Source organism: Hymenobacter sp. HD11105, from assembly GCF_054051685.1.
This window is the reverse complement of record NZ_JBSWBR010000002.1, coordinates 922745-1093195: the sequence shown is the minus strand read 5'-3', so window position 1 is coordinate 1093195 and position 170451 is coordinate 922745. Positions and strand designations below refer to the sequence as shown.

General features: G+C 54.5%; 141 protein-coding genes, 1 tRNA gene and 1 pseudogene (1 of these 143 running past the window's edge). 90 read left to right on the top strand and 53 right to left on the bottom strand.

Translation table 11 applies throughout. The annotated features are described in order from the left end of the window. Positions 1–958: 958 nt before the first annotated feature. The 8 genes from ACW9KT_RS10760 to ACW9KT_RS10725 all read right to left on the bottom strand — a co-directional run bounded on the left by ACW9KT_RS10760 (position 959) and on the right by ACW9KT_RS10725 (position 9726). A complete protein-coding gene (locus ACW9KT_RS10760) occupies positions 959–1921 on the bottom strand; it encodes a pectinesterase family protein (protein WP_457080169.1) in 963 nt (320 codons plus the stop codon). Positions 1922–2263: 342 nt separating this feature from the next. Continuing rightward, positions 2264–4432, bottom strand: a complete 2169-nt coding sequence (locus ACW9KT_RS10755) for an ATP-binding protein (RefSeq protein ID WP_457080167.1) — start codon at positions 4430–4432, stop codon at positions 2264–2266. 266 nt (positions 4433–4698) lie between these two features. Then, a complete protein-coding gene (locus ACW9KT_RS10750) occupies positions 4699–5487 on the bottom strand; it encodes an SDR family oxidoreductase (protein ID WP_457080166.1) in 789 nt (262 codons plus the stop codon). A 9-nt stretch (positions 5488–5496) separates the two neighbouring features. Next, a complete protein-coding gene (locus ACW9KT_RS10745) occupies positions 5497–6327 on the bottom strand; it encodes an amidohydrolase family protein (protein WP_457080164.1) in 831 nt (276 codons plus the stop codon). Continuing rightward, positions 6314–7171: a fumarylacetoacetate hydrolase family protein gene (locus ACW9KT_RS10740; protein ID WP_457080162.1), complete on the bottom strand. Its 858-nt coding sequence runs from the start codon at positions 7169–7171 to the stop codon at positions 6314–6316. The genes ACW9KT_RS10745 and ACW9KT_RS10740 overlap by 14 nt, the downstream gene beginning before the upstream one ends. Positions 7172–7205: 34 nt before the next feature. Continuing rightward, positions 7206–7970, bottom strand: a complete 765-nt coding sequence (locus ACW9KT_RS10735; protein WP_457080160.1) for an SDR family NAD(P)-dependent oxidoreductase — start codon at positions 7968–7970, stop codon at positions 7206–7208. Between the two features lie 3 nt (positions 7971–7973). Then, positions 7974–9227 (bottom strand): L-fucose:H+ symporter permease, encoded by a 1254-nt coding sequence (fucP, locus tag ACW9KT_RS10730; protein ID WP_457080158.1) that lies wholly within the window; start codon positions 9225–9227, stop codon positions 7974–7976. A gap of 425 nt (positions 9228–9652) precedes the next feature. Then, positions 9653–9726 (bottom strand) — tRNA-Met (locus ACW9KT_RS10725). Positions 9727–9863: 137 nt separating this feature from the next. Between ACW9KT_RS10725 and ACW9KT_RS10720 the strand changes: the two genes are divergently transcribed. The 8 genes from ACW9KT_RS10720 (at position 9864) to bshB1 (ending at position 18972) form a co-directional block, all read left to right on the top strand. After that, positions 9864–10277 (top strand): START-like domain-containing protein, encoded by a 414-nt coding sequence (locus ACW9KT_RS10720; RefSeq protein WP_457080156.1) that lies wholly within the window; start codon positions 9864–9866, stop codon positions 10275–10277. A 116-nt stretch (positions 10278–10393) separates the two neighbouring features. Continuing rightward, positions 10394–11827: an LptF/LptG family permease gene (locus tag ACW9KT_RS10715; RefSeq protein WP_457080154.1), complete on the top strand. Its 1434-nt coding sequence runs from the start codon at positions 10394–10396 to the stop codon at positions 11825–11827. Between the two features lie 201 nt (positions 11828–12028). Next, positions 12029–12304, top strand: coding sequence for a 30S ribosomal protein S15 (rpsO, locus tag ACW9KT_RS10710; RefSeq protein ID WP_457080152.1), 276 nt, complete (start codon positions 12029–12031; stop codon positions 12302–12304). 197 nt (positions 12305–12501) lie between these two features. Further along, positions 12502–14667, top strand: coding sequence for a polyribonucleotide nucleotidyltransferase (gene pnp / locus ACW9KT_RS10705; protein ID WP_457080150.1), 2166 nt, complete (start codon positions 12502–12504; stop codon positions 14665–14667). A gap of 109 nt (positions 14668–14776) precedes the next feature. Continuing rightward, positions 14777–15640 (top strand): sigma-70 family RNA polymerase sigma factor, encoded by an 864-nt coding sequence (locus tag ACW9KT_RS10700; RefSeq protein ID WP_084447456.1) that lies wholly within the window; start codon positions 14777–14779, stop codon positions 15638–15640. Positions 15641–15833: 193 nt separating this feature from the next. After that, a complete protein-coding gene (gene trxB, locus ACW9KT_RS10695; RefSeq protein WP_457080148.1) occupies positions 15834–16781 on the top strand; it encodes a thioredoxin-disulfide reductase in 948 nt (315 codons plus the stop codon). Between the two features lie 237 nt (positions 16782–17018). After that, on the top strand, positions 17019–18134 hold the full coding sequence (locus ACW9KT_RS10690) for a peptidoglycan DD-metalloendopeptidase family protein (protein WP_457080146.1): 1116 nt from the start codon (positions 17019–17021) through the stop codon (positions 18132–18134). A 118-nt stretch (positions 18135–18252) separates the two neighbouring features. After that, complete coding sequence (bshB1, locus tag ACW9KT_RS10685; RefSeq protein ID WP_457080144.1) at positions 18253–18972, top strand: bacillithiol biosynthesis deacetylase BshB1; 720 nt, start codon at positions 18253–18255, stop codon at positions 18970–18972. 94 nt (positions 18973–19066) lie between these two features. Here the strand turns inward: bshB1 and accC are convergent, their stop codons facing one another. Then, positions 19067–20578, bottom strand: a complete 1512-nt coding sequence (gene accC / locus ACW9KT_RS10680) for an acetyl-CoA carboxylase biotin carboxylase subunit (RefSeq protein WP_457080142.1) — start codon at positions 20576–20578, stop codon at positions 19067–19069. 299 nt (positions 20579–20877) lie between these two features. Between accC and ACW9KT_RS10675 the strand changes: the two genes are divergently transcribed. Then, entirely contained in the window at positions 20878–22122 is a 1245-nt protein-coding gene (locus ACW9KT_RS10675) for an aminotransferase class I/II-fold pyridoxal phosphate-dependent enzyme (protein ID WP_457080140.1), read from the top strand. Between the two features lie 248 nt (positions 22123–22370). Further along, positions 22371–22544, top strand: a pseudogene (locus ACW9KT_RS10670) (histone H1); the annotation flags it as partial. A gap of 167 nt (positions 22545–22711) precedes the next feature. On the opposite strand, the gene tyrS reads toward ACW9KT_RS10670, so the two are convergent. Continuing rightward, a complete protein-coding gene (gene tyrS / locus ACW9KT_RS10665) occupies positions 22712–24025 on the bottom strand; it encodes a tyrosine--tRNA ligase (RefSeq protein WP_457080138.1) in 1314 nt (437 codons plus the stop codon). Between the two features lie 104 nt (positions 24026–24129). Between tyrS and holA the strand changes: the two genes are divergently transcribed. The 11 genes from holA (at position 24130) to ACW9KT_RS10610 (ending at position 37848) form a co-directional block, all read left to right on the top strand. Further along, positions 24130–25182 (top strand): DNA polymerase III subunit delta, encoded by a 1053-nt coding sequence (gene holA / locus ACW9KT_RS10660; protein ID WP_457080137.1) that lies wholly within the window; start codon positions 24130–24132, stop codon positions 25180–25182. A 146-nt stretch (positions 25183–25328) separates the two neighbouring features. Further along, positions 25329–25745, top strand: a complete 417-nt coding sequence (locus ACW9KT_RS10655; protein WP_457080135.1) for a response regulator — start codon at positions 25329–25331, stop codon at positions 25743–25745. A gap of 447 nt (positions 25746–26192) precedes the next feature. After that, positions 26193–29381 carry a tetratricopeptide repeat protein gene (locus ACW9KT_RS10650; protein ID WP_457080133.1) on the top strand — a complete coding sequence of 1063 codons (3189 nt, stop codon included), beginning with the start codon at positions 26193–26195 and terminating at the stop codon, positions 29379–29381. Positions 29382–29471: 90 nt separating this feature from the next. After that, complete coding sequence (locus ACW9KT_RS10645; RefSeq protein WP_457080131.1) at positions 29472–31169, top strand: hypothetical protein; 1698 nt, start codon at positions 29472–29474, stop codon at positions 31167–31169. 126 nt (positions 31170–31295) lie between these two features. Continuing rightward, positions 31296–32525, top strand: coding sequence for an HU domain-containing protein (locus ACW9KT_RS10640; RefSeq protein WP_457080129.1), 1230 nt, complete (start codon positions 31296–31298; stop codon positions 32523–32525). 1 nt (position 32526) lies between these two features. Continuing rightward, positions 32527–33228 carry a MotA/TolQ/ExbB proton channel family protein gene (locus tag ACW9KT_RS10635; RefSeq protein ID WP_457080127.1) on the top strand — a complete coding sequence of 234 codons (702 nt, stop codon included), beginning with the start codon at positions 32527–32529 and terminating at the stop codon, positions 33226–33228. Between the two features lie 79 nt (positions 33229–33307). Then, positions 33308–33718 (top strand): ExbD/TolR family protein, encoded by a 411-nt coding sequence (locus ACW9KT_RS10630; RefSeq protein WP_457080125.1) that lies wholly within the window; start codon positions 33308–33310, stop codon positions 33716–33718. A 56-nt stretch (positions 33719–33774) separates the two neighbouring features. Beyond that, positions 33775–34731 carry a hypothetical protein gene (locus ACW9KT_RS10625; protein WP_457080123.1) on the top strand — a complete coding sequence of 319 codons (957 nt, stop codon included), beginning with the start codon at positions 33775–33777 and terminating at the stop codon, positions 34729–34731. Positions 34732–34854: 123 nt separating this feature from the next. Next, positions 34855–36162 (top strand): bifunctional folylpolyglutamate synthase/dihydrofolate synthase, encoded by a 1308-nt coding sequence (locus tag ACW9KT_RS10620; RefSeq protein ID WP_457080121.1) that lies wholly within the window; start codon positions 34855–34857, stop codon positions 36160–36162. Positions 36163–36327: 165 nt separating this feature from the next. Next, a complete protein-coding gene (gene trmB / locus ACW9KT_RS10615) occupies positions 36328–36990 on the top strand; it encodes a tRNA (guanosine(46)-N7)-methyltransferase TrmB (RefSeq protein WP_457080119.1) in 663 nt (220 codons plus the stop codon). A 6-nt stretch (positions 36991–36996) separates the two neighbouring features. Then, positions 36997–37848, top strand: a complete 852-nt coding sequence (locus tag ACW9KT_RS10610) for a maleylpyruvate isomerase N-terminal domain-containing protein (RefSeq protein WP_457080117.1) — start codon at positions 36997–36999, stop codon at positions 37846–37848. A 15-nt stretch (positions 37849–37863) separates the two neighbouring features. Here ACW9KT_RS10610 and ACW9KT_RS10605 read toward each other — a convergent pair whose 3' ends face one another. Continuing rightward, complete coding sequence (locus tag ACW9KT_RS10605; protein ID WP_457080115.1) at positions 37864–38484, bottom strand: hypothetical protein; 621 nt, start codon at positions 38482–38484, stop codon at positions 37864–37866. A gap of 193 nt (positions 38485–38677) precedes the next feature. On the opposite strand from ACW9KT_RS10605, the gene mnmA reads away from it, so the two are divergent. The 8 genes from mnmA (at position 38678) to ACW9KT_RS10565 (ending at position 47674) form a co-directional block, all read left to right on the top strand. Next, positions 38678–39850, top strand: a complete 1173-nt coding sequence (gene mnmA / locus ACW9KT_RS10600) for a tRNA 2-thiouridine(34) synthase MnmA (RefSeq protein WP_457080113.1) — start codon at positions 38678–38680, stop codon at positions 39848–39850. A 13-nt stretch (positions 39851–39863) separates the two neighbouring features. Then, positions 39864–40628: a hypothetical protein gene (locus ACW9KT_RS10595; protein ID WP_457080111.1), complete on the top strand. Its 765-nt coding sequence runs from the start codon at positions 39864–39866 to the stop codon at positions 40626–40628. A gap of 243 nt (positions 40629–40871) precedes the next feature. Further along, a complete protein-coding gene (locus tag ACW9KT_RS10590) occupies positions 40872–42581 on the top strand; it encodes a S8 family serine peptidase (RefSeq protein ID WP_457080109.1) in 1710 nt (569 codons plus the stop codon). Between the two features lie 130 nt (positions 42582–42711). After that, entirely contained in the window at positions 42712–43035 is a 324-nt protein-coding gene (locus ACW9KT_RS10585) for a hypothetical protein (RefSeq protein ID WP_457080107.1), read from the top strand. Between the two features lie 319 nt (positions 43036–43354). Next, positions 43355–43804 carry a type II RES/Xre toxin-antitoxin system antitoxin gene (parS, locus tag ACW9KT_RS10580; protein WP_457080105.1) on the top strand — a complete coding sequence of 150 codons (450 nt, stop codon included), beginning with the start codon at positions 43355–43357 and terminating at the stop codon, positions 43802–43804. Between the two features lie 12 nt (positions 43805–43816). Beyond that, complete coding sequence (locus ACW9KT_RS10575; RefSeq protein WP_457080103.1) at positions 43817–44278, top strand: RES family NAD+ phosphorylase; 462 nt, start codon at positions 43817–43819, stop codon at positions 44276–44278. Between the two features lie 169 nt (positions 44279–44447). Continuing rightward, a complete protein-coding gene (rpe, locus tag ACW9KT_RS10570; RefSeq protein ID WP_457080101.1) occupies positions 44448–45167 on the top strand; it encodes a ribulose-phosphate 3-epimerase in 720 nt (239 codons plus the stop codon). A gap of 50 nt (positions 45168–45217) precedes the next feature. Continuing rightward, positions 45218–47674, top strand: coding sequence for a TonB-dependent receptor (locus ACW9KT_RS10565; RefSeq protein WP_457080099.1), 2457 nt, complete (start codon positions 45218–45220; stop codon positions 47672–47674). Between the two features lie 234 nt (positions 47675–47908). Here the strand turns inward: ACW9KT_RS10565 and ACW9KT_RS10560 are convergent, their stop codons facing one another. From ACW9KT_RS10560 to ACW9KT_RS10540, 5 genes are all read right to left on the bottom strand, one after another. Then, a complete protein-coding gene (locus tag ACW9KT_RS10560; RefSeq protein WP_457080097.1) occupies positions 47909–48892 on the bottom strand; it encodes a hypothetical protein in 984 nt (327 codons plus the stop codon). 133 nt (positions 48893–49025) lie between these two features. Continuing rightward, positions 49026–49622, bottom strand: coding sequence for a helix-turn-helix domain-containing protein (locus ACW9KT_RS10555; protein ID WP_457080095.1), 597 nt, complete (start codon positions 49620–49622; stop codon positions 49026–49028). A 116-nt stretch (positions 49623–49738) separates the two neighbouring features. Further along, positions 49739–50530 carry a sterol desaturase family protein gene (locus tag ACW9KT_RS10550; RefSeq protein WP_457080093.1) on the bottom strand — a complete coding sequence of 264 codons (792 nt, stop codon included), beginning with the start codon at positions 50528–50530 and terminating at the stop codon, positions 49739–49741. A 248-nt stretch (positions 50531–50778) separates the two neighbouring features. Beyond that, on the bottom strand, positions 50779–51324 hold the full coding sequence (locus ACW9KT_RS10545) for a Crp/Fnr family transcriptional regulator (protein ID WP_457080091.1): 546 nt from the start codon (positions 51322–51324) through the stop codon (positions 50779–50781). A gap of 123 nt (positions 51325–51447) precedes the next feature. Further along, entirely contained in the window at positions 51448–52359 is a 912-nt protein-coding gene (locus tag ACW9KT_RS10540; protein WP_457080089.1) for a DUF2911 domain-containing protein, read from the bottom strand. A gap of 515 nt (positions 52360–52874) precedes the next feature. On the opposite strand from ACW9KT_RS10540, the gene hisG reads away from it, so the two are divergent. From hisG to ACW9KT_RS10480, 12 genes are all read left to right on the top strand, one after another. Continuing rightward, positions 52875–53726, top strand: a complete 852-nt coding sequence (gene hisG / locus ACW9KT_RS10535) for an ATP phosphoribosyltransferase (RefSeq protein WP_457080087.1) — start codon at positions 52875–52877, stop codon at positions 53724–53726. 11 nt (positions 53727–53737) lie between these two features. Continuing rightward, entirely contained in the window at positions 53738–55033 is a 1296-nt protein-coding gene (gene hisD, locus ACW9KT_RS10530; RefSeq protein ID WP_457080085.1) for a histidinol dehydrogenase, read from the top strand. Between the two features lie 141 nt (positions 55034–55174). Then, complete coding sequence (gene hisC / locus ACW9KT_RS10525) at positions 55175–56230, top strand: histidinol-phosphate transaminase (protein WP_457080083.1); 1056 nt, start codon at positions 55175–55177, stop codon at positions 56228–56230. A gap of 8 nt (positions 56231–56238) precedes the next feature. Continuing rightward, the gene (locus ACW9KT_RS10520) at positions 56239–56691 is read left to right on the top strand and encodes an AAA family ATPase (protein ID WP_457080081.1); all 453 of its coding nucleotides are present in this window, start codon (positions 56239–56241) and stop codon (positions 56689–56691) included. A gap of 266 nt (positions 56692–56957) precedes the next feature. Beyond that, complete coding sequence (hisB, locus tag ACW9KT_RS10515) at positions 56958–58064, top strand: bifunctional histidinol-phosphatase/imidazoleglycerol-phosphate dehydratase HisB (protein WP_457080078.1); 1107 nt, start codon at positions 56958–56960, stop codon at positions 58062–58064. A gap of 161 nt (positions 58065–58225) precedes the next feature. Next, positions 58226–58813 carry an imidazole glycerol phosphate synthase subunit HisH gene (hisH, locus tag ACW9KT_RS10510; protein ID WP_457080076.1) on the top strand — a complete coding sequence of 196 codons (588 nt, stop codon included), beginning with the start codon at positions 58226–58228 and terminating at the stop codon, positions 58811–58813. Between the two features lie 87 nt (positions 58814–58900). Next, on the top strand, positions 58901–59617 hold the full coding sequence (gene hisA, locus ACW9KT_RS10505) for a 1-(5-phosphoribosyl)-5-[(5-phosphoribosylamino)methylideneamino]imidazole-4-carboxamide isomerase (protein ID WP_457080074.1): 717 nt from the start codon (positions 58901–58903) through the stop codon (positions 59615–59617). Between the two features lie 25 nt (positions 59618–59642). Next, complete coding sequence (gene hisF, locus ACW9KT_RS10500) at positions 59643–60401, top strand: imidazole glycerol phosphate synthase subunit HisF (RefSeq protein ID WP_457080072.1); 759 nt, start codon at positions 59643–59645, stop codon at positions 60399–60401. A 7-nt stretch (positions 60402–60408) separates the two neighbouring features. Then, on the top strand, positions 60409–61053 hold the full coding sequence (hisIE, locus tag ACW9KT_RS10495) for a bifunctional phosphoribosyl-AMP cyclohydrolase/phosphoribosyl-ATP diphosphatase HisIE (protein ID WP_457080070.1): 645 nt from the start codon (positions 60409–60411) through the stop codon (positions 61051–61053). Positions 61054–61231: 178 nt separating this feature from the next. Further along, on the top strand, positions 61232–61516 hold the full coding sequence (locus ACW9KT_RS10490) for a hypothetical protein (RefSeq protein ID WP_457080068.1): 285 nt from the start codon (positions 61232–61234) through the stop codon (positions 61514–61516). A gap of 120 nt (positions 61517–61636) precedes the next feature. Then, positions 61637–62416 carry a glycosyltransferase gene (locus ACW9KT_RS10485; RefSeq protein WP_457080066.1) on the top strand — a complete coding sequence of 260 codons (780 nt, stop codon included), beginning with the start codon at positions 61637–61639 and terminating at the stop codon, positions 62414–62416. Between the two features lie 9 nt (positions 62417–62425). Continuing rightward, a complete protein-coding gene (locus tag ACW9KT_RS10480; RefSeq protein ID WP_457080064.1) occupies positions 62426–63085 on the top strand; it encodes a lipid-A-disaccharide synthase N-terminal domain-containing protein in 660 nt (219 codons plus the stop codon). An 84-nt stretch (positions 63086–63169) separates the two neighbouring features. Here ACW9KT_RS10480 and ACW9KT_RS10475 read toward each other — a convergent pair whose 3' ends face one another. Then, positions 63170–63979 carry a phosphatase PAP2 family protein gene (locus ACW9KT_RS10475; RefSeq protein WP_457080062.1) on the bottom strand — a complete coding sequence of 270 codons (810 nt, stop codon included), beginning with the start codon at positions 63977–63979 and terminating at the stop codon, positions 63170–63172. A 283-nt stretch (positions 63980–64262) separates the two neighbouring features. On the opposite strand from ACW9KT_RS10475, the gene ACW9KT_RS10470 reads away from it, so the two are divergent. The 6 genes from ACW9KT_RS10470 (at position 64263) to ACW9KT_RS10445 (ending at position 71974) form a co-directional block, all read left to right on the top strand. Further along, positions 64263–64787 carry a hypothetical protein gene (locus tag ACW9KT_RS10470; protein ID WP_457080060.1) on the top strand — a complete coding sequence of 175 codons (525 nt, stop codon included), beginning with the start codon at positions 64263–64265 and terminating at the stop codon, positions 64785–64787. Between the two features lie 61 nt (positions 64788–64848). After that, positions 64849–65409, top strand: coding sequence for a hypothetical protein (locus ACW9KT_RS10465; protein ID WP_457080058.1), 561 nt, complete (start codon positions 64849–64851; stop codon positions 65407–65409). Positions 65410–65433: 24 nt separating this feature from the next. Next, on the top strand, positions 65434–66267 hold the full coding sequence (locus ACW9KT_RS10460) for a hypothetical protein (RefSeq protein WP_457080056.1): 834 nt from the start codon (positions 65434–65436) through the stop codon (positions 66265–66267). Positions 66268–66356: 89 nt separating this feature from the next. Beyond that, positions 66357–67397 (top strand): sensor histidine kinase, encoded by a 1041-nt coding sequence (locus ACW9KT_RS10455; RefSeq protein ID WP_457080054.1) that lies wholly within the window; start codon positions 66357–66359, stop codon positions 67395–67397. Positions 67398–67703: 306 nt separating this feature from the next. Beyond that, complete coding sequence (locus ACW9KT_RS10450; RefSeq protein WP_457080052.1) at positions 67704–68690, top strand: YitT family protein; 987 nt, start codon at positions 67704–67706, stop codon at positions 68688–68690. Between the two features lie 86 nt (positions 68691–68776). Beyond that, positions 68777–71974: a cyclic nucleotide-binding domain-containing protein gene (locus ACW9KT_RS10445; RefSeq protein ID WP_457080050.1), complete on the top strand. Its 3198-nt coding sequence runs from the start codon at positions 68777–68779 to the stop codon at positions 71972–71974. A 3-nt stretch (positions 71975–71977) separates the two neighbouring features. Here the strand turns inward: ACW9KT_RS10445 and ACW9KT_RS10440 are convergent, their stop codons facing one another. From ACW9KT_RS10440 to ACW9KT_RS10430, 3 genes are all read right to left on the bottom strand, one after another. Further along, entirely contained in the window at positions 71978–72901 is a 924-nt protein-coding gene (locus ACW9KT_RS10440; RefSeq protein ID WP_457080048.1) for a helix-turn-helix domain-containing protein, read from the bottom strand. A 149-nt stretch (positions 72902–73050) separates the two neighbouring features. Next, a complete protein-coding gene (locus ACW9KT_RS10435; RefSeq protein ID WP_457080046.1) occupies positions 73051–74046 on the bottom strand; it encodes an aldo/keto reductase in 996 nt (331 codons plus the stop codon). A gap of 166 nt (positions 74047–74212) precedes the next feature. Further along, positions 74213–75205 carry a GDP-mannose 4,6-dehydratase gene (locus tag ACW9KT_RS10430; RefSeq protein ID WP_457080044.1) on the bottom strand — a complete coding sequence of 331 codons (993 nt, stop codon included), beginning with the start codon at positions 75203–75205 and terminating at the stop codon, positions 74213–74215. Positions 75206–75346: 141 nt separating this feature from the next. On the opposite strand from ACW9KT_RS10430, the gene ACW9KT_RS10425 reads away from it, so the two are divergent. Then, positions 75347–76255 carry a glycerophosphodiester phosphodiesterase gene (locus ACW9KT_RS10425; RefSeq protein WP_457080042.1) on the top strand — a complete coding sequence of 303 codons (909 nt, stop codon included), beginning with the start codon at positions 75347–75349 and terminating at the stop codon, positions 76253–76255. Positions 76256–76657: 402 nt separating this feature from the next. Here the strand turns inward: ACW9KT_RS10425 and ACW9KT_RS10420 are convergent, their stop codons facing one another. The 6 genes from ACW9KT_RS10420 to ACW9KT_RS10395 form a co-directional block, all read right to left on the bottom strand. Continuing rightward, positions 76658–77692 (bottom strand): hypothetical protein, encoded by a 1035-nt coding sequence (locus tag ACW9KT_RS10420; RefSeq protein ID WP_457080040.1) that lies wholly within the window; start codon positions 77690–77692, stop codon positions 76658–76660. Positions 77693–78723: 1031 nt separating this feature from the next. After that, a complete protein-coding gene (locus ACW9KT_RS10415; protein WP_457080038.1) occupies positions 78724–79866 on the bottom strand; it encodes a tetratricopeptide repeat protein in 1143 nt (380 codons plus the stop codon). Between the two features lie 179 nt (positions 79867–80045). Further along, positions 80046–82604, bottom strand: a complete 2559-nt coding sequence (gene gyrA / locus ACW9KT_RS10410; RefSeq protein WP_457080036.1) for a DNA gyrase subunit A — start codon at positions 82602–82604, stop codon at positions 80046–80048. Between the two features lie 116 nt (positions 82605–82720). Further along, on the bottom strand, positions 82721–82966 hold the full coding sequence (locus ACW9KT_RS10405; protein WP_457080034.1) for a hypothetical protein: 246 nt from the start codon (positions 82964–82966) through the stop codon (positions 82721–82723). A gap of 73 nt (positions 82967–83039) precedes the next feature. Then, positions 83040–83720, bottom strand: a complete 681-nt coding sequence (locus tag ACW9KT_RS10400) for an HD domain-containing protein (RefSeq protein WP_457080032.1) — start codon at positions 83718–83720, stop codon at positions 83040–83042. Positions 83721–83850: 130 nt separating this feature from the next. Beyond that, positions 83851–84603 carry a glycosyltransferase family 2 protein gene (locus ACW9KT_RS10395; protein ID WP_457080030.1) on the bottom strand — a complete coding sequence of 251 codons (753 nt, stop codon included), beginning with the start codon at positions 84601–84603 and terminating at the stop codon, positions 83851–83853. Positions 84604–84727: 124 nt separating this feature from the next. On the opposite strand from ACW9KT_RS10395, the gene ACW9KT_RS10390 reads away from it, so the two are divergent. Then, complete coding sequence (locus ACW9KT_RS10390) at positions 84728–85027, top strand: hypothetical protein (protein WP_457080028.1); 300 nt, start codon at positions 84728–84730, stop codon at positions 85025–85027. 74 nt (positions 85028–85101) lie between these two features. Further along, entirely contained in the window at positions 85102–85977 is an 876-nt protein-coding gene (locus ACW9KT_RS10385; protein WP_457080026.1) for a DUF1571 domain-containing protein, read from the top strand. Positions 85978–86072: 95 nt separating this feature from the next. On the opposite strand, the gene ACW9KT_RS10380 is transcribed toward ACW9KT_RS10385, so the two are convergent. Further along, positions 86073–86951: an SDR family oxidoreductase gene (locus ACW9KT_RS10380; RefSeq protein WP_457080024.1), complete on the bottom strand. Its 879-nt coding sequence runs from the start codon at positions 86949–86951 to the stop codon at positions 86073–86075. A gap of 53 nt (positions 86952–87004) precedes the next feature. After that, complete coding sequence (locus ACW9KT_RS10375; RefSeq protein ID WP_457080022.1) at positions 87005–87397, bottom strand: hypothetical protein; 393 nt, start codon at positions 87395–87397, stop codon at positions 87005–87007. A 95-nt stretch (positions 87398–87492) separates the two neighbouring features. Between ACW9KT_RS10375 and ACW9KT_RS10370 the strand changes: the two genes are divergently transcribed. From ACW9KT_RS10370 to ACW9KT_RS10355, 4 genes are all read left to right on the top strand, one after another. Then, positions 87493–88356 carry an NAD-dependent epimerase/dehydratase family protein gene (locus tag ACW9KT_RS10370; protein ID WP_457080020.1) on the top strand — a complete coding sequence of 288 codons (864 nt, stop codon included), beginning with the start codon at positions 87493–87495 and terminating at the stop codon, positions 88354–88356. A 70-nt stretch (positions 88357–88426) separates the two neighbouring features. Then, complete coding sequence (locus ACW9KT_RS10365) at positions 88427–89683, top strand: NAD(P)/FAD-dependent oxidoreductase (RefSeq protein ID WP_457080018.1); 1257 nt, start codon at positions 88427–88429, stop codon at positions 89681–89683. A gap of 337 nt (positions 89684–90020) precedes the next feature. Beyond that, positions 90021–90800 carry an alpha/beta fold hydrolase gene (locus ACW9KT_RS10360; RefSeq protein WP_457080016.1) on the top strand — a complete coding sequence of 260 codons (780 nt, stop codon included), beginning with the start codon at positions 90021–90023 and terminating at the stop codon, positions 90798–90800. A 79-nt stretch (positions 90801–90879) separates the two neighbouring features. After that, positions 90880–91326, top strand: a complete 447-nt coding sequence (locus ACW9KT_RS10355) for a ferritin-like domain-containing protein (protein ID WP_457080014.1) — start codon at positions 90880–90882, stop codon at positions 91324–91326. 109 nt (positions 91327–91435) lie between these two features. On the opposite strand, the gene ACW9KT_RS10350 is transcribed toward ACW9KT_RS10355, so the two are convergent. Further along, a complete protein-coding gene (locus ACW9KT_RS10350) occupies positions 91436–93412 on the bottom strand; it encodes a DEAD/DEAH box helicase (RefSeq protein ID WP_457080012.1) in 1977 nt (658 codons plus the stop codon). Positions 93413–93928: 516 nt separating this feature from the next. Here ACW9KT_RS10350 and ACW9KT_RS10345 point away from each other — a divergent pair. Next, a complete protein-coding gene (locus ACW9KT_RS10345; RefSeq protein WP_457080010.1) occupies positions 93929–94348 on the top strand; it encodes an acyl-CoA thioesterase in 420 nt (139 codons plus the stop codon). A gap of 10 nt (positions 94349–94358) precedes the next feature. Here the strand turns inward: ACW9KT_RS10345 and ACW9KT_RS10340 are convergent, their stop codons facing one another. The 3 genes from ACW9KT_RS10340 to ACW9KT_RS10330 all read right to left on the bottom strand — a co-directional run bounded on the left by ACW9KT_RS10340 (position 94359) and on the right by ACW9KT_RS10330 (position 95518). Further along, a complete protein-coding gene (locus ACW9KT_RS10340; protein ID WP_457080008.1) occupies positions 94359–94622 on the bottom strand; it encodes a hypothetical protein in 264 nt (87 codons plus the stop codon). Next, a complete protein-coding gene (locus tag ACW9KT_RS10335; protein ID WP_457080006.1) occupies positions 94622–94819 on the bottom strand; it encodes a DUF433 domain-containing protein in 198 nt (65 codons plus the stop codon). Before ACW9KT_RS10335 ends, ACW9KT_RS10340 begins: the two co-directional genes overlap by 1 nt. Before the next feature lie 162 nt (positions 94820–94981). After that, positions 94982–95518 carry a hypothetical protein gene (locus ACW9KT_RS10330; RefSeq protein ID WP_457080004.1) on the bottom strand — a complete coding sequence of 179 codons (537 nt, stop codon included), beginning with the start codon at positions 95516–95518 and terminating at the stop codon, positions 94982–94984. 110 nt (positions 95519–95628) lie between these two features. Here ACW9KT_RS10330 and ACW9KT_RS10325 point away from each other — a divergent pair, with 110 nt between their 5' ends. Both ACW9KT_RS10325 and ACW9KT_RS10320 read left to right on the top strand, forming a co-directional pair. Continuing rightward, positions 95629–99612 (top strand): DUF559 domain-containing protein, encoded by a 3984-nt coding sequence (locus tag ACW9KT_RS10325; protein WP_457080002.1) that lies wholly within the window; start codon positions 95629–95631, stop codon positions 99610–99612. Between the two features lie 111 nt (positions 99613–99723). After that, positions 99724–100989: a TCR/Tet family MFS transporter gene (locus ACW9KT_RS10320; RefSeq protein WP_457080000.1), complete on the top strand. Its 1266-nt coding sequence runs from the start codon at positions 99724–99726 to the stop codon at positions 100987–100989. Positions 100990–101515: 526 nt separating this feature from the next. Here the strand turns inward: ACW9KT_RS10320 and ACW9KT_RS10315 are convergent. Together ACW9KT_RS10315 and ACW9KT_RS10310 are read right to left on the bottom strand one after the other, a co-directional pair. After that, a complete protein-coding gene (locus tag ACW9KT_RS10315; RefSeq protein ID WP_457079998.1) occupies positions 101516–101830 on the bottom strand; it encodes a hypothetical protein in 315 nt (104 codons plus the stop codon). Between the two features lie 80 nt (positions 101831–101910). Beyond that, positions 101911–102087 (bottom strand): hypothetical protein, encoded by a 177-nt coding sequence (locus ACW9KT_RS10310; RefSeq protein WP_457079996.1) that lies wholly within the window; start codon positions 102085–102087, stop codon positions 101911–101913. 525 nt (positions 102088–102612) lie between these two features. Between ACW9KT_RS10310 and ACW9KT_RS10305 the strand changes: the two genes are divergently transcribed. The 6 genes from ACW9KT_RS10305 (at position 102613) to ACW9KT_RS10280 (ending at position 117893) form a co-directional block, all read left to right on the top strand. Next, positions 102613–102990 carry a hypothetical protein gene (locus ACW9KT_RS10305; RefSeq protein ID WP_457079994.1) on the top strand — a complete coding sequence of 126 codons (378 nt, stop codon included), beginning with the start codon at positions 102613–102615 and terminating at the stop codon, positions 102988–102990. A gap of 20 nt (positions 102991–103010) precedes the next feature. Beyond that, a complete protein-coding gene (locus ACW9KT_RS10300) occupies positions 103011–104414 on the top strand; it encodes a Nal1-like putative serine protease (protein WP_457079992.1) in 1404 nt (467 codons plus the stop codon). 12 nt (positions 104415–104426) lie between these two features. Further along, positions 104427–107870, top strand: a complete 3444-nt coding sequence (locus tag ACW9KT_RS10295; protein ID WP_457079990.1) for a DUF6603 domain-containing protein — start codon at positions 104427–104429, stop codon at positions 107868–107870. A gap of 5 nt (positions 107871–107875) precedes the next feature. After that, positions 107876–111001: a hypothetical protein gene (locus ACW9KT_RS10290; protein WP_457079988.1), complete on the top strand. Its 3126-nt coding sequence runs from the start codon at positions 107876–107878 to the stop codon at positions 110999–111001. A gap of 87 nt (positions 111002–111088) precedes the next feature. Beyond that, complete coding sequence (locus tag ACW9KT_RS10285) at positions 111089–116026, top strand: hypothetical protein (protein ID WP_457079986.1); 4938 nt, start codon at positions 111089–111091, stop codon at positions 116024–116026. Then, entirely contained in the window at positions 116013–117893 is a 1881-nt protein-coding gene (locus ACW9KT_RS10280; RefSeq protein ID WP_457079984.1) for a hypothetical protein, read from the top strand. The genes ACW9KT_RS10285 and ACW9KT_RS10280 overlap by 14 nt, the downstream gene beginning before the upstream one ends. 193 nt (positions 117894–118086) lie before the next feature. Here the strand turns inward: ACW9KT_RS10280 and ACW9KT_RS10275 are convergent, their stop codons facing one another. Further along, positions 118087–118611, bottom strand: coding sequence for a vitamin K epoxide reductase family protein (locus ACW9KT_RS10275; RefSeq protein WP_457079982.1), 525 nt, complete (start codon positions 118609–118611; stop codon positions 118087–118089). A 250-nt stretch (positions 118612–118861) separates the two neighbouring features. Here ACW9KT_RS10275 and ACW9KT_RS10270 point away from each other — a divergent pair, with 250 nt between their 5' ends. The 3 genes from ACW9KT_RS10270 (at position 118862) to ACW9KT_RS10260 (ending at position 122040) form a co-directional block, all read left to right on the top strand. Further along, a complete protein-coding gene (locus ACW9KT_RS10270; protein WP_457079980.1) occupies positions 118862–119335 on the top strand; it encodes a (2Fe-2S)-binding protein in 474 nt (157 codons plus the stop codon). A gap of 122 nt (positions 119336–119457) precedes the next feature. Then, positions 119458–121707 (top strand): molybdopterin cofactor-binding domain-containing protein, encoded by a 2250-nt coding sequence (locus ACW9KT_RS10265; RefSeq protein WP_457079978.1) that lies wholly within the window; start codon positions 119458–119460, stop codon positions 121705–121707. Between the two features lie 6 nt (positions 121708–121713). Then, the gene (locus ACW9KT_RS10260; protein ID WP_457079976.1) at positions 121714–122040 is read left to right on the top strand and encodes a hypothetical protein; all 327 of its coding nucleotides are present in this window, start codon (positions 121714–121716) and stop codon (positions 122038–122040) included. Positions 122041–122189: 149 nt separating this feature from the next. On the opposite strand, the gene ACW9KT_RS10255 is transcribed toward ACW9KT_RS10260, so the two are convergent. The 5 genes from ACW9KT_RS10255 to ACW9KT_RS10235 form a co-directional block, all read right to left on the bottom strand. Next, positions 122190–123626 (bottom strand): amidohydrolase family protein, encoded by a 1437-nt coding sequence (locus ACW9KT_RS10255; protein WP_457079974.1) that lies wholly within the window; start codon positions 123624–123626, stop codon positions 122190–122192. Positions 123627–123988: 362 nt separating this feature from the next. Next, positions 123989–125161 carry a sensor histidine kinase gene (locus ACW9KT_RS10250; RefSeq protein ID WP_457079972.1) on the bottom strand — a complete coding sequence of 391 codons (1173 nt, stop codon included), beginning with the start codon at positions 125159–125161 and terminating at the stop codon, positions 123989–123991. Beyond that, entirely contained in the window at positions 125154–125966 is an 813-nt protein-coding gene (locus ACW9KT_RS10245; protein ID WP_457079970.1) for an alpha/beta fold hydrolase, read from the bottom strand. Before ACW9KT_RS10245 ends, ACW9KT_RS10250 begins: the two co-directional genes overlap by 8 nt. Positions 125967–126181: 215 nt before the next feature. After that, positions 126182–126799 (bottom strand): TlpA family protein disulfide reductase, encoded by a 618-nt coding sequence (locus ACW9KT_RS10240; protein ID WP_457079968.1) that lies wholly within the window; start codon positions 126797–126799, stop codon positions 126182–126184. A gap of 77 nt (positions 126800–126876) precedes the next feature. Next, positions 126877–127809: an alpha/beta hydrolase gene (locus tag ACW9KT_RS10235; protein WP_457079966.1), complete on the bottom strand. Its 933-nt coding sequence runs from the start codon at positions 127807–127809 to the stop codon at positions 126877–126879. 144 nt (positions 127810–127953) lie between these two features. On the opposite strand from ACW9KT_RS10235, the gene ACW9KT_RS10230 reads away from it, so the two are divergent. After that, complete coding sequence (locus tag ACW9KT_RS10230) at positions 127954–128388, top strand: hypothetical protein (protein WP_457079964.1); 435 nt, start codon at positions 127954–127956, stop codon at positions 128386–128388. Positions 128389–128523: 135 nt separating this feature from the next. Here ACW9KT_RS10230 and ACW9KT_RS10225 read toward each other — a convergent pair whose 3' ends face one another. From ACW9KT_RS10225 to ACW9KT_RS10205, 5 genes are all read right to left on the bottom strand, one after another. Continuing rightward, positions 128524–129249: a GAF domain-containing protein gene (locus ACW9KT_RS10225; RefSeq protein WP_457079962.1), complete on the bottom strand. Its 726-nt coding sequence runs from the start codon at positions 129247–129249 to the stop codon at positions 128524–128526. 223 nt (positions 129250–129472) lie between these two features. Further along, on the bottom strand, positions 129473–132766 hold the full coding sequence (locus ACW9KT_RS10220) for an efflux RND transporter permease subunit (RefSeq protein WP_457079960.1): 3294 nt from the start codon (positions 132764–132766) through the stop codon (positions 129473–129475). A gap of 219 nt (positions 132767–132985) precedes the next feature. Next, positions 132986–134125, bottom strand: a complete 1140-nt coding sequence (locus ACW9KT_RS10215; protein ID WP_457079958.1) for an efflux RND transporter periplasmic adaptor subunit — start codon at positions 134123–134125, stop codon at positions 132986–132988. A 68-nt stretch (positions 134126–134193) separates the two neighbouring features. Further along, entirely contained in the window at positions 134194–135579 is a 1386-nt protein-coding gene (locus ACW9KT_RS10210; protein WP_457079956.1) for a TolC family protein, read from the bottom strand. Between the two features lie 65 nt (positions 135580–135644). After that, positions 135645–136250: a TetR/AcrR family transcriptional regulator gene (locus ACW9KT_RS10205; RefSeq protein WP_457079954.1), complete on the bottom strand. Its 606-nt coding sequence runs from the start codon at positions 136248–136250 to the stop codon at positions 135645–135647. Between the two features lie 586 nt (positions 136251–136836). On the opposite strand from ACW9KT_RS10205, the gene ACW9KT_RS10200 reads away from it, so the two are divergent. Further along, a complete protein-coding gene (locus ACW9KT_RS10200; RefSeq protein WP_457079952.1) occupies positions 136837–138324 on the top strand; it encodes a M48 family metallopeptidase in 1488 nt (495 codons plus the stop codon). A gap of 64 nt (positions 138325–138388) precedes the next feature. Further along, on the top strand, positions 138389–139975 hold the full coding sequence (locus tag ACW9KT_RS10195) for a DUF6770 family protein (protein ID WP_457079950.1): 1587 nt from the start codon (positions 138389–138391) through the stop codon (positions 139973–139975). A gap of 104 nt (positions 139976–140079) precedes the next feature. Here ACW9KT_RS10195 and ACW9KT_RS10190 read toward each other — a convergent pair whose 3' ends face one another. Then, positions 140080–140592 carry a hypothetical protein gene (locus ACW9KT_RS10190; protein ID WP_457079948.1) on the bottom strand — a complete coding sequence of 171 codons (513 nt, stop codon included), beginning with the start codon at positions 140590–140592 and terminating at the stop codon, positions 140080–140082. A 124-nt stretch (positions 140593–140716) separates the two neighbouring features. Between ACW9KT_RS10190 and ACW9KT_RS10185 the strand changes: the two genes are divergently transcribed. The 9 genes from ACW9KT_RS10185 (at position 140717) to ACW9KT_RS10145 (ending at position 151218) form a co-directional block, all read left to right on the top strand. After that, entirely contained in the window at positions 140717–143737 is a 3021-nt protein-coding gene (locus ACW9KT_RS10185; RefSeq protein ID WP_457079946.1) for a PD-(D/E)XK nuclease family protein, read from the top strand. Positions 143738–143826: 89 nt separating this feature from the next. Continuing rightward, positions 143827–144261, top strand: a complete 435-nt coding sequence (locus ACW9KT_RS10180) for a nucleoside deaminase (RefSeq protein WP_457079944.1) — start codon at positions 143827–143829, stop codon at positions 144259–144261. Positions 144262–144396: 135 nt separating this feature from the next. Next, entirely contained in the window at positions 144397–144702 is a 306-nt protein-coding gene (locus tag ACW9KT_RS10175; RefSeq protein WP_457079942.1) for a hypothetical protein, read from the top strand. Between the two features lies 1 nt (position 144703). Continuing rightward, entirely contained in the window at positions 144704–145081 is a 378-nt protein-coding gene (locus ACW9KT_RS10170) for a magnesium citrate secondary transporter (protein WP_457079940.1), read from the top strand. Between the two features lie 251 nt (positions 145082–145332). Beyond that, positions 145333–146211: a DUF5694 domain-containing protein gene (locus ACW9KT_RS10165; protein WP_457079938.1), complete on the top strand. Its 879-nt coding sequence runs from the start codon at positions 145333–145335 to the stop codon at positions 146209–146211. A 222-nt stretch (positions 146212–146433) separates the two neighbouring features. After that, on the top strand, positions 146434–147258 hold the full coding sequence (locus tag ACW9KT_RS10160; RefSeq protein ID WP_457079936.1) for a mechanosensitive ion channel family protein: 825 nt from the start codon (positions 146434–146436) through the stop codon (positions 147256–147258). Positions 147259–147358: 100 nt separating this feature from the next. Then, the gene (locus ACW9KT_RS10155) at positions 147359–149137 is read left to right on the top strand and encodes a chloride channel protein (protein WP_457079934.1); all 1779 of its coding nucleotides are present in this window, start codon (positions 147359–147361) and stop codon (positions 149135–149137) included. A gap of 89 nt (positions 149138–149226) precedes the next feature. Then, complete coding sequence (locus tag ACW9KT_RS10150; RefSeq protein WP_457079933.1) at positions 149227–150543, top strand: DUF2254 domain-containing protein; 1317 nt, start codon at positions 149227–149229, stop codon at positions 150541–150543. A 138-nt stretch (positions 150544–150681) separates the two neighbouring features. Beyond that, positions 150682–151218, top strand: a complete 537-nt coding sequence (locus ACW9KT_RS10145; protein ID WP_457079931.1) for a DUF421 domain-containing protein — start codon at positions 150682–150684, stop codon at positions 151216–151218. A 33-nt stretch (positions 151219–151251) separates the two neighbouring features. Here the strand turns inward: ACW9KT_RS10145 and ACW9KT_RS10140 are convergent, their stop codons facing one another. Together ACW9KT_RS10140 and ACW9KT_RS10135 are read right to left on the bottom strand one after the other, a co-directional pair. Then, on the bottom strand, positions 151252–152193 hold the full coding sequence (locus ACW9KT_RS10140) for a mechanosensitive ion channel family protein (RefSeq protein WP_457079929.1): 942 nt from the start codon (positions 152191–152193) through the stop codon (positions 151252–151254). A 51-nt stretch (positions 152194–152244) separates the two neighbouring features. Continuing rightward, entirely contained in the window at positions 152245–153432 is a 1188-nt protein-coding gene (locus ACW9KT_RS10135; RefSeq protein WP_457079927.1) for a cation:proton antiporter domain-containing protein, read from the bottom strand. A 211-nt stretch (positions 153433–153643) separates the two neighbouring features. Here ACW9KT_RS10135 and ACW9KT_RS10130 point away from each other — a divergent pair, with 211 nt between their 5' ends. Beyond that, complete coding sequence (locus tag ACW9KT_RS10130) at positions 153644–154876, top strand: NAD(P)/FAD-dependent oxidoreductase (protein WP_457079925.1); 1233 nt, start codon at positions 153644–153646, stop codon at positions 154874–154876. Between the two features lie 17 nt (positions 154877–154893). On the opposite strand, the gene ACW9KT_RS10125 is transcribed toward ACW9KT_RS10130, so the two are convergent. Next, positions 154894–155142 (bottom strand): hypothetical protein, encoded by a 249-nt coding sequence (locus ACW9KT_RS10125; RefSeq protein ID WP_457079923.1) that lies wholly within the window; start codon positions 155140–155142, stop codon positions 154894–154896. Between the two features lie 219 nt (positions 155143–155361). On the opposite strand from ACW9KT_RS10125, the gene ACW9KT_RS10120 reads away from it, so the two are divergent. Next, positions 155362–156807, top strand: coding sequence for a diadenylate cyclase (locus ACW9KT_RS10120; RefSeq protein ID WP_457079921.1), 1446 nt, complete (start codon positions 155362–155364; stop codon positions 156805–156807). Positions 156808–157165: 358 nt separating this feature from the next. On the opposite strand, the gene ACW9KT_RS10115 is transcribed toward ACW9KT_RS10120, so the two are convergent. Beyond that, positions 157166–158155: an aldo/keto reductase gene (locus ACW9KT_RS10115; protein ID WP_457079919.1), complete on the bottom strand. Its 990-nt coding sequence runs from the start codon at positions 158153–158155 to the stop codon at positions 157166–157168. Positions 158156–158411: 256 nt separating this feature from the next. Between ACW9KT_RS10115 and ACW9KT_RS10110 the strand changes: the two genes are divergently transcribed. From ACW9KT_RS10110 to ACW9KT_RS10090, 5 genes are all read left to right on the top strand, one after another. Then, positions 158412–158909: a DUF4112 domain-containing protein gene (locus tag ACW9KT_RS10110; RefSeq protein ID WP_457079917.1), complete on the top strand. Its 498-nt coding sequence runs from the start codon at positions 158412–158414 to the stop codon at positions 158907–158909. An 80-nt stretch (positions 158910–158989) separates the two neighbouring features. Beyond that, positions 158990–159427, top strand: a complete 438-nt coding sequence (locus ACW9KT_RS10105) for a hypothetical protein (RefSeq protein WP_457079915.1) — start codon at positions 158990–158992, stop codon at positions 159425–159427. After that, positions 159424–160131, top strand: a complete 708-nt coding sequence (locus ACW9KT_RS10100) for an SCO family protein (protein ID WP_457079913.1) — start codon at positions 159424–159426, stop codon at positions 160129–160131. The genes ACW9KT_RS10105 and ACW9KT_RS10100 overlap by 4 nt, the downstream gene beginning before the upstream one ends. A gap of 8 nt (positions 160132–160139) precedes the next feature. Then, positions 160140–160556, top strand: coding sequence for a c-type cytochrome (locus ACW9KT_RS10095; protein ID WP_457079911.1), 417 nt, complete (start codon positions 160140–160142; stop codon positions 160554–160556). Between the two features lie 195 nt (positions 160557–160751). Then, the gene (locus ACW9KT_RS10090) at positions 160752–161684 is read left to right on the top strand and encodes an enhanced serine sensitivity protein SseB C-terminal domain-containing protein (RefSeq protein ID WP_457079909.1); all 933 of its coding nucleotides are present in this window, start codon (positions 160752–160754) and stop codon (positions 161682–161684) included. A 10-nt stretch (positions 161685–161694) separates the two neighbouring features. Here the strand turns inward: ACW9KT_RS10090 and ACW9KT_RS10085 are convergent, their stop codons facing one another. Beyond that, positions 161695–162174, bottom strand: coding sequence for a DUF2062 domain-containing protein (locus tag ACW9KT_RS10085; protein WP_457079907.1), 480 nt, complete (start codon positions 162172–162174; stop codon positions 161695–161697). Between the two features lie 135 nt (positions 162175–162309). Here ACW9KT_RS10085 and ACW9KT_RS10080 point away from each other — a divergent pair, with 135 nt between their 5' ends. After that, positions 162310–163269, top strand: a complete 960-nt coding sequence (locus ACW9KT_RS10080; RefSeq protein WP_457079905.1) for a YihY/virulence factor BrkB family protein — start codon at positions 162310–162312, stop codon at positions 163267–163269. 10 nt (positions 163270–163279) lie between these two features. Here ACW9KT_RS10080 and ACW9KT_RS10075 read toward each other — a convergent pair whose 3' ends face one another. Further along, positions 163280–164506, bottom strand: coding sequence for an MFS transporter (locus tag ACW9KT_RS10075; RefSeq protein ID WP_457079903.1), 1227 nt, complete (start codon positions 164504–164506; stop codon positions 163280–163282). A gap of 225 nt (positions 164507–164731) precedes the next feature. On the opposite strand from ACW9KT_RS10075, the gene ACW9KT_RS10070 reads away from it, so the two are divergent. From ACW9KT_RS10070 to ACW9KT_RS10055, 4 genes are all read left to right on the top strand, one after another. Next, positions 164732–166114 (top strand): DEAD/DEAH box helicase, encoded by a 1383-nt coding sequence (locus ACW9KT_RS10070; protein ID WP_457079901.1) that lies wholly within the window; start codon positions 164732–164734, stop codon positions 166112–166114. A gap of 81 nt (positions 166115–166195) precedes the next feature. After that, positions 166196–166528, top strand: a complete 333-nt coding sequence (locus ACW9KT_RS10065; protein ID WP_457079899.1) for a low molecular weight protein tyrosine phosphatase family protein — start codon at positions 166196–166198, stop codon at positions 166526–166528. A gap of 154 nt (positions 166529–166682) precedes the next feature. Then, the gene (locus ACW9KT_RS10060; protein ID WP_457079897.1) at positions 166683–167627 is read left to right on the top strand and encodes a zinc-dependent peptidase; all 945 of its coding nucleotides are present in this window, start codon (positions 166683–166685) and stop codon (positions 167625–167627) included. A 145-nt stretch (positions 167628–167772) separates the two neighbouring features. Beyond that, a complete protein-coding gene (locus tag ACW9KT_RS10055) occupies positions 167773–169635 on the top strand; it encodes a M2 family metallopeptidase (protein ID WP_457079895.1) in 1863 nt (620 codons plus the stop codon). 217 nt (positions 169636–169852) lie between these two features. On the opposite strand, the gene ACW9KT_RS10050 is transcribed toward ACW9KT_RS10055, so the two are convergent. Further along, positions 169853–170451, bottom strand: partial view of an MFS transporter gene (locus ACW9KT_RS10050; RefSeq protein ID WP_457079893.1) — the 3' portion only. The gene runs 574 nt beyond the window's last position; 599 of the gene's 1173 nt are visible here — the last part of the coding sequence; the start codon falls outside the window, past its right edge — the gene reads right to left on this strand; it ends in the stop codon at positions 169853–169855.

Here is a 170451-nt window from a genome sequence, read left to right as displayed (position 1 = left end):
TGATCCAATTCTTAATAAGCAAATGCTTATAACGCAGGCTGCCGATCGTAATCTCTTACTCTTGGCAACCTTACCAATTTTGTCTTTTCCAAACATTCAAAGAACGTGCGTCAGCTCCTGTTGAGCTAACCTAGTGGCTACTACCGCAGCCTTATTCTTAATACAAATCAGAGCGTCATTTCGTTCGGGGTTGCAAAGGTAAAAGAAGATTTTTTCTTTGCAAGTAAAAGTAGAAAAAATTTTGCTTTTACTTTCCTCTCTTAGTCTTTCGCGCCTCCTATTGAAGCGGGCTGCAAAGATACAAACGGAAAAAACCTTTTGTCAAGCTCTGCACTGAATTTATTTTCTGATATCTGTAAGCCTTCTTTGTTGAAGCTTTATAGATACTAGCCCCTCTTAACTTTCTTGCACTATTCTAAGTTCCAAGCCTAATTCTTATGTCAAGAAAATCTTGGTAACAGTAATAGCGCTGCCTCATCTAATATGCTCCTTCTGAGCAGAAAGTGTTGCTGATTGTTATTGGGGGTGCAAAGGTAGAGAATCATTCTGTCAATGCAATAACAAGTCTAAACATTTTCTGTGTTTCTGTGGCGTACTGTAGTTGATGCTGGGGTCTAACAGGATGAGATGTTAATAGGTTTCCATTGAGCAAGATAATTTCTGGTCTGAATTAATATCTGTTATAAGGCTACGTGTTGAACTCATTTAGACGGTGTTCATCATATAAAGACTGACATAATACATTTAGTAAACGTGTCTAAGCACTGCCGCTAGAAGATCTAGCTCAGCTTTAAGTAATCTATCTACACCTAGTAGTTATAAGTACAGTAGTTCGAACCAAGATGTGACTTGTGAATGAGGGTGTTAAAGTTTGCCCCCATGGTTATGTAATGGGGTTGCTATAGTGATTGCCATTCATACTTAAAGGTAAATAGAGTTCAATGATGAATGAGCACATTTACTTTTGGGGCGGTAGCCAAGGCATTGATCCAGAGAAAATTTGTGCAAGAGTATAGGTTTTAATTTCTTTCGCCCGGAGTTGCCGTGCCCAAGGCACTCGTGCGGTAGGAGCGGCACCCTGACCTATCGACTTGTATTCTGCATAAAAGGCTGTCTTTTCATTATCAGGGTTGCGCCAGTTGTCCCAACCGGCTGGAGTAATGTGGGCACCCATATCCGTATAGAGAAAAACGACCCGGGAATGAGGGCGCCATGGGCGCCCTAAATACACCTTTGTAGCCTCTGAAGCAGCTGTAAGACGGCAGTTCAGAAATACAAAGCCGTAGCGCTGACGTGGCGTAGTGGAAGCAGCTGTAATGTAAGAGTCGCGTTTGCTGTAAATTGTGCACCGATCAAATACGGCTGTACTTGCGCCAAAGATGAAGTCAGTAGTACCCTCTATATAGCAATCTTGGTAATACTGACGGCTATTTTCGATAGCTAGAAACAGTGTGTCTTGATTACCGAGCATACGACAGTTGCGAAATATGGCTCGGTCGCCTTCTACATGGAGAGCAACTGCTTGCCCAACTGGCCCAGCGGAGTTCTCAAAAGTGATATTCTCAGCCGTGAAATCATTTCCTTGAATACGGACCGTGTGGGATGAATAGGTAGTATGCCCAGCTGAGTCGCCAGAATAATCACCATTAGTAATAACTACTCCGTCGCGGCTTTCACCCAAAAGCGTGATGTTGGTCTTCTGGGATGGTACGATCAGCTTTTCGCGGTAAATGCCGTTTTTGATAAAAATGGTAGCGGGTACCTGCATAAAATCGCGCACGGCCATTACCGCTTCTTGAATGGTGCGATAATCACCAGTACCGTCGGGTGCCACGATTAAGCGAATGGACTGCGAGAAGGAAGGTGGAGCCACTTTCAGTGGGGAGGTTGTCGCGGCATCCTGAGCATACGAGCAGGGCATAGTCAGCAACAAAGCTACTGCTGGAAGAAAGGTTCTAAACAATATCATTAGTGCTGCAATATGGTTTCATGCAATAGACCTTAATAATAGGTATGCTCTGAGTTCTCTTTACCATGTGAACGAGCATACTATTATCATCAATAGAAATGATCTTCCTCAGTCACTGTCTCTCCAGGCAGTTATTACTGTTAGAAGTTATTCTAAAATTGACTCAAACTGTGGATTGAGGAGCAGAGACGTATAAGCACCTCAGAGTGGAAAAGAGTTTGGGTGTAGCAGCTAGATGCTCAAATAAAGCATTCAAACAGTGAGAGCATAGTATATAATAGGAGTGCGAGCTGATTAAATGGGCAGCGTGATGATAAATAAGCTGCCTTTTCCTTCACTACTTTCCACGCTGAGCGTGCCGCTGTGGCCCTTGGTGATGATATCGTAGCTCAAGGATAAGCCTAGGCCCGTGCCTTCGCCAGCAGGTTTGGTAGTAAAAAACGGCTGAAATACCTTGGCCTTGATCTGAGCAGGTATGCCGAAACCATTGTCTTGTACCTGAATTTCTATACGTTGATCTATTTGCCGGGTACAGATGCGCACTGTGGGAACATAGCAAGCTTCTCCCTTTTGCTGCCGCTGATGTACTGCGAAAAATGCGTTGGTTAGCAGGTTTAGCAACACTCGTCCTAAGTCTGCACTAGCGACGGTTACTAAGGGTAACTGGGGGGCAAAATCTGTGACTAAGGTGGTATTAAACGTTTTGTCCTTGGCCCGCAGGCCTTGGTAAGCCAAGCGTAGGTATTCCTCGCAGAGCGCATTGAGGTTGGTGGGCTGGCGCTCACCGCTGCTGGCGCGAGCGTGCTCGAGCATACTTCTTACAATGCTAGCAGCTCGCCGTCCATGCTGGGTGATTTTCGCTTGATTTTCACCTAGGTCGCGCAGTAGATTCGTTAGTTCTTCTTTGCGAGATAATGGAAGAGCCTCATCAGCCATTACATCTTGAGCTTCCTGACACAACTCGGTGCTCACGTCGGCGAAGTTGTTGACGAAGTTGAGCGGATTCTGAATCTCGTGTGCTATGCCAGCTGTCAACTCACCCAGGCTAGCCATCTTCTCGCGCTGAATTAGCTGAGCCTGAGTCGTGCGGAGTTCAGTGAGAGAGCGTTGCAGGGCGGCCGTACGCTGCTGCACTTGTTGCTCCAGCGTCTCGTTCTGTTGGGCTAATAGCGCTTGCTTGTCCTGCTCTTGGGCTAAAGTTTTAGCCGAAAGCTTCTCTACCTCATCCAACTTGAGTTGCAGTAGCTGACTGTCCAGAGCAAACTCTCGAGCTAGAAATAAAGAGATACCCAAGGCCGGCGGTAAATAGATTAAGGGGAAAAAGAGGTTCTCCATCAATGTAGAGAACTCCATTTTCGCAATAATCATGGTTACAAAAACCAAGGCAAAGAACAGGCCCACAGCAAAGCCAGTGGCGATAATCCAGGCGCCACGCTGCCGTTGACGCAACGCCAGCACCGTAAGGCGCAATTGCTCGGCTGTAGCCAGCACTACAAAGGCCAAATAGGTAAGAAAGCTGATGGAGCTAAATAGATAGAATAAATGAAGCAGCAACAAGACAAGCAGGCATACCCACAAACCGCGATAAATCAAGCCCAAGCGAAAGTTGAACAGAGCATACAGCGCCCGCACCGTCCAGACACTACCCAGAAAGAATAGCGCAAAAACGATGAAGTTCAGAATGAGAGATGAGATCAGCGGCAAACTCAGTTTACTGCCATAATAAACCCCCAAAGAACCCAAGGTCAGAGCCAATGCATAGCGCGCGAAGTAGTGATTAGCTAGCTGTGCAGGATTATAGTAGTAGAAGGAGAAGTGTAGAAGCATTAGTAAGCCAAAAATGCCCCCCACAACATAAAATATGGTTCGGTTGGCTTCTGATACCTCTGCCCAGGCCAATACCTGTGGTACGCTCCGTAGGCGTAGACGCAGTATGGGAGCTTCCTGAATCCCGAGTGACAGGGGAGGAGACCACGGAGCCAACCGAACAGCCACGACCTGTTCCGCTGATTCGGTTGCCACTGGAACTTCTACTGGGCTCGGGTTAGTAAGCCCGGGTCGGGATTGTCTGGGATTGAAGTGCAACTTACCATTGCGCTGCACAAGTCTGCCATTGACATATATTTCAATGGCCCCCATCTGCCCAGCTTGTAGCATTAATGCATGCTGGCGCAAACTGTCGCTTAGGCGCAAGCGCAAGCGCAACCAGCTGATGCCTGTTTGCAGACGCGGAGGCAAATCGCGCCTCGACCTTGTAGGGTCAAGAGTAGCCCAGCGGCTGTCATCAAAATGGGGTTGGGCCCATGCAGGGTCATCTCCGGTGTGGTAACGCCAACCTTCTGTTAATAATAAACCATCATTCGGCAGACGGCTTACTACAATAGGAGTATCGGCAGGCCGGGATGCGGCCCATACAGTGGGAGTGAGCAACCATAAAACTGTGAGCAACCAAAAGCAGCGCATAGAAACGATTGTCACCATCGCACGAAGAGCTACCTCTCGTGAGTGGGATTAATCTTCGTTGAAATATTGACCTATGCTGGCAATCTACTAATAAATACGGCTCTTACTATGGGAATTAATGTGCCTCTTAATAGTCATTTAGCGAACCTCTTCCGTGGCCAGCTATTGAAATAAATTTGCCCCCTAGATTGCTACACAGGTCTTAAAATGTTCTTATAAGATGGAGAGGGCGCTGAGCAAACTAAAGCGTTCAACAGAAATCGGAATCAGGCATTAGCCAAAGCGCGGTCGAGGTGCACATAGCCACCATCGACGTGCAAAATCTGACCGGTGGTGTGGCTGCTGCGGCGGGAAAGCAGAAAAGCAGTGGTGTTAGCAATTTCCTCAGCAGTGGTCATACGGTTTTCCAACGGAATCTTGCTCGTGATTTCGCGCAGCTTTTCCTCAGGGTTAGCAAGCGTTTGTAGCCAGGTTTCGTACTGTGGCGTCCAGCATTCAGCCACCACCACGGCATTGACGCGAATACCATATTTGAGCAATTCCACAGCCCATTCACGGGTCAGGGCATTACGGCCCCCGTTGGCCGCAGCATAGGCCGACGTATTTCCCTGCCCGGTTTCGGCCGTTTTAGAAGTAATGTTGACAATGGCGCCTTTTGTCTTTTTCAACTCAGGTAAAGCGTGGTGAGCCATCAGATAATAATGCACCACGTTGCGGTGGAGGCTGAGCATAAAGCGCTGATAGTCGCCGCTTTCCAGACTTACGCCATCGTTTACGCCTGCATTATTAACAAGGGCATCTATCCGGCCGAAGTGCGCTACCACGACCTCCACCGCTTTTTCGCATTCCGTTGGGTCGGTCAATTCGGCTGTCACTTGCCATGCTTTGCCCCCTGTTGCCTCAATATCCGCTACCGTTTGGCGGTTATCCTCTTCGTTACGCCCTACTATGACGGGAATAGCACCTTCGTCTGCCAGCACTTGAGCGATGCCCGCGCCAATACCTTTGGCGCCGCCCGTAACAAGGATAATATTATCAGCTAAAAACAAGTCCATTTGCTAGCGTTAGAGAGCGTAAAAAGAAACGGCATTATCGCCCCAAAACTGAGCCTGCTCTGTAGCTGAAAACGCGGCTAAGTAGTCTTCCAGCAGCCCAACAGTCCGAGCGTAACCACCGGCTAATTCGCAGACCGGCCAGTCGGAGCCGAAGAGTACCCGTTTGGGACCAAATGCGTCAAAGACTACATCGAGGTAAGGTCGAAAATCCGCCGGCTGCCACCGCTGCCAGTCAGCCTCAGTAAGCAGGCCGGAAACCTTGCACCAGACATTGTCACGCGCAGCCAAGGCTCTGATGTCGCGCTCCCAACCTGTAAGTTGCTGTTCGCGAATTTGTGGCTTGGCTAAATGATCAAGCACAAAAGCTTGGTTGGGGAAAGCGCCAGTAAGGTCGGTTGCGTAGGGCAGCTGATCTGAGAGTATAAGCAGGTCGTATGTGTAACCGTATTGGCTTAGGGCGCCAATGCCGCGTTGGAACTCCGGCCCCAGCATCAGGGCCCGGTCGGCCTCCCCTTGTAGCACGTGCCGAAAGCCCTTGAGTTTGGCAAACTGCTGGTAGTGCGCTAAGCGCTCCGCCACGTTTTCAGTCCGCAAATCCACCCAGCCGATAACGCCTTGGATAAAAGCATACTCCTCGGGTAAACGCAGTAGAAAATCCGTCTCGGCCTCCGACTGCGTGGCCTGTACGGCCACGCAGCCAGCAAAGCCGTGCTGGGCCAGGATGGGGGCCAAATCCGGGGGCAAAAAGTCGCGCTGAATAACGCCCATTTCGTCCGTAATCCAGGCGTCACGCACGGGGTCGAAGTGCCAGAAATGTTGGTGGGCGTCAATTCTGGCCATACGCTCTCAGCACTTGGCGCGAAGTGCCCAACCCGTCGATGCCCAGCTCCACCACATCCCCAGGCTGTAAGTACACGGGCGGAGTAAAACCTAAGCCCACACCGGCTGGGGTGCCCGTGGAGATGATATCCCCGGGCAGCAGGGTCATAAACTGACTGACGTAGCTGATCAGAAAAGGTATGTTGAAGATGAGGTTGGCAGTAGTTCCGTCCTGCATTATTTCTCCATTCACCGACAGCCACAGCCGCAGGTTATTTATATCTCCGATTTCATCTGGGGTAGCCAAAAAAGGGCCCACGGGGGCGAAGGTGTCGCATCCTTTGCCTTTGTCCCAGGTGCCGCTGCGCTCCAGCTGAAACTCCCGCTCCGACACGTCATTATGCAAGGCATACCCGGCGATGTAGTCAGCGGCGTCGGCCTCTTCCACGTAGGAGGCGCGCTTGCCAATCACTACCGCCAGTTCTACTTCCCAATCGGTTTTCGTGGAGTTCTTGGGAATGATAATATCGTCATTGGGGCCGCCATAGGAGGTAGTGGCTTTCATAAACAGCACGGGCTCGGGCGGGGGCGTGGCGCCGGTTTCGCGCGCATGGTCGAGATAATTCAACCCGATACACAGCAGCTTGGAGGGGCGGGCCACGGGAGGCCCGAGCCGCTCGGAATCCCCAATTGGTTGCAGCTGGGCTTCATTGGTTCGCACGAACTCAGCTAAGCGCCGGAGACCATCGGTGGCAAAAAAAGCTTCGTTGTAATCTTCTCCGAAGGACGAGACATCAACCTTCTGGTCGTGGAGAATGACGCCGGGTTTTTCTTGGCCGGGGGGACCGTAGCGGATGAGTTTCATAAGCAGCGCTGGGGGGCTTTTTACTGGTTGTTGGTTAGCTGTTTAACTTAATAAATCCGCCATCGATGGGGTAGTCACACCCGGTGATAAAGCCGGCTTCGTCTGAGCAGAGATATAGGGCGAGGGTAGCAACTTCGGCGGGCTGGCCCATGCGACCAATAGGCTGACTTTGGGAGAGTTTGGTAAATATCTCATCTTCCTGACCGGCGTAGTTTTGCTTGATAAACCCATCGACAAAGGGCGTATGCACCCGGGCCGGCGAGATACTATTGCAGCGAATATCGCTGGTAAGGTAATCGCGAGCTACGGAAAGCGTCATAGCAAAAATGGCCCCCTTGCTCATAGAATAAGCGAAACGGTCGGTGAGGCCTACGTGGGCGGCAATGGATGCCATGTTCACGATAGCGCCACCATTTTGCGCTTTCATCAGTGGCACCGCTGCGTACAGACAGTTATAGGCGCCTTTCACATTCACTTGATAAACCCGGTCAAAATCAGTTTCGGATGTGTTTTCCACGTTACCCACGTGCGCAATACCGGCGTTATTAACTAGAATATCGACGCGGCCGATGCGCTGAAAAAGACTAACTACCTGAGCTTGTTGACTTACATCGGCACCGTACGAGTGGGCAAGCCCGCCGTCGGCCTGTATTTGCTGGGCAGTTTGCTGACCGGCCTCCCCATCTCGGTCGAGAATATGTACTTCGGCACCCTGCCGGGCAAACCGCAGCGCAATAGCTTGACCAATACCGCTACCCCCTCCCGTAATTATAGCTTGTTTTCCCGTTAAATCGAACATAGGTTAGTGAACTGTAACTAGGCGTACATGCTTGATACGAGCATTTTTGAGAGCAAAGAAGAAGACAACTAGGAAGCACAATGCGGGGACTAAATAAGCTGTCTGTATTGTGCTCATATCTGATACTCGACCCATAAGCACGGGGAATACTGCACCTCCAACAATGGCCATGATGACCAAGGAGGAGCCTTCTTTAGTTTTGCCCCCCAGACCCCGAATGCTCAGTGAGAAAATAGTGGGAAACATAATCGACATAAAAAATTCGACCCCCATGAGTGCGTATACCGAAAGCATACCTGGTAAGATTACGGCCAGCAATACCAGTAAGAAGTTGAGCAAACTGTACAACGCCAGTAGACGCGGGGCCGGGATATAGCGCATCAAAAAGGTGCCGATAAAGCGCCCAATCATAAAGCTCAGCAATGCAGCCGACAGATAACGGGCCGCCGATTTCTCACCAATTTCTGCGGCCTGCTGCGCAAACCGAATAAAGAAGCTACTCACGCAAACTTGCGCCCCCACATAAAAGAACTGCGCTAACACGCCAAATAGCAGGTTTTTCTCGCGCAGCAAGGGCCGCTCGGCTTCGGTTCCGCGGTCTTCGTCCACAATGTCGGGCAGGCGGGTGAAGTAAAGCAGCAAGGCCACCAGCAGCACCACGCCGCCGATGAGCAGATAAGGCACCTGTACGGAGGCTGCCTCGGCGCTTAAATAACTATCGAGTTGCTCGCGCGGCATACTGGCTTCGTCCTGCGTCGAAAGGGTGTTACCAGATAAGATAAATATGCCGCCTAAAAAGGGGGCTAGCGTTGCGGCCAGGCCGTTAAACGACTGGGCAAAATTAAGACGCTGAGTTGCGCTTTCTGGGTCGCCGAGAACGGTGATATAAGGATTAGCCGCCGTCTCTAAAAATGTCAGACCGCAGGCAATGATGAAAAGCGCTGCCAGAAAAAAGGGATAGGAGCGGGCTGAGGCAGCCGGATAAAACAAAAATGCCCCCCCAGCGAATAGCAGCAACCCCAACAGGATACCGCCCTTATAGCCGAACCGCTTCATAAATTGCCCTGCAGGAATCGCCAGCAGGAAGTAAGCAATGTAGGAAGCCGAATCAATTAGGGCTGATTGAGCATCAGTTAGCTGGCACGCCTTCTTCAAATGTGGAATTAAGATTGGATTCAAATGAAGAGCAAAGCCCCACAGAAAAAATAGCGACGTGATTAAGCTGACAGCGAAGATATTTTTCCTGGTAGTGGTCATCGAGCGAGGTAAAACGGGAGTTCAAAACAGAGCCTACCTATGCCACTAACGGGCTCATAGCTAGTTGACACAGCGCTTGCCAAACGTGAATTTATCTCTTGTACAGGGAGATAATAGGAAGCTTTGAGGAGCTAATGTTCAAAGGAAAATTGAACTGCACAATCGATTGACTGTAAATACTTATTAGATATAGCTTGGTCGATAGTAAAGTCGCTTAGTCGAGCTAGTCAGTTAACCTTGTGGTAGGTTACTGATATTTTACTGAAGAAAACTTAATGGATTGTTCAGCTAATAGCCTCTATTTTGCACACGCTTCAAAATCGACTTTGATTTTATACGTGCTGTTTACAACTGGAAGCTGTCAACGCTAACAAATGTGTTGCAAAACGAAAAAGGCCTTCCTGAGGTAGGAAGGCCTTTTCTTGTAGCGGGGACGAGAGTTGAACTCGTGACCTCAGGGTTATGAATCCTGTGCTCTAACCAACTGAGCTACCCCGCCGGGTTTTTGGTGCCGCAAAGGTAGGCACAAGATTTGACCCGATGCAATCCTTACAGAAAAAAAACCCGTGTATATTGCCTTCGACCTATCATCTTTCGGAATAGGTTTGATTCCGGTCTCTTTTACTTATCTGCCTTATGCCGCTTTCTGCAACTCGCTCGAAACACCGTTTTACGGTAGAATATCCTATCAATGCTTCACCAAAAATCTTGTATCCGTACTTGGCCTCAGCATCGGGACTAACCCAATGGTTTTGTCAGGATGTAAGAATCGATGAGGACCACCGCTATAATTTTATCTGGGATAACCAGCCGCATTATGCTGAAATGAGTTCGCATCGTACTAACCGATCGGTGCGCTACGTTTTTCTGGATCAGAACAAGCGCCTGACCCCGGACGCAAATTATCTCGATTTCACCCTTGAAGAATCGCAGCTTACTCAGGAAGTATATTTGCGGGTGCTCGACTACTCAGAGGAGACGGACGAGGAAGAATTGCAGGAAATGTGGGATAGCCTGATCATAAAGCTACGGGAACAAGTCGGGGGATAGGACGGGTTATTCTTAAAAAATACAAAGGAGCGGAAGCTAAACGGGCGGTTGCTACGTTTACTTACTGCTCCTTTTTTAGTGGAAAAGCCCCCCAGCGGTGCTTCTCCAATCAAACGATGAAGAAACTCGATAAGCTAATTCTCAAGGCTTTTGCTGGCCCTTTCTTGCTCACCTTCGCCGTAGTTGAGTTTATTCTGCTCACGCAGTATATGCTCAAGTACATGGACGATATCATCGGCAAAGACCTGGGCTTCGCTGTTATAGGACAATTGCTGTTCTTCTTTAGTGTGCTGATGGTGCCTATTGCATTGCCTTTGGCTGTGCTGCTGTCTTCACTAATGACGTATGGCACTCTAGGTGAGCATCAGGAACTGACTGCCATTAAAACGTCTGGCATTTCGCTCACGCGGATTTTGATGCCCGTGATGTTGGTAAGTGCATTCCTAGCCGTGGGCGCTTTCTGGTTTAACAATACGATTGTACCCAAAGCCAATTTGAACGCTTATAGCTTGCTATGGGACGTGCGCCAGCAAAAACTATCGCTCGATATTAGGGAGGGCATTTTTTACAATGGCATTCCCGGCTACACAATCAAGGTAAACGAGAAGGCTGGTGAGAATGGCGACCTGCTGAAGGGAGTGATGATTTATGACCACACGGGCACCCAAGGCAACTCGACGGTTATTCTGGCCGACTCAGGGCGCATGTTTATGCGGTTTGGAGGTCAATATTTGGGACTTGAGCTATTCAATGGAGTAACCTATGTGGAGCAGCCTGATGCCCGCGACCGGGCCGGGGCCAGCTTCGTACGCCAAGCATTTTCGCGCAACCTGATTACCTTCTCCCTGGCATCATTCGACCTGAATCGGACCCAGCAGGAACTGTTCACGGAGAATAAGATGATGATGAACCTGCCCCGCTTGCATCAGTACACCGACTCACTTCACCGGCGGCTGGGTACTGAGCGTCAGCAGCAGGTACGCATGCTAAATCCTTACTATGTGCATATGCGCCTCGACACCACCGGGCGAGCCGCTAACATGAAAGTGGCCAGCTGGCAGGTGCCGCCAACAAAATTGCCCCCCCTTACCTTGGGCCAGGTGCAGCAGGCCACCAATCGGGCCCGTAACCTGCGCGGCTACTTAAGCAGCTCGGTGGAACGGCTATCTACCCTGGCACGTGAGACGGGCAACTACCGCATTGAAATCTACCGCAAATACACCCAGTCAGCCGCCGTACTGATCATGTTTTTGATAGGAGCACCACTTGGAGCTATTATTAAGAAAGGCGGCTTGGGAGTGCCTGTCCTCATTTCAATCCTGTTCTTTATAATCTACTATGTAGCCTCCATAATGGGGGAGAAGTATGGCCGCGAGGGTGTGCTACCGGTAGGGCTTGGTATGTGGATTGCCGATGCTTTGCTACTCCCCGTTGGGCTTTTCTTTTTATATCAGGCCCGCCGCGACTCGGGTGTCCTGGAGGTTGACTTCTGGCGCCGCCTGCCCGCTAAGATTCGCTGGCCGTTTCGCGGATATCGGCGGGCAGCCTAAGCTTTTATTTATGCGTTTTGGTTTTTTTAGAGTGTATAAGCAGGTTGCGCAAAAAGGCTGTCATAGGCTAACTACGACGAAAACAAACCGCTAAAAACGAACAACGAGCAATAAAAACCCTTACCTTTGCGGCCACCTCGAAATGCGGGGTGGCCTTTTTTTCTCATATTTTAATTCCAGACGGGTAATTCCTATCTGCCGATGAAACTCACTACCGAAGCAAAACAAGCTATTTTCGCTGAAAATAGCCTCTCTAAGTCCGCCACCGATACCGGTTCGGCCGAATCTCAAATCGCGCTGTTCACGCACCGCATCACGCACCTGACAGAGCACTTGAAGGTGAACAAGAAGGATTTCTCTACCCGTTTGGGCCTGCTCAAACTTGTAGGTAAGCGTCGTCGTCTGCTCGATTATCTGCAGCACCGCGAGATAAATCGCTACCGCGCAATCATTAAGGAGCTGGGTATCCGCAAGTAACCCCGCCCGCAGGAGCAGGGAGCCCTCTGAAGAGGGTTCCCTGCTCTTTTTTTGGCCTGTTTGGTCACTTTTTAGTTGGGATTGGCTGTTTAGCTTACAAATTGCCTCCCAGACGATTTTAGAGTAAAATAGTGCCGACTGCCGGCATTGTTTTTTTGGCTGCTCGCCCGCTGTCGCTTTTCCAAGCAATCTTTCTGATGCCTAATTACCACGCTATTACCAAAAGTATTACGCTGCCCGACGGTCGGCAGATAACCCTAGAAACTGGCAAGCTGGCCAAATTCGCCGATGGGGCGGTAGTGGTACGCCTCGGCGACGCTATGCTGCTGGCTACAGTAGTATCGCAGCCAAGCCAGCGCGAAGGCGTTGACTTCCTGCCGTTGTCTGTTGATTATCAGGAGAAATTTGGCTCGGCCGGTAAGATTCCCGGTTCGTTCCAACGCCGTGAAGGTCGCCTGTCGGATTACGAGATCCTCGTAAGCCGTCTTGTTGACCGCATCCTGCGTCCCATGTTCCCCAAGGATTATCACTACGAAGTACAAGTGATGATTTCGCTGATCTCGGCCGACAAAGATGTACAACCCGATGCGCTGGCCGCTTTGGCTGCCTCAGCTGCCTTGTCCGTTTCGGACATTCCGTTTGCTGGTCCTATCTCGGAGGTTCGGGTAGCGCGCATTGATGGCAAGCTGCAAATCAACCCTAAAACCGCTGACATTGCCCGCGCCGACATCGACCTTATCGTTGGTGCCACTGCAGATTCAGTGGCTATGGTGGAAGGTGAGATGAATGAAGTAAGCGAAGAAGAAATGGTGCAAGCCATTGCCTACGCTCACGAAGCCATTAAAGAGCAAGTGCGCGTGCAAATGGAGCTTGGCGCCGTGGTTGAAAAAGCCGCTGTTAAGCGCGATTATCCAAAGTACGAGGAAGATGCCGAACTGAAGCAACGCATTACGGATGCTGTGTATCAGAAAGCTTATACTATCGCTTATTCGGGCAATACCAGCAAGCAAGGCCGCAAGGAAGGCTTTGGTGCCATTAAAAAGGAATTGCTAGAAACACTGTTGCTCGAGCAGCCCGAGTTGAACATGAAAATGTTCGGCCGCTACCATGCCTCAGCTGAGAAGAAAGCTATCCGCGACATGATGATCAAAGAGCGCACGCGCTTGGATGGTCGTAAGCTCACGGAAATTCGCCCCATCTGGAGCGAAATTAATTACCTGCCCGGTGCTCATGGTTCGGCTCTGTTCACGCGCGGCGAAACGCAGTCATTGACTACGGTAACCCTAGGTACCAAGCTTGATGAGCAGATCATTGACTCGGCTATGCTTTCGGGCTACAGCAAGTTCATGCTACACTACAACTTCCCAGCTTTTTCAACTGGTGAAGTAAAGCCTAACCGCGGCCCTGGTCGTCGCGAAATCGGTCACGGTAACTTGGCTATGCGTTCTTTAAAGCGTGTATTGCCAGGTGAAGATGAGAATCCCTACACTATCCGTATCGTGTCGGATATCCTGGAGTCGAATGGCTCTTCATCAATGGCTACGGTGTGTGCTGGTTCACTAGCATTGATGGACGCGGGTGTTAAAGTTCGCGCCGCTGTATCGGGCATTGCTATGGGCCTTGTTCAAGACAAGGAAACCGGCGAATATGCTGTATTGTCCGATATTCTCGGTGACGAGGACCACTTGGGTGATATGGACTTCAAGGTGACCGGCACGGAGAAGGGTATTGTGGCTTGCCAGATGGATATCAAAATCCAAGGGTTGAGCAGCGAAATCCTAACTGCTGCTTTGCACCAGGCTCGCGAAGGTCGTCTGCACATTCTGGCCGAAATGGCGAAGACCATCAGCCAACCAGCGTCCGACATGAAGCCGCACACGCCCCGCTCGCACAAAATGCTGATCGAGAAAGAATTCATTGGTGCTATTATCGGACCTGGCGGCAAAGTCATTCAGCAGATCCAGAAAGACACCAACGCTACGGTAATTATCGAAGAGAAAGACGAGAAAGGTCACGTAAGCATCTATGCTTCCAACCAAGAGGACATGGAAGCTGCTATCAGCCGCATCCGCGCTATTGCAGCTCAGCCAGAGGTAGGCGAAACCTATAAAGGCAAAGTTCGCAGTATCCAACCTTACGGTGCTTTCGTAGAGATTATGCCTGGCAAAGATGGCCTACTCCACATTTCGGAAGTAGGGCATGAGCGCCTGAATAGTTTGGAAGGTGTACTAGAAGTTGGTCAAGAAATTGACGTAAAGCTGCTCGATATCGATAAGAAAACCGGTAAGTATCGTCTCTCCCGCAAAGTTTTATTGCCCCGCCCCGAACGTACGGCGGCCGACAACGGTGAAGCTCAAGCTTAATCCGTCGAACTTTCGCGGCTACCGTCATGTTGCCCTAAACTGACCGGTAGCCGTAAAAGGTATCAGTAATGTTCAAAAATTATTATAATACAACTCTTTCGCGCCCGCAATGAGACAGCTTAAAATCAGCAAGCAAATCACCAACCGCGAAAGCCAGTCGCTGGATAAATACCTCCAGGAGATTGGCAAAGTGGATTTGCTCACCCCCGACGAGGAGGTAACGCTGGCGCAGCGGATTAGGGAAGGCGACCAACAGGCACTGGAAAAGCTTACCAAAGCTAACCTGCGCTTCGTGGTATCAGTAGCCAAGCAGTACCAGAACCAAGGTTTGTCGCTCGGCGACTTGATCAACGAGGGTAACCTTGGTTTGATCAAGGCAGCTAAGCGTTTTGATGAAACCCGCGGCTTTAAGTTTATTTCTTATGCCGTTTGGTGGATTCGTCAGTCCATTCTACAAGCCTTGGCTGAGCAGTCGCGCATTGTGCGTCTGCCGCTGAACCGGGTTGGTTCCCTAAACAAGATTTCGAAATCCTTCTCTGAACTAGAGCAAAAATTTGAGCGCGAGCCTTCGCCCGAAGAAATTGCCGAAGTATTGGAACTGACTACCTCTGAGGTAGTTGATACGCTCAAGATTTCGGGCCGCCACGTGTCCGTTGATGCGCCGTTTGTGCAAGGTGAAGAAAACCGCCTGCTCGACGTGCTCGAAAACGAGGACGAGGAATCGCCTGATACGGGCCTTATGAACGACTCGCTGCGCAAGGAAGTGCAGCGCGCCCTCTCCACGCTAACCAAGCGTGAGGCGGACGTAATCACCCTTTATTTTGGCTTGAACGGAGAGCACTCCCTCACGCTTGAAGAAATAGGAGAAAAGTTCAGCCTTACTCGGGAGCGGGTCCGCCAGATCAAGGAGAAAGCAATTCGCCGCTTGCGTCATACTTCGCGCTCTAAAGCGTTGAAGCCTTACTTGGGATAAAATTTGCCCCCCAGATTCAAAAACCCCAGCCTATTCGTTGGGGTTTTTTGTTACACACAGCTTAAGATTTAAGTCTCCTAACCGGTAAAATGGACCTGGGGGGCATTTTATTCTGTTGTTACTTTGCCATGAGGACGCAAAGCTAAAGTCAGCGCCTCATCTACTTTACTTGCTTTTCTGCTTTTAACCAGCAATGGAAAATACCAACTCGGAACACATAAAGTGTTTGATTATTGGCTCGGGGCCAGCCGGCTATACAGCAGCTATTTATGCTGCCCGCGCAAACATGCAACCCGTAATGTATCAGGGTCTACAGCCCGGTGGTCAGCTCACCATTACGAATGATGTCGAGAACTTCCCTGGCTACCCTGATGGGGTAATGGGACCGGCCATGATGGAAGATTTGAAGAATCAAGCCGAGCGGTTTGGGACGGATATTCGGTATGGCCTGGCTACAGCAGTCGACTTTTCGGGACATCCACATCAAGTAACCATCGACGAGCACAAAACCATCACTGCGGATACTGTAATCATTGCCACCGGGGCTTCGGCTAAGTGGCTAGGGTTGGAGTCGGAGGCCCGGTTGAATGGTTCAGGTGTATCGGCTTGTGCTGTTTGTGACGGGTTCTTTTATCGCGGTAAAGAAGTAGCCATCGTAGGAGCAGGCGACACAGCGGCTGAGGAAGCTACTTACTTGGCTAATCTGTGCTCGAAAGTGTACATGATTGTGCGAAAAGGAGAGATGCGCGCTTCAAAAATCATGCAGAAGCGAGTAATTGATAACCCTAAGATAGAAGTGCTCTGGAACACCGTAACGGACGAGATCTTAGGCGAGCACGCTGTGGAAGCCGTACGTGTAAAAAACACCCTAACACTCGAAACCCGCGAAATTCCGGTAGATGGCTTTTTCGTGGCAATTGGACATGAGCCCAACTCCAAGATTTTCCAGCCTTATCTGCACCACGACGAGCAAGGCTATCTGAAAACTATCCCTGGCTCTTCCAAAACCAATGTTGACGGCGTTTTCGCCTGCGGCGACGTGCAGGACTATACGTACCGTCAGGCTGTAACAGCCGCTGGTACTGGCTGCATGGCTGCCCTAGATGCTGAACGGTATTTGGCTGCTTTAGGAGAGCACTAGAAGTTTAATCAAACAAGCAGACGCCCTCTGATAGTAAGCTCAACTAGCTAGCTTTAGCTAGTTGAGCTTATTTTTGTCGTAGCGTTAGCCCGTGCACAAACAATATCACTTTCTGTTTGGAGCATTAGTCTTGCCATTAACTGCACACTAGCAACTCGACCTTTCACGTTTGGTTGCTTACCTTGCCGTCTTAAAATTGCCCCCCAGGGGCAAAGAACGTCTCAACGTCTCTAGCTTTTGTTGAATTTTTTGAAATACGGGCTGCTGTCTCTGTTAATGATTGGGTTGCTATTAGTGTGGCCCAACTCTGCTCAGGCTCAGCGTCGAAAGGCCCCTGAGCCGAAGGCCAAAGCGGGCGCTGCGGGCCAACGGAAAGATTTCTTCCGCGCTAAGTCGCCCACAATCCGCTACGTGCGGCCTGACACCACCATCTTAATTAAAACCGAAGATCTGCCCGACGACAATTCGGAAGCGGCAAAATCTATCTTTTTCAATCCGGCCCGCAAGCTGTCCATTGTAAGCGAGGATACCAGCTCCCTTAATCAAGGCGAGCAGCACATCGTGGAGATGTCGGAGGAAGTACGCATTGATAGTTCCTGGGTGAAAGTAGCCGGCTACTATGCTATCTGGGATACGCGCAACATTAATCCCTACCGGGTAGATGGCCGCCGGATCAGAGACACGTTGACACTCAAACTGGTAGATCCACCCCGGAAGCGTTATGGTAAAATGCCTCTAGAGACGACTCCTACCACTTCCGATTTCGGTTTCAGGGGTAGTCGTTGGCACTATGGCGTTGACTTGGACCTAGAAACCGGCGACACAGTACGTGCTGCGTTTGATGGGGTAATTCGTATCTCTAAGTGGGATGGCAGCGGCTATGGCAACTACCTGCTTGTACGCCATTATAATGGCGTAGAGACCCTGTATGGTCACTTAAGCAAAGCTTTGGTAACGACTGGCACGTTTGTGAAAGCTGGAGAAGTGATTGGTTTAGGCGGAAGCACGGGGCGCAGTACAGGCTCACACCTACACTTTGAAGTACGCTACGAGGGTAACCCCATTGATCCTGATCGGATGTATGACTTCCCCGATTATAAGCTCCGGCAGGACAACTTTCAGATCACCTCGGCGCTGTTTAACTACTACAGCCGGGCGTTGCAGAGCCGTTCGTCTTCTAGTAGTAATAGCAGCAAACCTACGGCGGCCCGGCGCATCGTGAATCACAAAATTCGAAGTGGGGATACCCTGTCTGAAATCGCACAAAAATATGGGGTGTCCGTAAGTCAGATTAAACGGCTCAACGGTGGCACTGCTACGCTACGAATTGGCCGGACACTTCGTATAAAGTAAAGCGCTTCTTACTAATGCTTCAAATGGCTTACTCGGTACCTGCTTTGTTGTTCTGATAATTCAGCAGACAACAAAGCAGGTACCGAGTAAGCCATTTACGTTTCAACCACCCAACTGAATGAAATTAGATATACTAGCCATTGCCGCCCACCCCGACGATGCCGAAATGTCCTGCGCTGGCACGCTGCTAGCGGCGGTGGCAGCGGGCAAAAAAGTTGGCATCGTTGACCTGACGCGCGGAGAACTGGGCACGCGCGGCACACCCGAAATACGAGCGGCAGAAGCGGAAGCGGCCTCCAAAGTGCTGGGCCTGCACGTCCGCGAAAACCTGGGCTTAGCTGATGGCTTCTTCCAAAATGACCGCGAGCACCAGCTGCCTATCATTGCCGCCGTGCGCCGCTACCAGCCGGATATTGTGCTGCTCAATGCCATCCACGACCGCCACCCCGACCACGGTCGGGGCTCGCAGCTCGGTTCCGAATCTTGCTTTCTTTCGGGGCTGAAGATGATTGAAACACTAGACGAGCATGGCCAGCCTCAAGCTGCCTGGCGCCCTCGCCTAGTGTATCACTTCATCCAAGATCGGCAAATTGCCCCCGATTTTGTAGTTGACATCTCTGAGTTTTGGGAAAAGAAATGGGAAGCTATTCGGGCCTTCAAAAGCCAGTTTTTTGATGAAGCCAGCACCGAACCAGTTACTTATTTATCTACCCTCGCTTTCTCTAAGTTTATGGAGGCCCGCGCCCGGGAGTTCGGGCATTTGATAGGAGTCGAGTTTGGCGAAGGCTTTACCCGTGAGCGGACGCTGGGCGTGCAGCAGTTAACGGATTTGATTTAGTCAAACGACTTTCAGCTACTGATTCATCCTGTATTTAAAACAAAAAGCCTGACCAAGTTGGCCAGGCTTTTTGCGTATATGAAGGCATCATATTCTATCGAGTGCCCAACCGGTTACGCTTCCACGCTGAGCCAGTAGCTGATGCGGTTTCAGTGACAGTGGCCACTTTTGGTTTTTTCTCCGTGAGGAGTTTGGCTGCGAGCACGGCCGCTAGCTTATTGATTTCTGCTTCGTCGTCGGTGCTGGGGGCCAAATCAGCGGGCGTGAAATGGTCGCGGATGAAGTTTGTGTCAAAATTGCCCCCCACGAAAGCCGGGTGCTGAAGCACGTAGCGACCGAAGGGCAAGGTGGTCTGGATGCCGGTAATCTGATACTCGTCGATGGCACGCAACATGCGGGCAATGGCTTCAGCGCGGTCTTTACCAAAGGTGACGAGCTTGGCAATCATTGGGTCGTAATAAATCGGGATGTCCATACCTTGTTCGAAGCCATCATCAACGCGGACACCTGGACCTTGGGGGCGCACGTAGGTGGTGAGCGTACCGATATCGGGTAGGAAGTTATTAGCGGGGTCTTCGGCGTAAACGCGCAACTCCAGAGCGTGGCCGGTGATAGTAAGATCAGATTGCTGGAAGGGCAGGGGCTCACCCTGAGCCACCCGAATCTGTTCTTTTACAAGATCTAGTCCCGTGATTTGTTCTGTTACGGGGTGTTCTACCTGAAGGCGCGTATTCATCTCCAGAAAGTAGAAGTTGTAATTTTCATCGAGCAAAAACTCGACTGTACCAGCCCCCGTGTAGTCGCAGGCGCGCGCCACATCAACGGCGGCGCGGCCCATACGGTCGCGTAGCTCGGGTGTGAGTACGGATGATGGTGCTTCCTCAATTACCTTCTGATGGCGGCGCTGAATGCTGCATTCACGCTCAAACAGATGCACAATGTTGCCGTGCTCATCGCCCAGCACCTGAATCTCAATGTGGCGAGGCGAGCCGATATACTTCTCAATAAAGACAGCCCCGTCGCCGAAGGCGCTGGTAGCTTCCGACACAGCCAACTGCATTTGCTCCTCAAACTCTCCTTCGGCATTCACGATGCGCATGCCTTTGCCACCGCCACCTGCCGAGGCCTTAATCAGAATGGGGAAGCCAACTTGGCGGGCCACTGCTTTGGCCGCTTCCACGTCAGTAATGGCCTCCTCGGTGCCGGGCACCATCGGGATATTGAAGTTAGCCACGGCAGCTTTAGCGGCTAGCTTAGATCCCATGAGCTCCATAGCCTCGGGCGAGGGACCAACGAAAATGAGTCCAGCGTCTTTCACCATCCTGGCGAAGGTGGCATTCTCGCTCAAAAACCCGTAGCCGGGGTGAATAGCATCGACACCTAGCTGGCGGCACACCTCCAGAATCTTGTCGCCGCGCAGGTAGCTCTCGCTGGATTGAGGGCCGCCTAGGCATACCGCCTCATCGGCGTAGCGCACGTGCAGGGCATGGCGGTCAGCCTCGCTGTAGACTGCTACAGTTTGAAGGCCCATTTCGCGGGCTGAACGTAAAACGCGTAGGGCGATTTCGCCCCGATTGGCGACAAGCAATTTTTTTATTTGCTTCATGGAGGTGGGTTGGGAAATTTAGGCTGCGGTTAGGGCGTTGTAGGGCAGCTGAAGCCTATAAAGTCAATTTTTTGTGCTATACTGGTTACAAACAACGCGCGTCACTTAACTAACTTAGCCCAAAGAAACACCATTCTGCCTGCCCGAAGAAGCGCTGGGGGGCATTTTTAGCGCTTCTCAGCCAAGTAGAAAGCCAGACACAAGGCGGTTCCCTAGGTGATTTGCCATAACTTTGCACATGCACGGCGGTTGTGCCTAGCGTACCCACCGTTTTCATTTCACATTTAATTTATTCCTCCGTGGATCTTTTCGAGAAGATTGCTTCCAACCGCGGCCCATTGGGCAGCCACTCGCATTACGCGCATGGCTACTTCACTTTTCCCAAGCTAGAGGGCGAAATTAAGCCCCGCATGATTTTCCGCGGCAAGGAAGTGCTCACCTGGAGCCTCAATAATTACCTAGGCCTGGCCAATCACCCTGAGGTGCGCCGCGCCGATGCTGAGTCGGCCGCCGAGTGGGGCATGGGCACGCCCATGGGAGCTCGTATTATGAGTGGCAACACCAATCTGCACGAGCAGTTGGAAGCTGAATTGGCTGACTTCGTATCGAAGCCCGACGCACTACTGCTCAATTTTGGCTACCAGGGCATCGTATCTATTATTGATGCACTCGTAAATCGCCACGATGTGATTGTGTACGATGCTGAGTCGCATGCCTGCATCATCGATGGCGTACGCCTGCACCAGGGTAAGCGCTTTGTGTATCCGCACAACGATATGGAAAGCTTGGATAAGCAACTGCAACGCGCGACCCGAATGACTGCCGAAACCGGCGGCGGTATCCTAGTAATCACGGAGGGAGTTTTCGGGATGTCGGGCAATATGGGCAAGCTGCGTGAGGTGGTTGCTTTGAAGGAAAAATATCAGTTCCGACTGCTTGTTGATGACGCGCATGGCTTCGGCACAATGGGCGCTACAGGAGCTGGAGCAGGCGAAGAACAGGGTGCTCAGGACGGCATCGATCTTTATTTTTCAACGTTTGCGAAGAGCATGGCAAGCATCGGAGCCTTCGTAGCGGGCCCTGAGAGCGTAATTGAATATTTGCGATACAATATGCGTAGCCAAATATTCGCCAAATCGCTCCCTATGCCCCTTGTAGTAGGTGCACTGAAGCGTTTGGAGCTCCTCCGCACGCAACCAGAACTAAAAGACAACCTGTGGACCGTAGTACGGGCACTACAGAGCGGATTGCGCGATAAGGGTTTCAATATCGGTACTACAGAGTCGCCAGTAACGCCGGTTTTCCTGAGCGGTGAAATACCCGACGCAACTCAAATAACCTTCGATTTACGCGAGAATCACGGTATTTTCTGCTCAATAGTGGTTTATCCAGTGGTGCCTAAGGGGGTTATTATGCTTCGCCTTATCCCCACGGCAGTGCATACCCTCGAGGATGTCCGTTTGACCATTACGGCCTTCGAAGCAGTAGCTGCAAAGCTGGATAAAGGACTTTATTCAAAAAATACAGTATCGGTGCAAGCCTAGTAAGTTTAGCAATGCGCTGAATGAGAAACGCCGACAGCCTAATGGGCTGTCGGCGTTATTTTTTGTACTATTTCTTTGTTGATGGCTTGTTGTATGAAGCTGTAATGTGGTAAGTTAAGGGTAAAAATAGGCCTAGTGGGCGCTGGGGGGCGTTTTAGAAAAAAAATAGAAATATTGCTTGTATTTGAAATCCCTGTATATTAGAGCCAGTCAACACAATTCTTTCTTCCCCCATAAACCCTTTCCCAATGAACAATTTTAGCAAGCTCAAGGACCTAGTGATGTCGCTGGAAGGTGACTTCGATAAGTTTTACGACAAGCAAAACTCGGCCGCCGGTACTCGCGTGCGCAAGGGAATGCAAGAGTTGAAAAACATGGCCCAAGAGATCCGCACCGAAGTGCAGAACATGAAGAATAGCAGCGGCGAAGCCCCTGCTGCTCCAGCTGCTAAGAAGGCTGCTGCTCCAGCTGCTAAGAAGGCTGCACCTGCCAAGAAGAAGTAAGTTTCATTTGCCCCCTTAAAGGGCAAGAAACAAAAAAGGGACCTCACTACGGTGGAGTCCCTTTTTTATTGGGGTAGGTTTCGTGTCTACACTAAAGAAATTAAGAAGTAGTTCTTCTTGCCTTTCTGAGCTACTAGATACTTATCCTGAAGCAAAGGCAATTCTGCTACTGCCTGATCGGCAGCGGCTACCTTCTGCCGGTTGAGGCTCACGCCGCCACCCTGAATCATTTTCTTAACCTCACTCTTGGAGGGGAAAATCTGGTATTGGGTGGCTTCGCTAAGCAAATCAGCTACCAGCAGGCTGCTGGCTTCCGTGCGCGGCACCTCAATACGCGGGACGCCTGCAAATACGTCGAGCAGAGTAGCCTCGTCGAGGCGCTGCAAATCCTCCAGGTCGCCTTTGCCGAAAAGGATTTCGGAGGCGGCTACGGCGGCTTCGTAGGCCTCGGCGGAGTGGACGCGGGTGGTGACGTCTTTGGCCAAAGCTTTCTGTAGAATGCGCTGGTGGGGGGCGGGGGCGTGTTGGGCTTCTAAGTCCAGAATTTCGGCCTCGCTGAGTAAGGTGAACACACGAATTAAGCGGCTGGCGTCGGCATCGGCGGCATTGAGCCAGAACTGATAGAATTGGTAGGGCGAGGTCATCTCGGGCGAAAGCCACACATTGCCGCTTTCCGACTTACCGAACTTGGTGCCGTCGGCCTTCGTGACCAGCGGGCAGGTGAGGGCAAAGGCCTTACCGCCATCCAGGCGTCGGACAAGCTCGGTGCCAGTGGTGATGTTGCCCCACTGGTCGGAACCGCCCATTTGTAGGGTACAGTTTAGGGTTTGGAACAGGTGACGGAAGTCGTAACCCTGAAGAAGTTGGTAGGTGAACTCAGTGTAGGAGAGGCCATCGGCGCGTTGCTCGCCTTCGGCCTCCGGGGTGCCCAAGCGCCGCTTTACCGAGTCTTTAGCCATCATATAGTTCACTGTGATGTGCTTGCCTACATCGCGAAGGAACTGTAGGAAGCCAATCTCCTTAAACCAGTCGTAGTTATTGACCAACACAGCTCCGGTGGGGCTGTCGTTAAACTCCAGAAACTTCTCTAGCTGAGCCCGAATTCCGGCTTGATTAACGCGCAGGGTGTCCTCATCTAGGAGGTTGCGCTCCGATGATTTCATAGAAGGGTCGCCAATCATGCCAGTAGCTCCGCCCACAAGGGCTACGGGCCGGTGGCCAGCCCGCTGCAAGTGCACAAGCAACATAATAGTGGCCAGGTTGCCAATATGCAGGGAAGCCGCTGTCGGGTCGAAGCCAATATAGCCGCTGATGGGTTTGTGTTCGGCTAGGTGCTCCGCCGTACCGGGCATGGTATCGTGGAGCATTCCGCGCCAGCGGAGTTCGTCGAGAAGGTTCAAACGTGAAGTGATGAAAGGTGAAGTGCTGAAGTCGGGAAGACAAAGGTAGGAAGTGTGCCTTACCTTTGCTTTCACAAATCCACCTTTCACTACTTCACCTTTCCGTGCCCAACTTCAGCCCCGACGAGATTCTGAAGCAGTTCCAGCAGCGACAGTTTGCGCCCGTGTATTTCCTGCAAGGGGAGGAGCCGTATTATATAGATCTGATTGCTGACCTGATTGAGAAAAACGTGATGCCCGAGCATGAGCGCGGCTTCAATCAGGTAGTGCTGTACGGCAAGGATGTAGACGTGGCAACAATACTGGGGCAAGCGCGGCGGTTTCCGATGATGGCTGAGCGTTCGGTTGTTATCGTAAAGGAAGCGCAGGCTGTGGCCGATCTAGAGCGGGATAGTAGCTATCCATTCTTTGAAGCCTACTTGAAAAACCCGCTGGCTAGTACAGTGCTCGTATTCTGTTACAAGCACAAAACCCTAGATGGCCGTAAGGCCCTGGCCAAAGCCATGACCAAGCACGCGGCCATGCTCACCAGCAAAAAGCTCTACGACAACCAAGTGGCGCCGTGGTTAACAGGCTACGTGCGCAGCAAGCAGCAGCAAATTGCCCCCCAGGCCGTGGCTATGCTCAGCGAATATATCGGGCCCGACCTAGGACGGCTGACGAATGAGATAGATAAACTCTTGCTAAACGTCAAGCCCGGCCAGGCTATCGATGAGGACTTGGTGCAGCGCCTAGTAGGTATTAGTAAAGACTACAACATCTTTGAATTGCAGCGGGCCCTAGTGCAACGCGATGTGCTGAAGGCTAATCGCATTCTGCATTACTTCGAGGCGAATCCAAAAGCCAATCCTATTATTCCAAACCTTACGCTGCTGTTCGGATTTTTTACCAAGCTGCTCGTGCTGCATCAGATCGGTAACCCCTCCGACGCCGATTTTAAAAAGCTGGGAATGGTGAACAGCTTTCAGCAAAAGGATGCGCAATTGGCCATGCGCAACTACAGCTTTCAGCGGACCCGCGACATAATTCACTTGCTGCGCCGCGCCGATGCCCAAAGCAAAGGCATTGAGTCAGGCTCCGTGACAGAAGGAGAAATTCTGCGCGAACTGATTTTCCTTATTCTGCATCCTGTGCCACTAAGCGCAGTAGTTGGTTAGCGGAACCGCTTGCTAATCCTATAAAATCAATTGTGCGCTGATGCGTGTATACTATCCGGTTTCAGTTTAAGTCTTAGCTTTGCCCCCCAGATTTATATTTTTAAGGAAAAGCGTATTTTTTCCGAAACCCACAAGTTGAGAATTCCGTGGACAAACTGCCGTGCATCCTCTTAGTGGACGACGACCCCGTAAACAACTTTCTTAATCAGAGACTACTGGAGAATCTTGCTGTTGCGGATCAACTGCTGGTAGCGCTGAATGGGCAGGAGGCTTTTGCCCTTTTGGAAGAACATTGCCCAGATGCAGCCTGTCCTGCCCTGATTTTGCTGGATGTAAATATGCCGGTGATGAATGGGTTTGAATTCTTGCACGCTTATCAGCAACTGCCATTAGAACAGAAGGAAGCTATAGTTATTATCATGCTCACTACCTCCCTGCATCCGCAGGACGTGGAGCGGGGGCAGCAACTAAACGTAGCCGGATTTCTGAGCAAACCCTTAACGGTAGATAAGGTCAACGGACTACTAAGGCAGCATTTTGGGCGGCAACTGGCTGCGACCTAAATGTAGTTTGCGCTGGTAAGAGCGGTTTTATGTCAGCCTTCCCTGCTAGGCTTTTTTAATTATAAAAGAAAGAGTATAAGGGGGCTTTCTTTACTAGGCGCAGCAATGAAAGTGGACATTAGCAAATGAATAGCACCCTAAATGCCCTAGGGTTTAGAAAGGTGCGCTCGCTAGCTGTTGAGACCAATACCAGCATTTTGTGATATAAAATGCCCTCCAGCGAGCTAAAAGTGCCTTTTTATCAAGGAAGCGCAGTGTTCCAGCTAACCAAATTGAAAGGATACTTGTGGGTAACAGCTACCAGTTTGTAGCCAGGCTGCCTATACCAAAAAAGCCCCCCAGCACGTTGCCAGGGTATTCGAGAGAGTTTTGGAGCAACCTCCGTCACTTTTTCGCTACTTTTGGCCATTCCTGGGCCATTTGCGCCCTTTCTTGTAACGCCCCGCAATGAAGTTATTTCCCCGCTTGGCGCTAGCCGCCACGCTCAGCACTGCGGCTCCGCTAGCGGCCGTAGCTCAGCAAACCCAGGTTTTTGCCGCCGACGAGCGTCACTTCCAAGAAGGCCTCGAACTCTTCGACCGGGGTAAATATGGCGCGGCTCAACAGTCCTTTCAGCGCTACCTCGATGTAACCCAGCGCCGCACCGGCGAACTGCGCGACCGCACCATCGACGCGGAATACTACTACGCCGTATCAGGGCTATACCTGTTCCACCCTGATGCGGAAGACCGAATTCTGGCTTTCGCAGCCAATAATCCGGCGCACCCAAAGGCACCCGAAGCTTTTTTTCAGCTGGGTAAATTCTATTTCGACAAGAAGAACTACCCCAAAGCTACTGAGTACCTACAGCGCGTTGGCCCCGACAACCTGACGCTGGAGCAGCGAGAAGAATCGGAGTTTAAGCTGGCGTATGGCTACTTTGCTCAGAAGGAATTCGATAAGGCGCGGCTCTTATTTGATCGGACTAAGCAAGGAAGCTCTGAGTATCGCTATGCCAGCAGCTACTACGCTGGCTACCTGGCCTTCCGTGCCGGCGACTTTGCTGGCGCCCGCCGCGACCTGGGCGTAGCTGAGCAGAGCGATGGTTACCGCCTCGTGGTGCCAGCCGTAATGAGCCAGATTTATTACAAAGAAGGCGACTTCGATGGCCTGATTGCCTACGGTACTAAAGCCCTGGCCCAGACCCCGCCGCCTCAGGGCTCCGACGAGATTCAGCTGTTGGTGGGCGATGCATTTTACCAGAAAAGCGATTTTCCGAAGGCCGCCGAATACTTTAACCGCTATGGGGCTGGCCGCAAGAAGATGGACCCGACCGTGCAGTACAAAATCGGGTATGCCAACTATAAGATGGGCGACTTTAAGGGCGCTATCAACAGCTTGAAAGGCGTGGCGGCGCGCAAAGACTCACTAGGGCAGAATGCAGCTTATCATATGGGGCTGAGCTATTTGCAGCTTAAGCAGAACCAGCCCGCTTTAAACGCCTTTGACGCAGCCCGTAAGGCCACATTTGATGCTAATATCACCGAAAACGCGACGATTAAATACGCACAGGTCAACTATGAGCTGGGCAACGCCCCAGAAGTCATTGCGGCGCTGAAAGACTTTAACAAGAAATATCCGCGCTCCAAAAACGCGTCAGCCGCTGATGATATTCTGAGCGAGAGCTTCTTGAACTCGTCTGACTACGCTCAGGCTGTCAGCTACCTAGAAGGCCTGGACAATAGGAGCAGCCGCCTGAACGCTACGTATCAGCGCGTAACGTATCTGCAGGCCGCTACGCTCTACAACAACAGCAAGTTCAACGAGGCGCTGCCCTTATTGGAAAAGTCGCTTAAGTATCCGCAGGACGATGCCCTGCGCGCCGCGGCTCAGGTACTGCGCGGCGAGATTTATAGTATTGGTCAAAAGTACCCCGAAGCTATTCAGAGCTATACCGCCGCCGCGCGCACAGCCCGCTCAGGCAGCGCCGCCGAAACGGACTTCGATCAGAAAGCGCGTTACGGCCTTGGCTATGCTTATTATAACACCAAACAATATGACCGGGCTCGGCCCCAGTTTCAGGCTTATTTGAAGGATTCTGAAACGCGCCAACCCTCCAACGACCCCAACTATTACGACGTAACGCTACGCCTGGCCGATACTTATTATGTGGCCAAGGACTACAAGCAGGCCTTATCTGGCTACGACAAAGTCATAGCTTCCAATGCGCCGGATAAGGACTATGCGTATTACCAAAAAAGCGTAACCCTAGGGCTGCTGGGGCGCCAGGCCGAAGCAACGAATACGCTGAATACGCTGCTCAAAACTGCCCCCCAGTCGCGCTACGCTGATAATGCGGTGTTTCAGCAAGCCCAATTTGAGTTTGAGGCTGGCAACTTTCAGCCCGCCGTCGATGGGTTTTCACGTTTAATTCGGGCCCGGCCCAATAGCGCTTTAATTCCACAGGCCTTGCAAAAACGAGGCGTAGCGTATGCAAACCTCAACCAGCACGATAAAGCCGTAGCTGACTTTCGGCAGGTACTGGAGCGCTATCCGCGTACCAAGTCGGCTACCAGCGCGCTATCGGGATTGCAGGAGAGCTTGGCAGCGATGGGTCGGACGGAGGAATTCGACCAGGCCTTGGGTCAGTACAAGCAGCAAAACCCACAAAGCGGAGCTACCGAAAGCGTAGAGTTTGAAGCCGCTAAATCATTGTATGTGGCTGAGAAGTATGCCCAAGCCATTCCGCGGCTCGAAGCTTATTTGCAGCAATATCCTAACACTGCCCTGGCAGCCGATGGGCGTTATTTTTTGAGTGATTCGTACCTAAAAACCGGCAAGCAGACAGAGGGCTTGGCTGGCTTGAAGAGCGTAGTTACGGAAGGCAAAAGCGAGTTTGTGAACCGCGCCGTGGGCCGGGTAGCCGATATTGAATTTGCCAACAAAAACTACTCGGAGGCCATTAAGTACTACACTCGCCTGCGGGAAGTATCGCAGAACAAGCGCGACGTGGCGAATGCGGGCATCGGATTAATGTTAAGCTATTACGAGAGTGCCGACTACACGAACACCCGTCGCGTGGCCCAGGAGCTACGGGCCTTGGGTAGCGCCTCGCTCAATGCCACCAATGCTGCTTTACTGTACTTGGGTAAGTCTAGCTATAAAGCCGGCAACCTAGACCAAGCTATACCAGAGCTAACGACAGCTGCCAGCACGGCCACGGACGAGAACGGCGCCGAAGCACAGTACCTAATCGCTCAAATCCTGTTTGACCAGAAGAAGTACAACGAGGCGTTGGACGCAGCTTACAAAACGAATACGTCTAAGTATGCACAGTGGCAGGGTCGAGGCTTTCTGCTTATTGCCGACATCTACACTCTGCAGGGTGACACGTTCCAGGCGCGGGCCACACTGAATTCTATTATTGACAATAAGTTTCCGGTAGCTGAAATCGTGGAAGGGGCCAAGCAACGACTCGCTGCTTTACCCGCCGATGGGGCAACTCCCGCGCCCGCAGCTACGCCTCCTGTAGGAAGCAAGACGCCCGCTGCCAAACCATCTTCGCCGGCTGCCCAACGAGCAGCAGCGCGTCAGTCTTTGCGGGCTACACAAGCACAGCCCACTGACTCTAGCACGACCGTTCCGGCCGAGGAATAGGAACTCTGTTAGTAAAATAAAAAATTGATTACTAATTGGTTAATCAAGCTTTCCTAAACAATAGCTTGTATATAACCTAACTTCATTGTTATGACGCTTCGCTCGCCTTATTCCTTAGCTCTGGCCACATTACTAGCTGTGGCCGCACCCCGCATTTCGTGGGGGCAACAGCGGCCGGGGGGCAAAATTGAAGACGCCGAAATTGAAATTGTAAAGGAGCGCGTTAATGAATTGCCTGAAGCAACGCGCAACTTTGATAAGATTAAAGTGGAGGCCCCAACTAAGCAGGCGCAAGCGGTGCCCTATACTTATCCCGACTTCCGCTTGCCCGCCGACCGGCTCAACCCATCGGTGCGCGTGCTTACTATTAAGCAGGAGGAAATTGCCCCCCAGACCGGCAATTACCTGAAAGGCGCACTGGGTAACTACGGTACACTTTACGGTAAGGCTCACCTGCATAATACCCGCAGCGAGACTGCCTCTTACGGCCTCGATTTCAGCCATATTTCCTCTTCGCGTGGCCCCGTGGACCGCAAGAACTCTGGCCTCAGCCAAACCAGCCTAGGCTTAAATGGCGAAACCTATAGCGGCACGGCCGCGCTCGGTGCTAAACTAGACCTAGGTCGGGAGCGGTACAACTTCTACGGCTACAACCGCGAAACCCAGAATTTGCCCCCCGATGCCGACGATATCAAGCAGGTGTTTACACGGGCTGCCGCTCGGGTGTATGCTCGCAACCGCGCCGCCGACGCCACTTTTCAGTATGACTTTGGCGTAGGTTTTAATTTCTGGAAAGATCGTTTTGCGGCCAGTGAGAATAACTTCAATGCGGCGCTGCGCTCATCCTACGAACTGGGTGAGAAAGGCCGCATCGCCCTGAACGGCGACGTTTCCTTCATCTCGCATAAAGACGAACTTGGTACCGTGAGCCGGCCATTTGTACAAGTTACACCTGCTTTCGAAGCCGATCTGAACCGATTGGCCCTATCCATCGGGGCTACAGTAGGCTATACTGGTGATACCGTTGGTACAGCTTCACAGTTCAATGTATACCCAGCTATTCGCTTGGGCTACACCGTTACGGAAGATAAGTTTGTGGTATTCGGTGGCTTGGGCGGGGCTTTACAGCGCGTCACGATGTATGACTTGACCACAGAAAACCCTTGGTTAGCCGCCAATCAGCGCGTGGCTGACACGCACCGCGGCCCGACCGTGTACGGCGGCTTCACGGCCACTCCGGCCCGCGGTCTGTCGGTCAGTGCCAAAGTCACGGCGACCAACGATCAAAACTTGTACTTCTACGCCAACAGCCGCACTGATACTTCGCGCTTTGATCTGGTGTACGATCGTAAATCCACGCAACTGCTCAACGTGCACGGTGAAGTGCTCTACAATGCCGCGGAACAGTTTCGGTTGGGGCTGAAAGCAGATTATAACGGTTATAATACCAAGACTTTGGCCAAAGCTTTTCACCGCCCTGCGTTTCAATCAATGGTATTTGGTACGTATAACGCCAGTGATAAGCTGTTGCTAGGAGCAGAGTTATACACGTATAGCTCCAGTTATGGAGTAGGCTACGAGCGGTCAGCAGGTACTGGACTGATAACGCAAGTGGTGCGCCCCACCGACACTGTTGTCGATTTGAACCTGCGCGGGGATTATCGTTTCTCGGAAAATCTGTCAATCTTTGCTTTAGGCAACAATTTGCTGGGCCGCAAGTACGAGCGTTTCCTGAACTACCCGGTGAAGGGCATCAATGTACTGGCGGGCGTGACTTATGATTTTTAATTTTTTGCTGTGCTGATCTACTGCTAAGGAATAGAACATTCCCAAGCTTCACTCCTCAATAAGTGTCGTATCAGTAACGCTTTAGCACAACGAAAATCAACGCATCAGAAACACAACAGACCGACTTTGCCGATTTCCGACCATATCCTCAGCTTACTCCAGGATCACGATTGCGTGATTATTCCTGGCTTTGGCGGCCTCATTGCTGATTACGCCCCCGCCCGGATTCACCCCGTGCGCCACACCCTGACCCCTCCAACCAAGACAGTAGCCTTCAACGGTGCGCTGACCCGCAACGACGGGTTGCTGGTGGATGCCTTAAGCCACGCTTTAGGGGTGCCAGCGTCTGAAGCCCGCCAGATGGTGCGTAATGCCGTAGCTAATCTGCAAGCGGAACTAGACAGTGCCCAGCGCACCGAATTGCCTGGCATTGGCGTGTTTCGTCGGGCTTTGGGCCGAGGACTGGAGTTTGAATATACGGGTACCCAAAACTTACTGACGGCCAGCTACGGTTTGCCTGAATTGGTGTCGCGGCCTGTCCGTGCTACAGATGCGCTGCTGGCTCGTGAGCGGCAGCCTACAGCACCCCAGCTTACGGTTGCGGGCCGCTCACGGCGTGCGGCGCGGGTCTTCAACGTGGCCGCCTCTACTATTCTGGCTGGTTTGATGCTGTCGGCTGGCTATCTGTTTGCTTTGCGTCTGGGGCATTTGCCCGATAGTCTGGGTATACTGCCGGACTCGCTGGTAGTTCAGGAGCAAAAAATGCCCCCCAGCGCAATGAAGCCCAAGACTAGAGCTCGTCAGCAGGCTACGTTAGCTAATCATGGCTGGAGTGAAAACGACGAGTTTGTACCCGACGGTGCGCCCGATGCGGAGCCACCCGTATCGGCTGCTACACCAACAACCAACGATTGGGACACCGCTGCGGTAGCTACTGCTAGCGCGACAAAGCCTGTGGCGCCAGCACCTAAGCCAGCGGTTGTAGACGCAAAAGCTCCTAAAGCTGAGGTAGCGGTTACGCCAACCAAAACTGCGCCAGTAGCAAAAACAGTATCATCGGTACCGGCGTCAGCATCAGATGTTTCCAGCACTACAATTAAAAGCCGTACGGGGCGTTTCTACGTCGTGGCTGGCAGCTATGATACTCCGCGCAGCGTAGAGCAGGCGCGGGAAGCGTTGGCCCGCAAAAATCGTCCAGCACAGGTGCTGTGGCCCGTGCGTCCCACGCGTACTTCGGCTGGGAGCCGCTTTTACCGCCTTACTGTAGGCGAATTTGCTGATAAGGCCACGGCCGACCGCAGTTTATCTCAATTACGCAAACAATACGGCTCATCACTCTGGGTTCTTCAATACTAAAATGACATCGTTGCTCCTGCAGATTACCACCACCGCCCCGCTTGATACCGCCGCTGTAGCCGCTAACGCTGCCGCCAATGCCGTCTCCTCGGAGCTTTCCCTAATTGATCTTGTGTTGCAGGGGGGGTGGGTGATGATTCCGATCTTCATTCTCTCCTTTATCTCCGTTTTCATCATCATTGAGCGCTACATCACTATTCAAAAAGCCAACAGTAATCCGGAGTCCTTTATGGGGGGCATTCGGGGATTGATGGTAAAGGGTGACTTACAGGGGGCAAAAATGCTGTGCGCCCAGAATGCTTCGCCACTGGCGCGCATGGTGGAAAAAGGAATTCGCCGCATTGGCTTGCCCCTGAAGGATATCGAGACCAGCGTGGAGAATGTGGGCAAGATTGAAATTGCTCGCCTTGAGAAGAACATCAGCATCTTAGGCATTATCGCTGGTATCGCGCCCATGCTTGGGTTTGTTGGTACAATCATCGGGGTAATCAAGATTTTCTACGCCATTAGCACCACCGGCGACTTCGGTATTGCTCAAATTTCGGGCGGTTTGTATACTAAGATGGTGACCTCGGCTGCTGGTCTTATCGTCGGCATCATTGCCCACGTCGGCTACCACTGGCTCAGTATCATGGTCGAGCGCCTAGTATTCCGCATGGAAAACTCTGCCATCGAGTTCATGGACATCCTGCAGGACAACTAGAAATACAGTGAATTGGTGAAAGGGGAAGTTGTGAGAACACTTCATCATTTCACCTTTCACACCTTCTCAACTTCACAAAATGAATTTAAGCCGCCGCCGTAAGCTTTCCTCGCACGTCGAGACGGGATCAATGAACGACATCATGTTCTTCCTGATGTTGTTCTTCTTGATTGTAAGCACGATGGTGAACCCCAACGTGATTAAACTGCTCCTGCCCAATGCTCGCTCGGGCAAAGCGGTGATGAAAGAGACCATCAATATCTCCGTGGATGCCGCTGGGCAGTATTTTTTGGACCGTCAGCCCGTAACGCCTACCGACCTCGAGTCGGCGCTCAGCCAGCGTGTAGCCGGTCTCGACCAGCCGACCGTAGTGCTGCGCGTGGACGCTTCGCTGAACGTGCAGAAGTTGGTGGATATTCTCGAAATCGGGAACCGCCTGAAGGTGAAGATGGTCATGGCTACGCAAGCTCAGCAAACTGCCAGCAGGTAAAATTGCCCCCCAGCGCGCTTATCTGCTTCACTTGGCCTTTAAAATCAAGATAACCTATGGCAATCAACTACCGCGAACAGCACCGCCGTGAGGCGATAATCGGGACGGTGGTTATTCACGCCTTGTTATTAGCGCTGTTCGTTTTCACCGTTTTCAAAGGTCCCGACCCACCACTAACAGAAATGGGTGGGGGCGGTGTGGAGTTGAACTACGGCGTGGATGATGCCGGCTTCGGCGACATTCAAACGATGGCCCAGGCTAACAATTCACGCAATACCAACGATAGTCGCCCGCCGGCCCGCAACCCTGATCCGCAGCCGGCGCCTCAACCCACGCGCGCCGTGGCTGCCACTCCGCCACCGGCGGTTGAGGAGAAGGTCATAACCAGCGAAGCCGAGGAAAGCCCTGTTAAAATTCCGCCGGTAGAGCGCCCCGTGCAGCCTCGCAAGGAAGTGGTACGTGAAACGCCGCCCGTAACTAAGCCTGAACCGGCCAAGGAAGTAGTGCGCGAAGCACTGCCTGCGCCCAAGCCTCGCACCCTCTACACGCCTAATGGCAGTAATGACGGCGGCGGCAACGGTGTAGCCGGCACCAGCAACACGCCCACCGGTAACAACAACGGCGACCGGCCCGGCGCAACTGGCGACCAGGGCAATCCGAAAGGCAGCCTCGACGCCCGCGCCCTATACGGCACGCCCGGCAGCGGTGGTGGCGATGGAGGTGGCTCGGGCGGCGGCAGTGGCTCCGGCGATGGCTTCGGTAATGGAGGCTGGGCCTTTGCCAGCAAGCCTCAGCCTCCACTTGTGGATAATCAAGGCGGCTACCTGCGATTTAAGATCACAATTGACGGGGAAGGAGAGATTATTTCTGTCAACAAAGTAGGCGGCACCATGTCACCGGCTCAGGTAGAGGCTTGTTTAAAAACGATCCGCGAGCGGTTCTCTTTTAAGAAAACGCGGCCTGATCCGGGTGGGGGCGTGGGCTATATTACCTTCCGCTTCCGTTTGGAGTAGGTCCTGTTTATCATTGTTTGTTCAGCCGCCGGTCGGATTTATCCGGTCGGCGGCTTTCTTTTGTACCCAATTTAAAGCGGTAGTCTACGTCTGCTGCGGATACTTAGTTAACAACCTTTGCACATGACCTACACCGAGACGCTCGCTTACCTGTACGAGCAGCTACCTATGTTCCAACGGGTAGGGGCCGCTGGCTACAAGGAAGGGTTGGGCAACACAGAGGCGTTGGCAGCTGCTTTAGGGCATCCAGAACGCCGGTTTAGGAGCGTGCACGTAGCCGGCACCAACGGTAAAGGCAGCAGCTCCCACATGCTGGCGGCCGTATTGCAGGCGGCGGGCTATAAAGTAGGCTTGTACACTTCGCCCCACCTGCGTGAGTTCACTGAGCGCATCAAAATCAATGGGCAAGAATTGCCCCCCGATTACCTAATTGTCTTCGTGGAGCGCTGGCGGCCCTTGTTTGAGCAGATAAAGCCTTCGTTTTTTGAGATGTGCGTGGCGCTGGCTTTTCAGTACTTCGCGGAGGAGAAGGTTGACATTGCCATTATTGAGGTTGGCTTGGGCGGACGGCTGGATTCCACCAACATCATTACGCCGCTGGTGTCGTTGATTACCAATATCAGCTTCGATCATCAGGCTTTACTGGGCAATACCTTGCCACTAATTGCCGCCGAGAAAGCTGGGATTATCAAGCCCGGTGTGCCCGTGGTTATAAGTCAGACGCAACTGGAAGTGACCGCAGTTTTTGAGGAAACTGCCCGCAAGCATGATGCTCCTTTAACCTTTGCCGACCAGCAATATTACGTCTCCCAAATTGCCCCCCAGTCTGCAGACGAGGAAACGCAACGCTTCCAAGTGAAGCTACAGGAGTTTATAGCTTTTGATGAGCTGGAAGTAGGTCTGCTGGGTGAATATCAACGGTTTAATTTGCCCGGATTAATTGCCGTTATAGCCGAGTTGCAACGGCAAGGCTTTCAGATTTCCAATGAGGCCATACGCCGAGGCCTGCGCGACGTGCGCCAGCTTACGGGATTTCGGGGGCGGTGGAGCATCATTGGCCGCCGCCCACTGGTGGTATGCGACACGGGGCATAATGAAGCTGGTTTGCGCCTGGTTACTGCTCAACTAGCGCGGCTCACGTATCGGCAGCTTCATGTAGTGCTAGGCATGGTCAATGACAAGGACGTGACCAACATGCTCACCATTTTGCCCCCCACTGCCACGTATTACTTTTGTCAGGCGAAGATTCCCCGCGCTTTGCCCGCTGCTGAGCTGGCCGAAAAGGCGGCAGGCGTAGGGCTGCTGGGGGGCATTTATGAGTCTGTAGCCTCTGCTGTTCAAGCAGCCCGCGCCGCCGCCGAGCCTAACGATGTCGTGTTCATTGGTGGCAGCACCTTCGTAGTGGCTGAGGTAGATGAGCTGTATGAGTAGGAGAGAAATCAATTCGTGACTTCCTCATCTACATAAATAAATCGACCGTCATGCAGAGCAAAGCGAAGCATCTCGCGTGCTGACGGAGGTTACTAGTCCTGCTAAACACCGAGATGCTTCGCTTTGCTCTGCATGACGGTCAAAACTAACACATCAAACTAATCAATGAGTAGAGTGAAACTTGTACGCTTCGCCAGCAATGCGGAGCGGGCCGATATTGTGGAGCCGGGCAAAGCCAACTATGAGCAGCTGGGTGGGCGCTGGCACCAAGAGTTTTTTCAGAATGATAACCCAATAACTCTGGAAATGGGCTGCGGCAAGGGCGACTATACAGTAGGCCTGGCCGCCCGCTACCCTGAGCGCAACTTTTTAGGTCTCGATATAAAGGGCGACCGGATCTGGCGGGGCAGCACCCGCGCCGAGGAACTGGGCCTGACGAATGTAGGCTTCCTGCGCACTCGGGCCGAAACGCTGACCGCGCATTTTGCCCCCCAGGAGCTAGCCGAAATCTGGGTGACCTTTCCTGACCCGCGGCCCCGCGACCGGGACATTAAGCGTCGTCTTACGTCGCCACGCTTCCTGAATTTATATCAGGAAATACTCCGCCCAGGCGGCTTAATCCACCTCAAAACAGACGACACTCCGCTGTATGAGTACACATTGGAGGTATTGAAGGAGCGAGCTGGCGCCCAAATTTTGGCTCACACTGCCGATATTTATGCTACGCCCGAGCTGCTGCCGCACGCCGAGGATATTCAGACGCACTACGAGCGCCGCTTCCGTGGCGAGGGCATTGCCATCAAGTATATTCAGTTTACGCTAAGCTAACGTGGTATGCTGCCCGCTGCTCGCCCTGTGCCCATTGAAACGATACATCTGTTTCCTGTTCTGGATGAGAAGCTGTTGGTGTTTCTCAGGAGTTTGCAGCCCGACGACTGGCAGCGGCAAACGCTGGCGCCGCAGTGGAAGGTGATGGATGTGGCCTTGCATCTGCTGGCGGGCAACCTGCAAACCTTGTCTATGCTGCGCGACGGCTACTTTGGGGTGCAGCCTACCGATCCAAGCAGCTACGAAGGCATTGTGCAGTTTTTGAATGAGCTGAACGCCGACTGGATAAAAGCCACCCGGCGCCTGAGCCCGCGTATCGTGCTGGAAATGCTGGAAACAACGGGACGAGAGTACACAGCATATCTACAGACCCTGGATCCGTGGGAGCCAGCCACCTTTTCCGTGGGATGGGCCGGCGAGCAAACCTCGCTCAACTGGTTTCATATTGCCCGCGACTACACCGAGAAGTGGCACCACCAGCAACAGATACGGCAGGCGGTGGGGCGCGGAGAAGAGGAGCTATTAACCAAGGAATTGTATCAGCCCTTCCTGGCCACCTGCATCCGGGCATTGCCGCATCACTACCGCCAAGTAGCAGCGGAGCCTGGTCAGATGCTGCAACTCACGGTGACGGGCGAGGGCGGCGACACATGGTTTATGCACTATACTAGCGCCGGGCAGTGGCAGCTGAGCGAAAACAGCTCTGGCCCCATCGCGGCGGTAGTTATCGATGGAGCCGTGGCTTGGCGCTTGTTTACGAAAAGCTTGCCTCGCTCTCTGGCCGAGGAGCACACTCAGCTAACCGGCGACAAACGCTTAGGAGAGCACATCTATAGCCTGATCACCGTTATGGCCTAGCCGTCTGGTCGACGATTACTCTTCTTCCAACGCCTCAAAAACTGCCTCTAACTCCTCGAAATCACGCAAACCCGGCTTGATTTCGTTGCCGCCTTCCAGAATCAGGCCTGCCGGTTGAATGGCGCTGAGCAGACCGCCAACATTTGCGGCAGTGATGGCGCCGCTCAGCCACACGGGTAGCTGAGTGGCGGCTTCGGCCAAGGATTCCTGCCGGGCCTCGGGCAGGTCGTCTAAATCAAGTGCTGCTACTACACCCAGGCCAGCGGCGAAGATGGGCTGGTATTGGAGCAGCATCTCGTTGCGTAAGCTACTGGACGTGATGAGGAAGAGGGGCGCACGCAGCAAAGCAGGCACAGAAAGCGGTTCTTCGGGTCGCTGATGCAGCAGTACGCGCTGTAAGCCACATTCCTCTACTAAGCGGTTAATCTCCGAAACCGGTATTTCATCGCCAAACTCGCCGATCAGTTCCACGCCGGCTACCCAGCCAGCAAGTTCCTTTACGGTGGCGGCATCCACGGCGCCGGGTAGGGAAGGGTCGAGGGTGAAAATGAGGCCATCGGCGCCCATGCCGGCGCAATAGCGGGCGTCGGAGAGGTTATTGATGCCGCGCACCAGCACGGAGGTAAGAAAAGCCATAAGTTGGGAAAATAGAAAGCCAGCTTGAACACCGGCAACGAGTTGGCAAAGCGCGAAAGTAAGGATTCTGGGCTACTACCACGCTCGGCATGTACTTTGTACGCTACAAATGGATGGCGCTGAACCGTGGGCCGTCGCCGGGTGTTATCTTTGCCACCGCGGCCGGAGCCTTGACCTCACGGGCGCTACTTCTATGACTGAAAACACACCTTTAGCGTCGTCCCCTCGCGGGCGCGTTCTCGTCGCCATGAGCGGCGGCATCGACTCCTCTGTAGCAGCTGTGCTTTTGCACGAACAAGGCTACGAGGTAGTAGGTATGACCATGAAAACCTGGGATTATGCCTCGGCAGGCGGCTCCAAGAAAGAAACCGGCTGCTGCTCCCTCGATTCTATCAACGACGCCCGCCAGATTGCCGTGCAGCTCGGCTTTCCCCACTTTATCATTGATATCCGGGACGAGTTTGGCGATTTCGTTATCAACAACTTCACCGACGAGTACCTGGCTGGCCGCACGCCCAATCCGTGTGTGCTTTGCAATACCCATATCAAGTGGGATGCATTGCTGCGCCGCGCCGATCAACTGGGCTGCCAATTCATTGCTACCGGTCACTACGCCAACGTGCGCTACGAAGATGGCCGCTACGTGGTCAGCAAAGGCTTGGACGATAACAAAGACCAATCGTATGCCCTCTGGGGCGTGTCGCAGGAGAGTTTGGCGCGGACGCTGTTTCCATTGGGCGGCATGCGCAAAACCGAGATTTACGACGAGGCTCGCCGCCGTGGCTTCACCGAACTGGTAAACAAACCCGAGAGCTACGAAATCTGCTTTATCCCTGATAACGACTACCGCGGTTTCTTGAAGCGGCGGGTAGAAGGATTGGAGGAGCGCGTAGCTGGGGGGCAATTTGTGCTGCGCGACGGCACCGTAGTTGGCAAGCACGAAGGTTACCCGTTCTACACCATCGGCCAACGCAAGGGCCTGGGCATTGCCTTAGGTTTCCCGGCTTACGTCACCGAAATCCGTCCTGATACCAACCAAGTGGTACTTGGCAACTTTGAGGACTTAGCCAGCACCACGACGGTGGTAGGCAAGCTGAATATGGGCAAGTATGCTTCGCTGGAAGGCCGGGGCCTGGTACCATCAGTTACCAAAATTCGCTACAACCACGACGGGGCAGCGGCTTTTTTGGAGCAGGTGGGCGACAAAATTTACGCTTACTTTGAAGAGCCGGTTCACGCCGTCACGCCGGGTCAGGCCGCTGTTTTCTACGAAGGCAACGACGTGCTCGGTGGCGGCTGGATTGAGCGCCACGTAATGGCTGATGCTTCTACTCAGGCTGCGGCGCTTGCCGGCTCGGCCCTTTAAATTTGCTTTCTGCATGACCCACTTCTCTCGTTCGCGTGTTTCGAATTTGCTACTTGGTCGGCGCGCTTCGGCGGTTGGTTTGTTGGCAGTATTGGCCATAGCGGCCTGTACCCGCGAAACGGAGCCCGGCCCCGATATGGGTCTGGATTATTACCCAGTAGCAGTGGGAGATTTTCGGATTTATAATGTAGTCGATTCAATTTATCAGAATAACCGGGGGACGGCCACACGTTTTCAGTTTCGGGAGCGTGTGGTCGAAACCTTTACTGATGCAGCTGGTGAAGAGGCGTATCGGGTGGTGCGCTCCCGCCGCGCCTTGCCTACCAATGCCTGGAGCGACGATAGCGTCATGATTATTAAGACGACGCCCAATACCTTGCTGCTCACCCGCAGCAACCGCCGCACTGTGGAGCTGGTGTTTCCAGTGCGCGCTGGACGTAAGTGGAACGCCAACGCCTTCAACTCTGGCGACACCATTACGGCTGAAAAGCGCGGCTACAACCGCGTAGGCCAACCTTTTGAAGCACCGGCTACCGTCGCTCAGCCTCAGCGCTATGATCAAACCGCTACCACTGCCGACACCACCGCCTACGATCTGTTCAACGTGAACATCCAGCGCCAGGTGTACGCTCGCGGCGTGGGCCCTGTATACCGTTGGCGCCGCCGCTACGTGTACGGCTGCCCGCCCGGTTCGCCCGCCGACTGCTCGCTGGTGCCCGGCTACATTGTGGGGGGCAATGCTCGGGTTGAAACCTTAGTGGAATCGGGAAAGTTGTAAGCAGCTAGCTTAAACAGACTGCGCCCGACGTCGGTAGTCTTACTACTACCGGCGTCGGGCGTTTTTGTGAGTAGTGGGGGCTTTTTGCCAAGCCCAACCATGCAACGACTTCTCTCCGGCCGGTGTTATTTACCTGATTTTAGCTGCCCGCCCGGGTCCCGAGTTATTGAATGCCGTCTGGGGGGCAAATAGGCTTCGGGCCTGTTGAATTATTTCTGTTTTGTCACTCCTTACTCGCCTCGCATGCGAATTTCCCTGCTTGTTTTAATCTGGATAAGTCTTAGTTCCGGCCTTACTACTGCTCAGGCTCAATCGAGCCCTCCCAAACCTGCTCAAACGATGGTGGCTGTGGTGGGTAGGCATATGGTTTTTTTTCGGGATAAAGCGAACTCGCCCTACAGCTTGACCCAGCCCCAGAGCTACCTGTCGGCCCGGTCTATTGAGCGACGCACCCGCCAGAACATTGCTATTCAGCCCCGCGATTTGCCCGTTAATCCCAGCTACGTAGCCCAGGTGCGGGCCGTGCCGGGCGTGCAGGTATGGTACACCTCGCGTTGGTTTAATGCCGCCGTAGTCGTCTGCGACTCCGCGACGCTGGTGAAGCTCCGGGGACTGCCGGCGGTGCAGGGCACTCAAACGCTGATTCGGGCGCAGTCGGCGCCAACGCCGGTGGTGGCCGTTAATCCGCCCTTGGCCGTGCCGCCTACCGTCACTACTGCCCCCGGCCGCCCCACTTTCGGCCCCGGCTACGGGCAGGCTCAGATGCTGGGTGCCGTGGCTATGCACGATGCCGGCTTTCGGGGCGAGGGCATGCACATTGCCGTGTTCGACGGCGGTTTCACGGGCGTTGATCGGCTGCCGGCTTTTGCGCCATTGTTTCAGGAGCAGCGCCTGCTGAGTACCTATAATTTCGTTGACCGCAACCAATCGGTGTACAGTCGGGCCGAGCACGGCACGCAGTGTTTATCTACGATGGCTGCCAATCAGCCCGGTTTTTTTGTCGGTACGGCGCCTAAGGCGAGCTATCATTTGATGGTGACGGAGGATGTAAAGTCGGAGCATCCAGTGGAAGAAGCCAACTGGCTGCTAGCGGCCGAGTATGCCGACTCGGTGGGCGTGGATATTATCAGCTCCTCTTTGGGCTACAACGACTTCGACCAGCCCTCACCTGATTATACTTACGCTGACCTGAACGGCCGCACGGCCATTTCGTCGCGCGCGGCTACCGTGGCGGCTCGCGTGGGAATCCTAGTCGTCAACAGCGCCGGCAACGAGGGCAGCAGCTCCTGGCGCTACGTTAATACTCCCGCCGATGCCGATTCTATCCTGACCGTGGGGGCCGTCGACTCGCTGCTCTTGCAGCGGGCCGTATTCAGTTCCGTTGGTCCTACCGCTGATGGGCGCATCAAGCCCACGCTGGCCGCCCAGGGCCGGGCCTCGGCCGTGCTCACGGCAGCGGGCAGAGTGGTCAATGGTAACGGTACCTCCTATGCCTGCCCCACGCTGGCGGGCTTGGCGGCGGGCTTCTGGCAAGCTAATCCGCGCCTTACGGCCCAGCAGGTGATTGCCACCTTGCAGCGCTCCGGCTCCCAGGCCGAGCGCCCCGACAACGAACTGGGCTATGGCATTCCCGACTTTGGCCGGGCCCAGCAACTCGCCGCGGGCGCAGTGCTGCCCGTAGCCGCGCCCGTGGCTGCGCGGGGGCAGCTGGCCATTTATCCCAACCCCACCCGCGATGATGCCTTGTTCTTGCAATTGACTTCTGAGCTGCAAAACGTATCTCTACAAGTGCGCCTCATCGACTCGCGGGGGCGGGTAGTGGTAGAGCAAAAAGTACCCGCTACCTCGGCACCGCAGGTTGAATTACGGCCCGGCGTACTGGCTAGTGGCACTTATACCTGCGAGGTGCGGGCTGGGCGCGTGCGCCGCTCGGTACGGTTTACTAAGCAATAATAGATTTATAATAAACAAAGCTCCCCAGGCCACCGTTTTTCCGCTTTGGGGGGCTTTTTTGTGGACTTTTGTTTGCAGTAATACCGTTATTCTTATTCACTAATAGCCTTCACTTTTCAACGTTTTCGCTGTGCTTCAACTTATGATTACCAAGCGCATTGGGCGCCGGCAATTTCACTTCACCGTCCAGGGCGGAAACTTCCACGACGTTGTATCCGAGTATGACCGCCTGAGCTTTGCCGATGTGCCCGCCTGCGGCCTCTGCGGCTCCGACAACCTCGACCTAACCTCTCGTATAGCCCAGGATAAATTCAAGTACACTAGCGTTAAGTGCCTCGACTGCCGCGGCGATGTGACCTTCGGTAAAACTCAGAAAGATGACCAAACCGTATTCCTGCGCCGCCGCGAGAATGGCGAGCTGGATTGGCAGCCCTGGAAGAAAGGAGAGAAATAAGGTCGATATTTTAGAATATACAGGCTAAACGTAGCTCGAAGCATTTGCTTCGAGCTACGTTTTTTTATGCCTTACTCAATTTGACTGTCATGCGGAGCGCAGCGAAGTATCTCGTTCGCGATAGTAGTCGGATTAGTAACCTCACTAAACACGCGAGATGCTTCAACTCCCCCTCTGCATGACCGCCAGGAGGTTTTTTTAGGGTTTGTTAATTTAGGCTCCTACTCTATTTCAGTGTGTTATCGAACAAAAGGAATATTTTCCGAGTTTAAAGGAAAATATTCCTAACTTTGAAACAACACTTAAAACCACTTCGATTATGAACACGATAGTAACAACTCGCAAAGCCAACGGAGCCGCCGGGTCGGAGCTAGCTGCGCTCAAGGCGGTGGTGAAAGATTCCTTTTCATTGGTAATGGCAGCGCGGCAAGGCATTTCGGCCGCTACGGCCATAGCAGTGGCCAGTTTGCTGCACCTGCATCCCGAGCAACTTGCCGATATTCTCAATATCACGAGCAAGACCTTGCGCACTTACCGCCAGGAGCAGAAAAATCTGAATCCCGCCCACAGCGAGCAAACCCTGAAGCTGTTGGCCTTGCACCTGCGTGGGCAGCAAGTATTTGGTGATGGCGATGCCTTCGCGCGCTGGCTCGAAAAGCCTTCCTACGGCCTCGATGATCAGGTGCCGCTCACGTTGCTGGAGACTAGCGGCGGCATCGACTTAGTGCTGGAAGAGCTAGACCGCATTGCCTACGGCGACTTAGCTTAAGCGCACGGCAGGGTGGAAGTATACCGTATTTGTTTGGCGGAGTACGCCCAGGATTTATTTGCTTCGGGTAACCGGGGGCGTTGGAATTCCAAGGGTCATTTCGTGATTTACACGGCCAGCAGCCGGGCCTTGGCCTGCCTAGAAAACGTGGTGCATAGAGGCGGAGAGGGTTTGAATCAACGTTTCAAGGTACTCGTCATTGACGTTCCCGATAATCTGGCCGTGGAGACTATCAGCCTCGAAGAATTGCCCCCCAACTGGCATAAAACTCGTAGCTACGCCCTGTGCCAGCCCTTGGGCGACGCTTGGTACGAGCGGCGCACCGCACCTGTACTGCGAGTGCCATCTTCTATTATTGCCAGCGAGTACAATTACATTCTGCACGCTCGCCACCCCGATTTTGCCCGCATTCGTATTCGCCAGCGCGAAGAGTTTGCCTTCGATCCGCGCATTAAAGCAGAAAATCAGGAGTAGGCTTCAAGCTTATACTAACGTCTGTCATGCAGAGCGGAGCAAAGCATGACAGACGTTAAATGGCATTAGATTCACTGTTCAACTTCACTTTTGCAAAGCAAACCGGTGCAAGACAATTGATGAGTGCAAACTGCATCCAAGCTCGCGCCCAAACGCTTACCTTCGCGGTATGACTTCTCCCCGCCGCCTAGCCCCGTTGTTGGCTCCTTCGCTGCTCGCTGCCGATTTTGCTAATCTGCAATTTGAAATCGAACGTCTCACTGGCAGCGCCGCTGACTGGCTGCACTGCGACATCATGGACGGCCGTTTTGTGCCGAACATCTCCTTTGGCATACCCGTGCTACAGGCCATCGGCCGCCACGCGAAGCAGCCGCTCGATGTGCATTTGATGATCGAAGATCCTCAGAATTACCTCAGCGCCGTGCGCGACGCGGGTGCTACAAACATTACTGTGCACTACGAGGCGTGCCCGCATCTGCACCGCGTTATTCAGCAAATCAAAGCTTTGGGTTGCCGGGCGGGCGTGGCGCTGAATCCGCATACGCCGGTGTGGCTGCTGGAAGATATTGCTGCCGATCTGGACTTGGTATGCGTGATGTCGGTGAATCCGGGCTTTGGGGGGCAAGCATTTATTCCAAATACCCTGCGTAAAGTGGCTGCGCTGAAAGAGTTGCTCGTGGATAGCGGCTCGTCGGCTCTAATTGAGATTGACGGGGGTGTGAGCCACGACAACGCTGCTGCCCTGGTCGAAGCTGGTGCCGATGTACTGGTGGCTGGTAACTTCGTATTTGGCTCGCCCGACCCAGTGGCCACGCTCGCTGAACTGCGCGCCCAACTCAGCGAAAATGAGCTGCTAACCGACGAACATGAGGGAAGCGACGAAGCCTAATGCACTTGTACCATTGCCCAAAACTGCGGCCCGTTTACTTGCTGCTGACCTTGCTACTAATTCTGCTCGGGGCGGGAGCAAAGGCTCAGCAAACCGCCGCCCGCATCCTGATCAGCGGCACCGTTCGCGATGCGGCCGGGCAACCCCTGGAACTGGTCGATGTGGGCGTAGAAGGCCAGCCAGGTGGCACAACCACAGATGTTGGGGGGCAATTCTCGCTGCGCGTAACGCCGCCCGCGCCCAGTGCGCCGGCCCTGGTGCTCGTGGCCCGGCGCATAGGTTATAAGCCATTGCACACCCCGCTCGACTTAACCAAAAATGCCCCCCAGCAGCTTACGCTGGTCGCTGATGCCCGCGCTTTGGGCAACGTAACTGTGCGCGGCCGCAACGAGCGAACAGATACCCGCGAGCAAGTAAGCCTCACCCGCATCGACCCGCGGGCGGCCAAGGAATTGCCCTCCGCGTTCGGCGATTTCAACAAGATTCTGACCACGCTGCCCGGCGTGGTGGCCAATAATGAGCTGACCAGCACCTACTCAGTGCGGGGCGGTAACTATGAGGAAAATCTCGTGTACGTGAACGGCATTGAGGTTTACCGGCCGTTTCTGGTCACGGCCGCCCAGCAGGAAGGCTTGAGTTTTATTAACCCTGATTTGGTAAGCCAAGTGGCGTTTTCGACCGGGGGCTGGCAGCCTAAGTTTGGCGATAAGCTCTCGTCGGTGCTGGATGTGGAGTACAAAACGCCGGCTCGGTTTGGAGCCTCGGGTACGGCTAGCTTGGTGGGGGGCACGGCCCACGTGGAAGCTACTTCGCCCAACAAGCGGGTGAGCTACCTGGCCGGCATTCGCTATAAGAATGCCCAGTACGTGCTGCGCTCTTTGCGCCAAGCGCAAGGCGGCTACAACCCCACGTTCTACGACGGGCAACTTTACATTAATGCGGCGCTGGGGGGTAAATCGGAGCCTCAGCGTACGAGTCTGGGGCTGCTCACGTCCTTTGCCCACAACGACTACCGCTTCACGCCCGAAACCGGCCAGAGCACTTTCAGCACCGCCACCAACCAGTTTACCCGCCTCTTCATTGCCTACGACGGCCGCGAGCGGATGCAATACGATACCTATCAGGGCGGCCTGAATCTGCGCCACGCTTTTACGCCGAACCTTACGGGTGAGCTGCTGGCTGGGGGGCTAATTTCGCGGGAGTTTGAGTTTCGGGACGTGGAAGCCAGCTACCGCTTCGCCGACATCAACGTTGATCCAAATTCGCCCGACTTCAACCGGCCCGTCCGTATCCGCGACCTGGGCTCGCGATTCGACAATTCGCGCAATTATCTCAACGCCCGCCTGGCTACTTTAGAAGCGCGCGGCACTTGGACGCCCACTGCCCGTCATACGCTGCGCTGGGGGGCAAAAGCCGGCCGCGAGCACATCGAGGACACACTCAACGAATACGGCTTCGTCGACTCCGCCGGCTTCGTGCCCGACAGCCGCCTGACCCGCCTGCGCACCGATTTGGTCCTGCAAAGCGAGCGGTACCAGGGTTACGCTCAGCACACCATCACCTTCGATTCTTTGCGCACGCTCACCTACGGCGTGCGGGCCCATTATTGGAGCGTGAGTAAGCAATTGGTGGTGAGTCCGCGGGTGCAGTACTCGTTTATCACCCGCCGCAACCCGGATTTGTCGTTTAAAGTGGCGGCGGGTGTTTATTACCAGCCGCCGTTTTATCGGGAACTGCGCAACCAGTTGGGTCTGCTGAATCCAGAGTTGCGGGCTCAGCGCTCCCTGCATTTCATTGCTGGTCAGGATCTGAAGTTTGAGCAGTGGGGCCGTCCGTTCCGCTTCACCGGCGAAATGTACTTCAAGTACCTCACCGACGTGGTGCCCTACGACATCGACAACGTTCGTCTGCGCTACTTTGCCCGTAACAACGCCACCGCCTACGCCGCCGGCCTCGACGCCCGCGTGGCCGGGGAGTTCGTGCCCGGCACCGAGTCGTGGTTTAGCCTGGGCCTGCTCACTACCCGCGAAAACCTCGACGACGACTTCATCACCGTCCGCGACGCCGACGGCAACGAAATCGGCCGCCAGGAAAAAGGCTACATCCGCCGCCCCTCCGATCAACGCATAAACGTAGGCGTGTTCCTGCAAGACCACTTGCCCAACAACCCTTCGGTGAAAGGCTACGTGAATCTCGTCTTCGGCTCCGGCCTGCCGTTTAGTCCGCCCAACCTGCCCGAGGAGCGCGGCACCACTGAACTTACCCGCTCCTACAAGCGTGTGGACCTGGGCTTTTCCAAAGTGCTCACTCTGCGCAACTCCGAACAACCGGCCCGCCGGATGGGGCAGCTGGAGAGTCTGTGGCTGGGTCTGGAAATCCTGAACGTGCTGGGAGCAAATAACGTGGGTGGCTACAGCTACCTGCAAGACGTGAACGGCGACACCTATTCCGTTCCAAATTACCTGTCTCAGCGCGTTATGAATTTGCGGGTGATTGCTCGGTTTTGAGATACTGTAGAAGTTACAGGTATAGTCAACTAGAGCTAAAAACTAGGTTAGCTCCCCTCCTCAGATGAGGAGGGGTTGGGGGGTGGTTGATAATCGTTGCACAGCAACTAAAACTAGAGCTAATGTTTAGCCTTATACTTGTTCTAGCAGCATCAACCACCCCCAGCCCCTCCTCATCTGAGGAGGGGAGCTAACCTAGCTTTTAGCTTTCTAGCTTTAGTTTACTAAAACTTGTTAATGAGCCGTCACCAGCCCAAAGCGGCCACCTTTCACATCCAGAACGACGGTGTGGTGCACAAATGGCTCATTGCCCAGCATGCCACCCATACCGCTAACCCGCATCATCAGATTCTGTAGAAAGCTGGTGCCTTCTATATTAGTGACAGTGCCGAGGGCAACCTGTTGACGACCAAAGCCAAGCTGAGCAGCAGTTGGCACCGTGTGAGCTGTGAGAGGCTTTCCCCAGGAATTGACCTTTGACGTTTGAACGAGAGCTTTTGGTTGAGCTAATTCATCCCAAATAGCCCGACTGGTCAGTAAGGCAAAGGCGCTGGTGCCCGAGTCGTAAAGCAACTGCTGCGACTCGCCTTCCAGTTGAGGCGTCAGCAACACCCGGCGACTGTCGAAAGTAAGCGGTACGAACGCCATGCGCTGATTCAGACTGTCGGGCACGGCGGTTGAAAGGGTGATTTGCTGCTGGGGGTAGTCAATAATAAGCACCCGGCCGTCAAGCAAATCGGTGCCGATGGTACCTATGATCAAGTAGTCGCCGCTGGTTGTTGCTGGCAACTCACTGGTGCCGTAGGGGATTACCTTGATGGAGTGAGCTAGTATTTGCCCATTTCCTAGGCCAAACCGAAAGTTGTTTACGGTGTCGCGTTGTGCTGAAAAATCCAGCTGCATAGCAGAGTACTGCTTCTGCAGCGCTGCCAGCGGATGAGCATACAGTACGGAATAAGGCGCGCCGGTATCGAACTGCATGTAGCAGGGATGGGAGTAGCCTGGCACCCGGACTGGCACCAGAAGCCCGGCATGGGCTACGGTGCCGCTGCCCGTATTCGTCGCGTGCCACGCGAAGGGCAGCGTAGCGGGCAGCCCCGTTACCTCCAACTGATTTTTGGGCGCCTGAAACATCTTGCGAGCATAAAAATACCCGCCGATTCCACTCACGATAAGCAGGGCAATTACACTAAGGAGGATTTTGTAAGAGGTTTTCATAAGGCGCTACTAAGGGCTGTTAACTGAGGTGAAAGTAGCCCTGCTGCTGTCCTTGGTCGTGCGCCATTTTTACGTCATTTGGCCGCCACTGCGTGTATCGTGTTTGAAATCAGTATTTTATACTTAGTCAAGCTTAAAGCCGTACTGGATATAAATCCAGGTGGCCCCGGCGCAGCCGCAGACCGTTGTAGCAGATGGCGGCTACATTCAGGGCATACGTGAGGATGAGTAGACCAAGAAAGCTGAAGGGGAAAACTACTTTGTAGTACTTCGCTGCCGCCAGGTGCGCTACCAGCGCTATTAGGAAGAGAAAGAAGCTGCCTACTTGCCACAGAACCTGAAAGCCAATCACTCGGCGGCCCACCTCCGCTACGTCCTGCGTATCAGCTTTGCGAGCCCGCCACAGCAGCAACGGCACGATAATATTGAGCAGCGGCAACACCAGAAAGCTGAGCGCACTTAAGTTGAGCAGCTGCAAAAACTGTGGATCGGTGCGCATGGCAGCGGGTGAGGAGCCAGGCTGCTGCGGTGGCTCGGGCGCCGTTTGGAAATCATCCAGTGAAACATCCAAAGCAGTAGCCAGCGCCAGCAGCGTATGGCCCCGTGGAACTGTCTCACCCCGCTCCACCCGCTGAATCGTGCGCAGGCTCACGCCCGAGCGCTCCGCCAATACCTCCTGGGAAAGGCCTCGCTCTTTTCGAAGGGCAACGATATGACTGGATGAAAACATGCCGCTATGGAGATTGGAGGTCGAAGGAGCAGCAAGTATACTTGTTTTGGCTAAGTAGATATTGCTAGAATAGACCGGACAATAATTTGCCCGGTCTAGCTATTTGCCAACAATTGTTACTCCTGAGCATCCTTATGCACGTCCCGAAACCCGAGCATCGGCAGTAGCTGCTCTTCCTTCTCGGCGTCGAAGCCGCAGGTGGCGCGAAACTCGCAGGGGTTGCAGTAGGTGCCGAAGAGCATGTCCCACCACACGATGTCGCCGTAGTTGTGGGCATGTTTTTGGTACTCGTGGTGAATGCGGTGCATTTCGGGGCGCTGAAAAATGTAGCCGATCCACTGCGGAGTGCGCACGTTGGTATGGTAGAAAAACTCGCCTAGGGCTGTGCAGAGCGTATAAATGCCCCCCGCCACCGGCGATAAGCCCAGCAGCGTATATATAAGGAGTCCGCCGAGCAGGGAGTTGGCCGTCATTTCCAGCGGATGCTTATAAAAGGAAGTAATGACTTCGAGGCGCTGGGGGCTGTGGTGAATCTGGTGGAAATGTTGCCAGAGAAAATCAACGGTGTGGCGCCAGCGGTGCCACCAGTAAAAGATAAACGTGGCCACGAAATAAGCCACCATCCCGCCCACAACGGGGCTCACGTGCGCCGACAAGTGAAACACCGAGTAGGCCGAAAACCACTTTTCCCAACTCACACCGGCCAGCAACACCACCAGCAACTGCAGAAAATTCAGCGCCAGCACGCGCCGAGTCCAGGTCGGAACGGGGGGCAATTTCCAGCCCGGCACAATACGCTCCAGGATGAAGCAGCCTATGAATACCAGAAAAATAATGAGCAGCGTGGGCGGCGCGATCCATGTCCAGGTAGGAAATCCGAATTCGCACGCGAGCAATAGTAATTGCATGGCCTTTGGGGTTATGTGAATGAGTAACCCAAAGGTGGAGGCATTAGCGGAAGGCGAAATTGACGTAGATCAAGTTCGGTGGGGGAGATTTTACTTTATAATAGATGTAGTGCTTGCCGGTGCTAGTCTTACTTATGATGTCATCCTGAGCCTGCGAAGGACCTTATCACCTTGGCAAAATTAGCTTAGTAACGACTTGTTCAGGCGTGATAAGGTCCTTCGCACGCTAAGGGTGACAATTTCAATAATTACCGCCGGCCGCGCAGGCGGCTCAGCGTTTCGGGTGTCAGGCCCAAATGAGAGGCAATGTGCTTGAGTGGCACGCGCTGAAAAATGGCTGGGAAATCAGTCAGTAGCTGCTCGTAGCGGGCCGGAGCCGATTGTAGGCGCAGGTTGAGTGTGCGCCGTTCGCTGAGTACGTAGTAATTCTCCGTGATGATGCGGCCGATACAGTTAAACTCTGGAAACTGCTGATACAGGTGCTGTAGCTGCGCGTAGCTCAAGGACCAAAGCGTCGCGTCTTCGAGCAGTTCCACGTATTCGAGTGAGGGCGTTTGGGTGAAGAAGCTCACGATGGAAATGATAAAGTCGTTCTCCTTCATAAACCACGACGACACTTCCCGCCCATCCTTCAAATAAAATCCTCGCACCACGCCCCGCTCCACAAAGTACAAGCGGTGCGCCACCTGCCCCGGCTCTAGCAAGTGCGTCGCCCGAGGGAGTTGCTCCCGACGCATCAGTCGTTCAAGCTCCGCCCGTAGCTCCGCCGACAGAGGCTGCATGCTTTCCAGCAATGTTAAGAGGGGTGAGGGTGACACTGCGAGCATCGTTTTATAATTCAAAGGACTCAAAAAACGCGCTGGGGGGCGAAATTCCGGAATTTTGCCCCCAGCGCGTTCAGTTCGTCTTGCAGCAAATTAATACGCTTTAGCTTGCCAATCGGTGAGGGCGACGCGCATACCAGGTAGTTGGGCTTTAAACGTGTCGTCGTTTTTATCACCCATTTTTATGGCTTTGCGGGCGTACACGATGGCCGTGCCATAATCCTGCTTGGAAGCCAGCAAACGAGCCTTAATCCAATTATTCGTGTACACGTCTTTGAGGCGAATCGACTCATTAATATAGCGCAAGGCCAGTTCGCCCTGGATGTTGTTAACCACCATGTAGTCGGCGGCCTGCGCCAGTAGCTGCCAGTTGCCGGGGTTAGCGGCCAGGGTTTTTTGAATGCCGCGTACGGCCTGCTCGTGCACTTCCGTTTCGATAGTCATGCTGACCGTTCGCTTTTCCCAGGTCAGGTTGAGGCGGCCCGTAGTGGGTTTGATTTCCGAAAACCAATAGAGCAGATTTTCGTGGAAGGGTGCCGCTTCGGAGGAGGCTGGTACGCGCATTAGATCATCGCGCTCGTCGTAGCCCTCACTGCCCCAGTGCGTAGTGACACGGTTGAAAATGAGCAGCCAATCCTGGTTGTCTTGGGGCAGTACATAAAAAGAATACTGGCCAGCCGGCACGGCGCGGCCATTTACTTTTACCGGCTCCGAGAAGGTAATAAGCGTGTTTTCATTGGCTCCCGCCCGCCATACCTTATTCCAAGGCACCAAATTTCCCCAGATGGTGCGACCTTTTACGCCGGGCGTATGGTAATCCACCGTCACGTCGGTAAGGCCAATAGTTTGAAGCACTACTGCGTGCGGACTGGCCTGGGGTAAGGGTAACTCTGGCGCGTCACCCATTGGTTGTTGGGCCAGGGTGGGCGTACTTAGGCCTAGAAGTAAGCAACAGGCGCCACCAGTCAGTAGCAAAGAGAAAGAGCGAGCAAACAAAGGGAACATCTCAAAAAAGGTGCAAAGGGGTGGTAAAATAGGGCGGAAAAAGGAATGTATTGATCTTTCCGTAACAATAGTGCCAAACTACTGTCGGCTTCTTGCTAGTCGCCGGGCGTTCCTTGGCCGAAAGTTTTTAGCCTAAAAGTTTGGAGCCCTCGTATCTACGTGTACTTTTGCCTCGCAATCTGCCTTTATGCCCGTCGCCTCGCGCCTGTTTAGTATCCTGAGCCCTTCGGCTGCCCTGTCTTTAGGGGCCGTTGCTGGCGTAGGCGCGCCGCACCATCACCACCACGGGCATCATTCCTCTTTCTAGAGGAATCATACAAGCATATCGTCCCCGTGGGGTGAGCCGCAGTTGGCTCCCCGGCCGCCCCGCAAAGGCGGCCCCGCTCGTATTGGCCTTTGTTAGCCAATTTTCGACCGGACTTCAGCCATTTTTCCGTTTTTACGGTTCTGTCTAGAAAAGTACGAAGCAAGATTTTAAGCCGCTCGTACTACCCGTTTCTCTTTATTCCTTTCCCATGATTCGTCTGGCCATCCAGAAGTCGGGCCGCCTAAGTGAAGATTCCCTGAATCTGATCCGTGAGTGCGGTATTTCCTTCGTCAGCAGCACCTACAAGCTCAAGACCGAAGCCACCAATTTCCCCCTTGAAATCCTGTTTCTGCGCGACGACGACATCCCCGGCTACGTGCAGGATGGTGTAGCCGACCTGGGCATCGTGGGCCAGAATGTGCTGGTAGAAGCCGGCCACCCCGACCTAGAAGTAGAAGCCCTGGGCTTCAGCAAGTGCCGCCTCTCCTTGGCCGTGCCTCGGGGGGCAAATTATACCTCTGTAGCCGACTTGCAGGGCCTGAATATTGCCACTTCCTACCCCGAGATTTTGGGTCGCTACCTGGCCGGCGAAGGCGTGAAAGCGCAATTACACACCATCAGCGGTTCAGTGGAAATTGCGCCCAGCATCGGCCTGGCCGACGCCATCTGCGACATTGTTTCGTCGGGCTCCACGCTGCTCGGCAACGGCCTGCGGGAAGTAGAAACTGTGTTTCGCTCTGAAGCGGTGCTTATTGCCACCAATAATTTATCAGCCGAAAAGCAGGAGATTCTGGATCAGTTGCGCTTCCGCATGCAGGCCGTGCGCCGAGCCCGCCGCAATAAGTACATTATTCTAAATGCCCCCCAAAGTGCCCTGGAAGCGGTGCATGCCTTACTGCCTGGTATCAAGTCACCCACCGTTACGCCTTTGGCCGAGGAAGGCTGGGTATCGGTTCAATCGGTAGTGAACGAGGATGACTTCTGGCACATCACCGGCCAGCTCAAAGCCGTCGGCGCCGAAGGCATCTTGGTGCTGCCTATCGAGAAGATGATTTCTTAGTCAGTCAATATATGCAACTCATTCGCTATCCTGATATGGCCGAGTGGCCGGCTTTGCAGCAGCGGGCCGCCGCTGGTGAGGCCCGTGAGCTGGAAGAGCGCGTAGCCACCATCTTCACCGATGTGCGCCAGCGCGGCGACGAAGCCCTACGCGAATACACTGCCCGCTTCGACGGCGCCACGCTCACCAGTTTGCGCGTCAGCCCCGATGAATTAGCCGGTGCGGCTGCTCAGGTTCCTTTTGCCTTGCAAACTGCTATTCGGCAAGCCCACGCCAACTTAGAGAAATTTCACCTGCTTCAGCGCCCCGTGGAGGAGCGCATCGAAACTATGCCGGGCGTTGAGTGCTGGCGGCGGGCGGTGCCCGTGCAGCGGGTGGGGCTGTATATACCAGGCGGTTCGGCACCGTTGTTCAGCACTTTGCTGATGCTGGGTGTGCCTGCCCGGATAGCCGAGTGTCCCGACATTGTGCTCTGCACGCCACCCGCTCCGGACGGTTCCGTGAACCCAATTATTCTGTTCACGGCTCAGCTGCTGGGTATTACTACCATCGTAAAAGTCGGCGGCGCCCAGGCCATTGCCGCCTTATCTGGTGGCACCGAAAGCGTGCCGGGTGTTGACAAAATCTTCGGGCCCGGCAACCGCTACGTCACGGCCGCCAAGCAGCTGGCTACGCGCTACGGCGTGGCTATCGATATGCCCGCTGGTCCGTCGGAAGTGCTGGTTATTGCCGATTCCACCGCGAATCCGGCCTTCGTGGCCGCCGACTTACTCAGCCAGGCCGAGCACGGACCAGATTCACAAGTGCTACTGCTCACTACCTCCGACACGTTATTAGTAACGGTTGTGGAGGAAGTGGAGCGCCAACTCGCCACGTTGCCCCGGCGCGAAGTAGCTGCTCTGGCCTTGCAGGAAAGCCGGGCCATATTGCTGCGTACGCCGGAAGAGATGCTGTTTTTCTCCAATCATTACGCGCCGGAGCACTTGATTCTGGCCGTAGAAGATGCGGAGGTATATAGCGCAGGCGTCACCAGCGCCGGCTCGGTATTTTTGGGGCACCTCACGCCCGAGGCGGCCGGCGACTACGCATCCGGCACCAACCACACTTTGCCCACCAATGGCTACGCCCGCAACTACAGCGGCGTCTCGCTAGATTCTTTCCTAAAGAAAATCACCTTCCAGCGTCTGACGACTGAAGGCCTGCGCAACGTGGGCCCGGTAGTCGAGACCATGGCCGAAGCCGAAGGCCTGCACGCCCACGCCCGCGCTGTCACGTTGCGGCTGGAGAGCTTGGAAGCTTCACAATAAAAAAGAACGTCATGCAGAGGCGGAGCCGAAGCATCTCGCGGGATTAGTGGGATTACTATCCTCACTTCCGCGAGCGAGATGCTTCACCTCGTTCTGCATGACCGCCTTTCTACAATCATCCATTAGAGTAAATCAGTAATCATGGATTTAGAATCTCTGGTTCGCCCGAACGTAAGGGCAATGAAACCGTACTCTTCGGCCCGCGACGAGTTTCAGGGCGACGCTCAAATCATGCTCGACGCCAACGAGAATAGCTTGGGCAGCGCGGGCCCCGCGAATTTCAACCGCTACCCTGACCCTCAGCAGCGGGCCGTAAAAGTGGAGCTAGCCAAAATCAAAGGTGTGTCTGGGGGGCAAATTTTCCTCGGCAACGGCTCCGACGAAGCCATTGACCTACTCGTGCGCCTTACCTGCGTTCCCGGCCAGGACAGCATTCTGATTTTGCCCCCCACCTACGGCATGTACGAGGTGGCCGCCAATCTCAACGATGTAGCCATCCAGCGCCTCCCGCTCACCGCCGACTTCCAGCTCTCGCCCGAAACCGTCGCCGGCGTCATCGCCTCCGACGCCAAGCTGGTCTTCCTCTGCTCGCCCAACAACCCAACCGGCAACTTGCTCCACGCCGCTGCCATCGAAGAAATCCTGCGCGGCTTCCGCGGCTTAGTCATCGTGGATGAAGCCTACGCCGACTTTGCATCCGCCCCTAGTTGGGCCACGCGCTTAGCCGAGTTTCCGAACTTGGTGATTTTGCAAACCTTCTCTAAGGCTTGGGGCTTAGCGGGCCTGCGCTTAGGTATGGCCTTCGCCTCGCCGGAAATCATCGGCTACCTGAACAAAATCAAGCCCCCTTATAATGTGTCGGAAGCCACGCAGCAGCACGCGCTGGCGGCGCTGGCCGCCGGGGGGCATTTTGACAACCTGCGGAATGATTTGCTGGTCGGGCGTCAGTGGCTGGCTGAGCGCCTGCCGGCCCTGGAAATCGTAGAGCACGTATTTCCTTCTGATGCTAACTTCCTGCTGGTGCGCTTCCTGCCCGATGCCACGGCCGTGTATGATTTCCTACTCAACCGGGGCATTGTAGTGCGCAACCGCACGACCCAGCCCGGCTGCGCCGGTACCTTACGCCTTACCGTCGGCACGCCCGCCGAAAACGAGCAGCTGTTGGCAGCGCTACGGGAATTTGGCGCCACTAACTAAGCAAGGCTATGCAGCTTGTTTTGTTCTGCGGCATTCAGGCCACTGGAAAAAGCACGTTTTATCAACAGCGTTTTTTCCATTCGCACGTGCGCCTCAGCCTCGATCTGCTACGTACGCGTCACCGCGAGCAGCGGCTGTTGCAGGCGTGCCTGGAAACCCAGATGCAGTGCGTGATTGATAACACCAATCCCACCCGCGCCGAGCGAGCCACATACATAGAGTCTGCACGTGCGGCTCGCTTCGAAGTAGTCGGGTACTTTTTTGAATCGATAGCGTCACAAGCCGTAGTCCGCAACCAGCAGCGCCCATTGGAACGCCAGATACCCGAGCGGGGCATCCGCGGTACCCGCAACCGACTGGAATTTCCAACCCGCGCGGAAGGCTTCGACCAATTGTACTATGTGCGCACTTTAGGAAATCAGGAATTTGAGGTAAACGATTGGCAGGATGAAGCCACATGATGGGCGCGAAGTGGAGACGCAAAGTTTAGCGTCTCCTTGATGCTGAATTCGTTCGGATGCGGTAATAGACTTTAGCTATGCAACCTTCGGTTCAACTACAAGACGCAAAATCTTACCTCTCTAGCGCGTTCAGGTGCATTCAAACTCCTCACGGCTGTCTGCTTTAACACGCTAATAATTCGTCACTATAGAAAATATTTGCTGCCTTATTACAATCAACCTATCTGTCGCGCTGCAATCCCTAGCTCGGCGGTACCTTGCACTCCATGAAAAAAGTACTCTTTATTGACCGCGACGGCACCATCCTCATCGAGCCGCAGCCAAGTCAGCAGATTGATGCGCTGACGCCAGACAAGTTTCAGTTTCTGCCCGGCACCATCTCCAACCTGGCCCGTATTGTCCGCGAGCTCGACTACGAGTTGGTGCTAGTGAGCAACCAAGATGGCCTGGGCACGAGCAGCTTTCCAGAGGATACGTTCTGGCCGGCGCATAATCTTATGCTCGACATTTTGCGGGGAGAAGGAGTGGAGTTTGCCCGCGAGCACATCGACCGCAGCTTCGCCCACGAAAACTTGCCTACCCGCAAACCCGGCATCGGCATGCTCGCTCAATACTTAGGTGACAACAGCGGCTACGACCTCCCAAACTCTTTCGTCATTGGCGACCGGCTCACCGACGTAGAGCTAGCCCAGAACCTGGGCTGTCAATCCATCCTGATTCGCGAAGAAGCTGATGAGCGCGCCGCCTTCACCACCCAAAGCTGGGACGACATCTACCGCTTCCTCCGTTTGCCCGCCCGCACGGCCCTCGTGCAGCGCGACACGAATGAAACCAAAATTCGCGTCGAGCTAAACCTTGATGGGCAGGGCCGCCCCAGCATGCACACCGGACTGGGCTTCTTCGATCATATGCTAGACCAGCTCAGCAAGCACTCGGGCGTCGACATGAAAATTAAAGTACAAGGCGACCTGCATATCGACGAGCACCACACCATCGAAGACACGGCGCTAGCCCTCGGCGAAGCATTTGCCCAAGCTCTCGGCGACAAGCGCGGCCTGGCCCGTTACGGTTTTTTACTACCCATGGACGACGCGTTAGCACAAGCGGCTATAGACTTTTCGGGGCGTCCATGGCTAGTATGGGACGCTGAGTTTAAGCGGGAGAGAGTAGGGGATATGCCCACCGAAATGTTTTACCACTTCTTCAAAAGCTTCTCCGACGGTGCTCGCTGCAACCTGAATATTCAGTGTGCCGGCGACAACGAACATCATAAAATAGAAGCCATTTTCAAGGCTGTAGCCAAAGCAATGAAGATGGCTCTAGTGCGTGATGCTAGCAAGATGGAGATACCCAGCACAAAAGGAGTATTATAATATTACTCATTTGTAAAAACATTTGGATATACCATAAAGAGTTGCTTCTGTTCTTCGTCCTGTAGGTATTTATGCAGCACACAACTCTAAATGGCTGAATTCAAAGCTGGTTGTGATTAACCAAATGTTTATACAAATGGATAAACATGTAATAAAGTCAAATGGAAATAGCAGTCATTAATTATAAAGGGGGCAACGTGCAGTCGGTGCTATTTGCACTGGAGCGCCTAGGCTGCCGGCCTACGCTTACTGCAGATCCGGAGGTAATTCGGCAGGCCGATAAGATCATCTTCCCCGGTGAAGGCGAGGCCGCTTCTGCAATGTGTGAGCTAAGGGCTCAAGGCCTAGATAAACTATTGCCCACGCTGACCCAACCTTTTCTGGGAGTATGTTTAGGGATGCAACTGCTCGGCACGCACAGCGAAGAGAACGACGCCACCTTACTTGGTATATTACCCTTTGAGGTAAAACGCTTCCCAACGTTGCCGGAGTACAAAGTGCCGCACATGGGCTGGAACACCTTGCAGCGCCTACGCTCACCACTGTTTGAAGGCCTTGGCGCGGAAGACTATGTATACTTCGTGCACAGCTATTACGCGCCAGTGGGTGACTATACAATTGCCGAAGCCGAATATCCCACACCCTTCAGTGCGGCCGTACAGCACAAGAATTTCTACGCCGTGCAGTTTCACACTGAAAAAAGCGGCCCCGTGGGAACACGTATACTAGAGAACTTTCTGCAGCTCTAACGCTGAGTTTGTGCTTAGCAAGTCTCGGTGCGGCTGCACCAAAACTATCATCACTCCAAGCCTAGATTTGGTGTTAATTGCCCGTTTATGAATATCATCCCCGCCATCGACCTAATCAACGGGCAGTGCGTCCGCCTCACGGAGGGCGACTTCGCCCAGCAAACCACCTACGATGCCGACCCGCTAGCCGTGGCGCAGCGCTTTGAGCAGCAAGGCGTACGTCGTCTGCACCTGGTGGACCTGGACGGCGCCCGCGTCCGGCGCCCCGTCAATCTGCCGGTGCTGGAGAAAATTGCCCGCCACACCGGCCTGCACATTGACTTTGGGGGCGGGCTGCAAAGCGAGCAATCGGTTCGGCAGGCCTTCGATGCGGGCGCGGCCCAGATTACGGCCGGCAGCATTGCCGTGCGCGAGCCCGGTGTGGTACAGCATTGGCTGACAACTTTTGGGGCGGATAAAATCATTGTGGGGGCCGATTTTCGCCACAACCATATTGCCATTAACGCTTGGGCCGATCAGTCGGAGTGGACGCTGAGCGCGTTTGTTAAAGAATACTTGGAGGCCGGCGCCACCACCTTTATCTGCACCGATGTAAGCAAGGACGGCAAGTTGCAAGGCCCCTCGCTGCTCATGTATCAGGAGCTGCGGGAGCAGTTTCCCCAGGCTCAGCTCGTGGCCAGCGGCGGCGTAACGACCATGCAGGACGTGGAGGCGCTGGCCAGCATTGGTATGCACGGTGCTATTATCGGTAAGGCACTGTACGAAGGCACCATTACGCTGGAGCAGCTACAGGCTCTGCTGTAGTTATTTCATTATAAAAAAGCCCCCCATGCTCACCAAACGAATTATTCCCTGCCTCGACGTGAAAGACGGCCGCACCGTAAAGGGCGTGCGCTTCGAGGGCCTGCGCGATGCCGGCGACCCAGTGGCGCTGGCATCGCGCTACGCCCGCGAGGGCGCCGACGAGCTAGTGTTTCTCGACATCACGGCCACTAACCAGAAGCGCGCCACCCTGGTAGCGCTGGTGCGCGACGTGGCCCGCGAGCTGGATATTCCCTTCACTGTGGGCGGCGGCATCGGGACCGTGGCCGACGTGGAGGCTTTGCTCATGAATGGTGCCGATAAGGTAAGCATCAACTCCGCCGCCCTGCACCGCCCCGAGCTAATCGACGAGCTGGCCCGCCGCTTTGGCTCCCAGTGCATCGTGGTAGCCGCCGACGCCCGCTTTCACGAGCCCGAGGGCTGGCAGATTTACACCCGCGCCGGCACTCACAACACTGGTCTCGATGCCGTGCAGTGGTGCCGCGAAGCCGCCGACCGTGGCGCGGGCGAAATCCTGCTCACCAGTATGAGCAACGACGGCACCAAGGACGGTTTCGCGCTGGACATCACCGGGGCCGTGAGCCGGGCCGTATCCGTGCCCGTAGTGGCTTCGGGCGGCGCAGGCAGCAAGCAGCATTTCACGGAGGTATTCCAGAACGCTCAGGCTGATGCGGGCCTCGCCGCCAGCATTTTCCACTTCGGCGAAATCGGGATTCGGGAGCTAAAAGAACACTTGCGCCAGGATGGTATTCCGGTGCGACTTTAAATCAACCATGACATTCGATTTCGATAAAATGCCCGATGGGTTAATCCCCGCCGTGGTGCAGGACGACCAGACTGGCCAGGTGCTGATGCTGGGCTACGTGAACCAGAAGGCGCTGGCCAAAACTCAGCAAGAAGGCCGCGTGACCTTTTTCTCGCGATCCAAAAACCGCCTCTGGACCAAGGGTGAAACCTCCGGCAACTTTCTCAAAGTAGTAAGTCTGCATCCCGACTGCGACGGCGACGCGGTGCTCATCCGCGCCCGCCCCGACGGCCCCACCTGCCACCGCGGCACCGTCAGCTGCTTCGAGCAACCCGACCAAACGGCCATTCCCACCGCCCCGGTCGGTTTCCTGGCTGAGCTGGAGCGCCTAGTGCAACGCCGCCGCGACTTCCCCGACGAAGACCCTAAGTCGTACACGGCATCGCTGTTTCGTAAAGGCATGCCCAAAATCGCTCAGAAGGTAGGCGAGGAAGCCGTTGAAACGGTAATTGACGCCGTAGGGGGCAATTTTGAAGGCTTGAAAGGCGAAGCCGCTGACTTGCTTTACCATCTGCTGGTGCTGCTAGCCGCTTCCAACCTGACCCTGGATGATGTGTTAGCCGTATTGCGCGAGCGACACAGCACGATTTCAGCGGGCGTACGCCGGGAGTAAGTGGCTCGCTGCAAGTTGCTTTAAATAGGCGGTCATGCAGAGCGCAGCGAAGCATCTCGCGTGCTGATGTGAGGTTACCAATTTGGGGCATTAGCACGCGAGATGCTTCGCTGCGCTCTGCATGACAGTTTTTATAAATAATCTCTAGTCTCTATCTACTTATTCTGTCAGCCAGTTTATGGAAGCTCTTATTCTAGAAAAGGCAAATGAAGTAATTCCCCGCCTAGGATCTTGGTTAACTCTGGACAAAGAAGAAGCTATTAAGGCCACATATGGCATGGGTACTTTTTATTTGGTGAAAGAGGTGTACAGCTTCGCAGTGAACTATGAAATAGATTGGTCAGTGGAAACGCATCAATCGGCAATAGATAAAGTAAAGGCCGCGGTCAAATACGCCTATCCTTTTCTCACTGAAGAAAGCATTCAAACGCTCGCTAATTGTTTTGCGGTTAGCTGGAAGTAACCGATTTTACCATTGATAATCATAAGCAAAACAGGTTGGGGCTTTTTAGCGCGGTATAGTACTCAGTAAAGCCGCTGGCGCTAAATCCTTTTTACCTTGCGGCCGCATTACCGCATTTCTATGTCTGCTGTCCCTTCTGCTTACCTTGCCACCCAGTCGCTCACGGTGCTTGTTCCTGTTTATAATGAGGAAGAAAGCCTGCCGCAGTTTGTGGTGGAGATGGATAAATTTCTAGCCCAAACGCCCGTCGCGACCACCGTGTTATTCGTCAACGATGGCTCAACGGATGGCTCCCTGGCCTTGCTGCGCGGCATCTGCCGGCCCGGTACCCTGTACGAGTTTATCAGCCTGGCCCAAAACCGCGGGCTGAGTACAGCCATCAAAGCCGGCATCGACCACTGCCGCAGCACCCTAATCGGCTACATCGATAGCGACATTCAAACCACGCCGCTCGACTTTCTGACCTTCTTCGAATTTCTGCCCGAGTACGATATGGTAAACGGCATCCGGGCCAAGCGCCAGGATACGCTGGTTAAGAAGCTCTCGTCGAAGGTGGCCAACACGGTGCGGCGCACGCTTATCAACGACGGCATTCAGGATACGGGTTGCCCGCTGAAAATCATCAAAATAGAGTACGCCCGGCGCATTCCGCTGTTTCATGGCATGCACCGCTTCTTGGGGGCGCTCGTGCAGTTGCAGGGGGGCAAGGTAAAGCAGCTGCCCGTGCGCCACTTCCCGCGCTTTGCTGGCACGGCCAAGTACAATCTCTGGAACCGCGCCTGGAAGCCCTTGGTCGATACCTTCGGGTTCCGCTGGATCAGGAGCCGCTGGCTGAACTACGCCATCGGGGAGCAGCAGCGTCAGGAGCAGGCCCAGGCGGGGCGCACCCTCGAAGGCTAGCCCCAGCGCATGAAGACCGAAGTCGTCGCGTACGGGGTTGGGCTCATTGCGCAGCTGCTGTTTTCGAGCCGCATTATTCTGCAATGGATTCAGAGCGAGCGGGCCAAGCGGGTGCTGGTGCCGGTGCTGTTCTGGCAAATCAGCCTGGTGTCGTCGTTTCTGATGATTCTGTACGGCATGCTCCGCCACGACCCGATTATTCTGGCGGCCCAGCTCATCAGCTACGGCATTTATATCCGCAACCTGCAATTGCTAGGGGAGTGGAGTAAGCTCAATGAGGTGTTTCGGGCGGCCGCATATACGTTTCCTTTAGCCGCTATTGGCTGGTTTGTGAACGGCACTTCTTTTTTCAGCCTGCAAACCATGCTCGAGAACAGGATTCCGGGGGGCGTGCTGGCACTTGGGGCGGTGGGGCAAACCATCTTTCTGCTGCGCTTCGTGTACCAGTGGCTGTACTCCGAGCGCAAGGGCGAGTCGGTGCTGCCGCTGGGCTTCTGGCTCGTCAGCCTCATCGGCTCCGCGCTTATTCTGGCATATGCCGTGTTGCGACGCCCCGTGGATTACGTGCTTATTCTGGGCAATGTGCCGGGCATCATCGTGTACGCCCGCAACGTGGTACTGCTGCGCCGGGAAATCAAAGGGCTGCGGGTGGAGGAAATACAGAAGTAAGAAGCCACAAAAATTAAAGGGTTAGAGACATTATATAAAAGCCTTCCAAGCTACTTTAAGGGCTTTTTAATGCTGAAATCTAACTTACCGAGGCTGCCAGGTAAAGCAGAGCCCGGTAGCGCCACCATAAAGGGTCGGCGTTAGGGTCATGCCCTCCGGCAGGCGGGGCTTGCGGCCCCAGCGGTTACGGTGGGTAAGGTAGGCCATGTGGGCCGAGAGAATCCCGAAGCCTGCTCCGGCCACCACATCGCTCTGCCAGTGCTTAGTATTAATCATGCGCAGGGCGCCTACGCCCGTGGCAATGGTATATGCGCCAATGCCGTACCACTGACTTTTGTCGCGCAACTCAGTGTGCACAATGCTAGCGGCCAGAAACGCCTGGGCTGTGTGACCCGAGGGGAAAGCGTCTCGGCCCGAGCCGTCGGGGCGCTCCTGGCGGGTAATATGCTTGAGGGCAAATACCGAGGTAAGCATAAATAGCTCGGCCTTGCCAATCACGAGCAAGGTGTTTATCCGGTCGTTGCGCGACTCTACGCCGGCCAGGGCTACGATGCCTAGCTCGGCGTAGGGGGCAAATATGAGGAAGTCGTCGAGGTTGGTGCGGTAGGTGGGGAAGAGCTTATGAATATCGCGGTTAGCCTGCTCATTCGTGTAAAAGCCCCCGCCCCGGTGCGTGTAAAAGCCATAGCCAATCAGGACGGCCGGCACGGCGGTGGCGCGCACGAGCTTGCTTTGGTACCAGGGCTTTTTGGTGGTAGGAGCGTCGAGGGGCGATTCGTATTTCTCTAGTGTATCAGCAGCGGCCGGCGGCGGAGTGACTTGAGCGTGCGCTGGTACGGCAGCCACGCAGATAAACAACCCGAGCCCAACAGCATGGCTTCGCAATCGGGACAAAAGGAAATGATACGTCAAGCGCATGATGATAAGCTCCCAGAGGTGGGAGAGAAGTGAATGAAGTAGAAGCGTCTGTCTGGCTTTACTCTGCTAGGGGTTCTACAGTTACGCTGCGCCTCTGTCCTAACAGGTAGGGTAACACTCGCCATTATGTAAACTATAGTAAATTATTTAAATATATTTTATTACTATTATACGTGGCTCCCTGCTGTGTTCGTGTTCTGGTAAGTAATAGTCAGACAGTTACAGCCGAAGTCGAAATCTCACTCCTATGCTGCTACATATGAAACCAAACGTCACGTTTTACTGGCTATGCGGTGCACTACTGGTTGCCCCCGTTGTGCTGAATAGCTGCCAGCACGCCCCCCAGAATCAAGCTTGGCAGGCCCAGCCAGAAACTGGCTTGTATCAGCAGACGGCCCTGCTAACGGCAGCCGCGGCTGCTCCCAAAAAGCTCAAGCCCGGCCGAAAGCCCAAAACGAAGGCTGACTACGAGAGTGCTATTGCATCGGTGAAGCAATATCGAAAAATGCACGAAAAGGGGGGGATGCTCAACAGTTACCTCAGCAAACAGGTTGTGAAAGATCTGATTGCCAACAGCAAATGCGAGGGCATTCGCATGTACCTAGCCGATAGTGCTGGGCAGGAGAGAATGGTGGTAATAGGCGTGGATAAGGATGGCATGGACCTGATCACGCCCACCACTCTGGAAGACAAAACCGGGGTCAAAAGCCAGGGTAAATACTTGTTTGGTATCAGCGAAGACAGGTGCCCGGAGAGTTGTGTGGGCGCTATCTTATATGAGTAAGTAGCGCACGGGCCAGAATCAACCTATCATTTTCCTTTTCACTAACTACATATTAGCTTCTATGAAAACAGGTACGAATCTGCGTTGGGTGGTGGGCTGTTTGGTGTTGTTAGGGACTGGGGGGCTTTTTAGCTGCAATGAGGCAAGAAAAAATGAGGAGCCTAGGTCGCAGGAGGCAATTGCTCAAAGCCAATCCACACCTGATCAGGATCAATTCGAGATAGATCCTGCCGTAACATTAATTAAGAAACCATTTAATTCTAACGCAGGAAGAATACCGACTACTAAAGCGGATTATGATAGTGCTATTGCATCAGTGAAACGATATAAAGGCAAGTATCAAAACAATGTTCACAATAATTATTTTAGTAGAGAATTAGCCGAAAAACTCTTACTTAATAAGGAATGTGTAGGCTTGCGGGTTTATCGTGCTGATAGTACGGGAAAGAAAAATGGTAAGTATTTACGCATTGTAGTAATAGGGGTAGATAAAAATGGCCGGGATATATCAACTCCCGTATCTTTAGTAGATAGCAATAGTTTAAAATTGCAAGAGCGGTTTTTGTTTGGTATAAGTGAGGAGAAATGCCCAAATAACTGTGGGGGTTGTCTTTTATATTAATAAAGAATGAGTGAGTAGAATTTCATGGATGCGTGGGTTGCACTGCATTTGCTTAATCGGGTACTGGAGGCGGCAGCTATAGTGCCGTTTGCCAGCGCGTGTCTGCGGCGGCGACATATTCCCTACCAATATCGGTTGGTGTTTTATTATGTGGCCGCCAAAGTGGTGCTGTTTCCCATGGATACCATCAGCCGCATCACTATTCACAACAACGTTTATCTTTTTCACCTGTCCACGGTGATAATGGTGGTTTTGCTGGCGGGCACCTACCAGCGTTTGTTGCCCCCCGGGCGAGTACAGCAGCTTATCCGGCCTTGTATTGGCGTGTTTCTGGTCGTGGCCTTACTAGATGCCACGGTGCTCAATGGTCTTGTCACGGATGTAAACAGCTATGCGCATGCCTTGGGCTGCACGATGCTGGTTACGTTGGCCATTATCCATGTGACGCAATTAACCCGCAGTTCACCATTTGAGCTGGAACAGCAGCCCGAATTCTTCTTTAGCGTTGCCATTTTGGTGTACTGTTCCTGCTCCGTGGTAACGTACGCGGCGATCAATGTTATCTACAGCGCTGAATACTTTGACAAAACTACTATCATCCGCCTCGATACGCTGCTGAGTAGCCCCGACACGTTTTTAGCCGCCGTGCACATGGCCTTGTTTGCCTGGATGTTCCGCTTCTTTCCCCTCAGCGTGACGGTAGATCAAGCGCTGCCGCGCTGGCTGCACTACAGTAGGTGGGGGCGCCGGCCATACCGGCTGCTGGGCCAGTCGCACGCGGCCGTGCTGCCAACCGTTATTCCCCCGTTTACGTCCTCCGCTGTTTCCGAATCGGTGCGACTTCTTCAGGATGAATGAGGTATGAGTCGCTGATTTTGCCCCCCAGCGCCTTATCTTAGAAACTGTAGCTTCATTTTACTTTACGCTGAGCTTAGCTGGCGAGTGCCATGCCCGACGTTTTGATTCCCTTTCTGCTCGTTGGTCCCATCCTGCTGCTGCTGGCCCTCGGCATTGTGACCATCCTAATTCGGGAGCAGCGGCGGCGATTGGTGCAGGAAAAGGAAAAACAACAGATTTTGGCGCAGCAGAATGAGCAGCTGGAACAGCAAGTAGCGGCCCGCACTGCCGAAATTATCGCCCAACGTAACGACCTGGAGCAGGCCCTGACTGACCTGAAAACCACCCAAACCCAGCTGGTACAGCGCGAAAAGATGGCCTCGCTGGGGGAGCTGACGGCCGGCATTGCCCACGAGATGCAGAATCCCTTGAACTTCGTTACCAACTTCTCCGACCTGAGTGTTGATCTGGTGGCGGAGCTGGAAGAAGAGCTGGCCAAGGAACACTTATCACCCGAAGGCAAGCTGACGATTTACCAGCTAGTGCAAGATTTAATCGAAAACCAGTCCCGAATTCACCAGCACGGGCACCGCGCCGACCGCATCGTGAAAAGCATGCTGGAGCACTCCCGGGCCAGTAGTGGGCAGCGGCAGGCTACTGACCTCAATGCCTTAGTAGACGAGAGCCTGCGCCTGGCTTACCACGGCTGGCGGGCCAAAAGCAAAGATTCCAATGCTACTCTGCTCACGGAACTGGAGCCCAATCTGGAGCCGGTATGGGTGTTGCCCCAAGACCTAAACCGGGTGCTGCTCAATCTGCTGACTAATGCCTTCTATGCCGTGGCCGAAAAGAGCCGGCAGTTGGGGGAAGCTTACCGTCCGGAGGTGTGCGTGCAAACCCGGCGGGTGGGCCATACTGTCCAGATTCGGGTGCGCGATAACGGCAACGGCATTCCGGAGGCCGTGCGGGACAAGATCTTTCAACCGTTTTTCACGACTAAGCCTACGGGTGAAGGCACGGGCCTGGGCTTATCCTTGAGCTACGATATCATCACCAAGGGCCACGGCGGCACGCTCAGCGTGGCTAGTAAGGATGGAGAGTACACCGAATTCACCATCGGCCTGCCGATCCGTGCTACGGAGCGCGACTAGCTGTTCGGTATTATTAGCTTATTTACTTAAATTAAATTTATATTTCGAAAACTGTCTACCCGCACAGCCATCGTAGGGAATAACATTCGGGCTTATTCCTGCGACTGCGCTGCCAAGCCCATAGTTAAGATGCGTGCTACGGGCTAAATAGGCTTTTACTTGCCGTTGAAGCAGGGCATTAGCCACTTTTGGATCTTCGGTGTCAGTTCTCTAGCAACTGGCTTTTTAGGTTTTGCCTGGCAAGTAGCTTACTGCTTCTGCCCAGGTCCATATCGATACGGTACACCTCGCTTTTTGCAGGTTGCAATGTTGCTCAACGACCTTATACCGGAGCGTTTTCGCACTGGGCGATTTGCCCGACAGGCAGTAACTACGCCTGTGGGCACCGCACCATCGGAAGCTCCGACCTTTAACTTACTGTATCACCTGTCGCAGCGCTGGGTGCGCCAGCTGCTAATGCAGTGCTTGTTGATCCTAGCGGGCGTTTTCTCGGCAGCCCTAGGCTTGAAGGGCTTTTTGCTCCCCAATGGCCTGCTTGACGGTGGTGTAACTGGTATTTCCTTGCTGATTAGTCACTTGACGGGGATGTCACTCTCGCTGCTCATCGTAGTGATTAACATTCCCTTTATCGTGCTCGGCTATTATCATCTGGGCCGAAAGTTTGCCCTAAAGTCGCTGCTCACCATTGTGCTGCTGGCTGGAGTGTTGTTAGTGGTTTCATTTCCTACGCTCACCGATGATAAGCTGCTGATTGCCGTGTTTGGCGGCTTTTTTCTAGGCGCGGGTATGGGCCTGGCTATGCGGGGGGGCGGAGTACTAGACGGAACCGATATTCTGGCGGTTTATCTGAGTCGTAAGCTACCGCTCTCCATTGGCGATGTCGTCCTGATTATCAACATAATCATCTTCGGTGTGGCAGCCTGGCTGCTATCGATCGAAACCGCCCTTTATTCCATTCTGACTTTTCTATCGGCTTCCAAAACCGTGGATTTTGTGTTGGTAGGCATCGAAGATTATACCGGCCTGACTGTCATTTCCTTTCATAGCACCGAAATCAGGCAGATGATAACCGATAAGATGCGGCGTGGGGCTACGGTGTTTGAGTGCACCCAAGGCTACGGTACGCACGGCCATCAGCACTTGAAGGTGGAAGCAGTCTTTACCGTAGTCACCCGCCTGGAAGTCGTGAGCCTGACGGACGAAATTAATAAAATTGACCCCCATGCCTTTATCATTATGCAAAGCATCAGTGATACCAAGGGCGGACTAGTAAAGAGGCGGGCTTTGCACTAATAGCCTCTTATTAGGCCGCCTTACTACCCGTTGCGGAGCCTGTGGGCGCGGCGGCTTTCAATTACCCGAGTGTTCAACGTGTTCTCATGGAGAAGCTGTATCGTTTTTTGGGCATCCGGCCACGCGAGACCAAAACAGTCTGGCTGTTTTTTGCGCATAATTTTCTGTTAGGCATCGGTACCATTCTGGTTTACGTGACGGCCAACGTGCTGCTGCTGGAAGAACACCCCGAGCGCAACCTGCCGCTGGCCTACTGCGTGGGCGCGCTAGCCATGATTGCCGTGGGTAAAGTATATGCCTACTACGAGCATCACCTTCAACTCAAAACTCTGGCCGTGCGGGTGCTGCTGGCCTCGGTCGTGCTCACGCTGGTGCTGGGTTTGCTGCTGCTGCGGGGCCCCTCGGTCACAACGGCCGTGGCTATCATGACCGGCTACCGCCTGATTTATCTGCTTACCAACCTGGAGTTCTGGGGCATGTCGGCGGTGGTATTCAACGTGCGCCAAGGGCGGCGGCTGTTCAGTATCATCAGCTCCGGCGATATGCCGGCCAAGGCGCTGGGGGCCATTTTAGCCGTTTTCATTCACGCCTATAATGAGTTGTACGTGCTGTTGCTGCTGGCTTTTGGGGCTTACCTGCTTGCCTTGCTTATTCAGCGCACCACCTTTAGCATTCAAAACGTAGATGCCCGGCCTGGCCCGCCACGAGTGGCTCGGCCGGAGCAGCCGGCGTTGCTGCGCCAGTTGCTGGGCGGAAGTCCACTCATCCGGGCCATGGGTCTGAGTCTGACGGCCATTGCCGCCGTGGCGGTGGGCGTGGAGTACGTGTTCTTCGTGAATGTGAAGTATAAGCTACAAGATCAGACAACCATATTGCAGTACGTGGGGGGCTTTTTGGGGCTGACTTACCTGCTGGCTATGGTCTTCAAGCTGCTGATCTCGCGCCACAGCATCGACCGGCTGGGGGTGCGCTGGACCCTGGTGCTGCTGCCGCTCACGGCCCTAGCGGGCATTATGTTATTTGGCGTGCTGCGCGTAGCCAATGTGGGCCCCGCCGAGCTGATGCTGTATTTTGGGGGGCTTTATCTGGTGCTGGAAGTAATGCGCCGCACCTTGTTCGAGCCCGTTTATCTGGTCTTGTTTCAACCCCTCACGCCGGCTGAGCGCCTGCAGGGCCACACCCTGGCCAAAGGCTTCTACGAGCCGCTGGGGTTAGGTCTGGGGGGCATTTTCCTGCTCAGCCTACACCAGACGCTGGCTTTGAACCAATGGGTGCCTTTCGTGTGGATGGGCTTGTTGCTGCTGGCGGCCGTATTCCTACTGCAGCGTACGTACTGGAAGTATTTGGATGAGTTGAAGGGAGCGCTGGGTTTGCGCTTCAACGCCAGGGTTCGCCCGAATTTGCCCTCCAGCAGCCCAGTGCCTGCCCCAGTAGCCGGGCCCGTGGTTACTCCCGAGGAAGCCCTGCACGCCGTGGAGTACCTGCAGAAAGCTGGCGCCGCCACGCTTCGCAAGCACGCCGAAGATCTGCTGGGTCATGCCGATAGCCGAGTCCGCAGCCGGGTTTTGAGCTTGGTGGGGCTACACGCCGATGTGACCTTACTGCGGCGCTTGGCTCTCAACGACCCCGACCCAGTACTGCGCGAAATGGCCAGCCAGCTGGCCGGCCGCTACCCCGAGGCCGATGATTTGCTGTCTCACCCCGATCTGGCCGTGCGCAAGGGCGCGCTGCGGGGCCGCTTGAAAGCTTCGCCCACCGATGCGCCGGCGCTGGCCAGTCTCGCCGAGCTAGCCGCTTCCTCAGAAACCAGCTTTCGGCTTGTAGCGCTGGCCTTAGTCGATTTTCTGACTCCCGATAAGCAGCTAGAGTTGATTACCGTTTGCCAGCAAAGCAGTGAGGCGCCACTAGTTCAAGCGGGCATTTACGCGGCCGCTCGAATGCCCTCGCCCGCCTTAACCAAGCAGCTCATCAGCTACCTCAGCAATAAAGCCGTGCAAAAGCCCGCCGCCGCCAGCCTCGTGCAGATGGGGGACGCCGTGCTGCCGCCAATTCAGGAAGCCTTGACCCAAGAAATTGATGGGCGGCGGGTGCATCTGCTGGCCCAGGTATGCGCCCACCAGGCTACGGCGGCCGCGCGCCAAGTGCTGGTTGTGGCCGCTCAGGGGGCAAATTTGCACGCCCGCGCCGCCGCGCTCCGTGCCCTAAGCAACTTCGCGACCGTAAAGGCTGACTCATCCATTTTTCACCGCCTCGTGGAGAAGGAGATGCGGCTCGCCCAGCACTTACTGCACGGGATGATGTCGGCTAATTCGGAGCTACGGTCGGCTCTGCGCTATGAGCTGCGCAAGGGGCAGCAGCGCCTGTTTGGCTTGCTGATGCAAGTGTATGAGCGGCAGCCCATCATGGATGCGCAACGCGGCGTGGCCCACTCGGCTGGCGAGCGACAAGCCAACGCTCTCGAGATTCTGGATAACCTCATTCCGCGGCCACTATACCAGGGCTTGCAGGCCTTGCTGGATGCCGGCCGGCTTAGTGATAAGGTGCGTGTGTTCGATGGGCTACTCGGCCCCCTGACTTCGTCCGAGTCAATTCAGAACTTCATTGTGCGGCAGGGAGCGGAGGCTTTCTCGGCCTGGACCATCAGCGTGGCCTTGCGGCAGTGGCATCCCCAGCCACCCATTGTGGAGCACCTGTATCAGCACCTTGAAACCCACAACCTTCTCATTAAGGAAAGCGCTCTGATTGTGCTGCGCCAGCTGCCCGTGCAGCGCCCCGCGGCCTACGATCAGTTAGTGGCCGCGCACCCCGCTATTGCTGCACTGCTTACGACAACCCCAGAAACGGGTGCGGCCTCGGCGCGGGAGCGCGTGCACATCCTGAAAGCCACCACCTTATTTTCCGAAACTCCCGAAAACGTACTGGGTAGCATTGTGCCCATTATGAAGGAAGTAACTTTTGAGCCCGACCAGGAAATTTTTGTGAAGGGTATGCTGGGTCACTCTCTGTTTATCGTGTGCGAGGGGGAAGTAGGCATCTACGATGGGGCAATTCAGCTGACTACCTTTCGCAAGGGGGAGTTTTTTGGGGAGCTAGCCTTGCTCGACGCCGAAGCCCGCTCCGCAACCGCCGTAGCCTTGGGTCATGTGGTCGCTTTCCGCATCGATCAGGACGACTTTTACGATGTAATGGAGGAGTGCTCGGAAGTAGCCCGCAATATTATGCGCGTCCTCTGCCAGCGCCTGCGCAAGCAGAACGAGAAGATGCTGACCGAAACGCCGGCCTAACGCTCAATTCGCGGCTACCCGAAATGCGGCCGGCGTGTGGCCCGTCTTGTTTTTGAATAAACGAGTGAAGTACTGCGGGTACTCAAAGCCCAACTGAAAAGCAGTTTCGTTGATTGATAGGGAGGTAGTGAGCAGCAACTGTTTGGCCTTCTCAATGAGGGCGTAGTGAATGTGCTGCTGCGTGTTCTGGCCGGTGAGGGTGCGCAGCATATCGCTCAGGTAAGCCGGCGACACATGTAAGGCATCGGCGAAGTATTGTACACTCGGCAGCGGCTTCTCGCCAGCTTGGGCAAAATAGGTTGTTAACTGGGTTTCGAAGCGGGTGAGCAAGTCGTGCTCTGCGGTGCGCCGGGTCAGAAACTGACGGTGGTAAAAGCGGTTGGCATAGTTGAGCAGAGTTTCAATCTGTGAGATCAGCACATCATGGCTAAAGGCATCGATAGGCTGTTCATATTCGCTCTGAATGCTGTGTAGCAGGCCATCCAGCACTTTTTCTTCGCGCTCCGACAGGTGGAGGGCTTCATGCACTTCATAGGAGAAAAAGCCGTAGCTGGGTATTTTCTTGCCTAATGGATACTTGTTCAGCAGGTCGGGGTGAAAAATCAGCATCCAGCCGCTTATCTCCGAAATGTCCAGCGAGGAGTCAATAGTAAAGACTTGACCTGGGGCCTGAAACCCTAGCACACCTTCATTGAAATCAAAGGATTGATGGCCGTACAGTAGGTTTCCCTTCAAGTTTTTCTTCAGCCAGACGGTATAGAATTGCTGTACCACCTGGATAGTTTCCGTAAACTTGGCCCTACTACGCGTTGTACTCAAATCAATGACCGTAAGTAGCGGGTGCGAGGGCGCCGCGGGTAACCCGCAAAACCGGGTGAAGTCCGTAACCGTGGAGAGCACTTGGAACTCTTTGTTGGGCTGTTTCATAGTCAGGGACTACTCTAATACTGATCAAGTGTAGTAACAAAGAATAAGCAGATTATGCCTTAGAAGGACTAACTGGTTAAGCGTCGCAAGAGCAAGTAGCTATGCGGCGCTTAACTGGCTAAGACTTCCTAATAGGAGTGCACTAGGTACTAAAAACCCTCCGGATACGCGGCGCCAGCGGCACTGCCCACGGGCATAATGGCGTCGAGGTCGGCCAGTTCAATAGGGCTCAGCGCGATGCTGGCGGCGGCTACATTGGCTTCCAGGTATTTGCGGCGCTTAGTGCCGGGAATGACTACTACATCCTGGGCTAGTACCCAGGCCAGAGCCAGTTGGGCGGCCGTTACACCTTTAGAGCTGGCTAAGGTGTTCAGTTTATCAACAAGCGCTAGATTTTGGTAGAAGTTCTCACCCTGGTAGCGGGGGAAGAAGCGGCGTGAATCGTTGGCTTCAAAGTCATCCGGACTCTTGATGTCACCTGACAAGAAGCCGCGGCCCAGTGGCGAATAAGCGACGAAGCCAATGCCCATGTCTCGCGCGGCCTGAATAATACCTTCGTCCTCTACGCGGCGGTCGAACAGGGAGTACTCGCTTTGCAGGGCCGATATGGGGTGGACGGCGTGCGCCCGAGACAGTATATCGGCGGGCACTTCGGAAAGCCCTAGGTAGCGAACTTTGCCTTCTTCCACCAGCCGGCTCATAGCGCCTACCGTGTCCTCGATGGGGGTGGCAGGGTCGAGGCGGTGCAAGTAGTAGAGGTCAACGTAGTCGGTGCCCAGGTTGCGCAGCGAGCGCTCGATGGACTTGCGCACGTACTCGGGGCGGCCGTTGTACTGGCCAGTCCAGTTTTCATTATCGTCTACCTCAAACCCGAACTTGGTGGCTATGGTGTAATGGTCGCGCTTGCCAGCAATGGCTTTGCCCACTAGCCGCTCATTCAGCATTGGGCCATACAGGTCGGCTGTGTCGAGCATTGTTACGCCCAACTCGAGGGCCCGGTGCAGGGTGGCTAGGCTTTCCGTCTCGTCGGCTTGGCCGTACACGCTCATGCCATTCACGCCACTGGTCATGCCCATGCAGCCCAGCCCTTCCACTGATACTTCGAGGCCCTGAATGCCCAAAGCTACTTTTTTGATGGTGCTCATACGGTGTTGTTTTAGATAATGTGAGGCTACTGATTTACCACACAAAGGTCTGCCCAACACGCAGGGTCCATCTTATACAAATCCCCGTTTTTACAACACAAAACGAAGCACTACCCTGAGCAATCAGTACAAATTACATGCTCGCCAACCTAATAGCGTCGTAGCGTCAAGGCGTACGAATAGCCTTATTTGTTGCGCCCGCCTGCTCCCAGATAACAAACTGCAGCAAACCTTCTGCTAACGAGGTGTGGGGGGCATATCCTAGTAGGGAATGAGCTTTGCCAATGTCGGCGTAGGTAATGTCTACGTCGCCGGCCTGCATGGGCTGAAAGACGAGTTGGGGGGCAATTCCTAGGGCCTGACCCACCGCTTGAATCAATTCTAGTAGCGGTACGGGTCGGCTATTGCCCAGATTAACGGTGGTATAACCAGTAGGCTGAGTTAGCAGATACTGCACACCCCGCGCAATGCCATCTACGGTATCCAGCACAAACGTATAGTCGCGGGCCGTAGTGCCGTCGCCAAATACGGGAATAGGCTGGCCGGCCCGCAGTAAGCGCACAAACTTATGAATAGCCAGATCAGGGCGCTGCCGGGGGCCGTACACGGTGAAGAACCGCGCATTCAGCACGCTCAGTCCATACAAATGATGATACGTAAAGGTTAGCTGTTCGCCGGCGAGTTTGGAGGCCGCATAAGGCGAGATGCAGGCCTGCATTAATGATAAGTCTTCGTGAAAGGGGCGCTGGGGGGAGTTGCCGTACACGGAAGATGAGGAGGCAAAAAATAGCTTGCTAATCCCTTGCTGCCGCACCCACTCCAGTAGGTGGGTGGTACCTAACACATTGTTTTCCAAATAAGCCGCGGGCTCGCGCACTGACGGCCCCACGCCTGCCTTGGCGGCCAGATGTACTACTACGTCTATTACTTCAGTGCCAAGAGCTTGGGTGAGGGCAGCCGTACCGGCGCGTAAGTCAGCTTCGTGAAAGCGAAACCGCGCATGATTCACAATCCCCTCCATATTGGCCTGCTTCAGAGCGCGGTTGTAGAAAGGATCAAAGTTATCGAGGCCCACCACATGGTAGCCGTCGGCCAATAGCCTTTCGCAAAGATGAGAACCAATAAAACCCGCGCAACCCGTAACCAGAACCGAAGGCATATGCAAATGAGGAGGAAAGCAGAGAGTAAGCCAAATCTGGGTAGGAGGACCCTACAGACGGGCAAAGCGGGGCAAAGGTAGAATGAATTATGCAGTTGAGCTGTAGCCGGGAAGCCAGCAGAATCTACGAACTTGCGGCCTATGCGGCTATCAAAACGAACGCAACAACTAGGAGTGGGAGTGGGGCTCTTCGCCGCAATGCTGGGTGCCGGGTGGCTTATCTGGGATGCGAATGCCACAATCGCCGGTCCCATCCGCAACCGCCATGGGGGGCAAATTCAAGTTATTGGGCACGCCGGTTCCGGCTTTTTCACTCCCCTGAACCCCTTTAATCCGCTGCCTCCGAGTAGTTTGGCCGGCGTAAAGAAAGCCTTAGCCCAGGGAGCCGACGGCGTGGAAATCGATGTGCAGCTTAGTCAGGATAGTATTCCTATGCTCTACCACGATCCCACGCTTAACTCTATGACCACCGGTAAGGGCTGCATTAGTGAGCACTCCGCTGCTACTCTCCAACAGTTGCCGTATCAGGGTGGGTGGGGCTATGATTTATTTCAGGACGAGCGAATTGCGACGCTGGAAACGCTATTACAGCAGGCTGCAAGCTATCCTACCTATCCCTATCTGCACCTCGATTTGCACGAGCATGACGTCTGTGGACGGGAATACACCCGCTCGCCGGCCCTAGTGCGGGCCCTGGCTAGGCTGCTGCAGCGCTATGTCGTTCCTAATGACCGCTTACTTATCCTGACCACTTATCAACCCACGCTCCGCCAGTTGCGGCAAGCGCTGCCGAATGTGCCTCTTGGATTGGAAGTAACAGAAGATTTCGAAGCGGGCTTAGTGGCCGCTAGGGAGTTGGGCGTGCAAGCCGTCGTGATGCCCAAGCGCCTCGCCACCTCCGAGAATGTGAGCACAGTTCAAGCCGCCGGCTTCGACGTGGTGTTGTTTGGTGGACGCTCCGCCGGTTCCATCCGGCGCTTAGTGTCTGCGCACCCCGATGCTATTGAAGTAGATAACGTGCCCCAACTCCTGCGTACCCTCCAGCGCTAGCAGGCAGGAGGTGCAAGTGTTGAGGCACGTTATCTAAGTCAACCTACAGCTTGGCAGCCGAGTCGGGTAGGGTTGGGGCGGTGGGGGGCATTTCGGAGCGGGGCGTCATGCGCTCACTCTCTAAAAGCTTTTCCAAGCTATCATTTTCTAGTTTGAGTCTATCGTTCTCAAGCTGTAAAGCCTGGGTGCTGTCGGCTGGGGTTATAGAAGTTGACTGTTGAGGTTGGCAAGCGACCGAAAGCGCGCAGGTGAGCAGCAAAAGCAATATTTGAGGAATTCGGTAAGTCATGAAGAGCTGGAATGTGTCAGAATAAGACAATTATCTGACTTAACATAATATGAAAACAGAGGTGAAATTGAATTTTTCTTGTCACTGCCAATAGGGCAGGGAAAGCTCGCAACTTAGCCAGCTAGTTGGCGTCGAATCTTTTCAAGGAGGATGCGCACAATCTCTACGTCGTCCAGATCCTCAATATGGAAGTGAGTATCCATACCAGGCCCAGTAATGTGTATAGAGAATGTGTTAGGACTGTTATTAAGTGCAGCCCTAAGAGGTTGAGTAACTACAGGCTCATTCGTAAAGCTTGACGCAGCCCCGGATGTAGATGCGCTCCGCGTACTGGTTTCTGGAAGTGTCGCTGCTTTAGGCTGTTCTTGTACCGGCGGAGGTGTGTTTGCTGATTGTCTGGAGGACGTTTGTTCGTCGTCGTCCTCATCCAAATCCACCGTGTCTAGTCCAAACAGCGCCGACACAGCATCTTTAAGGGGAGCATTAGGCACAAAACCGTTGCCAGATTTAAAACTATCAGGCGAAGCTTGTGGCCGCATCTCTACAGACTTTGCTGGGGCTGTAGGATCACCAGCTCCGGCTGGCTCAGTAGATACCGCAGCACCCCCTCGAAATAAGTTGAGAGGCATCTCAGTGCTAGCCAACTCCCGACGAGGCGGTTGTTGAGCAGCTAACAAATCAATATCCGCCACCACGTTGCGTTCATCTAGTACGCCCACCATACGCGCACCTTCTACGAAAGCCTTCGCAACATTCTGCGCATTAATCTCTTCTACACCGAATTCGCGGATGAGCATTACATCTAGCATATGCACTGGCAACTCCCGGCTGCGAAACTTCCGGCAGATTTGTGTAAACAGTGGAGGATGAAGAAACGCCTCTCTATGGAAGACCTTTTCTTCCTGCTTATCATAGGCGTGCTTGATACGCCGAAAGAGATTAGTTGTGGTTAGTAACTCGCGCTTACTAGTAATAAGGCCAAACTTAACACCTGAGCCTATTATTGCTTTGAATGAGCCACTTACTTTCCTATTAAGCTTACGAGCGCAAGTCTCAATGGCACACTTGCCACCAGTGTCGTCTACCACTTCAGCTACTTCCCAGGCACTAGCGTAACTAGTACGAGGATAATCAATGGTTTTAGGCATAAGAGTAGGTTAGTATCAACGGTACAAGTATAAGGACATAAAGTATATAAAAGCAGTGTATAGTATAAAATAGTATTACTATAATTTACTTTTTTATGCTTTTATATACTTTTATAATAACATCATATCGCATAAAACTAGGCATGAAACCCAGTATAGTAATACCATTTAAATTTAAATACTAATCTAACATTAGGGCGGCTGGGGCGGGGGATAGGCTATAGGGGTATTTAAGCCTCCTGAGAAGCTCCAAGAACGCAGTATTCACTGTTGGTGCGAATATCTTCGTCAGATTGCTGCATAGCCTACGACCTCATTAGAATAAGATTAAGAGCAAGCACACGCGAACATCCATTGTTTTGTAGCTCAGATCGGAGTGGAGCAGTTCGTGGAGTAAGTCAAGAATTGCCTGTTGCTATCTATACGCTTATTAGTAGATCGCTTATTAGTAGATCATTTTAATTATCCAAGATACCCTGTGCCACTTCGAATACTGGAGTGACCTTGTGACTTTTCTGATCCTAGTTCGATTTCTTTATCTCACTGGATTAGGCACCACACCATGTTGGCCTAGTCACGCAATTACAACTATAAAACTACCTCAGACGCGTTAACCATTAATCACGCTCGGATAAAGAGCTTTTACTCGAGTACCGTTGTAATCAATTTAACAGGCCAAAAATATTTGATGGATTTGGCTCCAGATTATGTCAACTGTCATGTAGAGCATTGACGGACCGATTCAATCTTACTAGAAAGATGATTGCAGTTGTACAGAACTTTTTCACTCGTTAGTATAGGTTTGCGATTTAAGCAGTTCTTACAGGTGTCTCACTCACTACTAGTGATTCTAATTAACCGTGTTCATAGGTATAGAAGCACAATTTCTATTATGCAGATGACGCTAATTCATTTGTCTTATAATTTATATTATGTTAAGTAGAGCTTTCAAAAATCAGCCCGAGCCAATCTAAGCGACCCGGGCTGTTCTAGAATCATACTCCCCCATTACTGGCTGGAGCTGCAGTTACTTACTTCTTAAGCGTCTCAAGCTTAGCGTTCATCTTCTCTGCATCGGCATTGCGACCTAAGCGAACATATACCTTTTGCAAGGAAGATATAGTGGCCCGATCATCCGGCTGCAGTTGCAAAGCCTTCTCGAAGTGTGGCAACGCTTGTTCGAAATACTTTTTGCCATCGGCTTCCAGCTTCTTGCCAGACTTCTGGTAAGTAGCCATGTCCATCTTGCTAGCCTTGGTGAAGTTTTCGGCAGCTTTGTTATAATTATAAACGCCCATGTTAAACTGAGCGTCAAAGTTGTCCGGGTTTACTTCAACTGCTTTCTTGTAGGCCGCCAACGCTTGCTCAGGCTGCTTGTTCGAATCAAGGATTGATCCTTTCACCGCATACAAGTTTGAATTGGTTGGGTCGGCGGCAATAGCGCGATCAATTTTGTCAAGTGCTTCCTTGCCCCGGCCAGCAGTCAGGTACATGTTCAACTCTTCCAACATGAAGGCTTTGTTGTTGGGGTATGCTTGCAGTGCCTGCTGTACCACTTTCATGGCTTCAGCATCATTTTTTTCCTCGCGAGCAATCTGCAACAAGCGGCCGTACATCTGGGGCGACTTATAGTTCATGGCCATCAGCTTGCTGTACGTGTCCTTAGCCGTTGCGAAGTCCTGCTTGGCTTCGGCGGCGTAGGCTGCATACAGATAAGCCGTCGTGTCCTGGGGCCGAATCTGCTGGGCCATCTGATACGACTTGATAGCCTCGTCGAAGTTCTTGCCGTTGTAATTTTCTACTCCGGCATTAAGTGCTAATCCGTACAGGTTGTCCATTTTGGCCGTAGCCTGCTTGCCGAACTCCCCGTCCTTACCATCGAGTTCAATAGCTTTCTGATAAGATTCAAAGGCAGTTTTTGCACCCTCGCCAGCGGCTAAGGCTTTGCCATAAATAGGGCTAGCAGCCATGCCGTCGTAAATTTCCCCACGAGTAAACCAGGTTTTAGCCTTGGTCGAGGTCTTTGGGTTTTGAATGGCCTTGTCGATTTCTGTACGAGCCTTGTCAAGGGTACCCTGACGTTGGAACAGAATCGCATTCGTTACAGCCGAGTTCTGAGCTGAGGCAGTATGTAGGGTAACTGCTGCAGCTAGGGTCAGAAGAAGCTTCTTCATAGGGTTGAAACTGAAGAATTAGGGTGAAAGAAAGGAATTGATGGCGAAACGTGTAAAGTTGAGCCTTGGTTCAGCGTAATGCGCTGCGAGTAAGATTGAAGCAGCAAAAATGGCTGAAAAAAGACAGTAACGATAGATAAAATTCTATCCCCACTGCTTCTTTCAGCCATTTGCTGTACTTAGTTATCGCTAAGCTGCTCAGGATCAGTGAGGGTACTCAAGTCTGAAGGAGTGTCCAATGAGATGGGTTGCCCCTCCCCGTTTACATCTTCTCCATTTAGCAGTTCATCCTCCTTTTCCTCCGCTGCAACTTTTGCTACGGAAGAAATCTCATCTCCAGCACTGATTTTAAGCAATCGTACGCCTTGCGTAGCGCGACCAATGATGCGCAGATCAGCCACTCGCAGACGAATAATAATGCCCGACTTATTGATGATCATCAAGTCATCGGTATCATTTACATCCTTAATGGCAACCAGAGCACCGGTTTTGTCGGTCACCTTCATGGCCTGCACACCTTTGCCGCCGCGGTTCGTAATGCGGTACTCCTCTAGCTCCGAACGCTTGCCATACCCATTTTCGGATACCACCAGCAGTTCCTGCGTCGGATCCGACACGCACACCATACCCACAACCCGGTCATTTTCGTTAGCCAGCGTGATACCGCGCACCCCGGCGGCGTTGCGGCCCATGGAGCGCACTTTGCCTTCGGGAAAGCGTACGGCCCGACCTGAGCGCAGCGCCACTACTATCTCGCTGCTGCCTGTAGTGAGCTGCACGTCCAATAACCGGTCGCCTTCGTTGATGGTGATGGCATTGATACCAGCCGTGCGAGGACGCGAATAAGCTTCCAGCGGCGTCTTCTTTACCGTGCCTTGCTCGGTGCAGAACATTAAGAAGGTATTTTCCAGGTAATCTGGGTCGCGCAGACCACGCACGTTCAGTACGGAGCGCACCGAATCTTCGCGCGGAATCTCGATCAGGTTCTGGATTGGGCGACCTTTAGCGTTCTTCCCTCCTTCTGGTACTTCGTATACTTTCAGCCAGAACACGCGCCCCAGCTCCGTGAAGAACAAGAGGTATTCATGGGTAGTAGCAACGAACAGGTTAGAAGTAAAGTCGTCCTGCTTAGAGGACGCGCCGCGGGAGCCAACTCCTCCCCGACCTTGTGCCCGGTACTCGTCAAGAGCGGTGCGCTTGATATAGCCTTCGTTGGAGATAGTGATTACCATACTCTCGTCGGCAATCATGTCTTCCATGCTGAAGTCGCCACCAGCGTACTCAATCGTGGTGCGGCGCTTGTCGCCGTAACGCTCCCGAATGTCAAGCAGTTCGTCTTTGATGATTTGCCGCTGAAGCTCGTCAGATGCTAGTACCGCCTTCAGGTGGTCGATCAGCTTCATTAGCTCATCGTATTCCTGCACAATCTTGTCGCGCTCCAGGCCAGTGAGGCGCTGCAAACGCATGTCTAGAATGGCGCGGGCTTGAATCTCACTGAGCTTAAAGCGCTCGATAAGCTGACCACGAGCCACTTCGCCGTCGCGGGAGCCACGAATCAGGGCAATAACCTCGTCTAGATGATCCAGCGCAATGAGCAAGCCTTCCAGAATGTGAGCGCGCTTCTGGGCCTCGGCCAGCTCGTAGCGCGTGCGGCGCACAACTACGTCGGCGCGGTGCTCGACGAAGTAGTGAATCAATTCCTTCAGGTTCAGCGTCATCGGGCGGCCTTTTACCAGGCACACGTTGTTAACGCCAAAGCTGCTTTGTAGCTGGGTGTAGCGGTACAGGTTATTGAGTACCACGTTGGGCATTGCGTCGCGCTTCAGATCGTAGACGATGCGCAAACCGTCACGGTCCGACTCATCGCGCAAATCCGAAATGCCTTCGATGCGCTTCTCATTGATCAAAGCGGCCGTTTTCTCAATCATCGACGCCTTGTTCACCATATAGGGAATCTCGGTGATGATGATCTGCTCTTTGCCACTAGGCAAGGTTTCGAAGTGCGCCTTGGCCCGCATCACCACCCGGCCGCGGCCGGTTTCGAATGCCTGCTTTACTCCCTCATAGCCGTAAATAATGCCCCCCGTCGGAAAGTCCGGCGCCGTGACGTGCTCCATGAGCTCGGCGATGGTAATCTCGGAGTTCTCGAGGTAGGCAATGATGCCGCTCACTACTTCCGTCAGGTTGTGAGGAGCCATATTGGTGGCCATACCTACTGCAATACCCGTCGTGCCGTTAACCAGCAGGTTAGGGAACTTAGCGGGCATAACCGACGGCTCTTCAAGGGAGTCGTCAAAGTTGGGCTGAAAGTCAACCGTTTCTTTGTCCAGATCACCTAGCAGCTCATCGGACAGGCGCTTGAGGCGAGCTTCGGTATAACGCATCGCGGCCGGCGAGTCGCCGTCGATGCTACCGAAGTTACCCTGGCCGTCTACCAGTGGGTAGCGCAGGCTCCACTCCTGGGCCATGCGCACCATAGTATCATATACTGAGGAGTCGCCGTGTGGGTGATACTTACCCAGCACTTCGCCCACGATACGGGCACTCTTCTTGTAGGATTTATTGTAGGATACGCCCAGTTCGCTCATGCCGTAGAGCACGCGCCGGTGCACGGGTTTCAGACCGTCGCGCACATCTGGCAAAGCCCGAGACACAATAACCGACATCGAGTAGTCGATGTAGGCGCCGCGCATCTCATCTTCAATGTTAATCGGAATGATCTTTTCGCCTTCCGCCATAAAGAAATCTAAGTAAGCCTAAAAAAGCCCCCTGGGGGGCAATTTCGGCACCAGTGAATGTGTACTTTGTGAAGCCCGCAAGATACGAAAAAAGGGCCGTTTTGCCTAATTCCGGCCTATTTTAACGACTTGCTCTTGTCGGCCTTGCGGCGCTTACTGTTGCCCTCGTTGTGTACCTTGATTTTCTCGCCAATAGCGGGGTTTTGCTTCTTGAAAAGTGGTTGACCCCGGTACTTGGCGCCGTCGTGGAAATGCACCTTGCGCGTGTGGCACGACACAATGGGACAGGTACGGCACGAGGCCACCGCAATTAGGAGAAAAACGGCTACACAGAACCGCAGGAAAAGGAAACGTAGATTCATGCCTTAAAAGTAGCGCTCGGAAACGAGTTATTGCTTACTAGGCAGCTAAACTCAACAATAGCAGGCTCCTTCCTTAACCAATATCCTCCCCTTCCCATTCCCGCAGAAACTGAGTCAGAAACTCCTCCATAAACTGGTGCCGCCGCTGAGCCACCGCCCGGGCCGCGGGCGTATGCAGGCGCTCCTGCAGATGCAGCAGCTTCTCGTAGAAATGATTGATGGTGGGCGCCGTGTTTTGCTTGTAGCTCTCAAACGAATCATGCGCGATGGGCGGCACGGTGGGGTCGTGGAGGGAACGGCCTTTGTGGCCACCATAGGCAAAAGCGCGTGCCACGCCGATAGCACCTATAGCATCGAGGCGGTCGGCATCCTGCACTAGTTCTCCTTCCGGCGTACTCATGGGCGTGGGCACGCCTACTCCTTTAAAGGAAATCTCGCGGATAATGGCCTCTACGCGCTCAATTATACTTTCTTCAACCTCCAGACTAGTAAGCCACTGCCGCGCGGCGCGGGGGCCAGCCTCCTCGTCGCCGGCGTGAAACTTCCAGTCGGCTACGTCGTGGAGCAAAGCACCTAGTTCAGTTACAAACGGATCGGCGGTGGGCGTCTGGGCCGCTAGGGCTTTGCTGGTGCGCCATACACGTTCGATGTGAGCCCAATCATGGCCCGAGCCCTCGTGCAAAAATTTTTCGCGGATGAAGTCGACAGTCGACGAGATTACCGCCGCATTGTCCAAATGGATACTATTTTTCAAGGTGTAGATTCAAGGTACAACAAGTAGTTACCCGGCAAACAAACCGGTACTATAGTGCCCGCTGCTCCGCTGGATAGGTGAGCAAAGTACGGCATTCAGCGCCAGTTTTTACGAGGACTCTCCTACCCTGCTACCCCGGCTCCGACACGCCAGCCGCCCGCAGCTGGGGAGCATATTTGGCGTAAATAGCCCGCAAATCCTGCCCATGCTTTTCACCATCTACCCCGATGCTCACGTTGCTGGCGTGAAACCGGTGCAGATGGTTGATGTGGGGCGAAATTACCGGCAGGTGGCCGGCCAGCAGAAAGCGGACATACAAATCCAGGTCTTCGGCCATGGGCAAGTCTTCATCGTAGCCCCCCACCTTATCGAAAAGACTGCGGCTATAGCAGACGTTGCCCTGAATGAAATGCTCAGCCCGAAAAATGGCCCCTAGCATATCTTCTACCGAATCGAAGCGCCAGGCGTAGTAATCCTCGTTGGGCAGGTAACGGCCTTCTTGGTCAACGCGCAAAAAATCGGCTACAAACCAGGGAGCCTCGGGGTGGCGCTGCACGAGGTCGGCATAGTGATAGAGCGTGCGCTGAAGCAAGATGTCGTCGTCGTCGAGGGGCACGAGCCAGGCGTCGGGCGCGGTTTCGTGAATCAGGCGGTTGCGCGCGGCGCCGGGCCGCACCTGTTTGGGATGAGTCCAGGTGCGCAAGTTCGGCGTATCGGCGGCTTGGCGCAGCCACTCGGCGGAGCCGTCGCTGGAGCCGTTGTCATAAATAAGATGGTCGAAGGAAAAGTCGAGCGGAGCGCTGACGGTGGCGCGCACGCTGGCTACCGCTTCGGGCAGATACGGGAGGCGGTTATGGCTGGGCGTAATAACGGAAAAGTGCATGGCCTCTATTCTTGAATCCGGACTAAAAAGTTGCTTGCCCCGGCCTAAAATCTCAACTTTCCACCGGCGGCCGGCGTTCAGGCAGCAAGTAGACACGTCCTCACCGATCCTGCCAATCCCTTGTATGCCCAAATTCGTTGTTAGCTTGCGGCTGCCTCCCTTATTCACCCAGGAGTTTATGGCTCTAATTCCTTCGCATTGGGCCTTTATTCAGCAACTCATCGAGGATCATGTGATTGAAACTTACGCCATCAGCGCCGACCGGACTCGGGGCTGGGTGACGATAAACGGCGAAGACGCGGCCGCGGTGCAAGCCGTGGTCGAACAGTTTCCGCTCTACGACTTTATAACGGAGGTAGAAATTGACGAACTGTTTATTTTTGATTCCGCTAAAACACGCTTTCCTCGCCTCAGCCTCAACTAGGCCAAGCGCTGTACTGGCGCCGCCCCGGTTTGTGTTCCATTCTGCCCCTTAATAGTAGCTGCTAGTTTCACCATATGCTCCGTTTTTGCCGGCTTTTGGCGCCCGTCGCCTGCCTGACAGCTATTTGCACTGCCTCCATCCCCAGCGCCGAGCCTGCCACCTTGGAGCCTGCCGACAAAATCACCACCGAGCAGCTTGTCACGCGCCTGCGCCAATCCATTGACAACCTCAAAACCTTGCGTTGCCGGGTGCAGGCCCAAGAGCGCCTGGGCACCAAATACACCCAGGCCAACTCCATTCTCAAGCTCGGCTATGCGCCCCTACGCGTGTATTTGCGCAATAAAGCGGGTGTGGAGGTTCTTTGGGTAACTGGTCAGAATGATGGGGATGCCTGGGTGTACCCCAATAGCTTTCCCTACGTAACGCTTAGCCTCGACCCCAATGGTACGCTCATGCGCCGCAACCAGCACCATAGCGTGCTCGATGCTGGATTTGGAGCTATTGCCGACGTATTGCGCGGCTCCGCCAACCGGCCCGACCATACCTTCGAGCGCTCCTTCCGCTACGTGGGCGACACCCTGATTCAGGGCCGCCCCTGCCACCAGCTCCGCTCCGACTATCCACAGTTCCGGTACGTAAGCTATACGGCCAGCAAAGGCGAAACCGTAGCGAAAGTAGCCGACAAATTTGGTTGCGGCGAATACCGGGTCATGGAGCGCAACAGCCTGGCGGCAAATGCGACCATCACGCCGGGGCGCGTATTGCAGGTACCAAATGGCTACGGGCGCCGCACCATTATCTGTGTGGACCAGAAGCTGTTTCTGCCGCTGATAATCCACGTGGAAGATGATAAAGGGCTATTTGAAAAATTTGAGTTTCTAGACTTAATAGCCAATCAGCCTATTCCCGCCATTGAGTTCACCAAGGATTTTAAGGACTACAACCTATAAGAAGCCCCGGCGCTGACACTAGGCAAATCTTATTACACAATAAAGCCCCCCAGCTATTTACTGGGGGGCTTTATTGCAAAGTATTGAGCAAAGATCTAGCGGCGCATAGCCTTTTCGATTTCGTCCCACATGGGGGCTGGAATCAGCTCCAGCTTATTGAATTCGCCCGCGCCGTTCAGCCACTCGCCTCCGTCGATAGTCACTACTTCGCCGTTCATGTAGGCCGAGAAGTCGGACACCAAATAGGCGGCGAGGTTAGCCAGTTCCTGGTGGTCGCCCACGCGCTTGAGCGGTACGGAGGCCGCTGGGTCCAGCTTTTTGGCTAATGGCTCAGGAAACAAGCGGCTCCAGGCGCCTTCCGTGGGAAACGGCCCGGGTGCAATAGCATTGGAGCGAATGCCGTATTTGGCCCACTCCACGGCCAAAGACCGCGTCATGGCCAGCACGCCAGCTTTGGCGGCCGCCGAGGGCACAACATAAGCCGAGCCCACGGAGGCATAAGTAGTCACGATATTGAGGATGGTACCGGGCTTCTGATCAGCAATCCAGCGCTTGCCGAATGCCAGCGTGCAGTTATAGGAGCCGCGCAGCACGATGTCTACAATCACGTCGAAGGCTTTGTGGCTGAGGCGTTCGGTGGGCGAGATAAAGTTGCCGGCGGCATTATTCAGCAGCACATCTACGCCCCCAAATTCATCGATGGTGCGTTGGAGCATGGCTTCTACTTCGTCGTATTTGCGCACGTCGCACTGCACGGCTAACACTTTTCCGCCCGTTTGCTGGCGCAACTCGTCGGCAGTTTTCTCCAGCACTTCCAGCTTGCGGCTGCTGATGGTAACATTGGCCCCAAGCTGCAGGAAATACGTAGTCATGGCGCGGCCCAGGCCGGTGCCACCGCCAGTCACGACGATAGTTTTTCCCTGCAGGGCGTTATCACGAAGCATGGGTTGGGTGTAGGTATGGGAAGCAGCCATATGTGTTGGTGGAATCTGTGGAGTGAGGAAAAGAAATGTGACGTGGTCTAAAGCTACGCCCGTGGCTCAAATAAACCAGTTATTCGTGTAACGGTCCCTTCAGCCACAATTTTCGCTCCTTCACAACAATAGAATGACGTGCCAGGCCGCACCATTTTCTGGTGAATATTACTTCTTATTTCAGAGTTGAGACAATGCATCCGGGCATACAGCCACTCATTTGTCGGAAGCAGCACGCCCTGGAAAGAAGCACGAGTAATTGGGTCGTAGAAGTCGGGGTACAACATAAAGTATTGCTTCGCATACTCGCCCTGAGCATAGCGGAAATCCCAGCGGATGCCATTGAGAGCGAGCGTCGAACGACCGCCTTCCTCAGGTGGAAAAATTCGAATACGAGCCTCAAATTCGTCTGCTAGATGATCGTATAGGCGCGTAGCAGATAGCATACGGACATTATGATATATATGCAACAATGTAGAAGGTTTTCGATTTTAGAGAAGCCAACTTGCCTAGGAAGGTTTTTTTCCCACCTTTGGTCCGCATGATGAATTCGTCCCAAACTCCTCGCCCGACGGTGGCTGTGCTGGGCTGCGGCTGGCTGGGGTTCCCTCTGGCCCAGGCGCTGGTGGCCGAGGGCTATCCGGTGGCCGGCACCACCACCACGCCCACGCGGGTGCTTACCCTGCGCGACCAAGGCATCCGGCCGTATCTGCTGAGTCTGGGGGGCAAATTCACGTCCACTGATCAGGATACGCTGCATACCTTGCTCGGGGGAACCGATGTACTGGTGCTGAACGTGCCGCCGCGGCGCGGGAGCGCCACCAGCAGCTACTCCGACCTATTGCTCCCCGTGGTGCAGGCCGCCAATACCTGCCGCGTGCGCCAAATATTGTTTGTAAGCTCCACCAGCGTGTACCCCGATGAGCCCCGCCCCATGCGAGAAACCGACGCCCAGGCTGCGCCCGACGCGGCCTCGGATATATTGCGCGCGGAGGCCCTTTTTGCTGGCCAGCCACAAAACCAAACTTCCGCGCCCAACACCATTGTCCGGCTGGGGGGCTTATTTGGACCCCAGCGCCCACCGGGCCGTTTCCTGGCCGGCCGCCACGACGTAGCCCAGGGCAATGCGCCCATCAACATGATTCACCTCGCCGACTGCGTGGGTATACTCACTGCCATTATTCGCAAGCAAGTCTGGGGCTATACCTTCAACGCCTGCGCGACCTCACACCCCCTTCGCCGCGATTTTTATCCGAAAGCAGCCCGTAAGCTGGGTTTACAGCCGCCTACTTTCGGTCCGGACGACTCGCCGGGGGGCAAAACCATTGATAGTAGCCTAGTTCGAGAAACCCTGGGGTACACCTTTCAATACGATGACTTGGAAGCGGCCCTGGCTACCTGCTAGGCTACTGACTAATTCAGCGTCAAGCCAATATGAGCGGGATTAAAGGAGCCTAGGTTCGTACCTTTGCAGTGTGCAACCTGACATCTCATCTTCATCCGTCGTAGCCGTATTGGGCGGCGGCGCGGCTGGCTTCTTTGGCGCCATTGCCTGCGCCGAGGCCAACCCACGCCTCACGGTATATTTAATTGAAAAAACCAGCAAGCTGCTGAGCAAAGTGCGCATATCGGGTGGCGGGCGCTGCAACGTGACCCACGCCTGCGAGTCGCCTACCCAGCTGGCTCAGCACTACCCGCGCGGCGGCAAGCAGCTGAAAGAAGCTTTCCGAGAGTTTGATGCCCGCGCAACCATTGCTTGGTTTGAGCAGCGCGGCGTGGCGCTCAAGACCGAGGCCGATGGCCGCATGTTTCCCACCACCGACTCCTCGGAAACTATTGCACAGTGTCTGTTGGACGCTGCTCAACGAGCCGGCGTACGCATTCTGCAGCAAACCAATGCCGAAGAAATTGCCCCCCAGCCGGGTGGCGGCTTCCGGCTGCGGCTCACCGGTGCTCATGCCCAGGAAATGCAGGTAGGCCGCCTGCTAATTGCGACCGGCGGCGCGCCTAAGTCGGAGAGCTACCAGTGGCTGCGGCAGCTGGGGCACGCGGTGGCCGAGCCTGTGCCGTCGCTGTTTACCTTCAACGTGCCCGAGTCGCCGCTGCGGGAGCTGCCAGGCGTGAGCGTACCCAACGTGCGGGTGCGCGTTGCGGGCGAAAAGCTGGAATATGAAGGTCCTATTCTGGTGACGCACTGGGGCGTGAGCGGGCCGGCCGTGCTCAAGCTTTCGGCCTGGGGGGCGCGCCGACTGCACGAACTACAGTATCAAAGCACCGCGCTGGTGAGCTGGGTGCCGGCTCACACCGAAGAAACGCTGCGCCAGTGGCTACACACCTTTCGCGACCAGAACGGCCGCAAAACCGTAGAAAGCAACCCTCTATTCGGCTTACCGCAGCGGCTGTGGCGTACCCTTACCGATCAGGCCGGCATCAGCCCGGAAATGCGCTGGAGTGAGCTGCCAGCCAAGCTGCAAAACCGATTAATTGAAAGTCTGCTGCGCACACCGCTGCCTGTGCGAGGCAAAACCACCTACAAAGAGGAGTTTGTAACCTGTGGCGGCGTCGTGCTCAGTGAGGTAAACATGCATACCATGGAAAGCCGCCGGGTGCCCGGCCTATACTTCGCAGGCGAAGTGCTAGACATTGATGGAATTACCGGTGGTTTCAACTTTCAAGCAGCCTGGACTACAGGTTATCTGGCAGGCAAAGCCATGGCGGCAAGCAACACCTAGTGGGTTAGGCACTTTATAAAGGCCATTGAAGTTCAACTTGATAGCTTAAACTTCCAGAGCATCTATAGCTGCTAGTAAGCATATAGCTGAACCTTGATAGCTCGCCCCGTGTCCAATCTTTTTATTTTGCAGCCTAATAATAGGTGCTGTTGCTTTGTAGTGCCATTCGCTTGGTGCGACATACCCTGGGATAACAAGTCTCTTGCCATTACTAACGAATCATTACATATTTTAGAAGTTAAGTACCCGCCGGCACTAGGTCATCAGTTTGCATAAGACGATGGATGCACGCACACGAAACAACGTCAAGGTTATTGGTCAGGGCGAGCAGACAATAATGTTCATTCATGGTTTCGGCTGTGATCAAAACATCTGGCGCTACATTACCGCGGGCTTACTGGCGAACTACCAACTGGTACTTATTGATCAGGTAGGTGTTGGCGATTCCGACCTCTCAGCTTATAATCCGGACAAGTATGCCACACTCAATGGTTACGCAGCCGATGTCGTGGATGTGTGCCATACCCTGAATCTGCACGACGTTGTTCTTGTAGGTCACTCGGTAGGAGCCACGATTAGCCTTTTAAGCGCGATTCAGGAGCCTGAGCTCTTTTCGAAGCTGATCCTTATTGGTCCCTCGCCTTGCTATATCAACGACGGCGACTACTACGGCGGGTTCGAACGCGCTGATCTTGAGGCGATGCTAGATATGATGAATACGGATTACCGGAGCTGGGCCCACATGTTCGCTCCTTTAATCATGGGAAATCCCGACTGTCCTTCCCTTGGCTATGAGTTAGTGGAGAGCTTTTGCCGCGCCGATACAGATATAGCAAAAGCGTTTGCCAGGGTGACCTTTTTGTCGGATAACCGCCAGGACTTACCTAAGGTGCGCACCAAAACTCTGATTTTGCAGTGCTCCGCCGACATGATTGCGCCCGCCGAAGTAGGTGCTTATGTGCACCAGTCCACTCCCGGCTCCACTTTGGTCAGCTTGCGGGCCACTGGGCATTGCCCCCACTTAAGTGCCCCCATCGAGACCTTGGCAGCCATAGAGTCCTTTTTGGGTAGTGTGAGCTCAGTAGGCAGCCGCAGCGCCATAACCGGAGCTGCGTAGCCGGCGGATTGCAACCTTGCGGGAAAGGAGACAGTAAAGCATACCAGTTAATGTTTTACTTATCCCAACCCTACTCCTCATGGATTCCAAAGCAACCCAATCCCTACTCAACGAACTAGTTCAAACCCTGAAAGACGGCGAAGTTGGCTATACCACGGCCCTCACCGACGTGGAAGATCAGGATCTGAAGCAAGTGTTTAAGAAATATGCTGTTCAGCGCGACGGCTACCTCACGGAGCTCGAAGACCAAATGCACCAGCTCAACCTCAAAGCCGAGGAAGATACGTCCTTGCTCAGCTCCGTACACCGCGCTTTTATCAATATCAAAGCCGCTGTTACAAGCAAGGACCGCGAAAGCATCCTTAATGAGTGCGAGCGCGGCGAAGAGTATGCTGTTAAAGCCTACCAAACAGCTTTAGCCGCCGAGAACCTTCCTGGCCAGCTTAAGTCAATTATCGAAAAGCAGTACCAAGGCGTACGCGAAGCGCTTGACACTATCAAGTCTTTGCGCACCGCCAGCAAATAGATAGGTTGTGGTTTGATAACCACAAAAAAGCCCCCCAGACGTTAATCTGGGGGGCTTTTTTAGTACTACTTACTGCTGAAAGCTGTGAGTAGTACTCAGTCTTGACGATCTATTCGTCGAAGTCGTTGGTGCTGCGGGGCTTGTAGCCACCGCCGGTGCTGCCAGCGTTGCTAGAACCACCGTCGCCATCGCGCTTGCCTTTGTAGCCGCCGCCGTAGCTGCTGCCACCACCGTCGCGGTTGCCTTTGTAACCACCACCGTAGCTAGAGCCACCGCGGTTTCCACCGAAGCTGCTGCCGCCACGAGCACCGCCGCCATAGCTAGAACCGCCTTCACGACGGTCGCCGTAGCTGCTGCCGCCACGGTTGCCACCGTAGCTCGAGCCGCCTTCGCGACGCTCACCGCCACCGAAGCCACCTGGGCCCCGACGCGCTGGACGATTCTCGTTGGCACCGCCGAAGCCGCCACGACCACCTTCTTGCTTGGCATCACCTTCCTGCACGGGCGTAGCCACGTTGAAAGAAACTGGACGACCATTGATGCTGGCGCGACCCAGATTTGAAACGATTTCTTCGGCAAACTCCGAAGGCACTTCCACGAAGCTGAACTTGTCGTAAAGGGCAATGTCGCCTACTTTACCAGCGGTCAGGCCCGTGCTTTCAGCAATCAGGTCAACGATATCACGGGGGTGAATCCGGTCCTTCTTGCCCATGGTCACGAACATGCGAGTGTAACCAGTACGCGGTGCGCCTTGGGTACGACCAGCGTCGAGGCTTTGCTCCACACGCTTGTCTTCCTTCATGCTCATTTTGAGCAAAGCAGCGGCGATGTCAAGCGAAGTAATTTCTTCGCTCTGATCTAACAGGCGTTGCACACGGCCGACATACTTCTCTAGGTTGCCTTTCTCGATGACATCCTTGATTTGAGTCAGGAACAGCGTGGTTTTCACCTCGGTTACATCCTCAAACGACGGAACGCGTTCCTGCTTGATGGTAGCCTTCGTGAAGCGCATGATGTCGCGCAGCTTATAGATGTCGCGGCCACTCACGAAGGTGAAGGCACGACCCGACTTGCCGGCGCGGCCCGTCCGGCCAATACGGTGCACGTAGTATTCCTCGTCAGCGGGTAGGTCGTAGTTAATTACGGCCTCCACGTTCTCCACGTCAATGCCGCGGGCGGCTACGTCGGTGGCAACAAGGATTTCCAGCGTGCCTTTACGGAACTTGTCGAGGGTATTCTGACGCTGCTGCTGGCCCATGTCGCCGTGCAGGCCTTCGGCGAAATAGCCTTTGGCTTGCAGGTCGCCCACGATTTCGTCTACCATGCGCTTGGTGTTCGCAAACACGATGGCCGACTTCAGATTGAACATGTCAATCAGGCGAGCAAGCACGTCTTTTTTCTGGGGACCACGCACCTCGTAGTACGACTGCTCGATGTTCGAAACAGTCATCTCCTGGTGGTTTACCTTCACGATCTGCGGATCTTTCTGATACCGCTTCGTCATTTCCATGATAGGCTTGCTCATGGTAGCCGAGAAGAACACCGTCTGGCGCTCCTCAGGCATACGCTTCAACACCGTCTCGATGTCTTCGCGGAAACCCATGTCCAGCATTTCGTCGGCTTCGTCGAGGATGATCATTTTGCAATGATCCAGCTTCAACGTGCCGCGCTCCAAGTGGTCCATTACACGACCAGGCGTACCAATTACGATCTGCACACCACGCTCCAAAGCCCGGAACTGACGATCATAAGACGAGCCACCATAGATTGGCACTACGGCCAAACCTGACTTGTACTTACCTAATTTCTGAATTTCACCCGATACCTGCACGGCCAGCTCACGCGTGGGGCAGAGTACGAGTACTTGAGTATGGCGTGAATTAGTATCAACACCTTCGATAGCGGGAATACTAAAGGCCGCCGTTTTGCCCGTGCCCGTCTGGGCCTGGCCAATCACGTCGCGACCTGCGAGCAGCGCGGGAATTGCTTCTGCTTGAATCGGCGAAGCTTCTTCATAACCGATTTCGGTAATAGCGCGTTGCATTTCTGTCGATAACGACAGTTCTTCAAATTTTACTTTTTCCATGTTGTCTTTAGATGGAATGAGATGAACTAGCTCTGAAAACAGCAGATTCAGCGACGTTCTTCACCCACACTCTCAACAACGACAAGCGACGGAAGCAACGGACGGAAGACGATGACGGCCAGAAATTTATAAAAGCAGCCGTAGCTGCGCGGAACGGGGCCATTCTCAAATGCGGGTGCAAAGATACGTTTTTTATTTCGTAAAAATGCCCCCTAGCGGCAAGTTTAGCTCTTGGAGCTAGCTTTGGGGGGCAAATTGAATGGTGAGCCAGGGTTCTGCTTACTCTACTGTGAAGTGGTATAACGTATTTAAAAGATTCACGTTCCGCTATAATCAAATTCTATCAATCAGAAGTTAGCAGCAACTCTTAATTCACGTAGTATTAGCTATTTAGGATTAAGATAAAATCACGTTTCGCTCCTTCCAGCGTAGGCTACATTTCGGCCACCTAGGCACGCCGTCCGTTTACTTTGCGGCATCGTACCCATTTAACCCTAGATTTCTCATTACTATACTATGTCCGAGCCCACGCCTGCCTTCCGCTTTTCCCGCCTGCTTACCGTCGTTGAATCAGATATTGACGAGCTAAACCACGTCAACAATGTGCAGTACGTGCAGTATGTGCAGGATACGGCGGCAGCGCACTGGCTGACCGCCTACCCGCCGGGCGAAGGAGAGCCATATATCTGGGTGGTGCTGGAACACCGGATCCGCTACCACAAGCCTGCGTTTCTGGGAGAGGAGCTGCGCTGCACTACTTGGGTTGGGGAAGTGCGCGGGGCTCAATCCCAGCGCTTTGTGCGCATCGAGCGGGCCGCCGATAATGTGCTGCTCTGCGAAGCCGAAACCCAGTGGGTGCTGCTAGACCCGAAGTCGCAGCGGCCTAAGCGCGTGGAAGAGGACGTCAAGAAGCGCTTGTGGGAGCCAGTGGGGTGAAAAGCGTTAGCTATTTCCATAACGCTTCAAACTCCTGCTGTTCAACTCTAAACTCTTTGTATTCATCAAACTCTAACGAAACTTCTGAAAGCTTTCCTAATTCGTCCTCCATATAATTTAAACTATACTTTAGCTTTCGTCCATTTTCAAAAGCTTGAATCTGACGCAAAACCTCTCCGTTCTCGTCTACTTCAAAATAAAAAGTTGCGGTTCCCCAGGAATCAGACAACGGGTCGCCTGTACTTTCATCCCAAGGTCTTTTGTAATAAAACATCAGAGCTTACTAGCGATTTCAAGGGTCGCAATTGCCTGCTCTCTTGTAACCGTCGTGAAGTCATCTAGAAACTCTTCCAGCGATATTCCAGCCTTCAAATGATCGAAAAGCGTCTCGATAGGAACCCGTGTTCCTTTGAAAACAGACTGTCCTCCTAGGATGTCGGAGTCAATGGTAATAAGATCTTTCAGTTCCATATCGTGAAGTTACAAAAATGGGGATTAGCACTAACTGAAAGACAGATGACATCCGAATACTTGCCGAATGTGGAGCTTTTGTCGCACTAGGCCGTCAAGCTATAAGTAATATATTTAATTTAAGTCTCATACTCTCTCAAAAGAGAGGTTTTTTAAGCGATTTTATTGTAAGTGTATTTTTGTAATAATCGGCCAACCAAAATACCCTTTCTGTAGTGTAAGTACTGCTTGCTTCTTTGAATATACATAACCTTTATCATATCCATTTAGAGACAATCTCTTATTAGGATTTCCCACATTAATAAAGATTGAAGGATAACTTTTTGAATGCTTACCTCCACTCATCATTTCGTAGTATGTTATTGTACACACAACTTTTATTTTGCGAGAGCTTGCCAACTCTTTATTGATGTAAAGCGGAATAGATATAGATACAGAACTTAGTAGAGCTAATATTCCTAGAGAATATGCATTTAAATATTTTTTACTTATCTCACATTCATAGATATATTTTAGCATAAGTCCATAAAAACAAATTAAAATCCCGAATAAGAGGAGTGCCGGAAGTAAACGATTAATTTCCCAAATATTTATTGATCCAAATTTAAATTCGCAAATGGTTTCGAAGTAGAGATTTTCTTGCTGCATCATTGTAATTGCGACTATAATCCAAAGAGACCATTTTATGACTTCCTTCATGTGTTTTATAATTTCTCACAACATATATAGCAAGCTATACCTATATGGTTAATCTACCTAAATTGGCTGTATTGCCGCTACTTTTGTAGACAGCCTTCTGATTCCCCAAAATGCCTGCCACCTTCCGCATCTATTCTTCTTCCGCCGGTTCCGGCAAAACTTATCAGCTTACCAAGGAATACCTAAAGCTGGCGCTGGGGGCCGATGATCCGGCTTACTTCAAAAGCATTCTGGCCATTACGTTCACCAACGATGCGGCCGGGGAGATGAAGGAGCGCATTATTGGGGCGCTACGGCGGTTTGCTTACCCCACGGCCGAGAATCAGGAGGATGCGCTGCTGCGCGATATTGCGGCAGAGCTGGCCGCCGATGGTCAGTTTTCTCGCCTCGCCGAGACGCCCCAGGAGCAACAGCAGGAGCTGCGGCGGCGGGCGGCGGCCACGTTTCGGCTGGTGCTCTATCACTACGCCGATTTTGCCGTCAGCACCATCGACTCCTTTGTGCAGCGCATTGTGCAGGCCTTCACGCGGGAGTTGGGCCTGCCCGCCACTTTTGAGGTGGAGCTGGACGGCGACGCGGTACTGCAAAGCGCCGTGGCCCTGCTGCTCGACAAAGTAAACCGCGACCCCAACTCGGCCCTGCTCTCCCGCTCCCTGGCCGACTACGCCCTGAGCAAAGCCGAGGAAGGTCGCAGCTGGAATACCCTCCCCGATGAGCTGGTGCAGTTTGGCCGCTTCCTGCTCTCCGAGCCCGTGCACGAGGCCGTGGAGCAATTGCAAAAGATGTCGCTGCAGGATTACCGCCGCCTCCACGAGACGCTGCGCCAACGCAAGGAAGCCATTGAGCAGCAAGTACAAGCCGTGGCCACCCGCGCCCTGGCCACCCTCGACGCGGCCGGCGTAACCGACGCCGACTTATACCAGGGCAAAAATGGCATCATCGGCTACTTCACAAAATGGGACGAGCGCCTGCAGCCCGACAAGGAAGCCAACAGCTACGTGCGCGCCACCATGGAGCAGGACAAATGGTACAGCGGCAAAGTAAAAACCGCCGCCGACAAGCAGCGCGTTGATGCCGTGAAGGCGGACCTGACGGATGCCTTCGTGGAGCTGGAAACCCTACGAGCCAACCTCCTGCCCGATTATGTGCTGGTGAACGGCATGCTGCCCTACCTGTTTCATGTGTCGCTGCTGAGCGAGCTGAGCAAGGCCGTGGACCAGCTCAGTCGCGAGCGGGGCGTGGTGCTCATTGCCGAGTTCAACCGTCGTATTGCCAGCATTGTGCTGCGCGAGCCGGTGCCGTTTCTCTACGAGCGCATGGGCGAGCGGTATTTGCACCTGCTCATCGACGAGTTTCAGGATACGTCGGTGCTGCAGTGGAACAACCTACTGCCACTGGTCGAAAACGCCGTCTCGACCGGCAACCTGAGCTTGGCCGTGGGCGATGCCAAGCAGGCCATCTACCGCTGGCGGGGCGGCGAGATGGAGCAGATTCTGCGTCTGCACAAGAACGAGACGGAGTACCTGTACGGCCGCGTGGCTGATGATGAGCTGCGCGGACTGTTGGAGGATCGGTATTTCACGTTGGACCAGGCCTTGGAGCCGCAGAATCTGAACGTGAATTATCGGTCGGCCGCGCCCATTATTGAGTTTAACAACTCGTTTTTTGAGTTTGTGAGCAAGGGCCACGAGGGATTGCCGCTCGTGGGGGGCATTTATGATAAGGAATTTGGACAGGTGGGTCCCGAACGGGTGCCTCACCCCCCAGCCCCCTCTCCTAAGGGAGAGGGGGAGCCTGAAGTTAGTGGACAGGCATCTGCCGATAGTGGAGAGATGTTCGATGATGGAACGCTGCACTGGATTACGGCAGACCAAGCGGCGTATCAGAAGACAAAGAAGTTTGGGCGCGACATGCGCAAAAATGCTACTCCGGCCGAGGATATGCTTTGGCAGGCTTTGCGAGGACGAAAGTTAGAAGACTTAAAATTTCGTCGTCAGCATAATATTGGTCGGTTTATCGTTGATTTTGTCAACTTGGAAAACTGGCTTGTAATTGAGGTTGACGGTGATGTCCATAATGAATCAGAGCAAGCGGAATACGACGGCGAGCGGACCCACGAACTACTGGAATTAGGCTTCCGAGTGCTGCGTTTTTCGAACGAACAAGTTCTCAATGACCTCAATACTGTACTCCATAAAATAAAGAATACAGTATTACTCCCAAAAGCTACTCTCAAATCGGATCAGGCTCCCCCCTCTCCCTTAGGAGAGGGGGGTCGGGGGGGTGAGGCACCCGTTGAACAACCAGCTACTAACGTTGGTCATGTCGAGCTACTCTTCACCGAAGACGCTGCCCCCGCCCGCCGCTACTCTCCCGCCACCGGCACTTACTCTGACGAACCTCTCCCCGGCCTGCCGCCGACCCATCTGCTCGATTACGAGGAAAGCACGCTGTATCTCACCCTGCAACTCGTAGAGCAAGCCCTGGAAGATGGGTTCGGCCTCCAGGATATTGCCGTGCTCTGCCGCCGCCGCGATAGTAGTCGGCGAGTCGCGAAGTTTCTGAAGGAGCGCGGGTACGCCATTATTTCGGCCGATTCGTTGTCGCTGGAATTTGCCGAGGTGGTGAATCTGCTGGTAGCCGTGTTTCGGGTGCTCAACCAGCCCGCTGACACGCTGGCTAAGGCGGAAGCTTTGCTGCTGGTGGATAAGGTTGTGCGGCATTTGCCCCCCACTCCTGCCCGCGCCCGCCGCATAGCGGAGCTGGCCAACGACGAGAAAGCCCTACCCTTTTTCGACGAGTTGCGCGCTCTGGGCTACGATGTGCAGGAGCGCGAAACCGGCAACCTCGGGCTGTATGAGCTTACTGAGCGCCTCATCGGCACCTTTGGGTTGCTGGGTCGCAATGCTGAGAGCGAATACCTCTTCCGCTTCCTCGATCTGACCCTAGAATTCAGTCTGCGTTTCGGCAACAACCTCAACAACTTTCTGGCTTACTGGCAGCAGAAAAAAAGCTCCCTGAGCATCAACGCTCCCGCCGGCCGCGACGCCATTACTATCACCACTGTGCACAAAGCCAAGGGCTTGGCCTACGGCGTAGTTATCGTACCCTTCGCCGACTGGAGCCTTACGCCCCACCGCAACACCTTGCTTTGGGGCCGATTGAGTGAGGAAGAAAAGCCAGTGCCGGAAATGCCCCCCATAGCCGTTGTCAGCCAGACGCAGGCCTTGGTGCGCACGCCGCTGGCCCATCAGTACACCGAGGAGCTGGAAAAGACCTTTCTGGAAGGCTTGAACATGCTCTACGTTGCCTTCACTCGCCCGCGCCATCGCTTGTACGCTATCAGTCGCCGTCCGAAGCCCACCAAAAGCAGTTCGTGGCGCTCCGCGGAAGCAGAAACGCCCCCCAGCGAGCAAGCCAAGACTATAGCTGAGCTTTTGCACCGCTTCTTGCTCAGCACAAATCTGTGGGACGACGAGCGCACCGCCTACGTGCTGTCCGACGCCCAGCACCGGGTTCCGGCGGTAAAAAATGCGGCGGCCACGACCAGCAATTGGCAGCTTCATAACTTTACCAGCACGCCCTGGGAAGAACGCCTGCGCCTGCGTCGGCACGCCAATACAGTCTTCGACTTCGACGACCAGCAGGTGCAGCGCGAGTGGAACCGCAAGCTCCACTACGCCCTGCGCCGCACCATTCTGGCCTCCGACGTGGAGCGCGTGGCCGCTCACCTCGTGGCCGAGGGTTTGGTGAGCACTAAGGAGCGCCCCGTGCTGCTGAAGCTTCTGAGCCGCACGGTCGAAAACCCGCAGCTCACCCACTACTTCAGCCACGAAGTATCGGCCGAGACGGAGCGTGAAATATTAGTAGGAGGCGTGCCGCGCCAAGACTACAAGCCCGACCGCATCGTGTTTGAGCCGAATATGGGCCCCGCACCCGGCCGCGTATCATTGCTCGATTTCCGGATTCCGCCGCCCGAGCCCCAGCACCGCCGCTTACTCCAGCAGTATGGGGGGCTTTTTAAGCAGCTAGGCTACACGGATATTCAGCATGTACTCTATTACTTTGATTCAGAGGAAGTAATTGTCTTTTAAGCCCTCAAAACGCTTGCCATTAAATTTAGTATAACTACTATTATATTTAGTATTTAATAACTTTCTTTGGGCTCAAGCTTTTCTTATTGCTAACCCATAAAAAAGCCCCCAATGGCCGAAAATCGTAAAGCCGCGCTTGGCTTCATTTTCATCACGCTGCTGCTGGACGTCATTGGGTTCGGCATTATCATTCCGGTGCTGCCCACGCTTATTCGGGAGCTGATTGGCGGCACCCTAAGCGAGGCGGCCCAGTACGGCGGCTGGATGCTGTTTGCCTTTGCTGGCATGCAGTTCCTCTTTTCGCCAGTGCTCGGCAACCTGAGCGACCAGTACGGACGGCGGCCGGTGCTGCTGTTTGCCCTGTTTGGGTTTGGGCTAGATTATCTGTTTCTGGCCTTCGCCCCTACCGTGGGCTGGCTGTTTGTGGGGCGCATTATTGCGGGCATCACCGGCGCTAGCTTCACCACGGCCTCCGCCTACATCGCCGATATCAGTCCGCCCGAAAAGCGCGCTCAGAACTTCGGGATGATTGGCGCCGCTTTTGGGCTAGGCTTTATTATTGGGCCGGTGATTGGCGGTTTGCTGGGGCAATACGGCCCGCGGGTGCCCTTCATTGCGGCGGCCTGCCTTACCCTGCTCAACTGGCTTTACGGCTACTTTATCTTGCCCGAGTCGCTGCCCGTTGAGAACCGGCGGCCGTTCAATTGGAAGCGGGCCAATGCGGTGGGCACACTGAAGCAGTTGCAGCGTTACCCGGTTATTCTGGGACTAGTGGGTTCCATGTTGCTGCTCTATATTGCCGCGCATGCTACCCAAAGCACCTGGTCCTATTATACCATGTACAAATTTGGGTGGAATGAAGCCTGGGTGGGCTACTCCCTTGGCGCCGTGGGCCTAATGACGGCGCTGGTACAAGGCTTACTCATTCGGGTTATAAACCCAAGGTTGGGGGCCAAACGCTCGGTGCTAGTGGGTATGACGCTGTATGCTATTGGCTTCACGTTATTTGCTTTTGCCTCCAAAGGCTGGATGATGTTCGCCTTTCTGATTCCTTACAGTCTGGGGGGCATTGCGATGCCGGCCTTGCAGGGTATAATGTCGGGACAAGTGCCGGCTAATGAGCAAGGCGAATTGCAGGGTGCTCTTACTAGTTTGGTCAGCGCTACGTCCATTGTCGGCCCGCCGCTCATGACCAACCTGTTTTCGTACTTCAGTGGACCGCAGGCACCCATTCACTTTCCCGGCGCGGCATTTCTCACTGGGGCAGTGCTCACAGTGATAAGCACGGTATTAGTGATGCGTTCGTTGGGTGGCTATGTGCCGCCCGCGGTAGCAGTGCCTTTAGACGAAGCGGCTTTGGCACAAGGAGAGGTCTAAAGCGCTAATCCAAGGCAGTTATCTCCTACCTGGACTCTACTATGCTTATCAAGCACGATCAATCGCGTGGACTGTTTGTTGCTCAACCGACCCACGTAAGATTACAGGACGGATTAAAACAGAATACCTATCCCGCTCTGGAATCATAACAGGCTTTGTATTAGGCGCTTTAATTTAGAATAAATTCTGCCTCAATGGATCTAACGGAAGCACAACTAACCAATTATCAAATAACCGGCTGGCATCCCTGGTAACTATCTCGCATTTATGCAGTTGTGATGCTACTTAAAACACATATTGCTACCATTACTATTCGCAAGACAAGCATCCTGGATGTAGGCCGCGGCGATACCTACTTAATTAAACAATTATCCAGGAAGCTACCGCTGGCCAGCTTTATAGTGGTAGATACTGCCTTTACCCCCAGAAAAATACCAGAGGACTTTTTAGTTTGCTACAGTTTTACTTCTGAGGCTTAATGGCTTGAGTTAGCCCTCTAGGCAAAAAGGGCCCTGCTCCCCCTCACTCACTCCGAATACCGCCAACGCGAAGCCCGCGAGCCCGCGCCCAACAGCGTAGCCAGCATACGCCCTTCCACTAGTACGAGTGAGTTGCCTACTTCCCATCGAAGTATAAGCGCGGAAACAGCTTGCGCAGCCCCGTGGGCGGCCCGTAGCGGCGGCGCACTGAAAGGCCACAGCAGCGGTATAATAACCAGGTAAGCCAGAAACGAGCCTACCGCTACCAGCCCAATAAGTCGCAGCCCCGGCAGTTCCACGCCCCCGAGCGCCTTAAGTATAGCCAGATGCACGTTCACGGCCGTCACCAATATAAACATCACCGGGCTGGTAGACCCAGACGCACACCCAGCGTCAGGGTGCAGGCCAGTGCATTGCCAATGACCACGCACGCGCTGTCCATCTACATTTTGCCCACGCACACCACATCCAAGGTTGCCGCTAGCACCAGGCCCCACCTACCAACGGCAGCAGATGCAGGCAGGCGGTCGCGGCGGCTGAGGCCGGCCGCGCACAGGGCCGTAAAAGCCCCCAACACGGCCTGCAGCCCCGGCCCTACTGGCCCATAAGCCGTAAGCATAAGCAGTACCAGCGGTAAGCCGAGAGCCAATCCAGATTCTACTCCCACTCTCCACCGCCAGGGAGTTAGATTAAGCTGAACTAAGCGAAGAAAAGCGCGCCGCGAACGGACAACATTGCGTCAGATGGGTCTTCGCATTAATCACGTATTCGTCAAGTTCTAGCTCTCATTTCGATGGGGGGCAAATACGAGTTGTCAAGAAATAATACGATGGTTTGCGGAGGTTCGCTGCCTCATCGCGCTAGTTGTACTTAATCGACTACTGTACTGCTGAGCTACACGAGCCTGCAAATATTTAGTTCTGAGTTAGGAGCTGGACAAGATATAATTCCATAAAAATTCAATTATTTAACGAAATTATCCTTTGAATTCTTAATATATAATCATACCTTTTGCTTAATATCTGCTACTCCACCTATCTGCACGTTCCTAGCCGCCCTCATATTTTAGCAGGGAGTATTCTGTCTGTCGGCTTCCGTGCCAGGCACGGGCTTATTTTGAATTAGCTACTTAAGGCCTAATTCTATGCGACCAATCTTGCTTTATAGCATTTTGCTCGCGTTTGCTTATTGCTCGTGTACAAAATCTAAGAAAGCGGATCTTGGGGTTTGCGATGCCTGGCCCGCCGATCCCAACGCAGCCCAATCGACCAGCGCCCTCGACCGAGCAGTCGACTCCTTCGCCCGCTCCCTCGATCCCACGCTCCCCCTCCACGACAACGCACGCACTATTGCACACTGGCTGGAAAAGCAGCCCTGCATCCAGCAAGTAGGTATTGCTATGGATGTGGTTACCACCGAACCACCCGGTTTGGACCTAACCGTTATCCACCGCAATGGCTCCAAACGCACGTTCAGTTTGCTGTTTGGAAAAGATAAAGTGAAGCTGAGCAACAGTTATTAAGTCGTCAAACTCCTCTTTGTATGACACGCGAAGAAATGATTGCCCGAACGGAGCAATTGAAGAAACTGCATAAACGAGCCGAAAAAATACTAATGAAATACCCCGGCGTAGTGGGCGTGGGGATGGGGCTGAAGGAAACCAATAATACGCTGACAGACGAGGCTTCCTTTCGCGTGTACGTAACGCGTAAAAAGTCAACCGCCGATTTGTCCTCCGATGATCAGATTCCGCCGGAAGTGCTGGGCATCAAGACCGACGTTATCGAGATGGACGAAACCACGCCCATCGTGGATGAGTCCGAATATCGCCCCCTGAAAGGGGGCATTCAGGCCGGCAACGGGTCGGGCTCTTTGGGCACACTAGGTTGCGTGGCCAAACGCACCGCCGATAACGCAATTGTAGTACTCAGCAACCACCACGTCATGTTTGCCCAGGGCAAGGGTGTGGGAGATAAGCTTGGCCAGCCCGACTTTTCTGAATCGTGCTGCTGTACTTGCGGGGAAATAGGCAGCATTGCGGCCGGGCAGGTTGGGGGTTTGGTAGATGCGGCCATAGCAACCGTGAATACTAGCATCGGGACGGTCCAGGAAATCAATCAGATCGGCGTTATTGCCGGCACCGCCGCTGCCATCATTGGCGAAACCGTACGCAAAGTGGGTCGCACTACGGGCCTGACCACGGGCACAGTTACGGATATAAACTCGCCCGCTAACTCTACGGCGGGCAGCAGCTTTACCCATCAGGTGCGGATTACGCCCGTGGCCGGAGTCGATAAGTTTTCTAACAACGGCGATTCGGGCTCCGTCATCGTGAATGCCACCAACCAAGTTGTAGCCCTGCTTTGGGGCGGCAATACAGGCCCTAGCGTGGCCAACAATATCGGTGATGTACTCACCGCCATGGGCATCACGATTCCAGCCGGAGTTGCTGACATTGACTTTGTACGGGACACCGCTTCCCCCGTTCCCCTACCTACCGAGCGCGAGATGCTGCTGCGGCGGGTACAGCGTACGCTCCGCCAAACCGAGCGCGGGCAGGTCGTTTTAAATGTGGTGCTGGAATTTCGGTTTGAGGTAATGCAGCTCCTACAAAAGCAGCGAGCCGTAGGCGTAACCTGGCAGCGCCACCAAGGGCCAACTTTTTTGGCAGCCCTGTTTCGCAGCCTGAAAGAGCCCGCCTACCAGATTCCGCGCCAGATAGAAGGCGTATCGGTGCAGCGCCTACTGATGAGCATGGCCGCTACCTTGGAAGAGCACGGCAGCGCCCGCCTCCGAGCCGCCATTAGTCGCCATGCCTTAGCTATACTGGAAGCTGCCGATCAGCACAATACGGTCGACGCAATTCTGCAGCACCTGACCGGCGACAGCCATCCAATAGTAGCTCAAGCCCAGGGAATTTGCCCCCCAGCTGCCGTTCATTCCTAACGCCTTACTGCCATGCCCGTTGCTGCCCCCGCTAATGGAACCCTGGAGCGTATTGCCATCTCGCTAGCCCGCTTGCTGGCTCCGTTGGAGGAGCGCATGGAGGGCGGCGAAGCCAGGCTGCTGCTAGCTGAGCTAGGATTGCAGTTTCCCGCCGCGCTCCAAACGGCGCCCGGTTTTGTGAACGCGCTGCAAACCACGGCCACTAACCTACGCGAGCTACTGCCGCTGGTAGACGATCTTATCAAGGCTATTACGGCAGAAAATAGTGGTACCAGCTTCACCAACACCATCAGTAAAGGCACGGCGCTTTTTGGTAAAATCAAGGGCACAATAAGCGGATTCACGGATTTGGCCAATCAGGTGCGGGCCTTTGGGCCGTTTGCCGGAGTTTCGGCCGCCGACCTGAACACCTTTGCCAATGAGTTGCCTACGCGCCTGCTCGACTACATCATCATCCGTAATCTGGAAGGCATCAAGGGGGCGGCTGAGAGCCTCGAGTTTATTGGTGCCCTGGAGCGCACCCCACGCAACGTGGGCTCCGTAGACCCCGCCCGCCCCCCCCACACAGAGCGCAAACTGCGCGTCGATCAGCTTCTTAACTTCCTCAAAGGCCCTGGCGCCCACTTAAACGCACTTTATCAGTGGGGCGCCCCTGGCTTCAATGGCGTAGCGCTGCTCACCAAAACGCAAAAACTATTGGCTTCGGCGGGCGTTCCCGCGGTCTTTGATCAGGGGGTCAATCCGCCGGTGCTGGACCTGGCCGTGTTCGAGGTATCTCCCAAGCTCGATGAGAACCCTAAGGGCATACTCATCAAGCTAAGTGATGAGATTAAAGTAGATAAATCGCGCCCCTTTATTCAGGATGACTTCAAAGTAGAAGTGGCGTTTGACGGCGAGCTAAAGGCCGCTACTACGCTGGTTGTGCAGCCAAATGGCAATCTAAAGTTTAAGCGCCCCGGCGCCGCACTGGCCGGGCGGACGGAAGTAAAACTCACGGCCGGGCTAGATGATACACCCTATGTTATTCTGGGCGCGCCCGGCGGTTCGCGCCTCACGGTGCAGCAGCTCGTGGCCAAAACCGGAGTCGATTTCGTGATCAACGGAGCCAACTCGGAAGGGGTATTTGGCATTGAAGGCGAGGTAAAGAACGGTAAGGTAGTCATCGACCTGGGCGGCGCCGATGGGTTTCTGAGTACCCTGATGGGCGGGGCCGGCCGGTTCGAATCGGATTTTGGATTGACTGTAGGTTTCAATACCCGTAATGGCCTGTATTTCCGGGGCAGTACTTCTCTACAAATCCTCCTACCCCTCCACATACAGCTCGGTCCCGTGGAGCTGCAAGCCCTGATTCTAACGGTCGGTCTAGATGGTAATCGGGTGCCGGTGGGCATTGGCGCCAATATTAAAGCGGAGTTGGGGCCCATTAAAGCGGTAGTGGAGGAAATGGGCGTCAACGCCTTCCTAGAATTTAAGCCCAACCGCGACGGCAACGTCGGTTTACTGGATTTCAGCCTTGGATTTCGCCCCCCAAAGGGTGTCGGTTTGTCGCTCGACGCGGGCGGCTTTAAGGGCGGCGGCTTCCTCGGCATTGACTCTGAACGGGGCCGCTACGTGGGGGCGCTTGAGCTTACGTTTCAGGGCTTTCTAACCCTGAAAGCCATTGGCATTATCGCCACTAAAAACCCCGACGGCTCCAAAGGCTTTTCACTGCTGATTATCATCACGGCGGAGTTTCCGCCCCTGCAGCTTTCCTTTGGGTTCACGCTCAACGGAGTGGGCGGTTTGCTGGCCCTCAACCGGACTATGCAGCTGGAAGCCATGCGCGAGGGTGTGCGCACCAATGCCATCAAGAGCGTGCTGTTCCCGGTGGATATTGTGGCCAACATCAACCGCATTGTCAGCGACTTGGAGCGCTTCTTCCCCATTCAGCAGAGTCGGTTTGCTTTCGGGCCCATGTTCATTATTGGCTGGGGCACACCCACGCTTATCAGCATTGAGTTGGGCTTGGTCATTGAAGTGCCCAACCCCGTGCGAGTGGCCATTTTGGGAGTGCTCAAAACCTTGCTGCCCCGCGAAGAGCTGCCTCTGCTGCGCCTGCAAGTCAACTTCCTGGGCACCATCGACTTCGACAAGGGCCTGCTCAGCTTCGACGCTACACTCTACGACTCGCGGCTGCTGACCTTCACGCTCACCGGCGACATGGCCGCCCGCCTGAACTGGGGGGCAAATCCGGGCTTCCTGCTCTCGGTGGGGGGCTTTCATCCGGCTTTTCAGCCTCCCGCCGATCTGGCCACCATGCGCCGGATTACCATCAATTTGCTGGCCGAAGACAACCCGCGTATTCGGCTGGAAAGCTACTTCGCCGTCACCTCCAACACGGTACAGGTGGGCTCACGGGTAGAGCTGTACGCGGCGGCCTGGAAGTTCAACGTCTACGGCTTTTTGGCCTATGATGCGCTCTTGCAGTTCAGTCCCTTCAAGTTCATGGTCGACTTTGAGGCAATGTTGGCGGTTCGCATGGGCCAGGAGGAACTGTTTGCGGTGCATCTGGAAGCGCATTTATCCGGGCCCGCCCCGTGGCACGTTTCCGGCAGCGCCTCGTTCCGCGTGCTGTTTGTGAAGGTGAAAGCGAACTTCGACGTGGAGTGGGGCGACCGGCCTAACGATCCGCTACCCACGGTGGAAGTGCTCAGAGAACTGGAAACGGCCTTCAAAGCGCGGCAAAGCTGGCAAGCCATCCTGCCCGACAACCGCAGCTTGTTGGTTTCGCTGCGCGACCTAAGCGCCGACACGGCCGACATTCTGCTGCACCCGGCGGGCTTCCTACGCATTGCTCAGCGCAACGCCCCGCTCGACTTGGACATTCAGAGGTACGGCACTAAACGCCCCAGCGACGGGCAGCGCTTCTCCATTCAGACCGTGACGGCGGGGACCGCGCCGCTGACCACGCCCCTGAGCACCACCCCTTTCAGCGACTACTTTGCCGCCGCTCAGTACCTAGAAATGACCAACAGCGAAAAGCTGGCCCGGCCCTCGTTTGAGAAAATGAAAGGTGGCGTTGAAGTGCGGCAAAGCGGCCTGGATTTGCGCTCCCACAAAACGTCCATCAAGACCGTTCGTTATGAGCAAATTGTGTTCGATTCCAAGTTCCGACGGGAGCGCAAACTCCGCATGGCGGGCGTAAAATCAGGCTTGTTTACGCACCTGCTAGCCGGCAATGCGGCCTCCCGCTCCGCCTTGTCACAAGCCTCGAAGCTAGACTTTGGCATCCCCAAAAAAACCGCTACGGTAACCGATGACGCCTTTCGCATTGTCAACGTCGATTCCTTGCAGGCACACAATGGCACCGCTTTTTTCACTACCCAGGCCGAAGCGGCTCAGCACCTGAAAACATTGGTGAGCACTGACCCCGCCCTGACCTCTCAGTTACAAATTATGTCGAGTCTTGAATTGTAGCAACCATGAGCCACTACACTTTTTTGCCCTGGCTGCGACAGGGACTCGCCAACCAGATCATGGAGGGCGACAACAATACGGCCGTAAAGCAGCGCTCGAGCATCACCGTGACCATACGCATTGCCTCCGATAAAGGCGCGACGCTCGATGTACCCCAGATCATTAAGCTCGTGGGGCCAGGCGACGTAGTAGGCATCGATCCGCGGGCCATTGTGCGCACGGAGCCCCAGCGCTGGACGGCCAACTTCGAGCCGAACTACCTACCCCTGATTGAGTTCTATGACGAGGATTTTCCCTGGCGCTACACCCCCGTCAGCAGCAACCCCACTACCACCCGCATTCGACCCTGGATTACGCTGGTAGTGTTGGAAGAAAAAGAAGGCAGCATCCCCGGTGAATTTGAGGAAAACAACACTAACAAACCATTGCCCAGCATTAAGCTGAAAGGTAATCCCACGGCGCTTTTCCCCGGCGCCAATGAGCTTTGGGCGTGGGCTCATGTGCACGCCAATGAGGCCCTGGGCGGAACTACCCCCTTGGTTGGCACTAATATCGGGCCGGCCATGAACCAGCTGGATGCGCTGATAAGGTTGAACCCCGACCGGGCGTATTCGCGGCTCTTGTGCGGGCGCAAGCTCAAGCCCAACACAAGTTATCAGGCGTTTTTGATACCAAGTTTTGAGCCGGGCCGCCTGTCGGGGCTGGGGCTCGAACAAGCTGACGCGGTGTTTGCCACTATGTCGGCTTGGGCTGATTATGCGGGCCGACCGGGGGGTGATTTGTACCCTTACTATTACCGCTGGAACTTCAAAACCGGCGACGACGTGGACTTCGAGAAGTTGGTGCGCCTGCTCCGGCCCCTAGCTTTGGATCCGCGGGTAGGCGTGCGGCCTATGGACATCAGCCGGCCGCAGGGCGGTATCGACCCAGCCATTATCCCCGCCGAGCGCCAAACCATGCAGCTGGAAGGAGCTTTAATTTCGCCCGCTGCTGCCCGCTCGTCCTTTTTCACGCCCCCCGACGTAGACCTGCGCAAGCAGGTGGTGGAGCTGTTGAATTTACCTGAAAAAAGCCGCAAAGCCGCCCCCACCGACGACCCCATTATCACGCCGCCCATTTATGGGCAATGGCACTTTTTGACCCCTGAGCTAAAGAATGAGACCAACGTCAACTTTGTGCATGAGCTCAACCTAGACCCTCGGTGGCGGGCCGCGGCGGGCCTGGGCACCCGCGTGATTCGCGACAACCAGGAGAAGTACATGGAAGCGGCCTGGCAGCAGATTGAGGGTGTGCTGGAAGCTAACCGGCAGCTAAATCGGCTGGCCTTCTCGACGGAGGCGCTTACCAATATATTCAGCAAGCACCTCAAAACGCTGGACCCGTCAGAGGGCCTGCTGCTGGCCAAAAACCTGCACCAGAAGGTATTAGTCAGCAACCCTGGCAGCGGCCCTTTGACAGCCAAGGCCATGATCGAAAAAAGCCCCCTAGACCGTGGTACGGTGAGTAATGCCTTCAAAAAGGTGGTGCGCCCGCGCGGACAAGTAGCCATCAACTCGCGACCCGTTACGGCGGGTGTTCTTCAGCTGGGAGCCATGGTGCGGGGCGTAAATACCCAAAAGCTGCTGGCTTTTCCGGCCAAGGATGCGGCCCCCAGATTCCTGTTCAGCATTGAGAAGGCAGCGGCGGCGCTCATTGCCCAGCCCGCCAGTCCTGAAGCCAATGACCTGCTTCGCCCCGACCAGCTGACGGTGCTGAACGTGCAAAAAATTAGACCCGTCAAGGATTTTGTAATTAACTCTAAGGCCGACGTGCGCTTCAATAAAGCAGATGTTCGCATCGGCCGGGGGGGCAATTCTGGCGGTGGTCTGGGTGGTGGCGTTGCGCGCGGCCTTCGCTTACGCCTACCTCCTACCCGCCTCTTCACCCAGCAAACTGATGACGATCTGGCATTTCGGTCGGCCCTGCAGAAACAGAACCTGCTGTTTGAAGCCTCTACCCTCGTGTCGCCGGTGGTAGTGGCCCAATCGGTTAATATTCCGACCATCTACGGACAGGTATTACAGAAAATTGACCCGGTGCTTACCATGAAAAACCGGGCGGTGGCCACCATTAAGCTCTCCGACTACTACCAAAGGCAGTGGGACAAGTTCGTGCGGCCTGTGATGGCTTACCCCGAAATCACGGACCCTATGTATGCCCCCCTGCGCGACATGTCGGGCGAGTATCTGGTGCCCAATCTGAAGATGATTCAGAACAACGTGATTTCGCTGCTCAACGTCAACGGTAAGTTCATCGAGTCGTACATGACGGGGCTAAACCACGAGTTTGCCCGCGAGCTGCTTTGGCGCGAGTACCCTACCGATCAGCGCGGCAGTTACTTTCGCCAGTTTTGGGATGTGCGCGAGGTGATGGGCGCGAGTCCTACCAAAGCCAAAATTGAGCAGTTCAAAGACATTCCGGAGCTGCACCGCTGGGCCATGACCCGTGAGCTGGGCGACCACAATAACCGTCCTACGGTGAAGGACAACGTGGTGCTAGTGGTGCGGGGCGAACTTCTCAAGCGCTACCCCAACACGGTAATCTACGCGCAGCGCGCCGAGTGGCCCGTGAAGAATGGGCAGATTGATAATACCGTAGTTCGGAATCTGGCGGATGAGGATGGCAGCGTCGTGGGTCAAGCCAACATACAGCACCCTCTGTTTAAGGCCCAGATTCTACCCGACATCTATTTTATCGGCTTTAACCTGACGGTGAAAGAGGTAAAGGGTGACCCCGGCAATAATCTGGCGGAAAATCCCGGCTGGTTTTTCATTCTGCGCGAGCGGCCCGGCGAGCCCCGCTTCGGCTTCGATATCGGCGACGCTCCCCAAATCCCGCTGTACACTTGGAACGAATTAAACTGGAAAAACCTCGGCACCGCAGATGGCGGGCAGCTGACTGTCAGCAGCAATTTCTCGCTCGGTAACGTGAACCCGCTCTCGGGTGATGCCGGCGTTGATAACAAAGCCCGCCACGACGACGACGTGAAGTACAGTTGGAACACGACAACCAACGCAGCTGACATTGCCTACATCACCTATCAAGATAAAGTGATGATTGCGATACACGGTAGTGAGATGTTGAACTTTTAGGCAGATGTGGGGGGCAAATTTGGGCAGTCCGTTGACTGCTTGCCTGCCCTTCAGCTGGTCTTTCCTTGTTCTTGACTTTCTTTTCTTATGGCTACCTTTTCCGAACAGCAAGCTCTTGTTGCCAAGGCCCGGCAGGAACACCAAACCGCCCAGGACGAGGCCTTGCGCACCCGTGAGCAAATCGTGCGCCTCCAAAAGCAACAGGCGGCCCTGGCTATGAGCCCCACCGCCAATGCAGCCGCGCTGGCAGCAGTGGGCCAGCAAATCAGCGACCTAGGTGGTGCCTTGCAGCAGCAGACGGGCAAGCTAAAAGAAAGCCTAAACCTAGTTGGGACGGCGCGCGCGCAGTTGTTAGCGAATCTCTCACCCGGTCGCCTAACAGCCCACTTGAGCGCCGAAGTGCCGGTGATGCTCCTGCCACTGCGACTGGAAGCCAAATTCGTTGGCCCCGAATTGTGGGTTCGGGCTTACCCCGACGATTTGCAGGTGGTAACGCACGAGAGCCAGCTGACCGAAAATGAAGTGCGCATCGCCCAGTTGTTCTGGACGGCCGTAAGTCAGGCCGCGGGCGATGACACGCTGGTGCGGGCGGCGTGGGGCCAATTGGTACAGGGGGCACTATCGTGGCAGCGCGCCGCGTGGATTGTGCGCGAGTATCGCCCCGTAAATGCCCCCCAGAGCCCCTCCTTGAAGCTAACCGAGGCGCCCGACTTTCCGCCCTACGAGGGCCGCGCCGAAAGCTGGTCGCAGCCGGCGCGGGCGAGCCTTATGCCCGACCGGTTGGCCTTCATTGGCATTACTGGCACCACGCGCACGGAGGTGCTGGGCAACACCATTCCATATCCGCTGCCGGTTGGTCCCGATCCGGTAAAAACCATGCAGGGCGAAGGCATGCGGCGCGACGGCGCGGAGCTGATTATGGATGAAGGTATGGCCTGGATGACCGACTTCGCCGAGGCCATAAAAGTGGGAATGGGCGTAAAAATGAACGCCCCCGCGGGCTTTGACAAGCTGCTAGTGCTGGGAGTCCGATTCAGTGACAATGAGCAGGTGGCTCGCCAATCATTTGAGGAACTCCTGGAAGGTCACTATTATACCACGGAGGGCTTCAGCCTCGTGCCAAACGGCACCGCCACCAACAATACCGACGGCACCGATTCGGGCCTAACTCAGTTCGCATTTTCCTCGGCTGAAAGCTTCGATTTGCTCTTCGGGCCCGCCCAGTTCAAAGATAGCCCCGCCCCCGCCGACCAAACTGATGGCTTTTTGCTGAAGCAACGCTTGGGGCTGCAATCAAACCTGCTCAGCCGAACGGCCAACGCCGACGAGCTAGACCAGCGCGACGCCCGGGCCATGCATCAGGCGCTGTGGCACGGCACGCTGGGGTATTTCCTGGAGGAGATGATGCAGCCCGGTACCGATGCCGAAGTGGTACAAAAACCACTAAAACCGCCCTTCGACGCGAATACCATAGCCCAGGTGCGCGACTTTTTTCTCAATCATGTCAGCGGACGGGGGCCCTTGCCCGCTTTTCGCATTGGTAACCAGCCCTACGGCATTCTGCCTACCTCGGCTTATACCCGATGGACACCCGGACAGGGCTTCGAAACCCGGCTCAATAACACCCTTAAGATTGCCTACGAATACTTTAAGCGCCGGCTCATCCCGCTGACCTCCGCCACGCAAAAGACCGGCGAGCCCGACAAGGATCTGCTGGAGGTGCTGGGCTTGCAAGCTAGCTCCGTCTCCTTTTTTCAGCGCTACGCACTGGCCCAGCGGCAATACGAGGACTTGGTTAAGATGAGTTCCACCAAGCGTTACACCAAGCACGTGGGCCAGACAGTATCCTTTGCCGCCGATCAGGACGTGAACATGATGATGGCGCCGTGGGTAACGAACGGGCAGGTGTACGACCTCATGTTTTTCGAAAAGTACTTTAAGCTGTTCGGGGGAGTTGTGGAGCGCGACAAAGTGCCGCTGTCGGAAATCAGCGCCATTCTGCCCTTCCTGCCCGATGGCCGAAACTACATCAAGTGGCTGCTGGAAGCCAATCCCGACGAGATTGAAAAAGAAGTATTTGGGGCCGGAATCACTAAGCCCAATGCCCTGCTTTACCTGCTACTACGTCACGCGCTCCGGCAAGCCTACAACGACAGCGGCTCGGGCATTCTGAAGGCTAAAGGCCTGATTGCGGAGAAAATACGCGACGCGACTTACTATAGCATGAGTGAGAAAACGGTCCGTAACAGCAAACTCCTGAATCTTTACAGCGCGCCCGCCACCGTAACTGGCTCGGAGCGAAAAACCCTGGCTCAGTTTGTATTCGAGCAGGCCAAACGGCGGGCCCCTGAGGCGCTTTCCGTTAGCGATGTACTGGAAGCGCTGGGGCAACTAGCCAACCGGCCCAGCGCCAAGCTCGAGCGCGCCTTCGCCGAGCACATTGACTTGTGCAGCTACCGCCTCGATGCCTGGATGACGGGCCTGGCCAGCCAGCGCATGGCGCAGAATCAGAATCGGCGGCAACAGCAGGGTCAGCAGCCGGGTTTCTACCTGGGGGCCTACGGCTGGCTCGAGAATGTGCGACCGGTACCGAATACTAAAACGCCCAAAAATCAGAATACGATTCCGCCCGAGCTCCGCGTGCAGGGAGCCACTATTGTAGAAGATAGAACCAACGGCGGCCACGTGCACGCACCTTCTCTCACCCATGCCGTGGCCGCGGCCGTGTTGCGCAATGGCTACCTGACCCACGCCACCCGCACCGATGCCGATATCATGGCCGTCAACTTGTCGTCGGAACGGGTGCGCAAGGCGCTGGGCCTTATTGAGGGCGTGAATAACGGGCAGTATATCGGGGCGCTGCTGGGCTACCAGTTTGAGCGGGAACTGCATGAGGCCGCCGACAAGCAAAACCTTGAACTTGACCGGTTCATTTTCGAATTCCGTCGCCGGTTTCCAATCGTTGATGACCGCCTAACCACCAATACCGGCCAGAGTTCCGAGGCTCAAGCTGCCCGCAACGTAGTGGACGGCACCCGCCTGACCAGTGACTACCGTGCTGCCCCCGACAAAGCGGCCTTCGTGCGCGCCATCCTCGTCAGCACCGTACCCGCGCCCGCTACTGCTCTGGTCAATAAGGCCGTACCGGCCATAGTACAGGCCATTGATAATCTGCTGGATAGCTATGATGCTGTGGGTGACCTCGTGTTGAGTGAAAGCGTGTATCAGGTAGTGCAGGGCAACTATGATCGGGCCGCGGGAGCCATGAAATCCTTGCAGGAAGGCAAGCACATCCCGACGCCAGAAATCCTTGCTATTCCCCGCGGGGGCTTTCCTCTGGCGCACAAGTCGGTTATCCTGCTCAAACCCACGGACCCGGAGGACGGTGCCACTCCTCGTGCCACGGCCGCACCGGCGGTCAATGCCTGGCTGGGGAGCTTTTTACCCGATCTGAAAACCATAAAAGTAGTGGCAGCCATCACAAAGGACGGTAGCCCTCCCGACAAGAAAAGTGTAAGCATGAGCGACCTTAAGCTCATGCCCATCGACCTGCTGTATATTGCTTCTGAGACCGCCCAAAACGACCTGACGGAGCTAAATGAGCGCGTAGCATTTTTTCTGCGCCAGTCTATGAAGGAAGACGTGCCCGTGGAAGTGAGCTACACGGAAAAGGGCACAGATTGGGCTTCGTCCGATGTGTCGCTGTTTGGGTTGCTACCCCGCCTAAAGGCCTTGAGCACGCTCCTTACGGCCTCGCGCCCAGCTGGCGCCATGGATCTGACGGCCGCCCAGCCACGGCCGGGCTTGCCGACCCCGAACGGCCAACGTTACGATTTAGCCACCCTTACCATCCAAATCAAAGAGCTTCAGCTAACGTTTAAAAGTGCTCAAGATGAGCTGGAAAGCGCGTTAAAAGCGGCCAGCGAGGTTCCAGCAGTTGATAACCCGGCGTACGATTTGGTGACTGATAACCAGACGCTGGATGATCTGCGCCTTATCCTGTGGAGCTTGTCTCTCTGGGGGTTGTCGCGGACCATGCCACACTCCGTGCGGGCGGTAGGAGTCGTGGCCACCGAGGAAGAGAGAGCCAGCCGCGATGCCCTTCGTCAGCCCCTGCTCGAGCAGGCCGGCGCGGTGCTCACCCAAATGACGGCGCAACTCAAAGAGTCAGACAAGCAGCTGACCTTGGCTTCTACCTTAACCAAAGAAGAGGAAATACTGCCGACACTGCAGAAAGCTAGTCAAACCCTGTTAGGTGCGGCGTTTCGGTTCCTGCCCACCTTTGAGCCCCACAATGCGGCAGAACTTGCCAGCTCCCAAACCGACAGCGGCAGTAACCAACTCTTTAAAGACGAGCCTCACGCCTTCCCCACCGATGAATGGCTGTACGGCATAGCGCGGGTGCGGCCGGCCATGCAAACCGTCGAAACCTTGCAGCTGCTTACTCAGGAGGCTTTTTCAATGCAGGCCTTGCAGTTGCCCTATATCGAAAATGACCGCTGGCTAGGATTGCGCATTCCCAAAATATACCGCACGCTGCCCCCACCCGACCAACCGCGCATTTACACATTGGAGCAGAACAAGTTGCTGCTGAGCGTGCACCTCGACGCGGCCTTCGCGGGGGGTGCTGTGTTTGAGGATGGACAAACGCTCTGTGGCCTTCTAGTGGACGAGTGGACCGAAGAAATTCCCCTGCCTACGGTCACGACGGGCATCACGGCTCATCTTAACCGTCCCAACTCGGAGCCACCCCAAACGCTGCTCCTGGCCGTGTCGCCGGCGCCGCAGGGCAGCTGGAGCTGGGATAACCTGATCGAGTGCGTCACCGAAACCTTCGAAATGGCCAAGGTGCGGGCCATAGAGCCGGCTCATATCGACACTTCACCCTTCGCCCAGGTGCTGCCCGCCGTGCTGCTGGCCGTCACGACGGATCAAAGCTCACTCTCGACTAATCTGGCGGATAACATGTTCGTTTTCGAAGACATCGTCAAACTCGCAACCACTAAGTACAATGCCATTATTTGACATCGCCTCGATTAATCTGAACCTGGAGCTGAAGGCCGAGCTACTCTATCCGTCACTCACCTGCTGGAACCGTCTGGAAGGCAGCCCGCGTTCCCAAGACCTAAGCAGGAGTCTGCGGGCTGAGGTGCGCGACCCGCTCTGGATGCTTACCCGGCAGTGGCAGTTGGGGGAGTTTCGCTTCGACAACGCCGGGTCGCCGTGCGTAGCGAAGGTGCAGGTACAAACGACACCCATTCAGGCCGTGAAAGGCCGCACGGGCTTGGCTCAGCCTTATGACGCGACTATTCCCCTCGAAACCTTAGTGGAACGTCGGCCGATGCAGCTTACCTACCCGGTGCGCCTGCAAATTGGGCAGTACTGGCTGAAGCTGCTACGGAAGCGAGCCGCCGATGGCCTCGTGGGCACTGATTATAGCGCAGACTACTTAAAAGCGTGCGCCTTCAAGAAGCCCAAACAGGCCCTTGCGCCCGCCGATGTAGCGGGCTTTAGCGAAGCCGAAGGCCGGGCGTTTCTGAGCACTTATGCGCATCAGGAGGCAGCGCAGTGGGCCGAAGCACTGGATGGAAACCAATTGGATGGCGGCCTATTGTGGTCGTCGCTGCTGGGCACCGGCGACCCATTTGAGCTTGTGACGGTAGCGGCCAGCGACAAGGCCGAAATAGCCAAGGCGGGCGAGGAATTGCGGGCGTGGTATGGCCGGCAGTATAATCAGCCGCTGGATGTGGACGACGATAATTGGTCGCCGGAGCAATTGGAATATCAGTTTAAGTGTAGCCTGAAACAGCCGGATAATAAGTCAACAACTCTCATTGCCGACAATTATGGGCAGGGTACACTTAGCTGGTACTCGTTTGATATTGACCCTGATAACGAGAAAATAGCACCTGATGCTCCTGTTGAAACCGAGATAAAAACGGAGACCCTTTCCTTCATGCCGACGCCGGTGCAGTTTAGCGGTATGCCCCAGGCCCGGTGGTGGACGTTTGAGGATGGTGTGGTAAATTTTGCCAATGTTAACACCCAGACAACTGATCTGGTGACGCTCCTGATGACGGATTTTGCCCTGATGTCGTCTAACGACTGGTTTGTAATTCCCTACAAACTGCCGGTGGGCAGCATGGCGCAAATACAGGGCATGGTGGTGACGGACGTATTTGGGGAGCGGCTCTTTATCAATCCGGCTGGGCGCGGACTAGATGATGCCTGGCAGCAATGGCGCATGTTCAACCTGAGCACTCGCGGCAGCCGGGGCGAGGCGGCTAGCACGGCCTTATTTGTGCCACCTGTGGTCAGTAAGCTACTGGAAAGCAAGCCCATCGAGAAGATAACCTTCTTAAAAGATGAGATGGCCAACTTAGCCTGGGGCATTGAATCGGTGTTGGAAACCCTGACCGGCAATGCCCGGAATGGCTACGAACTGGCGTTGGAGGAACAGAAACTACTGGAACGGTTGTACGGCCTCGACACGCCAGAGCCCGTAGACCCCGACAAGCTAGCCGAGCTGCGCTACCTGCTGCAAACCAGCACGCCAGCCAACTGGATTCCGTTTATCCCGGTGCAAACGAGTCTTTCGCGGCGGCAGATTCAGTTTCAGCGGGCCCGGCTCCTGCGCATTCTGGAAGGAGCTGACTTTATTAGTACTGCTCTGGAAACCATTCGGCCAAATAGCGAAACCCTGGCTGTCGGTCTTGTTGAGGGCAACTCATACATGATTTTTGAGGAAGAAATCCCGCGGGCGGGCAAGATTGTGCAGACTACTTACCAGCGTTGCCGGGACGATGCCGGACGCGTTTCTGTTTGGAAAGGGCGACAGTTTACCACCGGCCGTGGAGAAGGCAGTTCAGGGCTGGCATTCGACACAGTCTGAGTGCAATAGCCAATATTATCCTAATGGGTAATATCATTTGTTAAAGGCAAAAAAGCTCTCAAAACCTGCAAAAGGCCTTTCTGTATACTTAAATGAGGACCAGGCAGACTTTCACGTCATAAATTATCTGACGTGAAAGTCTGCCTGGTCCTCATTTATATAGGGAGACAAACTACGTTCTACATGCTTTCACTTAGCTAGTTTGATTTACCCTACCATTGCCACCGATATTTTTCACGGCTTTTATTACTTCCGGCACGGCCAGCGCCACCGACGCTACCGAGGCCACCGTGGCTACCTGGCAATAAAAGCACAAGGCCTTGTTTTCGGCCCATTCTTCTTGGCCCAGCTTCACGGCCGTCAGCGTGTCGCCCAGGGTTTTAAGGCCCATAGCAATGGGTAACGCGGGCACCTGTGTTGCCCGATTTTTGCCCCCCGCACCCGCCAGCCACGCCGTAATGCCGTAGCTCACGATCATCATGAGGGCGTCGGGGGTATCAAAGCGCTTGTAGGCGTAGTCGGAGGCGTCGACTTTGGGCGAGTTAAAAAGCCCCCCAGAAGGCGGATCGGGCAGGGTTTTGATAATGCCGGTTTGGTAGAGGCCTACGATCTGGCCGGCGGCGGCGCCGAGCATGGAAAGGCCAACAATCCAGCGGCGGCGGTTAAGATCGGGGGTGTCGGCGTTGCGGAGTTCGTCGCTTAATTGGGTAGGATTCATAGCGTTGCTGAGTGAAATGAGATACGATAAGCTTTGGCGTACGCGCGCTGTTGTGCTTAGGTTGAAGTCGAGCTTGCCCCTGTAGGCGATGGGACTAAGGGTGGTTGGCGGTTTTCTGGGGGATTTTTTCTTGTGCCAGTCCCGATAGTAGCCCAATAAGTTCGTACCCCGATTCTTAGCTGCGCGTTTCTATAGGCTTCAGCATATCTTTTTGTCCTCAGTCTGAGTATTTCTACTAAATACCTCGACTATGGAAGCTGAATTCACCCTTAAAGTCAATGGCCAGCTGCGCACCGTACGCGTCGATCCGGCTACGCCCCTGCTGTATGTGCTGCGCGACGACCTGGGCCTGAACGGTCCCAAATTCGGTTGTGGCTTGCAGCAGTGCGGCTCCTGCATGGTCCTGCTCGACACTATTGCCTGGCCCAGCTGCCAATTGCCGGTGGCCAATGTGCATAATGCGGCTATCACCACTTTAGAGGGCCTTACCCGCCCCGATGGTAGCCTTCATCCTGTGCAACAGGCCTTCGTTGACGAACAGGCAGCTCAATGCGGCTTCTGTATGAACGGCATGGTAATATCGGCCGTGGCGCTGCTAACCGTGCATCCCAAACCCGACGAACAAACCATCCGCAACGCCTTATATCGAGTGCTATGCCGCTGCGGTGTGCATTCACGGGCCCTTGCCGCCATCAAGAAAGCCGCCGACTCCATCAAATCTTGAGCTTATAAGTTTGCTCGTAAGCAAAGCTTGCGAAACCTCCCTAGCGGTATTATAAAAGCAGTAGACTTCTGACTTTTAAACAAATGTATAAATAGGCATAATAGATTAATTACCCATTTGTTATGACACTTTCCTTTAGTTCCCAGCCTTCCTCCCGCCGCGATTTTCTAAAGTCTGCTGGTTGCTTAACCATTGCTTTCGTGCTGGGCAACGGGGCTGATTTGCTGGCGGGCGAAAGCATAATAGAAGAAAAACTGCCGGAAAGCCTAGCCAAAAACCCACGTATAAATGCCTGGCTGGAAGTACTGGCCGATGGCCGTGTACGGGTGCTCACGGGCAAGACTGAAATCGGTCAGGGCATTCGGACGGCAGTAGCCCAACTGGCTGCTGAAGAGCTTAATCTATCAATGGATCGCGTAGAGGTTGTTTTGGCCGAAACAGACCGTACGCCGGATGAGCGCTATACCTCCGGCAGCGCTTCTATTGAAAGCAGTGGCATGAGTATTCGCTACGCGGCCGCAGCGGCCCGGGAGCAGCTACTTGCACTTGCGGCTCAGCAGCTTAATGTGAAAGCCAGTCAGCTCCGTCTTACCGACGGCACGATAAGTACAGCCGATGGCAGAAAGAAAATTACTTTTACCCAATTGTTAAAAGACCAGCAGTTGAAAGGTGAAGTAAAATTACCGCTTAAGCTCAAGTCAAAAAGCGTCTATACCCATGTGGGTAAAGCCGTACTTCGTGATGATATCGAGCGAATGGTGCGGGCACAAACTGTTTACGTGCAGGATCTGCGGTTCCCAGGTATGGTGCACGCCCGTGTGTTGCGGCCTCCTTCGTACGGAGGAAAATTAGCGCGACTAGACACGGCTGAAATGCAACGCCAAATCCCCGGCCTGCTCAAAACAGTTATCGATGGCAGCTTTATCGGATTTATTACAACCAAGGAATACCAGGCCAAGCAGGCCCAAGACTACGGCATTCAGCACGCCCAGTGGACCGCTGGTCTTACCCTGCCTACCAAGCAGCCCCTACCCGACTTGTTGACTTCGCTACCGGCAATTACTAAGCGGGCCGTAGATAAAGGCAACATGAGCAGCTTCGATGCGGCGGGCCCTGGTGGCACTTCGGGGGCGGCCTCGCTTAGCGCCCGCTACTTCAAGCCTTATTTGATGCACGGCTCCGTAGGCCCGAGCTGCGCGGTGGCGCTGTTCGAGAAGGATATGCTGCACATTTGGAGCCACAGCCAAGGTGTGTATCCACTCCGCGCCACGGTGGCGGCTCTGCTAAAAATGCCCCCCGAGCGCGTGCATATAAAAGCGGTACCTGGTTCGGGCTGCTATGGACACAATGGCGCCGACGACGTAGCCGCCGACGCGGCTCTGCTGGCCCGCGCTTATCCGGGTCGGCACGTGCGCCTGCAATGGTCGCGGGATGATGAGCACGCTTGGGAGCCCTACGGCAGCGCTATGCTTGTGCAGCTTGAGGCTCGATTGAATGAGACAGGCCGCATTTCGCACTGGCAAAGCAACATCTGGTCGGATACGCACAGCACGCGACCGGGGAGCAAACCGGAGTCGTTGTTAGCTGCGCGGCTGCTGGCCCAGCCCGTCACCCTTGCGCCTAGTACCGAAGTAAGCAGCGCCATTTATCGTAACGGGGAGCCGCTATATGACATTGCCAACCAACGCCTGGATGCGCACTACGTGCAGGGGCCGCTGCGCGTGTCGGCTTTGCGGGGGCTGGGGGCTTTCGGCAACGTGTTTGCCATCGAATCATTTATGGATGAGCTTGCGGCCCAAGCCAAGCAGGATCCGTGGGAGTTCCGCTTGCGCCACCTGACCGATGAACGGGCAAAGGCTGTGATTCGGCGCACGCGGGAGATGATCAAAAACGAGAGACTTGGCCCCGGCGAAGGGTTCGGGCTCGGCTTCGCGCAGTATAAAAACCAGGCAGCCTACTGCGCCGTGGTGGCCAAGGTGCACGTAGCCGAGGAAATGGGCACCATCCGCGCCTTGCACCTATGGGCGGCCATCGACGCGGGCGAAACCATCAACCCCGATGGCCTAAAAAATCAAACCGAAGGCGGCCTTATTCAAGCTTCCAGCTGGACGTTGAAGGAAGAAGTGCTCTTTAATGAGCAGCAAATTACCAGCCGGCAGTGGGAAACCTACCCTATTTTTCGCTTCGACGAAGTTCCGGCCGTGACGGTCTCTATTATCAACCGGCCCAACGAAAAACCACTCGGCGCCGGCGAAGCAGCTCAAGGTCCTACATCCGCGGCCTTAGCCAATGCTGTGTTTCAGGCCTGCGGCAAACGCATTCGGTCTTTACCCATTCGACCCGAAAAACTGGTCCAGATCAAAGAATCATAACTAGCGATGACGCCTAAGCTTTTACTTGTCGTAGCCGAGAGCTACCGCCTGACGGGCTTAGGCTTGCTGGCCATTGCGCGCCAACCAGAGCCGTTGCTACGCAAGTTTACTCTACATACCAAACTGGAAGTAAGGCTTGTATTTTCCGATGGCCACCAGCAACTAGTGCCTGCTAGCGTAGAGGAAATGTCGCGGCCAGCAGAGGCCGCCAGCTCGGAAGCTACGCTCATCGACACGGCGGACGCGGTGCTGTTGCTGGAATCGGAGGAGGTAGCGGATTTGCCCCCCGGCACCGAAATCTGGTGGGCCGGCGAGGCGGATTTGTTGCTTTAACGTTTGGCTTTACGAGTAACTGAATAGAAAAATGCGCTCTGCTACGCTTCCGTTTTGTGCTGGGCAAGTCCTCAACTGAGGACAAAGTAGTAGATAACTCAGTTAGTTTTTTTGATTATCAGCCTATTATGTTAGTCAGGTGCCATAATTTAATTTAAGCCCACTTTTCCTTTTAGGGTTTCGAACAGCTTGACGGAATCGAAGCCGACGCCCTTTTTAAATACAATTTCCATGCGGCGCACCTGCTGCATGTCTTTCTCGGGGTCGCCGTTAATTAGGATTAAGTCGGCCTGCTTGCCGGCTTCTATAGTGCCGATTTCTTTGTCGCGCCCCAGGTACTTAGCGCCGTTTAGGGTGCTTATTTTGATAGCCTCGACTGGCGTAAAACCGGCCTCGACGAGCAACTCCAGCTGGCGTCGGTTGGCGTAGCCGGCAATGGTGCGGCCTGCGCCCGTTGGGTCGGTGCCGGAGACTAAAAGCCCCCCCGCGTCGTAGAACTGCTTTTCCCAGGCCATTTCTTTCTTGAATAGGCGGGTGCTGGCCGTGTCCTTGCCTTGGTTTTGCTGCCAGGTGGCTTGCTCGCGCTCTTGTAGCTGCGGAATCAGGGCTTCCAGGCCTCCACCCAGCACCACTTCGCGGCCCGTGAAGGGCTCGAATACGGGCAACGTGGAGGTAATGGCCACCCTCTTGCTGACCAAAAAGCTAATCAGGCTTTTTATTTCGGGGCTATTTGCCGGCAACTGTAATAATGCTTTGCGGGCTGCTGGATAGTCGGCCGAGTCGGGGGCTTTGTTGGCGACAAAGTCGGAGCTGGCCATGAAGCCGTGTTCCAGGTTATCGATGCCGAGCTCGGCGGCTTCGCGGTAGGTGATGGAGCAAAGGTGGCCGGTAACTTTCAGCTTCCGCTGGTGGGCTTCTTGTACTACCGCGGCCAAGTCGGCGCGGGTAGCGTGCATGTACATTTTGAAGGACGTGCAGCCTTTATCGGCCCAGAACCTAGTGTGCGCGGCGGCTTCCTGGGGGCCGTTTATCGTGTTCAGAGCAGGAATATCCAAGCTGGGCTCTTCAATGTAGGGCGCTGTCACGTCCATATCCGGGCCGATGAGCTTGCCTTCCGTAATAAGGCGCTTGATGGCCAGATCGGTCTGGGGCTCGATGCTGCCCGCTGTGCGGATGGTAGTAGCGCCGCCGGCCAGGTAGAGGCGCGGAAAGGAATACGGCATTTGAGCGATGTTAAAAAAGCCCCCCATGGGCATAGTGTAGTACAGATGCTCGTGCAGCATTACCAACCCCGGAATCAGGGTTTTGCCGGCACAGTTAATTACCTGGGCGTCGGCGGGCACTTTCACTTTTTTCACAGGTCCAACTTGTACGATGCGGCCCTGGCGCAGCACGACCGTTTGATGGAGCTGGGCGGGCCGACCGGTGCCGTCTATCACCTTCGCATCAACTAGTGCCACCACCGGAGCTTGCACGGTAATGAACTCCTGCACCTGTGGCGTAAACTGCTGCGCCAAGCTCGATACGCAGGCGAAAACAACAAGGAAGGCGCTCAGCAAGAGGCGCATATGAGCAGCAAAATTCATAGCTAAAACGGAGACGGATAGACTAAAAATAACGGGCATGCTCTCAATGATGCTGGGGCAAGCCGCGAGAAACAAGGTAGTCTTTTTGCCAGTCAGAAACCGGCATACACTTCTGGGGGGCTTTTTTGCTGTTCAAAGCCATGGCAAAAAGGACTTCGAGCTTCCTCAGACGCGGTAGAGGCGCAATATTTTGCGCTCCTGGTTGCCGATGCGGTTTAGCCGAATGCCGGTGTTAATCGTTCAATGTCGAGACGCAAAATATTGCGCCTCTACCGCACCATGATCAAGCTAAAATGGTAGCTCTGACGGCCTTTTCAAGCGTCTATAGCTTTGCGTAAGTCTGGCTAAATAACTAAGGGCGACTATTGGGGCAAATGAAGATCAAAGCTTGTGCCCTCCCCTTCAGTGCTGTTAACCTCAATTTTGCCCCCCGCTTGATGCACCAGTCGATTGACCAGATACAAGCCCATGCCTAAGCCTTCAACCTCCGGATGAAAGCGGCGAAATAACTGAAACAGCTGGTCGCCGTAGCGCTCTAGGTCGATGCCGCGACCGTTGTCTTGCACGCTTAGCACCAGCATGTTATTCAGCATCTTACTACTCACTTTTACGCGGAGCGGCCTACCCGGCGCGGCGTATTTGAGGGCGTTGCTGAGCAGGTTGTAGAGAATACTCTGGAGGCCAGACCGTGCCATCCGAATAGAGGGTGCAGCGCTGAAATCGAAAGTAAAAATGCTTTGCTGCTGGCCGTCGGCAAGCTTAAGACTCCGAATAACTTCCTGCACGAAGGGCAGCAATTCCACGGCTTCTACGGGCGTAAGCTCGAGGCGGCGTTGTTGCTGCACTACCTCCGTTAGCCCCTCGATGGTGCTTAAAATCTGTTGCAGGGCTTGGTCAAACATGGTCAGCATGCCGGCGGCCGTCGGGTCGTGGAAGGTAGCGCTGTGCTTGATTTCGGCAAACAGCCCGGCCATGTTGTGAATCGGCTGCTTAAGGTCGTGGGAGGCGGTGTACACGAAGCTGTCGAGGTCGGCATTAATGCGGGTCAGCTGCTCGTTCTGGCGCTGCAGCAGTTCGCGCTGCTCTTCCGCCTGAGCCTTGGCCCGCAAAAGCTCCTGCTCGTATTTGCGCCGGTCGGTGATGTCAAAGAGCGTGACGCGCACCAGCAGGGGCTGATTGTCGGTATCGCGCAACAGCACAGCATTCATCAACACGGGCAATGTAGCCCCGTCTTTGCAGCGCAAGGAGTAGCTGATTTCGCGCACCTGCCCCTGCAACAGCAGTAAGGGCGCACAATGCACCTCGTAGTGCAGACGCCCGCCCAACGTAAGCAAATCCTGCAAACACTGCCGAGCCACTAGCTCCTGGCGGGTGTAGCCCAGCCAGCCCAGCAGCGTTTGATTCAACTTGATTAGGGTACCATCGGGCAGGCAGGAGCAGTACCCGCAGGGGGCATTTTCATAGAGGTCGTCCGGGTTTTCCTCCGTTAGGCGCAGGTCTAGTGCGGGCAGCAACTCATCTTCGGCCTCACTCATACGCTGCGGGCGTCAGTTCCAGAAAGCTGTTGATGGCGGCAATGGTAGCCTGCGGGGCGCTCAGGTGCGGACAATGCCCGGAGGTATCCAGCACCACCAACTCGCTGTGGGGTAATTGCTGGTGCACATACTTGCCAACGGCCAAGGGCGCTAGCACGTCGCGGGCACATTGCAGAATAAGCGTAGGCGTGCGCACCAGCGGCAAATCGGCTCGGTTGTCGGACAGAAAAGTAACCCTGGCAAAGTGCTTGGCAATGGTGGGGTCGGTGCTGCAAAAGCTGGTGTTCAGCTCCGCGCTCAGCTCGGGCCGATCGGGGTGGCCCATAATCACGGGGGTTATGCCCGCCGACCAGCCCAGGTAATTATCGTCCATGGTGGTGAGCAGTTCCTCAATGTCGGTCCGCTCAAAGCCCCCCAGGTACCCTTCGTCGTTGAGAAAGCGCGGGGATGGAGCCACCAGCACCAGCCGAGAAAACCGCGCCGGCTCCTGAATGGCGGCCAGCACGCTAATCATGGCACTAACGGAGTGGCCAATCAGAATGGATTCCTGTATATCGAGTGCCGCTAGCACGGCCAACACATCCTCAGCGTGGGCGGCGAGGGTGCTATAGCGGGCTGGGTTGTAGGCGGTGAGGTCTGACTTACCCGACCCAACCAAATCGAGCAGCACGACGCGGTAGTGCTCGGCAAAAGCCGGCACCACGAGCCGCCACATGTGCTGATTACAGCCAAAGCCATGAACAAACACCAGTGTCTGGGCTCCAGAACCGGAAACGTGGACATTGTGGCGGGTTAAAACATCCATATTCGCTTAGTCAGTATTCAATGAAGCAGCTCTTTTACTCCGGCCGCTTATGCCCTAAAGGTAGCTGGACCGATGTTTTTACAGCGAATAAAACCTGCTTCAACGCCATATTTGCCCCCCAGATAATATGTGGAGCGTGTCGCCTTCACAGGTTACACGCATCCCTGAGCTAACTATACGTGGTGTTGAATCAGGCAGGCTGACTTACAGCAGCTCTATTTGCCGGGCGCGGCGGCTAGCTTTTTCAGGCCCGCCCTGAATTCGGGCGTATCGTACTCAGCCATACCCTCATGGCGGGCCGCCACCTGGCCATCGGGGCTGAGAATAACGGTAAACGGAATGGCGTTGGAATCGAACGGCGGGGGCAGCGGACCCGTGGGAAAGTACACGGGGAAGGTATAGTCGCGGCGCTGGAGCAGCGCCTGAGCCTTGGCGGGCTGCTCATCCAGCGAGATCATCACAAAGGCGACTTTGGCCGTGTCCATTTTCTCATAAAGCGCGTGAATGCCCGGCATTTCGGCCACGCAGGGCGGACACCAGCTTGCCCACATATTCACGAACACCACTTTGCCTTTCAGCTCACTTAGATTGACGGATTTACCCCCCAGCGTGACCAGCGACACACTATGCGGATACGCTGCCCCCGCCGAAAGTATTTCCGTGGCCGGCACCGATACTGAGCCCTCGGGCAAGGCCGGAGCAGCCGCTTTCCACAAGCCCGTAGCGAGCAGGCCGCGCTGCAAACCGCCCAGCACCAGGGGCCGCAGATCGGTGAGCATGATTAGGACAAAAATGGCTAGAGGCAGCCATTGCAATACATTCTTACGGGTCATGGCCGGATCAAGTAAGCCGCATCTGATTCGGCAGCCTACGCCGCTTACGAAGAAAATAGTATGAATTTGCCGCTCAGCTATTTGGTCAGCCACCCGTTGGCCGCCATCCAGTTTTTTAGGCTGGAAGACCAGTCTTCCTGGGTGGTTTTGTTGTGCAAGCCAAAGCCGTGGCCACCGCGCGGGTACAGGTGCATCTCAGCGGGCACCTTGTGGCGCAGTAAGGCCTGGTAGAACACGATACTGTTTTGTACGGGCACCGTTGCGTCGTCCTGGGCGTGTACCAGAAACGTGGGGGGCGTTTGAGCTGTCACCTGCGTTTCGTTGGAGTAAAGCCGGATTTGGTCGGCGCTGGGCTGCTCGCCGATAAGGTTGGTGCGCGAGCCCATGTGCTTGAGACTATCGGAGAAGCTGATAACGGGGTACATGAGCACCAGAAAATCGGGGCGCACGGAGGTCGTTTTGTCGGCGGGCTGGCCTACGGGTTGGGCGAAGTGGGTGCCGGCCGTGGACGCCAAATGGCCGCCCGCCGAAAAGCCCATCAGGCCCACTCGGTTCGGGTTTACGCCGTACTTGCTGGCCTGCTGGCGCACCAGCCGCAGGGCCTGCTGGGCATCGAGCAAGGGAGCAATAGACTTATCGGGTTGGCTTTGGTCGTTGGGCAGGCGGTACTTGAGCACGAAGGCCGCCACGCCCATCTCATTCAGCCGCTTTGCTATGTCGTAGCCTTCGTGGTCGATGGAGAGCCGGGTGTAGCCGCCACCGGGACAAATAACCACGGCTGTGCCGGTAGCTTTGTCGCTGGGGGGTAAAAATACCGTGAGGGTAGGCTGCACGACGTTGGAAATGCGCACACCGCCATTGGGCAGCGTGATGCTGGTTTCCTGCACGCTGCTGGGCTTGGAATTAGGAATGGTGCCCGTATACAGCGGCAGCGTTTGGGACTTAAGTATCTGGGCCGGCGCAGCTTGCCCGATGAAGCACGCCAGAAACACAAAAAGCAGCTTTTTCATACGGGTCAAGATAGTATTCTGCTGCCAACGACCATACTAGCCGGCTACTCATTAGCCAATTTTCTCCGCCTTGCAACCAAAATCCCTCCGATGAACTCTACCTGATAACTTCCGGTTTCTGATTCGACTTTACGCTTTTTTCCTATGAAGCTGCTCTATTATTCGCTCGTCGTGGGCCTCGCAGGCTTGGCTAGTTGCCAAAAAGAAGAGGCTACCCCGCTGCTCACCGCCTCTTTCGAACAGGTCGTCACGCTGCGCTACCAGCAAAGCGCGGCCCTGCCCCAGCCAAGCGCCCCGGAGCTGACCGTTACGGTGGAGGATGTGCAAGACGGCCGTTGCCCTTCCGACGTCACGTGTGTTTGGGAGGGAGTAGTTTATGCTAATCTGGGCATTCAGGACCAGAGCGGAATTAACCAGAAGCTTACGCTAAGCTTGGGCGCCATCAAGGATACGGCGGCTACAGTGCAGGCTAACGGTCGGCAATACACTGTTGTTTTAAAGGACGTTACGCCTTATCCCAAAGGAAATGGTGTACCTAAAGAAGATAAGCGCGTCGTGCTGGCTATAAGGCGCGAGTAAGTTGGTGCTTTCGTACGTCTGCTAACTAAATAGGCGCCGCTTTCCCTGACTACTCATGGGAGGCGGTGCCTTTCTGTTTGCGTGGAGCTCCTATACGTTTGGAGTCAGGCTTTTATACTATCTCTGGGGGGCATTTTAACTTCCTTCACAAGCTTCGCTCAGAATACCATCCAGGTCGTGCAGGCGCCGCTCTACTTGGCTTAGAACGTCGGCGGGCACGGGTATTTGCGTTCCGTAACGCTTTACCAGATACCGCACCAACGCCTGCAGGGCTTGTAATTCCTCGCGCAGCTGCTCACGTATGTGGTGCCATTGCGCTTCGCCTCCTTCCGGCAATAACATACAGGTGTGCCGCACTACCACAGTTTGGCTTACGAGGGTAGCTATTTGTTCGAGCAGGCGTTGCTCGTGCTCACTAAAGGTGCGGGGGTTGCGGTCAATTACGCACAAAGTCCCCACCGTGCGCTGGTCGGGTAAGCGCAGGGCGGCCCCAGCATAAAACCGCACTTGATTGGAGCGGGCCGCCTCCAAAGCCGGCGCCGGAACCTCCCCTTCCTCCACCAACTCCAAGTCTTGATACACGACCACCGCCTGATTGTGCTGAATAGCAACGGAACACACCGCCTCCTCGCGAGGCTGCTTAGCGTGGCCCGGCATCCCTACGCTGACAGGGTAATGCACTTCCTCTTCTTCCACCAAAGAAATTAGTGAAATCGGCAGGCTGAAGATGCGAGCTGCAATGGCTACGAACTCATCAAAAATGGGCTCATGCAGCGACGCAAGCACATCGTGCGTGCGCAGACTGTACAGCCGTTGCGCTTCATCTTCGGGCTGGAACTGGGCGGATGGTGAGGTCATCATACAAAAGACAAAGTAAGAAGCTAACCAAGTGCCGCCGCGTAGTTGATGCGAGAGCCATATATCGTCGGCAGTAAATCTACTGCTTTCTCCGTGCCTTACTCGCTCAGTTGTCGACCTAATTTAGCGAATTTATAGCAGCTCAACAGTAGCGCGTGGCGTTTTTAAGCCAAGCTCGTCCGCAGCCGAAACCAGCAAATCAGTCCCCCTTCTTGCCCCCTGCGGATTAGGTTCCAATCTCGGGGGGCGTTTCCTTCTTGCGCTTGCGCTCCTCAGTAGCATGGCCGTTACTGCTGGGGCCGGCCGGACCCGTGGGGGGCGTATTGGGTTCTTTAGAGCCGTGCTGCACGTGGCCGTGGGCGGCGGGGTCGTAGTTGGCTTCCAGTTCAGCCAGCTTAGTTTTGCCATAAGCAAACTTGGTAATGAGCACGTAAAGCACCGGCACGATAAAGATGGCCAGGAACGTAGCCGCTAACATTCCGCCCGTCACCGTCCAGCCGATAGTTTGGCGCGACACTGCCCCCGCGCCCGAAGCAAAGGCTAGCGGCAACACGCCCAGAATAAAAGCCAGCGAGGTCATAATAATAGGTCGCAGCCGCAGCTTCACCGCGTCGATGGTCGCTTCGATGAGATTCATACCCGTATCGACGCGCTCTTTGGCGAATTCCACAATCAGAATCGCGTTTTTGGCCGACAAACCAATTAGCGTAATCAAGCCAATCTGGGCGTAGACATTGTTGGTGAGCTTGGGCAGGAAAATCAGCGCCACCATGGCGCCGAAGGCTCCCAGTGGCACCGAAAGCAGCACCGAAAACGGCACCGACCAGCTTTCGTAGAGTGCGGCCAGCAGCAGGAACACAAACAAAATTGAGAGGCCGAAGATGATGATGGTACTATTGCCAGAGCTGATTTCCTCGCGGCTGAGGCCGGAGAAGTCGTAGCCGTAGCCGGCGGGCAGCACGTCGGCGGCCACTTCCTCTAAGGCCTTAATGGCCTGGCCCGAGCTGTAGCCAGGGGCCGCATCGCCGTTTATCTCAGCCGAGCGGAACAGGTTGTAGTGGGAAATCAGGGGGGCATTTTCCACCACTTTCGTCGTGATGATAGAGCGCAACGGCACGTTCTGGCCCTGCTGATTCAGCACGTAATAGCCCCCCAGGTTCTCAATATCCTTGCGGTAGAAGGTATCCGCCTGGGCCACCACCCGGAAGTTGCGGCCGTATTTGGTGAAGTCGTTGATGTACGCCGAGCCCATGTAAGTCGACATGGTAGTGAACACCGACGAGAGCGACACACCCAGTTTCTTGGCCTTTTCTCGATCTACGGTCACCTGGTAGCCAGGAGTTTTGGCAGTAAAGAAGGTAAACGCCCGCCCAATTTCCGGCCGCTGGTTGGCCGCGGCCACGAACTTGGTCACGGCGGCCTCGAAGGCTTTGATATCAGTGGAGCCTTCGCGCTGCTCTAGCTGGAAGCTAAAGCCGCCCGTGTTACCCAAGCCGGGAATAGCCGGCGGGGGCACAACCACAATGCTGGCTCCTTTGATAACCGAAAACTCCTTTTGCAAACCGGCAATAACTGCCGCCAGCTGCAACGATTCGTCCTTACGCTCAGCCCAGGGCTTGAGCTGAATGAAGAAGGTACCGCTACTAGGCTTAAAGGAGAAGTTCAGGGCATTTAAGCCCCCCACGGCCGTGTACGTGCGTAGCGCCGGGGCCTTGGTGCGCATTATCTCCGACATCTGATCCAGAATCTGCTTAGTACGGGCGCTGGAAGCACCTTGGGGCAACTCCACCGAAACAAACAGTCGGCCTTCGTCCTCATTCGGGATAAAGCCCGTGGGCTTGGCGTTGAACAGGCCCACAGTACCCGCGTAAATGCAGGCCAGCAGAATCATTACCATGGGCGCAAACCGCAGCGCTTTACGCACGCCCACGGAATAGGACTCAGTGGTGCGGCCAAACCACATGTTGAATCTGTAGAACAGCTTGTTTAGACCCTTGGAATCGGGGCTTTGCTCGGTGGGGCGCATCAGTAGAGCGCACAAAGCCGGCGTAAGCGTGAGAGCTATAAAGGCTGACAGCACCACCGAAATGGCAATCGTAATGGCGAATTGCTGGTAGAGCTTACCCACAATACCCGGAATAAAGCCTACCGGCACGAACACCGCCGCCAAAATCAGGGCTATGGCAATAACCGGCGCCGTGATGTCCTTCATGGCCTTCTGCGTGGCTTCGCGGGCCGAAATACGCTCCGTATCGATGTAATGCTGCACGGCTTCCACCACCACAATCGCATCATCAACTACAATACCAATGGCCAGCACGAAACCAAAGAGGGTCAGGGTGTTAATGGTAAAGCCCAGCGGTATAAAGAATATAAACGTGCCCACAATAGCCACCGGAATAGCCAGAATGGGGATGAGCGTGGCGCGCCAGCTTTGCAGGAAAAGAAAGACCACGAGCGTAACCAGCAGCAACGCTTCGCCCAGGGTGTGCAGCACTTCTTCAATGGATACGCGCACCACCGTAACAGATTCAAATGCAGCGCTATACACTACATCCGGCGGAAATTTCTTCTGCAAAGCATCCATCGTGGCGTAGATGCCGTCGGCCGTTTCCAGAGCGTTGCCGCCAGGCGTTTGGTTGACGAGCAGCAGCGTAGTTGGGATACCGTTGGTGGTATTGTAGCGGGAGTAGTCGAACTGGCCGAGCTGCACTCGGGCCACATCCCGAAGCTGCACCACAGAGCCATCGGCGGGGTTGGTGCGCACTACGATATCCTCAAACTCCTCCACCTGATTGATGCGACCATTCACGAAAATCGTGTATTGAAACGCTTGGGTGCTAAACTGCGGGGCCGTACCGACCGAGCCGGCCGCCACCTGCACGTTCTGCTCGCGCAGGGCATTGGTCACATCCGTTACGCTTAGGCCGAGCTGGGCCATCTTATCTGGCTGAAGCCAGATACGCATACTAAAGTCCTGACCCAGTGCGGTTACGTCGCCCACACCGGGCACCCGTAAAAGCGCGTCGCGGACGTAGACGTTGGCGTAGTTGTCGAGGAAAGCAGTGCTGTGGGAGCGCTTGGGCGAGTAAATAGCCAGCACCATCAGCACGGTTGGGTTACGTTTTTTCACAGTCAGGCCCAGGCGTTTTACCTCGTCGGGTAAGCTGGGCTGGGCTACGCTGACGCGGTTTTGCACGTCGAGGGTGGCAATGTCGATGTTGGTACCAATGTCGAAGGTGACGTTGGTGCTCATGCGCCCGTCGTTGGTAGCATTAGACTGCATGTAAGCCATGCCCGGTGTCCCGTTGATCTGGGTTTCGATGGGCGTCACTACGGTTTGCTCTACCGTCTGGGCATCGGCCCCGGTAAAGCTACCCGCCACCTGCACTACCGGCGGCGAAATGTTGGGGTACTGGCTGACCGGCAGGTTCAAAATGGACAGCCCCCCCAGCAGCACAATCACTATTGAAATGACGATGGCCGTGACCGGTCGCCGAATAAAAACGTCAGATATCATACTCTAAGAATTGTAACACCAAGCTCCAGCTTAGCTGTCCTTCAGTTGGTGAATCGTTGCGGTCGTTGTGTTTTGTGTTTAACAGGCGGTCATGCAGAGCAAAGCGAAGCATCTCGCGTGTTTATCAGGATAACTAACCTCACGTCAGCACGCGAGATGCTTCGCTTTGCTCTGCATGACCGCCTTGAAAACAACACGACCAGTTGTTTTCACACTTTATTACTTGGCTGCTACGGGCGCAGCCGATTCATCTATTTTCACTACCGCGCCCTCACGCAGATTCTGCACACCTTCGGTCACAATTACCTCGTTGGCTTTTAGCCCCTGGCGTACCACTACTTTATCCTTAACGCGCGTACCAGTCAGCACTTTGCGCTGGTTCACTTTGCTGCTATCACCCACCACGTACACGAAGAACTCGCCCATCTGCTCGGTCACGGCTTTGTAAGGAATCACGAGCTGACGGCCGGTGTCTTCGTTGAGCACCTGCACAGTAGCGTTCATGCCCGCCCGCAGGATACGGTTTGGATTGGGGAATTGCAGGCGCACCGTAATGGTACCCGTTTGCTGCTCCACCGCCCGATCAATCGTGTTGATTTTGCCTGGCATCGGGTAGCGCTCATTACCGGCCAGCACCAGCGTAAAGAGCGAATCAGAATTGCCCCCCGCCGCTTGCTGAAACTTAGCGAAGCGCGGAATCAGCTGCTCATTCACCGGAAAGTCTACGGCAATAGGGCTATCCGAGGAGATGGTATTGATTAGGGTCGTACCCGGCGTTACCAACGAACCCAGCTTCACCTGCGCTAGGCCAATAGTGCCAGCAAAGGGCGCCACCAGCACCGAGCGGCGCAGGTCGGTGGCGGCATTGGCTAGGTTGGCCTGGGCTGCGCTGATCTGAGCGCGCGCGTTGGCTACGTCGGTGGTGGCATAATCGACGCGCTGCCGGGCAATAGCATCTTGCTCGGCAAGGCGATTGTAACGCTCGGCGTCCTTAGCGGCTTTTTCGTAGTTAGCTTGGGTAATGCGGAGCTGCGCCTGCGCCGACTGATATGCTGCCGCATAGCGGCTCTGGTCGATTTCGTAAAGCTTCTGGCCCTTGGTTACGCGCTGCCCGTCCTGTACAAATGACTTAGTTAGGTAGCCGCTCACCTCGGCCCGCAGTTCCACCTCGTTTAGTGGTACCACCGTGCCCGGGTAGGTATCAATGCCCACTACGCTTTCCTCCGTCACTTTATATATCGTCACCGGCACGGCCGCGGGGGCAGCGTTCTGCGCGGCCTCCTCTTTCTTCGAGCCGCAGGCCGTAGCCGCTACCGAGCCAATAATCAGGGGCAGCAGCCGGACTAAATTCCACTTCATGGGGTTGATGTTTATATAGTAATAAGGCATTTCCAAAGCTCTAGGGGGGCTTTTTTTACTTGCGTGAATTAGTTGAGAGCAATGACGCCCAGGGCCCGTTCCACGTCCAGCTTGCTGGCCAGCACGTTGAAAAGCGAATTGTAATAATTGAGTTGAGAGGTGCGCAAATCGGTTTCGGCCACAATCACCTCCAGATAGGTCTTGATACCCTCGTCGTACTGTAGCTTCACGATGTTGTAGATTTCTTCGGCGTCGCGGGCGTTTTCCTGCTGGGTTGCTAGGTCGTTGAGGGCACTTTTATATGTGGCCAGCGCCTGCTCATATTCCGAGTTGATCTGGTTTTTGGTATCAAATAAGTCTAGGTCTACGCGCTCCTCTTGCAGCTCCGCAATCTTCAGATTCTGGAGGCGGCGTGTGCCCTGGAAAATGGGCAAAGCCAGCTGCACGCCGGCCTGGGAGTTCGGAAAAGCCCGGTCGTAAAGCACCGAGAATTCATTGTTCTGATATACCCGGTTGTAGTTGATAAAGCCCGAGAGCGTAGGCAGAAAGCCCAACCGGTAGTAGTCGGTGTTTAGGCGCTGAAGCTTTTTCTGGGTCAGGAGCTGCTGCACCTCAATGCGTTTCTCAAAAGCCAGCTGCTGGGTGGTATCGAGGCGGGTTTGCTGAATCATCTGCGCCGTGTCATAGGTCAAAGCCAAGTTGTTTTCGGGCGCGTAGCCCATGAGCTGCTTAAGGGTGGCATACTTACCCTTCAAGGACTCGGCCGTGGTTTTGCGCTGGGCGTAGGCATTCTTCACCGAAATCGTCGCCCGCTTGTAGTCAATCTTATCAGTGATGCCCACCTCGTACTGCGCAAAGGCATCTTTGAGCTGCTTTTCCTGGCGCACAATGGCCTCGTCGAGAATGCGCAGCTGCTCCTGCGTAAGCAGAATATCATAGAACGCCTTGCTCACGTTGGTCACCACATCAATCTTAAAGTTGGTGGTATTCTGACTGTTGCGCAGGCGCACAAAGCGCCGGGAGCGAGCCGCCAGCAGCACATCGTTGCTATAGAGCAGTTGGGTGCCCTGCACACCGATGGTAGACGTATTGTTGAGGCCGATACGCACGATTTGCTGCCCGGCCGCAGGGTCCTGGAAGTTGGGCAGCACGACGGCGGGCAGAATCAGGTTGCGGGTATACGAGCCCACGCCCTGCACCTGAGGCAGCCAGTCAGACAAGCCAATGCGAATTTGCCGCTCGCCAATGGCCTCATCAAGTAGTGATTGGCGTACCAGCGGCTGGTTGCGCAGGGCAAACTGTACACACTCTTCCAGCGTGGCATTAGCTGGCAACGCAGGCGGCGCGCCCGTTTTCCCCGATTGTGCCCATCCCAGCAGCGGGCCACACACGAGCGCTAAGCTTACTACAAACGCACGGCCGATAGTCTTCAGGGGGGCAAATAAATGCTTCATCTTGTAATCAGTAATCAAACTAAAAGGCAGGCACCTAATTCAGCTGTCGCCCTTGGGGGGCTTTCTCAAAAAGTAAAGAGGTAATTCATCAGCATATCAATGACGATATCCTTATGCTGACGCGTAAACTCCGTGTGGGCTGCCTCATCAAAACCAGAAATTTCCGTGGTTATAGGCCGCGAGAGGTACATAAATTGGATATTGGCCATCACCATCTGTAACACGTGCATAGGCGCCACCGGCCTAATCTGCCCTGCATCAGCGGCTTCTTGCAATTGGCGCAGGAAGAAGAAAACCGGCCGGTCCTTGCTCGGGGGTGTTAGCAGATCGGGGTGGCGACGCATCTCCGAAAGCAGAAACAGCGGCAAATCCGGGTTCTGATCAAACAAGCGGAAGTGCGCCTCCAGCAGTTGCGGAATCTTGATTCGCAACTCTAATGGCTGGGCCATAATGCAGAAGATCTCCTGAAAGTATTCCCGATAGATATCATCGAAAATCAATTGGAACAGCTTTTCCTTGCTGCGGAAATAGTAATTAGTCAGGGCCTGATTGATGCCTGCCGCTTCCGCTATATCGCGGGTAGTAGTGCCATCGAACCCCTTCTCCATAAACACTTTCCGAGCCGACATCTTAAGTCGCTCTTCCGTGCATTGGGGATTTTCATCGGACATAGTAAACTGAATAAACTAACCTAAAACCACTTATCAGCTTGCTCTATGCTTGAGGCTGAAGTCACCGAGCACACTGCAGGGTAGTGAGTAATAGATAGTAAACTCAATGTTTGTAAGAATGTTTTAATCAAATGATTAATTTACTGTTACAGATTGCCAATCAAGGATTTAAAATACTCCCTTGGCTATAGTGCCATATTTCAGATTAATATTTGCTTACGGTGCAGAAATCTTTATCCAAACAAGAAGATAATACAATTTTTTATGGCGCATTTATCTTACTTTTTAATTGAATTATTTCATTTTAACTAAGGTTCCAGTTCTGATAACACTGCTTTATATATTCAACCTCAAACATTCTGACGTATTCTTCTTATACAATATAAATTGATGTTTATAGCCAAATTTTGGGGTAACTACATCATTGTGTATCACTTTCCATAATTACATTTCAGCTTGGTATAAGGCGATCAATTATTTTGAAATAAAACAAGCAAGGCGTTAATATTATCTTAGTTCTATTTTCTAGATTTGAGGCAATTAAATACCAATCATCTGCTCTGCCGCAAATTCGTGTGGTGCCTATATGTTACAACTACTTTTCTTGTTGCTTTTTGGGTTTAGTACGTTTGCGGCTGTTGCTCAAAATGCCCCCTACTTACCTTATTATTCCAAAGACACTACTCAGCTATTTAAGCTAGCCGTAGCGCAGCGCAACGCAGTGAAAGCTCATTTTGTGCTTCCTAAATCGGGCAGTAGTGACTACCGGGAGCATTATCGCAAAGTAGTGCATGAAGCATCCGATGAGGTTTACAACTCTATTCGCTACTCAGCGCTACTCGATTCAGAAATAGAACCTTATGTGCAGCAGGTATTTGCTCGCATTTTGACTGCTAATCCGCAATTGCCAGCCAATACGAAGCTCATTCTCACCCGCAATCCTGCGCCCAACGCCCACGCTGTCGGCAGTGGCACCGTGCTACTTAATATTGGCCTGCTGCCTCGGCTTGAAAATGAAAGCCAACTAGCCTTTATCCTCTGTCATGAGCTGGCTCACGTAGCTTGCCGGCACATGCAAAATGGCCTTCAAGAGCGCCTGATGGCATTACACAGCAAAGAAATGAAGCGCGAGTTTCGCCGTATTATTAATGCTGAGTACAATATCAGTTCCCAGATTAAGGCATTAGCCCTCGGTTTCTCCCTCAACAACAACTACCACCACCGCCGCTACGAGAAACAGGCCGATTCCCTGGGTTATGTGCTTCTAACCCGCACCAGCTACGATGCCTCCCAAGCCTATCGTGCCCTGCAACTACTTGATACCGTCGATGAGTCCGAAGCAGGTAGTGAGCTTAATTTAGCAACCTATTTCAGTTGCTCGAATTTTCCTAAAACATTCGGAGAGGCTCTGGTAAAGCCTCACTCTATCTTCACAGTAAAGGCAGCCGAAAAAACTCTACTCGAAACCACTGACACGCTTAAGTCGCATCCCGACTGCGCCAAGCGTATGCGCTTTATGCGCACGCTGGCCCAAGATCGCATAGCTGACGGGTCGCAGCTAACTGCTACGCCGGCATTTACCCGGATTCGTCATATCAGCCGATTTGAGGTCATCCAAAGCTGGTTCGATTACGATTGTTACGACCACGCTCTATTCGAGGCGTTGTTACTATTGCCCCAACAGCCCCAGAATTCCTACCTCCATTCGATGGTCGTGCTGAGCTTGTATAAACTGCGCCAACACCTACAGGATCACACCTATAGCGAAGTGGTTTCCAACATCTCCCCGCGCAATCCAGCTCCGTTCAATACCCTCCTATCTACGCTGCACAGTCTTCACTATGAAGATTACAAAGGCCTCAGCGCCTGCTTTACGCAAATGTCCAATCTGCCAGCGGAAGCCCCTAGTGATGAATATACCCTAGCGGCCCGCTACGCAGCCAGCACTCTGGCAGCAGAAACTACGGTCGCGGCTTCGCTTAAAGCGCAGTACCAGAAGCAATACGTGGGGGGCAAATTCATGCCGTTATTATTCCCCACGCCTGCGCCCAAGACCTCAACTACTCGCCGCTAAAAGTCCGTCTTATTTCATTCCATTCACTTCATATATCATTCAAATTCTACTCAATTCCCATTTCATGTTATTAACTAAACGCACGGCCATGGCGGCCTTGTTCGCATTGTCGGCTGCCGCTGCTTACGCCCAAACCAAAACGCTGGACGGCATAGAGAGTATGACTCGCTCGGCCCTCTCCCCCATCTATGCTGGCAACGAGGTGAAGGGCTACATGATGTTTGCCCGCGGCGATAAAGCCGACCGCAAAAACGACAACTACCTGCTTGACTTCTATGACCAGGACTTAGGCAAAGTGTCCAATATCACTATCCAGAAACCAGCCAACCGGTTTACTCTGCTGACCAACAGCTTCAATGGCTCTGCCTTTGCTTTCTATTTCGTCAATTACAAAGACGGAACCCTGGAGATGGAGACCTATGACACCAGCCTCAAGAAGCTTGGCACCAAGGTAATTGACGACTTATCGAAAGCCGACAAGATGGTTATGCAGAACCAGCTGAAGATGAAGAAAGACGGCAGTGATGGTGGGGAAAACCCTCAGATGGCAATGAATCTGTTTCCGGTACCCGGCTCCGGCTTTGTGCGCAACAGCTATACGGGCATGGCCAAAGGCTACGCCCTTGTGATGTACGATGAAAGCCTGAAAGCCAAGTGGCGCTTGGCCTCCAGTGAGGACTCCAAGCTCTACGAAGCTGTGAACCTGACCGAAGCAACCGACAAATACATCCTCGGCATCATGATGCGGCGCGATGGAATGATGTCACGCAAAGTCACTTCATCTATGCTGGCCATCAATGCAGCCACGGGCAAAAAGGTGATGGACTTGCCGGTTGAAACCAGCAAAACCGAGCAGTTATCGCTCAGCTCCTTCACCTTCGATCCTGCCAAGCGGGAATTCGTGGCCGTGGGCGAGTACTACAAACTAGAGGATAAGCCCTTCGTAAATAAAAGCCAGGGTTTCTTTATCAAACGTTTCAGTGAGGCTGGTAAGGTTGTTAGCTCCAAGAATTATGGTTGGCAGAAAGAGGTAATGGCCCTTATGCCGGCCGAAGCTAAGCCCAGCCTAGAAGAGAACTTTGTCAACTACACGCACTCCATTGTAAAAGGCGCTGATGGCAAGCTGTATATTGTGGCTGAGCAGTTTAAGATTGTAGCCGATGCTGCCGGCATCGCTCTTAGTGCCTTGGGTGGTGGCAGAGGCCCCAGCGTTTCGAAGGGTAAAATCGGTAATATGCTCGTCTTCGAACTCGACCCGGAAGCTAAGCTTACTAGCGTTAAATTCTACGCCAAAGACCCCTCTAATGCTATGTTGCCTCCCGGCACCGGTTTTATGAGTGCTGGTCTACTGGGCCACGTCATTAAGTCACAGGGCGAATTTGATTACCAGTTTATGCAGCGAAATGATGCTAACACGCAGTTCAATGTAGTGTACCTCAACTTTGATAAAGAAAAAGGTGAAGGCACTAAGCGTATCATCGGCAACATTGCCTTCGGTGAGAACGGTAAGTATGCAGTGGACAAAATTGACATGGTCAGTAATGCAAACTACTCCTACTTGTATCCTGCTAAGCCCGGCTACGTGATGATAGCTGACTATTATCGCAAAAAGGGCCAACTAGGTATGAAGTTGGTAAAGCTCAACATCTGATACTAATCTTTGCGAAAACAAAAAGGCCCGGCTATCTGCCGGGCCTTTTTGTTTGTAGGCAAATTGAAATCAGTTTCTCAGAAGCATCCTGGCTAGCGGACGCTTTACTCCTTCACCCACACTCCAAGCTTCTTTTTCTGCGCATGAATCTCAGCTAGCCGAATTTGCAGCATGAATTCATCGTAGTCCTTTTTGCTGATATGGTTTTTGATGTCGGTCTTGGGCTTCTGCATGGTGCCCCCGGGGAAGTATCCGTTTCTAACTAAGTATACATTCAAATTCTCGTCCTTATCTACCACCCAGCAATAAGTCATGCTGGATTTGGGCGCGCCCAGCATCGTAGACTCGATAGTTGAAACGGGTATTACGCGCGCCGTAGGGTGCTGCTTTATCCATCTAGCAATCAGGGTGTCAGTGCCGGCGGCTCGGCGGGTCTTGAGAAAGCCGCTACCTAGCAGGCAGTACGCTAATGTGCTATCTTTCTTGGGCGCACCGAAAATGGATTTAAATTTAAACTCTTCAACCGACCGAGTAGCGCCCACCCGCCCTAGTTGAGCATAGCTGTTGAAGGCAGCCAAAAATGAAATAACAAGCAATAAGCAACGAACCGGACGCATGAATGAAGTGTTCAAGAATTGTATTTTATTGACCTAATAGCATAATTCGTGCCTCCTCGTAATAAGCTCCTCACTAGGCTCTCGTTTACTTAGTCAGAAGCCGAATTTTATCCCTTCTACCTTTATGTCCCTCGCCCCTTCCACTACCCTTGCTCCTGCTCTCTCGTCTGCTGCTGACGAGGCTAGTCCGGTAGCATTCTTAACCCAGGCAGCCCACGACTTAGTAGCGCGCTATCCGGGTTCAGAGCTCTCTGACGTGGTAGTGGTGGTACCCACGCGGCGCGCGGTGGTGTACTTGAAAAACGAGTTGGCCCTGGCTACGGAGGTCGGCACGGCGCTTTGGAGCCCGCGCATTGCGGCCATGGAAGACTACATGGTGGAGCTGGCGGGCGTGCAGGTAGAAGAGCCTATTGCCCTGCAGCTCATGCTGTTCGACATTCTACGGGAGATCGATAAGAAGTTGGATTTTGATCAGTTTGTGGGTTGGTCGGGGCTGCTGCTACAAGACTTCTCCAACCTTGACCAGAATATGGCGACGCCGGCCAAGGTCTTCGATTACCTCACCGAAGCCAAGGCACTGGAGCGCTGGGCGCTGGAGCAAATGCCGGCCCCGGCGAGCACCACGGTAGCTTACTTTCGCTTCTGGGACGACCTGGAAAAAGTGTACTGGCGCCTGCGCAAACGCATGGAGCAGCAAAGCGTAGCCTACCCGGGCCTGGCTTACCGGCTGGCCGTGGAGCACGTGCAGAATATGCTGGATAACGGCCAAAAAGCCCCCCAGCACGTCTTTTTAGGCCTAGGCTCTTTATCCAAAGCGGAGGAAAGACTTATCCGGCTGCTGCTCAAGCAAGGCCGCGCCGAGGTGCGCTTCGACGGTGACGCATTTTACCTAGAGCAAGATTTACCTAACCGGGCTGGTCAACACCTGCGCCGCTACCGCACCCAGTGGGATTTGCCCCCCGAGAGCTTTGCCAGCACCACCGGCGCCCTCCCGGACTTGCTGCGCACATTGCCCCGCGAAATCCAGTTTGTGGGCGTGGCGAATTCCAGTATGCAGGGCAAAGTAGCCGGCCAGCTCCTGGCGGCTTCTCGCTTGCAAAACCCACGCGCCAAGGTGGCCATCGTGCTGCCTGACGAGACGCTGCTCCTACCGGTATTGCACGGTTTGCCCCCCGAAGCTGTGCCCGAGTACAACGTGACCATGGGCTTGAGCTTCCAGAGCACTCCCCTGTTCAACCTTGTGGATTTGCTGTTTGAGGTGCACCTGACCGGCATTCGGGAAGGCTCGCCCGAGACGGGCTACGGCGTGCCGCGCTACCATCATCTGGCCGTCACAAAGCTGTTGCAGCACCCGTTTCTGCGCCGCTATCAGCAGTGGCTCGACAAGCAGGAAAATGCCCCCCAGTACCACGGTTTGCTCGAGCACGTATGCAACCAGATCGTGAAGCGCAACGCCGTGCTGCTACCCGCCAGCGAGTTGTTGCAGTTGGGTAAGCAGCACCCGCTGGTTGAAGCACTATTTGCTACTTGGGACACCTGCGACGATATTATTGCGGCCTGCTACACCCTCATTGATCTGCTCAAAAAAGCCTATCAAGACCAGCACTCAGCTATTGAGGCGGAATATCTGTATCTGTTTTTCACCCTCGTAAAGCGTCTGGATTCGGTGTTCGACTGCCGGGAGCAGCGCCTGTCGGTGCGCTCGTTTCGGCGGTTTCTGTATGAGCAAATGGCCCGCACCCGTTTGCCTTTCAGCGGGGAGCCCATTGCTGATGTGCAGGTAATGGGTTTGCTTGAAACCCGTGCTCTTGACTTTGACCACGTCATTATTTTGAGCTGTAACGAGAACGTGCTGCCCGCCCCCAAGCGCCATACGTCTCTTTTTCCCTACGACGTACTGCGCGAATTCAACCTCCCCACCTACGCCGACCACGAAGCCGCCACCGCCCACCAGTTCTGGCGCTTACTCCAGCGCGCCCGAAAGGTCGATTTGCTGCACGTGCTGCCAGGAGCCGAAGGCACCCGCACAGGCGAGCGAAGCCGGTTTTTGCTTCAAATTGAGAATGATCTTCTTCCCCAGAACCCCGACTTGTTGCTGCGCGATGTAGTAGCCACCGTTATGGCTGATGAGGGCCCAGAGTTAGCAGATGCATCTGCTGGTGATGTTATCACGCAAAATCCGGTTGGTGATTTGGTGCTGGAAAAGGACTTCGACATGCTCACGGCTTTGCGCGGCGTGCTTATTCGGGGCCTCTCACCGTCTGCGCTGAATCAATTTTTGAACTGCTCCCTCCAGTTTTATTTCGCTCGCCTGGCGAAGTTTCAAGAAGCGGAAGAAGTAGAAGAAAAGCTTGGGGCTGATGGCTTTGGCACAGTAGTGCACGAGGTGCTTGAAAACCTACTGCGGCCCTTTGCTCAGGAAAAACGCCCCCTGACCGCTGTCGACCTGCCGGCTCTGCTCCAACAAGTACCCACCGAGGTGGCCCAAGCCATGCGCCAGGAAGACGACGAGCGTCACGCCCGCCCCGACGAGGGCCTAAACCACGTGCTCGGTCAGGTAGCCGCCCAACTTGTGCGCCGCTACCTCGAGGGCCTGCCCGAACAAGCCGGCGCCTTGCCTCTGCAAGTCAGCGGCTTGGAAGAAATCCTGCAAACAACCATTCCCGTCACCTTGCCCGGCGGCGACACGCTAGCCTTGCGCCTCTATGGCATCGCCGACCGCCTCGACGAGCTACCCGATGGCCGCCTACGCGTGATAGACTACAAAACCGGCCTGGTACAAGCCCACGAGCTTCGTCTGCAAAAGCGGGGCGAAGACGCGGCCGCAGCCACCCAGCGTCTGCTCACCGACGCCACATCGGCTGCCGACAAAGTGCGCCAGCTCTGGCTCTACCGCCTGATGCTGGAGCGCGAAGGTCGCCCCGCCGCCGATGCCGCCATTATTTCCCTGCGCAACCTCAGTGCCGGCCCCATGGCCGCCGACATGGGTTTTCTGACCGAAGACGGCACGTCCTTCCTCGATAAAGGCCAAGAATTACTTACCAACTTTGTGCACCGCATTCTCGACCCCACGGAGGCCATTCGCAAAACCGATGATCTGGAGCGCTGCCAGTATTGCCCCTACAAAGGCATTTGTGCGCGCTAGGTCCGCGTCAAATCATCGTTCTTTGCGCAGTATTTGCACTTGAATAAATAACCGAATGCGCTTAGCGCGTTTCTACTGACTTTACTTTTATGGACGAATTCATGCAAGCCGCCATCGACGAGGCGCGTCAAGGCCGCCAGGAAGGCGGCATTCCAATCGGCTCGGTGCTAGTGCGTGGGGGGCAAATTGTGGCCCGTGGGCGCAATAAGCGGGTGCAGGAAAACAACCCCATTAAGCACGGCGAGATGGACTGCCTCTACAATGCCGGCCGCCAGCGCACCTACCGCGACACGGTACTCTACACCACGCTGATGCCCTGCTTCATGTGCGCGGGCACCATCGTTCAGTTCAAAATTCCGAAAGTAGTCGTGGGTGAATCACGCACCTTTGGCGAGTCCAAGGAGTTTCTGGAGTCGCACGGCGTGGAGGTGGAAATTGTAGATTTGGACGAGTGCGTAGCCATGATGCAAGAGTTTATTGAGGCCGAACCAACTTTGTGGAATGAGGATATTATGGAGTTATAGCCGATTGGCATTCATCCCTAATTCAAGTTAAAAACGGGTTAAATAGGTCAAAAAGACCAAAGCGTCACTATGGTGCCGTTTTGGTCTTTTTGGATTTTATGCAACCCAGCCGCCCAATTTGTGCGTAACCTACAGATGGCTGATACTCCTCTACTTGCTTCCAAAAAGTGTCCGCACTGCCAGCAGTGGTCCGCGTGGCAACACAGTCCAGAAGACCGTTGTGAGCACTGCGGTGAGCTCCTCGACCCGCGGGCCCAGCAAAGCGCCATTGAGCGCGCAGAGCTGGAAAACCAGAAGACGTCGTCCCTTATCCTGATGGAAATAACGCCCGAGGACAAGGGGGCAAAGCGTTTTTTCAAAACCATTGTTAGGGGTGGACAACTGGCTTTTGCGGCCATCTTGTCTTTTATAGTTTGGGTAGTCACTGTAGCCGCAGGTTGATATGAAGCGCTGGCCCGAATTCCGACACCCACTGTTTGTCATCGCCGTGCTCCTGTACGTGGGCTACCTCGTGAACCGCTACTTGGTGCACTGGCCCCTGCCCACGCTGCTTACTTCCTACCTAGGCGACTTGGCCGCTATGCCCGTTATGCTGAGTTTGGCCCTGGCTGCGCAGCGCCGTTTCGTGGCTCGTACACGCGCTTTTGTGCTTCCCGACACTTGGCTAATTGCGGCCTGGATATATGTATCGCTATGGTTTGAAGGCATCCTACCCTACTTCTCCGCTACCGCCGTGGCCGATCCATTCGATGTAGTGGCGTATGCTGTGGGCACCGTTGCTTTTCGGCTTTGGCTTAACAAGCCTGCTCTGGCTACCTGATTCTCCTACGCTCGCGAGATTGCAGAGTCTGCGTCGGCTTGGGAACAAGCAAGTAGCTGCACCCAAACTCGGCTTTCTGATCACTTCTTCATCGCTTTTTCTTAGTGTGTTAAAAATTATTAATCACTACCTTGTTTTGCAAGGTACTATATATTTTATTTGCTCCCGTACCCTCACAATCGTCCCTTATGCCTCACCAACAACTCCAAAAAGCCCCTCACCGCGCTTACTTCTGTCTATTAAGCCTACTTATGCTTCTAGTGCCAGCTATCAGTCGAGCGCAATCCGACGGAAAGGATCGGACGGAAATCATGGTGGTGGGCTTTGCGCACTTAGCAGGAATCTATAATAAGGAGCCGCAGTCGGACGTGTTTAATTCCAAAAAACAAGCGGAGATAGCCAAGTTGCGAGAGAACCTCCTCAAGTTTCGGCCTGATGCAATCATGATAGAAGCTGAGCCTTCGGAACAGGGTCAAATTGACAGCTTGTACGCGCTGTACCGCGCTGGAAAGCTTGATTTCTCCACTCTTCCTTCCGGCACCGGCCGCAGCGAGCGCTACCAAGTAGGATTTGTGATGGCCAAGCAACTGAACCTCCCGAGCCCAGCCTGCATCGATTACTATGCCTCGACCTCCCAGTCGCTGCTGAGCAGCGGTGACAACATCGACTATTTCAACAAGGGACTAAAGGAGATGCAGGTCACCTCCCGTCCTCTTCATCGCCTAGCTCAACACGACAGTCTATCGGTTTATGACTATATCGCCTTAGCTAATCACCCCGACTTAGTGGCCATGAGCCACCGTGTGGTGTTCAACAACCCCGCGATGGTGACCAACGGTGCGTTTTCGGCCACCGGCACCAACACGAATGATTTGGGCAAAGTGGACACAGCCTACATTGGAGCGCACTACATCACATTGTTCTACAACCGCAATCTGAAAATCTACTCCAACATTCTGCGTGCCCAGCAGCAAACCAAAGCCAAGCGAGTCATGGTCATTTTGGGTCAAAATCACGTGGGTGTGCAGCAGGAGCTCTTTGCGGTTAACCCCAATTACCACGTGGTCCCGGCCTCTAAATATTTGAAAACGAAGGCCACAAAATACTTAAAGCCCAAAAAAGTAAGCTAGGCATCTGCTTCTTGCCGATCATTTTTCGAAATAGTTGGAAGCTCAACAGCCGGTTTAAAGCTGTAGCAACCATATACTAAGGAAGTACTAACCAAACGTTAATGGGCTGGGGGCTTTTTTTAATCTTCCGGCTGCTTCTCCCCGTACAGGGAATATTTGGCTTAAGAAAAATGCCCCCCAGCCTCCCGCTGGGGGGCAAATTCCGTTCTCTCCTCCTCACCTATGCTCGACGAATTAAATCAAGTGCTGCTTGATTACTGGCACCAGTTTATACACCTGCTACCTAAGCTTCTTATTGCCCTTATAGTTGTAGCCATAGGGGCGGCCATTGCCAATCGTATAAGCCGACTGCTGGGCACTAGGCTAAAGCAGCGTGCCCACGACACCTTAATGGCCGATTTCCTAACCAACTTTACCCGTTTGGTTCTCTTCATGGCCGGGGTGCTGCTGGCCATGCACGTGCTGGGTTTGTCGGGGGTGGCTAGTGGATTGCTGGCGGGGGCCGGCCTCTCGGCCTTTATCGTAGGCTTTGCCCTGAAGGATATTGCCGAGAACTTTCTGGCCGGCGTAGTGCTCGCCTTTAATCGCCCCTTCGGCATCCACGACACAGTGAAAGTGCGCGACCTTACCGGCGAGGTAGAGGCGCTGAACCTGCGCACTACCCTCATTAAAACCTTCGACGGCAAGCATATCTTTCTGCCTAACGCTTTGGTGCTACGTGAGCCGCTCACCAACTTCACCCGCGATGGCTTCATCCGCGAGGACTTTGTGGTAAGCGTGGACCTAGGCGCCGAAACTGCCCCCGACCGAGCTGAAGATTTATTGCTTAAGTACGTGAGCAGCCACAAAGGCGTCGAAAACCGTCAACCGCACACCCCCTACGTGGTGGTGGAAAAAATCAGCGGTTCCTCAGCCGACTTGCGCACCTTCTTCTGGACCTACTCCGATGACTATCGGCGGGGCACGCTGGAGTTGAAGAGCGCACTGTTCAAAGGCAGCAAAGCCCTGTTACTAGCTGAGGGATACGCCGTTTCGGGCGTTAGCTGATACGTATTTACTCGTAAGTAGCTTATTCGTTCTTATTACTTGTACCTTGTATTAATGGCCGGTTTCTTGCGGCTAGGGCATCGCTTTAGTTGTTGTTTCCATGCCTAAAAGTCCTTTTCACCGTTTGTTGGGTCCCTTGTTGCTGTGGCGCCTGCGCCACGTCAACGACCGGATATACCTGATTCTGGTGAGCGTACTGGTGGGGGTACTGGCTGGTTTGGCGGCAGTACTGCTCAAAAGCTCAGTTCACGGGGCTCAGAACCTGCTTTACTCTTGGGTTCCGGAGGAAGATCGCGTGTTTGCGCTGTTTGTCTATCCCATACTTGGCATTGGGCTCACGGTGCTATTTACGCGCTACGCCTTGGGCGGCACGCTTAGCCGAGGCATCGGCCCTATTCTTTACAATATTGCCCGACAGGGCAGTATTGTACCCCGTAGTAAGCTGTACTCGCAGGCGGTCACCTCGTTTCTGACGGTCACGTTTGGAGGCTCGGCGGGTTTGGAGGCCCCAATTTCTGTTACGGGTTCGGCGTTGGGTTCTAATTTGGGCCGTATTCTGCGGGTAGGTCGGCGTGAGCGGCGCCTGTTGGTAGGCTGTGGCGCGGCAGCCGGCGTGGCGGCTATCTTCAACAGTCCTATTGCCGGCGTGCTGTTCGCGGTAGAAGTGATTCTGTCGGAGCTCTCAGCCCCGTTTTTCATTCCCCTGCTTATTTCCTCGGCTACAGCCACGGTGGTATCCAAAGCCCTATATGCTGGTCAGCCTTTCGTACTGATTACCACTACTTGGCCCGTAGAGGCCGTGCCTTCCTACCTGATGCTAGGCTTGTTCACCGCGCTTTTGTCGGTGTACATGATCCGCATCTATTTTGCTTCCGACAAGTACTTTGAGCGTTTTCCCGGCACGTTTCGCAAGGTTGTGTTCGGTGGCTTGGCCCTGGGAATTATGGTATTTCTGTTTCCTCCGCTTTATGGCGAGGGCTACAACATTGTTGAAATGCTGCTCGCGGGCCGGCCCGAGGGCTTGGTAGAAGGCTCCATTTTTGCCGTTTACCGCGACGAAAACGTGTGGCTGCTTCTGCTTGTGGTAGCCTGTAGCATGATGCTTAAGGTTATTGCCACCTGCGTTACTATCGGCTCGGGCGGCAACGGGGGTATGTTTGGCTCCTCGCTGTTTACGGGAGCGCTGGGGGGCTTTTTGCTCGCTCGCCTGATAAATATGAGCGGCTGGTATCCGGTTTCTGAGGTGCATTTTGTGGTATTGGGCATGGCCGGCACCCTGGCAGGTGTGGTGCACGCGCCTCTTACAGCCATCTTCCTTATTGCCGAGATTACCGGCGGCTACGCTTTGTTTGTGCCGCTCATGGTGGTTACCTCCAGTTCCTACCTGATTACCAAGTACTTCGAGCCTTATTCCGTATATACCCGCAAGCTGGTGCAGCGGGGCGTACACATGCACGCCGACCGCGACCGGGGCTTGCTAGCCCAGCTAGAGCCCCTGTCCTTAGTGCAAACTGATTTTGTGGCGGTGCACCCCGAAACGACGCTGGGCGAGCTGGTTGACATTTTCCGTCACGCTACCCGTAACCTATTTCCCGTCGTGGACGGTGATAATCGGCTGGTGGGGGTCGTCTCGTTGGATACGGTGCGCGACGCTCTCTTCGACGACGAGCACTATACTACTACCTACGTCAGCGACCTTATGGCCCCGCCCGTCGCTGTCGTGTCGCCCGAGGATAGCCTGCTGGATACGCTCAGCGAAATGGAGCACCACGACGCTTGGGCCCTGCCAGTGGTTCGGGACGGATATTACCTGGGATTCCTGCTCAAATCCACCATTTTGGCTAATTATCGCCGACAGTTGCTCAAGGAAATCGAGTAACATCCTTCAGTCTAACGTTTTCCTAACCAAGGAACGGGCTAACACCTAATCAACAACCTTAGCGCATACTCGGCAGTACCTACCAAGGTATGAACCGACTTCGCGCACTGTGGCTCAATCTGAATGCAAGCTTATGGTTTGTTCCGACCCTTATGGTGACTGGGGCGGTGCTGCTAGCCTTTGCTTTGGTCTTCGTTGATTTACGCATAGAGCACGACTGGTTAGAAGAATACCCCCTGCTATTCGGGGCCGGCTCCGATGGTGCTCGCGGCGTGCTCACGGCCATTGCCGGCTCCATGATCACCGTAGCTGGCCTTATTTTCTCCCTCACTCTGAGCACGTTAGCGCAGGTGTCTAGCCAATATACACCGCGGGTGCTGCGCAACTTTATGCGCGACCGGGCCAATCAGGTGGTGCTGGGTTTTTTCGTCAGCATTTTCGTGTACTGCCTTATCGTGTTGCGTACCATTCGGGGCGGCGATGAGGGCAGCTTCATTCCTTCTTTGGCTGTGCTTATGGGCCTGGTGCTGGCACTGGTCAGCATTGGCGTGCTTATCTTCTTTATTCATCACATTGCCTCTTCCATTCAAGCGTCCAATATCGTGCGCAACGCCACGGAGGAAACAGAAGCCGCCATCAAACGCCTGTTTCCCGACGAGCTAGGCCACGAAGCCGCCCCTAGTGAAGCGCAGGAACTACTGGAGCAGGCTAGCCAACTGACCTGGCTGCCTGTGCTTTCTCATACCAATGGCTATGTACAAAGCGTTGATGAAGAAGGCCTAATGGAATTAGCCCGCGATCTGGACGGCATAGTACGCATGGAGCATGGTATAGGGGGCTTTGTGGCGCGGGGGGCAATTCTGGTCTCAATTGCGAGCTACAAAAGTACTACTCTGCAAATTGACGAAAAGCTTAAGAATAAAGTGAATGATCGGTTTGGCCTGGGCAGCCTGCGTACTACCGAGCAGGATGCTGGTTTTGGGTTGCGGCAGATCGTTGATATTGCGCTTAAAGCCCTATCGCCGGGCATCAACGACACGACCACCGCCATCATCAGTATAGACCACCTCGGCTCCTTAGTGGCCCAGTTAGCTGATCGGCACCTAGCCAATCCATTGCGAGCTGATAGCGACCGGGTCCGGGTCATAGCCCTGCGTCCTTCCTTCGAGCAGTTCGTAACTACCGCCTTCGATCAGATCCGCGTCTGCGCCGAAGGAAACGCCGCCGTGTACTTGCGCATGCTCACAGCCCTGACTACCATTGAGCAGCGCACCCAGGATCCAAAGCGCATTAAGGTACTACATCAGCATAGAGCCCTGATTAGCGAAGCTGCCGAGCGCACTCTGCACAGCGAATACGAACGGGCGCAGGTGCGGCAACGAGTGGCTAGCCATAAGACACCTTAAATATTGCGGACGCGCTAGCAATGTCTTATAAATGCTGGGAACAGCGGAGTTAAGGTAACTAAGCGTGTTTACTCAATGATGCTCATCGTCGTGCACCTTCTTTATCTGCTACCAAACCCAATGTAAACCAACTATACTATGGAGCAATTTTTCTTCTCTAACTGGACCAGCATCGCCCGCACCTTGGTGATTGGAGTAGCAGCTTATGCTGGGCTAATTATACTACTTCGCCTCTCAGGCAAGCGTACGCTGACCAAGATGAATGCCTTCGACCTGATTGTAACGGTTGCCTTGGGCTCCACGCTGGCCACCGTACTGCTTAATAAAAGCGTCCCCCTTGCCGATGGATTAGTAGCATTTGCCCTGCTTATATTTCTCCAATACTTGCTGACGTGGCTATCCGTGCGCTCCAAAACGGTGAGTAAGCTCATTAAATCCGAGCCCACACTTTTGGTGTATCAGGGGGCTTTTTTGTCGGCAGCACTCAAATCTGAACGCGTTACGGAAGCAGAAATTCTAGCTGGCTTGCGCGAGCAAGGCGTAGCGAGCGTGGCAGATGCTGCGGCCGTAATACTAGAAACCGGAGGCGACTTGAGCATTCTCAAAAACACGAGCAACGGGCCACAATCTGTATTGCAGGACGTACCCATGAACCAGGGTAAGCATAAGTCTTAGAGTTAGATATTCAATCAAATCCATAGAAAAGCGCTACTGCTCGCTCGATTCGGCAACGGCGGCGCGAGCGGTCGGCACATCGCCCTGGCCAGCGGGCCAGCCTTCGCGCTGGGTGCGGCGGTCGCCGTCCGTCACTTCGGTCTGGTCGTGGAATAGGACCTGCTGAGTCGGGAATGGCATATCGATTCCGTTGGCGGTGAGTTTGTTCTTGATACTTTCCAGCACTTTATCCTGCGCATCGAGCACGTCGGCCTGACGCGGTGGATTCACCCACCACCGCACCCGAATGTTTACGCTGCTCTCAGCTAGTTCCATTACCAGCGCCTCGGGAGCCGGCACGTGCAGCACACCTTCTACTTCGCTAACAGCTTCCAGCATTAACTGCCGCGCCTTGGCGATATCGTCGCCGTAGCCAATGCCGACATCGTACTGCAAGCGGCGCTGATCGTACGCCGTATTCACAGTTACGGCATTGGTAAACAGCTCAGCGTTAGGAATAACCACCCGGCGACCATCGTAGGTTTTGATGGTGGTGGCCCGCATCTGAATAGATTCTACGGTGCCTTCAAAGTCCTTATACTTAATCTGATCGTTGATCTTGAATGGCTCGGTAAGTAGCAGCAGAATCCCCGCCAGGAAGTTCTGAAATATGTCTTTGAAAGCAAAGCCAATGGCTATGCCACCCACTCCTAAGGCGCTGACTAAGCTGGCCGGAGTGAAGCCGGGCAGCACAACAGTCACCGTGACCAGCACGCCCAAGATGATCATGGCCACGTACGCTAGCCGGCTTAATAGCAATGACAGACTCTGATTCTGCCGTTTGCCTCGCGTAATGCGCTGCACTAGGGAGCGCACCCCACGAGCCAGCAACATGAATAGTATGAATACAACAACCCCAATGGCGATGTTAGGCAATGTGGCCATCAGGTCACGGCCAATCTGGTTGAGTTTCTGCCACGCGATAGAGAAATCCATAGGTCTGAGTTTAGAGATTTATCCTAGATCAGAGCCCGAGGCGCACAGCACTCAATACTCGCCTAGTTCCGGTTCTTTGCGGGCTAGTAGTAAACCAATCATCATCAGCAGCCCGGTTAGGAGAATTACGACAAACAGAATGTTTTCGCTGACTTGACCAATGAGGTGAGCCTCGGGTATACTATAAAACAGCAGCACCGAGATAAGTCCTTTAGGAGCAATAAACAGCTCCGGTATCAGGTCGGATTTGGCGATGTAACGCAGATAAAAAAAGCGGATAACTGTGAGCACCGCAACGATTAGTAGGCCTTGCCAAAGCAAGGTGACACTAATGAGATTGGTGAGCGTGATGGAATACCCGAACAGCAGAAAGAAGAATGTGCGGATGAGGAAAGCCGATTCGGCCGTGATGCTCTTAAATTGGTGCAGCTCCTCGGCCAGACGCTCAGGGTGCAGCAGACGACGCAAAGGGCCGCGCAGGAACAGTTCGGCATTGTTCACGGCTAATCCGAAGGCCAGTACCAGCAGCAGTGACGACAAATGCAGCTTTTTGGCTAGGCTATAAATTAGGACCAAGAAGGCAAAAATCAGGAAGAACTTGATGTGCAGCCGAATGCGGTCCAGCATGAAAGCCAGCACCGCCGTGCTGATAACGGCCACAATCGAGACGGCTATTACATCGCGCAGAAACGTGACAATCGATATGCCTTGGGCAAAGTTATCCTGTAAGGCAAAGTTGAAAAGCATGATGCCGAGGATATCCGAAAAGGTGCTCTCATACACAATAAACTCTTGCTTAGGTCCTGCCAAGCTAGACACGCTGGGGATGGCAATGGCCGAGCTAATGACGGCCAGCGGCACGGCGTTTATCAAACAGCTTTGAAAAGAGACGCCCAGATACAGCTGGAGCAGCTCCGCAATAATGAGGGCCTGCACGATGAGGATAAGTGCCGCCGCCGCAAACGAACGCCGAATCAGGGGCGCTTTATCCCGGCTCAACTTTAAATCCAGCGCTCCTTCTAACACAATGAGTATTAATCCAATAATACCGAATATCTCAAGTACTACTTTCGGAATTATCACCCCAATATCGCCATAGTCGGCGGCTTGCTTGAGCGCAATACCCGTGAGCAGCAGCATCAATACCGACGGGATTTTGGTGGCGCGGGCAGCCAAGTCGAATAAGTACGATACGATAACGGCCAGGCTCAGACCAATCAGAATAGAGTAGGGACTCATGCAGGAGAATAGGTTGGCGGAACAGCTTTCTATACGTTGCTGTTAGGATTTCAATTAGGTAGAATGGCGACAAGTTAAAAACTTGAGCGCCACGGCAGGTTTGCGACACTTGCTTAGCGCTGGCTAAACATTGCTAGTTAGCCAAGCCAACGCTAGCATTGCCGCTGGGCGCGGCTGTATCTTGCCGGCCGGTAGCTTCTGCTTCTCTTTTATGTCTGACCATCCCAGCATCGCCATTATCGGGGGCGGCCCGGCGGGCTTGCTGGCTGCCCAACACCTAGCCGAAGCGGGCCACCGCGTAACCGTGTACGACGCCCAGGCCACCGTGGGCCGCAAGTTTTTGGTAGCTGGGCACGGCGGTTTCAACCTTACACACAGCGAGCCGCTTCCCGCATTTGGGCAGCGCTACGGCGTCCACACCGATCAATTTAGTAACTACCTCACCTACTTTGGCCCCGAACAACTACGCGCCTGGACCGCTACGCTGGGCATAGAAACCTTTGTGGGCAGCAGCGGACGCATTTTTCCAACGGCCGACTATAAGCCGGCCCAGTTGCTGCGGGCTTGGCTGGCCCGGCTGGCGGCTCTGGGTGTAATCATCAAAACTCGGCACCGCTGGCTGGGCTTCACACCCGACTCGACCAACGGCCTGCGTCTACGCAACGAGCAAACTGGGCAAGAATTCAGTATTTGCCCCCCGGCTACCATTCTGGCCCTAGGCGGGGCTAGCTGGGCCAAAACCGGCTCCGACGGTAGCTGGACGGCGGCTTTCACGGAAATTGGCGTGCGAACTACGCCTTTTGCTCCCGCTAACTGTGGCGCCGAAGTTGCTTGGGGGGCATTTTTTCGGGAGAAAGTGGGCCGCGCTCCCCTTAAGAATATTGCTGTGAGCTGTGGAGGCCAAACCGTGCGCGGCGAGGTAATGCTGACGGAATATGGCCTCGAAGGCACCCCGGTTTATGCACTTACCCCCGTATTGCGCGCCGCCCTCAGCCAGCAAGTACCCGCTACGCTATGGCTCAACTTAAAGCCTGATCTGACACCTGAACAGCTACGCCAGAAGCTCAACAAACCTCGCGGCAGCAAGTCCTGGGGGGCTTTTTTGCAGCAAACTTTGCACCTCGGGCCACCCATACCCACGCTACTACGCGAAGTAGCCCCGGCCGAAGCCATAGCCTCACCCGAAGCACTGGCACCGCTGCTACATCAGCTGCCGTTGCCCATTACTGGCCTGCGGCCGCTGGATGAAGCCATCAGCACGGCCGGCGGCGTGGCTTGGGAAGAAGTGGATGAGCACCTGATGCTACGCCAGCGTCCTGGCACTTTCGTGGCGGGTGAAATGCTGGATTGGGAAGCGCCCACGGGCGGCTACTTGCTGCAAGGCTGCTTCAGCACGGGTGCCTGGGGGGCAAAATCTGTCAGTGCATACTTGAGTCAAGCATGACTTGGTAAAGCCCGGCCTTACCTGAGTAAGGCTTTCTTCTCGGCTTCGGCTAGAATAGCCTTCGCCTCATCTACCAAGCACTCGCCGGGGTTAAGCTGCTTGCGGCAGATCAGGGCAAACAGCAGGAAGAACGAAACGATGGGCAGCACCCAACCCAGCGCAAACCACAGCCAGAAGGAGCGGCCGTAGCTGTGGGCACAATAGCCGGTAGTAAGCGGCAAAAACGACACAGCGCACAAAAAGCCCAGCAGTAAATCAACAAACATGGCGGTGGCGGCAACGGGTGATCGGTATCGTGAAGATACCAGGTTCAGAAAGGTTTACCAACCTCCGCCAATATCTTGAACCTTATAACCTGATTCAGCCTTGGATGTTAGCTTAAAGTGGCCGGAATGTTGCCCCCTCGCCGCACTACCCTGGGGGGCCTTTTCGCGTACGCAGTAAAGTTTACGCCCCATCCTCCTCCTGACCACCCCAATTGCCCTATGTGGGAGCACCAAAGTTTGTTTCGCGTCTCGGCTCAACTTTTTGCCGAAGGTGTTTTTAATCTGCTCGATAGAAATTTAAAACCCGAAGTTTTTTTGTTGGGCCTGGCCTCCGCCAAAGAGCCCGACGAGCCGCAGGCCGTAGTGCTAGAACCCGCCAACCACCGCTACCCAACCACTGAGTTTGCGGAGGTAAAAATACGCGCCTCCACCCTCGAGTCGGTCGATGGGCCCCGCGACGTAGTTTATCACCTGCACCCCACCGACCAAGACCGCTTTGAGAAGCAGCGCTGGTACGAGCTGCTGCGCCAAGCCACGGAGCTGACTTTGGCTGAAATGCCCCCTGAGTCGGAGCCCCGCACCTCGTTTTGCTCATTGCCCGTGAGCTTTAATGGCTATCTGGTGCTTGTGGTATTGCAGCTCTCGTCCGAGGCTTACCACAGCTACTATGCCCTGCCCGATACCATTGTGGCTCGGGCTAATTCCTTGCTGGCCGCGGCGGTGCAGGAGTTTTTGCAAGACTGCGCCCGTGCTCTACGCGAGTCGGATGCCGACGACGCCCACCCCGTGCTTGACCGCGACTACAACGAGATGCTGCGGGCCGCCGGCCGCCGCTTTATGCTGCGCGCCGGCGCTGGCACCCACGGCCTCTACGACGCCTGCAACGGCGTGGCAGCCCTACGCCATGAAGGTGACGATGGCATCGGCCTGATGGTCATTGCCCGGCGCCACCATCCGGCCGTAGAGCCCGTGCTTACCCTCGAAACGCCTATTGCCTTGCGCGACCATCGCTCCATTCGTAAGCTCCTGGAGCTGAGTGAGGATAACACCGCCCTTATCACCGACGCTACCCACGTTTTTGGCTTGGGCCGCATGGTGGCCGAAGCCCATCCGCACTACGAGCCCCTGTTTACGGTGCACTTCACCAAGCACTATAGCTGGGAGCTATCCCACGCCGATCATATCATGATGAAAGTGGTGTCGAATGCTCCACGCCTGCCCCAGGGTCGCATCGATGCTGACAATTTCGCCCGCGCTGTGCACCAGCAATGGCCCAATCTGGAGCAAACTGGCATTGCTTACCTCTGGCGCCTTACGCAGGAAGCCAGCACGCAGTCCAACGGTACTATTCTCGTTATCACGGAGGGTGCAGCCCAAGAGGCTCAGCGCCTTACCCGCCAAAGTTTCCGGGTGGTGCCGCGCGTGATGACGCCCGCTACGCTACGCCTGGTTACCAACATCGACGGCGCAGTCCTCATCGACCCCGATGGAACATGCCACGCCATTGGCGCCATTCTCGATGGTCTGGCTACCGCCAAAGGCGACTCGTCGCGCGGCTCGCGCTATAATTCAGCCTTGCGCTACGTTGAAAGCAGCCAGTATCCAGTGCTGGCAGTAGTCGTCAGCGAAGACGGTTTGATTGACTTGCTGCCGCCAATTAACTAAGTGGTCTTTTAGCTTGTACTTAGTGCGTATAGTGCTTCCTTCAATCCGGAACACTACTGGTAGTAGCCATTGGTATATACTCAGCAATTACAGGTAGCTTTAGCTCAACCAAAGTCAGTTTCTGAAGCTAGCAACTGTCCTATTCCATGGTTACAAAAACGTATATGCAAAAGCTACTTCTCTTAATTGAGCCTGGACAAGGGATGATATTATGGCAGCTGTTTCTGCTAGGAATACTGGCTGGAGGCTTGTACTTGGTGTACATGATGGTGCGTGCCCTCCGCAAGTACTTGCGGAGTTAAGCGCACAATCGCTATTAAAGTCTCACATAAGAGGTTACCAGGCTAATTATTACGAATCAGCCATTTACACTACCCATCATTGCCTCTGGATAACGCATTCCAGCAACAGCGCTTCGGGGAGCAATTTCATCAATGTGGGCTAGCTCTTCGCTCGACAATTGTATATTGAGCGCACCCACATTTTCTTCCAGGTACTCGATGCGCTTAGTGCCGGGAATAGGCACAATATCTTCGCCCTGGGCCAATACCCAAGCCAGCGCTAGCTGCCCAGGCGTACAATTTTTATGGGTGGCTAGCTCTTTTATACGGGCTACCACATCCAGATTACGCTGAAAATTTTCACCCTGAAAGCGAGGCGTATTCCGCCGGTAATCGTCCTCATCCAAATCCTCGAAGCGCTGAATTTGACCCGTCAGGAAGCCGCGCCCAAGGGGGCTATAGGCCACTAAGCTAATCCCCAGCTCGCGGCAGGCGGCGAGTATGCCGTCTTCGGGGTCCCGGCTCCAGAGCGAATACTCACTTTGCAGCGCAGCAATGGGGTGCACAGCACTTGCCCGACGCAACGTATCGGCGGAGGCTTCCGATAAGCCCAGAAACCGCACTTTTCCTTCTTGTACTAATTCGGCCATGGCGCCCACGGTTTCCTCAATAGGCGTATTGGGGTCGACACGATGCTGATAGTATAGGTCGATGTGGTCGGTGCTCAGGCGACGCAGACTACCCTCACAGGCTTGGCGCACATATTCGGGCCGCCCATTGATGCCCCGCTTGCTGGGGTCGTTGGGGTCGCGCATGATTCCAAATTTAGTGGCAATTACGGCCTCATGGCGCCGCTCGTGCAGGGCTCGCCCCACCAGCTCCTCATTCAGATACGGCCCGTACATATCGGCCGTGTCAAAAAAGTTAATGCCCAGATCCAGAGCCCGATGGATAGTACGGACACTTTGCTCGTCGTCGCGTTGGCCGTAAAAGTCAGACATGCCCATGCAGCCCAAACCCAAAGCAGAAACTTGTAGGCCGCTGCGGCCCAATGTGCGCGTTTGCATAGCGTTATTCTTAGTAAGGTGGTAAGAGGTAGCCAACTAAAGATTAACGAGACTTAGCCTGCCATAAGATGAATTTTAGGCAGTGAAAATTTTGTTGATTATTTAGCTGACCAAGTGCTGATTATGAAGATTCGTTTTATCGGACTAGGCTTAATCTGACGAATGAAAAGAGCGTTTTCTGGGGTTCGTAACCTGCGGTAGTCCTTTCTACCCTTTTCCTCGTTTAAAGCAAAAAAGCATCACCATGCCAACCAAAATGCCCCCCCGCCCCGTTGCTTCCCCCCTCGAAACCGACGAGCGCCTGCGTTGGGTGGTTTCGGTGGCGCGCCTCATGGACAGCCAGTTTACACTGCCCGGCACGCGCTTTCGCTTCGGCCTCGATCCTATCCTGGGCCTGCTCCCGGTAGTCGGCGACCTGACCAGCATGGCCGTGTCGGGCGCTCTGCTCCTGACCATGATGCGCCACGGGGCCAGCGGCAGCGTAGTTGTCCGTATGGCTATTAATATCCTGCTCGACACCATTATAGGCGCGATTCCTATCCTGGGCAATATTTTCGACTTCGCCTATAAAGCCAATGAGCGTAACGTACGCCTGCTGCGCGCCCACTACGCCGAGGGTAAGTACCAAGGCTCCGGCAAGGGCCTGATAGCCATTGTATTTGTGGTTATGTTAGCCATCTTTGGGTTGATAACGTGGGGCCTGTGGACTGCTCTTGCGTGGCTGTGGCAGTATGGGGGGCAAAACTGGTGGTAATTGAAGGAGAGCTTTTTGGGGTTGAGTTGTTAATAGCATAATTGAGCGCTGCTCAAGCATTCGTGCTGTACTTTTGCCCCGTGAAATACTCCCGCTTTCCCCTATTCGCCTGTTTGCTGGCCATCTTTCTTCTACCCTCCTGCTTGTCGCTGCAAAGCGAGGAGCAACAGGCCGAAACGGCAGAAAAGGCTGTGATGGCCAAGCACGATGAGCTAATGGCTCAAATGGATCAGCTTTATTCTCTGCGTCAGCAGTTGCAGCGCACGGCCTCCCTAGATACGGTGGAAGCCGGGCGTCGGCGCAACTCCTTGCTGCGTGCTGATGCAGCCATGATGGGCTGGATGCACCAGTATCGCCGGCCCGCTGATACCATTGCCCACGAGCAGGTTATGGCCTATTTTGCCACTCAGGAGCATAAAATAGATTCCGTGGGACGCCTGATGCGAGGCAGCATCGATTCAGCTAAGGCTGTACTCAACCGCCAAGTAGGCACGCCATCTAACACTTCCTCCAAATGATGTTTTCCTTTCAAACCCGCTTTCGGCAGGCAAGCTTACTGCTCGCCAGCAGCGCCTTACTCCTGCTCGCGGCTTGCCAAAGCCAACCCGACAACGCCAGCTCGACCGACCGCCTGCCCTTCATGGGTGAGCGCCAGGTAGTACCTCGCCCTGATGGTGGCCCAGCCGATACCGTTTTTGCTACTATTCCGACCTTTACGCTTACCAACCAAGACAGCGCCACCATCACCAACGACACCTTCAAAAACAAGGTGTACGTGGCCGACTTCTTCTTTGCGACTTGCCCTAGCATCTGCCCCAAAATGCAGAGCGAGATGCTGCGCGTGTACGACAAGTTCAAAGACAACCCGCAGGTGCTGTTTCTCTCTCATACCATTGACCCTGAGCATGACTCGGTAGCCGTACTGCGCGATTACGCCGAGCGCCTAGGAGTGAAAAACGCGAGCCGCTGGCACTTCGCCACGGCCTCTCATGATACCATTTTTAGCCTAGCGCGCGCCTATTATGTTTCGGCCCAAAAGGACTCGAAGGTGGAAGGTGGCTTCGCCCACAGCGGCGCTTTTACCCTCATTGACTCCCAGCGCCGCATTCGAGGCGTGTACGATGGCATGAACCCCGACGAGGTGAATCGGTTGATCGAAGACTTACCGGTGCTTTTGAAAGAAGAAGCCGAAGCTAAAAACGGCTCACAGGCGGCGCTATGAGGTGGCGCATGGCAAGTTGCTTGCGCCTGGGGGGCATTTTGGCGGCTGGCGTGCTAGCAGCTGGCTGCTTTACAGAACGTCAGAACAGCGGTGCCCGCCTTTATGCCGCGCATTGCTCCAATTGCCACGGCGACCAGGGTCAGGGCCTACAGCGCCTCATCCCGCCCCTGGCCGGCGCCGACTATTTAGCCAAAAACCGTGAAAGTCTAGCTTGCTTGGTGCGCCATGGGGTGAAGGGGCCCATGGTCGTCAATGGCATAACTTTCAACCAGGTGATGCCCGGCCACAAGGAAGACCTAACCGATTCAGAAATAACTAACCTGCTGAACTTTGTGCAAACCTCGTGGGGTAATAAGGGGGAGCCCTTCACTATTCGGGAGGTGATGGACCAACTGCATAGTTGCAGCGGCAGCGACGGGCAATAACCGTTGGCTCATTAGTTGGCCACAATTAGAATAAACACTCAGCTACTTTATCAGAGCAGCAAAACCTTCACAACTAACTGTTTGACAGCTTTTATACCAAGCAGCCTATTCCTCTAGCTGAGGATTACCGTCGTTTTTTTCACGCTTTTCTTCGTTAATCCTCCTTAGCTTGCCAACTCAAATTACTGTAGCATTATGGGTCTGTTCGACTTTCTAAAACCTAAAAAACAACCTACCGATACTCCGGCTCCACCGGCCCCCGCGCCTAGCAGCAACCCACCCGCTTCGGGGCCGCGCTATAAAGGGGCTAATTTTACCTCGCCCGTGGCGCCCCCGCCGCCTGCTCCGGTATTACCACCCCCGCCGCCCCCCATGCCTGCTTTTGAGCCCCTCAACCGGCTTGAGGAAATGCTGTTACGCGCCGCTGCCGACGCCGACGGCCGTCCCGATTTCTACCGTGCCCTTCTCCAGGAAGATGTATATGTGCTGACCCAGCCCAAGGAAGGGCAAGCGCCTGGCGAGATTCCCGTTACCCAGAATATGGAAGTGCAGCTCCAAGTGTTGCACGACGGCAAAATTCCGGTTTTTACGGCTCCAGACCGCATTTATGATAGCAGCGTAGTGAAGGATGAAGTACCTTATCTGCGCTTGTCGGGCTTCGACTTATTTCAAATGGTGCAAGGCGCTGACTGTGCCCTAAATCCTTTTTCCAGCCTCGGCAAACTACTGATGGCCAACGAGCTGGCCGAGCTATTATCAGGTCAGCTTTTCGAGGCGGCCCCTCACCAGATTGCCCCTGAAACGCAGGTGCTACTAGGTCAGCCAGCCGAGTTCCCTGCGGCTTTGGCAGAGTCGTTGAGCACCTACGCGGCCGGTCAGCCATTGATTAGGGCCATTTATCTGGCTCAGATGCAGCTACCCGACAGCCAGGAGCCGCCTCGTTTGCTGCTAGGCTTTGATGTAGAAGGCGAAGACACAGCTTTTCTACAAGAAATAGGCGCCGTTATTCAACACCACCTCGACGCGAGTCACCAGTTTGTAGACATCGTGCTGGTGAGCCCCGATTCGGGGGAGCCGCTGAGCCACTATTTTTATCAAACTGAGCCTATATACAAGCGCAGCGAGTAGCCCGCAAGGGCTACTTTGCCTGCCGCCGGGCTACCCTCGTAAACACGGGGCGTAACCCATAAAACAGGCCCGGCACCAGAACCAGCGACCCTACCAACCACAGCAAAAAGCCCCCCAGACTGGCCCGCCACAGTAGGCTGGCCGCTGCCATCCAGTCGTGGCTGATAAGGTGCTGTAGTTGCGCCAAGGTTAGTTGCGTGTCGGTGCCATCACCAACTAACTGGGCCCCAAGCTGGAGCAGCGGAATGAGCAATAGCAGCTGCACTGGGCTCATCAGATGACTAATGAGTAGCATGGCCGCTACGTTAAGCCGCAGTCGCACGGCCGTAAAAGTGGCCAAGAGCGTAGTAACGCCCAGAATTGGAATCAGCCCAAATACTACTCCCAAAGCAATAGTGAGGGCCAGCTGAGTCGGTGATAGCCCTTGTTGCAGCAAGCCCAGCAGTGGCGCGAGCACCCGGCGGCGCATCCAGCTGGCACGGGGCGGCATAGCAGATGGCTGAGGCGGTGGAATGGGCAAAACAGCGGGAAGTTTGGGCTACAAGGAAAACAGAATAAAGTAGCGAGACGCTATCTTAGTTGCTCGCACCAAACGGCCACGCGCCCAAGGTAGTACGCGAGCCTCATGACAAAAGTACGCGAGCCGGGTCAGCCCCGGCATAAAGTCTGGACCGATTTTTTTGTCCTGCTCCGGCGCGCTGCCCGGGAGTTTGGCGCCAACGACCCTTTACGGCTGGGTGCGGCCACGGCTTTTTTCACCACGTTTGCCCTGCCTCCTATCCTGATAATCCTCATTCAGGTGCTGGGGAGCATTTATTCGGCCTCCACTGTGCGCGGAATGCTCTTGCACAAGCTCTCGGAGCTGCTTGGCTACCCGGCGGCGGGTTTGGTGGAGCAGATTTTGCAAAATGTGGGCAACATCGAGCGCAGCCGCCTGATGACGTGGCTGGGCTCCGGGTTCTTGCTCTTCGTATCCACCACCCTGTTCGTTGTCATTCAGAACTCGCTGAATCAGCTTTGGCAAATTAGGCCTCAACGCACCGAAGGGCGCTTTCACAAGGTATTGCACGCCCGTATCCGCTCGTTGGGCGTACTGCTGGCCACGGCGGCGCTTACCCTGCTGGCTTTTATGACGGATGCGGCTCTAGCCTTTCTGGCTGACTACACCCGTGACTTCGATGCCACTTTTGGCTTCTACTTATTTCGGAGCTTGAGCTTTCTTACATCCCTACTTATCCTGTCCGGCTGGTTTGCCATCACATTTCGCAACCTGAGTAGCGCCCACGTTCCGTGGCGAGCGGTGTTTCGGGGGGCATTATTGACGGCCGTCTGTATCAACATCGGCAAAATTCTGCTGGGCTACGTGCTGGTGCCCCACAACTTAGGTCCCATCTATGGACCCGCCTCCAGCATTGTGCTGGTGCTGTTGTTCGTGTTTTACTCGGCAATGATCTTCTACTTCGGGGCCTGCTTTACGAAGGTCTATGCACACTATGTTGGTATGGATATTCGGCCCAAAAAATTAGCCGTGCGCTACCGCTTGGTTGATATCAGCGAAGACGGTCTGAGAAATAGTAAATGGTAAATGCCCGCTACTACCCACCACGACCATAAAACCGATTGATCAGGAAAGCGGCAACCACAAACAGCAGGCCCATAGTGCATACTCCTGGCCACTGCCAATGCGCCCACGCAAAGCCCCCCGCCAGCGACCCCACCGACCCGCCGATAAATGAGCTGGTCATGTACACGGTATTGAGGCGGCTGCGAGCCTCGGGCAACAAGGAAAAGATGCGCGACTGGTTGGAAATGTGCGTTACCTGCTGCCCCACATCCAGCAGCACTACGCCGATAACGAGCCCCGCCAGATACACGCCCGTAACGCCCATAATCAAGTAAGCGCCCAGCGCGACCACAATCCCCATACTCAGGGCATAATCGGAGCCGCGCTTATCGGATAGTTTGCCCGCCAAGGGTGCGGCTAAGGCACCACAGGCCCCAATAACTCCGAAAAAACCTACTACGTCGCTCTTATAGAAATACGGAGCGCCCTCCAAGAAAAACACGAGCGTGGTCCAGAACACGGTTAGCCCCCCAAACATACAAGCCCCAACTAGCGAGGAGCGGCGCAGCGTGGGCAAGTCCCGGGTGAGGGTGAGCAAGGACCGCATGAGGCTTCCGTAAGTGCCTTGAAAAGAGGGCTGATTACGCGGCAAACGGAGCGCCAGCACGGCCACCAGCACCACCATCATCAGGGCGCCGCCGCCAAACATAGTGCGCCAGCCAAAATGGGCTCCTACGTAGCCGCTGAGGGTACGCGAAAGCAGAATTCCGATGAGGAGTCCGCTCATTACCTTGCCCACCACCTTGCCTCGCTCGGCATCGGTGGCCAGAGAGGCGGCCATAGGCACTAACAGTTGTGGGACCGCCGAAAAAATACCAATTAACAGGCTGGCAGCTACCAGCACCGTGAACGAAGGAGCCAGCGCCGCGCCGCCCAGACAAAGGGCCGCGCACAGCAACATCAGCAAGATCAAGCCTTTGCGCTCTACCTTATCGCCCAGTGGCACAGCAAATAGCAGCCCCAGCGTATAGCCCACCTGCGTGATGGTCGCTATCCAGCTCACCCGGCTATCCGACAGCTGGTAGGTGCGGCCGATTTCCACCAACAAAGGCTGATTGTAGTAAATATTAGCTACCACCAATCCGCAGGTGATGGCCATGAGCCACACTAGGCCGCTAGTGAGCGGGGCAGGTTCGGTGGCAAGCGCGGCGGTGGGTTGTTGGAGTCTGTTTTGGGTTAACACAATGTCGTTCTTCAATCTGCTCGGGTAAATTCGGGGCTCTAAAAGAGCGGGAGAAATGCGTCGAAATGAATTTCTCCTAAGCAGTTCAATGGTCTACAGAAGCCTCTGGGGGGCTTTTTTGTTCAAGTATTTTACCCATTATGGCGTAAAGGTACGGAGCGCAGGTACGGGGACGAGTGGAAAGGGTTGCGGCTGCTGCCGCCTAGCTGCCTACCTTTGCAGTATTCCTTTGTGCTTCTTATGACTACTTTTTCCGACCTCGGCCTCGCGCCCCCGCTGCTCCAAGCCCTGGAAGAGCTCAACTTTACCGCTCCCACGCCCGTGCAAACGGAGGTTATCCCAATGGCCCTAGCTGGCCAAGATGTAGCGGGCCAAGCGCCCACCGGCTCGGGCAAAACGGCTGCCTACGGCCTTTCCGTGCTCCAGCATATTGACGTCACCCAGGATACGATGCAGATTCTGGTGCTGGTGCCCGCCCGCGAGCTGGCCTTGCAAGTACGTGATGCGCTTAAAAAGCTGGGCAAATACCTACCCAATCTGCGCGTAACGGCTTTTTATGGTGGCCACGCCATGCGCGATGAAACGGCATCACTAAAGCAGACGCCTCACGTGGTAGTCGCCACGCCTGGCCGTTTGCTCGACCACTTAGAGCGCCGCACTATCATTCCTAACCAACTCAAAACCCTGATTCTGGACGAAGCGGACAAGCTGCTGGAGTTGGGCTTTCAGGATGAGCTGGTTGAAATCGTCAAGCGCCTGCCCCGCCGCCGCCAGACCATGCTGTTCTCGGCTACCATGTCGGATAAGGTGTTGAACCTGATTCGGGCCAACCTGACCCGTCCCCGCGTGGTAAACGCTGGTGAGGACACGGATGAGCTGCCCGAAAACCTGACCTTGCTGGGTCAGGTTGGTCCTATTGAAAAGAAGCCGGCCGCCTTGCTGCACCTACTGCATCAGCCTGAGACTGGCCGGGCGTTGATCTTCTGCAACACCCGCGACCGGTGCGTAGAGCTGGCTCGTTTCCTGGTTGGTCGGGGCGTAGCCGCCGAAGTATTGCACGGCAAAATGCCCCAGCCCGAGCGCGACAAAGCCTTGATGAAGCTGCGCAACGGCTCGGCCCAAGCTCTAGTAGCTACCGACGTCGCCGCCCGCGGACTCGACGTAACGGCTCTCGACACCGTTATCCAATACGATGCTCCCGACAAAGCTGACTCCTTTCAGCACCGTGCCGGCCGCACGGCCCGCGCGGGTGCTATTGGCACGGCCCACATCTTGGCTACGCCCCACGAGCAAAACCACGTGCAGAAATGGCCCGTCGCTGAAAAGATTCAGTGGAAAACCATGCACGCTCCGGCCCTGCCGCCCGCTGCGCCCAAAGCTCCACGCCCCGAAAATGTGACCCTACACGTTTCGGCCGGTCGTAAGGACAAGGTGAGTGCTCATGACTTGGTGGGTACATTTATGGCCCACGGCGGCCTGGAGCGCGAATCGGTCGGGCACATCGAGGTCTTTGACCACTACAGCTACGTGGCGGTGCCGCGTCAACACGCCCAGGATGTAGCCCAGCGCGTGACCGGTGCTAAGATCAAGGGTCGTAAGATTCGGGTGTCGGTCGTGATGTAATTTTAGACTCTGACAAAGCCGCGCTGACCTTCGGTTGGCGCGGCTTTGTGTTTCTACCAGTTCCTATTGGGAAAGCCTTATATGCCCCGTCAACTTCTTTTTATCTGCAGCCAAAACCGCTGGCGCAGCCTCACCGCAGAGCGCTTATTTGATGGGCATCCGCACTACGAAGTCCGCTCAGCGGGCACGGAGCCGGGCGCTAGAGTGCGCGTCACGGCCGGGCATTTGGGTTGGGCTGATGTTATTTTTGTGATGGAGCGCCGCCACACCGACCGTCTGCGCGCCAAATTTGCCCCCCAGCTCGCCGGCAAAAGCGTTATATGCCTGCGTATCCCCGACGACTACCAGTTTCAGGACCCCGCGCTTCTGGCATTGCTGCGGGAGCGGCTAGTACCGCACTTGCCGCACCTATAGCATCCAACGGAACACTGCGGACCTCGGCGCTTTTCCTCTGCGAAAATCTGCGGGAACCTACTGTTCACAGCCTTTAGCGGTAAAATTTACCCCTCAGCTCAGCTACCAAGCTAGCTATCCCGTACATGAGGCCTGTTTCTTTGCTGATTCCCTCATGAGCTACGCTATTTTCTTGGCCATTATTGGCGGCCTTGTCTTTCTTTTTTACCGCTACCTCACCCGCGATTCACGCGTGCGGGCCGAGGCGTTAGCCGAAGATTTCCCGGTGGAATGGCGCCGTATTCTTATGGAGCGCGTGGCGTTTTATTTGTCGCTGACCAAAAACGAGAAGCTACGGTTTGAGAAGGCTGTGCAGGTTTTTCTGGCCAAAACCCTCATCACCGGCGTTCAAACGGAGGTAGACGACACCACGCGTGTACTCGTTGCAGCCTCCGCTATTATTCCCGTTTTTGGGTTTCCGGAGTGGGAATATGGCAACCTGAGTGAGGTACTAATTGTGCCCGATGCCTGGCGGGAAACCCGCGATCCGAACAAGGAAATGACGCCTTTGCAAGGACAGCTTCTGGGTAGTGTGCGCAATTTTCAAACCTCTCATTACATGCACCTTTCTAAGTCATCCTTGGAGCAGGGCTTTAAGGATTCTCTAGACAAGCAAAACGTCGGTATTCACGAGTTTGCTCACTTGCTCGACCAGGCCGATGGCGTTATTGATGGCGTGCCCTCCCTGGCTTTGCCCCCCGAATTGCTTCAGCCCTGGGCCGAGGTTATGCAGCGTGAAATCGAAGCCATCCGCGACGGTAAATCTGATATAAACTCCTACGCCGGCACCAACGAGGCCGAGTTCTTTGCCGTCGTGACGGAGTACTTTTTTGAGAAGCCCGAGAAACTGCAAGAGAATCACCCCGAGCTGTACCAGCTGCTTACCCGCGCCCTGCGCCAGAACCCCAAGAAGCGCTTCCTACGCTTTGCCGTCGATCCGCGCGAGTGGCTTAAAACGCTGCGCAGCCGACGTAAGTTTGGTCGCAACGACCCATGCCCTTGTGGCAGCGGCAAGAAGTATAAGGATTGCCACTTGCTGCAGGAAAAGGCCACGGTTTAGATACCGATTAAGACCCATAGCCACTCATTTTGCGGCTTTAAGTAAGGCTAGCGATCCAATTCCAAGTACTTGCAACCGAAGTTGTTATTTTTAGGGCAAATCTCCACCCCCAGCCTCGGCTGACTTCTGCCCTATTCTACTCTTCATGAAAAAAACACTGTTAACCGGTATGGCTGGCGTTGCTCTAGGTAGCGCCATGTGGTCGTGCGCGCCTACTGCCAAAACACCCCCAACGGCCAATACAACCACCGAAACGACCGCAGCTACCCAGCCTGCCGCCCCCGACTGGCGCGCCCAGGCTGACGCATTTTTGCAACAGTATTCAACTCAATACCAACGCCTTTACACCCAATCGGCTGAGGCTGAGTGGCGCTCGAACACCCACATCGTAGCCGGTGACACGACCAATGCTGCTGCTACCGCTCGCGCCAATCAGGCTTTGGCTGCTTTCACGGGCAGCACCCAGAATATCACCCGCTTACGGGAGTTGCTGGAGCATAAGTCGGAGCTGAGTGAGTTGCAAGTGAAGCAGTTGCAGGCGGCGCTTTATAACGCGGCCAACTCACCCCAAACCATCGCCGATGTGGTTACGCGCCGCATCAAGGCCGAAACGGCGCAGGTAGAAAAACTCTACGGCTTCGACTACAAGTATCAGGGCAAGTCAGTGACGACCAATGATATCGACGAGGTTCTACGTAAAGAGAAGAACCCCGCCAAGCGCCAAGCCGCTTGGGAAGCCAGCAAAGCCATTGGGCCTACGCTGAAAGAAGGCTTGCTCAACCTGCGCGGCCTGCGCAACGAAACGGTGAAGGCGCTCGGCTACCCCGACTACTTCACGTATCAGGCTTCTGATTATGGCCTTACGCGGGAAGAAATGATGCAACTCGTGCGTCAACTCAATGAGGAGTTGCGCCCGCTCTACCGCGAACTGCACACCTACGCCCGCTACGAGCTGGCCAAAAAATACGGCCAGAAACAAGTGCCCGACTATTTGCCCGCGCACTGGCTGCCCAACCGCTGGGGCCAGGACTGGAGTGCCATGGTAGATGTAAAAGGCGTAAACTTGGACGCAGCTCTTGCCAAAAAAGGCGCTGAGTGGCAGGTAAAGCAAGCCGAGCGCTTCTATCAGAGCCTGGGCTTCGCCGCTTTGCCCCCCAGCTTTTATGAGAAGAGCAGCCTGTACCCGCTGCCCGCCAACGCCAACTACAAGAAGAACAACCACGCTTCGGCCTGGCACATGGACCTCGAAAACGATGTGCGCAGCCTGATGAGCGTGGAGCCGAACACGGAGTGGTACGAAACAACTCACCACGAGCTAGGCCACATCTACTACTACATGAGCTACACGAACCCCGAGGTGCCGGTGTTGCTGCGTAGTGGCGCTAACCGTGCCTACCACGAGGCCATGGGTAGCCTGATGGGCTTGGCCGCTACTCAGAAGCCTTTCCTAGTAGGCTTGGACTTGGTGCCGGCCAATGCTAAAACCGATCAGACTCAGACTTTGCTTAAAGAGGCGCTCAACTACGTGACCTTCCTGCCCTTTGCTTCGGGCGTGATGAGTGAGTGGGAAAACAGCTTCTACGCCGAGAATTTGCCCCCCGACCAGCTAAACGCGAAATGGTGGGAGTTGGTGAAAAAGTACCAGGGCATCACCCCGCCTACTACGCGCGGGGAAAACTTCCTCGACCCGGCCACCAAAACCCACATCAACGACGACCCAGCGCAGTACTACGACTATGCCCTTTCCTACGTCATTCTGTTCCAGCTTCACGACCACATCGCGAAGAAAATCCTGAACCAGGACCCGCACGCTACCAACTACTATGGCAGCAAGGAAGTAGGCACTTTCCTGCGCGACATTATGGCGCCGGGTGCCAGCAAAGACTGGCGCACCGTGCTGAAAGAGAAGACCGGCGAAGACCTATCGGCCCGCGCCATGGTTGATTACTTTCAGCCGCTGATGGCTTATTTGAAAGAGCAAAACAAAGGACGGAAGTACACGATGTAGGCTCCGCCTTGATCGAGTAAAGTAGCGAGGAGTTTGGGGTAAGTGGCCAAAAAGCCCCCAAGCTCCTCGCTACTTTTTGTATCCACCGCTACTTTATTTTCTCGCTTTCAACACACATTCATCCAATTGCTTATATCACTCACTTATAACATCAAGCAATAAATCCTAGCTAAGATAAAGTCTGTCGAATAACTGAGCTTTGTGTTGTTTAGGTAGCCTAGGCCCGAAGTCGTACTGCAGCTAAATAACTGGCTACTCCGAGGGCCACAACGGCTGTAACTCCGAACGTAAGGCTTGGCCCGCCCCACTGCCACAGCAGGCCAGCGCCAACGCTGGCACCTAACGCGGCCAGGCTGCTGAGTCCGGAGAAGGTACCCAGCGCCGCCCCGGTATCGGCTTTGAGGCAGAGGTTGCTTACCCAGGCTTTTCCAACACCTTCCGTGGCGGCGGCATACATACCATACAGGCCAAACATAGCAGCGAAAGCCCAAGTGGTGTGCGCTAACGCTACGCCGCCGTACACTACTGCAAAGAGCAGCAAACCAGCTACTAACAGCCGGCGCGGGCCCACCTTATCGGCGAGGTGGCCGAGGGGCCAGGCGCTCAGCACGTACACGGCATTGTACCAGATGTAAAGGCCCACCACCGTTGCATCGGACAGGCCACGTTGGCGGGCGAGCAATAAAAGAAAGGCATCAGAACTGTTGAATAAGGCGAAAAGCACCAAGGCGCCCACCACTTGCCGGTATGATGGCGAAGCTACTCGCCAGTAGCCGAATGAGGCCCAGAACGGTTGAATCGGACGATTTGAGGGTA

What these genes read in the sequence shown, in the direction of transcription:
- ACW9KT_RS10760 (WP_457080169.1), bottom strand. Translation starts at nt 1,921, where the DNA reads ATGCCCTGCTCGTATGCTCAGGATGCCGCGACAACCTCCCCACTGAAA.
- ACW9KT_RS10755 (WP_457080167.1), bottom strand. Translation starts at nt 4,432, where the DNA reads ATGCGCTGCTTTTGGTTGCTCACAGTTTTATGGTTGCTCACTCCCACT.
- ACW9KT_RS10750 (WP_457080166.1), bottom strand. Translation starts at nt 5,487, where the DNA reads ATGGACTTGTTTTTAGCTGATAATATTATCCTTGTTACGGGCGGCGCC.
- ACW9KT_RS10745 (WP_457080164.1), bottom strand. Translation starts at nt 6,327, where the DNA reads ATGGCCAGAATTGACGCCCACCAACATTTCTGGCACTTCGACCCCGTG.
- ACW9KT_RS10740 (WP_457080162.1), bottom strand. Translation starts at nt 7,171, where the DNA reads ATGAAACTCATCCGCTACGGTCCCCCCGGCCAAGAAAAACCCGGCGTC.
- ACW9KT_RS10735 (WP_457080160.1), bottom strand. Translation starts at nt 7,970, where the DNA reads ATGTTCGATTTAACGGGAAAACAAGCTATAATTACGGGAGGGGGTAGC.
- fucP (WP_457080158.1), bottom strand. Translation starts at nt 9,227, where the DNA reads ATGACCACTACCAGGAAAAATATCTTCGCTGTCAGCTTAATCACGTCG.
- ACW9KT_RS10720 (WP_457080156.1), top strand. Translation starts at nt 9,864, where the DNA reads ATGCCGCTTTCTGCAACTCGCTCGAAACACCGTTTTACGGTAGAATAT.
- ACW9KT_RS10715 (WP_457080154.1), top strand. Translation starts at nt 10,394, where the DNA reads ATGAAGAAACTCGATAAGCTAATTCTCAAGGCTTTTGCTGGCCCTTTC.
- rpsO (WP_457080152.1), top strand. Translation starts at nt 12,029, where the DNA reads ATGAAACTCACTACCGAAGCAAAACAAGCTATTTTCGCTGAAAATAGC.
- pnp (WP_457080150.1), top strand. Translation starts at nt 12,502, where the DNA reads ATGCCTAATTACCACGCTATTACCAAAAGTATTACGCTGCCCGACGGT.
- ACW9KT_RS10700 (WP_084447456.1), top strand. Translation starts at nt 14,777, where the DNA reads ATGAGACAGCTTAAAATCAGCAAGCAAATCACCAACCGCGAAAGCCAG.
- trxB (WP_457080148.1), top strand. Translation starts at nt 15,834, where the DNA reads ATGGAAAATACCAACTCGGAACACATAAAGTGTTTGATTATTGGCTCG.
- bshB1 (WP_457080144.1), top strand. Translation starts at nt 18,253, where the DNA reads ATGAAATTAGATATACTAGCCATTGCCGCCCACCCCGACGATGCCGAA.
- accC (WP_457080142.1), bottom strand. Translation starts at nt 20,578, where the DNA reads ATGAAGCAAATAAAAAAATTGCTTGTCGCCAATCGGGGCGAAATCGCC.
- ACW9KT_RS10650 (WP_457080133.1), top strand. Translation starts at nt 26,193, where the DNA reads ATGAAGTTATTTCCCCGCTTGGCGCTAGCCGCCACGCTCAGCACTGCG.
- ACW9KT_RS10645 (WP_457080131.1), top strand. Translation starts at nt 29,472, where the DNA reads ATGACGCTTCGCTCGCCTTATTCCTTAGCTCTGGCCACATTACTAGCT.
- ACW9KT_RS10635 (WP_457080127.1), top strand. Translation starts at nt 32,527, where the DNA reads ATGACATCGTTGCTCCTGCAGATTACCACCACCGCCCCGCTTGATACC.
- ACW9KT_RS10630 (WP_457080125.1), top strand. Translation starts at nt 33,308, where the DNA reads ATGAATTTAAGCCGCCGCCGTAAGCTTTCCTCGCACGTCGAGACGGGA.
- ACW9KT_RS10625 (WP_457080123.1), top strand. Translation starts at nt 33,775, where the DNA reads ATGGCAATCAACTACCGCGAACAGCACCGCCGTGAGGCGATAATCGGG.
- ACW9KT_RS10620 (WP_457080121.1), top strand. Translation starts at nt 34,855, where the DNA reads ATGACCTACACCGAGACGCTCGCTTACCTGTACGAGCAGCTACCTATG.
- trmB (WP_457080119.1), top strand. Translation starts at nt 36,328, where the DNA reads ATGAGTAGAGTGAAACTTGTACGCTTCGCCAGCAATGCGGAGCGGGCC.
- ACW9KT_RS10610 (WP_457080117.1), top strand. Translation starts at nt 36,997, where the DNA reads ATGCTGCCCGCTGCTCGCCCTGTGCCCATTGAAACGATACATCTGTTT.
- ACW9KT_RS10605 (WP_457080115.1), bottom strand. Translation starts at nt 38,484, where the DNA reads ATGGCTTTTCTTACCTCCGTGCTGGTGCGCGGCATCAATAACCTCTCC.
- mnmA (WP_457080113.1), top strand. Translation starts at nt 38,678, where the DNA reads ATGACTGAAAACACACCTTTAGCGTCGTCCCCTCGCGGGCGCGTTCTC.
- ACW9KT_RS10595 (WP_457080111.1), top strand. Translation starts at nt 39,864, where the DNA reads ATGACCCACTTCTCTCGTTCGCGTGTTTCGAATTTGCTACTTGGTCGG.
- ACW9KT_RS10590 (WP_457080109.1), top strand. Translation starts at nt 40,872, where the DNA reads ATGCGAATTTCCCTGCTTGTTTTAATCTGGATAAGTCTTAGTTCCGGC.
- parS (WP_457080105.1), top strand. Translation starts at nt 43,355, where the DNA reads ATGAACACGATAGTAACAACTCGCAAAGCCAACGGAGCCGCCGGGTCG.
- rpe (WP_457080101.1), top strand. Translation starts at nt 44,448, where the DNA reads ATGACTTCTCCCCGCCGCCTAGCCCCGTTGTTGGCTCCTTCGCTGCTC.
- ACW9KT_RS10560 (WP_457080097.1), bottom strand. Translation starts at nt 48,892, where the DNA reads ATGAAAACCTCTTACAAAATCCTCCTTAGTGTAATTGCCCTGCTTATC.
- ACW9KT_RS10555 (WP_457080095.1), bottom strand. Translation starts at nt 49,622, where the DNA reads ATGTTTTCATCCAGTCATATCGTTGCCCTTCGAAAAGAGCGAGGCCTT.
- ACW9KT_RS10550 (WP_457080093.1), bottom strand. Translation starts at nt 50,530, where the DNA reads ATGCAATTACTATTGCTCGCGTGCGAATTCGGATTTCCTACCTGGACA.
- ACW9KT_RS10540 (WP_457080089.1), bottom strand. Translation starts at nt 52,359, where the DNA reads ATGTTCCCTTTGTTTGCTCGCTCTTTCTCTTTGCTACTGACTGGTGGC.
- hisG (WP_457080087.1), top strand. Translation starts at nt 52,875, where the DNA reads ATGATTCGTCTGGCCATCCAGAAGTCGGGCCGCCTAAGTGAAGATTCC.
- hisD (WP_457080085.1), top strand. Translation starts at nt 53,738, where the DNA reads ATGCAACTCATTCGCTATCCTGATATGGCCGAGTGGCCGGCTTTGCAG.
- hisC (WP_457080083.1), top strand. Translation starts at nt 55,175, where the DNA reads ATGGATTTAGAATCTCTGGTTCGCCCGAACGTAAGGGCAATGAAACCG.
- ACW9KT_RS10520 (WP_457080081.1), top strand. Translation starts at nt 56,239, where the DNA reads ATGCAGCTTGTTTTGTTCTGCGGCATTCAGGCCACTGGAAAAAGCACG.
- hisB (WP_457080078.1), top strand. Translation starts at nt 56,958, where the DNA reads ATGAAAAAAGTACTCTTTATTGACCGCGACGGCACCATCCTCATCGAG.
- hisH (WP_457080076.1), top strand. Translation starts at nt 58,226, where the DNA reads ATGGAAATAGCAGTCATTAATTATAAAGGGGGCAACGTGCAGTCGGTG.
- hisA (WP_457080074.1), top strand. Translation starts at nt 58,901, where the DNA reads ATGAATATCATCCCCGCCATCGACCTAATCAACGGGCAGTGCGTCCGC.
- hisF (WP_457080072.1), top strand. Translation starts at nt 59,643, where the DNA reads ATGCTCACCAAACGAATTATTCCCTGCCTCGACGTGAAAGACGGCCGC.
- hisIE (WP_457080070.1), top strand. Translation starts at nt 60,409, where the DNA reads ATGACATTCGATTTCGATAAAATGCCCGATGGGTTAATCCCCGCCGTG.
- ACW9KT_RS10490 (WP_457080068.1), top strand. Translation starts at nt 61,232, where the DNA reads ATGGAAGCTCTTATTCTAGAAAAGGCAAATGAAGTAATTCCCCGCCTA.
- ACW9KT_RS10485 (WP_457080066.1), top strand. Translation starts at nt 61,637, where the DNA reads ATGTCTGCTGTCCCTTCTGCTTACCTTGCCACCCAGTCGCTCACGGTG.
- ACW9KT_RS10480 (WP_457080064.1), top strand. Translation starts at nt 62,426, where the DNA reads ATGAAGACCGAAGTCGTCGCGTACGGGGTTGGGCTCATTGCGCAGCTG.
- ACW9KT_RS10470 (WP_457080060.1), top strand. Translation starts at nt 64,263, where the DNA reads ATGAAACCAAACGTCACGTTTTACTGGCTATGCGGTGCACTACTGGTT.
- ACW9KT_RS10465 (WP_457080058.1), top strand. Translation starts at nt 64,849, where the DNA reads ATGAAAACAGGTACGAATCTGCGTTGGGTGGTGGGCTGTTTGGTGTTG.
- ACW9KT_RS10460 (WP_457080056.1), top strand. Translation starts at nt 65,434, where the DNA reads ATGGATGCGTGGGTTGCACTGCATTTGCTTAATCGGGTACTGGAGGCG.
- ACW9KT_RS10455 (WP_457080054.1), top strand. Translation starts at nt 66,357, where the DNA reads ATGCCCGACGTTTTGATTCCCTTTCTGCTCGTTGGTCCCATCCTGCTG.
- ACW9KT_RS10450 (WP_457080052.1), top strand. Translation starts at nt 67,704, where the DNA reads ATGTTGCTCAACGACCTTATACCGGAGCGTTTTCGCACTGGGCGATTT.
- ACW9KT_RS10445 (WP_457080050.1), top strand. Translation starts at nt 68,777, where the DNA reads ATGGAGAAGCTGTATCGTTTTTTGGGCATCCGGCCACGCGAGACCAAA.
- ACW9KT_RS10440 (WP_457080048.1), bottom strand. Translation starts at nt 72,901, where the DNA reads ATGAAACAGCCCAACAAAGAGTTCCAAGTGCTCTCCACGGTTACGGAC.
- ACW9KT_RS10435 (WP_457080046.1), bottom strand. Translation starts at nt 74,046, where the DNA reads ATGAGCACCATCAAAAAAGTAGCTTTGGGCATTCAGGGCCTCGAAGTA.
- ACW9KT_RS10430 (WP_457080044.1), bottom strand. Translation starts at nt 75,205, where the DNA reads ATGCCTTCGGTTCTGGTTACGGGTTGCGCGGGTTTTATTGGTTCTCAT.
- ACW9KT_RS10425 (WP_457080042.1), top strand. Translation starts at nt 75,347, where the DNA reads ATGCGGCTATCAAAACGAACGCAACAACTAGGAGTGGGAGTGGGGCTC.
- ACW9KT_RS10420 (WP_457080040.1), bottom strand. Translation starts at nt 77,692, where the DNA reads ATGCCTAAAACCATTGATTATCCTCGTACTAGTTACGCTAGTGCCTGG.
- ACW9KT_RS10415 (WP_457080038.1), bottom strand. Translation starts at nt 79,866, where the DNA reads ATGAAGAAGCTTCTTCTGACCCTAGCTGCAGCAGTTACCCTACATACT.
- gyrA (WP_457080036.1), bottom strand. Translation starts at nt 82,604, where the DNA reads ATGGCGGAAGGCGAAAAGATCATTCCGATTAACATTGAAGATGAGATG.
- ACW9KT_RS10405 (WP_457080034.1), bottom strand. Translation starts at nt 82,966, where the DNA reads ATGAATCTACGTTTCCTTTTCCTGCGGTTCTGTGTAGCCGTTTTTCTC.
- ACW9KT_RS10395 (WP_457080030.1), bottom strand. Translation starts at nt 84,603, where the DNA reads ATGCACTTTTCCGTTATTACGCCCAGCCATAACCGCCTCCCGTATCTG.
- ACW9KT_RS10390 (WP_457080028.1), top strand. Translation starts at nt 84,728, where the DNA reads ATGCCCAAATTCGTTGTTAGCTTGCGGCTGCCTCCCTTATTCACCCAG.
- ACW9KT_RS10385 (WP_457080026.1), top strand. Translation starts at nt 85,102, where the DNA reads ATGCTCCGTTTTTGCCGGCTTTTGGCGCCCGTCGCCTGCCTGACAGCT.
- ACW9KT_RS10380 (WP_457080024.1), bottom strand. Translation starts at nt 86,951, where the DNA reads ATGGCTGCTTCCCATACCTACACCCAACCCATGCTTCGTGATAACGCC.
- ACW9KT_RS10375 (WP_457080022.1), bottom strand. Translation starts at nt 87,397, where the DNA reads ATGCTATCTGCTACGCGCCTATACGATCATCTAGCAGACGAATTTGAG.
- ACW9KT_RS10370 (WP_457080020.1), top strand. Translation starts at nt 87,493, where the DNA reads ATGATGAATTCGTCCCAAACTCCTCGCCCGACGGTGGCTGTGCTGGGC.
- ACW9KT_RS10360 (WP_457080016.1), top strand. Translation starts at nt 90,021, where the DNA reads ATGTTCATTCATGGTTTCGGCTGTGATCAAAACATCTGGCGCTACATT.
- ACW9KT_RS10355 (WP_457080014.1), top strand. Translation starts at nt 90,880, where the DNA reads ATGGATTCCAAAGCAACCCAATCCCTACTCAACGAACTAGTTCAAACC.
- ACW9KT_RS10350 (WP_457080012.1), bottom strand. Translation starts at nt 93,412, where the DNA reads ATGGAAAAAGTAAAATTTGAAGAACTGTCGTTATCGACAGAAATGCAA.
- ACW9KT_RS10345 (WP_457080010.1), top strand. Translation starts at nt 93,929, where the DNA reads ATGTCCGAGCCCACGCCTGCCTTCCGCTTTTCCCGCCTGCTTACCGTC.
- ACW9KT_RS10340 (WP_457080008.1), bottom strand. Translation starts at nt 94,622, where the DNA reads ATGTTTTATTACAAAAGACCTTGGGATGAAAGTACAGGCGACCCGTTG.
- ACW9KT_RS10335 (WP_457080006.1), bottom strand. Translation starts at nt 94,819, where the DNA reads ATGGAACTGAAAGATCTTATTACCATTGACTCCGACATCCTAGGAGGA.
- ACW9KT_RS10330 (WP_457080004.1), bottom strand. Translation starts at nt 95,518, where the DNA reads ATGAAGGAAGTCATAAAATGGTCTCTTTGGATTATAGTCGCAATTACA.
- ACW9KT_RS10325 (WP_457080002.1), top strand. Translation starts at nt 95,629, where the DNA reads ATGCCTGCCACCTTCCGCATCTATTCTTCTTCCGCCGGTTCCGGCAAA.
- ACW9KT_RS10320 (WP_457080000.1), top strand. Translation starts at nt 99,724, where the DNA reads ATGGCCGAAAATCGTAAAGCCGCGCTTGGCTTCATTTTCATCACGCTG.
- ACW9KT_RS10310 (WP_457079996.1), bottom strand. Translation starts at nt 102,087, where the DNA reads ATGCTTACGGCTTATGGGCCAGTAGGGCCGGGGCTGCAGGCCGTGTTG.
- ACW9KT_RS10305 (WP_457079994.1), top strand. Translation starts at nt 102,613, where the DNA reads ATGCGACCAATCTTGCTTTATAGCATTTTGCTCGCGTTTGCTTATTGC.
- ACW9KT_RS10300 (WP_457079992.1), top strand. Translation starts at nt 103,011, where the DNA reads ATGACACGCGAAGAAATGATTGCCCGAACGGAGCAATTGAAGAAACTG.
- ACW9KT_RS10295 (WP_457079990.1), top strand. Translation starts at nt 104,427, where the DNA reads ATGCCCGTTGCTGCCCCCGCTAATGGAACCCTGGAGCGTATTGCCATC.
- ACW9KT_RS10290 (WP_457079988.1), top strand. Translation starts at nt 107,876, where the DNA reads ATGAGCCACTACACTTTTTTGCCCTGGCTGCGACAGGGACTCGCCAAC.
- ACW9KT_RS10285 (WP_457079986.1), top strand. Translation starts at nt 111,089, where the DNA reads ATGGCTACCTTTTCCGAACAGCAAGCTCTTGTTGCCAAGGCCCGGCAG.
- ACW9KT_RS10280 (WP_457079984.1), top strand. Translation starts at nt 116,013, where the DNA reads ATGCCATTATTTGACATCGCCTCGATTAATCTGAACCTGGAGCTGAAG.
- ACW9KT_RS10275 (WP_457079982.1), bottom strand. Translation starts at nt 118,611, where the DNA reads ATGAATCCTACCCAATTAAGCGACGAACTCCGCAACGCCGACACCCCC.
- ACW9KT_RS10270 (WP_457079980.1), top strand. Translation starts at nt 118,862, where the DNA reads ATGGAAGCTGAATTCACCCTTAAAGTCAATGGCCAGCTGCGCACCGTA.
- ACW9KT_RS10265 (WP_457079978.1), top strand. Translation starts at nt 119,458, where the DNA reads ATGACACTTTCCTTTAGTTCCCAGCCTTCCTCCCGCCGCGATTTTCTA.
- ACW9KT_RS10260 (WP_457079976.1), top strand. Translation starts at nt 121,714, where the DNA reads ATGACGCCTAAGCTTTTACTTGTCGTAGCCGAGAGCTACCGCCTGACG.
- ACW9KT_RS10255 (WP_457079974.1), bottom strand. Translation starts at nt 123,626, where the DNA reads ATGAATTTTGCTGCTCATATGCGCCTCTTGCTGAGCGCCTTCCTTGTT.
- ACW9KT_RS10250 (WP_457079972.1), bottom strand. Translation starts at nt 125,161, where the DNA reads ATGAGTGAGGCCGAAGATGAGTTGCTGCCCGCACTAGACCTGCGCCTA.
- ACW9KT_RS10245 (WP_457079970.1), bottom strand. Translation starts at nt 125,966, where the DNA reads ATGGATGTTTTAACCCGCCACAATGTCCACGTTTCCGGTTCTGGAGCC.
- ACW9KT_RS10240 (WP_457079968.1), bottom strand. Translation starts at nt 126,799, where the DNA reads ATGACCCGTAAGAATGTATTGCAATGGCTGCCTCTAGCCATTTTTGTC.
- ACW9KT_RS10235 (WP_457079966.1), bottom strand. Translation starts at nt 127,809, where the DNA reads ATGAAAAAGCTGCTTTTTGTGTTTCTGGCGTGCTTCATCGGGCAAGCT.
- ACW9KT_RS10230 (WP_457079964.1), top strand. Translation starts at nt 127,954, where the DNA reads ATGAAGCTGCTCTATTATTCGCTCGTCGTGGGCCTCGCAGGCTTGGCT.
- ACW9KT_RS10225 (WP_457079962.1), bottom strand. Translation starts at nt 129,249, where the DNA reads ATGATGACCTCACCATCCGCCCAGTTCCAGCCCGAAGATGAAGCGCAA.
- ACW9KT_RS10220 (WP_457079960.1), bottom strand. Translation starts at nt 132,766, where the DNA reads ATGATATCTGACGTTTTTATTCGGCGACCGGTCACGGCCATCGTCATT.
- ACW9KT_RS10215 (WP_457079958.1), bottom strand. Translation starts at nt 134,125, where the DNA reads ATGAAGTGGAATTTAGTCCGGCTGCTGCCCCTGATTATTGGCTCGGTA.
- ACW9KT_RS10210 (WP_457079956.1), bottom strand. Translation starts at nt 135,579, where the DNA reads ATGAAGCATTTATTTGCCCCCCTGAAGACTATCGGCCGTGCGTTTGTA.
- ACW9KT_RS10205 (WP_457079954.1), bottom strand. Translation starts at nt 136,250, where the DNA reads ATGTCCGATGAAAATCCCCAATGCACGGAAGAGCGACTTAAGATGTCG.
- ACW9KT_RS10200 (WP_457079952.1), top strand. Translation starts at nt 136,837, where the DNA reads ATGTTACAACTACTTTTCTTGTTGCTTTTTGGGTTTAGTACGTTTGCG.
- ACW9KT_RS10195 (WP_457079950.1), top strand. Translation starts at nt 138,389, where the DNA reads ATGTTATTAACTAAACGCACGGCCATGGCGGCCTTGTTCGCATTGTCG.
- ACW9KT_RS10190 (WP_457079948.1), bottom strand. Translation starts at nt 140,592, where the DNA reads ATGCGTCCGGTTCGTTGCTTATTGCTTGTTATTTCATTTTTGGCTGCC.
- ACW9KT_RS10185 (WP_457079946.1), top strand. Translation starts at nt 140,717, where the DNA reads ATGTCCCTCGCCCCTTCCACTACCCTTGCTCCTGCTCTCTCGTCTGCT.
- ACW9KT_RS10180 (WP_457079944.1), top strand. Translation starts at nt 143,827, where the DNA reads ATGGACGAATTCATGCAAGCCGCCATCGACGAGGCGCGTCAAGGCCGC.
- ACW9KT_RS10175 (WP_457079942.1), top strand. Translation starts at nt 144,397, where the DNA reads ATGGCTGATACTCCTCTACTTGCTTCCAAAAAGTGTCCGCACTGCCAG.
- ACW9KT_RS10170 (WP_457079940.1), top strand. Translation starts at nt 144,704, where the DNA reads ATGAAGCGCTGGCCCGAATTCCGACACCCACTGTTTGTCATCGCCGTG.
- ACW9KT_RS10165 (WP_457079938.1), top strand. Translation starts at nt 145,333, where the DNA reads ATGCTTCTAGTGCCAGCTATCAGTCGAGCGCAATCCGACGGAAAGGAT.
- ACW9KT_RS10160 (WP_457079936.1), top strand. Translation starts at nt 146,434, where the DNA reads ATGCTCGACGAATTAAATCAAGTGCTGCTTGATTACTGGCACCAGTTT.
- ACW9KT_RS10155 (WP_457079934.1), top strand. Translation starts at nt 147,359, where the DNA reads ATGCCTAAAAGTCCTTTTCACCGTTTGTTGGGTCCCTTGTTGCTGTGG.
- ACW9KT_RS10150 (WP_457079933.1), top strand. Translation starts at nt 149,227, where the DNA reads ATGAACCGACTTCGCGCACTGTGGCTCAATCTGAATGCAAGCTTATGG.
- ACW9KT_RS10145 (WP_457079931.1), top strand. Translation starts at nt 150,682, where the DNA reads ATGGAGCAATTTTTCTTCTCTAACTGGACCAGCATCGCCCGCACCTTG.
- ACW9KT_RS10140 (WP_457079929.1), bottom strand. Translation starts at nt 152,193, where the DNA reads ATGGATTTCTCTATCGCGTGGCAGAAACTCAACCAGATTGGCCGTGAC.
- ACW9KT_RS10135 (WP_457079927.1), bottom strand. Translation starts at nt 153,432, where the DNA reads ATGAGTCCCTACTCTATTCTGATTGGTCTGAGCCTGGCCGTTATCGTA.
- ACW9KT_RS10130 (WP_457079925.1), top strand. Translation starts at nt 153,644, where the DNA reads ATGTCTGACCATCCCAGCATCGCCATTATCGGGGGCGGCCCGGCGGGC.
- ACW9KT_RS10125 (WP_457079923.1), bottom strand. Translation starts at nt 155,142, where the DNA reads ATGTTTGTTGATTTACTGCTGGGCTTTTTGTGCGCTGTGTCGTTTTTG.
- ACW9KT_RS10120 (WP_457079921.1), top strand. Translation starts at nt 155,362, where the DNA reads ATGTGGGAGCACCAAAGTTTGTTTCGCGTCTCGGCTCAACTTTTTGCC.
- ACW9KT_RS10115 (WP_457079919.1), bottom strand. Translation starts at nt 158,155, where the DNA reads ATGCAAACGCGCACATTGGGCCGCAGCGGCCTACAAGTTTCTGCTTTG.
- ACW9KT_RS10110 (WP_457079917.1), top strand. Translation starts at nt 158,412, where the DNA reads ATGCCCCCCCGCCCCGTTGCTTCCCCCCTCGAAACCGACGAGCGCCTG.
- ACW9KT_RS10100 (WP_457079913.1), top strand. Translation starts at nt 159,424, where the DNA reads ATGATGTTTTCCTTTCAAACCCGCTTTCGGCAGGCAAGCTTACTGCTC.
- ACW9KT_RS10095 (WP_457079911.1), top strand. Translation starts at nt 160,140, where the DNA reads ATGGCAAGTTGCTTGCGCCTGGGGGGCATTTTGGCGGCTGGCGTGCTA.
- ACW9KT_RS10090 (WP_457079909.1), top strand. Translation starts at nt 160,752, where the DNA reads ATGGGTCTGTTCGACTTTCTAAAACCTAAAAAACAACCTACCGATACT.
- ACW9KT_RS10085 (WP_457079907.1), bottom strand. Translation starts at nt 162,174, where the DNA reads ATGCCGCCCCGTGCCAGCTGGATGCGCCGCCGGGTGCTCGCGCCACTG.
- ACW9KT_RS10080 (WP_457079905.1), top strand. Translation starts at nt 162,310, where the DNA reads ATGACAAAAGTACGCGAGCCGGGTCAGCCCCGGCATAAAGTCTGGACC.
- ACW9KT_RS10070 (WP_457079901.1), top strand. Translation starts at nt 164,732, where the DNA reads ATGACTACTTTTTCCGACCTCGGCCTCGCGCCCCCGCTGCTCCAAGCC.
- ACW9KT_RS10065 (WP_457079899.1), top strand. Translation starts at nt 166,196, where the DNA reads ATGCCCCGTCAACTTCTTTTTATCTGCAGCCAAAACCGCTGGCGCAGC.
- ACW9KT_RS10060 (WP_457079897.1), top strand. Translation starts at nt 166,683, where the DNA reads ATGAGCTACGCTATTTTCTTGGCCATTATTGGCGGCCTTGTCTTTCTT.
- ACW9KT_RS10055 (WP_457079895.1), top strand. Translation starts at nt 167,773, where the DNA reads ATGAAAAAAACACTGTTAACCGGTATGGCTGGCGTTGCTCTAGGTAGC.